At 63.2% G+C, this 190,877-nt stretch carries 178 protein-coding genes, 1 other RNA gene and 2 pseudogenes; 120 read left to right on the plus strand and 61 right to left on the minus strand.

Features of this window, described 5'->3' with window-relative positions:
- Window positions 1–382: 382 nt before the first annotated feature.
- The 4 genes from ABE528_RS06970 to ABE528_RS06985 all read left to right on the plus strand — a co-directional run bounded on the left by ABE528_RS06970 (window position 383) and on the right by ABE528_RS06985 (window position 3,939).
- Window positions 383–637: a hypothetical protein gene (locus ABE528_RS06970; protein WP_152955389.1), complete on the plus strand. Its 255-nt coding sequence runs from the start codon at window positions 383–385 to the stop codon at window positions 635–637.
- Window positions 638–653: 16 nt separating this feature from the next.
- Window positions 654–905, plus strand: a complete 252-nt coding sequence (locus tag ABE528_RS06975) for a DUF3077 domain-containing protein (RefSeq protein WP_152955391.1) — start codon at window positions 654–656, stop codon at window positions 903–905.
- A 559-nt stretch (window positions 906–1,464) separates the two neighbouring features.
- Window positions 1,465–3,414: an FTR1 family protein gene (locus ABE528_RS06980; protein WP_346652532.1), complete on the plus strand. Its 1,950-nt coding sequence runs from the start codon at window positions 1,465–1,467 to the stop codon at window positions 3,412–3,414.
- 72 nt (window positions 3,415–3,486) lie between these two features.
- Window positions 3,487–3,939, plus strand: a complete 453-nt coding sequence (locus ABE528_RS06985; RefSeq protein ID WP_060513176.1) for a YaiI/YqxD family protein — start codon at window positions 3,487–3,489, stop codon at window positions 3,937–3,939.
- On the opposite strand, the gene elbB is transcribed toward ABE528_RS06985, so the two are convergent.
- Window positions 3,940–4,605: an isoprenoid biosynthesis glyoxalase ElbB gene (elbB, locus tag ABE528_RS06990; RefSeq protein WP_152955395.1), complete on the minus strand. Its 666-nt coding sequence runs from the start codon at window positions 4,603–4,605 to the stop codon at window positions 3,940–3,942.
- A gap of 113 nt (window positions 4,606–4,718) precedes the next feature.
- Between elbB and ABE528_RS06995 the strand changes: the two are divergent.
- Window positions 4,719–5,345 (plus strand): annotated as a pseudogene (locus ABE528_RS06995) (sterol desaturase family protein); the annotation flags it as partial.
- Between the two features lie 501 nt (window positions 5,346–5,846).
- Here ABE528_RS06995 and ABE528_RS07000 read toward each other — a convergent pair.
- Window positions 5,847–6,491 (minus strand): DedA family protein, encoded by a 645-nt coding sequence (locus ABE528_RS07000; protein ID WP_178120039.1) that lies wholly within the window; start codon window positions 6,489–6,491, stop codon window positions 5,847–5,849.
- 213 nt (window positions 6,492–6,704) lie between these two features.
- On the opposite strand from ABE528_RS07000, the gene ppk1 reads away from it, so the two are divergent.
- Entirely contained in the window at window positions 6,705–8,936 is a 2,232-nt protein-coding gene (gene ppk1, locus ABE528_RS07005) for a polyphosphate kinase 1 (RefSeq protein ID WP_152955399.1), read from the plus strand.
- Here ppk1 and ppx read toward each other — a convergent pair.
- On the minus strand, window positions 8,923–10,425 hold the full coding sequence (gene ppx / locus ABE528_RS07010; RefSeq protein WP_346652533.1) for an exopolyphosphatase: 1,503 nt from the start codon (window positions 10,423–10,425) through the stop codon (window positions 8,923–8,925). The genes ppk1 and ppx overlap by 14 nt on opposite strands.
- Window positions 10,426–10,667: 242 nt before the next feature.
- Between ppx and trxA the strand changes: the two genes are divergently transcribed.
- From trxA to ABE528_RS07045, 7 genes are all read left to right on the plus strand, one after another.
- Window positions 10,668–10,997, plus strand: coding sequence for a thioredoxin TrxA (gene trxA / locus ABE528_RS07015; protein WP_152955403.1), 330 nt, complete (start codon window positions 10,668–10,670; stop codon window positions 10,995–10,997).
- Window positions 10,998–11,229: 232 nt separating this feature from the next.
- Entirely contained in the window at window positions 11,230–12,489 is a 1,260-nt protein-coding gene (gene rho / locus ABE528_RS07020; RefSeq protein ID WP_003253661.1) for a transcription termination factor Rho, read from the plus strand.
- A 211-nt stretch (window positions 12,490–12,700) separates the two neighbouring features.
- Window positions 12,701–13,021, plus strand: coding sequence for a type II toxin-antitoxin system RelE/ParE family toxin (locus ABE528_RS07025; RefSeq protein WP_152955405.1), 321 nt, complete (start codon window positions 12,701–12,703; stop codon window positions 13,019–13,021).
- Window positions 13,018–13,332: an addiction module antidote protein gene (locus ABE528_RS07030; RefSeq protein ID WP_152955407.1), complete on the plus strand. Its 315-nt coding sequence runs from the start codon at window positions 13,018–13,020 to the stop codon at window positions 13,330–13,332. Before ABE528_RS07025 ends, ABE528_RS07030 begins: the two co-directional genes overlap by 4 nt.
- A 161-nt stretch (window positions 13,333–13,493) precedes the next feature.
- Complete coding sequence (ubiD, locus tag ABE528_RS07035) at window positions 13,494–14,960, plus strand: 4-hydroxy-3-polyprenylbenzoate decarboxylase (protein WP_152955409.1); 1,467 nt, start codon at window positions 13,494–13,496, stop codon at window positions 14,958–14,960.
- Window positions 14,960–15,928, plus strand: coding sequence for a CDP-6-deoxy-delta-3,4-glucoseen reductase (locus ABE528_RS07040; RefSeq protein WP_152955412.1), 969 nt, complete (start codon window positions 14,960–14,962; stop codon window positions 15,926–15,928). The genes ubiD and ABE528_RS07040 overlap by 1 nt, the downstream gene beginning before the upstream one ends.
- A 245-nt stretch (window positions 15,929–16,173) precedes the next feature.
- Window positions 16,174–16,833, plus strand: coding sequence for a gamma-glutamylcyclotransferase (locus tag ABE528_RS07045; protein ID WP_152955414.1), 660 nt, complete (start codon window positions 16,174–16,176; stop codon window positions 16,831–16,833).
- 24 nt (window positions 16,834–16,857) lie between these two features.
- Here ABE528_RS07045 and ABE528_RS07050 read toward each other — a convergent pair whose 3' ends face one another.
- Window positions 16,858–17,835, minus strand: coding sequence for an NADPH:quinone oxidoreductase family protein (locus ABE528_RS07050; RefSeq protein WP_346652534.1), 978 nt, complete (start codon window positions 17,833–17,835; stop codon window positions 16,858–16,860).
- A gap of 169 nt (window positions 17,836–18,004) precedes the next feature.
- On the opposite strand from ABE528_RS07050, the gene ABE528_RS07055 reads away from it, so the two are divergent.
- Both ABE528_RS07055 and ABE528_RS07060 read left to right on the plus strand, forming a co-directional pair.
- Window positions 18,005–18,409 carry a flagellar basal body-associated protein FliL gene (locus tag ABE528_RS07055; RefSeq protein WP_176507537.1) on the plus strand — a complete coding sequence of 135 codons (405 nt, stop codon included), beginning with the start codon at window positions 18,005–18,007 and terminating at the stop codon, window positions 18,407–18,409.
- A gap of 169 nt (window positions 18,410–18,578) precedes the next feature.
- Window positions 18,579–18,980, plus strand: coding sequence for a type II toxin-antitoxin system PemK/MazF family toxin (locus ABE528_RS07060; protein WP_346652605.1), 402 nt, complete (start codon window positions 18,579–18,581; stop codon window positions 18,978–18,980).
- 154 nt (window positions 18,981–19,134) lie between these two features.
- Here ABE528_RS07060 and ABE528_RS07065 read toward each other — a convergent pair whose 3' ends face one another.
- On the minus strand, window positions 19,135–19,587 hold the full coding sequence (locus ABE528_RS07065) for an EVE domain-containing protein (protein ID WP_346652535.1): 453 nt from the start codon (window positions 19,585–19,587) through the stop codon (window positions 19,135–19,137).
- A 177-nt stretch (window positions 19,588–19,764) separates the two neighbouring features.
- On the opposite strand from ABE528_RS07065, the gene ABE528_RS07070 reads away from it, so the two are divergent.
- The gene (locus ABE528_RS07070; RefSeq protein ID WP_178120040.1) at window positions 19,765–19,914 is read left to right on the plus strand and encodes a hypothetical protein; all 150 of its coding nucleotides are present in this window, start codon (window positions 19,765–19,767) and stop codon (window positions 19,912–19,914) included.
- A 17-nt stretch (window positions 19,915–19,931) separates the two neighbouring features.
- Here ABE528_RS07070 and ABE528_RS07075 read toward each other — a convergent pair whose 3' ends face one another.
- From ABE528_RS07075 to ABE528_RS07090, 4 genes are all read right to left on the minus strand, one after another.
- Window positions 19,932–20,540 carry a 5-formyltetrahydrofolate cyclo-ligase gene (locus ABE528_RS07075; RefSeq protein ID WP_085676402.1) on the minus strand — a complete coding sequence of 203 codons (609 nt, stop codon included), beginning with the start codon at window positions 20,538–20,540 and terminating at the stop codon, window positions 19,932–19,934.
- A gap of 56 nt (window positions 20,541–20,596) precedes the next feature.
- Window positions 20,597–20,776, minus strand: a non-coding RNA gene (ssrS, locus tag ABE528_RS07080) — 6S RNA.
- Between the two features lie 17 nt (window positions 20,777–20,793).
- Window positions 20,794–21,114: a cell division protein ZapA gene (locus ABE528_RS07085; RefSeq protein WP_152955422.1), complete on the minus strand. Its 321-nt coding sequence runs from the start codon at window positions 21,112–21,114 to the stop codon at window positions 20,794–20,796.
- The gene (locus ABE528_RS07090) at window positions 21,111–21,293 is read right to left on the minus strand and encodes a TIGR02449 family protein (protein WP_031322377.1); all 183 of its coding nucleotides are present in this window, start codon (window positions 21,291–21,293) and stop codon (window positions 21,111–21,113) included. Before ABE528_RS07090 ends, ABE528_RS07085 begins: the two co-directional genes overlap by 4 nt.
- Window positions 21,294–21,475: 182 nt before the next feature.
- Between ABE528_RS07090 and ABE528_RS07095 the strand changes: the two genes are divergently transcribed.
- The 10 genes from ABE528_RS07095 (at window position 21,476) to gcvP (ending at window position 33,837) form a co-directional block, all read left to right on the plus strand.
- Entirely contained in the window at window positions 21,476–22,030 is a 555-nt protein-coding gene (locus ABE528_RS07095; RefSeq protein ID WP_152955424.1) for a YecA family protein, read from the plus strand.
- Between the two features lie 22 nt (window positions 22,031–22,052).
- On the plus strand, window positions 22,053–23,387 hold the full coding sequence (pepP, locus tag ABE528_RS07100) for a Xaa-Pro aminopeptidase (RefSeq protein ID WP_152955426.1): 1,335 nt from the start codon (window positions 22,053–22,055) through the stop codon (window positions 23,385–23,387).
- Entirely contained in the window at window positions 23,384–24,583 is a 1,200-nt protein-coding gene (gene ubiH / locus ABE528_RS07105) for a 2-octaprenyl-6-methoxyphenyl hydroxylase (RefSeq protein WP_152955428.1), read from the plus strand. The genes pepP and ubiH overlap by 4 nt, the downstream gene beginning before the upstream one ends.
- Window positions 24,580–25,062, plus strand: coding sequence for a DUF4442 domain-containing protein (locus tag ABE528_RS07110; protein WP_346652536.1), 483 nt, complete (start codon window positions 24,580–24,582; stop codon window positions 25,060–25,062). The genes ubiH and ABE528_RS07110 overlap by 4 nt, the downstream gene beginning before the upstream one ends.
- 9 nt (window positions 25,063–25,071) lie before the next feature.
- Window positions 25,072–26,289 carry a 2-octaprenyl-3-methyl-6-methoxy-1,4-benzoquinol hydroxylase gene (locus ABE528_RS07115; RefSeq protein ID WP_346652606.1) on the plus strand — a complete coding sequence of 406 codons (1,218 nt, stop codon included), beginning with the start codon at window positions 25,072–25,074 and terminating at the stop codon, window positions 26,287–26,289.
- A 116-nt stretch (window positions 26,290–26,405) separates the two neighbouring features.
- A complete protein-coding gene (locus tag ABE528_RS07120; RefSeq protein WP_152955434.1) occupies window positions 26,406–27,407 on the plus strand; it encodes an extracellular solute-binding protein in 1,002 nt (333 codons plus the stop codon).
- A 160-nt stretch (window positions 27,408–27,567) separates the two neighbouring features.
- Window positions 27,568–29,190, plus strand: a complete 1,623-nt coding sequence (locus ABE528_RS07125) for an iron ABC transporter permease (RefSeq protein WP_346652537.1) — start codon at window positions 27,568–27,570, stop codon at window positions 29,188–29,190.
- 123 nt (window positions 29,191–29,313) lie between these two features.
- Complete coding sequence (gene gcvT / locus ABE528_RS07130; protein ID WP_346652538.1) at window positions 29,314–30,396, plus strand: glycine cleavage system aminomethyltransferase GcvT; 1,083 nt, start codon at window positions 29,314–29,316, stop codon at window positions 30,394–30,396.
- 48 nt (window positions 30,397–30,444) lie between these two features.
- Window positions 30,445–30,828 (plus strand): glycine cleavage system protein GcvH, encoded by a 384-nt coding sequence (gene gcvH / locus ABE528_RS07135; RefSeq protein WP_346652539.1) that lies wholly within the window; start codon window positions 30,445–30,447, stop codon window positions 30,826–30,828.
- 135 nt (window positions 30,829–30,963) lie between these two features.
- Window positions 30,964–33,837: an aminomethyl-transferring glycine dehydrogenase gene (gcvP, locus tag ABE528_RS07140; RefSeq protein WP_346652540.1), complete on the plus strand. Its 2,874-nt coding sequence runs from the start codon at window positions 30,964–30,966 to the stop codon at window positions 33,835–33,837.
- 30 nt (window positions 33,838–33,867) lie between these two features.
- On the opposite strand, the gene ABE528_RS07145 is transcribed toward gcvP, so the two are convergent.
- The 3 genes from ABE528_RS07145 to ABE528_RS07155 form a co-directional block, all read right to left on the minus strand.
- Entirely contained in the window at window positions 33,868–34,182 is a 315-nt protein-coding gene (locus ABE528_RS07145) for a DUF2388 domain-containing protein (RefSeq protein ID WP_110632695.1), read from the minus strand.
- Window positions 34,183–34,271: 89 nt separating this feature from the next.
- Window positions 34,272–35,948, minus strand: coding sequence for a GspE/PulE family protein (locus tag ABE528_RS07150; protein ID WP_346652541.1), 1,677 nt, complete (start codon window positions 35,946–35,948; stop codon window positions 34,272–34,274).
- A 98-nt stretch (window positions 35,949–36,046) separates the two neighbouring features.
- Entirely contained in the window at window positions 36,047–36,364 is a 318-nt protein-coding gene (locus ABE528_RS07155) for a hypothetical protein (protein WP_346652542.1), read from the minus strand.
- A gap of 127 nt (window positions 36,365–36,491) precedes the next feature.
- Between ABE528_RS07155 and ABE528_RS07160 the strand changes: the two genes are divergently transcribed.
- Complete coding sequence (locus ABE528_RS07160) at window positions 36,492–36,962, plus strand: Lrp/AsnC family transcriptional regulator (RefSeq protein WP_079230134.1); 471 nt, start codon at window positions 36,492–36,494, stop codon at window positions 36,960–36,962.
- A gap of 13 nt (window positions 36,963–36,975) precedes the next feature.
- On the opposite strand, the gene ABE528_RS07165 is transcribed toward ABE528_RS07160, so the two are convergent.
- Window positions 36,976–38,343 carry a CYTH domain-containing protein gene (locus ABE528_RS07165; RefSeq protein ID WP_346652543.1) on the minus strand — a complete coding sequence of 456 codons (1,368 nt, stop codon included), beginning with the start codon at window positions 38,341–38,343 and terminating at the stop codon, window positions 36,976–36,978.
- Between the two features lie 115 nt (window positions 38,344–38,458).
- Between ABE528_RS07165 and argE the strand changes: the two genes are divergently transcribed.
- Both argE and argA read left to right on the plus strand, forming a co-directional pair.
- Window positions 38,459–39,601 carry an acetylornithine deacetylase gene (gene argE / locus ABE528_RS07170; RefSeq protein ID WP_346652544.1) on the plus strand — a complete coding sequence of 381 codons (1,143 nt, stop codon included), beginning with the start codon at window positions 38,459–38,461 and terminating at the stop codon, window positions 39,599–39,601.
- A gap of 125 nt (window positions 39,602–39,726) precedes the next feature.
- On the plus strand, window positions 39,727–41,025 hold the full coding sequence (gene argA, locus ABE528_RS07175; RefSeq protein WP_346652545.1) for an amino-acid N-acetyltransferase: 1,299 nt from the start codon (window positions 39,727–39,729) through the stop codon (window positions 41,023–41,025).
- 61 nt (window positions 41,026–41,086) lie between these two features.
- On the opposite strand, the gene ABE528_RS07180 is transcribed toward argA, so the two are convergent.
- Window positions 41,087–42,463: a glutamine synthetase family protein gene (locus ABE528_RS07180; RefSeq protein WP_152955456.1), complete on the minus strand. Its 1,377-nt coding sequence runs from the start codon at window positions 42,461–42,463 to the stop codon at window positions 41,087–41,089.
- 574 nt (window positions 42,464–43,037) lie between these two features.
- On the opposite strand from ABE528_RS07180, the gene ABE528_RS07185 reads away from it, so the two are divergent.
- From ABE528_RS07185 to ABE528_RS07215, 7 genes are all read left to right on the plus strand, one after another.
- Window positions 43,038–44,396 carry a glutamine synthetase family protein gene (locus ABE528_RS07185; RefSeq protein ID WP_152955458.1) on the plus strand — a complete coding sequence of 453 codons (1,359 nt, stop codon included), beginning with the start codon at window positions 43,038–43,040 and terminating at the stop codon, window positions 44,394–44,396.
- A 46-nt stretch (window positions 44,397–44,442) separates the two neighbouring features.
- Entirely contained in the window at window positions 44,443–45,804 is a 1,362-nt protein-coding gene (locus tag ABE528_RS07190) for an aspartate aminotransferase family protein (RefSeq protein WP_346652546.1), read from the plus strand.
- Window positions 45,805–45,973: 169 nt separating this feature from the next.
- A complete protein-coding gene (locus ABE528_RS07195) occupies window positions 45,974–47,071 on the plus strand; it encodes a polyamine ABC transporter substrate-binding protein (RefSeq protein ID WP_152955462.1) in 1,098 nt (365 codons plus the stop codon).
- A gap of 174 nt (window positions 47,072–47,245) precedes the next feature.
- The gene (locus ABE528_RS07200; RefSeq protein ID WP_346652547.1) at window positions 47,246–48,340 is read left to right on the plus strand and encodes a polyamine ABC transporter substrate-binding protein; all 1,095 of its coding nucleotides are present in this window, start codon (window positions 47,246–47,248) and stop codon (window positions 48,338–48,340) included.
- A 71-nt stretch (window positions 48,341–48,411) separates the two neighbouring features.
- Complete coding sequence (potA, locus tag ABE528_RS07205) at window positions 48,412–49,554, plus strand: polyamine ABC transporter ATP-binding protein (protein WP_346652548.1); 1,143 nt, start codon at window positions 48,412–48,414, stop codon at window positions 49,552–49,554.
- A 35-nt stretch (window positions 49,555–49,589) separates the two neighbouring features.
- Window positions 49,590–50,471 (plus strand): ABC transporter permease subunit, encoded by an 882-nt coding sequence (locus ABE528_RS07210; protein ID WP_346652607.1) that lies wholly within the window; start codon window positions 49,590–49,592, stop codon window positions 50,469–50,471.
- Window positions 50,468–51,361, plus strand: coding sequence for an ABC transporter permease subunit (locus tag ABE528_RS07215; RefSeq protein WP_060510034.1), 894 nt, complete (start codon window positions 50,468–50,470; stop codon window positions 51,359–51,361). The genes ABE528_RS07210 and ABE528_RS07215 overlap by 4 nt, the downstream gene beginning before the upstream one ends.
- Window positions 51,362–51,468: 107 nt before the next feature.
- Here the strand turns inward: ABE528_RS07215 and ABE528_RS07220 are convergent.
- Window positions 51,469–51,561, minus strand: a pseudogene (locus tag ABE528_RS07220) (transposase); the annotation flags it as partial.
- Window positions 51,562–51,752: 191 nt separating this feature from the next.
- Between ABE528_RS07220 and ABE528_RS07225 the strand changes: the two are divergent.
- The 18 genes from ABE528_RS07225 (at window position 51,753) to ABE528_RS07310 (ending at window position 69,419) form a co-directional block, all read left to right on the plus strand.
- Window positions 51,753–52,841 carry an efflux RND transporter periplasmic adaptor subunit gene (locus ABE528_RS07225; RefSeq protein ID WP_346652549.1) on the plus strand — a complete coding sequence of 363 codons (1,089 nt, stop codon included), beginning with the start codon at window positions 51,753–51,755 and terminating at the stop codon, window positions 52,839–52,841.
- On the plus strand, window positions 52,838–53,905 hold the full coding sequence (locus tag ABE528_RS07230) for an efflux RND transporter periplasmic adaptor subunit (RefSeq protein ID WP_346652550.1): 1,068 nt from the start codon (window positions 52,838–52,840) through the stop codon (window positions 53,903–53,905). The genes ABE528_RS07225 and ABE528_RS07230 overlap by 4 nt, the downstream gene beginning before the upstream one ends.
- The gene (locus tag ABE528_RS07235; RefSeq protein WP_152955475.1) at window positions 53,902–56,967 is read left to right on the plus strand and encodes an efflux RND transporter permease subunit; all 3,066 of its coding nucleotides are present in this window, start codon (window positions 53,902–53,904) and stop codon (window positions 56,965–56,967) included. Before ABE528_RS07230 ends, ABE528_RS07235 begins: the two co-directional genes overlap by 4 nt.
- Before the next feature lie 194 nt (window positions 56,968–57,161).
- Window positions 57,162–57,344, plus strand: a complete 183-nt coding sequence (gene oscA / locus ABE528_RS07240) for a sulfur starvation response protein OscA (RefSeq protein ID WP_016712582.1) — start codon at window positions 57,162–57,164, stop codon at window positions 57,342–57,344.
- A gap of 50 nt (window positions 57,345–57,394) precedes the next feature.
- Entirely contained in the window at window positions 57,395–58,402 is a 1,008-nt protein-coding gene (locus ABE528_RS07245; protein ID WP_060510025.1) for a sulfate ABC transporter substrate-binding protein, read from the plus strand.
- 119 nt (window positions 58,403–58,521) lie between these two features.
- Window positions 58,522–59,340 carry a sulfate ABC transporter permease subunit CysT gene (cysT, locus tag ABE528_RS07250; RefSeq protein WP_152955477.1) on the plus strand — a complete coding sequence of 273 codons (819 nt, stop codon included), beginning with the start codon at window positions 58,522–58,524 and terminating at the stop codon, window positions 59,338–59,340.
- Between the two features lie 10 nt (window positions 59,341–59,350).
- Complete coding sequence (cysW, locus tag ABE528_RS07255) at window positions 59,351–60,223, plus strand: sulfate ABC transporter permease subunit CysW (protein WP_152955478.1); 873 nt, start codon at window positions 59,351–59,353, stop codon at window positions 60,221–60,223.
- Window positions 60,224–60,226: 3 nt separating this feature from the next.
- Window positions 60,227–61,216 (plus strand): sulfate ABC transporter ATP-binding protein, encoded by a 990-nt coding sequence (locus ABE528_RS07260; protein ID WP_152955479.1) that lies wholly within the window; start codon window positions 60,227–60,229, stop codon window positions 61,214–61,216.
- A 331-nt stretch (window positions 61,217–61,547) separates the two neighbouring features.
- Window positions 61,548–62,330, plus strand: coding sequence for an energy transducer TonB (locus tag ABE528_RS07265; protein ID WP_346652551.1), 783 nt, complete (start codon window positions 61,548–61,550; stop codon window positions 62,328–62,330).
- A 29-nt stretch (window positions 62,331–62,359) separates the two neighbouring features.
- Window positions 62,360–63,079: a MotA/TolQ/ExbB proton channel family protein gene (locus tag ABE528_RS07270; RefSeq protein WP_346652552.1), complete on the plus strand. Its 720-nt coding sequence runs from the start codon at window positions 62,360–62,362 to the stop codon at window positions 63,077–63,079.
- Between the two features lies 1 nt (window position 63,080).
- On the plus strand, window positions 63,081–63,482 hold the full coding sequence (locus ABE528_RS07275; protein WP_079230116.1) for a biopolymer transporter ExbD: 402 nt from the start codon (window positions 63,081–63,083) through the stop codon (window positions 63,480–63,482).
- 181 nt (window positions 63,483–63,663) lie between these two features.
- The gene (locus ABE528_RS07280) at window positions 63,664–64,245 is read left to right on the plus strand and encodes an alpha/beta hydrolase (protein ID WP_152955481.1); all 582 of its coding nucleotides are present in this window, start codon (window positions 63,664–63,666) and stop codon (window positions 64,243–64,245) included.
- Between the two features lie 65 nt (window positions 64,246–64,310).
- On the plus strand, window positions 64,311–65,141 hold the full coding sequence (locus ABE528_RS07285; RefSeq protein WP_346652553.1) for a sigma 54-interacting transcriptional regulator: 831 nt from the start codon (window positions 64,311–64,313) through the stop codon (window positions 65,139–65,141).
- Between the two features lie 175 nt (window positions 65,142–65,316).
- Window positions 65,317–66,102, plus strand: a complete 786-nt coding sequence (locus tag ABE528_RS07290; protein WP_054885481.1) for a MetQ/NlpA family ABC transporter substrate-binding protein — start codon at window positions 65,317–65,319, stop codon at window positions 66,100–66,102.
- Between the two features lie 372 nt (window positions 66,103–66,474).
- A complete protein-coding gene (locus tag ABE528_RS07295; RefSeq protein ID WP_152955483.1) occupies window positions 66,475–67,140 on the plus strand; it encodes an amino acid ABC transporter permease in 666 nt (221 codons plus the stop codon).
- On the plus strand, window positions 67,121–67,780 hold the full coding sequence (locus tag ABE528_RS07300; protein ID WP_346652554.1) for an amino acid ABC transporter permease: 660 nt from the start codon (window positions 67,121–67,123) through the stop codon (window positions 67,778–67,780). Before ABE528_RS07295 ends, ABE528_RS07300 begins: the two co-directional genes overlap by 20 nt.
- Window positions 67,777–68,550 carry an amino acid ABC transporter ATP-binding protein gene (locus ABE528_RS07305; RefSeq protein ID WP_152955485.1) on the plus strand — a complete coding sequence of 258 codons (774 nt, stop codon included), beginning with the start codon at window positions 67,777–67,779 and terminating at the stop codon, window positions 68,548–68,550. The genes ABE528_RS07300 and ABE528_RS07305 overlap by 4 nt, the downstream gene beginning before the upstream one ends.
- Window positions 68,547–69,419, plus strand: coding sequence for a transporter substrate-binding domain-containing protein (locus tag ABE528_RS07310; protein WP_197894474.1), 873 nt, complete (start codon window positions 68,547–68,549; stop codon window positions 69,417–69,419). The genes ABE528_RS07305 and ABE528_RS07310 overlap by 4 nt, the downstream gene beginning before the upstream one ends.
- Before the next feature lie 72 nt (window positions 69,420–69,491).
- Here ABE528_RS07310 and ABE528_RS07315 read toward each other — a convergent pair whose 3' ends face one another.
- A complete protein-coding gene (locus ABE528_RS07315; RefSeq protein ID WP_346652555.1) occupies window positions 69,492–70,310 on the minus strand; it encodes an alpha/beta hydrolase in 819 nt (272 codons plus the stop codon).
- A gap of 69 nt (window positions 70,311–70,379) precedes the next feature.
- Window positions 70,380–72,737 (minus strand): penicillin acylase family protein, encoded by a 2,358-nt coding sequence (locus ABE528_RS07320; RefSeq protein WP_346652556.1) that lies wholly within the window; start codon window positions 72,735–72,737, stop codon window positions 70,380–70,382.
- A gap of 86 nt (window positions 72,738–72,823) precedes the next feature.
- Here ABE528_RS07320 and ABE528_RS07325 point away from each other — a divergent pair, with 86 nt between their 5' ends.
- Window positions 72,824–73,390: a sugar O-acetyltransferase gene (locus tag ABE528_RS07325; RefSeq protein WP_346652557.1), complete on the plus strand. Its 567-nt coding sequence runs from the start codon at window positions 72,824–72,826 to the stop codon at window positions 73,388–73,390.
- On the opposite strand, the gene ABE528_RS07330 is transcribed toward ABE528_RS07325, so the two are convergent.
- Window positions 73,369–73,935 (minus strand): DUF6436 domain-containing protein, encoded by a 567-nt coding sequence (locus tag ABE528_RS07330; RefSeq protein ID WP_346652558.1) that lies wholly within the window; start codon window positions 73,933–73,935, stop codon window positions 73,369–73,371. The genes ABE528_RS07325 and ABE528_RS07330 overlap by 22 nt on opposite strands.
- 135 nt (window positions 73,936–74,070) lie before the next feature.
- On the opposite strand from ABE528_RS07330, the gene ABE528_RS07335 reads away from it, so the two are divergent.
- Window positions 74,071–74,997 carry an alpha/beta hydrolase gene (locus ABE528_RS07335; protein ID WP_152955491.1) on the plus strand — a complete coding sequence of 309 codons (927 nt, stop codon included), beginning with the start codon at window positions 74,071–74,073 and terminating at the stop codon, window positions 74,995–74,997.
- Here ABE528_RS07335 and ABE528_RS07340 read toward each other — a convergent pair whose 3' ends face one another.
- Window positions 74,998–75,750 carry a DUF2059 domain-containing protein gene (locus ABE528_RS07340; RefSeq protein WP_152955492.1) on the minus strand — a complete coding sequence of 251 codons (753 nt, stop codon included), beginning with the start codon at window positions 75,748–75,750 and terminating at the stop codon, window positions 74,998–75,000. It abuts the gene before it with no gap.
- Between the two features lie 113 nt (window positions 75,751–75,863).
- Between ABE528_RS07340 and ABE528_RS07345 the strand changes: the two genes are divergently transcribed.
- Entirely contained in the window at window positions 75,864–76,496 is a 633-nt protein-coding gene (locus tag ABE528_RS07345; protein ID WP_346652608.1) for a 2OG-Fe(II) oxygenase, read from the plus strand.
- Window positions 76,483–76,992, plus strand: coding sequence for a DUF523 domain-containing protein (locus ABE528_RS07350; RefSeq protein WP_346652559.1), 510 nt, complete (start codon window positions 76,483–76,485; stop codon window positions 76,990–76,992). The genes ABE528_RS07345 and ABE528_RS07350 overlap by 14 nt, the downstream gene beginning before the upstream one ends.
- Here the strand turns inward: ABE528_RS07350 and ABE528_RS07355 are convergent.
- Complete coding sequence (locus ABE528_RS07355) at window positions 76,931–77,452, minus strand: transporter substrate-binding domain-containing protein (RefSeq protein WP_152955494.1); 522 nt, start codon at window positions 77,450–77,452, stop codon at window positions 76,931–76,933. The two genes, ABE528_RS07350 and ABE528_RS07355, sit on opposite strands and share 62 nt — an antisense overlap.
- A 179-nt stretch (window positions 77,453–77,631) precedes the next feature.
- Here ABE528_RS07355 and ABE528_RS07360 point away from each other — a divergent pair, with 179 nt between their 5' ends.
- Window positions 77,632–78,108: a DUF4399 domain-containing protein gene (locus ABE528_RS07360; protein ID WP_346652560.1), complete on the plus strand. Its 477-nt coding sequence runs from the start codon at window positions 77,632–77,634 to the stop codon at window positions 78,106–78,108.
- Window positions 78,109–78,155: 47 nt separating this feature from the next.
- Here the strand turns inward: ABE528_RS07360 and serA are convergent, their stop codons facing one another.
- The gene (gene serA / locus ABE528_RS07365; RefSeq protein WP_054885495.1) at window positions 78,156–79,385 is read right to left on the minus strand and encodes a phosphoglycerate dehydrogenase; all 1,230 of its coding nucleotides are present in this window, start codon (window positions 79,383–79,385) and stop codon (window positions 78,156–78,158) included.
- Between the two features lie 171 nt (window positions 79,386–79,556).
- Between serA and ABE528_RS07370 the strand changes: the two genes are divergently transcribed.
- The 4 genes from ABE528_RS07370 to ABE528_RS07385 all read left to right on the plus strand — a co-directional run bounded on the left by ABE528_RS07370 (window position 79,557) and on the right by ABE528_RS07385 (window position 83,679).
- Window positions 79,557–80,963: an FAD-binding oxidoreductase gene (locus ABE528_RS07370; RefSeq protein ID WP_346652561.1), complete on the plus strand. Its 1,407-nt coding sequence runs from the start codon at window positions 79,557–79,559 to the stop codon at window positions 80,961–80,963.
- Between the two features lie 15 nt (window positions 80,964–80,978).
- Window positions 80,979–81,644, plus strand: a complete 666-nt coding sequence (locus ABE528_RS07375; RefSeq protein ID WP_152955497.1) for a fumarylacetoacetate hydrolase family protein — start codon at window positions 80,979–80,981, stop codon at window positions 81,642–81,644.
- 121 nt (window positions 81,645–81,765) lie between these two features.
- Window positions 81,766–82,689 carry an SdiA-regulated domain-containing protein gene (locus tag ABE528_RS07380; RefSeq protein ID WP_346652562.1) on the plus strand — a complete coding sequence of 308 codons (924 nt, stop codon included), beginning with the start codon at window positions 81,766–81,768 and terminating at the stop codon, window positions 82,687–82,689.
- An 81-nt stretch (window positions 82,690–82,770) separates the two neighbouring features.
- The gene (locus tag ABE528_RS07385; protein ID WP_346652563.1) at window positions 82,771–83,679 is read left to right on the plus strand and encodes an SdiA-regulated domain-containing protein; all 909 of its coding nucleotides are present in this window, start codon (window positions 82,771–82,773) and stop codon (window positions 83,677–83,679) included.
- Between the two features lie 23 nt (window positions 83,680–83,702).
- On the opposite strand, the gene rpiA is transcribed toward ABE528_RS07385, so the two are convergent.
- Window positions 83,703–84,377 carry a ribose-5-phosphate isomerase RpiA gene (gene rpiA, locus ABE528_RS07390; RefSeq protein ID WP_152955499.1) on the minus strand — a complete coding sequence of 225 codons (675 nt, stop codon included), beginning with the start codon at window positions 84,375–84,377 and terminating at the stop codon, window positions 83,703–83,705.
- Between the two features lie 133 nt (window positions 84,378–84,510).
- On the opposite strand from rpiA, the gene ilvA reads away from it, so the two are divergent.
- Together ilvA and ABE528_RS07400 are read left to right on the plus strand one after the other, a co-directional pair.
- A complete protein-coding gene (ilvA, locus tag ABE528_RS07395; RefSeq protein ID WP_152955500.1) occupies window positions 84,511–86,025 on the plus strand; it encodes a threonine ammonia-lyase, biosynthetic in 1,515 nt (504 codons plus the stop codon).
- Window positions 86,026–86,063: 38 nt separating this feature from the next.
- Window positions 86,064–86,489, plus strand: a complete 426-nt coding sequence (locus ABE528_RS07400; RefSeq protein ID WP_152955501.1) for a DUF2269 family protein — start codon at window positions 86,064–86,066, stop codon at window positions 86,487–86,489.
- Window positions 86,490–86,522: 33 nt separating this feature from the next.
- On the opposite strand, the gene ABE528_RS07405 is transcribed toward ABE528_RS07400, so the two are convergent.
- The gene (locus ABE528_RS07405) at window positions 86,523–87,179 is read right to left on the minus strand and encodes an HAD family hydrolase (protein ID WP_346652564.1); all 657 of its coding nucleotides are present in this window, start codon (window positions 87,177–87,179) and stop codon (window positions 86,523–86,525) included.
- Between the two features lie 141 nt (window positions 87,180–87,320).
- Here ABE528_RS07405 and ABE528_RS07410 point away from each other — a divergent pair, with 141 nt between their 5' ends.
- Both ABE528_RS07410 and ptsP read left to right on the plus strand, forming a co-directional pair.
- Complete coding sequence (locus ABE528_RS07410; protein ID WP_003249017.1) at window positions 87,321–87,800, plus strand: RNA pyrophosphohydrolase; 480 nt, start codon at window positions 87,321–87,323, stop codon at window positions 87,798–87,800.
- A gap of 22 nt (window positions 87,801–87,822) precedes the next feature.
- Window positions 87,823–90,102, plus strand: coding sequence for a phosphoenolpyruvate--protein phosphotransferase (gene ptsP / locus ABE528_RS07415; RefSeq protein ID WP_152955503.1), 2,280 nt, complete (start codon window positions 87,823–87,825; stop codon window positions 90,100–90,102).
- Between the two features lie 33 nt (window positions 90,103–90,135).
- Here the strand turns inward: ptsP and ABE528_RS07420 are convergent, their stop codons facing one another.
- Window positions 90,136–90,882 (minus strand): NRDE family protein, encoded by a 747-nt coding sequence (locus ABE528_RS07420; protein WP_346652565.1) that lies wholly within the window; start codon window positions 90,880–90,882, stop codon window positions 90,136–90,138.
- A gap of 129 nt (window positions 90,883–91,011) precedes the next feature.
- Here ABE528_RS07420 and ABE528_RS07425 point away from each other — a divergent pair, with 129 nt between their 5' ends.
- Genes ABE528_RS07425 through ABE528_RS07435 form a run of 3 tightly spaced genes read left to right on the plus strand, consistent with a single transcriptional unit; the run spans window position 91,012 to window position 93,640 of the window.
- A complete protein-coding gene (locus tag ABE528_RS07425; RefSeq protein WP_152955505.1) occupies window positions 91,012–91,794 on the plus strand; it encodes a sulfite exporter TauE/SafE family protein in 783 nt (260 codons plus the stop codon).
- 16 nt (window positions 91,795–91,810) lie between these two features.
- Window positions 91,811–92,617, plus strand: a complete 807-nt coding sequence (gene lgt, locus ABE528_RS07430) for a prolipoprotein diacylglyceryl transferase (protein WP_060479625.1) — start codon at window positions 91,811–91,813, stop codon at window positions 92,615–92,617.
- 51 nt (window positions 92,618–92,668) lie between these two features.
- Window positions 92,669–93,640 (plus strand): thymidylate synthase, encoded by a 972-nt coding sequence (locus ABE528_RS07435; protein ID WP_346652566.1) that lies wholly within the window; start codon window positions 92,669–92,671, stop codon window positions 93,638–93,640.
- Between the two features lie 41 nt (window positions 93,641–93,681).
- Here the strand turns inward: ABE528_RS07435 and cadR are convergent, their stop codons facing one another.
- On the minus strand, window positions 93,682–94,125 hold the full coding sequence (gene cadR / locus ABE528_RS07440) for a cadmium resistance transcriptional regulator CadR (protein ID WP_027920939.1): 444 nt from the start codon (window positions 94,123–94,125) through the stop codon (window positions 93,682–93,684).
- Window positions 94,126–94,208: 83 nt separating this feature from the next.
- Between cadR and ABE528_RS07445 the strand changes: the two genes are divergently transcribed.
- The 5 genes from ABE528_RS07445 (at window position 94,209) to ABE528_RS07465 (ending at window position 101,295) form a co-directional block, all read left to right on the plus strand.
- A complete protein-coding gene (locus ABE528_RS07445; protein WP_346652567.1) occupies window positions 94,209–96,461 on the plus strand; it encodes a heavy metal translocating P-type ATPase in 2,253 nt (750 codons plus the stop codon).
- A gap of 9 nt (window positions 96,462–96,470) precedes the next feature.
- Window positions 96,471–97,340 carry a LysR family transcriptional regulator gene (locus ABE528_RS07450; RefSeq protein WP_152955510.1) on the plus strand — a complete coding sequence of 290 codons (870 nt, stop codon included), beginning with the start codon at window positions 96,471–96,473 and terminating at the stop codon, window positions 97,338–97,340.
- 114 nt (window positions 97,341–97,454) lie between these two features.
- Window positions 97,455–98,513: a putative 2-aminoethylphosphonate ABC transporter ATP-binding protein gene (locus ABE528_RS07455; RefSeq protein WP_346652568.1), complete on the plus strand. Its 1,059-nt coding sequence runs from the start codon at window positions 97,455–97,457 to the stop codon at window positions 98,511–98,513.
- Window position 98,514: 1 nt separating this feature from the next.
- Window positions 98,515–100,239 (plus strand): putative 2-aminoethylphosphonate ABC transporter permease subunit, encoded by a 1,725-nt coding sequence (locus ABE528_RS07460; RefSeq protein ID WP_346652569.1) that lies wholly within the window; start codon window positions 98,515–98,517, stop codon window positions 100,237–100,239.
- A 30-nt stretch (window positions 100,240–100,269) separates the two neighbouring features.
- Window positions 100,270–101,295, plus strand: a complete 1,026-nt coding sequence (locus ABE528_RS07465) for a putative 2-aminoethylphosphonate ABC transporter substrate-binding protein (protein WP_346652570.1) — start codon at window positions 100,270–100,272, stop codon at window positions 101,293–101,295.
- A gap of 56 nt (window positions 101,296–101,351) precedes the next feature.
- Here the strand turns inward: ABE528_RS07465 and ABE528_RS07470 are convergent, their stop codons facing one another.
- Window positions 101,352–102,716, minus strand: coding sequence for a GTPase/DUF3482 domain-containing protein (locus ABE528_RS07470; protein WP_152955514.1), 1,365 nt, complete (start codon window positions 102,714–102,716; stop codon window positions 101,352–101,354).
- On the minus strand, window positions 102,709–104,100 hold the full coding sequence (locus tag ABE528_RS07475) for a DUF2868 domain-containing protein (RefSeq protein WP_346652571.1): 1,392 nt from the start codon (window positions 104,098–104,100) through the stop codon (window positions 102,709–102,711). Before ABE528_RS07475 ends, ABE528_RS07470 begins: the two co-directional genes overlap by 8 nt.
- A 54-nt stretch (window positions 104,101–104,154) precedes the next feature.
- On the opposite strand from ABE528_RS07475, the gene ABE528_RS07480 reads away from it, so the two are divergent.
- Window positions 104,155–104,670, plus strand: a complete 516-nt coding sequence (locus tag ABE528_RS07480) for a dihydrofolate reductase (RefSeq protein ID WP_152955516.1) — start codon at window positions 104,155–104,157, stop codon at window positions 104,668–104,670.
- Window positions 104,671–104,704: 34 nt separating this feature from the next.
- Here ABE528_RS07480 and ABE528_RS07485 read toward each other — a convergent pair whose 3' ends face one another.
- Window positions 104,705–106,096, minus strand: a complete 1,392-nt coding sequence (locus ABE528_RS07485) for an L-cystine transporter (protein WP_346652572.1) — start codon at window positions 106,094–106,096, stop codon at window positions 104,705–104,707.
- A gap of 242 nt (window positions 106,097–106,338) precedes the next feature.
- Here ABE528_RS07485 and ABE528_RS07490 point away from each other — a divergent pair, with 242 nt between their 5' ends.
- Entirely contained in the window at window positions 106,339–107,394 is a 1,056-nt protein-coding gene (locus ABE528_RS07490) for a haloacid dehalogenase-like hydrolase (protein ID WP_152955518.1), read from the plus strand.
- A gap of 92 nt (window positions 107,395–107,486) precedes the next feature.
- Here the strand turns inward: ABE528_RS07490 and ilvD are convergent, their stop codons facing one another.
- On the minus strand, window positions 107,487–109,328 hold the full coding sequence (ilvD, locus tag ABE528_RS07495) for a dihydroxy-acid dehydratase (RefSeq protein ID WP_152955519.1): 1,842 nt from the start codon (window positions 109,326–109,328) through the stop codon (window positions 107,487–107,489).
- Window positions 109,329–109,807: 479 nt separating this feature from the next.
- Here ilvD and ABE528_RS07500 point away from each other — a divergent pair, with 479 nt between their 5' ends.
- On the plus strand, window positions 109,808–110,482 hold the full coding sequence (locus tag ABE528_RS07500) for a magnesium transporter (protein WP_346652573.1): 675 nt from the start codon (window positions 109,808–109,810) through the stop codon (window positions 110,480–110,482).
- 38 nt (window positions 110,483–110,520) lie between these two features.
- Here the strand turns inward: ABE528_RS07500 and ABE528_RS07505 are convergent, their stop codons facing one another.
- A complete protein-coding gene (locus tag ABE528_RS07505) occupies window positions 110,521–111,717 on the minus strand; it encodes a class I SAM-dependent rRNA methyltransferase (RefSeq protein ID WP_110632876.1) in 1,197 nt (398 codons plus the stop codon).
- A 241-nt stretch (window positions 111,718–111,958) separates the two neighbouring features.
- On the opposite strand from ABE528_RS07505, the gene ABE528_RS07510 reads away from it, so the two are divergent.
- Both ABE528_RS07510 and mutM read left to right on the plus strand, forming a co-directional pair.
- Entirely contained in the window at window positions 111,959–112,777 is an 819-nt protein-coding gene (locus ABE528_RS07510; protein ID WP_346652609.1) for an HDOD domain-containing protein, read from the plus strand.
- Between the two features lie 3 nt (window positions 112,778–112,780).
- Window positions 112,781–113,593: a bifunctional DNA-formamidopyrimidine glycosylase/DNA-(apurinic or apyrimidinic site) lyase gene (gene mutM, locus ABE528_RS07515; RefSeq protein ID WP_152955521.1), complete on the plus strand. Its 813-nt coding sequence runs from the start codon at window positions 112,781–112,783 to the stop codon at window positions 113,591–113,593.
- A gap of 10 nt (window positions 113,594–113,603) precedes the next feature.
- Here mutM and ABE528_RS07520 read toward each other — a convergent pair whose 3' ends face one another.
- The 5 genes from ABE528_RS07520 to ABE528_RS07540 form a co-directional block, all read right to left on the minus strand.
- Window positions 113,604–113,855: a YfhL family 4Fe-4S dicluster ferredoxin gene (locus ABE528_RS07520; protein ID WP_008095804.1), complete on the minus strand. Its 252-nt coding sequence runs from the start codon at window positions 113,853–113,855 to the stop codon at window positions 113,604–113,606.
- A 108-nt stretch (window positions 113,856–113,963) separates the two neighbouring features.
- The gene (coaD, locus tag ABE528_RS07525; RefSeq protein ID WP_014861498.1) at window positions 113,964–114,443 is read right to left on the minus strand and encodes a pantetheine-phosphate adenylyltransferase; all 480 of its coding nucleotides are present in this window, start codon (window positions 114,441–114,443) and stop codon (window positions 113,964–113,966) included.
- A gap of 111 nt (window positions 114,444–114,554) precedes the next feature.
- Window positions 114,555–116,153 carry a GMC family oxidoreductase gene (locus ABE528_RS07530; RefSeq protein WP_346652574.1) on the minus strand — a complete coding sequence of 533 codons (1,599 nt, stop codon included), beginning with the start codon at window positions 116,151–116,153 and terminating at the stop codon, window positions 114,555–114,557.
- Between the two features lie 17 nt (window positions 116,154–116,170).
- Complete coding sequence (locus tag ABE528_RS07535) at window positions 116,171–116,656, minus strand: twin-arginine translocation pathway signal protein (RefSeq protein ID WP_346652575.1); 486 nt, start codon at window positions 116,654–116,656, stop codon at window positions 116,171–116,173.
- The gene (locus ABE528_RS07540; protein WP_346652576.1) at window positions 116,656–118,086 is read right to left on the minus strand and encodes a coniferyl aldehyde dehydrogenase; all 1,431 of its coding nucleotides are present in this window, start codon (window positions 118,084–118,086) and stop codon (window positions 116,656–116,658) included. The genes ABE528_RS07535 and ABE528_RS07540 overlap by 1 nt, the downstream gene beginning before the upstream one ends.
- A gap of 151 nt (window positions 118,087–118,237) precedes the next feature.
- Between ABE528_RS07540 and ABE528_RS07545 the strand changes: the two genes are divergently transcribed.
- Together ABE528_RS07545 and ABE528_RS07550 are read left to right on the plus strand one after the other, a co-directional pair.
- Window positions 118,238–118,903 carry a TetR/AcrR family transcriptional regulator gene (locus ABE528_RS07545; protein WP_346652577.1) on the plus strand — a complete coding sequence of 222 codons (666 nt, stop codon included), beginning with the start codon at window positions 118,238–118,240 and terminating at the stop codon, window positions 118,901–118,903.
- A gap of 34 nt (window positions 118,904–118,937) precedes the next feature.
- Complete coding sequence (locus ABE528_RS07550; RefSeq protein WP_152955525.1) at window positions 118,938–119,792, plus strand: sulfurtransferase; 855 nt, start codon at window positions 118,938–118,940, stop codon at window positions 119,790–119,792.
- Here ABE528_RS07550 and ABE528_RS07555 read toward each other — a convergent pair whose 3' ends face one another.
- The 6 genes from ABE528_RS07555 to ABE528_RS07580 all read right to left on the minus strand — a co-directional run bounded on the left by ABE528_RS07555 (window position 119,793) and on the right by ABE528_RS07580 (window position 127,038).
- A complete protein-coding gene (locus tag ABE528_RS07555) occupies window positions 119,793–120,785 on the minus strand; it encodes a hydrolase (RefSeq protein ID WP_152955526.1) in 993 nt (330 codons plus the stop codon).
- A 60-nt stretch (window positions 120,786–120,845) separates the two neighbouring features.
- Window positions 120,846–122,216, minus strand: coding sequence for a pitrilysin family protein (locus ABE528_RS07560; protein ID WP_346652578.1), 1,371 nt, complete (start codon window positions 122,214–122,216; stop codon window positions 120,846–120,848).
- Window positions 122,209–123,510, minus strand: a complete 1,302-nt coding sequence (locus ABE528_RS07565) for a pitrilysin family protein (protein ID WP_346652610.1) — start codon at window positions 123,508–123,510, stop codon at window positions 122,209–122,211. Before ABE528_RS07565 ends, ABE528_RS07560 begins: the two co-directional genes overlap by 8 nt.
- 93 nt (window positions 123,511–123,603) lie before the next feature.
- A complete protein-coding gene (gene rsmD, locus ABE528_RS07570) occupies window positions 123,604–124,206 on the minus strand; it encodes a 16S rRNA (guanine(966)-N(2))-methyltransferase RsmD (protein WP_152955529.1) in 603 nt (200 codons plus the stop codon).
- The gene (locus tag ABE528_RS07575) at window positions 124,206–125,690 is read right to left on the minus strand and encodes a pitrilysin family protein (protein WP_346652579.1); all 1,485 of its coding nucleotides are present in this window, start codon (window positions 125,688–125,690) and stop codon (window positions 124,206–124,208) included. The genes rsmD and ABE528_RS07575 overlap by 1 nt, the downstream gene beginning before the upstream one ends.
- Window positions 125,683–127,038 carry a pitrilysin family protein gene (locus ABE528_RS07580; RefSeq protein ID WP_152955531.1) on the minus strand — a complete coding sequence of 452 codons (1,356 nt, stop codon included), beginning with the start codon at window positions 127,036–127,038 and terminating at the stop codon, window positions 125,683–125,685. The genes ABE528_RS07575 and ABE528_RS07580 overlap by 8 nt, the downstream gene beginning before the upstream one ends.
- Window positions 127,039–127,270: 232 nt before the next feature.
- On the opposite strand from ABE528_RS07580, the gene ftsY reads away from it, so the two are divergent.
- The 4 genes from ftsY to rpoH all read left to right on the plus strand — a co-directional run bounded on the left by ftsY (window position 127,271) and on the right by rpoH (window position 131,462).
- On the plus strand, window positions 127,271–128,797 hold the full coding sequence (ftsY, locus tag ABE528_RS07585; protein ID WP_346652580.1) for a signal recognition particle-docking protein FtsY: 1,527 nt from the start codon (window positions 127,271–127,273) through the stop codon (window positions 128,795–128,797).
- A 2-nt stretch (window positions 128,798–128,799) separates the two neighbouring features.
- Complete coding sequence (gene ftsE, locus ABE528_RS07590) at window positions 128,800–129,471, plus strand: cell division ATP-binding protein FtsE (protein WP_012274659.1); 672 nt, start codon at window positions 128,800–128,802, stop codon at window positions 129,469–129,471.
- Window positions 129,468–130,496, plus strand: coding sequence for a permease-like cell division protein FtsX (gene ftsX, locus ABE528_RS07595; protein ID WP_346652581.1), 1,029 nt, complete (start codon window positions 129,468–129,470; stop codon window positions 130,494–130,496). Before ftsE ends, ftsX begins: the two co-directional genes overlap by 4 nt.
- Before the next feature lie 111 nt (window positions 130,497–130,607).
- On the plus strand, window positions 130,608–131,462 hold the full coding sequence (rpoH, locus tag ABE528_RS07600; protein ID WP_346652582.1) for an RNA polymerase sigma factor RpoH: 855 nt from the start codon (window positions 130,608–130,610) through the stop codon (window positions 131,460–131,462).
- Window positions 131,463–131,524: 62 nt separating this feature from the next.
- Here rpoH and mtgA read toward each other — a convergent pair whose 3' ends face one another.
- The gene (gene mtgA / locus ABE528_RS07605; RefSeq protein ID WP_152955677.1) at window positions 131,525–132,235 is read right to left on the minus strand and encodes a monofunctional biosynthetic peptidoglycan transglycosylase; all 711 of its coding nucleotides are present in this window, start codon (window positions 132,233–132,235) and stop codon (window positions 131,525–131,527) included.
- Between the two features lie 64 nt (window positions 132,236–132,299).
- On the opposite strand from mtgA, the gene ABE528_RS07610 reads away from it, so the two are divergent.
- The 4 genes from ABE528_RS07610 (at window position 132,300) to trmB (ending at window position 134,573) form a co-directional block, all read left to right on the plus strand.
- Window positions 132,300–132,671 carry a DUF423 domain-containing protein gene (locus ABE528_RS07610; protein ID WP_152955534.1) on the plus strand — a complete coding sequence of 124 codons (372 nt, stop codon included), beginning with the start codon at window positions 132,300–132,302 and terminating at the stop codon, window positions 132,669–132,671.
- Window positions 132,672–132,773: 102 nt separating this feature from the next.
- Entirely contained in the window at window positions 132,774–132,974 is a 201-nt protein-coding gene (gene thiS / locus ABE528_RS07615) for a sulfur carrier protein ThiS (protein ID WP_033696634.1), read from the plus strand.
- Window positions 132,975–133,028: 54 nt separating this feature from the next.
- A complete protein-coding gene (locus tag ABE528_RS07620; protein WP_027920973.1) occupies window positions 133,029–133,841 on the plus strand; it encodes a thiazole synthase in 813 nt (270 codons plus the stop codon).
- A 9-nt stretch (window positions 133,842–133,850) separates the two neighbouring features.
- Complete coding sequence (gene trmB, locus ABE528_RS07625) at window positions 133,851–134,573, plus strand: tRNA (guanosine(46)-N7)-methyltransferase TrmB (protein WP_103446094.1); 723 nt, start codon at window positions 133,851–133,853, stop codon at window positions 134,571–134,573.
- Between the two features lie 629 nt (window positions 134,574–135,202).
- Here trmB and ABE528_RS07630 read toward each other — a convergent pair.
- From ABE528_RS07630 to ABE528_RS07670, 9 genes are all read right to left on the minus strand, one after another.
- Window positions 135,203–135,529: a DUF3392 family protein gene (locus ABE528_RS07630; RefSeq protein ID WP_027920975.1), complete on the minus strand. Its 327-nt coding sequence runs from the start codon at window positions 135,527–135,529 to the stop codon at window positions 135,203–135,205.
- A gap of 9 nt (window positions 135,530–135,538) precedes the next feature.
- Window positions 135,539–136,714 (minus strand): radical SAM family heme chaperone HemW, encoded by a 1,176-nt coding sequence (hemW, locus tag ABE528_RS07635; protein WP_346652583.1) that lies wholly within the window; start codon window positions 136,712–136,714, stop codon window positions 135,539–135,541.
- On the minus strand, window positions 136,711–137,307 hold the full coding sequence (gene rdgB / locus ABE528_RS07640; protein WP_152955536.1) for an RdgB/HAM1 family non-canonical purine NTP pyrophosphatase: 597 nt from the start codon (window positions 137,305–137,307) through the stop codon (window positions 136,711–136,713). Before rdgB ends, hemW begins: the two co-directional genes overlap by 4 nt.
- Window positions 137,304–137,738, minus strand: a complete 435-nt coding sequence (locus tag ABE528_RS07645; protein ID WP_152955537.1) for a DUF4426 domain-containing protein — start codon at window positions 137,736–137,738, stop codon at window positions 137,304–137,306. Before ABE528_RS07645 ends, rdgB begins: the two co-directional genes overlap by 4 nt.
- Window positions 137,739–137,760: 22 nt before the next feature.
- Window positions 137,761–138,381, minus strand: coding sequence for a methionine biosynthesis protein MetW (metW, locus tag ABE528_RS07650; protein ID WP_110632944.1), 621 nt, complete (start codon window positions 138,379–138,381; stop codon window positions 137,761–137,763).
- Window positions 138,382–138,388: 7 nt separating this feature from the next.
- Complete coding sequence (locus ABE528_RS07655; RefSeq protein WP_152955538.1) at window positions 138,389–139,528, minus strand: homoserine O-acetyltransferase; 1,140 nt, start codon at window positions 139,526–139,528, stop codon at window positions 138,389–138,391.
- A 99-nt stretch (window positions 139,529–139,627) separates the two neighbouring features.
- Window positions 139,628–140,218 (minus strand): YggT family protein, encoded by a 591-nt coding sequence (locus ABE528_RS07660; protein ID WP_027920981.1) that lies wholly within the window; start codon window positions 140,216–140,218, stop codon window positions 139,628–139,630.
- 10 nt (window positions 140,219–140,228) lie between these two features.
- On the minus strand, window positions 140,229–141,047 hold the full coding sequence (gene proC / locus ABE528_RS07665) for a pyrroline-5-carboxylate reductase (RefSeq protein WP_152955539.1): 819 nt from the start codon (window positions 141,045–141,047) through the stop codon (window positions 140,229–140,231).
- Between the two features lie 38 nt (window positions 141,048–141,085).
- A complete protein-coding gene (locus tag ABE528_RS07670) occupies window positions 141,086–141,772 on the minus strand; it encodes a YggS family pyridoxal phosphate-dependent enzyme (protein WP_346652584.1) in 687 nt (228 codons plus the stop codon).
- Between the two features lie 66 nt (window positions 141,773–141,838).
- Here ABE528_RS07670 and ABE528_RS07675 point away from each other — a divergent pair, with 66 nt between their 5' ends.
- Entirely contained in the window at window positions 141,839–142,837 is a 999-nt protein-coding gene (locus ABE528_RS07675) for a PilT/PilU family type 4a pilus ATPase (RefSeq protein ID WP_346652585.1), read from the plus strand.
- Window positions 142,838–142,887: 50 nt separating this feature from the next.
- On the opposite strand, the gene ABE528_RS07680 is transcribed toward ABE528_RS07675, so the two are convergent.
- Complete coding sequence (locus tag ABE528_RS07680; protein WP_152955542.1) at window positions 142,888–143,517, minus strand: C40 family peptidase; 630 nt, start codon at window positions 143,515–143,517, stop codon at window positions 142,888–142,890.
- Window positions 143,518–143,683: 166 nt separating this feature from the next.
- Here ABE528_RS07680 and ABE528_RS07685 point away from each other — a divergent pair, with 166 nt between their 5' ends.
- Window positions 143,684–144,103 (plus strand): TM2 domain-containing protein, encoded by a 420-nt coding sequence (locus ABE528_RS07685; RefSeq protein WP_152955543.1) that lies wholly within the window; start codon window positions 143,684–143,686, stop codon window positions 144,101–144,103.
- A 56-nt stretch (window positions 144,104–144,159) separates the two neighbouring features.
- Here ABE528_RS07685 and ABE528_RS07690 read toward each other — a convergent pair whose 3' ends face one another.
- From ABE528_RS07690 to ABE528_RS07700, 3 genes are all read right to left on the minus strand, one after another.
- Window positions 144,160–144,861, minus strand: a complete 702-nt coding sequence (locus ABE528_RS07690; RefSeq protein WP_346652586.1) for an SPOR domain-containing protein — start codon at window positions 144,859–144,861, stop codon at window positions 144,160–144,162.
- A 1-nt stretch (window position 144,862) separates the two neighbouring features.
- Window positions 144,863–146,599: an arginine--tRNA ligase gene (gene argS / locus ABE528_RS07695; protein ID WP_152955545.1), complete on the minus strand. Its 1,737-nt coding sequence runs from the start codon at window positions 146,597–146,599 to the stop codon at window positions 144,863–144,865.
- 108 nt (window positions 146,600–146,707) lie between these two features.
- Window positions 146,708–148,927, minus strand: a complete 2,220-nt coding sequence (locus ABE528_RS07700; protein ID WP_346652587.1) for a primosomal protein N' — start codon at window positions 148,925–148,927, stop codon at window positions 146,708–146,710.
- Window positions 148,928–149,094: 167 nt separating this feature from the next.
- On the opposite strand from ABE528_RS07700, the gene rpmE reads away from it, so the two are divergent.
- From rpmE to ABE528_RS07715, 3 genes are all read left to right on the plus strand, one after another.
- A complete protein-coding gene (gene rpmE / locus ABE528_RS07705) occupies window positions 149,095–149,310 on the plus strand; it encodes a 50S ribosomal protein L31 (protein WP_027920990.1) in 216 nt (71 codons plus the stop codon).
- A gap of 2 nt (window positions 149,311–149,312) precedes the next feature.
- The gene (locus ABE528_RS07710) at window positions 149,313–150,134 is read left to right on the plus strand and encodes a thermonuclease family protein (RefSeq protein ID WP_152955547.1); all 822 of its coding nucleotides are present in this window, start codon (window positions 149,313–149,315) and stop codon (window positions 150,132–150,134) included.
- A gap of 179 nt (window positions 150,135–150,313) precedes the next feature.
- Window positions 150,314–151,582: a malic enzyme-like NAD(P)-binding protein gene (locus ABE528_RS07715; RefSeq protein ID WP_152955548.1), complete on the plus strand. Its 1,269-nt coding sequence runs from the start codon at window positions 150,314–150,316 to the stop codon at window positions 151,580–151,582.
- A 122-nt stretch (window positions 151,583–151,704) separates the two neighbouring features.
- On the opposite strand, the gene ABE528_RS07720 is transcribed toward ABE528_RS07715, so the two are convergent.
- On the minus strand, window positions 151,705–154,158 hold the full coding sequence (locus ABE528_RS07720) for a penicillin-binding protein 1A (RefSeq protein ID WP_346652588.1): 2,454 nt from the start codon (window positions 154,156–154,158) through the stop codon (window positions 151,705–151,707).
- A 176-nt stretch (window positions 154,159–154,334) separates the two neighbouring features.
- On the opposite strand from ABE528_RS07720, the gene pilM reads away from it, so the two are divergent.
- The 23 genes from pilM to gspM all read left to right on the plus strand — a co-directional run bounded on the left by pilM (window position 154,335) and on the right by gspM (window position 180,377).
- A complete protein-coding gene (pilM, locus tag ABE528_RS07725) occupies window positions 154,335–155,186 on the plus strand; it encodes a pilus assembly protein PilM (protein WP_346652611.1) in 852 nt (283 codons plus the stop codon).
- Window positions 155,186–155,722 (plus strand): PilN domain-containing protein, encoded by a 537-nt coding sequence (locus tag ABE528_RS07730; RefSeq protein WP_346652589.1) that lies wholly within the window; start codon window positions 155,186–155,188, stop codon window positions 155,720–155,722. The genes pilM and ABE528_RS07730 overlap by 1 nt, the downstream gene beginning before the upstream one ends.
- Complete coding sequence (locus ABE528_RS07735; protein ID WP_346652590.1) at window positions 155,719–156,735, plus strand: pilus assembly protein PilP; 1,017 nt, start codon at window positions 155,719–155,721, stop codon at window positions 156,733–156,735. Before ABE528_RS07730 ends, ABE528_RS07735 begins: the two co-directional genes overlap by 4 nt.
- Window positions 156,659–157,927 (plus strand): type IV pilus secretin PilQ family protein, encoded by a 1,269-nt coding sequence (locus ABE528_RS07740; protein WP_346652591.1) that lies wholly within the window; start codon window positions 156,659–156,661, stop codon window positions 157,925–157,927. The genes ABE528_RS07735 and ABE528_RS07740 overlap by 77 nt, the downstream gene beginning before the upstream one ends.
- Window positions 157,928–157,931: 4 nt before the next feature.
- On the plus strand, window positions 157,932–158,450 hold the full coding sequence (gene aroK / locus ABE528_RS07745) for a shikimate kinase AroK (protein WP_060509908.1): 519 nt from the start codon (window positions 157,932–157,934) through the stop codon (window positions 158,448–158,450).
- A gap of 94 nt (window positions 158,451–158,544) precedes the next feature.
- The gene (gene aroB / locus ABE528_RS07750; protein WP_346652592.1) at window positions 158,545–159,642 is read left to right on the plus strand and encodes a 3-dehydroquinate synthase; all 1,098 of its coding nucleotides are present in this window, start codon (window positions 158,545–158,547) and stop codon (window positions 159,640–159,642) included.
- 15 nt (window positions 159,643–159,657) lie between these two features.
- Window positions 159,658–161,283, plus strand: a complete 1,626-nt coding sequence (locus ABE528_RS07755) for an AAA family ATPase (RefSeq protein WP_346652593.1) — start codon at window positions 159,658–159,660, stop codon at window positions 161,281–161,283.
- 374 nt (window positions 161,284–161,657) lie between these two features.
- Complete coding sequence (gene gltB, locus ABE528_RS07760) at window positions 161,658–166,103, plus strand: glutamate synthase large subunit (protein WP_152955556.1); 4,446 nt, start codon at window positions 161,658–161,660, stop codon at window positions 166,101–166,103.
- A 123-nt stretch (window positions 166,104–166,226) separates the two neighbouring features.
- Window positions 166,227–167,645, plus strand: coding sequence for an FAD-dependent oxidoreductase (locus ABE528_RS07765; RefSeq protein WP_060484277.1), 1,419 nt, complete (start codon window positions 166,227–166,229; stop codon window positions 167,643–167,645).
- Window positions 167,646–167,795: 150 nt separating this feature from the next.
- Window positions 167,796–168,860 carry a uroporphyrinogen decarboxylase gene (gene hemE / locus ABE528_RS07770; protein ID WP_152955557.1) on the plus strand — a complete coding sequence of 355 codons (1,065 nt, stop codon included), beginning with the start codon at window positions 167,796–167,798 and terminating at the stop codon, window positions 168,858–168,860.
- Window positions 168,861–169,071: 211 nt separating this feature from the next.
- Window positions 169,072–170,535, plus strand: a complete 1,464-nt coding sequence (gene gbpA, locus ABE528_RS07775; protein WP_152955558.1) for an N-acetylglucosamine-binding protein GbpA — start codon at window positions 169,072–169,074, stop codon at window positions 170,533–170,535.
- A gap of 57 nt (window positions 170,536–170,592) precedes the next feature.
- Window positions 170,593–171,105 (plus strand): cytochrome b/b6 domain-containing protein, encoded by a 513-nt coding sequence (locus ABE528_RS07780; protein WP_152955559.1) that lies wholly within the window; start codon window positions 170,593–170,595, stop codon window positions 171,103–171,105.
- A gap of 22 nt (window positions 171,106–171,127) precedes the next feature.
- Complete coding sequence (locus ABE528_RS07785; protein ID WP_346652594.1) at window positions 171,128–171,604, plus strand: hypothetical protein; 477 nt, start codon at window positions 171,128–171,130, stop codon at window positions 171,602–171,604.
- A complete protein-coding gene (gene gspD, locus ABE528_RS07790; protein WP_346652595.1) occupies window positions 171,601–173,436 on the plus strand; it encodes a type II secretion system secretin GspD in 1,836 nt (611 codons plus the stop codon). Before ABE528_RS07785 ends, gspD begins: the two co-directional genes overlap by 4 nt.
- Before the next feature lie 2 nt (window positions 173,437–173,438).
- Complete coding sequence (gspE, locus tag ABE528_RS07795; protein WP_346652596.1) at window positions 173,439–174,902, plus strand: type II secretion system ATPase GspE; 1,464 nt, start codon at window positions 173,439–173,441, stop codon at window positions 174,900–174,902.
- A 2-nt stretch (window positions 174,903–174,904) separates the two neighbouring features.
- Window positions 174,905–176,110, plus strand: a complete 1,206-nt coding sequence (gene gspF / locus ABE528_RS07800; protein WP_346652597.1) for a type II secretion system inner membrane protein GspF — start codon at window positions 174,905–174,907, stop codon at window positions 176,108–176,110.
- Window position 176,111: 1 nt separating this feature from the next.
- Window positions 176,112–176,558, plus strand: coding sequence for a type II secretion system major pseudopilin GspG (gene gspG, locus ABE528_RS07805; RefSeq protein WP_152955564.1), 447 nt, complete (start codon window positions 176,112–176,114; stop codon window positions 176,556–176,558).
- On the plus strand, window positions 176,555–177,019 hold the full coding sequence (locus ABE528_RS07810; protein WP_346652598.1) for a GspH/FimT family protein: 465 nt from the start codon (window positions 176,555–176,557) through the stop codon (window positions 177,017–177,019). The genes gspG and ABE528_RS07810 overlap by 4 nt, the downstream gene beginning before the upstream one ends.
- Window positions 176,997–177,386 (plus strand): type II secretion system minor pseudopilin GspI, encoded by a 390-nt coding sequence (gene gspI / locus ABE528_RS07815; protein WP_152955566.1) that lies wholly within the window; start codon window positions 176,997–176,999, stop codon window positions 177,384–177,386. The genes ABE528_RS07810 and gspI overlap by 23 nt, the downstream gene beginning before the upstream one ends.
- On the plus strand, window positions 177,373–177,951 hold the full coding sequence (gene gspJ, locus ABE528_RS07820; protein ID WP_346652599.1) for a type II secretion system minor pseudopilin GspJ: 579 nt from the start codon (window positions 177,373–177,375) through the stop codon (window positions 177,949–177,951). The genes gspI and gspJ overlap by 14 nt, the downstream gene beginning before the upstream one ends.
- A 47-nt stretch (window positions 177,952–177,998) precedes the next feature.
- Window positions 177,999–178,805 (plus strand): type II secretion system protein GspK, encoded by an 807-nt coding sequence (locus ABE528_RS07825; protein ID WP_346652600.1) that lies wholly within the window; start codon window positions 177,999–178,001, stop codon window positions 178,803–178,805.
- A complete protein-coding gene (gene gspL / locus ABE528_RS07830) occupies window positions 178,798–179,910 on the plus strand; it encodes a type II secretion system protein GspL (protein WP_346652601.1) in 1,113 nt (370 codons plus the stop codon). The genes ABE528_RS07825 and gspL overlap by 8 nt, the downstream gene beginning before the upstream one ends.
- Window positions 179,907–180,377, plus strand: coding sequence for a type II secretion system protein GspM (gene gspM / locus ABE528_RS07835; RefSeq protein WP_152955570.1), 471 nt, complete (start codon window positions 179,907–179,909; stop codon window positions 180,375–180,377). The genes gspL and gspM overlap by 4 nt, the downstream gene beginning before the upstream one ends.
- 12 nt (window positions 180,378–180,389) lie before the next feature.
- Here the strand turns inward: gspM and ABE528_RS07840 are convergent, their stop codons facing one another.
- On the minus strand, window positions 180,390–181,577 hold the full coding sequence (locus ABE528_RS07840) for an MFS transporter (protein WP_152955571.1): 1,188 nt from the start codon (window positions 181,575–181,577) through the stop codon (window positions 180,390–180,392).
- Between the two features lie 164 nt (window positions 181,578–181,741).
- On the opposite strand from ABE528_RS07840, the gene ABE528_RS07845 reads away from it, so the two are divergent.
- Both ABE528_RS07845 and ABE528_RS07850 read left to right on the plus strand, forming a co-directional pair.
- A complete protein-coding gene (locus ABE528_RS07845) occupies window positions 181,742–182,641 on the plus strand; it encodes a LysR family transcriptional regulator (RefSeq protein WP_152955572.1) in 900 nt (299 codons plus the stop codon).
- A gap of 96 nt (window positions 182,642–182,737) precedes the next feature.
- Complete coding sequence (locus ABE528_RS07850) at window positions 182,738–183,511, plus strand: ParA family protein (RefSeq protein WP_346652602.1); 774 nt, start codon at window positions 182,738–182,740, stop codon at window positions 183,509–183,511.
- An 81-nt stretch (window positions 183,512–183,592) separates the two neighbouring features.
- On the opposite strand, the gene trxC is transcribed toward ABE528_RS07850, so the two are convergent.
- From trxC to ABE528_RS07870, 4 genes are read right to left on the minus strand one after another with little or no spacing between them, the layout of a single operon-like run.
- A complete protein-coding gene (trxC, locus tag ABE528_RS07855) occupies window positions 183,593–184,027 on the minus strand; it encodes a thioredoxin TrxC (RefSeq protein ID WP_346652603.1) in 435 nt (144 codons plus the stop codon).
- Window positions 184,028–184,043: 16 nt separating this feature from the next.
- Window positions 184,044–185,504 carry a protein adenylyltransferase SelO gene (locus ABE528_RS07860; RefSeq protein WP_346652604.1) on the minus strand — a complete coding sequence of 487 codons (1,461 nt, stop codon included), beginning with the start codon at window positions 185,502–185,504 and terminating at the stop codon, window positions 184,044–184,046.
- Between the two features lie 45 nt (window positions 185,505–185,549).
- On the minus strand, window positions 185,550–188,858 hold the full coding sequence (gene mscK, locus ABE528_RS07865) for a mechanosensitive channel MscK (protein WP_152955576.1): 3,309 nt from the start codon (window positions 188,856–188,858) through the stop codon (window positions 185,550–185,552).
- A gap of 35 nt (window positions 188,859–188,893) precedes the next feature.
- Window positions 188,894–190,636 (minus strand): potassium/proton antiporter, encoded by a 1,743-nt coding sequence (locus ABE528_RS07870; RefSeq protein WP_103446049.1) that lies wholly within the window; start codon window positions 190,634–190,636, stop codon window positions 188,894–188,896.
- Between the last annotated feature and the right edge of the window lie 241 nt (window positions 190,637–190,877).

Consider the following 190,877-nt stretch of genomic DNA (forward strand, 5'->3'; position numbering starts at 1 on the left):
CCAGCAGCTCTTTGGGGATTTTGGGCAGGTCACGCAAGGGTTTCTTTTTGGTTGGCATACATGCACCTCTTACTCATGTTATGCCCGAACACAAAATTTCTGACACCCTCGGGTTCCATGCCGAATTATCCTACGGCACCTGTCGGAAGGTGCTGTCTTGGCTGGGAAGTGCTCCCGGACTAATGTCCCTGGGTCGCCTCGCAAGGCGATCGGGCGTGAGACACCCGTTTGGTACAGGACGCATCGCTTATGGCGGTCGTGCGCGGGCAGGCTTTGGTCTGGCCGGGTCTCCTGTACCCCGGGTCTCACCCCGTGCACGACTGCCACCCAAATCCGTGAGACGAAGAGGAAGGCAGAAATTCTCTAGTACAGGAGTTTCGCCATGAAAAAACTAGTACCCGACCCACCTCCAACCTCTATCCCCCAGCCCGAAATCCCGGGCTTCTCGCTGATCAACCCGCCCAGCACCGAGCAATGCGAAGCGCTGGTCCACGCCCTGACCCTCACGGTGCAGCAAACCTACAGCGTCCTGCTAGACAGCGACCCAGGCCCGCAGCGCGACGCCATGGCCATCAACATTCGCCTGCTGTCGCGAATGGTTTCTGCCTTGGCCGACCACTCGGACCTCCCCATCTAAAGCAAGGAGCGACAGGATGAGCACTTATCCACAAGACGCAGTAACGGCAGGGTTGGAAACCTTCGACCTTTTCAGCCTCAAGCCCAACGTGCCCTTCGACCACGCGTTCTCGCATCTATCGGTACTGCTCGGCTGCATCCGCCACCTGACCACCGAAGCGGAAATGGAGAATGACCGCATGGCTGGCAGCGCGGCACGGATTCTCAGTGAAATGGCCAAGGCCCTGATCGACGATATGGAGCTGGGGCTGAACAAGGTGCGTCAGTAGCTTTCATCCATTTGGGGCTGTTTCAGGAGGCTTCGCGTCAGGGCTGACAGGTGCTTGCCGACAGGTTTGCAGCGGCTGTGAGATCGAGCGCCGCCCGCGCGGCGCATCGCGGGCAAGCCCGCTCCCACATTTGTTTCGGGCCAGTCACTCCTGTACTGCTAACAGGGCCCGCCTTGTTGGTATGGCGATGCATCTCGGTGGTAGCTAACAGGTACAGCCTTGTTGGCATGGCTATGTATCTCGGTTGGTAATGATTCTGTTCCACCTGGCTCCAGTCATGCACCAGGGCGGTCCCTGTTGGCTTCATAGGAGTGATTGGCCCGAAACAAATGTGGGAGCGGGCTTGCCCGCGATGCGCCGCGTGGGCGGCGCTCGATCTCACAGCCGCTGCAAACCTGTCGGCAGGCACCTGTCAGCCTCCCCCAGTCTCCCTCCAAGCACCTCAACAATCCACTGCATCCCCCAGCGCTCATCCCTTTCCTCACTTCATCTGATTTGTCTCAAGATTTTTCATGAAATCCACCCCCAGCCCTTGAGCGAAGCAAAGTGGAAGTGAACAATGTTCTCTTTCGCATTCCCTTCGAGACTGCCCATGAAAACCCGTTCCTGTCTGCTTGCCTGGTTGCCGGCTGTACTGCTCGGCCCGGTGCTGGCGCTGTGCAGCACCCTGGCGCAGGCCGAAGCGCCCGCCGAGGCCGCCGAGGCCGCCAAGGCCCTGCATTTGCTGGACTACATTGGTGCCGACTACCCGCCGACCGTGGAAAACGGCAAGGTCATCGACGACGGCGAATACCGTGAGCAGCAGGAGTTCAGCACGGTGCTGGCCGATCTGATCAAAGACCTGCCAACCAACGCCGAACAAGCCGGGCTTCAGCAGGGCGTGCAGGTGTTGCGCCAGGCCATCGATCAGCGCCAGGATGGGGCCGCTGTGGCCAAGCAGGCCCGCCAGCTGGGTGCACGCCTGGCGGTGGCCTATGAAGTCAGCCAGGCGCCGGTGATCACCCCGGACCCGGCCCGTGGCGCCTCGCTGTATGCGCAGAACTGCTCGATCTGCCACGGCGACACCGGCGCGGGTGATGGCCCGGCGGGTGTGGGCCTGGAGCCAGCACCGGCCAACCTGCGTGACACCGCACGTCTCGACCAGCTGAGCCTGTTCGACCTGTACAACACCCTGGCGCTGGGTATCGACGGTACCGAAATGCCGTCCTTCGCCGACCAGTTGGATGAACGCCAGCGCTGGGACGTGGCAGCTTACATCGCCAGCTTCACGGCCAAGCCTGAAGCCGCCAAGGGCGACAAGACCTGGAACATCGCCGAACTGGCCCGCCAGACCCCGGCCGAAGTCGCCGCCAACGAAGGCGCCGCCGCGGTCCAGGCGTTCCGCGCCCAGCGTGCCCAGCCACCGCAGGTCAAGCGCGGCCCGTCGCAGTTGCTCGATTACACCGCCAGCACCCTGGACAAAAGCCTGGCGGCCTACCGCGCTGGCGACCACGACCAAGCCTACGACCTGTCGGTGGCGGCCTATCTGGAAGGCTTCGAACTGGTCGAAAGCTCGCTGGACAACATCGACACCGTAGCGCGCAAGAGCACCGAAAAGGCCCTGATGGCCTACCGTCAGTCGCTGCAGGACGGCCTGCCGGTCGCCCAGGCCGAACAGCGTCTGAGCGAAGCGAAAACCAAACTCGACCAGGCCGCCAAGCTGTTGGGCAGTGATGGCCTGAGCTGGTCGCTGAGCTTCATTTCCGGCCTGCTGATCCTGCTGCGCGAAGGCTTGGAGGCGATCCTGGTACTGGCCGCAGTGCTGGCCTTCCTGCGCAACACCGGCCAGCAGTCGGCCATGCGCAGCGTCAACATCGGTTGGGGCCTGGCGCTGGTTGCAGGCTTTGCCACCTGGGCCGTGGCGGCCTATGTGATCGACGTTGGCGGTGCCCAGCGTGAGCTTCTGGAAGGCAGCACGGCCTTGTTCGCCAGCGTGATGGTGCTATGGCTGGGGGTGTGGATGCACGACCGCCGCCATGCTGCTGCCTGGCAGGACTACATCAAGAGCAGCCTGGTCAGTGGTGGTGGGCGCTTCGGCTTTGCCGTGCTGGCGTTCTTCTCGGTGTACCGCGAGTTGTTCGAAGTGATCCTGTTCTACGAAACCCTGTGGCTGCAGGCCGGCCCAGCGGGCCACCAGGCGGTGCTGGCCGGTGGTGCCACGGCGCTGGTGCTGCTGGTGGGCCTGGCGTGGGTGATCCTGCGCGGGTCGGCGAAGCTGCCGCTGTCGCTGTTCTTCAGCATCAACGCCGGGTTGCTGTGCGCCCTGTCGGTGGTGTTCGCCGGGCATGGCGTGAAGGCGCTGCAGGAGGCGGGCGTGCTGGGGACGCGGCCGATGGCGTTCATCGAGTTCGACTGGCTGGGGATTCACCCCGATGTGTATTCGCTGAGTGCGCAGGCGGTGGCGCTGCTGGCGATTCTGGTGTTGTATGGGCGTAGTCGCCTGGCCGAGAAACGCCGGGCTGCCGTTTAAGGTTGATGCTGCTGGCCTATTCGCGGGTTTACCCGCGAAGAGGCCAGTGCAGGAAAGAAGAGATTTAACTGAATGCGCATCTGGATCGACGCCGACGCTTGCCCCAAGGCAGCCAAGGACCTGATCGTCAAATTCGCCCTCAAGCGTCAGCTTGAGGTAATCATGGTGGCCGGCCAGGCCGTGGCCAAACCGGCCTTCGCGATCGTACGCCTGATCGTGGTGCCCAGCGGCATGGACGCCGCCGACGATTACCTGGTCGAGCACGCCGTGCCCGGCGAGCTGGTGATCTGTAGCGACGTGCCGCTGGCCGACCGCCTGATCAAGAAGGGCGTGGCGGCCCTGGATCCACGTGGCCGCGAGTTCGACGAACGCAACATGGGCGAGCGCCTGGCAGTGCGCAACCTGTTCACCGAGCTGCGCGAACAGGGCCAGGTTGGAGGCGGGCAGGCGCCCTACGGCGAACGCGAGAAGCAGGCGTTCGCCAATGCCCTGGACCGCATCCTCACCCGCCTGAGCAAAGGCTGATCACTCCCCTTCGTGGGTCAGTTCCAGCACCCGGTCCACCAGCTTGTAGATGCCACTGGCGGCTTCACTGATCGATTTGGCCACCATGTAGGCCGGGGTGGTCACCAGCTTGCGCTGGGTGTCTTCGACGATGTCATGCACATCGCACGCTTCGTGCTTGCCGCCCATCTTCTCCACAGCCGCCGCGGTACCCGCGTCATTGCCAATGGTGCAGACCACGCCCGGGCCATAGATCTTCGCCGCCAACGCCGGCGAGATGCAGATCAGGCCAACCGGCTTGCAGGCCTCGGCAAAAGCTTCGGCCAGGCTCAGTACATCCGGGTTCACTGTGCATTCGCTGCCTTGCACGGCAAAGTTGGACAAGTTCTTCGCCGCGCCAAAGCCACCCGGCACGATCAGCGCATCGAAATCTTCGGCCTTGGCCTCACGGATGTCCTTCACGTCGCCACGGGCGATGCGCGCCGACTCGGTCAGCACATTGCGTGATTCGGGCATTTCCTGACCGGTCAGGTGGTCGATCACGTGCAGCTGCGCGATGTTCGGCGCAAAGCACTGCACCTGGGCGCCGCGCTGGTCGAGGCGCAGCAGGGTGATCACGCTTTCGTGGATTTCGGCGCCGTCGTACACGCCACAGCCGGAAAGAATCACCGCTACTTTCTTGGTCATGCTCATTACTCCATTTTCGAGGCGCTAAATGTCCTCTAGTTTGGCAGATGTGGCCATAGGGATTACCGCGGGCGCATCCTAATCTCTGTGGATAACCCTGCCGAGCGTTGCCCATGGACCTGATTCTGCTGGCCGTGCCGTTTTTCTTCGTGCTGATCGCTGTGGAGCTGGTCGCCGACCGCGTGCGCGGCCAGCGCAACTTCACCCTGGCCGATTCGATCAACAGCCTCAGCACCGGCGCGCTGTCCACCAGCACCGGCCTGCTGACCAAAGGGGTAGGGCTGCTGACCTATGCCCTGGCCTGGCAACACCTGGCGCTGCTGCGCCTGCCGCCAAACGCCGTGTGGGTCTGGTTGCTGGCCTTCGTGCTGTACGACCTTTGCTACTACTGGCTGCACCGCCTGGGCCATGAGCGCAACGTGCTGTGGGCGGCGCATTCGGTGCATCACCAGAGTGAGGAATACAACCTCACCACTGCGCTGCGCCAGACCAGCAGCGGCTTCATCTTTTCGTGGATCTTCTACTTGCCGCTGGCGCTGATCGGCGTGCCGCCCGTGGTGTTCATCACCGTGGCGTCGCTGAACCTGCTGTACCAGTTCTGGGTGCACACCCGGCACATCCCCAAGCTGGGCTGGCTCGAATGGGTGCTGATCACACCGTCCAACCATCGTGTCCACCATGCGCAGAATCCTGCCTACTTGGATCGCAACTACGGCGGCGTGTTCATTCTCTGGGACCGCCTGTTCGGCACGTTCAAGGAGGAGGACCCGGCCGAGCCGGTGGTATTCGGCGTGACCACACCCTTGGCCAGCTGGAATCCGCTGTGGGCCAACCTGCAGTTCTACGCCCAGCTTTACAGCGATGCCCGCCGCACCCGCAGCTGGAAAGACAAGCTGCGCATCTGGTTCATGCCCACCGGCTGGCGCCCGGCCGATGTCGCGGCAACTTATCCACAGGCGAAACAGAACCTTGCGTTGTTCCGCAAATTCGAGATTGCCCTGGGCCGTGCGTGGCAGGTGTACGTGGCGGTGCAGTTCGCCGTCTACATCGCGTTGGGCAGTTATCTGATGGACGTGGCCGAGCGTGTGCCGAGCGCCGCCCTGATGCTGGGCTGGTCACTGATGGCGTTCGGTTTGTTCGTGCTGGGGGCGGCCCTGGAAAACCGGCCGTGGGCCATGCGCCTGGAGCTGGCGCGCCTGTTGACGCTGGTGCCGGCGCTGTATCTGGCCGGCACGCTGGGCTTAGCGGTGATCGTGCCCGTGTTCTGGCTGCTTCTCGGCGGCTACCTGCTGCTCAGTGCCGGCGGGCTGCTCTTCTGCCGCCGCGCGGCGCTCGGCGCGGATGGTGCGAAAGCGCCGGCGCAGCCAGAGCAGGCCACCCAGCAGCAGCAGGCCGCCGAGCACCCATAGCTCGTACTTCTTGATGCTGCCCAGCATGCCTTCGAGGATGGCGCCGAAGTGGTAGGCCGCCAGGCCCAGCGCCAGGGCCCACACGGCGGCGCCGATACCGTTGAGCAGCAGATAGCGGCGCGGCGAATAACCGGACAGGCCGATGGCGATCGGCATCACCGTGCGCAGGCCGTAGACGAAGCGGAAGCTCAACACCCAGATGTCCGGGTGGCGGCGGATGTGCTCCAGCGCGCGGTCACCCATGGCCTGCCAGCGCGGCTTGCGCGCGAGGATCTTGCGCCCGTGACGCCGCCCCATGAAGTACCACAGTTGGTCGCCTGCGTAGCTGCCACAGAAGGCCACCAGGACCACCAGCTTGATGTCCATGTATTCGCGGAACGCAAGGAATCCCGCAAGTACCAGAATGGTCTCGCCTTCGAAGAAGGTGCCTAGAAAAAGGGCAAAGTAGCCGAAATCCTGCAGGAATTGTTGGAGCATTTTCTGAGGTGCTGGCGAAATGAACGCGCAGCCTACCCCTTCGCGCGCATTCGTGAAAGTGTCCAAATGTGTCTCGACGTGAACAATTCCTACACGGACAATACCGGCAGCCTTAAGTCGCGGCTTGCGCGAAGCTGTAACGCAGCCGTCATAATGGGCGCTTATCTTGCCGCTCAATTGATCATAGGGCGTTAACGTCCTCAGGAACGTCAGATGAATAATGAAGTGCTAACCCCTGTCGCGATCAAGGATGCCCAGGCAGTCCCCGAAGAGATGGTACAGACCCCGCCAGACCTGCCCGAGGTCGTGGAGCCGGTGGTCGAAGTCGCCGCCCCGGCCCCAGCGCCGACGCCGGCCATCGCCGTCCCGAGCCTGGACGACAGCAGCCTGTACATTCATCGCGAACTTTCGCAGCTGCAATTCAACATCCGCGTGCTGGAGCAGGCGCTGGACGAATCGTATCCGCTGCTCGAACGCCTCAAATTCCTGCTGATCTTCTCCAGCAACCTCGACGAGTTCTTCGAGATCCGCGTCGCCGGCCTGAAGAAGCAGATCAACTTCGCCCGTGAGCTGGCCGGCGCCGATGGCCTGCAGCCGCACCAGGCACTGGCACGCATCAGCGAGCTGGTGCACTTCGAGGTGGAGCGCCAGTACGCGATCCTCAACGATGTGCTGCTGCCAGAGCTGGAAAAGCACGCCATCCGTTTCATTCGTCGCCGCTACTGGACGCCCAAGCTCAAGACCTGGGTGCGCCGCTTCTTCCGCGACGAGATCGCACCGATCATCACCCCGATCGGCCTCGACCCGACCCACCCGTTCCCGCTGCTGGTGAACAAGAGCCTGAACTTCATCGTCGAGCTCGAAGGTGTCGACGCCTTCGGCCGCGATTCCGGCCTGGCGATCATCCCGGCGCCACGCCTGCTGCCGCGCGTCATTCGGGTGCCGGAGGACGTCGGTGGCCCAGGCGACAATTATGTCTTCCTGTCGTCGATGATCCACGCCCACGCCGATGACCTGTTCCAGGGCATGAAGGTGAAGGGTTGCTACCAGTTCCGCCTGACCCGTAACGCCGACCTGGCGCTGGATTCCGAAGAAGTCGACGACCTTGCCCGCGCCCTGCGCGGTGAGCTGTTCTCGCGCCGCTATGGCGATGCCGTGCGCCTGGAAGTCGCCGACACCTGCCCGAAACACCTGTCGGATTACCTGCTCAAGCAGTTCAGCCTGAGCGAGAGCGAGCTTTACCAGGTCAACGGCCCGGTCAACCTGACCCGCCTGTTCAGCATCACCGGCCTCGACAGCCACCCGGAGCTGCAGTACACGCCGTTCACCCCGGCCATCCCCAAATTGCTGCAGAACGCCGACAACATCTTCAGCGTGATCGGCAAGCAGGACATCCTGCTGATGCACCCGTTCGAGTCCTTCACCCCGGTGATCGACCTGCTGCGCCAGGCCGCCAAGGACCCGCACGTGCTCGCCGTGCGCCAGACCCTGTACCGCTCCGGGGCCAACTCGGAGATCGTCGACGCCCTGGTGGATGCGGCGCGTAACGGCAAGGAGGTGACCGCGGTGATCGAGCTGCGCGCGCGCTTCGACGAAGAGTCCAACCTGCAGATGGCCAGCCGCCTGCAGGCAGCCGGTGCGGTGGTGATCTACGGTGTGGTGGGCTTCAAGACCCACGCCAAGATGATGCTGATCCTGCGCCGTGAGCAGGGCGAGATCGTGCGCTATGCGCACCTGGGTACCGGCAACTACCATGCCGGCAACGCCCGCCTGTACACCGACTACAGCCTGCTGACCTCTGACGACGCCCTCACCGAGGATGTCGGCAAGCTGTTCAGCCAGCTGATCGGCATGGGCAAGACCCTGCGCATGAAGAAGCTGCTGCACGCGCCGTTCACCCTGAAGAAGGGCATGCTCGACATGATCGCCCGGGAGACCCAGTTCGCCCTGGAAGGCAAGCCCGCGCACATCATCGCCAAGTTCAACTCGCTGACCGACGCCAAGGTCATCAAGGCGCTGTACAAGGCCAGCCAGTCGGGCGTGAAGATCGACCTGGTGGTGCGCGGCATGTGCTGCCTGCGCCCAGGCATTCCGGGGGTTTCGCACAACATCCAGGTGCGCTCGATCATCGGCCGTTTCCTCGAGCACACGCGGGTGTTCTACTTCCTCAACGGCGGCGAAGAGCAGATCTACCTGTCCAGCGCCGACTGGATGGAACGCAACCTCGACAAGCGCGTCGAGACTTGCTTCCCGGTAGAGGGCAAGAAGCTGTTGCTGCGGGTGAAAAAGGAGCTGGAAGGCTACTTGACCGACAACACCCATGCCTGGACCTTGCAGCCTGACGGGCGCTACGTGCGCAGCACCCCGACCGGCAACCAGAACCCGCGCAGTGCCCAGGCGACCCTGCTGGAGCGCCTGAGCAACCCGCTCCTCAACGTACGCTGAGGACGAAGCCGACCCGGGCCAGCCACTCCGCCTCGTTGGCGAAGTCGGCCTGGGTCAGCTGGTTCTGTTCCAGCCAGCCTTCCGGGAACACCACTTCAAGGCTGTTTTCGCCAGCCTGCAGCTCCACCTTGGGCATCTGCTGGTTGCCACGGATGTGGTGGAACAGGATGGCGAAGCGCAGCAGCACGCACAGGCGGATCAGCTGCACGGCTTCGTCGCCGAACTCCGAGAACTTGTCCTTGGGGATGTTGCGCCGATGACCGCGCACCAGCAGGGCCATCATCTGCTGCTCATCGCGAGAAAAACCGGCCAGGTCGGAGTGCTCGATCAGGTAGGCACCATGTTTGTGGTAGTGGTAGTGGGCGATGTCCAGGCCGATTTCGTGGATTTTCGCCGCCCAGCCCAGCAGATCGCGCCAGTTTCCGTCTTCAAGCTTCCATGCCTTGGCCACCTGGTCGAAGGCATGCAGCGCCTTGCGCTCGACGCGTGCTGCCTGGCCCTGGTCGACGTGGTAACGCTCCATCAGTGAATTCAGGGTGCGTTCGCGCACGTCCTCGTGGTGATGGCGGCCGAGCAGGTCGAACAGCACGCCTTCGCGCAGGGCGCCGTCGCAGTGGTCCATGCGCTGTAGCTCAAGGGCATCGAAGATCGCTTCGAGAATCGCCAGGCCGGCCGGGAAAATGGTGCGCCGGTCGGGCTTGATGCCTTCGAAGTCGATCTTGTCGACCTCGCCCAGCTTGAACAGCTTGCGTTTGACCCAGGCCAGGCCCTCGGCATTGACCTCGCCGTTGCCCAGGCCTCCGGCCTTGATTGCGGCACCGATGGCGCGGATGGTGCCGGACGAACCGATGGCCTCGTCCCAGGTCAGGCGGTGCAGGGCGTTTTCGATGCTCATCAGCTCCAGGCGTGCGGCAGTGTAGGCCTGGGCGTAGCGCGCCGGGGTGATCTTGCCGTCGCGGAAGTAGCGCTGGGTGAAGCTCACGCAGCCCATCTGCAGGCTTTCGCGCAGCAGCGGCTCGAAGCGCTGGCCGATGATGAACTCGGTACTGCCGCCACCGATGTCGGCGACCAGGCGCTTGCCGGGCGTGTCGGCCAGGGTGTGCGACACGCCGAGGTAGATCAGGCGCGCCTCTTCACGGCCGGAGATGACCTCCACCGGGTGGCCGAGGATAGCCTCTGCACGCAAGATGAACTCGTTGCGATTGCGCGCTTCGCGCAGGGCGTTGGTGCCAACGATGCGCACGGAGCCTGCCGGCATGCCGTTGATCAGTTGGGCAAAACGCTTGAGGCATTCCAGGCCTCGCTCCATGGCTTCTTCGCTGAGCTTGCGCTCTTCGTCGATGCCGGCGGCCAGCTGAACCTTTTCGCCGAGCCGCTCGAGAATGCGGATCTCGGTGTGGTGTGCCTTGGCCACGACCATATGGAAGCTGTTGGAGCCCAGGTCGATGGCGGCGATCAGGGACAGGTTCTTCGCGGAGGTATGCGGCATTCTGTGTGTTCTCGGTCGGTAACCCGGCAATCGTGCCACGATCCTTGGCTGACGCCAACGCGCAGCGCACCGGGCCTTGATGCAAGGCAATGTGCCATTCCATGCTATGACACTTGTGTGACAGTTTCGATTCGCGGCGTCTTGCACAACTATAGTTACACTCAATCGTCCGTGACTTCCTGTAGGGCCTGGGTGCCGCTATCATGGGCCACGTTTTTTTGCTTACGACCCTGGAGATATCCATGAGCAGCGATCTGATCAAACACGTCACCGACGCTACCTTCGAAGCCGAAGTCCTGCAGGCTCAAGGCGCGGTACTGGTCGACTACTGGGCTGAATGGTGCGGTCCATGCAAGATGATCGCTCCGGTTCTGGACGACATCGCCGCTACCTACGAGGGTAAACTGACCGTCGCCAAGCTGAACATCGACGACAACCAGGAAACCCCGGCCAAGCACGGCGTGCGTGGCATCCCGACCCTGATGCTGTTCAAGAACGGCAACGTCGAAGCCACCAAGGTCGGCGCCCTGTCCAAATCGCAGCTGGCCGCGTTCCTCGACGCCCACCTGTGAGATGAAGTAAAAAAACCCCGCAAATGCGGGGTTTTTTCTTTTTCAGAGCACTAGACGCAGAAAAAAGCAAGTGTTACATTCGGCCTCGCACTGCTTCTCCAGTGCCCTCTGCACGCCGTCGCCGAAGCATCCCTAATTCGAATCAGTACGCGATCCTGTCGCCATCAAGCGGCGCGGCCTCATTAAGCCAAAGCTTAATTCTCCCTTCTTACATGATTACGTCATTCCCCTTATGAACCTGACTGAACTCAAGCAAAAGCCGATTACCGATCTTTTGGAAATGGCCGAACAGATGGGCATCGAAAACATGGCCCGTTCGCGCAAACAGGACGTGATTTTCGCCCTGCTGAAAAAGCACGCGAAAAGCGGCGAAGAGATCTCGGGTGACGGCGTGCTGGAGATTCTCCAGGATGGTTTCGGTTTCCTGCGTTCGGCTGATGCGTCCTACCTGGCCGGCCCTGATGACATCTACGTCTCGCCAAGCCAGATCCGCCGTTTCAACCTGCGTACCGGTGACACCATCGTCGGCAAGATCCGCCCACCGAAGGAAGGGGAGCGTTACTTCGCCCTGCTGAAGGTCGACACCATCAACTTCGACCGCCCGGAAAACGCGAAGAACAAGATCCTCTTCGAAAACCTGACGCCGCTGTTCCCGAACAAGCGCCTGAAGATGGAAGCCGGTAACGGCTCCACCGAGGACTTGACGGGTCGTGTCATCGACCTGTGCGCCCCGATCGGCAAAGGCCAGCGTGGCCTGATCGTCGCTCCGCCGAAAGCCGGTAAGACCATCATGCTGCAGAACATCGCGGCGAACATCACCCGTAACAACCCCGAGTGCCACCTGATCGTCCTGCTGATCGACGAGCGCCCGGAAGAAGTGACCGAAATGCAGCGCACCGTGCGCGGCGAAGTGGTCGCCTCGACCTTCGACGAGCCGCCAACCCGCCACGTGCAGGTTGCCGAAATGGTCATCGAGAAGGCCAAGCGCCTGGTCGAGCACAAGAAGGACGTGGTCATCCTGCTGGACTCCATTACCCGTCTGGCGCGTGCCTACAACACCGTGATCCCGAGCTCTGGCAAGGTGCTGACCGGTGGTGTCGACGCCCACGCCCTGGAGAAGCCGAAGCGCTTCTTTGGCGCCGCGCGTAATATCGAGGAAGGCGGTTCGCTGACCATCATCGCCACCGCGCTGGTCGAAACCGGCTCGAAGATGGACGAAGTGATCTACGAAGAGTTCAAGGGTACCGGCAACATGGAGCTGCCCCTGGACCGTCGCATCGCTGAAAAACGCGTGTTCCCGGCCATCAACATCAACCGTTCCGGTACCCGCCGCGAAGAGTTGCTGACCGCCGACGACGAACTGCAGCGCATGTGGATCCTGCGCAAGCTGCTGCACCCGATGGACGAGATCGCCGCCATCGAGTTCCTGGTCGACAAGCTCAAGCAGACCAAGACCAACGACGAGTTCTTCCTGTCGATGAAGCGCAAGTAAGCTTCGTTCGATCATGCCAGAAGCCGGGGAAACCCGGCTTTTTGCTGTTTGTCACAAAAGACCGTTCGCCAGCATCCTGAACGCAGGCCACCATGCTGTCTGGGGGCTGTCATGCCACCCAAGGCACTCTGCCTCCCGCCAAAAGCCAGCTCGCATAGGCGGCTGACCAAAAAAAACGACACGGAATTGTCTCTTTTAAGGTACAGTGTGGATGTACGCAGTTCATCACGTTCTATCCAGTAATGGCGTGGATCTCTACCAGGCATGGCTGGACACCATTCGCGACACAAGGGTGAAAGCGCGAATCACCACAAGGGTCGACCGGGCCGCGCAGGGCCATTTTGGCGTGACCGAGCCAGTGGGTGATGGCGTGTTCGAGATGAAACTGGATTTCGGGCCAGGCTATCGCATCTATTACGCCACCTTTGGGCGAAGGATAATCTTCCTGCTCGGTGGTGGTTCGAAAGACCGGCAGCAGGCCGATATTGACCAGGCCAGATCACTTTGGCGCAGGCACAAGGTAAAGCTATGACCGGCACACGTCCCCATGAAGAAAGTGTTCTCGAGATGCTGCGCAACGACGAGTCCTTTGCCATCGATTATCTCGCCGTTGCGCTTGAGGAAATCGATGAGCCTGGAGGCGCCGCAGGGTTTCTCACGGCGGTTCGGCGTGTGGCTGAAGCGCGCGGCGGCATGGGCAACCTTGCTCAGGTCACCGGGCTTGCTCGTCCCAACCTCTATCGGGCGTTGGCAGCGGACGGTGACCCAAAGTTGTCGACCGTGCTGAAGGTCCTGCAAGCGCTTGGCATCGGGCTGTCGAAGGTGGTTTCGCATAATCGATGAAGTGCAAGTAAGCTTCCTCACCAGATATCGATTGGGGCCGCTTCGCGCGAAACCTCCGCGAAGGGCTGCGAAGCGGCCCCAATGCATTTTTGCCCCCAAACAAAACCCGAACGGCGCTACACTCTGCACCCCGACCGATACGGCCAACACGAGGCTCATGCATGCAGTATCGCGATTTGCGCGACTTCATCCGTGGCCTGGAGCAGCGCGGTGAACTCAAGCGCATCCAGGTTCCGATTTCCCCTGTCCTGGAAATGACCGAGGTCTGCGACCGCACCCTGCGCGCCAAGGGCCCGGCCTTGTTGTTCGAAAAGCCCACTGGCTTCGACATCCCGGTACTGGGCAACCTGTTCGGCACGCCAGAGCGCGTAGCCATGGGCATGGGCGCCGAGTCGGTCGACGAACTGCGCGAGATTGGCAAGCTGCTGGCCTTCCTCAAGGAGCCGGAGCCGCCGAAAGGCCTGAAGGACGCCTGGTCCAAGTTGCCGATCTTCAAGAAGGTCGTGTCGATGGCGCCCAAGGTGGTCAAGGATGCGGTGTGCCAGGAAGTGGTCATCGAGGGCGACGATGTCGACCTCGGCCAGCTGCCGATCCAGCACTGCTGGCCGGGCGACGTGGCGCCGCTGATTACCTGGGGCCTGACCGTGACCCGTGGCCCGAACAAGGACCGCCAGAACCTGGGCATCTATCGCCAGCAGGTGATCGGCCGCAACAAGGTGATCATGCGCTGGCTGAGCCACCGTGGCGGCGCGCTGGATTACCGTGAGTGGTGCGAGAAGAACCCGGGCCAGCCGTTCCCGGTCGCCGTGGCCTTGGGGGCTGACCCGGCCACCATCCTTGGCGCCGTGACGCCTGTGCCAGACACCCTCTCCGAATACGCCTTCGCCGGCCTGCTGCGTGGCAACCGTACCGAGCTGGTCAAGTGCCGTGGCAGCAACCTGCAGGTGCCGGCCACCGCCGAGATCATCCTCGAAGGCGTGATCCACCCGGGTGAAATGGCCCCCGAAGGCCCGTATGGCGATCACACCGGCTACTACAACGAAGTGGACAGCTTCCCGGTGTTCACCGTCGAGCGCATCACCCACCGGCAGAAACCGATCTACCACAGCACCTACACGGGCCGGCCGCCGGATGAACCGGCGATCCTGGGTGTGGCGCTGAACGAAGTGTTCGTGCCGATCCTGCAGAAGCAGTTCCCGGAAATCGTCGACTTCTACCTGCCGCCGGAAGGTTGCTCGTACCGCATGGCGGTAGTAACCATGAAAAAGCAGTACCCAGGCCACGCCAAGCGCGTGATGCTGGGTGTGTGGTCGTTCCTGCGACAGTTCATGTACACCAAGTTCGTTATCGTCACCGACGACGATATCAACGCCCGCGACTGGAACGATGTGATCTGGGCCATCACCACGCGCATGGACCCCAAGCGTGATACGGTGATGATCGACAACACGCCCATCGATTACCTCGACTTCGCGTCGCCGGTATCGGGGCTGGGGTCGAAGATGGGCCTGGACGCCACGCACAAGTGGCCGGGCGAGACTACACGCGAATGGGGCCGGGTCATCGTCAAGGACGATGCCGTCACCCGCCGTATCGATGAGCTGTGGGATCAGTTGGGAATAGATTGATGCAGGTAACGTTGCAGCCGTCCGGGGCGGTGCTGGCGCTTGAACCCGGGGAACGGATCCTGGATGGAGCGCGGCGGCTGGGCTATGACTGCCCGAACAGCTGCCGCAATGGCAATTGCCATGTCTGCGCCGCGTTGTTGGTCGAAGGAAGTGTGCGTCAGGACGGTGTAGTCCGTGACCATGGCGAGTTGTTCACCTGTATTGCCGAACCGCTGGAGGACTGTGTGTTGCTCTGGGATGGTGTGCTTGCCCTGGGCGAGCTGCCGGTGCGCAAACTGGCGTGCAGTGTGAGCGAATGCGTCGAGGTCGGTGGCGACGTCTGGCGCGTGCGCCTGCGTGCGCCGGCGGGCAAGCCGCCGCGTTACCATGCCGGGCAGTACCTGATGATCGAGCGCGAGGGCGGCAAGCCAGCAGCCTTCTCGCTGGCCTCCGCGCCGCATTCCGGGCGAGAGCTCGAGCTGCATGTGCTGGCCCGCGAAGCCAGCGCGTTGCAGCTGCTGGCGCAGTTGCAGCGTGACCGCTTGGTGCGTATCGAAATGCCGTTCGGCGATACCCACCTGGCCGAGCTGCCTGACGGGCCGCTGGTGCTGATTGCTGCTGGCACCGGCATGGGCCAGATGCACAGCCTGGTCGAACATTGTCGTGCCCAGGGCTTCAAGCACCCGGTGCACCTGTACTGGGGCGTGCGCCGCCCGGAAGACTTCTACAGCATCGAGCACTGGGCCGAATGGGAGCGCTTGCCCAACCTGTTCCTGCACAAGGTGGTCAGTGACCTGTGCGGCTGGGAAGGGCGTTGCGGCATGCTGCATGAAGCAGTGTGCGAAGACGTGAAAGACCTCAATACCGTGCATGTGTATGCCAGCGGTTCGCCAAACATGGTCTACGCCACCCTCGACGCCCTGGTCGAGGCCGGCATGGATGCACACCGCATGCGTGCCGATGTGTTTGCCTACGCACCGCGCGGTTAATAACCGAAGTTTGAACTAGTGGGTATAAGGCGGTAATTGTTACCGCCTGCGCCAATAACTTTCACCGCCTTCGAAATAATAACTCCCAGTCGTCGGGACTGTGCGTGAAACTTTCACGCCAGGGCTTGAGCATTGCCCGGTTTCTATTCTATGGTTAATGCAAGCGTCCGTGGCGCGGCGGCGCAGGCCGCATGGCACACGGCTCTCGCTACATCTGTAGTACACGGGGAATAATGGCGGCAGTTATGTCGGCACTTGAAAGTTTGTCCTGGGAAGTTGCTTATCCTCCGACGCTCGACTTCGGTCAGCAACTGACCCGTGAGCAATTGCTCAACTCCATGCATACGACCATGTCGCGCCATGAAGGTGGCCCGGTCTGGCTGTTTGCCTATGGTTCGTTGATCTGGCGCCCGGAATGTAATTCCGTGGAGCGCCAGCGGGCGCGCGTGCATGGTTATCACCGCGGGTTGTACTTATGGTCGCACGAGCACCGGGGTACACCGGAAACGCCCGGCCTGGTCTTTGGCCTGGATCGCGGGGGCTCTTGCAGCGGGTTTGCCTATCGCCTCGATGAAAGCAACCTCGATGATTCGCTGATGGCCCTGTGGCAGCGGGAGATGCCTTATCCGGCCTATCGGCCGCACTGGCTTAGCTGCCGGCTGGGTGATGGCAGCAAGGTGCAGGCCTTGGGGTTCGTGCTGGAGCGGCACCTGCCGTGCTATGCAGGCAACTTGCCGGATACGTTGCTTAGCCAGATTCTGGCCAGTGCCAAGGGGCGTTACGGCACCACGCGCGATTATGTCGAGCAGACCTTGAATGCGCTGCGTAGCCATCAGATGCCCGATCGCAATCTCGAGGCGCGGTTCAGGCGTTGTCATAGCCTGCACGGACCTCTTCGCGGGTGAACCCGCGAAGAGCCCGAACCTGCCTTACTGGGCCAGTACCACCAACTTACCCACAGCCCGCCGCTGCCCCAACGCTTCAATGGCAGCCCCGGCTTCAGCCAGTGGATAAGTCTGCGACACCAATGGCTTCAACTTGCCTTGCGCGTGCCAGGCAAACAGCTGCTGGAAGTTGGCCGCATTGTCCTCGGGTTGTCGCTGGGCAAACGCCCCCCAGAACACCCCAAGTACCGCCGCCCCCTTGAGCAGCACCAGGTTCGCCGCCATCTGCGGTATCGTCCCGCTGGCAAACCCCACCACCAGCAGCCGGCCCTGCCACGCCAGCCCGCGCACGGCTTGGTCGAACAGCTCGCCGCCCACCGGGTCGTAGATTACATCCACGCCCTGGCCGCTGGTCAGGCGTTTGATCTCATCCTTGAGGCTGGCCTGGCTGTAGTCGATCAGTTCGTCAGCCCCTGCGGCCTTGGCAACGGCGAGTTTCTCGGCGCTGCTGGCTGCAGCAATCACTTTTGCGCCCATGGCCTTGCCGATTTCCACCGCTGCCAGGCCAACGCCACCGGATGCACCGAGCACCAGCAGGGTTTCGCCGGGCTGCAGCTGGCCGCGCTGCCTGAGTGCATGCATCGAGGTGCCATAGGTCATGCCGACCGCAGCGGCAGTGGCAAAATCCATGTGCTCGGGGATCGGCATGACGTTGTAGAACGGCACCGCCACCTGCTCGGCAAACGCCCCCCAGCCGGTCAGGGCCATCACCCGGTCGCCCACCTTGAAGGTACCGGCCCGTTCGCCGACCGCAGCGATCACACCCGCGGCTTCGCCACCCGGCGAAAACGGCAGGGGTGGCTGGAACTGGTACTTGCCTTCGATGATCAGCGTGTCGGGGAAGTTGACCCCGGCAGCCTGCACATCGAGCAGGATCTCGTTCTTCTTCGGCACCGGGCTGGCCACCTCTTCCAGCACCAGGTCACGAGCTGGGCCCAGGGTTTTGCACAACACAGCTTTCATCGGGGCTATTCCTTTGCGTGTAGTGGCCGATAAGTGTAGGAGGGGCGCCTGCCCGGTCAACGAGCATGCCCTGCCCTGATGTGCGGGTATAAGTGTTGGCACAAGCCCGGGCTTGGGTTTGTCCGGCATGCTGGGTAAGCTGGCGCCAACTGTTTCTAGGAGCGAATTCGTGAAAGCGTGGATCTTGATGGTACTGGCGCTGATGCTGCCAGCGGCGGCCATGGCCGAGGAAGCCAAGGAAGGGGAGCCGAAGGTTTCCTACATCACCCTGAGCCCGCCCTTCGTCGGCAACTACGCCCTCGATGGCAGCCCCAAGCTGCGCGTGTACAAGGCCGATGTGGCCCTGCGCGTAACCGGCGACGCTGCGGCAGCTGCGGTCAAACACCAGGAGCCGTTGATCCGTAATCAGCTGGTCGCACTGTTTACCCAGCAGACGGTGGATAGCATGAGCAACGTCGAGGCCAAGGAGAAGCTGCGCCAGGAAGCATTGAAGCAGGTGCAGCAGGTGATGGAGTCGGAAGAGGGCAAGCCGATTGTCGAGGATCTGCTGTTCAATAACCTGATTGTGCAGTGATTTGGCTTTTCTGGTGGCGCCTATGGCGTAGGAGAGCTCTATCTTTCCTGTAAGTCTGCCAATTTTCGACTCGTGATGTCTCTACCACGCTAGATTGCGCATGGTTTCAGGCGTTCGAGAGAAGTTGGCAATGCCATTGAGGTATCAGCCAAAGGAAGCGACGGTGCTGATGTGCGATTTCTCAGGTTTTCAGGTGCCTGAGATGGTCAAGGTTCGTCCGGTCGTTGTCCTTCGCAAACATAGCCACAATCAACAGCTGGTCACGATCGTGCCACTGAGTACGACGGAGCCTGAGCGGTTGGCTAGGCATCATGTCGTGCTGCCTAGCTATTTGCCGGGCTCTGCTTTGGCATGTTGGGCCAAGTGCGACATGGTTTACACTGTCTCCATAACCAGATTGGACAGGTGTCGTATCAAGTCGCGCCGAGGTGGTGGCCGAGAGTATGTGGTGTTGACGATGCAGCCAGAGCATTTTGCCGCTGTACGGGAGGCTGTCGGCTTTGCGCTGGGTTTCACACATCCGGCAACAGTGCGGACAGTTGTCAGTGGCATGCAGGATGCACCATACTGAACGCGTTCCCGAGAGGGGCTTGTGAGACTCTGCGGATCCTGGTCTATCCAGCAATTACAGAGCCGGGCAGGTAAAAGGCGATAACAAGCCTACCTGTCTGTGAGTAGGGCGCCGCAAGGCGCCCTTTGTCTTTATTTGCCTGTGTTGAACCGGTTTAGCGCGCCAGCGCAATGATCGCCGCCCACTGCTCTTCAGTTACCGGCATCACCGACAACCGCGTGCCTTTCTGCACCAGCGGCAATTCTGCCAGCGCACTCTGTTGCTTGAGCAAACCCAGCCCCAGCACCTGCCGGAAGGTCTTCACGTGGGCCACATCTACCGCGCTCCACGGGTTCTTCTCGGCATTGGCCTTGGCGTCGAAATAGTGGCTTTCCGGGTCCAGTGCCGTCGGGTCCGGGTAGGCCGCTGCGGTGATTCGAGCGATGCCGGCAATGCCCGGCTGCGGGCAGCTGGAGTGGTAAAAGAAGAACTCGTCACCTACGCCCATGGCCCGCATGAAATTGCGCGCCTGATAGTTGCGTACGCCATCCCAGCGCGCCTCGCCCAGGCGGCCCAGACCCTCGATCGAGAGCTCATCGGGCTCGGACTTCATCAGCCAATAGGCCATGGATACTGCTCCTGAAAAGGTTTGAAATAACCTGTTGCACGAAACCGACAGCCGGTTGGCGTCAACGTTTGCGTGTCGACTCAGGTTGTCGGAAAATGCGCCGATTTTAAAGCTAGACGCTCCGGCGGCACCTAGAAGGTCGCCGAGCCTGAACGTATGCCTAGGGGGCATTCTTCGATGAATCAACGCAAACCGGATCTCCTGTGGATCCTGGTCTTCATCTTTGGTCTTGGTGTGGTCACCACCGGTTATGCTCAGGGTATCTGGGAGCGCAAGCTGGACACCGCCTATCAGACGCCGGTCGACGCCAGCCCGCAGAAGCGCTGACTTCCCCGCTGACGCCGTCAGTTCGGCGCCAGGTACCAGCCACGGTCGCTGACCGTCCCCTGCAGTGGTACATCCCAACTGGCTTGCGCCAGTCGCTCGACCTTCTGGCATTCATGCGCCAGCCCCAACAGCAATGGCTTCTTCCAGGTCTTGCGACGTGCCTGGTAGGCCAGGCTGCGGTCGTAGAAGCCCCCTCCCATGCCCAGTCGACCGCCGACTTCATCGAAACCGACCAGCGGCAACAGGATCAGGTCCAGCGACCAGATCGGGCGCTGGCGCCGACGATCGGTCAACGGCTCGGGAATACGGAAGCGGTTGCGCTTGAGTTTTTCGCCTTGTTCGAAACGCTGGAACACCATGCGCGTGCGCGGCCAGGCATGCAGTACCGGCAGGTAGGTGCGCTTGCCCCGGCGCTGGGCCTCGCGCAGCAGCAGGCGCGGGTCGATTTCACCGTCGTTGGGCAGGTACAGGGCGATATGCCGGGCGCGGCGGAACAAGGGGTGCTGCGCCAGCTGGCGGAACAGCCCGCGTGAGGCCTGGTGTTGCTGGGCGGGTGTAAGGGCGCGGCGGGCATTGCGAAGCAGGCGACGAAGCTGGGGGCGGGTAAGCGGCGCAGTTTCGGTCATGGCACTGGTTATCCCAGGTGTCGGATTGCCCAGCTGAGCGCTGGGCAGGAAGAATCAGGCTCCCCGATAAGACCGCTATCGGTGTAGCCCTTGAACCCGAAAGTTCAAGGTGGAGATTGCAGGGGGCGTTAAGGCTTTCCGTCGGGCGGACATGCACACCGGCCCCAGCGTGCAACCCCCGTGGTTGTGCGTATCGGCTCAGGGACATAACCGACTGGCGCATCCCCCAGGGAGTGGCGCCAGTATACCAATCTCAGCCGTTTTTGGTACCCGCGTCGTCGGACAAAGCCTGATCGACCCGCTCCAGCAGGTCGCGCACCTGCTCACGGTTGGTGCCACTCACCGGCGCGTCGGTACGTTCTTCCTGGCGGTGCAGCATTTCATGAGTGATGTTCAACGCCGCCATGACCGCAATACGGTCGGCACCGATCACCTTGCCGCTGCTACGGATCTCGCGCATCTTGCCGTCCAGGTAGCGCGCGGCGCTGACCAGGTTGTTGCGCTCTTCCGGCGGGCAGATGATCGAATACTCCTTGTCGAGGATCTGCACGGTGACGCTATTGCTTGAACTCATGAGTCTTGCTCCAGGGCCTTCAGGCGTAAAATCATCGACTCGACCTTGCGCTTGGCGATCTCGTTTTTTTCGATGAGGTGGGCGCGCTCCTCGCGCCAGGATTTTTCCTGAGCTACTAGGAGTGCATTTTGCCGTTTTAGTTGCTCGATGCGTTCAATCAGCAACTCGAATCGGCTCATCAGCGCTTGCAGGTCGTTCTCTTGCGTGGGTTGCACTCGATTCGCTCCGTCGTTGAATCACCCTGCGATGATGCCTCTCCCTGCGCAGCGGCGGCCAGTGCCGATGGTCTTGGCGAGCCTGCCGGTGCTAGGATACAAGGTCTTCATTCTAGTCAAATGCGCCGTCTGGCGCCTAGCCGACCATGCCTAATACTCAATCGCCTTACGTTGCCTTCGCCATGCTGCTTTCGAGCAATGGCCACCCTGTAACCCCTGCCGAGCTGCACGGCCTGCTGATCGGCCGCAGCTGCGCCGGTGCCGGCTTCGATGCCGAGGCCTGGCTGGCCGATGCCGCCCAGCTGCTGGAAATCGAACCCGGTGACACCGTGCGCAATGCCCTGATCGGCCTGCAAGAGATGGTCAAGGGCGAGCTGAACAGCGAAGACATGGCCATCGTCCTGCTGCTGCCGAGCGACGATGCCGCACTCGCTGACCGCGCCGAGGCGCTCGGCCAGTGGTGCCAGGGCTTCATCACCGGCTTCGGCCTGAACGCGGGTGGCAAGGACCTGTCTACCGAAGCCAAGGAAGTGCTGCAGGACCTGGTGGCCATTTCCCAGGTCCAGGAAGCCCTTGAAGAATCCGAAGACGGCGAGAGCGACTACATGGAAGTCATGGAGTACCTGCGCGTCGCGCCGCTGCTGCTGTACACGGAGCTGGCCGCGCCTGCCGCACCTGCACCAAAACCTTCGCTGCACTGATCAACCGGGGGTAGTCCTGCCCATGAGCCACATACCCAAGGCCGAGTATGCCCGTCGGCGCAAGGCGCTGATGGCGCAGATGGTCCCCAACAGCATCGCCATCCTGCCCGCCGCCGCAGTTGCCATCCGCAACCGCGACGTCGAGCACGTGTACCGCCAGGACAGCGATTTCCAGTACCTCAGTGGTTTCCCCGAGCCTGAGGCGGTGATCGCACTGATCCCTGGCCGCGAGCATGGCGAATACGTGCTGTTCTGCCGCGAGCGCAACCCGGAGCGCGAGCAGTGGGACGGGCTGCGTGCCGGCCAGGAAGGTGCAGTGCGTGACTTTGGCGCGGACGACGCCTTCCCGATCACCGATATCGACGAGATCCTGCCGGGCCTGATCGAAGGCCGCGAGCGGGTCTACAGCGCCATGGGCAGCAACGCTGAGTTCGATCGCCGCTTGATGGACTGGATCAACGTGATCCGCTCCAAGGCGCGCCTCGGCGCCCAGCCGCCGAACGAGTTCGTTGCGCTGGATCATCTGCTGCACGACATGCGCCTGTATAAATCGGCAGCGGAAGTGAAGGTCATGCGTGCCGCTGCGGAGATCTCTGCGCGCGCCCATGTGCGGGCCATGCAGGCCTGCCGGGCCGGGCTGCACGAGTACAGCCTGGAAGCCGAGCTGGACTACGAGTTCCGCAAGGGCGGGGCGAAGATGCCGGCCTACGGTTCGATCGTCGCCGCCGGGCGCAATGGCTGCATCCTGCACTACCAGCAGAACGATGCCCCGCTCAAGGATGGCGACCTGGTGCTGATCGATGCCGGTTGCGAGATCGACTGCTACGCCAGCGACATCACCCGCACCTTCCCGGTCAGCGGGCGTTTTTCGCCCGAGCAGAAGGCCATCTACGAGCTGGTGCTCAAGGCCCAAGCCGCGGCCTTTGCCGAGATTGCCCCAGGCAAGCACTGGAACCATGCCCACGAGGCGACCGTGCGGGTCATCACCGAAGGCCTGGTGGAGCTCGGCTTGCTCAAGGGGCAGGTGCAGGCGCTGATCGACAGCGAGGCCTACCGGGCCTTCTACATGCACCGCGCCGGGCACTGGCTGGGCATGGATGTGCATGATGTCGGCGAATACAAGGTTGGTGGCGAGTGGCGGGTGCTGGAGCCCGGCATGGCGCTGACTGTCGAGCCAGGCATCTACATAGCCGCCGACAATCAGGAGGTCGCGAAGAAATGGCGCGGCATCGGCATCAGGATCGAGGACGACGTGGTAGTGACCAAGCAAGGTTGTGAAATTCTGACCTCGGGTGTGCCCCGCACGGTTGCCGAGATCGAGGCGCTGATGCAGGCTGCGCGCAAGGACGCGGCATGAGTCGGGTCAACCTGGCGATCATCGGCGGTGGCCTGGTGGGCGCAAGCCTCGCGCTGGCCCTGCAGGCCGGCGCCAAGGCGCGGGGCTGGAAGATCCTGCTGATCGAGCCGTTCGCCCCCGGCGACAGCTTCCAGCCCAGCTACGATGCCCGCTCCTCGGCGCTGTCGTTCGGCACCCGGCAGATCTACCAGCACCTTGGCCTGTGGCAAACCATCAGCCCGCGTGCCGAGCCGATCCGGCAGATCCAGGTTTCCGACCGTGGCCGCTTCGGCGCCACCCGCCTGGACGCCTTGGAAGAAGGCGTGCCGGCTCTGGGGTACGTGGTGGAGAACGCCTGGCTCGGCCAATGCCTGTGGCAAGGGCTGGACAGCGAGGTAGTGAGCTGGCGCTGCCCCGCCGAGGTGAAGGCGATGCAGGCCATCGAAGGTGGTTACCGCCTGCTGCTGGACGACGACACCAGCCTGGAATGCGACCTGGCAGTGCTGGCTGACGGTGGCCGCTCCGGCCTGCGTGAGCAACTGGGTATCCATGTGCGCCGTACGCCCTACGAGCAGAGCGCGCTGATCGCCAACATCACCCCAGGCGAGGCCCACTGCGGCCAAGCCTTCGAGCGTTTTACCGAGCAAGGCCCGATGGCGTTGCTGCCATTGCCGGACAACCGCTGCGCGCTGGTCTGGACGCGGCAAGGGATGGATGCCCGGCGCCTGGCCGAAATCGACGAGCGCAGCTTCCTGCGGGAGCTGCAGGATGCCTTTGGTTATCGCCTCGGCGCCCTGCGCCAGGTCGGTGCCCGGCATCTCTACCCGCTGGCGCTGATCGAAGCCCAGGAGCAGGTACGCCCACATCTGGTGGTGCTGGGCAACGCTGCGCACAGCCTGCACCCGATCGCCGGGCAGGGCTTCAACCTGTCGCTGCGTGACGTGCAGTCGCTGGCCGATGCGCTGCTGGCCGGCCCGCAGCACCCAGGCGATCTCGCCACCCTGCAGGCCTATCACCAGCGCCAGCGCCTCGACCAGGCCCTGACCATCGGGTTCTCCGACCAGGTCACCCGCCTGTTCGGCAGCAACCAGCCGCTGCTGGCTGCCGGGCGCAATATCGGCCTGCTCGGGCTCGACCTGTTGCCACCGGCAAAAAGCTGGTTCGCCCGCCAGGCCATGGGCCTTGGCACCCGCCCCGATCCGCGGGGCCAGGCATGAGCAACCCGCGCAGGCTGGCGCGCCGGGCGCGCATGTTGCGCTGGCTGCTGAATTTCTACCCGCCGTACCTCGGCGCTGGCATCCACATCCAGCACATCAGCCCGGACATGCGCAGCGTCAAGGTACGCATGAAGCTGACCCGCTGGAACCGCAATTACGTCGGCACCCAGTTCGGCGGCAGCCTGTACTCGATGGTCGACCCGTTCTACATGCTGTTGCTGATCGAGCAATTGGGCCGCGAGTACATCGTCTGGGACAAGGCCGCCAGCATCGATTTCATTGCGCCGGGCAAAGGCACGGTGTACGCCGAATTCCACGTCGATGACGCGCTGCTGGGCGAGATCCGCCAGCAGACCGCCACCGGCAAGAAGTACCTGCCGCGTGTGCAGGTCGATATCCGTGACGAAGCCGGCGAGCTTGTGGCACGAGTCGATAAAACCCTATACGTGCGGCTCAAGCCGCAAGCGAGGCAGGCGTAAGGCATGGAAATGCGCGCAGATCTGTTGATTGTCGGTGCCGGTATGGTCGGCAGCGCACTGGCCCTGGCGCTTCGCCACAGCGGCCTGGAGATTCTCCTGCTCGATGGCGGCCCGCTGTCGGTCAAACCGTTCGACGGTGCCGCACCGTTCGAGCCACGGGTCAGTGCCCTGTCGGCGGCCAGCCAGCGCATTCTCGAGCGCCTGGGTGCCTGGGACGGTATCGCCGGGCGGCGCGTGTCGCCGTATTCCGACATGCATGTGTGGGACGGCAGTGGTACCGGTCAGATTCATTTCTCGGCAGCCAGCGTGCATGCCCAGGTGCTCGGCCACATCGTCGAGAACCGGGTAGTGCAGGACGGTCTGCTGGAACGCCTGCACGACAGCGACATCGGCCTGTTGCCCAATGCCCGGCTGGAGCAACTGCGCCGCTCCGGTGACGAATGGCTGCTGACCTTGGCCGATGGCCGCCAGCTGCGTACACCGCTGGTGGTGGCCGCCGACGGCGCCAACTCGGCGGTGCGCCGGCTGGCCGGCTGCGAGACCCGCGAGTGGGATTACCTGCACCACGCGATCGTCACCAGCGTGCGCTGCAGCGCCGCGCACCAGGCCACCGCCTGGCAGCGCTTCACCGACGAGGGGCCGCTGGCGTTCCTGCCGCTGTCGCGTGACAGCAAGCAGGACTGGTGCTCGATCGTCTGGTCGACGACCCCGGAGCAGGCCGAGCAGATCATGGCGTTGGATGACCAGGCCTTCCTCAAGGCCCTGGAGCGCGCCTTCGAGGGGCGCCTGGGCGATGTGCTGGAGGCCGACCCGCGCGTCTGCGTGCCGTTGCGCCAGCGCCACGCCAAGCGCTACGTGGACGAAGGGCTGGTGCTGATCGGTGATGCTGCGCACACCATTCACCCGTTGGCCGGGCAGGGCGTCAACCTGGGCTTCCTCGATGCTGCGGTGCTGGCCGAGGTGCTGGAGAATGCCTGCGAGCGCGGCGAGCGCTTGGCGGATGTGAAGGTGCTCAGCCGTTATGAGCGCCGGCGCATGCCGCACAACCTGGCGTTGATGGCGGCGATGGAAGGCTTCGAGCGGCTGTTCCAGGCCAATCCGTTGCCGTTGCGCTGGTTGAGAAACAGCGGGTTGAAGCTGGTGGAACAGATGCCGGAGGCCAAGGCGATGTTCGTGCGTCAGGCGCTGGGGCTTACGGGTGACCTGCCGGATCTTGCCAAGGCTTGAGATCGCTGGGGCCGCGAAGCGGCCCTCTGCAACATCCGGTAACTGCTCGGATGATGAGTCGGAAAATGGGATTCACTACCATTTGCACCTCTCATACGATCCGAGGAGTGCTTTCCATGTTGCCACGCAAGCCCCTACTGGCCGCCCTGGCCCTGACCCTGTTCGGCGGCACCGCTCAGGCGGCGGACGAAGTGGTGGTGTACTCCTCGCGCATCGACGAGCTGATCAAGCCGGTATTCGACGCCTACACCGCCGAGACCGGGGTCAAGGTGAAGTTCATCACCGACAAGGAAGCCCCGCTGATGCAGCGCATCAAGGCCGAGGGCGAGAACGGTGTGGCCGACCTGCTGCTCACCGTCGATGCCGGCAACCTGTGGCAAGCCGAGCAGATGGGCATCCTGCAGCCGATCAAGTCGGACATCATCGACCAGAACATCCCACCACAGTACCGCGCCTCGTCCCATGACTGGACCGGCCTTAGCCTGCGCGCGCGGACCATCGTCTACTCCACCGAGCGGGTCAAGCCGGCCGAACTGACCACCTACGAAGCCCTTGCCGACAAGCACTGGGAAGGCCGCCTGTGCCTGCGCACAGCGAAGAAGGTGTACAACCAATCGCTGACTGCCACGCTGATCGAGAACCACGGTGAGGCCAAGGCCGAGCAGATCGTCAAAGGCTGGGTCGGCAACCTGGCCACCGATGTGTTCTCCGACGACAACTCGGTGATCCAGGCCATCGAGGCTGGCCAGTGCGATGTCGGCGTGGTCAACACCTACTACTACGGTCGCCTGCACGCCCAGAACCCGAAATTGCCGGTGAAGATCTTCTGGCCCAACCAGGGCGACCGTGGCGTGCACGTCAACCTGTCGGGCATCGGCCTGACCAAGCATGCACCGCACCCGGAAGCCGCCAAGCAGCTGGTCGAGTGGATGACCGGCGAGAAAGCGCAGAAGCTGTTCGCCGACATCAACCAGGAGTTCCCGGCCAACCCGAAGGTCAAACCGTCGGCTGAAGTGGCGGCCTGGGGCAGCTTCAAGGCTGACAGCATTCCCGTGGAAGTGGCCGGCAAGCGCCAGGCCGAGGCCATTCGCCTGATGGATCGCGCTGGCTGGAACTAAGCGCCCGGCTTTAAGCTTCCGGGGCCTGTCAGGGCCCTTTCGCGGGTAAACCCGCTCCACAGGAACACCACCGCCCTTCAGGATGGCGCAAAACCCTGTGGGAGCGGGTTTACCCGCGAACGACCGCGCAGCGGTCGCCACCGCAATCGAGAATTCAACCTTGCCCCACACCCCCCAACGCCGCTGGTACCTCCCGGTCACCTTGACCGCCGCCCTGGTCCTTCTGCCCCTGAGCGTGCTGCTGCTGTCCTGGCAGTCGGTCGACCTGCAGATCTGGTCGCACCTGCTCGACACCCAGATGGCCCGCCTGCTGGGCAATACCGCGACCCTGGTGGTCGGCGTTGGCATCGGCGTCACCCTGCTCGGCGTCAGCCTGGCCTGGCTTACCAGCCTCTGCGAGTTCCCCGGCCGGCGCTGGCTGGACTGGGCACTGATGCTGCCGTTCGCCATCCCGGCCTACGTGCTGGCCTTCGTCTTCGTCGGCCTGCTCGACTTTGCTGGCCCCGTGCAGAGCGCCTTGCGCGAGGTATTCGGGCCGATGCGCCTGCCACGGGTACGCTCCACCGGTGGGGTGATCATCGTCCTGGTGCTGGTGTTCTACCCCTATGTCTACCTGCTGGCGCGCACGGCATTCCTGGCCCAGGGCAAGGGCTTGATGGAGGCCGCGCGGGTATTGGGCCTGTCGCCCCTGCAAGCCTTCTGGCGGGTGGCCCTGCCGATGGCGCGGCCAGCGATTGGTGCGGGCATCGCCCTGGCGTTGATGGAGACCCTGGCCGATTTCGGCGCAGTGGCTGTGTTCAACTTCGATACCTTCACCACGGCCATCTACAAGACCTGGTACGGTTTCTTCAGCCTGTCCAGCGCGGCCCAGCTGGCCAGCCTGCTGCTGTTGGCGGTGATGCTGGTGCTGTACGGCGAGCGCCGCGCGCGTGGCGCGACCCGCAGCGGCAACGAGCGCCCACGCGGGCAGGCGCTCTATCACTTGCGCGGGGTCAAGGCGCTGCTGGCCAGCGGCTGGTGCATGCTGGTGTTCGCCTGCGCATTCGTCATCCCACTGCTGCAGTTGCTGGTGTGGTGCTTGCAGCGCGGCCGGCATGATCTGGACGAGCGGTATGTCGGGCTGGTGCTGCACACGTTGTACCTGGGCGGCATGGCTGCGTTGATCACCGTTTGCGTGGCGCTGCTGCTGGCCTTCGCCCGCCGTCAGGCGCCGACGGGCGGTATTCGCGCCGGCGTCGGCCTGGCCAACCTGGGCTATGCCTTGCCCGGCTCGGTGCTGGCGGTGGCGATCATGCTGGCGTTCAGTTACCTGGACAATCAGCTGGTCATTCCCCTGTCCACTTGGTTGGGGGGGGCGGGCAAGCCGCTGTTGCTGGGCAGTCTGGCGGCCTTGCTGCTGGCTTACCTGGTGCGCTTCATTGCTGTGGCCTATGGCCCGCTGGAGAGCAGCCTGGAACGTATACGCCCCTCGTTGCCGGAGGCTTCGCGCAGCCTCGGCGTCGGTGGCGTGGGGTTGTTTTTCAAGGTGTATCTGCCGCTGCTGGTCCCCGGGGCCTTGAGCGCTGCGTTGCTGGTGTTCGTCGATGTGCTCAAGGAAATGCCCGCCACCTTGCTGATGCGCCCGTTCGGCTGGGACACCCTGGCGGTCAGGGTGTTCGAGATGACCAGCGAAGGCGAATGGGCGCGCGCCTCGCTGCCGGCGCTGACGTTGGTGCTGGTGGGGCTGTTACCGGTCATCGGGCTGATCCGCCGTTCGGCTCGTCGTCCGGGTCACAGTCACTGAGGATGCCAGCTTGCGCCCTTGCGGCTACAATGCGCGGCATTCGCGCGGCGGGTCCTACAAGAAGAGCTGACGATCAAACGTCATCGACCGCTGCCGCTTCGCCACGCCCGGAAGGAGAAACCCATGGGACAGCGCACGCTTTTGTACGACTTGCACCTGGCGCTCGGCGCCAAGACGGTCGATTTCGGCGGCTGGGACATGCCGCTGCATTATGGCTCGCAGGTCGAGGAGCACCATCAGGTGCGCAGCGACTGTGGTGTCTTCGATGTTTCCCACATGACGGTCATCGACATCGCAGGTGACGATGCCACACCTTGGTTGCAGCGTCTGCTGGCCAACGACGTGGCCCGTCTCGACGGCACCGGCAAGGCGCTGTACAGCCCTTTGCTCAATGAAGGCGGCGGGGTCATCGACGACCTGATCGTCTACCGCACCCAGAGTGGCTACCGCCTGGTCACCAACGCGGCCACGCGGGCCAAGGTCAAGGCTTGGCTGGAGCGGCAGAGCGCCGGTTTCAGTGTCTCGTTCGACGTTCGTCCCGACCTCGCCATCCTCGCCATCCAGGGGCCCCACGCCCGCGAGAGAGTCGCTGAGCTGCTGAGCCCCGCACGCGCCGCGCTGATCCGTGAATTGCGCCCGTTCGAAGGTGTTGCCGAAGGTGACTGGTTCATCGCCCGCACCGGCTACACCGGTGAAGACGGCCTGGAAATCATCCTGCCGGGTGATCAGGCCGTCGCCTTCTTCAACGACCTGGTCGGCGCCGGTATTGCGCCGAGCGGCTTGGGCGCCCGCGATACCCTGCGCCTGGAGGCCGGCATGAACCTGTACGGACAGGACATCGATGAAAGCCACACCCCGCTGACCTCCAACCTGGGCTGGTCCATCGCCTGGGAGCCGGCTGAACGCAACTTCGTCGGCCGTGCCGGTCTGTTGGCGGAAATCGAGCGCGGTGTGCAGGAAAAACTGGTTGGCCTGGTGCTCGAAGAGCGCGGTGTTCTGCGTGCCCACCAGGTGGTGCGTGTAGCCGGGATTGGCGAAGGGGAGATCACCAGTGGTAGTTTCTCGCCTACGCTGAGCAAATCCATCGCCCTGGCGCGCGTGCCCATGGCGACCGGTGACCGTGCCGAGGTCGAGATCCGCGGCAAATGGTACCCGGTGCGGGTGGTCAAACCGACCTTCGTGCGCCATGGCAAGATTCTGATCTGAACATTCAACGGCGGGCCGAACCGCTGACCCAAACGAGGAATTCAAGACATGAGCAATATCCCCGCCGATCTGCGTTTCGCCGAAAGCCACGAGTGGGCGCGCCTGGAAGCTGATGGCACTGTCACCGTCGGCATCAGCGACCACGCCCAGCAAGCGCTGGGTGACGTGGTATTCGTCGAGCTGGCTGAAGTCGGCAAGGTGTTCGCTGCTGGCGACGCTGCTGGCGTGGTCGAGTCGGTCAAGGCCGCTTCCGACATCTACGCCCCGGTTGCCGGTGAAGTGATCGCGGTCAACGAAGAGCTGGCTGACAGCCCGGAACTGCTCAACGAACAACCTTACGATTCGTGGATCTTCAAGCTCAAGCCGAGCAATCCGGCTGATCTGGACAAGCTGCTGGATGCCGCTGGCTATAAAGCCGCTATCGGCGAGTAAGACCGCGTTGCCTGCTTCGCGGCTTTAGCCGCGAAGCAGGCCGAGCCTGCTGAAACAAGTTTTCCCGCACCTTCGCCGATCCCTTCCTAGACTTATAAGTCTCCATGAGACCTGGTCTAGGAAGAGAGCGTCGACATGTCCCAGTCGCCATCCCTGCATCAACTGCAAGAGCTCAACCCTTTCCTGCGCCGCCACCTGGGGCCCGATGCCTCGGAGCAGCAGGCGATGCTCAGCACGCTCGGCCTCAACAGCCGCAGCGAGCTGATCGAGCAGACCGTGCCGCCGGGCATCCGCTTCAACCGCGCCCTCGACCTGCCGCCAGCCCTGGATGAACAGGCTGCGTTGGCCAAGCTCGCGGGCTTCGCCGAGCAGAACCAGGTGTGGACCAGCCTCATCGGCATGGGCTACCACGGCACCGTCACGCCTACGGTCATCCTGCGCAACGTGCTGGAAAACCCCGGCTGGTACACCGCTTACACGCCCTATCAGCCGGAAATCGCCCAAGGCCGCCTGGAGGCGCTGCTCAACTTCCAGCAGATGGTCATCGACCTTACCGGGCTGGCGCTGGCTAACGCGTCATTGCTCGACGAGGCGACGGCTGCTGCCGAAGCCATGGCCTTGGCCAAACGAGTGGCGCGCAACAAGAGCAACGCGTTCTTTGCCGATGAGCACTGCCATCCGCAGACGTTATCGGTACTGAAAACCCGCGCCGAAGGGTTTGGTTTCCAGTTGATCGTCGACTCTGTGGATAACCTCGCCAAACACCAGGTCTTCGGTGCCTTGCTGCAATACCCGGATACCCACGGCGAGGTGCGCGATCTGCGTCCGCTGATCGACCTGTTGCACAGCCAGCAGGCCCTCGCCTGCGTGGCCGCCGACCTGCTCAGCCTGGTGGTGCTGACACCGCCCGGCGAGCTCGGTGCCGATGTGGTGCTGGGTTCGACCCAGCGCTTTGGTGTACCGATGGGCTACGGCGGCCCGCACGCGGCCTACTTCGCCTGCCGTGACGACTACAAGCGGGCGATGCCCGGGCGCATCATCGGCGTGTCCCGCGATGCCCGTGGCAACACTGCATTACGCATGGCCCTGCAGACGCGCGAGCAGCATATCCGCCGCGAAAAGGCCAACTCCAACATCTGCACCGCCCAGGTGCTGCTGGCCAACATCGCCGGTTTCTATGCGGTGTATCACGGCCCGGAAGGCCTGCAGCGCATCGCCCAGCGGGTGCACCGGCTGACCTTCGTGCTGGCCGCAGGCCTTGAGGCCAAAGGCATCAAGCGCCTCAACCAGCACTTTTTCGACACCTTGACCCTGGATGTCGGTGGCGCACAGGCAGCGATCATCGAGAGTGCCGAGGCCGCCCGCATCAACCTGCGCATCCTGGGGCGTGGCCACCTGGGCGTCAGCCTGGACGAAACCTGCAACGAAGCCACCGTGCTGCGGCTGCTGGATATTTTCCTGGGCGTCGATCACGGCCTGGACATCGCCACGCTCGACCAGCACGCGCTGCCCGAAGGCATCCCCGCTGCGCTGGTGCGACGCACGCCGTTCCTCAGCCACCCGGTGTTCAATCTGCATCACAGCGAAACCGAGATGCTGCGCTACCTCAAGCAGCTGGAAAACAAGGACCTGGCGCTGAACCAGTCGATGATCCCGCTCGGCTCCTGCACCATGAAGCTCAATGCCACCAGCGAGATGATCCCCATTACCTGGCCTGCGTTCGCCCAGCTTCACCCCTTTGCCCCCGCCGCACAGGCCACGGGCTACAAGGCGATGATCGACGAGCTGGAAAGTTGGTTGTGCGCCATTACCGGCTTCGACGCCATCTGCATGCAACCCAACTCAGGCGCCCAGGGTGAATACGCAGGGCTCATGGCCATCACCCGTTATCACCGCAGCCGTCATGAGCCGCAGCGTACGCTGTGCCTGATCCCGTCGTCGGCCCACGGCACCAACCCGGCCTCGGCGCAGATGGCGGGCATGGAGGTGGTGATCGTCGATTGCGACGATGCCGGCAACGTCGACCTCGAAGACCTCAAGGCCAAGGCCCATGCCGCAGGAGCCAGGCTGTCGTGCCTGATGATTACCTATCCCTCGACCCATGGTGTGTACGAAGAGGGCATCCGCGAGATCTGCGAGGTGGTCCACCAGCACGGTGGCCAGGTGTACATGGATGGCGCCAACCTCAACGCCCAGGTCGGCCTGACGCGGCCGGCGGACATCGGCGCCGATGTTTCGCACATGAACCTGCACAAGACTTTCTGTATCCCCCATGGCGGTGGTGGCCCGGGCATGGGGCCTATCGGCATCCGTGCTCATCTGAAGCCGTTCGTCGCCAGCCATCCGGTAGTGCCGGTTCCGGGCCTGGACCCGAATAACACTGCGGTCAGTGCAGCGCCCTGGGGCAGTGCGAGCATCCTGCCGATCAGCTGGATGTACATCGCCATGATGGGCCCGCAACTGGCCGATGCCAGTGAAGTGGCGATCCTCTCGGCCAACTACCTGGCCAGCCAGCTCGGCGGCGCGTTCCCGGTGCTGTATCGCGGGCGCAACCAGCGCGTGGCGCATGAGTGCATCCTCGACCTGCGGCCGCTCAAGGCGCAGACCGGCATCACTGAGGAGGACGTTGCCAAGCGCCTGATGGACTATGGCTTTCATGCGCCGACCATGTCGTTCCCGGTGCCGGGGACCTTGATGGTGGAGCCCACTGAAAGCGAGTCCAAGGCCGAGCTGGACCGCTTCGTCGAAGCGATGCTGGCGATTCGGGCAGAGATTGCCGAGGTGCAGGAGGGTAACTGGCCGGCGGAGGACAACCCGCTCAAGCATGCGCCACATACCCTGGCCGATGTGCTGGCGCCGTGGACCCGGGCTTACAGCCTGGAGCAGGCGATTGCGCCCAGTGCCCACGTGCGCTTGCACAAGTACTGGCCAGCGGTGAACCGGGTCGACAACGTGTATGGGGACAGGAATCTGTTCTGTGCTTGCGTGCCGGTGGAGGCTTACCGCTGAAATCTGGGGGCGCAGAGCGCCCCCAAAGTCTTATTCGGCGACCGCGTTCTTGGCCAGGATGGCGTTGGCCAGTTCCATGTCCGAGGCTTGCATCCCTGGGTTTTCGGCTCGCACTTGCTGCAGCGCCTGCTCCAGGAATGGCCCGCGAATCGCGCCCTCACTGGCGACGAAGCTGCCGGCGTCATCCTGCGCCGCGAGGACCAGCTTGTGGTCGTGCGAAGTGATGTAGCTCGACGCGGTGGTCGCGCCGGAAGTCATTACGTTACGCCAGAAGGTATCGGCCATGGCAGAGCCAACAGGCAGCGAAAGCAGGGCAGCAGCTGCGATGGCGGTTTTGAGACGCATGATGAAACACCTCGAAGGGTGAGGGTTGAGGATGGTCGGTTTGATCCAGCAAAATGGGTGCAAGTTCCTTGAATACAAGGGTTTTTTGCTCAGGAGCAGACCCGCAACACCTCCTCGGAACGGGTCAGCCCGCGGGCCACTTTCGCCTCCCCGCAGCTGCGCAAATCCTGTAACCCTTCAGCTAGAGCCTGCCGTTGCAGTTCTGCCAGATCGGTGCTGGCGCTTATCCGTGCACGCAGGCGTTCGCTCGGGATCAACAGTTCGAACAGCCCCATACGGCCACGGTAGCCGGTGCCCCGACAGACCTGGCAAGGATCGCTCGATGGGACGCCCTGGCATGCCTGGCACAGCAAGCGTACCAGGCGCTGGGCCATGACCCCGCCCAGGGTCGCCCTGATCAGGTAATCGGCCACGCCCAGCTCCAGCAGGCGGGTAATGGCGCTGCACGTGTCATTGGTGTGCAGGGTCGAAAGCACCAGGTGCCCGGTGAGAGCCGCCTGAACCGCCACCAGTGCGGTCTCGCGGTCGCGTATTTCGCCGATCATGATGATGTCCGGGTCCTGGCGCAGCAGGGCGCGCACGCCATCGGCAAAACCCAGGCCCAGGGCAGGCTGCACCTGCAACTGGTTGAACGCCGGCTCCAGCCGCTCGATCGGGTCTTCGATGGTGCACAGGTTGACCTGCGGCGTGGCCAGCTGCTTGAGGCTGGCGTAAAGCGTGCTGGTCTTGCCAGAACCGGTAGGCCCGGTGACCAGCAGGATGCCCTGACGGCGCTGCAGCAGCATTTGCCACTGGGCCAACTGCTCGCCCTCCAGGCCTAACTGGTCGAAGTCCTCCTGCAACTGGCGCGGGTCGAACAAGCGCAGCACCAGTTTTTCACCAAACGGCGTCGGCAACGTCGAGAGGCGCAGTTCCACTTCACTGCCGCCTGGCAGGCTGCTCTTTACCCGACCATCCTGCGGGCGACGTTTTTCCGCTACATCCATGCGGCCCAGGTGTTTCAGGCGGCTGACCACGGCCAGGGTGACGTTGGCCGGAAAGCTGTAGACCGTGTGCAACAGCCCGTCGATACGGTAGCGCAGGCGGCCTTGTTCGCGGCGTGGCTCCAGATGGATATCGCTGGCGCGTTGCTCGATGGCGTACTGCAGCAGCCAGTCGACGATATGCACGATGTGCGCGTCGTCTGCCGTGGCCTCTGCCTGGCGCTTGCCGAGTTCAAGCAAGTGTTCGAGCTCACCCAGGCTGGCCGCTTGCTGGTGCTGCGCACCTTGTACCGAGTGGGCAAGGCGAAACAGCGACTGGCCCAGTTGGCGGATTTGCAGCGGGCTGGCCAGCACACGGCGGATTGGCTTGCCCAGGCTGCGCGTCAGGTCGGCCTGCCACAGCTGTTGATAAGGCTCGGCGCTGGCCACGGTGATGGCGTTGGCGTCGTTGGCCACGATCAGGATGCCATGGCGTTGCGCGAAGGCGGGGGAGATCAGGCCATTGACCTGGGCCAGGTCGAGTTGCATGGGGTCGATGCGCAGGTAGGGCTGGCCAACCTTTTGCGCCAGCCATTGGCACAGGGTGTCCAGATTCAGCAACTGGCCAGGCTGGCTGCGGTCTTCCAGGCCCAGGGCCGCGATGGTCTCAAGCGGGTGGTGAGCACTGTAACGGGACGCTTGTTCGCGAACCTGGCATGAATCGTTGGCGGTCAGGTGCTGGTCGGCTTGCAAGGCGTCCAGCAGGCTTTTGAGGTCGAGGGGTTGCTCGTTGGGTGTGAACATCGGCGGCGTCCGTGCCTTGGGGAGTCCTGGGTCAAGGCTAGCCGGGCCTGGTGCAGCGAGCCTCGGGAAAGGGTTTCGGGTTTTTTCGCCGTTGGGTTTCAGACCGCAGCCAGCTCCAGACGGGCCAGGTTTTCCAGGCTCACGTCCCCGACACACACCAGGTTGCGTAGTTTTTGCGCAATCACTTGCGCCCGGTGCCAGCTCAGCCCACCGATGCCGACCTCGATGTCGAGCCAGTCGTCCTGCTGGCTGACCAGCACGCTGTGCGGCGTGAGGAACTGCAGGGCAAACAGGTTGAGCACCCGGCACAGGGTATCCGGCTCGGCTTCGGCCTGCAGGCGATAGCGCACGGTGCTGTGGCTGGCGTTGGCGGCCCAGGCATCGCTGCGGGGCAGGGGGCGTTCAAGTGCGTTCATGCTGGGTCTCCGCGAATGTGGGAGAAATTCTTGCACGTCGACGCCGGTATTTTTTCGCTATGATTCCATCGATTTGCAGGTATTGCAGATAAAACAATTCGGGCAAGTGTATTTTGGAGAATTATTCATGCAAGGCGAACTGGATGCCTACGACCGGCGCATTCTTGAGCTGCTGCAAGAGGACGCGTCGCTGTCCAGCGCGCAGATTGCCGAGCGTGTGGGGCTTTCGCAATCGCCCTGCTGGCGCAGGATTCAGCGCTTGAAAGAGGAGGGGGTGATCCGCGGGCAAGTGACCCTGCTGGATCGCAAGAAGGTTGGCTTGAATACGCAGATCTTCGCCGAGGTGAAACTCAACGCCCACGGCCGCTCCAACTTCACCGAATTCACCGAGGCGATTCGCGGGTTCCCGGAAGTGCTGGAGTGCTATGTGTTGATGGGAGCGGTGGATTTTTTGCTACGCATCGTCACCTCGGATATCGAGGCTTATGAGCGCTTCTTCTTCGAAAAGCTGTCGAACGTGCCAGGGATCCAGGAGGTGAACTCAATCGTCGCGTTATCGGAGATCAAGTCCACCACCAGCCTGCCGCTATCGAGGTGAAGCCTTCGCGTTATCAGGCCTTGAGCAGGTGCTTCCAGCCCCGGCTCTGATCAACCGCCCGAGCCTGCTCGATCCGCGCTTCCAGCACTTCATCGCTGATCGGCAGCTCTGCCAGCTCATGCAGCTTCTTCAGGTCGCCATACAAGCGGTCCATCTGCGGCGCTTCGAGCACCTGGCGGGCATGGTGCAGCCAGGCCAGCAGCTGTTCGATGCGCGGTAGCTGTTCGGCCAGGTCTTCCGGGCGCTGGGTGTACAGCGGCAGCTTCAGCGAGCGGCCTTCTTCGCCCAGCAGGTGCGCCAGCCAGCTGGCCAGCTGCGCCTTGCCCTGGCGCTCGCCACGGCCCTTGCGCTCCACGGTCCAGGCACGGGCCAGCAGCCAGCGCGAGGTTTCCAGGGAGAACTGGCCCCAGCGTACATCCTCGAGTTCTTCGATGAACTGTTCGGGCGCGGCACGGCGGATGTCTTCGTCGTCATTGCCGGCCTGCACCAGCGGGCGCCAGTCTTCCAGCAGCGCATCGAGGCTGGCGCGCAGCTCGCGGGTGGTCGCGCGCGGCGCGGCCTGGCCCAGGCTGGCAACCAGTGCGCGCAGTTCGGCCAGGCACTGCACCCAGTCCTGCAGCAGGCGCCAGTGGCCATTGTGGCGGTACTGCTCGGCCAGGCGCTGGCTGCTGCCCAGCAATTGCCAGGCGAGTGCGGCGAAGGCATCGTCCACGGCCATTTCGGCGCTCAGCTCGGTAGCCGGGAGGCCCAGCTCGTAGCTGTCCGGCTCCAGCAGGCGGTAGCCGCGCTCGGCCTTGCTGATGTCGCACGGCATCAGCGGCAGGCTGGCGGCCAGTTCGGCGGCCAGCTCCAGCAGCGCTTCAGGGGCACCTTCGCGCAGCTCCAGCTCCACCTCGCAGATTTCTTCCTTGCGCTTGCCGGCAATCACGAAACCCTGGTCCAGCGCCGCCTCGATCACCACCTTGCTCTTGCCGCGGCCCCAGCTGATTTCAGCGTATTCGCGGGTGAAGTCGGTGGTGAACAGCGGCTTGATGGTTTTCTTGTCCAGCTCGGCCAGTTGTTCGGGCCAGCAGGTGGCGTCGAGCTTTTTCAGGTCGAGCTTGACCTTGTCCAGATTCCATTCGTATTCGTTGCGCTCGGACAGCCCGGCGACGCTCTGACCACGGCACTTCAGGGTCTGGATGATCGCCTCGCCGTCGCGGCGCAGGCGCAGGGCGACACGGGCGGCGGAAAGGTCGCGCTCGGGGGTGTCGAAGTACTGGTTGAGCAGCTCGCGGGTCTGCCAGCCGGACTTGTTGCGCTTTTTCAGCAGGGGGTGCTCGCGCAGGGCGGCCAGGGTCTCGCGGCTGGCGCGGAGCTTGAGTTCGGTTTCTTTGTGCATCACAGGCTCGAAGGAGGGGCGTCGTTGCAGGGCAGTCTACAGGAGTCGGCCGGCAACGGTTTATTCCAGACGGCGGATAGTCCTATGATGGGCAACGCTTCCGAGGAGTATGTGCATGCCGTTGCCGACGCTGAAAGACCAGTTTGCCGCCTTGATCGCCGCGCCCTCGGTCAGTTGCACCCAACCGGCGCTGGACCAGTCCAACCGCCAGGTCATCGACCTGCTGGCCGGCTGGCTGGGCGATCTGGGTTTCAGTTGTGACATCCGGCAGGTCAGCCCCGGCAAGTTCAACCTGCTGGCCAGCCGCGGTAGTGGCCCTGGCGGCCTGGTGCTGGCCGGCCATAGCGACACGGTGCCCTACGACGAGCAGCTGTGGTCCAGCGACCCGCTCAAGCTCACCGAAGCCGATGGCCGTTGGGTCGGCCTGGGGAGCTGCGACATGAAAGGCTTTTTCGCCTTGATCATCGAGGCGGTGATCCCGCTGCTGGAGCACGATTTCAAGCAGCCGTTGCTGATCCTCGCCACCTGCGATGAAGAGAGCTCCATGTCCGGTGCTCGCGCCCTGGCCGCTGCCGGCCAGCCGCTCGGCCGCGCGGCGGTGATCGGCGAGCCTACGGGCCTGCGGCCGATCCGCATGCACAAGGGCATCCTCATGGACCGCATCGACATCCTCGGGCGCAGTGGCCATTCGTCCGACCCGAGCCTGGGCCACAGTGCGATGGAGGCCATGCACGAGGTGATGGGCGAGTTGATGGGCCTGCGCCGGCAGTGGCAGGCAACCTTCAGCAACCCGCAGTTCACCGTACCCACGCCGACCATGAACTTCGGCTGCATCCATGGCGGTGACAACCCCAACCGCATCTGTGGCCAGTGCGCCCTGGAGTTCGACCTGCGCCCGCTGCCAGGCATGGATGTGGAACAGCTGCGCGCCGCCATTCGTGGCAAGCTGCAGCCGGTGGCCGAGCGTCATGAGGTACGCATCGACTACGCACCGCTGTTCCCTGAAGTACCACCTTTCGAGCAGGCTGCCGATGCCGAGCTGGTGCAAGTGGCCGAGCGCCTCACCGGTCATCGGGCTGAAGCGGTGGCGTTCGGTACCGAAGCGCCTTATCTTCAGCAGCTGGGTTGCCAGACCATCGTGCTGGGCCCTGGCGACATCGCCTGCGCTCACCAGCCCGGTGAATACCTTGAAATGTCACGAATCGAGCCTACCGTGCGTCTATTGCGTGACCTGATCCGGCACTATTGCCTGAATTAAACGTCCACCCTGCTGATTCGTTCTTGCCTAGAGGAGACCGCGCGTGACCGCAAGCCTGTTCCGACGATGATCCTGAACGCCGTGTGATTCACCGTTCTCCGTCCACTTTATCCACAGGCCCTGTCATGCCCGAATACGTCAACTGGCTACGTCATGCCTCCCCGTACATCAATGCCCATCGCGACTGCACCTTCGTGGTCATGCTCCCCGGCGACGGCGTTGAACACCCGAATTTCGGCAACATCGTCCACGACCTGGTGCTGCTGCACAGCCTGGGTGTGCGCCTGGTGCTGGTGCACGGTTCGCGCCCGCAGATCGAAAGCCGCCTGGCGGATCGCGGCCTGACCCCGCACTACCATCGGGGCATGCGCATTACCGATGCCGCCACCCTGGACTGCGTGATCGATGCCGTCGGCGCCCTGCGCCTGGCCATCGAGGCGCGCCTGTCGATGGACATCGCCGCCTCGCCGATGCAGGGTTCGCGCCTGCGCGTGGCCTCCGGCAACCTGGTCACTGCGCGGCCGATCGGCGTGCTTGAAGGGGTGGACTACCACCACACCGGCGAAGTGCGCCGGGTAGACCGCAAGGGCATCAGCCGCCTGCTCGACGAGCGCTCCATCGTGCTGCTGTCGCCACTGGGCTACTCGCCCACCGGGGAGATCTTCAACCTGGCCTGCGAGGACGTCGCCACTCGCGCTGCAATCGAGCTGGGCGCCGACAAGCTGCTGCTGTTCGGGGCCGAGCCTGGCCTGCTGGACGAAAACGGCAAGCTGGTGCGTGAACTGCGCCCGCAGCAGATCGCCCCGCACCTGGCGCGCCTGGGCAGCGATTACCAGGGCGAGCTGCTGGATGCTGCCGCCGAGGCCTGCAAAGGCGGCGTGGCGCGTAGCCATATCGTCAGTTATGCCGAAGATGGTGCGCTGCTGACCGAGCTGTTCACCCGCGAAGGTGGCGGTACGCTGGTCTCGCAGGAACAGTTCGAAGTGGTGCGCGAGGCGACCATCGACGATGTCGGTGGCTTGTTGGAGTTGATCAGCCCGCTGGAAGAGCAGGGCATTCTGGTGCGTCGTTCGCGCGAGGTGCTGGAGCGTGAGATCGAGCAGTTCAGCGTGGTCGAGCGTGAGGGCATGATCATCGCCTGTGCGGCGCTGTACCCGATTGCCGATTCGCAGGCGGGTGAACTGGCGTGCCTGGCGGTTAACCCGGAGTACCGTCATGGCGGGCGCGGGGATGAGCTGCTCGAACGCATCGAGGGGCGGGCGAAGCAGATGGGGTTGAATACCTTGTTCGTGCTTACCACGCGCACGGCGCACTGGTTCCGGGAGCGCGGGTTTGTGCCCAGCGGCGTCGAGCGGCTGCCGGCGGCGCGGGCTTCGCTGTACAACTACCAACGCAACTCGAAGATTTTCGAGAAGTCCCTGTAAGCCAGTACGGCCAGCACAACCCCTGAAACGAAAACGCCGCCCTCAGGGGCGGCGTTTTTGCTTACACGGTATGCAGATACCAGTTGTACTCGAGGTCGGAGATCGAGTGCTCGAACTCCTCCAGCTCGCTCTCCTTGCACGCGACGAAGATGTCGATGTACTTCGGATCGATGTACTTGTTGAGGATCTCGCTGTCGTCCAGCTCGCGCAGGGCATCGCGCAGGTTGTTCGGCAGGCTTTGCTCCAGCTGCTCGTACGAGTTGCCTTCAATTGGCGTGCCTGGCTCGACCTTGTTGGTCAGGCCGTGGTGAACGCCTGCCAGTACGGCAGCCATCATCAGGTACGGGTTGGCGTCGGCGCCGGCTACGCGGTGCTCGATACGCACGGCATCTGCAGAGCCGGTCGGCACGCGCAGGGCCACGGTACGGTTGTCCAGGCCCCAGCTCGGTGCGTTCGGCACGTAGAACTGAGCACCGAAGCGGCGGTACGAGTTGACGTTCGGGCAGAGGAACGCCATGGACGCGGGCAGGGTCTCGAGCACACCGCCGATAGCGTGACGTAGCGCGGCGTTCTGCTCGGGATCCTCGCTGGTGAAGATGTTGTTGCCATCTTTGTCCAGCACGGAAATGTGCACATGCAGGCCGTTGCCAGCCTGACCCGGGTAGGGCTTGGCCATGAAAGTGGTGTCCATTTCATGGTCGTAGGCGATGTTCTTGATCAACCGCTTGAGCAACACCGCGTAGTCACAGGCCTTGAGCGGGTCGGCAACGTGGTGCAGGTTGACTTCGAACTGCGCCGGGGCGCTTTCCTTGACGATGGCGTCGGCCGGGATGCCTTGCTCTTTCGCGCCTTCCAGGATGTCCTGCAGGCAGTCGGCATATTCGTCGAGGTCGTCGATCAGGTACACCTGGGTCGACTGTGGGCGCTTGCCCGAAATTGGCGAGCGTGGCGGCTGCGGGCGGCCGTTCACGTTCTCCTGGTCGATCAGGTAGAACTCCAGCTCGAACGCGGCGCAGATGGTCAGGCCCATATCGGTGAACTTGCTCACCACCTGACGCAGCACTTCGCGCGGGTCGGCGAAGAACGGCTCGCCTTCCAGTTCGTGCATGGTCATCAGCAGCTGCGCGGTCGGGCGCTTTTGCCATGGCTCATTACAGAGCGTATCGGGGATTGGATAGCAGATGCGGTCAGCATCGCCGATGTCCAGGCCCAGCCCGGTGCTTTCGACGGTGGAACCGTTGATGTCCAGGGCGAAGAGGGAGGCAGGCAGGTTGATGCCTTTCTCGTAAACCTTGTGGAGGCTGGTGCGCTCAATGCGCTTGCCACGCACCACACCATTCATATCTGCAATCAGAAGGTCAACGTAGAGAACCTCAGGATGTTCCTTAAGGAACGCGTTCGCTTCGTTAAGCTGAACGGCACGCGGGGGTACCGACATGATGCAACACCTTTGTTGTTAAAAATATCAATCAAGGGGGGCTTGCAGGACCAGTCAATCGAAAAGACAAACTGATGTCAAGCCAACCCCATGATGCCTCGAAATGGCACATCGACGGCAGATTTGCTGCATATCGGGGCGTGCCATTATCCGCTATTTCCCTCGCAAAGGGCTATCTCCGACGTGCCGTGTTTTATTTTTTACGGAGGTGTTGTGTAAAAAAATTAACAAGGCTAAGCTCGGACTCAACCCAGAACACAATAATACGAGGGTCACATGGTCCGCTTGTCGCGACCTGAACGCGCTGCCTGCGCAGTGCAGTCGGGTATCCCTGCCGTTCCCGCACGCATCAGTCGAGCTGTGGCTTGCATGGCCGCAATAATTGACGCTTTGCGCCTTCGGACCACACCTCGTAACGCTTTTTCGTTGCTCTTCTCGTATTCCTGCCCTTTGATTTCACTACGGACACGCTTAATTTCAGTGTATCCACAGTGCGCCTGCGCGTGGGTTTTTGCTTTAGCAATCTACTCCATCCAGAATCAGGGCGCGGACCACCTTACCTCCTGAGGTATTTATGAGTAACAACCTCGACCAGCTCACCGATTGGTTGAAAGAGCACAAGATCACCGAAGTCGAATGCATGATCAGCGACCTGACCGGCATCACCCGCGGCAAGATCTCACCGACCAACAAATTCATCGCCGAAAAAGGCATGCGCCTGCCCGAGAGCGTACTGCTGCAGACCGTGACCGGCGACTATGTTGACGATGACATCTATTACGACCTGCTCGACCCGGCCGACATCGACATGATCTGCCGTCCCGATCAGGACGCGGTGTTCCTCGTGCCGTGGGCCATCGAGCCGACTGCCCAGGTGATCCACGACACCTACGACAAGAAGGGCAACCCGGTCGAACTGTCGCCGCGCAACGTGCTGAAGAGAGTCCTCAAGCTCTACGCCGACAAGGGCTGGCAGCCGATCGTCGCGCCGGAGATGGAGTTCTACCTGACCAAGCGCAGTGAAGACCCGGACTTCCCGCTGCAGCCACCGGTCGGCCGCTCTGGCCGCCCGGAAACCGGCCGCCAGTCGTTCTCGATCGAAGCCGCCAACGAATTCGACCCGCTGTTTGAAGACGTGTACGACTGGTGCGAACTGCAGCGCCTGGACCTCGATACGCTGATCCACGAAGATGGCACGGCGCAGATGGAAATCAACTTCCGTCATGGTGACGCCCTGCACCTGGCCGACCAGATCCTGGTGTTCAAACGCACCATGCGCGAGGCCGCACTCAAGCACAACGTGGCCGCCACCTTCATGGCCAAGCCGATGACCGGCGAGCCGGGCAGCGCCATGCACCTGCACCAGAGCGTGGTCGACGTGACCACCGGCAAGAACATCTTCAGCAACGAAGACGGCAGCATGAGCGAACTGTTCCTGCACCATATCGGTGGCCTGCAGAAGTTCATCCCCGAAGCGCTGCCGCTGTTCGCCCCCAACGTCAATTCGTTCCGCCGCTTCCTGCCCGACACCTCGGCGCCGGTGAACGTCGAGTGGGGCGAGGAGAACCGTACCGTCGGCCTGCGCGTACCGGACGCCGGCCCGCAGAACCGCCGCGTCGAGAACCGCCTGCCGGGCGCCGATGCCAACCCTTACCTGGCCATCGCCGCCAGCCTGCTGTGCGGCTATATCGGCATGGTCGAGGGCATCGAGGCCAGCGCACCGGTCCAGGGCCGTGGCTACGAGCGCCGCAACCTGCGCCTGCCGCTGACCATCGAGGACGCCCTCGAACGCATGGAAAACAGCCGTGCGCTGGTGCAGTACCTGGGCAAGAAATTCATTACCGGCTACGTCGCCACCAAGCGCGCCGAGCACGAGAACTTCAAGCGCGTCATCAGCTCCTGGGAACGTGAGTTCCTGCTGTTCGCTGTCTGATCAACCCTGAGGCCGCGGGTGCGGCCGCCGGAAAATGGAGAGGCACATGAGCGTCAACAACCCGCAAACCCGTGAATGGCAAACCCTGAGCGGCGAGCACCACCTTGCACCTTTCTCTGACTACAAGCAGTTGAAGGAGAAGGGGCCGCGCATCATTACCAAGGCGCAGGGTGTGCATTTGTGGGACAGCGAGGGGCACAAGATCCTCGATGGCATGGCCGGCCTGTGGTGCGTGGCGGTCGGCTATGGCCGTGAAGAACTGGTGCAGGCGGCAGAAAAGCAGATGCGTGAGCTGCCGTACTACAACCTGTTCTTCCAGACCGCTCACCCGCCAGCCCTGGAGCTGGCCAAGGCGATCACCGACGTGGCGCCGGAAGGCATGACCCATGTGTTCTTCACCGGCTCCGGCTCCGAAGGCAACGACACCGTGCTGCGCATGGTCCGCCACTACTGGGCGCTGAAAGGCAAGCCACAGAAGCAGACCATCATTGGCCGCATCAACGGCTACCACGGCTCCACCTTCGCGGGTGCGTGCCTGGGCGGCATGAGCGGTATGCACGAGCAGGGCGGCCTGCCGATCCCGGGCATCGTGCACATTCCTCAGCCGTACTGGTTCGGTGAGGGCGGCGACATGAGCCCCGACGATTTCGGCGTGTGGGCTGCCGAGCAGCTTGAGAAAAAGATTCTGGAGGTGGGCGAAGACAACGTCGCCGCCTTCATCGCCGAGCCGATCCAGGGCGCCGGCGGGGTAATCATTCCGCCAGAAACCTACTGGCCGAAGGTCAAGGAGATCCTGGCCAAGTACGACATCCTGTTCGTCGCCGACGAAGTGATCTGCGGTTTCGGCCGCACCGGCGAGTGGTTCGGCTCCGACTACTACGACCTCAAGCCCGATCTGATGACCATCGCCAAGGGCCTTACTTCCGGTTACATCCCCATGGGCGGCGTAATCGTGCGTGACAAGGTGGCCAAGGTGATCAGCGAAGGGGGTGACTTCAACCACGGCTTCACTTATTCCGGCCACCCGGTGGCGGCTGCGGTGGGCCTGGAAAACCTGCGCATCCTGCGCGACGAGAACATCGTCGAGAAGGCGCGTACGGAAGCGGCACCGTATTTGCAGAAGCGTTTGCGTGAGCTGCAAGACCACCCGCTGGTTGGCGAGGTACGCGGCCTGGGCATGCTCGGCGCGATCGAGTTGGTCAAGGACAAGGCGACCCGCAGCCGTTATGAGGGCAAGGGCGTCGGCATGGTCTGCCGAAACTTCTGCTTCGAGAACGGCCTGATCATGCGTGCGGTCGGCGACACGATGATCATCGCTCCGCCGCTGGTGATCAGCCATCAAGAGATCGACGAGTTGGTGGAAAAGGCGCGCAAATGCCTCGATTTGACGTTGGAAGCGATTCGATAAGCGTTTGCTAGGCTAGCGATGTGACATTAAGTCGTTACAAGGCCCTGCTTTCCTTGATACAGAGCCTTGTAACTTGCCAGACTAGCGGTTGTTTCAGTCGCCGCGCGCTCTGCACCGTGGGTTCTGGCTGCTGGACAGTTGCTAACATAAAAATTCTGGAGCACTACGCATGAATAAAATGGGCAAAACGTTGCTGGCCGCCGCCCTGATGGGTGGCATGGCTACCGCTGTTCACGCTGACGATACCGTGTTGAACGTCTACAACTGGTCGGACTACATCGCTCCGGACACCATCGCCAAGTTCGAGAAGCAGACCGGTATCAAGGTCAAGTACGACGTGTTCGACAGCAACGAAACCCTGGAGGCCAAACTGCTGGCCGGCAAGTCGGGCTACGACATCGTCGTGCCGTCGAACAACTTCCTGGCCAAGCAGATCAAGGCCGGCGTCTACGAGGAGCTGGACCGCTCCAAGCTGCCTAACTGGAAGAACCTCGACAAGGACCTGCTCAAGGCCGTTGGCGACGCCAGCGACAAGGACAACAAGCACGCCTTCCCGTACATGTGGGGTTCGATCGGCATCGGCTACAACCCGGAGAAGGTCAAGGCCGCACTGGGCGTCGATCACATCGACTCGTGGGATGTCGTGTTCAAGCCTGAGAACATCGCCAAGCTCAAGAGCTGCGGCGTGAGCTTCCTGGATGCCCCGACCGAAATGCTCCCGGCCGCGCTGCACTATCTGGGCAAGCCGACCAATAGCACCAGCAAGGAAGACCTGAAGGCCGCCGAAGACCTGTTCCTCAAGGTCCGTCCTTCGATCACCTATTTCCACTCTTCCAAGTACATCGGCGACCTGGCCAACGGCAACATCTGCGTAGCCGTCGGTTACTCGGGTGACGTCGAGCAGGCCAAGGCCCGCGCCCACGAAGCTGGCGACAAGGTCAAAGTGGACTACATCATTCCGAAAGAAGGTGCCGGTACCTTCTACGACATGGTCGCCATCCCTAAAGATGCCGAGCACAAGGACGCTGCCTACAAGTTCATGGACTTCCTGATGCAGCCGGAAGTCATGGCTGAAATCACCAACGCCGTGCGCTTCCCGAACGGCAACGAGGCCGCTACGCCGTTGGTCGACAAGGCCATCACCAGCGACCCAAGCATCTATCCGCCAGCTGAAGTGAAGAAAGAGCTGTATGCCATCGCTGCACCGGATGCCAAGGTCCAGCGTGACATCACCCGTAGCTGGACCAAGATCAAATCGGGCAAATAACCCCGATGCGTGACCTCTGGGCCGGGGTTTCCCGGCCCGGAGCCAGTGAATGGCAATTGATGATTGCGGCATCGAAGCTGCGCAGGTAAGTTGCGCGCCGGTTTTGTGTGCGCGGCAACCCTTGTACCCAAAAAGTACGCCGTCACCAAGGCACTGATTGTGAGGACCACCCACTTGTCTATTTCTGTATTACGCAAGGCCTTGATGGCTGGAGCGGGCCTGACGCTGGCATGCAGCGTCCAAGCGGCGCCTACGGTGCACTTTTACAACTGGTCGGACTATGTCGGCCCGAACACCCTCGCGGACTTCGAGAAAGCAACGGGCATCAGGCCCGTGCAGGACGTTTTCGATTCCAACGAAACCCTGGAAGGCAAGCTGCTGGCCGGCAACACCGGCTATGACGTGGTAGTGCCGTCCAACCATTTCCTCGGCAAGCAGATCAAGGCGGGCGCGTTCCAGAAGCTCGACAAGAGCCTGCTACCCAACTATTCCAACCTGGACCCGGCGCTGATGAAGCGCCTGGAAAAGAACGACCCAGGCAACCAGTACGCCGTGCCTTACCTGTGGGGCACCAACGGTATCGGTTACAACGTCGACAAGGTCAAGGCCACGCTGGGCGTGGACAAGATCGACTCCTGGGCCGTGCTGTTCGAACCCGAGAACATGAAGAAGCTCTCCAAGTGCGGTGTGGCCTTCCTCGACTCGGCGGATGAAATGCTCCCGGCGGTGCTCAACTACATGGGGCTCAATCCCAACAGCACCGACCCCAAGGATTACGCCAAGGCCGAACAGAAGCTGCTGGCCGTACGCCCGTACGTGACCTACTTCCATTCGTCCAAGTACATCACCGACCTGGCCAACGGCGACATCTGCGTCGCGGCAGGTTTCTCGGGTGATGTGTTCCAGGCCAAGGCCCGCGCCGTAGAGGCGAAGAAGGGCGTGAACCTGGCCTACGCCATTCCCAAGGAAGGCGGCAACCTCTGGTTCGACGTGCTGGCGATCCCCAAGGACGCCAAGAACGTCAAGGAGGCCCACGCCTTCATCAACTATTTGCTGAAACCTGAGGTTATCGCCCAGGTCAGTGATTACGTCGGTTACGCCAACCCGAACCCCAAGGCTGGCGACCTGATGGACCAGGCCGTGAGGACTGACGCTGCGGTTTACCCACCGCAGGAAGTGCTGGACAAGATGTTCGTGAACTCAGAGTTGCCGCCCAAGGTGCAGCGTCTGATGACCCGCAGCTGGACCAAGGTCAAGTCGGGCAAGTAATTATCCAGACCCGCTGCGGTACCTGAAACTCAGGCCGCGCGGGCACAAAAATCTTGTTGGGAGTTTCACTCATGGCAGTTGCCTCCGGTGCCTATAAAAAAGCCCTCGAGGGTGGCCAGCAACCCAAGCAGGTGCTGGTCAAGATCGACCGGGTTACAAAAAAGTTCGACGAAACGGTCGCCGTGGACGATGTGTCCCTGGAAATCCGCAAAGGCGAGATTTTCGCCCTGCTGGGTGGCTCCGGTTCCGGCAAATCGACCTTGCTGCGTATGCTGGCCGGCTTCGAGCGCCCGACTGAGGGTCGGATTTTCCTTGATGGCGTCGACATCACCGACATGCCGCCGTACGAGCGGCCGATCAACATGATGTTCCAGTCCTATGCGCTGTTCCCGCACATGAGCGTGGCGCAGAACATCGCCTTCGGCCTGCAGCAGGACAAGATGCCCAAGGCCGAGATCGACGCCCGTGTGGCCGAGATGCTCAAGCTGGTACACATGACCCAGTACGCCAAGCGCAAGCCACACCAGCTCTCCGGTGGCCAGCGCCAGCGGGTGGCCCTGGCCCGTTCCCTGGCCAAGCGCCCCAAGCTGCTGCTGCTCGACGAGCCGATGGGCGCGCTGGACAAGAAACTGCGTTCGCAGATGCAGCTGGAACTGGTGGAAATCATCGAGCGCGTGGGCGTGACCTGCGTGATGGTGACCCACGACCAGGAAGAGGCCATGACCATGGCCCAGCGCATCGCCATCATGCACCTGGGCTGGATCGCCCAAATCGGTTCGCCGGTGGATATCTACGAGACCCCGACCAGCCGCCTGGTGTGCGAATTCATCGGTAACGTCAACCTGTTCGACGGTGAAGTGGTCGACGACGCCGAAGGCCACGCGATCATTGCCAGCCCGGAGCTGGAGCGCAAGATTTACGTCGGCCACGGCATCACCACCTCGGTGGAAGACAAGCACATCACCTACGCCCTGCGCCCGGAAAAGATGCTGGTCACCTCCCACCAACCGACCTGCGAGCACAACTGGTCGCGCGGCAAGGTCCACGACATCGCCTACCTGGGCGGCCACTCGGTGTTCTACGTCGAACTGCCAAGCGGCAAGATCGTCCAGTCGTTCGTCGCCAACACCGAGCGCCAGGGCGCCCGCCCGACCTGGGGCGATGAAGTGTACGTGTGGTGGGAAGACGACAGCGGCGTGGTACTGCGGTCATGAAACCTCGCAAGCTCAAGCGAGCCTTCCAGCGCCTTATCCCGGAGGGACGGCACCTGGTGATCGGCGTGCCGTTCATCTGGCTGTTCCTGTTCTTCATGCTGCCGTTCTTCATCGTGTTGAAGATCAGCTTCGCCGAAGCCGACGTGGCGATCCCGCCGTACACCGAGATCTATACCTACGTCGAAGACAAAGTCCAGTTGGTGCTCAACCTGGCCAACTACGGCCTGCTGACCGAGGATGAGCTGTACATCTCGGCCTACCTGGGCTCGTTGAAGATGGCCTTCTTCAGCACCTTGCTGTGCCTGCTGATTGGCTACCCGATGGCCTACGCCATCGCCAACGCCAAAAAGGAGACGCAGACGGTCCTGCTGCTGCTGATCATGATGCCGACCTGGACCGCGATCCTGATCCGCGTCTATGCCTGGATGGGCATCCTCAGCAACAACGGGCTGCTCAACGGCTTCCTGCTGTGGACCGGCTTGATCGATCAGCCATTGCAGATCCTCAACACCAACCTGGCGGTGTATATCGGCGTAGTCTATTCGTACCTGCCGTTCATGATCCTGCCACTGTTCGCTAACCTGGTGAAGCACGACCAGAGCCTGCTTGAAGCCGCTTCGGACCTGGGTTCGAGCACCTTCAACAGCTTCTGGAAGATCACCGTGCCGCTGTCGAAGAACGGCATCATCGCCGGCTGCATGCTGGTGTTCATCCCGGTGGTGGGCGAGTTCGTCATTCCTGAACTGCTCGGCGGCCCGGAAACCCTGATGATCGGTAAAGTGCTGTGGCAGGAATTCTTCAACAACCGTGACTGGCCGGTGGCATCCGCCCTGGCGGTGGTGATGCTGGCGATCCTGATCGTGCCGATCCTGCTGTTCAACCGCAGCCAGGCCAAAGAAATGGAGGGCAGAGCATGAAGCGTTTCAGTTTCTCCAAGCTGATGCTGGTGCTCGGCTTGCTGTTCATCTACCTGCCGATGCTGATCCTGGTGATCTACTCGTTCAACGCCTCCAAGCTGGTAACGGTATGGGGCGGCTGGTCGGTGAAGTGGTATGTCGGCCTGCTCGACAACACCCAGCTGATGGGTTCGGTGATGCGCTCGCTGGAAATCGCCTGCTACACGGCGGTGGCCGCAGTGGCACTGGGTACCCTGGCGGCCTTCGTGCTGACCCGGGTCACCCGCTTCAAGGGGCGCACGCTGTTCGGCGGCCTGGTCACTGCACCGCTGGTCATGCCTGAGGTGATCACCGGTCTGTCGCTGTTGCTGCTGTTCGTGGCCATGGCGCAGATGATCGGCTGGCCGCAGGAGCGCGGCATCGTCACCATCTGGATCGCCCACACCACGTTCTGTGCGGCGTATGTGGCGGTAGTGGTGTCGGCACGCCTGCGTGAGCTGGACCTGTCGATCGAGGAAGCGGCGATGGACCTGGGTGCCAAGCCGTGGAAGGTGTTCTTCCTGATCACCATCCCGATGATCGCACCGTCGCTGGCGGCGGGCGGCATGATGTCGTTCGCCCTGTCGCTGGACGACCTGGTGCTGGCGAGCTTCGTGTCCGGCCCCGGCTCGACCACCCTGCCGATGGAAGTGTTCTCGGCTGTGCGTCTGGGCGTGAAGCCTGAGATCAACGCCGTGGCCAGCCTGATTCTGCTGTCGGTGTCGCTGGTGACCTTCTTTGTCTGGTTCTTCAGCCGCCGCGCCGAAGAGCATCGTCGCAAGGCGATCCAGCAGGCGATCGAAGAGGGTGCGGCGGCAAATGCCTCGCAGCCACAGGTCAAGCGCCCGACTCAAGTGGCCGCTTCGGCCTGATCCGGCCCTTTCGCGGGTGAACCCGTTCCCACAGGTACTGCGCAAGCTTTGAAGGCTGCGCATGACCCTGTGGGAGCGGGTTCACCCGCGAATGCTCCAGCACATATTCACAGCCAGACCGCATCCCAGTGAGGGTAGTCCCTTACACTTTTGACCAGTCCAGCCCGCAATGGGTTGGCAACGATATGCCTGGCGACATGCTGTGCTGCAGTCACCCTGCAATTGTTGGTTTCTAGATATGGCAGTGACTTACATGTGGTTGTACCCGCGAAAGGGCCGGCACAGGAGCTGAAAATGCCGAACTGATCCCGGTCAGTGCCGTTTATCCAACCCTGAACTACGCTGACAGTCGCATCCCAAGAATCATTTGCGCGCAAAGCAAGGAGCCTGCATGACGTTGATGCGTCCGCTGTCGGTCGTTTGCCTGGGGCTGCTGTATATGCTCACCGGCTGTAGCAAGGAAGAAACCCCCGAAACCCTGCCAAGGGTCGGCGTACAACAGGTATCCCCCACCGATTTCGCTGCCAGGGTCACCCTGACCGGCGACGTGCAGGCGCGGGTGCAGACCGACCTGTCGTTCCGCGTGGGCGGCAAGATCATTTCCCGCAGCGTCGACGTCGGCGACCACGTCAAGGCCAACCAGGTCCTGGCGCGGCTCGACCCGAAAGACCTGCAGAACAACGTCGACTCGGCCAAGGCCGAAGTGTTCGCCGCCCAGGCGCGGGTCACCCAGACCAGCGCCGCCTTCGTGCGCCAGCAAAAGCTGCTGCCAAAGGGCTACACCAGCCAGAGTGAATACGACTCCGCCGAAGCCGCGCTGCGCAGTAACCAGAGCGCACTCAAGGCGGCCCAGGCAGAGCTGGCCGATGCCAATGAGCAACTGAGCTACACCGCGCTGGTGTCCGATGCCGATGGCGTGATCACCGAGCGCCAGGCCGAGGTCGGCCAGGTGGTGCAGGCGACCATGCCGATCTTCAGCCTGGCCCGTGACGGCGACCGCGACGCGGTCTTCAACGTCTACGAATCGCTGCTGGTGGCACCGCCCAGCGACGCAGGGGTCATCGTCAGTCTGTTGGACGACCCCAAGGTCCAGGCTCACGGCTTTGTCCGTGAGATCACCCCCACCGTCTCGGCGCAAAGCGGCACCGTGCAGGTCAAAGTGGGCCTGAAGGATGTGCCGCCGGGCATTCAACTGGGCGCGCCAGTCACTGCCAGCACCAATGCGGTGGGGCGGCCTAGCGTCGAGTTGCCGTGGTCGGCATTGACCAAGGCGGTGCATGAGCCGGCAGTCTGGGTGGTGGGCGAGGGCGACAAGGTCGAGCTGCGCAAGGTCGAGGTCAGCCGTTACCTGACCGGCAAGATCGTGGTCGCCAGCGGCCTGAAGGCTGGCGAGACCGTGGTGGTGGTCGGTAGCCAGTTGCTGCATCCCGGCATGCAGGTGCAGAAGGTCGATGCCAAGGCCCAGGGAGGTGAGCTATGAAGCGCCTGCTGCTGATGCTGTCGGCTGGCATGCTGCTGGCCGCCTGCGGTAAAGAGCAGGAAGTGGCCGAGCCGATCCGGCCAGTGCTGTCGGTCAAGGTTGAGCCACAGATGCAGTCGCAGTTGGGCCGCTTCGCCGGCCTGGTCGAGGCGCGCTTCGAAAGCACCTTGGGCTTCCGGGTTGGCGGGCGCATTGCCCGGCGTTGGCTGGATGTGGGGGCCCAGGTCAAACCGGGCGACACCCTGGCCACGCTCGACCCCACCGACCAGCAGAACCAGCTGCGTGCCGCCGAAGGCGACCTGGCCAAGGTGCAGGCGCAGTGGATCAACGCCCAGGCCGATGCCCGCCGCCAGCAGCAGCTGTTCGACCGCGGCGTCGGTGCCCAGGCCCAGCTGGATATCGCTCAGACCAACCTGAAAACCACCAGCGCCGCATTGGAGCAGGCGCGCTCGGCACTCAGCCAGGCCCGCGACCAGCTCGACTACAGCACCCTGCGCACCGACCATGCGGCGGTCATCACCGCTTGGCAGGCTGAAGCCGGGCAGACCGTCACCGCCGGCCAGGCCGTGGTGACCCTGGCGCGGCCGGATGTGAAGGAGGCGGTGATAGACCTGCCGATCGGCCTGGCCGAGCAACTGAACAAGGGCCTGACCTTCACCGTGGCTTCGCAGCTCGACCCGACCATCAACACCACCGCCACCCTGCGCGAGCTGGAGCCGCAGGCCGATGCGACGACCCGGACCCGCCGCGCGCGCCTGACCTTGGCCAGCACCCCGGCGGCCTTCCACCTGGGCACCGCGATCAGTGTGACCCTCAGCTCGGAAGTGACCCCGCGCAGCGAACTGCCGCTGAGCGCCTTGTTCGAGCGTGATGGCAAGACTCAGGTCTGGGTGATCGACACCCAGCAGAAAACCGTAGGTACCCGCGACGTCACCTTGATCGACCGTAGCGCCGACAGCATCGTCCTGACTGCAGGCGTGCAGCCGGGTGAGCGCGTGGTGACGGCGGGCGTGAACAGCCTCAAGCCTGGCCAGAAGGTCACCTTCGACGAGGATGCGCAATGAAAGGAAGCTTCAACCTGTCCGAATGGGCGCTCAAGCATCAATCGTTCGTCTGGTACCTGATGTTCGTTGGCCTGCTGATGGGCATTTTCTCGTACTTCAACCTTGGCCGTGAGGAAGACCCTTCGTTCACCATCAAGACCATGGTGATCCAGACCCGCTGGCCGGGTGCGACCCAGGACGAAACCCTGTACCAGGTCACCGACCGCATCGAGAAGAAGCTGGAGGAGCTCGACTCCCTCGACTACACCAAGAGCTACACCCGCCCGGGCGAGTCGACGGTGTATGTGTACCTGCGCGACACCACCAAGGCCAAGGACATCCCGGAAATCTGGTACCAGGTGCGCAAGAAGATTTCCGACATCCGTGGCGAATTCCCTGCCGGTATCCAGGGGCCTGGGTTCAACGACGAATTCGGCGACGTGTTTGGCTCGATCTACGCCTTCACCGCCGACGGCCTCACCCTGCGTCAGCTGCGTGACTACGTGGAACAGGCGCGCGCCGAAGTCCGCGATGTGCCCAACATCGGCAAGATCGAGCTGGTCGGCACTCAGGACGAAGTGCTGTACCTGAACTTTTCGACCCGCAAACTGGCGGCCCTGGGCATCGATCAGCGCCAGGTCATGCAGGCCCTGCAATCGCAGAACGCGGTGACCCCGGCCGGGGTGATCGAGGCTGGTCCCGAGCGCATTTCGGTACGCACCACCGGGCAATTTGCCTCGGAAAAGGACCTGCAGACGGTCAACCTGAAGATCAACGACCGCTTCTTCCGCCTGGCCGACATCGCCGATATCCAGCGCGGTTATGTCGACCCGCCGTCACCGATGTTCCGTTACAACGGCCAGACCGCCATCGGCCTGGCCATCGGCATGAAGGCCGGCGGCAACATGCAGGTATTTGGCGCGGCGCTGAAAAAGCGCATGGACCGGGTGGTCGAAGACCTGCCGATTGGCGTCGGCGTTCACACCGTGTCGGACCAGGCCGTGGTGGTCAAGCAAGCGGTCGGCGGCTTCACCAGCGCGCTGTTCGAGGCGGTGGTGATCGTACTGGCGGTGAGCTTCGTCAGCCTTGGCATGCGTGCCGGCCTGGTGGTGGCCTGCTCGATTCCGCTGGTGCTGGCGATGGTGTTCGTATTCATGGAATACAGCGGTATCACCATGCAGCGGATTTCGTTGGGTGCGCTGATCATCGCCCTCGGCTTGCTGGTGGATGACGCGATGATCACCGTCGAGGTGATGGTCACACGCCTGGAAATGGGCGAGAGCAAGGAGCAGGCGGCCACGTTCGCCTACACCTCGACGGCGTTCCCCATGCTCACCGGTACCTTGGTGACGGTAGCCGGTTTTGTGCCCATTGGCCTCAACGCCAGCTCTGCGGGTGAATACACCTACACGCTGTTCGCGGTGATCGCGGTGGCGCTGATGGTGTCGTGGGTGGTGGCGGTGTTCTTCGCCCCGGTGCTGGGCGTGCACATACTCAGCAGCTCCAAGCTGAAGGCTCATGAAGCCGAGCCCGGGCGTGTTGGCCGGGCCTTCGAGCATGGCCTGCTGTGGTGCATGCGCAACCGCTGGCTGACCATCATCGGCACCATCGTGCTGTTTGCCCTGGCGATCTTCTGCGAGCGCTTCGTGCAGAACCAGTTCTTCCCGTCATCGGACCGCCCGGAAATCCTCGTCGACCTCAACCTGCCGCAAAACGCCTCGATCGAAGAAACCCGCAAGGTGGTGGACCGCTTCGAGGCCCGCATCAAGGATGACCCGGACCTGGTGAGCTGGAGCACCTACATCGGCCAGGGTGCTATTCGTTTCTACCTGCCCCTCGACCAGCAGTTGCAGAACCCGTATTACGCACAGCTGGTGATCGTCAGCAAGGGCTTCGAAGAGCGCAAGGGCATGATGCAGCGGCTGCAGAAGATCCTCCATGAGGACTTCGTCGGCATCGGCGTCAACGTGCAATCGCTGGAAATGGGCCCGCCAGTAGGCCGGCCGATCCAGTACCGGGTCAGCGGCGCCAATATCGACGAGGTGCGCAAGCATGCCATCGACCTGGCCACCTTGCTCGACCAGAACAAGCACATCGGCGAGATGATCTACGACTGGAACGAGCCCGGTAAGGTGCTGCGGGTGGAAATCGCCCAGGACAAGGCGCGCCAGCTGGGGTTGTCGTCGGAGGACGTGGCCAAGGTGATGAACAGCATCGTCAGTGGCGTGGAGATCACCCAGGTCAACGACAACATCTACCTGGTCGACGTGGTCGCCCGTGCCGAGGACAGTGAGCGGGGCTCACCCGATACCCTGCAGAACCTGCAGATCCTGACGCCTAGCGGTACCTCGATCCCGCTGCTGTCGTTCGCGACCGTGCGCTACGAGCTGGAGCAACCGCTGGTGTGGCGCCGCGACCGCAAGCCGACCATCACCATCAAGGCCTCGGTCAACGGTGATATCCAGCCTACCGACCTGGTGGCCCAGCTCAAGCCGCAGATCGACGAGTTCGCCAGCAAGCTACCAGTGGGCTTTGAAGTGGCCACTGGCGGTACCGTGGAGGAGAGCGCCAAGGCCCAAGGGCCGATCCGCAAGGTCATCCCGTTGATGCTGTTCCTCATGGCGACCTTCCTGATGATTCAGCTGCACAGCGTGCAGAAGCTGTTCCTGGTGGTCAGCGTGGCGCCGCTGGGGCTGATCGGGGTGGTGCTGGCGCTGGTGCCGACGGGCACGCCGATGGGCTTTGTGGCGATCCTCGGCATCCTCGCGCTGGCGGGCATCATCATTCGTAACTCGGTGATTCTGGTGACCCAGATCGACGAGTTCGAGGCCCAGGGCTTCTCGCCGTGGGATGCGGTGGTGGAGGCGACCAACCACCGGCGCCGGCCGATCCTGCTGACGGCGGCGGCAGCGAGCCTGGGCATGATCCCGATTGCCCGCGAGGTGTTCTGGGGGCCGATGGCCTACGCCATGATCGGCGGGATCATCGTCGCGACCCTGCTGACGCTGCTGTTCCTGCCGGCGTTGTATGTGGCCTGGTACAAGATCCGCGAGCCTGAAAACAGCACCAGGACGCAACACTGAACCCTGTGGGAGCGGGCATGCCCGCTCCCACAGAGGCATGCGATCGCCCGCAGGATCGCCGTTTGATTCTGGTTATATAAACATTCTTAAACAGTATTTTTAAGAATAACTCCGCATCACTACTATTGCCTTCAAGCCAGGCAATAAACCCCTTCAAATCCATGCCCGGCACCCTCATTCCAAGGAGAACGAGCATGAGTGCATCGCTGCGTAGCATCGACGGTCAGGACGAAGCCACCATTCTGCGTGAAATCCAGAGCGCCTTGCGCGACCTGCGTTTCGGTGCGGTGGAAATCACCGTGCACAACGCTCAGGTCGTGCAGATCGAGCGCAAGGAGAAGTTCCGCCTGCAACAGCCTGGCAACAAGGCCGGCTGATTCGCGCCACAACATCCAAAACTAGAAAAATGCCAATCGGGAGCTTCACCATGTCCATCCGCCGTTATGCGCTCGCCGCCCTGGCCAGTGCTGTTTTTGCCGGTTCCGCCATCGCCAAGGACTACGAACTGCTGAACGTGTCCTATGACCCGACCCGCGAGCTGTACCAGCAGTACAACGCCGAATTCATCAAGCACTGGCAACAGGCCCACCCGGGCGACAAGGTGAAGATCCAGCAATCCCATGGCGGCTCGGGCAAGCAGGCCCGTGCAGTGATCGACGGCCTGCGCGCCGACGTGGTGACCCTGGCCCTGGCCGGTGACATCGACGAAGTTGCCAAGCTCGGCAAGACCCTGCCCGAGGACTGGCAAAAGCGCCTGCCGGACGCCAGCACGCCGTACACCTCGACCATCGTGTTCCTGGTGCGCAAGGGCAACCCGAAAGGCATCAAGGACTGGGGTGACCTGATCAAGAAGGACGTGTCGGTCATCACGCCCAACCCGAAAACCTCCGGTGGCGCCCGCTGGAACTTCCTCGCCGCCTGGGCCTACGGCCTGAAAACCGGTGGTAGCGAAGACAAGGCCAAGGCCTACGTGCAGGAGCTGTTCAAGCATGTGCCAGTGCTGGACACCGGCGCTCGCGGCTCGACCATCACCTTCGTCAATAACGGCCAGGGCGACGTGCTGCTGGCCTGGGAAAACGAAGCCTTCCTGGCGTTGAAGGAAGACGGTGGTGCTGACAAGTTCGACATTGTCGTGCCGTCGCTGTCGATCCTTGCCGAGCCACCGGTGGCGGTGGTCGACAAGAACGCCGAGAAGAAGGGCAATACCGAGATTGCCAGCGAATACCTCAAGCACCTGTACAGCCCGGCCGGGCAGAAGATTGCCGCCGAGAACTTCTACCGTCCACGTGACGAGAAAGTCGCTGCCGAATTTGGCAAGCAATTCCCGAAACTGGATTTGGTGACCATCGACAAGGACTTCGGTGGCTGGAAGACTGCACAACCGAAATTCTTCAATGATGGCGGTGTGTTCGACCAGATCTATCAGGCACAGTAACGCGGTCACTGTAGGAGCGGCTTTCAGCCGCGAAAGGGCTGCGCAGCAGCCCCAGGATTCAGAAGCCTGCACCGGCCCGGAATTGTTTCCGGGCTTCGTGCGTTCAACCAGGGATATTTATGTCACGTCGCATTTCCCCCGTCATACCCGGCTTCGGGCTGACGCTGGGCTACACCTTGGTGTACCTCAGCCTGATCGTGCTGATACCGCTGGCCGCCATGTTCGTGCATGCCGCGCAGCTCACCTGGGAGCAGTTCTGGAACGTCATCAGTGCGCCGCGGGTAATCGCCGCGCTACAGTTGAGTTTCGGCACCGCCCTGTTCGCCGCCATCATCAATGGTGTGATCGGTACCCTGCTGGCCTGGGTGCTGGTGCGCTATACGTTCCCCGGGCGCAAGATCATCGACGCGATGATCGACCTGCCGTTCGCCCTGCCTACTGCCGTTGCCGGTATTGCCCTGACCGCCCTGTACGCGCCTGCGGGCTGGGTCGGCCAGTTCGCCAGCGACCTCGGTTTCAAGATTGCCTACACGCCGCTGGGCATCACCCTGGCGCTGACCTTCGTCACCCTGCCGTTCGTGGTGCGTACGGTGCAACCGGTGCTGGCCGACATCCCGCGTGAAGTCGAAGAGGCCGCGGCATGCCTGGGCGCGAAGCCGTTGCAGGTGTTCCGCCACATCCTCGCACCAGCGCTGCTGCCCGCCTGGCTGACCGGTTTCGCCCTGGCCTTCGCCCGTGGCGTTGGCGAGTACGGTTCGGTGATTTTCATTGCCGGCAACATGCCGATGAAGACCGAAATTCTGCCGTTGCTGATCATGGTCAAGCTCGACCAGTATGACTACACCGGCGCCACTGCCATCGGCGTGTTGATGCTGGTGGTTTCCTTCATCCTGCTGCTGCTGATCAACCTGCTGCAGCGCCGCATCGAAACCCCTTGAAGGAGGCCGCATGTCCAGTTCAACCCTGAGTGCAAGCGCCGCTGCCAACGCCGCCCGGCGTGGCAGCGCCACCTCGCGGCGCGTTCTGATCGGCCTCGGCTGGCTGGTGTTCGCGCTGTTCCTGCTGCTGCCGCTGGTGATCGTGGTGTCGCAGGCGCTGAAGAACGGCTTCGGCACCTTCTTCGAGGCGATCTTCGAGCCGGATGCCCTGTCGGCGCTCAAGCTCACCTTGTTCGCCGTGGTCATTTCGGTGCCGCTGAACCTGGTGTTCGGTGTCAGCGCCGCCTGGTGCGTGAGCAAGTACAGCTTTCGCGGCAAGAGTATCCTGGTGACGTTGATCGACCTGCCGTTCTCGGTGTCGCCGGTGATCGCCGGCCTGGTCTACGTGCTGATGTTCGGTGCGCAAGGCCTGTTCGGCCCCTGGCTGCAGGACCACGACATCCAGATCGTGTTCGCCTTGCCGGGCATCGTCCTGGCGACCATCTTCGTCACCGTGCCGTTCGTCGCCCGCGAGCTGATCCCGCTGATGCAGGAGCAGGGTACGCAAGAGGAGGAGGCCGCACGCCTGCTCGGCGCCAACGGCTGGCAGATGTTCTGGCACGTGACCCTGCCGAACATCAAATGGGGCCTGATCTACGGCGTGGTGCTGTGCACCGCGCGGGCCATGGGCGAGTTTGGCGCGGTGTCGGTGGTGTCCGGCCATATCCGTGGCGTGACCAACACCTTGCCGCTGCACGTGGAGATCCTCTACAACGAGTACAACCACGTCGCGGCCTTCAGCGTGGCCAGCCTGTTGCTGATCCTGGCGCTCTTCATCCTGCTGCTCAAGCAGTGGAGCGAGAACCGTATTAACCGCCTGCGCCAAAGCGCCGCGGAGGAATGATTCATGTCGATCGAAGTTCGTAACGTCAGCAAGCGCTTCAACAGCTTCCAGGCCCTGAACACTATCAACCTGGACATCAACAGCGGCGAATTGGTGGCCCTGCTTGGCCCGTCCGGCTGCGGCAAGACCACCCTGCTGCGCATCATTGCCGGCCTGGAAACCCCGGACCAGGGCAACATCGTGTTCCATGGCGAGGATGTGTCCGGCCATGACGTGCGTGATCGCAATGTCGGCTTCGTGTTCCAGCACTACGCGCTGTTCCGCCACATGAGCGTGTTCGACAACGTCGCCTTCGGCCTGCGCATGAAGCCCAAGGGCGAGCGCCCGAGCGAAAGCAAGATTGCCGAGAAGGTCCATGAACTGCTGAACATGGTGCAGCTCGACTGGCTGTCCGACCGCTACCCCGAGCAGCTGTCCGGTGGCCAGCGCCAGCGTATCGCCCTGGCCCGCGCACTGGCGGTGGAGCCCAAGGTGCTGCTGCTGGACGAGCCGTTCGGTGCGCTCGACGCCAAGGTGCGCAAGGAGCTGCGCCGCTGGCTGGCGCGGCTGCACGAGGACATCAACCTGACCTCGGTGTTCGTCACCCATGACCAGGAAGAGGCCATGGAAGTGGCAGACCGCATCGTGGTGATGAACAAGGGCGTGATCGAGCAGATCGGCTCGCCGGGCGAGGTATACGAGAAGCCGGCCAACGATTTCGTCTACCACTTCCTCGGCGATTCCAACCGCCTGGCCTTGAGCGAAGGGCACCACGTACTGTTCCGCCCGCACGAGGTATCGTTGTCGCGGCATGAGACCGAGGGCCACCATGCTGCCGAAGTGCGCGACATCCGCCCGTTGGGCGCCACTACCCGAGTGACCTTGAAGGTGGAAGGGCAGAGCGAGCTGATCGAGGCCGAGGTGGTCAAGGACCACGACAGCCTGACCGGGCTGGCGCGCGGGGAGACACTGTTCTTCCGGCCGAAGGTGTGGCAGAAGGTGGCGGATATCTAAGCCGCTGTGAGTGATGAGAACCCGGGCCTGCTCCCGGGTTTTTTATTGCCTCAAGCTTGACGCGGCCCCTGTAGGAGCGGGTTTACCCGCGATCGAGGGCGCAGCCCTCGCGGCAATCTGATGCCTTGCACGAATATTTCATATGCCCGTAAAGCATCGCCTGCTCGCCGCAAACCCAGACCCCGCGAAACCCGCGGCCTAGAGCCAAACCGGTAAAACTAATATTCCAAACAGCTCTAACTTTAATTTTAAACATTACTTTCAGAGATAAGCCCCTGCCCCCGATGATTCAGCCACACACCTGAATCAAGAACCCCCAGGAGTTTGATCAATGGGTAATGTCCAGTCGGCCGTCAGGGCCTACGACCAGCCATGGCGCCCAAGCCCGGGTGACCTGGTCGAGCTTGGACGGACGCTTCGCCTGCCACTGGGCCAGCTGCGCCTGCAACGCACCCCGGTCAGCGGCCTCAAGCGCCGTGACAAGCTGGCACTGGGCCTGCTGGTGCTGGCCCTGCATGGCGCCGCCGCCTACTGGGTCAGCCAGGCGCCCACGCCCGCGCTGCCCGTGGTGCCGCCACAGATTCCGCCGATGACCATCGAGTTTGCCGCGCCCGCGCCGCCGGTGGTGCAACCGCCACCCCCTGCGCCTGCACCGCCGGTAGTCGAGCCGCCGCCACCGGTGATCGACGAACTGGCCGCCAAGCCCAAGCCTAAACCCGTGCCCAAGCCGGTCGCCAAGCAACCGCCCAAGCCACAGCCCAAGCCGGTCGAGGCGCCGCCGCCTGCTCCGGTTGCGGCCCCGGCGCCGCCTGCGCCACCCGCCCCGGCACCGGTCACGCCGCCATCGGCCAACGCCGCGTACCTGAAGAACCCGGCGCCGGAGTACCCGCAAATGGCCCTGCGCCGTGGTTGGGAAGGCACCGTGCTGCTGCGCGTCGAGGTACTGCCCAGCGGTAAGCCGGGGCAGATCCAGATCCAGCAGAGCAGCGGCCGCGATGCCCTCGACGCCGCCGCACTGGCTGCGGTCAAGCGCTGGAGCTTCGTCCCCGCCAAGCAGGGCGACGTGGCCCAGGCCGGCTGGGTCAGCGTGCCGATCGATTTCAAGCTTCGCTAACTTTTCGCAGAACACAGGAAGACATCATCATGAGCCTGCTGGCATCCCCCCTCGAATCCGTTGAAAGCGCAGTCATCTGGCTGCTGGTCGGTTTTTCCGTTGCCACCTGGGGCCTGGCCCTGGTCAAGCTCGCGCAGTTCGTGCGGCTGAAGAATCAGGACAAGCGCTTCCACCAGCAATTCTGGGCTGCATCGAGCCTCGACTCGGCAGCGGAAATCAGCCACGAGCTGCCTGGCCCGGCCGCCCGCGTGGCCCAGTCCGGTTATGCCGCAATTGCGGTCGGTGACACCCACGCCAGTGACCTGAGCCATGCCATCAACCATCAGGACCGCCTCGAGCGCGCCCTGCGTCAGCAGATCGTACGTGAACGCCGGTCGCTGGAAACCGGCCTGGCAGTGGTCGCCAGTATCGGCAGCACCTCGCCCTTCATCGGCCTGTTCGGCACCGTGTGGGGCATCATGGAAGCGCTCAAGGGCATCAGCGCGGCCGGTTCCGCCAGCCTGGAAACCGTGGCCGGGCCGATCGGCGCGGCGCTGGTCGCCACCGGTGTAGGTATCGCTGTCGCCGTGCCAGCGGTGCTGGTCTACAACTACTTCCTGCGTCGCCTCAAGCTGACCGCGGCCGACCTCGATGACTTCGCCCACGACTTCTACAGCCTGGCGCAGAAGAGTGCCTTCCGCGTGCTGGTGCACCCGGCTGTGCACAAGGCCCAGGGCGGTTTCACTCAGCCAGTGAAGGAGGCGTCCTGACATGGCCTTTTCGACCCAGGACAGCGACGAAGTCCTCAGTGAAATCAACGTCACGCCGCTGGTGGACGTCATGCTGGTGCTGCTGGTGGTGTTCATCGTCACCGCGCCGCTGCTGACCAATGCCATCCCGATCAACCTGCCCAAGACCGAGGCCGTGGCCCCGGTGGAGCAGAAGGACCCGCTGGTGGTGAGCATCGACGGTGGCGGCAAGCTGTTCATCAACAAGGACGAGATCCAGCCGGAGCTATTGGAAACCAACCTCAAGGCAGCCAAGGACAAGGACGCCGACGTGCGTGTGCAGTTGCAGGCCGACGACGGCGTGAATTATGGCGAAGTGGCGCGGGCCATGGCCGCGATCGAGCGCGCCGGGATCAGCAAACTGGCGGTCATTACGGCACGCTGACTAGCAACCCTCTTCAGGCAAGGCTTTATGGGCCATATCTCTTGGCAGGGGTTGGCCCTTTTTTTTGCCTGTCATCTGTCTGTGGTTTTTGGTTATTAATAAATAGCTTCTTATTCCTTTACGAATATAACTGCCTCCCTATACTGATCACCAAGCACGCAAACTTACTGGAGGCGTCCCCATGCGCAATGAGTCGATTCGTTACCTGATTGTGCCGGGCTGGCAAGGATCGCCAGACAACCATTGGCAGAGTCACTGGCAGCGCACGCTGCCCAACAGCGCCCGGGTCGAGCAGCAGGACTGGCTCACCCCACAGCGCCGTGACTGGGTGCAGGCGCTGGAGCAGGCGATTGCCGCCGAACGCTCGCCGGTGATTCTCATCGCGCACAGCCTGGGCTGCGTCACCGTTGCCCACTGGGCTGCACAAGCCAGCCCGGCCCTGCTGCGCCGGGTGCGCGGTGCCTTGCTGGTGGCCCCGGCAGATGTCGAGCGGCCCACCTGCGCGCCGGCCCTGCGCAACTTCGCGCCGATCCCGCTGCAGGCGCTGCCGTTCCCCAGCCAGGTGGTCAGCTCCGACAACGATCCGGCAGTGAGCGTGCCGCGTGCCTTGTACCTGGCCCAGGCCTGGGGCGCCGAGGCAGGCCTGCTGAGCAATGCCGGGCACATCAACGTGAAGTCTGGCCACGAGCGCTGGGAACAAGGCTTCGCCTACCTGTATCGCCTGCAAAGCCGGGTCGAGCAGCGCGCATTGCGCCGCGCCTGATCGGCCCCGACCGTTCACCGTTTGCCTGACGCCCGGCCACAGATGGCCTGGGGCGGGAGTTCGTCATGACTTTTCAAAACCCGTTCGGCCAGCCACTGCTGACCTTCCCTGAACTGGACAAGAGCCCCCTGAGCATCCGTGCCAAGGCGCTGGTGTTCATCGACCCGCGCTCGCAGCAGTTGCGCCAGGCCCTGGAGCAATTGGCGCCGCAACCGGTACCGGTGCTGATCCGCGGCGAGACCGGTACCGGCAAGGAACTGCTGGCACGGCAGATCCACCGCGCCAGTGACCGCCCCGGCCTGTTCGTCTCGGTCAACTGCGCGGCCATCAGCCCGACCTATGCCGACGCCGAGTTGTTCGGCTATAGCGCCGGCAGCCAGGGCGGTACGGCCAGCAGCCGCGCCGGCTGGTTCGGCTCGGCCAATGGCGGCACTTTGTACCTGGACGAGATCGCCGACTTGCCGTTGGCGATCCAGGGCAAGCTGCTGGCGGCACTGGAAAACCGTGAGGTCACCCGTGTCGGCGCGCAGCAACCACAGCCAGTGGACGTACGCCTGGTGGCTGCGACCAGCATCGACCTGGCGCGGGTGGTGAAGGCCGGGCGTTTCAACGAGCGCCTGTACCAGTACCTGCGCGAGGGCGCGCTGGAGCTGCCGCCGCTGCGCGAGCGCCCGGGCGATATCCTGCCGCTGGCCGAATATTTCGTGGGCATCTACAGCGTGCGCCTGCAGCGCCCGCTGGCGTTGATCAGCGAGGCCGCGCAGCAGGTGCTGGAAGCGCATGCCTGGCCAGGCAACACCCGCGAACTGGAGAACGTGATCCACTTCGCGCTGTTGGTGAATGACGGGGACGAACTGTTGCCGGAGGACCTCGACCTGCCAAACCCCGCGCGCTAGACGAGCTAATAAGCAAACAGGATGGTGGCAGTTTGTTTTTGGAATAAGCAGCTAATTAAAAGGTATTGTTACGGAATAAAAAATCTCGGTATCGTCCGCCTCACGCCCGCCGGTGAAACGGTTGGGCACCCGACTTCGCCATCCCCGATGGCCCAGAACCAGAACAAGGAACACCATGAAGAAGACCCTGCTGACCACTGCCCTGGCCGCCGCCCTGTCGTTCGCTGGCCTGGCATCCGCCGCCGAGAAACTGGTGGTTGCCGCGACCCCGGTGCCGCACGCCGAGATCCTCGAGCTGATCAAGCCGACCCTGGCCAAGGAAGGTGTGGACCTGCAGATCAAGGTCTTCACCGACTACGTACAGCCGAACGTGCAGGTTGACCAGAAGCGCCTGGACGCCAACTACTTCCAGACCCTGCCGTACCTGCAGAACTTCAACGAAGGCAAGGGCACCCACCTGGAAACCGTGATCGGCGTGCACGTCGAACCGTTCGGTGGCTACTCGAAGAAGGTCAAGAGCCTGAGCGAACTGAAAGAAGGCGCCAGCGTTGCCATCCCGAACGAGGGCAGCAACAGCGGCCGCGCCCTGCTGCTGCTGCAGAAGGCTGGCCTGATCACCCTGAAAGACCCGAAGAACGCCCTGGCGACCCCGAAAGACATCGCCGAGAACCCGAAGAAGCTGAAGTTCCGCGAGCTTGAGTCGGCCATGCTGCCGCGCGTGCTGGACCAGGTCGACCTGGACATGATCAACACCAACTACGCCCTGGAAGCCGGCCTGAACCCGGCCAAGGATGCGCTGGTGATCGAAGGCAGCGACTCGCCATATGTGAACTTCCTGGTAGCCCGCCCGGACAACAAGAACAGCGAGGCCATCCAGAAGCTGGCCAAGGCGCTGACCAGCCCTGAGGTGAAGGAATTCATCGCCAAGAAGTACCAGGGTGCGGTACTGCCTGCGTTCTGATTCGCGCTGGGTGATGTGAAAACGCCGACGCATTTGCGTCGGCGTTTTTGTGTGTGGCTGGCAGCCGATCAGCGCGGGTTGCCCAGCGCCCGGCGCAGTGCCAGCAGCCACAGCAATTGTTCGTTCGAGTCAGGCGAGCAGGGGCTATTCATCGTTATCGTCCTTGTGGGTGATGGCCTTGCAAGTCACGGTCTGAAGCTGTTTGAGAGGCGTCATGCAGAAAAGTTTCGATAGCCCAGCCAGTGATATCAATATGCAATAAAGGTATTTAGAGAAAGCTTTTTATACCTTTAGAGTCTACTGATCGCGCCTGGCGCATCGTTCAGACTTTCCTATGTCGTACTCTGCAAACCGGGTGTCGAGGCTAACTCCATGACCTTCGACACCGCTTTCATTCTCGGCACATTGCCAGCATTCTTCAAGGCTGTCGGCGTGACCTTGCAGGTCGGGCTGATCGCCATCGCCACCTCGCTGCTGGTGGCGCTGCTCAACGCCGCGATCCTGGTACTGCGCACGCCTTACCTGCGGCACCTGGTCAAAGGCTATGTGGAACTCGCACGCAACACCCCGCTGCTGATCCAGCTGTTCTTCATCTACTTCGCCTTGCCCAGCCTGGGTGTGAAGATCTCCGGTTTTGCCGCGGCGATCATCACCATGACCTTCATGGGCGGTGCCTACCTCACCGAGGTGCTGCGTGCCGGTGTCGAGGCCGTGCCGCGTGCGCAGCTGGAGTCGGGCCGTTCCATCGGGCTTTCGGAAGGCCAGTTGCTGCGCCATGTGATCCTGCCCCAGGCCGGCATCCTCAGCCTGCCGGCACTGTTCGCCAACTTCATCTTCCTGCTCAAGGAAACCACCGTGGTCTCGGCCGTGGCGGTGCCGGAAATCCTCTACACCACCAAGAGCTACATCGCCCTGTACTACAAGACCTACGAGATGCTCGCGGTACTGACGCTGCTTTGCGTGCTGTTGTTCCTGCCGCTGTCGCTGCTGCTGCGCTACCTGGAAAGGAGGCTGCAACATGGCCAGTTCGGCAACTGAACTGCTGCTGACGTCATTGCCACTGCTGGCCAAGGGGGCGGCGCAGACGCTGGCCATCTCGGCACTGGGGATTGTCTTGGCAACGCTTGGCGGCGTGCTGTACGGCACCCTGGCGACGCTGGGCAACCGGCTGTTGAACATCGCCTTGCAGGTGTACCTGGAGCTGTTCCGGGCGATTCCGGTGCTGGTCTGGCTGTACCTGGTGTTCTTTGGCTTGCCGATCTTCTTCGCCCTGAGCATTCCCAGCTTCTGGTGCGCAGTACTGGTGCTGGGCCTGTGGGGAGCGAGCGAGGTCGGCGAGGTGGTGCGTGGGGCGTTGCAATCGCTGCCGCGTGGGCAACGTGAGGCGGGGCTGTCGATCGGGCTTTCTACTGGCCAGCTGTACGGCCATGTGCTGCTGCCCCAGGCCCTGAAACGCATGACTCCGCCGACCATCAACATCTACACGCGGATCATCAAGACCAGCTCGCTGGCGGTGCTGATCGGCGTGGTTGAAGTGATCAAGGCCGGCCAGCAGATCATCGAGCGCACCTACGAATCGCTGCTGATCTACGCCGTGCTGTTCCTGTTCTTCTTTATCGTCTGCTACCCGCTGTCCGCCGCCTCGCGCGTGCTGGAGCGCCGCTGGGCTCACTCATGACTGCACTGATCGAATTCCAGGGTTTCAACAAGTATTTCGGCGCACACCAGGTGCTGGATAACGTCGACCTCAAGGTCCGTACCGGCGAAGTGGTGGTGATCCTCGGCCCCAGCGGCTGCGGCAAGAGCACTTTGCTGCGTTGCCTCAATGGCCTGGAACAGGCACACAGCGGGCACCTGCGCCTGGAGGGCAAGGAACTGTTGAGCGTGGATACCGACTGGCGCCAAGTGCGCCAGCGGGTGGGCATGGTGTTCCAGAGCTATCACCTGTTCGGCCACATGAGCGTGATGGACAACCTGCTGCTCGGCCCGCTCAAGGTGCAGAAGCGTGAACGCGCCGAAGCCCAGGCCCAGGCCGAAGCGCTACTGGCGCGGGTCGGCCTGCTGGACAAGCGTGACGCCTACCCACGGCAATTGTCCGGTGGCCAGCAGCAGCGCATCGCCATCGTCCGTTCGCTGTGCATGAACCCGCAGGTGATGCTGTTCGATGAAGTCACCGCAGCGCTTGACCCGGAAATGGTCAAGGAGGTGCTGCAAGTGATTCAGGGCCTGGCCCGCGACGGCATGACCCTGCTCATCGTTACCCACGAAATGGCCTTCGCTCGCGCGGTGGCCGACCGAATCGTGTTCATGGAGGCCGGCAGGATCCTTGAACAGAGCGACCCCGAGAGCTTCTTCAGCCAACCGCGGACCGCACGCGCGCAGCAGTTCCTGGACAAATTCTCCTTTGTCGAAAGCCTGCCGAAGACAACGCAAAAGGAACTGTCATGAAAACTGCCCCGCTTACCAAACTGCTGGCGCCGTTGTTCGGCCTGGCCCTGCTGGCCGGCTGCAACAAAGCCGAGGAACCGCCCAAACCGGCCGCTGCCTCGCCGGCCACCAGCTACCTGGAAACCATCAAGGCCCGCGACAAGCTGATCGTCGGCGTGTTCACCGACAAGCCGCCGTTCGGCTTCGTCGACGCGAGCGGCCGTTACGTCGGCTTCGACACCGACATCGGCCGGCGCCTGGCCAAAGACCTGCTGGGCGACGAGAACAAGGTGGAGTTTGTCGCCGTCGAGCCGGCCAGCCGTATTCCGTTCCTGCAAAGTGACAAGGTCGACCTGATTCTCGCCAACATGACCGTGACCCCGGAGCGCAAGGAGGCGGTGGACTTCACCAACCCCAACCTGCGCGTGGCCGTGCAGGCTATCGTTGCCGATGGCAGCCCGGTGCAGAAGCTCGATGACCTGGCGGACAAGACCATCATCGTCACCACCGGTACCACAGCTGATATCTGGCTGACCAAAAACCATCCGGACTGGAAGCTGCTCAAGTTCGAGAAGAACAGTGAGTCGTTGCAAGCGCTGGCCAATGGCCGTGGCGATGCCTATGCCCAGGACAACCTGATCCTGTTCAGCTGGGCCAAGCAGAACCCGGGCTACCGTGTATTGCCGCAGTTGCTGGGTGAGGAGGCGCCGATTGCGCCAGCGGTGAAGAAGGGCAATACCGAACTGCGCGACTGGGTGAATGCCGAGCTGGCCAAGCTGGGGGAGGAGAAGTTCCTGCTGAAGCTGTATGACCAGTATGTGCGCAAGGAGCTGAGCGATGACACCAAGCCGGAGAGCGTGATCGTCGAAGGCGGCAAGTGGCAGGGTTGATCCGGCCATTGGGGCTGCTTTGCAGCCCATCGCTGGCTGCCGGCGATGGGCCGCAGAGCGGCCCCAGCAATATCAGGCCTTGCGCGGCAGCCAGTTCAACAAGAACTCATTCACCACTCGCGGGTTCTCCAGGCTGGAGATATGCCCCGCAAACGGAATCTGCGCCGCCAGGCAACCAATGATCCGCGCCATTTCGTTGGACTCTTCAGGCGGCCGCGGAATGTCCTGGTCACCACAGATCACAATGGTCTTGTCACCCTTCAGTTCACCCAGCCGCGCCAGCAAGTCGGGCCGCCCGAAGATTATCCGCCCCATCGGGTCGAGGCCGTTGCGAATTACCTCGGCACTGCTCGCCTTCAACGCCGCCCGGAAGCTGTCGCGCACTGTGGGCACGGTCTGCCCGCCGGCATGGAAGAAGATCGGCACGACGATGTCCAGCAGTGGCTCTGGGAACAAGCCCGCCGCACTCGCCGCATCCAGCAAACCGAAGTACTTCAGCCGGGTCGCCTCTGGCTCGGCGCCGAGGTAGGTATCCATCAGCACCAGGCGGTCGATCCGCTCGGGGTGTTCGATGGCCAGCTGCGCGCCCCACATGCCGCCGACCGACAAGCCGACCAGGTGGCACTGGTGGATGTCCAGCGCGTCCAGCAGTTCCAGGTGCTGGCGGGCCAGGGCGCTCATGTCGGTGGTGGTAGCGGGCGGCGCATCGGAGTCGCCGTGGCCCCAGAGCTCGGGGACGATGACGCGGAAGTGTTCAGACAGCGCCTCGATCTGCGGCTGCCACATCTGGGCCGACCACAGGTAGCTGTGGCCGAGCAGCACCGGGAAGCCCTGGCCCTGGTCGACATAGCTCATGCGTGCGCCGTCGATTTCGATGAAGTGTTTTTGCATGGAATAGGTCTCGGCAAGAGATGCTTCAGGGTATTCGAAATGGCGTGCCAGAGCAGTTGCACCTGGATGTCATGGCACCAGCCTGAGGGTGCTTTGTGCTGGGATCACGCCCATCTGCGCCCGCTGGTACTTCCCTTCGACATACCCCTCGGCCTGGTCTGCGTAGTGCTTGTCGAACAATACCCCGCTCTGCCCGACCGGGTTGACGCTCAGCGCCTGCCCGGCATCGGCGAAATCGATCAGCCGCCGGGTCGAAGGCCCGTAGGTCACCGGCCACGGCGCCGGGCCGATCTTCGCCGACAGGTTGTTCGGCACCTCGTGGGTGCCGGGGGCGGCAAACGGGCCGACATTGAACAGCAGGTTCAGCGGTTTTTTCGAGCCCAGCGGATGGTTGTGGGTCAGGGTATGGGCCTTGCCCCATTGCCAGCTGGCCGGGTCCTTGCCGAGGGTGTCACGCAGGTGGGCAAGGCTCTTCTGCCAGGCCATGCGCACGATGGCGCTGCGGTCAGTGCGCTGGTTGGTGCCGCGGGTGTTCCACCAGGGCGAATCGGCATCGGCAGCCAGGCGCGGCAGCGCGGCATCGATGGTGCGGGTACTGAGCAGCACCGGGAACCAGGTGTCGCCCAGTTCGTCATGCAACGCGGCATAGGCCAGGTCGTAGAGGAACTGGTTGAATAACGTCGCGCTGGTGGAATCCAGCGGATAGTCACCGCGCCAGGCGGCAAGCTGCTCGACCAGTTCCTTTTCCTCGTCACCCTGGGCGACCTGGCGCAGAGTCGCCAACAGGGGCGCCAAGGTACGCGGGCCGTAATCGCTGGCCGTATCGAGCTGCAGGCTCTGGCTGTTCTGCGTGTCCCATTTCACTTCCGGGTTGGCCAGCTGGCGATCGAGCTGGCGACCGCGGTCGGGTAGGTTGTAGTAACCGGGTATCGGCACCACGGCCGGTGGCTGGTAGTTGGCCGAGACGATGTAGCCGCTGGCCGGGTTCTCCTGTTGCGGGTTGACGCTGAACGGGTAGAAGCCGGGTTTGTCGGCCTGGCTGCTGGCGCCGTCGAGGATGAACGCCGGGTTCACACCGTCCGGGCGAATCGGCAGTTTCGCCGCCGCCCACCAGCCGATATCGCCACGGGCATTGGCCCAGACGAAGTTCAGCCCCGGCGCCTGCACCTTGGCAGCCGCCTCGCGCATCTTGACCAGGGTGTCGGCGCGGTTGAGCTGGTAGAAGCCTTCGAGGATCGGGTTCTCGGTTTCGAGGAACGCCCACCACATGGCAATCGGCGTGGCCCCTGCCGTAGCGCCGAGGACCTCGTTGACGATGGGCCCGTGGGGTGAGCGGCGCAGGTTGATGGTGACCGGTTGCTCGCCTTTGACTGCAATCTGCTGCTCGGTCTTTTCCAGCGTTTGCCACTGGCCGTTGATCATTACCTGGTCGGCGTTGGCGGGGTTGGCCTTTTCCGCGATCAGGTCGACGTCATCGTTCTGGAACATGGTCAGGCTCCAGCCGAAATCACGGTTGTGACCCAGCATCGCAAACGGGTTCAGCGCCTGGAAGTAGCCGTACAGGTTGAAGCCGGGCGCCGAAAGTTCGGCCTCGTACCAGACGGCGGGCACGGCAAAACTGATGTGCGGATCGCCGGCCAGCAAGGGTTTGCCGCTGCGGGTGCGGCTGCCGGAAACGGCCCAGGCATTGCTGCCTTCGAACTGCGGGATGCCGGCTTCGACCAGCGCCTCGTGGCTGGCGCGGGCCACGGCTTCGAGGCTTTGCCAGTCGACCGCTGCCAGTGGCGTGCCGAGGGCACCCTGTGGCCGCCAGTCGAGGTCGAAGATCTTCAGGTATTGCGGACCGAGTTGATCACGGATGTAGGTCAGGGCCGGTTCAGTGCGAAAAGCGGCGGCGAAGCTGTAGGCCAGATAGCCGGCGATGCTGAGGGTGTCCTCGGCAGTGAACGGCCGTGGCGTGATGCCGATCAGGTCGAACTCCATCGGTTTGGGGTGGCTGGCCTGCCAGGCGTTGACGCCATCGAGGTAGGCCTGCAAGGCCCGCCAGGAGGGTGACTGGTGGTCCTGGCGCTGGGCCATGAGTGCGGCCTGTTCACGGATGCGCAAGCTGCGGAACAGCGTATCGGTGGGCAGCAGCTTGTCGCCCAGCACTTCGGCCAGTTCGCCACGGGCCAGGCGGCGCATGATCTCCATCTGGAACAATCGGTCCTGGGCATGCACGTAGCCCAGGGCGCGGTACAAGTCCGCCTCGCTCTGCGCTTGCAGATGGGGCACGCCACGGGCGTCGTAGCGCACGCTGACCGGCGCCTGCAGCCCGGCCATGGCCACTTCGCCTTCGCGCTGTGGCAGCTTGCCTTGCACGTACCAGTAACCAGTGCCAGCGGCCACGGCAATGACCACGGCCAACAGGGTCAGGCTGCGCTTCATCGAGACTCCTTGTGCATTCGAGCGGAAACTGTGGTCCGATCATCGACGGATTCGCGAACAGAGCATAGCCCCCGGAAGGAGTTTCCATGTCCCTCAGCGAAAAACAGAAAATGCTCACAGGCCAGCTCTACCACGCTGGCTGCCCCGAGCTGCAAGCCGAACAGATCGCCAACAAGCATTGGATGCACCGCTACAACAACAGCGTCGAGCTGCTCAACGACGCGCGCAACGGCCTGCTGGCCGAGCACTTCGGCCATGTCGGCGAAGGCACAGTGATCCGCCCGCCGTTCTATTGCGACTACGGCTACAACATCAGCGTCGGGCGCAACACGTTCATGAACTTCAACTGCGTGATCCTCGATGTAGTGCCGGTGCGTATCGGCGACGACTGCCAGATAGGCCCCAATGTGCAGATCTACACGGCTGACCACCCGCTCGACCCCGAGGTCCGCCGCAGCGGGCTGGAAAGCGGGCGGCCGGTGACCATTGGCAACAATGTGTGGATCGGCGGGGCGGCGATCATCCTGCCGGGGGTGACCATTGGTGACAACGCCGTAATTGGTGCCGGCAGTGTGGTGACCCGTGATGTGCCAGCGGGGGCGACGGCAATGGGCAATCCGGCGCGGGTGCGTCAGCCGGCCCAGGGGCAATAGCAGCCCACGGCCAGCGTATTGGAGGCGGTGACTTTGCGGCCGGCCAGCAACGCCTTGATGATCGGCTCGATGAAGCTGTTGCTGGCGTTGCACACCGCGCCTTCGCTGTAGGGGCCGAAGTAGGCGAGGTTGCCTTGGCGGTCCCAGATGGCCACGGCGGGGGAGGCGGGCAGGTGTTCGCTGCCGGGCAGCTGGGCGATAGGCTGCAGGTTGACGAGGTTGGCAGGGAGCTGGCCGTGGCTGCCAGCCTTCTGCACGACATGGAAGGCCACGCCCTGGCCTGCGAATTGGGTAATCAGGTCGCCCAGGTGCTGTTGGTTGCCAACGTTGCACGGGCAGGCCGGGTCCCAGAAGTGCACCACGCGGATCGGGCCGGGGCCGGCGAGTTCGGCGGGCAGTTGCAGCTGGCTACCGTCGAACAGCGTGGTCTGGTTGTCGAACGGGCGCAGGTAGCTGGACTGGAAGGTGGAGTAGGCCTGCCAGAGCACAATGGCGCAGATTACAAGCACTGACACCATCAGTGCCCGTTTGATACGGTTCGACATGAGTTATCCACAGTGCCGGCGATGAGGCCGGTGCAGGCAGCGCATCTGCCTGATGAAAAGGTGCCCAAGCTTGCCACGATGCGGCCAACAGCTGAATATCCCAGATCAATACTCGCTCCGCCTTGGATGTACCCGATGCCCGCTGCCTTTCACCCCGATCCCCTGCGTGCCAGCCTTGCGCCGTTGGCCAAACGTCAGCCGTTGTCCACGCAGGCGCAGGACTATCAGCGCTTCTATGGCCTGAACCTGCCGGCGCAGAGCTGGCTGGGCGGTTTCCAGGCCGCGGGGTTCGAGCTGGTCGGGCAGGTCTGGCTACCGGAAAAGCCGGTCGCGACGCTGTTGCTGCTGCATGGCTACTACGACCACATGGGCCTCTATCGGCATGTGATCGAGTGGGCGCTAAAGCTCGGTTACGCGGTGATCAGCTGCGACCTGCCAGGCCACGGCCTGTCAAGTGGCGAGCGCGCCAACATCAGTGATTTCGCGGTTTACCAGCAGGTGCTGGGAGCCTTGTTCGAACAGGCGCGTGGCCTTGACCTGCCACGCCCCTGGCATCTCTGCGGGCAGAGCACCGGTGGCGCCATTGCCGTGGATCACCTGCTGAATGAAGGCGAGCGTAGCCCCATCGACGGCGAGGTGATCCTGCTGGCGCCGTTGGTGCGGCCACAGTCCTGGCGCTGGTCGAAACTCAGCTATCGGGTACTGCGCCACTTCGTCGACGGCATCGAGCGGCGCTTCAGCGAGAACACCAACGACCCGACTTTCCTGCCCTTCCTCGAAGCCGACCCGCTGCAACCGCGGCGGCTGCCCACGGCCTGGGTCGGCGCGTTGATCGCCTGGGTCAAGCGTATCGAGGCGGCGCCGCATTGTGCGCGACGGCCGTTGATCGTGCAGGGGGAAGCGGATGGTACGGTGGATTGGCCCCACAACCTCGAAGTGCTCAAGGCCAAGTTCAGCGAGCCGCAGATCCTGATGTTGCCCGAAGCTCGTCATCACCTGGCCAACGAGCTGCCGGACATTCGCCGACGCTACTTCGACTTCATCGAGCAGCGCCTGGGCTGATCACTTGAGGTCGGCGCTGTTCTGGCCCACCGCCAGGCCGGCACGCACAGCAGCCACGGCGGCCTGGTAATAGGCCTTGCCGTCCGGTGACTCGGCGAAGGTGGCGAACTCTTCCAGCTCGTCGTCGGACAGGTCGCGGTAGACGTACAGCAGGGTGTTGTTCAGGTCTTCACCGATCTGCCCCATAAGACGCTGGCGCTGGCCGTCGAGCAGGCCCTGTGCCTGGCTGGCGCCGAACAGGCCGGGAATCATCGAGCTCAGGCTGTCAGCGGCCACCCCGGCGATCGCCAGGCTGACTTCGGCGCCGGCTTCGCGGGCTGGCAGGGCCTGGGCCAGGTGGCCGATGACCAGCATGCGGTTGTCGCTGGCCTGCATCTTCGGCAGGCCCTTGGCATTCTTGGCCAACTGGTCCTTGCTGGTGGCCAGCAGTTCGGCGGCGACAATCTTGCGCCCCAGCGGCGACTGGAAGAAGGCCAGGGCCGGCGCCGGGTTGGGCAACGTACTGCGCAGTTTGGCCAAGGCACGCTTGTCCATCGCCTGGGCCTGGAAGCGCTGGTTGCTGTTGTTGACCAGCGCCTGGTAAACCGCAGGCGGCAGGCTGCTGCGGTAGCGCTGCTGGGCGGCGCTCACGGCATCGGAAAAATGGGCGCGCTGGTCGGGCCAGCCGGCGGCCTTGTACAGTTGATCGAGGCTGTCTGCCCAGACAGGCATGGTGCAGATCATCAGCAGAAGCAGGGAAAACAGACGGTGCATTCAGGACTCCTGTCGGCAGGTGGCTATTGTCCTAGGCCCGGCGCCGTTTTGTCGAGCAATCCGAACGCTTCTCAGCCAAGTGGCGCTGTGCGCCGACAGGGTGAATGGATATGATGCGCGCCATGCACATCTCCCCTGAAAACCCGATGTTTGCGGCCGTCGTCGACGATCTGGCCACCCATGGCTGGTCGCAGCAGGCGCTCTTTCTGCCTGCCGACCTGGTGCGCGCGCTGGCGGCCGAATGCCGGCGGCGTGATGCCGAAGGCGAACTCAACCCGGCCGGGGTCGGGCGCGGGGATGCCCAGGAGGTGCGCGAGAGCATTCGCGGTGACCAGATCCAGTGGATCGATCCCGGTCAGGCCGAAGCCTGCGACCAGTACCTGGCGGGCATGGACCAGTTGCGTCAGGCGATCAACCAGGGCCTGTTCCTCGGCCTGGAAGATTTCGAATGCCACTTCGCCCTGTACCCACCGGGGGCATTCTATCGCCGGCACCTGGACCGCTTCCGCGACGATGACCGGCGCATGGTGTCAGCGGTGCTTTATTTGAACGAAGACTGGCAGCCGGAAGACGGCGGGCAGCTGCGCATGTTCCTGGCGGATGATGTCGAGCACGATGTGCAGCCGGTGGCAGGCTGCCTGGCGATATTCCTTTCCGGTGAGGTGCCGCACGAGGTGCTGCCGGCCAGGCGCGAGCGCCTGTCGTTGACCGGCTGGTTCCGGCGCCGTGGCAATGACCCGTTCTGATCTGCCCAAGGTATTGGTGAGCGCCTGCCTGTTGGGGCAGCCGGTGCGCTATGACGGCCGGGCCAGCGGGCATCCCGACCTGTTGCAGCAGTGGCAGGCCGAAGGGCGTGTGCTGCCATTGTGCCCCGAAGTGGCGGGTGGTTTGCCAACACCTCGGCCACCGGCGGAGATCCCTGGTGGTCAGGGCGCGCAGGTGCTTGATGGTGGTGTGCAGGTGCTGACGGTGGCCGGCGAGGATGTCACTGCCGAGTTTCTGGCCGGGGCGCAGCAGGCGTTGGCGCTGGTGCGGCAGCATGGGATTCGGGTGGCGGTGCTGAAGGCGGGTAGCCCTTCGTGTGGCAACCACCTGACCTATGATGGCACCTTCAGCGGGGTGAAGGTGCCAGGCGCGGGGGTGACCACGGCGTTGCTGCGGCGTGAGGGCGTGCAGGTTTTCAGTGAGCTGGAGCTGGAACAAGCGCGGCAGGCGCTGGCTCGCCTGCCTGCATCGCCTTGAACCACTTCTTCTCCAGTTCCGCCGTGCGGCCGTTTTTCTCAAGGCGCTCAAGCGCGTTGTTCACCGCGCTCTCGAACGCCGGGTTGTCCTTCTGGAACGGGATCACCAGCTTTTTGTCGCCAAACACCTGGCTCACGTCGAACGGGCCATCCGCCTTGGGTGACTCGCTCGACGGAATCAGCGAGATGTCGTATTTGCCACTCTCCACACCCGGCAGCACTTCTGCAGCGGTCGCTTCGACGAACTCTGCGCGCAGGTCCAGTTCCCGGGCCAAGTCCTGGCCAAACTCGATTTCAAAGCCAGTCAGGCGGTCGCTTTCCTTGTCCTTGTATGCATACGGTGCGTGGTCGGCCTGCACGGCAATGCGCAATTCGCCCCGGTCGTTGATGTCGTCTATCAACTCGGCCTGAGCCAATGGCGTGATCAGTACTGCCAGCAGTACGCCTATGGTCGAACGCATGTAATGCCCCTTTTTGTTCAGCAGATGAAGAACTTTCGCCGCGACTTTCTTCCCCGTCGCGGTCGAGCGCAGCCTATGACCTTGAAGCCTTGGCGAGGTTTAACCCTAACTGAAATATTTCTCTTTGTGGGCTATCGTGAACTTCCCAGCGGTCAATAAGTGAATCACAGGAGAAGTGAATGAACAGCCTATTTTCGCGTGCTGCCGTTGCCGGTCTGCTGATGGGCGCTTCGGTGTTCGCCAGCGCCGCCGATGCCCTGAAGAGCCAGGAGCCGCCCGCGGGTGCCAAGGTTTCCATCCTTTCCCCCAAAGATGGCGAGCAGGTCGCCGGGACGTTCACCGTCAAGTTCGGCATCGAGGGCATGGAGCTCAAGCCTGCCGGAGACCAGACCCCGCATACCGGCCACCACCACCTGCTGGTGGATGTGGACAAGGAACCTGTGGCCGACATGCCGCTGCCGGCCAGCCTGATGCCGGCAGCCGGTACCGCGTTGCCGGCCGGCCCGCAAGTGCTGCACTTCGGCAAGGCGCAGACCGAAACGACCATCACCCTGACGCCGGGCAAGCACACCCTGCAACTGGTGCTGGGTGACCAGTATCACGTACCGTTCAAGCCGAGTGTCGAATCGAAGAAGATCACGGTTGAAGTGAAATAAAAAAAGGGAGGCCACCAGGGCCTCCCTTTTTCATACCGCCAGTGGCCTTAGAACAGCACGCGCGAACGGATGGTGCCTTTGACCTGTTGCAGCTTCTCTTGCGCCAGGTCGGAGTACTCAGCGTCAACGTCGATGACCACGTAACCGACTTTCTCGTTGGTCTGCAGGAACTGACCGGAGATGTTGATGCCGTTCTCGGCGAAGACTTTGTTGATCTCGCTGAGCACGCCCGGGATGTTTTCGTGGATGTGCAGCAGGCGGTGCTTGCCTGGGTGCGCTGGCAGGGCAACTTCGGGGAAGTTGACCGAGGACACCGAAGTACCGTTGTCGCTGTACTTGACCAGCTTCTCGGCCACTTCCAGGCCGATGTTGGCCTGGGCTTCGGCGGTGGAGCCACCGATGTGCGGGGTCAGGATCACGTTGTCCAGGCCACGCAGCGGGCTTTCGAATTCTTCGTCGTTGGAGCGCGGCTCCACCGGGAACACGTCGATGGCGGCGCCGATCAGGTGCTTGTCCTTGATCGCGGCGGCCAGGTGGTCCAGTTCGACCACGGTGCCACGGGCGGCGTTGATCAGGATCGAGCCCTTCTTCATTGCACGGATTTCCTTCTCGCCGATCATCCACTGGGTGGACGGCAGCTCAGGTACGTGCAGCGAAACGATGTCGGCCAGGCCCAGCAGTTCGTTGAGGCTGGTGACCTGTACGGCGTTGCCCAGCGGCAGCTTGGTCAGCGGGTCGTAGAAGTACACCTGCATGCCCAGGTTTTCTGCCAGGACCGACAGTTGGGTACCGATCGAGCCGTAGCCGACGATGCCCAGCTTCTTGCCGCGGATCTCGAACGAGTTGGCCGCGCTCTTGATCCAGCCGCCACGGTGGCAGGAAGCGTTCTTCTCAGGGATGCCGCGCAGCAGCAGGATGGCCTCGGCCAGCACCAGCTCGGCCACCGAACGGGTGTTGGAGTACGGTGCGTTGAAGACGGCGATACCACGCTCGCGGGCCGCAGCCAGGTCGACCTGGTTGGTGCCGATGCAGAAGCAGCCGACGGCGACCAGTTTCTTGGCGCAGTCGAAGATTTCTTCGGTCAGTTGGGTGCGCGAGCGGATGCCGATGAAGTGGGCATCGGCGATCTTTTCCTTCAGCTCGGCATCCGGCAGGGAACCCGTGAGGTATTCGATGTTGGTGTATCCGGCAGCCTTGAGGGTATCGACTGCGTTCTGGTGCACACCTTCAAGAAGAAGGAACCGGATCTTGCTCTTGTCGAGAGAAGTCTTGCTCATCTGCGTAAACCTGTATCCCGGAGAAAAAATGGCGAGGACTGATGCCAGGCGCTACGGCAGCCTTAGCATGAACAGCGGGAGGGCTATGCTAGCATACGCGACACAATCTGAGCTTATCCCGACAGGTGAAGAGTGCTCAGGGTGACTATGAATAAGTCGAGAGTTCCAGCGATGACCCACCCCGCTGTAATTGATGAACTGATGACCCTTGTCGACCCTGGCAAGGTCCTGACCGACCCCGCTTCCCTGGAAGCCTACGGCAAGGACTGGACCAAGCATTACCCGCCAGCGCCCACGGCCATCGTGTTCCCCAAGACAGTAGAGCAAGTACAGGCCATCGTCCGCTGGGCTAACCAGCACCAGGTTGCGCTGGTGCCGTCTGGCGGGCGAACCGGGCTTTCCGCTGGCGCCGTGGCGGCCAATGGCGAAGTCGTCGTCGCCTTCGACTACATGAACCAGATTGTTGAATTCAATGCCTTCGACCGCACGGTGGTGTGCCAGCCGGGGGTGATCACCCGCCAGTTGCAGGCCTTCGCCGAAGAACAGGGCCTTTATTACCCGGTGGACTTCGCCTCCAGCGGCTCCAGCCAGATTGGCGGCAACATCGGCACCAATGCCGGCGGCATCAAGGTCATCCGTTACGGCATGACCCGCAACTGGGTGGCCGGGCTGAAAGTGGTCACCGGCAACGGCGAACTGCTGGAACTGAACAAGGGCCTGATCAAGAACGCCACCGGCTACGACTTGCGCCAGCTGTTCATCGGCGCCGAAGGCACTCTGGGCTTCGTGGTCGAAGCGACCATGCGCCTGGACCGCGCCCCGCGCAACCTCACCGCCATGGTGCTGGGCACGCCGGATTTCGACTCGATCATGCCGGTGCTGCATGCCTTTCAGGGCAAGCTCGACCTGACCGCCTTCGAGTTCTTCTCCGACAAGGGCCTGGCCAAGATCATGGGCCGTGGCGATGTACCGGCCCCGTTCGCCACCGACTGCCCGTTCTATGCCTTGCTGGAGTTCGAAGCCAGCACCGAGGAGGTGGCCAACGAAGCGCTGGCCACCTTCGAGCACTGCGTCGAGCAGGGCTGGGTGCTGGATGGGGTGATGAGCCAGAGCGAAACCCAGCTGAAAAACCTGTGGAAGCTGCGCGAATACCTGTCCGAGACCATCTCCCACTGGACGCCCTACAAGAACGACATTTCCGTCACCGTTTCCAAGGTGCCCGCGTTCCTGCGCGATATCGATGCCATCGTCAGCGAGCATTACCCGGACTATGAAGTGGTCTGGTACGGCCACATCGGCGACGGCAACTTGCACCTGAACATCCTCAAGCCCGAGCACATGAGCAAGGACGACTTCTTCGCCTCGTGCACCAAGGTCAACAAGTGGGTGTTCGAGATCGTCGAACGCTACAACGGCTCGATCTCGGCCGAGCACGGCGTGGGCATGACCAAACGCGACTACCTGGGCTACAGCCGTTCGCCGGAGGAAATTGCCTGCATGAAGGCAATAAAGGCCGTCTTCGACCCGAATGGCATCATGAATCCGGGTAAGATCTTCGCTCCTGAACAAAAGCAGTAATCAAAGGAGTCGGCCATGAGTTACCAGCACCAGTATGTAGACGGCACGCGCATTCATTTCCCGCTGGGCAAGGTAGTGTGCATCGGCCGCAACTACGCCGAACACGCCAAGGAACTGGACAACCCCATTCCTTCCGAGCCGCTGCTGTTCATCAAGCCGGGCAGCTGCGTGGTGCCACTGGAAGGCGGGTTCAAGATCCCGACCGACCGTGGCTCGGTGCACTACGAGGCCGAAATCGCCGTGCTGCTGGGCAAGCCGCTGTCGTCCAATGCGTCCGAGGAAGAAGTGCTGGACGCCATCTCCGGTTACGCCCCGGCGCTGGACCTGACCCTGCGCGACGTGCAGGCCAAACTCAAGGAAAAGGGCCTGCCGTGGGAACTGTGCAAGAGCTTTGACGGTGCTTGCGTGCTGCCACCGTTTGTTTCCGCAGCGTCTTTTGAAGATGTGACCGATATTCCGGTGCGCCTGACCATCAATGGTGAAGTGCGCCAGGATGGCAACAGCGCGATGATGCTCAACCCGATCGTGCCGATCATCCAGTACATGGCGGCACATTTCTCGCTGCAGGCGGGGGATGTGATCCTGACCGGTACTCCGGCCGGTGTCGGGCCGTTCACTGTTGGGGACGAGCTGGTGCTGGAGCTGCCGGGCGTTTGCCGCTTCGAGAGCCGGGTGCTCTGACCTGAAACCGCGTCGCTTTCTTCGCGGGTAAACCCGCGAAGAGGGCCGGTCCTGTTTACCGATTTTTCACACCCCATACGGATAATGCGCGGATCTTCGCCCATTCCCCCAGGACTTTTGCATGCCAGCATCCACCAGTGCACCCGCATCCCCCAAGCGCCGCTTCTACCTGCGCTGGCCTTTCGGCCTGGCCGTTGCGGCACTGATCGGTTACGGCGTGGCCGTTGCCATGCACTGGGATGACCGCGGCATGCTGTGGGTCAAGGAAGGCTTCGAAACCAGCGCCGAACGTAGCGAAAGCGTGTGGCTGCCGGACTATCAGGTCGACATCGACGCCAAGGTGCTGCCGGGCATGGAAGATGACGAAGCTTCGGACGTCGCCTACAGCCCGCACACGCGCACGCTGTTCGCGGTGATGGGCAAGAACCCTTTCCTGGTCGAGCTCAGCCTCGACGGCGATGTGCTGCGCAAGATCCCGCTGGTAGGCTGGAGCAACCCGGAAGGCGTCGCCGTGATGGAAGACGGCCATGTGGCGATCACCGATGAGCGTCTGCATGATCTGACCGTGGTCAAGGTGGATGCGCAGACCGCTTCGCTGAACCACGCGGACTTCCAGAGTTACGACCTGGGCGAGTCGGTGAAGCGCAACAAGGGCTTCGAAGGCGTGGCCTGGGACCCGATGCGCCAGCGCCTGGTGATCGGCGAGGAGCGGCCGCCGAAGCTGTACAGCTGGAGCACCGACGGGCGCAGCCCGCTCAAAGGTGACAAACAGGTCTTGGCCAACGACGAGCTCGACCTGCGCAACCTGTCGGCCCTGGGGGTCGACCCGCGCACCGGGCATCTGCTGGTGTTGTCGGCTGATTCCAACATGCTGCTGGAGCTTGACGAGCAAGGCCAGCAGGTCAGCTTCATGACCTTGCTGGGTGGCTTCAACGGACTCGAAAGCACCATTCCACGCGCCGAGGGCGTGGCCATGGATGATCAGGGCAACCTGTACATGGTCAGCGAGCCGAACCTGTTCTATCGATTCAAGAAAAGTCAGTAGTAATATCAGACTGATCGCACATTAAGTTTCACTTCAGTCGACGATGGTTAGATTCGCCTCCTTCCTGTCGAGTCCGTCGTTATGCGCCGCTTTGTTCGTTTGCCTGTGCTTCTTGCTTTTGCCGGGTTGCTGCTTCTGGGCCTGGCTGGGCAGGAGTTTCGCCTGTTCGAGCGGGGCTGGTTCAACCTCAAGACCTGGTGGCAGCCAGCAGAGCGGGGCATTGGCCTGGAGCGTTACCGCGTGGTCGTCGAGGCGCAGCCGGTCGACGGGCTGGACGATGATCTTTCCGCGCTGACCTACGATCCCGATCGCAAAACCCTGTTCACCGTCACCAATGCCCGGTCGGAGCTGATCGAGCTGTCGCTGGACGGGCGTATCCTGCGTCGCGTGGCGCTGACTGGTTTTGGCGACCCGGAGGCCGTGGAGTACGTCGGGCCCAACACCTACGTGATCACCGATGAGCGCCAGCAGCGGTTGATCCGTGTACGGCTCGACGATGACACGTTGTTCATCGACGCTGCGGATGCCGAGCAGTTGAGCCTGGGGATCGGTCTCAATGGCAACAAGGGGTTCGAGGGCCTGGCCTACGACTCGGCAGGCCAGCGCCTGTTCGTGGCCAAGGAGCGCGACCCGATGCTGATCTACGAAGTGCGAGGCTTCCCGCGTCAGAATCCGCAACAGCCCTACGCTGTGCATGTGGTTCAGGACCGCGAGCGCGATGCGCGGTTGTTCGTACGCGACCTTTCGAGTTTGCAGTTCGACGAGCGCAGTGGGCACTTGCTGGCGCTGTCGGATGAGTCGCGGCTGGTGCTGGAGCTGGATGAAGAGGGGAAGCCGCTGAGTACCTTGTCGTTACGCAAGGGCTATCAGGGGTTGAAGGCGACGGTGCCGCAGGCGGAGGGGATTGCGATGGATGATGCCGGGACCCTCTATCTGGTCAGTGAGCCGAACCTCTTCTATGTGTTCGAACCTGCCCCCACGCAGCCGTAGGGGCGGGTTCGCCCGCGAGCGGGTTACTCGGCCTTCAGGGTCTTAACGCCTTCAGCGGTACCCAGCAGCAGCAAGTCCGCCGGGCGCGCCGCGAACAGGCCGTTGGTCACCACGCCGACGATGGCGTTGATCTGTGCTTCCAGCTCCACCGGGTTGGTGATCTGCAGGTTATACACATCGAGGATCACGTTGCCGTTGTCGGTCACCACGCCTTCACGGTACACCGGGTCGCCGCCCAGCTTGACCAGCTGACGCGCCACGTGGCTGCGGGCCATCGGGATGACCTCGACTGGCAGCGGGAAGGCGCCCAGCACGGGTACCAGCTTGCTGCCGTCGGCGATGCAGATGAAGGTCTTGGCCACGGCCGCGACGATCTTCTCGCGGGTCAGGGCTGCGCCGCCGCCCTTGATCAGGTTCAGGTGCGCGTCGCTTTCGTCGGCGCCGTCAACATAGAACTCCAGCTCGCTGACGCTGTTCAGCTCGTAGACCGGGATGCCATGGCCCTTCAGACGCTGGGCAGTGGCCTCGGAGCTGGCGACCGCGCCATCGAAGGCGGTCTTGTGCTGGGCCAGGGCGTCAATGAAGAAGTTGGCGGTCGAACCGGTGCCGACGCCGACAACGCTCTTTTCATCCAGCTTTGGCAGAATGAAGTCGACAGCGGCCTGGGCGACGGCCTGTTTGAGTTGGTCCTGGGTCATGCGGGCTCCGGAAAGGGGCAGGGCGGTAATGAAAGGGGCTAGTATAACGGCTCGGGCGGCTTTGCTGTGGTCGCCCGACGTAGCGCTGGGGTAGACTCGCAGCCCTTGTCCCGCGGCCAGTGATGCTTTCCCGATGCTCGAACAGTACGTCAAGAAGATCCTCACCTCGCGCGTCTACGACGTCGCTGTCGAAACCCCGTTGCAGAGCGCCGGGCAGCTGAGCAAGCGCCTGGGCAACCAGATTCTGCTCAAGCGCGAAGACCTGCAGCCGGTGTTCTCGTTCAAGATCCGTGGGGCGTACAACAAGCTGGCGCAGCTGACCCAGGAAGAACTGGCTCGCGGCGTGGTGACCGCCTCGGCTGGCAACCATGCCCAGGGCGTGGCCCTGGCGGCCCGCGAGCTGGGTATCAAGGCCACCATCGTGATGCCCAAGACCACCCCGGAGATCAAGGTCGAAGGTGTGCGCTCGCGCGGTGGCAAGGTGGTGCTGCATGGCGACTCGTTCCCTGAAGCGCTGGCCTATTCGCTGAAACTGGTCGACGAGAAGGGTTTCGTCTATATCCACCCCTATGACGACCCGCACACCATTGCTGGCCAGGGCACCGTGGCAATGGAAATCCTCCGTCAGCACCCGGGGCAACTGGACGCGATCTTCGTCCCGGTTGGCGGCGGAGGCCTGATTGCCGGTATCGCGGCCTATGTGAAATACCTGCGCCCGGAAATCAAGGTAATCGGCGTCGAGCCAGATGACTCCAACTGCCTGCAGGCCGCAATGGCGGCTGGCGAGCGCGTGGTATTGCCGCAGGTCGGGCTGTTCGCCGACGGCGTGGCGGTGGCGCAGATCGGCCAGCACACCTTCGACATCTGTCGCCACCATGTGGATGAAGTGGTGACGGTCAGCACCGATGAGATCTGTGCGGCAATCAAGGATATCTACGATGATACCCGCTCGATCACCGAACCTGCTGGCGCGTTGGGCGTGGCGGGCATCAAGAAGTATGTCGAGCTCAAGGGCGTGACCGGGCAGACCCTGGTTGCCATCGACTCGGGCGCCAACGTCAACTTCGACCGCCTGCGCCATGTGGCCGAGCGTGCCGAACTGGGCGAAAAGCGCGAAGCCATCATCGCCGTGACCATCCCCGAGCGCCCAGGCAGCTTCAAAGCCTTCTGCGAGGCCATCGGCAAGCGCCAGATCACCGAATTCAACTACCGCAAGCACACCTCCGATGAGGCGCACATCTTCGTCGGCGTGCAGACCCACCCGGAAAACGACCCACGCGCAGCGCTGGTGCAGCACCTGATCGAACAGGGCTTCCCGGTGACCGACCTGACCGACAACGAACTGGCCAAGCTGCACATCCGCCACATGGTCGGTGGTCATTCGGCCGGTGCCAGCGACGAGATCGTCCTGCGCTTCGAGTTCCCCGAGCGGCCGGGGGCGTTGTTCAACTTCCTCACCAAGCTGGGCGGGCGCTGGAATATCTCGATGTTCCACTACCGCAACCACGGCGCGGCTGACGGGCGCGTGGTGGCCGGCTTGCAGGTACCGGAGGACGAGCGCCACCTGGTGCCGGCGGCGCTGGCCAAGATCGGTTACCCGTACTGGGACGAGACAGACAACCCGGCGTACAAGCTGTTCCTGGGTTGAGCGGCTAAGCTTGGCTTATCGTTCAAGGATGTGACGCCATGGAACACCTGACTACCCTCAAAGCCCTGCACATCATCGCCACCGCGCTGTTGCTGCTGGGCGCCCTGGGCCTTACGGCCTGGACCGTGCGGGCTCGCCGCCAGGGCGATGGCGATGCTTATGGCAAGCTGCTGCGTCGGCCGCTGGTCTTTGTCTGGCTGGTGATGGGGGTGTGCCTGGTGAGTATGCCGGTCACCGGCTGGTGGCTGGTGCATCTGGTGGGTTGGCCGCTGGGGCAGACCTGGGTGCTGGCTTCCAGCGTCATCTATACGTTGGGCGGGTTTGCCGCCTGGTGGCTGCTGGTGCGGCTGAACCGGCTGCGCAAGGCTGAAGCGGTGGGCTTGCGGTTTACCCTGGCCCTGGCGGTGTTCAGTGGGGTGTGCTTCCTGTCCATCGCCGGGCTGATGGGCGCCAAGCCCATCTGACAGCCGATGGGCTGCAAAGCAGCCCCGGCACGCTCAACCCCTCAGCGAAACCACCGGCCACCCGCGCTTCTCGGCCTCGGCCCGCAAGTTGGGATCGGGGTCTACCGCCACCGCATGGGTCACGCGCTCCAGCAACGGCAGGTCATTCATCGAGTCGCTGTAGAAATAGCTGTCTTCCAGGTCGAACCCGTTCTCCAGCATCCAGCGCTCCAGCCGCGTCACCTTGCCTTCACGGAAACACGCTATATCGGTACTACGCCCGGTATAGCGGCCTTCGTGCGTCTCGCATTCGGTTGCCAGCAGCACGCGTACACCCAGGCGGCGGGCAATCGGTGCGGTGACGAAGCGGTTGGTGGCCGTGATGATTATCAGCTGGTCGCCGGCTTCGCGGTGTTGCTGCAGCAAGGCCAGGGACTTGGGCAGGATGATCGGCTCGATGCAGTCGCGCATGAAGTCGCGGTGCCATTGGTCGAGTTGGGCCGGCTCGGTGGCGGCCAGGATCTCCATGGAAAAGGCCAGGTAGGCCTGCAGGTCCAGGGTGCCGTTCAGGTAGTCCTGGTAGAAAGCGTCGTTGCGTTTCTTGTACGCGACCGGGTCGAGAATGCCCCGCTCGCACAGGTAGTCACCCCAGGCGTGGTCGCTGTCGCCACCGAGGAGAGTATTGTCCAGGTCGAATAAAGCCAGGCGCATCGCGGTCACTCGTATCAGCCACAGGGTAGGCCCGCAGAATACGGAGTTTTCACCGTACTGCACATAAGCTTGGCGGGCGCGTTGCTGCGCTCGCAGGCTTTGTGGAACAATGCGGTGACATGCGTTTGCGAGGTTGCTGCCGTGATCGACCCGGATGGTTTTCGCCCCAATGTCGGGATCATTCTGACGAATGATGCCGGGCAGGTGCTATGGGCTCGGCGGATCAACCAGGATGCCTGGCAATTCCCCCAGGGTGGTATCAACCCTGATGAGACGCCAGAAGATGCCCTGTACCGCGAGCTGAACGAAGAAGTTGGCCTTGAACGCGATGATGTGGAAATTCTTGCCTGCACCCGCGGCTGGTTGCGTTATCGTTTACCCCAGCGGCTGGTCCGCACCCACAGCCAACCGCTGTGCATCGGCCAGAAGCAAAAGTGGTTTCTGCTGCGCCTGGTGAGCAATGAACAACGGGTGCGGATGGACCTGACCGGCAAGCCGGAATTCGACGGCTGGCGTTGGGTCAGCTATTGGTATCCGCTGGGCCAGGTGGTGACATTCAAGCGTGAAGTCTACCGCCGTGCCCTGAAAGAGCTTGCACCGCGTCTGCTGACGCGCGACTGACGACGGAGTTCGACCCCGAGCCATGCTCAATACGCTGCGCAAGATCGTCCAGGAAGTGAACTCCGCCAAAGATCTCAAGACGGCGTTGGGGATCATTGTCTTGCGCGTCAAGGAGGCCATGGGCAGCCAGGTTTGCTCGGTATACCTGCTCGACCCGGAAACCAACCGCTTCGTGCTGATGGCCACCGAGGGCCTGAACAAGCGTTCCATCGGCAAGGTCAGCATGGCCCCCAACGAGGGCCTGGTCGGCCTGGTCGGTACCCGGGAAGAGCCGCTGAACCTGGAAAACGCCGCTGATCACCCGCGTTATCGCTACTTTGCCGAAACCGGCGAAGAAAAATTCGCCTCATTCCTGGGCGCGCCGATCATCCACCACCGCCGTGTGGTCGGTGTACTGGTCATCCAGCAGAAGGAGCGCCGCCAGTTCGACGAAGGCGAAGAAGCCTTCCTTGTCACCATGAGCGCCCAGCTCGCCGGGGTTATCGCCCACGCCGAAGCCACGGGTTCGATCCGGGGCCTGGGCCGCCAGGGCAAAGGCATCCAGGAAGCGCGCTTCGTCGGCGTGCCGGGTTCGCCGGGTGCCGCTGTCGGGCGTGCCGTGGTCATGCTGCCACCGGCCGACCTGGAAGTGGTGCCGGACAAGACCGTCGATGACATCGACGCCGAGCTGAAACTGTTCCAGAACGCCCTCGAAGGCGTGCGCGAAGACATGCGCAAGCTGTCAGCCAAGCTGGCGACCCAGCTGCGCCCGGAAGAGCGCGCGTTGTTCGATGTGTACCTGATGATGCTCGAGGACGCCGCCCTCGGTGGCGAAGTGATCGAAGTCATCAAGACCGGCCAGTGGGCCCAGGGCGCCTTGCGCCAGGTGGTTGGCGAGCACGTCAACCGCTTCGAGTTGATGGACGACGACTACCTGCGCGAGCGCGCTTCCGATGTGAAGGACCTTGGCCGGCGTCTGCTGGCCTACCTGCAGGAAGCTCGCGCGCAGTCGCTGGTGTATGCCGACAACACCATCCTGGTTAGCGAAGAGCTGACCCCGGCAATGCTCGGCGAAGTGCCGGAAGGCAAGCTGGTGGGCCTGGTCTCGGTACTGGGGTCGGGCAACTCCCATGTCGCCATCCTCGCCCGCGCCATGGGCATCCCGACGGTGATGGGCCTGGTCGACCTGCCGTATTCCAAGGTCGATGGCATCGAGATGATCGTCGACGGCTACAAGGGCGAGGTGTTCACCAACCCCAGCGAGGTGCTGCGCAAGCAGTACAGCGAAGTGGTCGAGGAAGAACGCCAACTGGCCCAGGGCCTCGACGCCTTGCGCGAGCTGCCATGCGTCACCCCCGACGGCCACCGCATGCCGTTGTGGGTCAACACCGGCCTGCTCGCCGATGTGGCCCGTGCCCAGCAGCGTGGCGCCGAAGGTGTGGGCCTGTACCGCACCGAAGTGCCGTTCATGATTCAGCAGCGCTTCCCGAGCGAGAAAGAGCAGCTGGCCATTTACCGTGAGCAGTTGGCGTCGTTCCACCCACTGCCGGTGACCATGCGCACCCTCGACATCGGGGGTGACAAGGCGCTGTCGTACTTCCCGATCAAGGAAGAAAACCCGTTCCTTGGCTGGCGCGGCATCCGCGTCACCCTCGACCACCCGGAAATCTTCCTGGTGCAGACCCGCGCCATGCTCAAGGCCAGCGAAGGCCTGAACAACCTGCGCATCCTGCTGCCGATGATTTCCGGCATTCACGAACTGGAAGAGGCGTTGCACCTGATCCACCGTGCCTGGGGCGAGGTGCGCGACGAAGGCACCGACGTACCGATGCCGCCGGTGGGTGTGATGGTTGAAATCCCTGCGGCGGTGTACCAGACCAAGGAGCTGGCGCGGCAGGTGGACTTCCTCTCGGTCGGTTCCAACGACCTGACGCAGTACCTGTTGGCGGTGGACCGTAACAATCCGCGGGTCGCCGATCTTTACGACTACCTGCACCCGGCGGTGCTGCAGGCGCTCAATACCGTGGTGCGTGACGCCCATGGCGAAGGCAAACCGGTGAGCATCTGCGGCGAGATGGCAGGCGACCCGGCAGCGGCGATCCTGTTGATGGCCATGGGCTTCGACAGCCTGTCGATGAACGCCACCAACCTGCCGAAGGTGAAGTGGATGCTGCGCCAGGTGAACATGAGCAAGGCCAAGGAGCTGCTGGTCGAAGCCTTGAGCCATGACAACCCGCAAGTTATCCACAGCTCGCTGCAACTGGCCCTGAAGAACCTCGGGCTGGCGCGGATGATCGGGCCTGGGGCTAACAAGACCCTTTGAGATTTTTGGGGCTGCGGCGCAGCCCCATGGCCTTCAAAGCAAAAGCTCGACTTCGCCCAAGTGCCCACCGAAGGGACCGAAACTGCGCTCAACCAGCCGCCTTCTCCCCTGATCATCGACAATCAGCACGGTACTCGCCCGAGTGCCATAGTTCTGGCTGGCAATAAACACACTCGACAGCAACTTCTCGGTCGCCACCCCCACGCCGGTCTCCGGTAACTCACCGTCGGCTGCCGGCTCGTTATCCGCCAGCAACGCCAGCAATCGTTGCGGATCTGCCGTCTCAAGCAGCGCTTCCAGCCCAGTGCGCGCCTTCACCAGCTTTGGCCATGGCGTATCGAGCCCGGCATTGGAAAGCCCGTACACCCCGGCCTCCAGCACGCGCGGCGCCGCGTCCCGGGCATGCAGGTAGCCCAATTGACGGCCATCACCCACCAGCAGATTGAACCCTGAGTACTGCTCGCTGCGGCTGGCCACTTGGTCGAGGTAGGCCTCCACCCCCAGTTCACCCTGCAGATAAGCCGCCACCAGTTCACCCCGCGAGCGCGGCCCCAGTACCTGCCTTGGGTCACGAATATTGGTCAGTGCCGCAAAGCGCCCCTGCGGGCCGACGCCAAGCCAGGTGCCGCCCGCTTCAAGGTCGCGCCCGGCATGTACCCCGGGCGCATCGTCCCAGGCTGCCAGGGCCTGGGTCGGGCGGGCGTAGAACTCGTCACGGTTGGCCGCGACGATCAGCGGCAGGGCATGCCCTGGCCGCCAGGCGAATACGATCAGGCACATAGGTTGGGCCTCTGTGTTTTTGCCCACTGTACCTACTGCACGGGTGTCGATCCATCCTGTCACAGAGTTCACTAGAGCCACGAGCCCGGCTTCCGTTACCATGCCGGATTGTTTGTTCGGGGAAGACGAATGGAATTCGTGCTCTATCTGCTGTTGGGCGCCTGTGCCGGTGTACTGGCCGGGCTGTTCGGCGTGGGCGGCGGCATCATCATCGTGCCGGTGCTGGTGTTCAGCTTCACCCTGCAAGGCTTCGACGCGTCGGTGCTGACTCACCTGGCGGTCGGTACCTCGCTGGCGACCATCGTCTTCACCTCGATCAACGCCGTGCTCGAGCACCACCGCAAGGGCGCGGTGCAATGGCCGGTCTTCGCCTGGATGACCCTGGGTATCCTCATCGGTGCCGGTATCGGCGCCAAGACTGCTTCGCTGATCCAGGGCCCGCAGTTGCAGAAGATCATCGGCGTGTTCGCCCTGATCATCGCCGCGCAGATGGCCCTGGACCTCAAGCCCAAGGCCAGCCATGGCATCCCCGGCAAGCCGGCATTGATCGGCGCCGGCGGGGTGATCGGCTGGGCTTCGGCGATCTTCGGCATCGGCGGCGGCTCGCTGACCGTGCCGTTCCTGACCTGGCGCGGCCTGCCGATGCAAAAGGCCGTGGCGACCTCGTCGGCCTGCGGCCTGCCGATCGCCCTGGCCAGTGCCCTGAGCTTCATGTTGCTGGGCTGGCACGAGCAACACTTGCCGCCCCACAGCCTGGGTTTCGTCTACTTGCCGGCGCTGGTCGGCATTGCCGTGACCAGCATGTTTTTCGCGCGCTTCGGCGCGCGCCTGGCGCACAAGCTGTCGCCACGCCTGTTGAAACGCCTGTTCGCAGCCTTGCTGTTCTGCGTCGGCCTCAGCTTTCTGATTTGAATCGAGAGGAAGTTCCATGCTGCCTTACCCGCAGATAGACCCCGTGGCCGTAGCCCTCGGGCCACTGAAAATCCATTGGTACGGCCTGATGTACCTGGTTGGCATCGGTGGCGCCTGGCTGTTGGCTTCGCGCCGTCTCAACCGCTTCGACCCTACCTGGTCGCGGGAAAAGCTCTCCGACCTGGTGTTCTGGCTGTCGATGGGGGTGATCGTCGGCGGGCGCCTGGGCTACGTGCTGTTCTACGACCTGCACGCCTACCTGGCCAACCCGACGCTGATCTTCGAGGTGTGGAAAGGCGGCATGTCGTTCCACGGTGGCTTCATCGGCGTGATGCTGGCCGCGCTGTGGTTCGGCAAGCGCAACAACAAGTCGTTCTTCGAGCTGATGGACTTCGTCGCGCCGCTGGTGCCGATTGGCCTGGGCGCAGGGCGTATCGGCAACTTCATCAACGCCGAACTGTGGGGCAAACCCACCGACGTGCCATGGGCGATGATCTTCCCGCCGTTCAGCGACCCGGCCCAGCTGCCGCGCCACCCGTCGCAGCTGTACCAGTTTGCCCTGGAAGGCGTGGCACTGTTCGTCATCCTCTGGCTGTTCTCACGCAAGCCGCGGCCAACCATGGCGGTTTCCGGCATGTTTGCGCTGTTCTACGGGATCTTCCGCTTCATTGTGGAATTCGTCCGTGTGCCGGACGCGCAGCTCGGTTACATCGCCTGGGGCTGGCTGACCATGGGTCAGATTCTCTGCGTGCCGATGATCCTGGCTGGCCTTGGCCTGATCTGGTGGGCTTATAATCGCAAACCCACGGCGAAACCCGCCTGATTATTCCCACGGCAGGGGTGATCCCCCTGCCGTTTTTGTTACAGGTAAGCCATGAAACAGTATCTGGACCTGGTCCGCGACGTCATCGAGAACGGCACGCTGCAGGGCAACCGCACCGGCATCCGCACCATCAGCCTGCCGGGCGCCATGCTGCGTTTCGACCTGCAGAAGGGCTTCCCGGCCATCACCACGCGCAAGCTGGCGTTCAAGTCGGCGATCGGCGAGATGGTCGGCTTTTTGCGTGGCGTGAAGAACGCCGGTGAGTTCCGCGAGCTGGGCTGCAAGGTCTGGGACCAGAACGCCAACGAAAACGCCCAGTGGCTGGCCAACCCGTTCCGCCAGGGCCATGACGACCTCGGCGAGATCTACGGCGTGCAATGGCGCCAGTGGCCAGGCTACAAGCGCATCCCGTTGAGCAACCCGGCGGCCATCGAAATGGCCGAGCAGGCGGGCTTCCGCCGTATCGCCCAGGACGAAGAGGACGGCGTGGCGTTCGTCATCCTGTACAAGGCCATCGACCAGGTGCGCCAGTGCCTGGATACCATCGCCAACGACCCGGGTAGCCGGCGCATCCTGTTCCATGGTTGGAACTGCGCCCAGCTCGATGAAATGGCCCTGCCACCGTGCCACCTGCTGTACCAGTTCCACCCGAATGTCGAGACCAGGGAGATTTCCCTGACCCTCTACATCCGTTCCAACGACCTCGGGCTGGGCACGCCGTTCAACCTCACCGAAGGCGCGGCGCTGCTGTCGCTGTTCGGCCGCCTGACCGGCTACACCCCACGCTGGTTCACCTACTTCATCGGCGATGCCCATGTGTATGAGAACCACCTGGACATGCTCAACGAGCAGCTCAAGCGCGAGCCGCTGCAAGCGCCGAAGCTGGTGATCAGTGACCGTGTGCCGGAGTTCTCCAAGACTGGCAAGTACGAGCCGGAGTGGCTGGAGAAGATCGAACCGAGCGACTTCAGCCTGGAAGGGTATGAGCACCATGCGCCGATGACGGCGCCGATGGCGGTGTGATTTTCCAGATTGTCGGGGGCTGCAAAGCAGCCCCGGCAATTTCAATGCCCGTGGCTTCGCCCCACATGCGAATGCTCGGTATCCGGCACCGATACCGCCCCGTTCGTCTCCAGTTGCTGCAAGATCGCACATTCAGCCCCCTGTGCATTGCAGCGCCGCCGCAGCTCCACCAGCTGCTCCTGCAACGCCACCAAGCCATCGATCCTTGCCTGCACATGCTCGATATGTTCGTCGATCAGCGCATTGACGCTGCCACATGAGTCGTCGGGGCTGTCGCGCAGGCGTAGCAGGCTGCGGATTTCGTCCAGGGTCATGTCCAGCGTTCGGCAGTTGCGGATGAAGGTCAGCCGCTCGACATGGGCCTGGGTGTACTGCCGGTAGTTGCCCTCGGTGCGCGCTGGCTCCGGCAGCAATTGTTCACGCTCGTAATAGCGGATGGTTTCCACGGCGCAATCGGTGGCTTTGGCCAGTTCTCCGATCTTCATGACGAAATCTCCAGCAAGTGGCTTGACCCTATAGTGGCTACAGGGTGTTCACTTGGCAACAGGCTCAATTTAAGGATGACTCCATGAACCCGCCTGTCAGCCACGAACACAAGCATTCCCACGATCATGCCCATGGCGATGATGACCATGGCCATGCCGCTCACGCTCACAGCTGCTGTGGCGCCAGCGCCGTGCCCGCTTTGCTGCAACTGAGCGAGAAGGCCAGCAGCCACGCGCAGCTCAGCCGCTTTCGCATCGACGCCATGGACTGCCCTACCGAGCAGACCCTGATCCAGGACAAGCTGAGCAAGCTGGCGGGCATCGAGCAGCTGGAATTCAACCTGATCAACCGCGTGCTCGGTGTGCGCCATACCTTGAACGGCACCAGCGAGATCGAGCGTGCCATCGACAGCCTGGGCATGAAGGCCGAGCCGTTGACTGCTGAAAACGACGGCAGCGGCGCCGCAGCTCAGCCGCACAAGCCCCGTTGGTGGCCGCTGGCCCTGTCGGGTATTGCCGCGATCGCCGCCGAAATCGTGCACTTCGCCAACCTCGCGCCGGAATGGCTGGTTGCTGCGCTCGCGCTGGCGGCAATCCTTGGCTGCGGCCTGGGCACCTACAAGAAGGGCTGGATCGCCCTGAAGAACCGCAACCTCAACATCAACGCGCTGATGAGCATCGCCGTGACCGGCGCCGTGCTGATTGGCCAGTGGCCGGAAGCGGCCATGGTCATGGTGCTGTTCACCGTCGCCGAGCTGATCGAGGCGCGCTCGCTGGACCGTGCGCGCAATGCCATCGGCGGGCTGATGCAGCTGGCTCCGGACATGGCCACGGTGCAGCAGGCCGATGGCCAGTGGCGTGAGGTGGAGGTGCGTGAGGTGGCTATCGGTGCCTTGGTGCGGGTGCGCCCGGGCGAACGCATCGGCCTGGACGGCGAAGTGGTCAGCGGGCAATCCAGCGTCGATCAGGCACCGATCACCGGCGAAAGCCTGCCTGTGGAAAAGGCAGCGGGCGACAAACTGTTCGCCGGCACCATCAACCAGGCCGGTGCCTTGGAATACCGCGTGACGGCCGCCGCAGGGCAGTCGACCCTGGCGCGCATCATCAAGGCCGTCGAAGAAGCACAAGGTGCGCGTGCGCCAACCCAGCGTTTCGTCGACCAGTTCTCGCGCATCTACACCCCGGTGGTGTTCGCCGTGGCCTTGGCGGTGGCAGTGATTCCGCCGCTGTTCATGGCCGGTGCCTGGTTCGACTGGGTGTACCGTGCGCTGGTACTGCTGGTGGTGGCTTGCCCTTGCGCCCTGGTCATTTCTACCCCGGTGACCATTGTCAGTGGCTTGGCCGCTGCAGCGCGCAAAGGCATCCTGATCAAGGGCGGGGTGTACCTGGAAGGCGGCCGCAAGCTGGACTTCCTGGCCCTGGACAAGACCGGCACCATCACCCACGGCAAACCGGTGCAAACCGATGCCAAGGTGCTTTCACCCCTGTTCGAGGGCCGTGCCCAGGCGTTGGCGGCGAGCCTGGCCGACCGTTCCGACCACCCGGTGTCGGGCGCCATCGCCCAGTTTGCCAGGGCGCAGAACCTGCCGCTGAGCGAGGTCAGCGAATTCGCTGCCCTGGCCGGCCGTGGCGTGCGCGGTGATATTGACGGCGAAACCTATCACTTGGGCAACCATCGCTTGGTCGAGGAGCTGGGCCTGTGCTCACCTGAACTGGAAGCCCAACTGGATACGCTGGAGCGCCAGGGCAAGACTGTAGTCCTGCTGCTCGACCGTTCCGGGCCGTTGGCCTTGTTCGCCGTGGCCGACACGGTCAAGGACAGCAGCCGCCAGGCCATCGCCGAACTGCATGCGCTGGGTATCAAGACCGTCATGCTGACCGGCGACAATCCACACACCGCTCAGGCCATCGCCGCCGAGGTGGGTATCGACCGGGCCGAGGGCAACCTGCTGCCGGCCGACAAACTGCACAGCATCGAGCAGCTGTACGCCGAAGGGCACCGGGTGGGCATGGTCGGTGATGGCATCAACGACGCGCCGGCCCTGGCTCGTGCCGAAATCGGCTTCGCCATGGCGGCGGCCGGCACCGACACGGCGATCGAGACCGCCGACGTGGCGCTGATGGATGACGACTTGCGCAAAATCCCGGCGTTCGTCAGGCTGTCGCGCCAAAGTGCGGCGATCCTGACGCAGAACATTGTTCTGGCGTTGAGCATCAAGGCGATATTCCTGGCGATCACCTTTGCCGGCATGGCCACCATGTGGATGGCGGTGTTCGCCGACATGGGCGTGAGCCTGCTGGTGGTGTTCAACGGTCTGCGCCTGCTGCGCAAATGAGGTCCTGCAATGCTGAGTGCCGAGCTCAAAGCCTTCTACATGGTGGCCCGCCTGGGCAGCATCACCCTGGCGGCGAAAAAGCTCGGGCTCAGCCAGCCGACGGTGACCACGCAGATCCGCAACCTGGAAAGCCACTATGCGGTGGAACTGTTCTACCGCGGTGGCCGGCGCCTGGTGCTGAGCGAGCAGGGCTTGCGCCTGCTGCCGATGGTCAAGGCGCTGCTGCAGCAGGAGGCCGACATCGAGTTCGAGCTGCGCAACAGTGGCCAGGCCCAGGGCAGCTTGCGCATTGCCGCCACCGCGCCGTACTACATCCTCGACCTGGTGAAGATCTTCCGCGAGCGCCTGCCCCAGGTCGAGGTGACGGTGGAGATCGGCAACTCGCAGCAGGTGCTGGAGATGCTCGAAGACTACCGGGTGGATATGGCTGCTTCGTCGCAGTTGGTAGAGGATGCGCGGCTGGTGCGACGGGTGCTGGGCATCGATCCGCTGGTGGTGGCGGTGCACCGCAATCATCCGTTGGCTCATCGGCAGGCGGTGTCCATCGATGTGCTGGCGGGGCATTGCCTGCTGATGCGCGAGAAGGGCTCGACCACGCGCAAGCTGACCGAGCAGATGATGCTGGAGGCCGGGGTCAAGGCCGGGGCGTTGCTGGAGATCGGCAGCCGCGAGTCGATCCGCGAGGCGGTGCTGCGCAATATCGGCATCAGCGTGATTGCCCGGCACGAGGTGCCGCACAACCCCGAGCTGCGGGTACTGGCGCTGGACAATGCGCCGGTGATGCATGAATACCTGTATTGCCTGAAGGAGCGGCGCCAGGCCCGGTTGCCAGCGGCCTTCCTTGGCGTGGCGCAGGAAGTGGTGGGTTCGCACCTGTAGGTCGGGCTATTACAAAATCTGCCTATACCACTATCACCGGCTTTTGCCCAAAAGCCACAGAACCTTCGCACAGCCTTCCTAGCATGGCCCTCACTTGTTCGATGAGGCCTTGCCATGAACCACGCCACCCCAGGCGCACAGATGAAAGTGCGCGGTATCCACAAGCGTTTCGGTGCCTTCACGGCGCTCAACGACGTGTCTCTGGACATCGCTGCTGGCGAGCTGGTTTGCCTGCTCGGCCCGTCTGGTTGCGGCAAGACCACCCTGCTGCGCTGCATCGCCGGCCTCGAACGCCAGGACCGCGGCGCGCTGTACATCGGTGAGCGCGACATCTCCGAACTGCCTCCCCAGGCCCGGGACTACGGCATCCTGTTCCAGTCCTACGCACTGTTCCCCAACCTCACCGTCGGAGCCAACATCGCCTACGGCCTGACCGGCAGCAGCCGCGACGAAAGCCGCCAGCGTGTGGCCGAAATGCTCGAACTGGTTGGCCTGTCCGGTAGCGAAAAGAAATACCCCGGCCAACTGTCCGGCGGCCAGCAGCAGCGTGTGGCGCTGGCCCGCGCGTTGGCGCCGTCGCCATCGCTGCTGCTGCTCGACGAACCGATGTCGGCGCTGGATGCCCGGGTGCGAGAGCACCTGTGCACCGAGCTGCGTCAACTGCAGCGCCAGCTGGGCATCACCACGCTGATGGTCACCCACAACCAGGACGAAGCCATGCTCATGGCCGACCGCATCGCGGTGATGAACAACGGCCAGGTCGAGCAATATGCGACCCCGCAGGAAATCTACGACCAGCCGGCCACGCCGTTCGTCGCCGAGTTCGTCGGCCAGGGCAACTGGCTGCCGTTCCAGCGCAGTGGCGACAGCCATGCCCAGGTCGGCGCCATGAGCATGCGCCTGGCGGCCAACGCCGGCTCCGCCCGCAGCGGTCGGCTGTTCTGCCGCCCGGAGGCGATCACGGTGAACCCGGTGGTGCATGAGGAAAACCTGTTCCCGGCCAAGGTTCGCGAAATCACCTTCCTCGGCAACCGCTGCCGCATGAGCTTCGAGCTCAAGGCCCTGCCGGGCCATGCGCTGCTCGCTGAACTGGCACCGGAAGCCATGCCGCGCCTGGGCTCGCAGGATATCTGGGTGGCCTTGCCGCCGCAGAGCCTGCAGGTGTTTGCCTGAGATGGCCGCGCCAATGTCCCTGCCGGTGACCCAGGCCAAGGATGTGCGACGCGGTGACGTCGCCCTGGGTGACCGCCTGTTCGTCATCGGTGGCAAGAGCCTGCTGCTGGTCCTGCTGTTGCTGGCCGTGGTGATGCCGCTGCTGGCCATTTTCTGGAAAGGTTTCAGCGGTGAAGCCGGCCAGGGCGGTGGCTTGCTGGCCGCCCGTGAACTGTTCGCCAGCGCAAACTTCCACTGGCTGCTGGGCAACAGCCTGTCGGTGGCCTTCAGCGTTGCGGCAATCGTGGTGCCGCTGGCCTACCTGTTCGCCTACGCCCTGCAACGCACGCTGATTCCGGGCAAGGGCCTGTGGCGCGGCATCTCGCTGCTGCCGCTGTTGGCGCCGTCGATGCTGCCGGCGATTGCCCTGGTCTACCTGTTCGGCAATCAGGGCCTGCTGCGTAGCCTGCTCAACGACAACATCTACGGCTTCTGGGGCATCGTCCTCGGCGAGGCCATCTACACCTTCCCCCATGCGCTGATGATCCTGCTTTCTGCCTTGTCGCTAGCCGATGCGCGTCTGTTCGACGCGGCGTCGAGCATGGGCGCCGGGCCGTGGCGGGCATTCAGCAGCATCACCTGGCCAGCCACGCGTCAGGCGGTGTTCGCTGCGTTCTGCCTGGTGTTCACTTTGACCATCACCGACTTCGGCGTGCCGGTCGTGGTGGGGGGCGACTATCAGGTGCTGGCGCTGGAAGCCTACAAGGCGGTGGTCGGCCAGCAGCAGTTCGGCCGTGGTGCGTTGATCGGCATGGTGCTGCTGCTGCCGGCGCTGCTCAGCTTCGGCGTCGATGCCTGGCTGCGTCGGCGCCAGGGCGAGGCCATGAGCGGCCGCGCCCAGGTGTTCGAGCCCAAGCGGTCGCGCTGGCGTGACGCCTGCTTCCTGGCCATCGTGCTGCTGGTCTGCGCGGCGCTGCTGGTGGTGATCGGCATGGCGGTGTACTCGTCGCTGGTGACGTTCTGGCCGTACAACCTGACCCTGTCATTCAAGCACTACAGGTTCGACGACACGGCCGGTGGTGGCTGGCTGGCCTATCGCAACAGCGTGACCATGGCCCTGTGCAGCGCATTGATCGGCAGCTTGGTGATTTTCACCGGCGCCTACCTGATGGAGAAAACCCAGGGCCAGCGCTTGCTCAACCAGGCCCTGCGCCTGCTCAGCTTCATCCCCATGGCAGTGCCCGGGTTGGTACTGGGCCTGGGCTACGTGTTCTTCTTCAACCTCAATGGCAACCCGCTGCACGTGTTCTATGGCGGTATGGCGCTGCTGGTGCTGTGCACCATCGCCCACTACCTGACCACCGCGCAGATGACCGCCGCCACCGCGCTGCGCCAGCTCGACGGCGAGTTCGAGGCCGCCGCACTGTCGCTCAAGGCGCCGCTGTACAGGCACTTCGTGCGGGTCACGGTGCCGATCTGCCTGCCGGCGCTGCTGGACATCATCCGTTACCTGTTCGTCTCGGCAATGACCACCGTGTCGGCGGCAATCTTCCTCTACAGCCCCGACACCCTCCTCGCCGCCGTCGCCGTGTTGAACATGGACGATGCCGGCAACGTCGGCGGTGCTGCCGCCATGTCGACCCTGATCCTGCTGACCAGCGCCGCGGCTTCCCTGCTGCTGGCCGCTGCTTCCCGCGGCCTGTTGCGCCGCTCCCAGGCCTGGCGCCAGCGCGCCCCAGGCCATTGACCGACTGCCCACTCTGATAGGAAACGCATCATGTTCAAGCCCCTTGCACTTGCCGTTGCCGTATCCGCCGTCTTCAGCCTGCAGGCTACGGCCGCAGCCACCCAGCTGACTGTCTACACCGCCCTGGAAGCCGAGCAGCTCAAAAGCTACAAGCAGGCTTTCGAAAAGGCCAACCCGGACATCGAGATCAAGTGGGTGCGTGACTCCACCGGCATCATCACGGCCAAGCTGCTGGCCGAGAAAGACCGCCCGCAAGCCGACGCGGTCTGGGGCCTGGCCGCCTCCAGCCTGGCCATCCTTGACCAGAACGGCATGCTCGAAGCTTATGCGCCGAAAGACCTGGGCAAGATCTCCGCGAACTACCGCGACGCCGCCAACCCGCCAGCCTGGGTCGGCATGGACGTGTGGGCCGCGACCATCTGCTTCAACACCGTCGAAGCCGAAAAGCAGGGCCTGAGCAAGCCGGTGAGCTGGCAGGACCTGACCAAGCCTGAATACAAGGGCAAGATCGTCATGCCCAACCCGGCTTCGTCCGGCACCGGCTTCCTTGACGTGAGTGCCTGGCTACAGACCTTCGGCGAGCCGCAGGGCTGGGCCTACATGGACGCCTTGCACCAGAATATCGGCCAGTACGTGCACTCCGGTTCCAAGCCGTGCAAGCTGGCGGCGGCGGGTGAATTCCCGATCGGGATTTCGTTCGAGTACCCCGCCGTGCAGCTCAAGCGCCAGGGCGCGCCGCTGGATATCGTGCTGCCGAAGGAAGGCCTGGGCTGGGAGATCGAGGCGACCGCTGTGATCAAGGGCTCGCCGAAGGCTGACGCTGCCAAGCGCCTGGCTGACTTCTCGGCAAGCCCGGCGGCCATGGCGCTGTACAAGGACAACTTTGCCGTACTGGCCGCGCCGGGCATTGCCAAGCCGCAGACCGAGCTGCCGGCCGACTATGAACAGCGCCTGATCAAGAACGACTTTGCCTGGGCCTCGAAAAACCGCGACCAGATCCTCGGTGAATGGCGCAAGCGCTATGACGGCAAGTCGGAGAAAGTGGCACAACAATAAGCCCCAGCAGTGAAGCCTCTTCGTGGGCATGCCCGCGAAGAGGCTTCACTGCACAGTCAGATCTGTGAAACCAACGCCTCCAGCTGCTCCTGCCGCTCAGCTTGATTCAGCTTCGCCCCGGGATTGAGCGTCGACCACTGCGGATGCGCCCGCGCCTTGCTCAAGGCTTCGGGCAGCTTGCCCTCGCGCCAGGCCTTTTCATCCAGCTCGCCCAGCCGAATGCTGTCCTGCGCCGCATGCCCGCGCCCCTCCAGCGCCACCATCAACTGCTGTTGACGCAACGCGAGCAGCCGCAGCACGGTGTCGTCGACTGTCAGCTCGCGCTGCCCCTTCAACTTGCCCATCAACCGCGATCCATAGTTACGTGCGGTCTGCAGTGCGCCACCGGCAATCGCGCCTGCCAACGCTGCGGCGCCTAAAGTCAGCCCGCCCACCAGCAGATCGACCCCGGCACCGGCAGCTGCACCGGCCGCGACGCCGCTACCCAGGCGCACACCCAGCAATTTCAGGGTCTCGGGATTGAACAGGTCATCGCCCCAGCGCCCATCCAGCAGTGGCAGATCACCGGCATTGGCATCCTCACGGCGGAAGGCATACAGCTTGAGCAGTGCCTCCACGCATCGCTGCTCGCGCTGGCGCACATCCTGGCGCAAGGCCTCGATGGCCTTGGCTTCAGCCGCTGGCTCGGCCTCGACGCTGCGTCGGCAGGCCGCGCAATCGAGCAGCAATTCGGCGATCAGCCGTTTGCCGCTGCGCTGGCGTGCCAGGCGCTGGGCTTGCTGGTCGTCGATCAGCCGTTGCAGGGCCGGGCGGGCGTCTTCCAGCAGCAGCGCCAGGCTTTCGTACAGCCGGCGTTCACCATCTTCCGGCGGGGCCACGCTGTCGAACCGCACCAATGCGTGAAGCCCAAGCCGGGCAAGGGCTTCACGCCATTGCGGTTCGCGGTGCTGGGTGCTGGCGACGAAGTTGAGCACTGGCAGCAAAGGCTTGCCGCAGCTGGCCAGCACTTCCAGTTCGTCGCGGTACTTGGCCAGCACCGGCTCGCGGGCGTCGATCACATACAGGCCAGCATTGCTCGCCAGCAACTGGCGCAGCACCTTGGCTTCCTGCTCGAAGCGCTGGCGTGCCTCGCTGCCCTGCAGAAAACGTTCGAGGCGGGCCGGGCCGTCCAGGCGTTCGCCGGGGCGCTCCAGACGTTCGAGGTAGTCGAGCAGGCTGATAGCGTCTTCCAGGCCAGGGGTGTCGTAGAGTTCCAGCAGTGGTTCGCCGTCCACCGACAGCCGCGCACCCTCGACATGGCGGGTGGTGCTGGGGCGGTGCGAAACTTCGCCGAAGCTGACATCGCGGGTGAGCGTGCGTAGCAGCGAGGTCTTGCCGACGTTGGTGTGGCCGACCACGGCCAGTTTCAGCGGCTCAGTCATGGCCATGCTCCAGCCAGGTCAGGGGCGAAGTGTCGGCATGGGGCAGGCCGAGGCGGTCGAGGGCGTCATGCCAGTCGCCCAGGCGTTCGGCATCCAGGGCCTGGCCGGGGTCTGCCTGAAGCAGCCAGATACGTGTGGCCCCGGCATTGCGCGCCAGCTCTGCGAGCAGCGCCAGGCTGCCGCGATCGGGTGAGCGACGTGGGTCGCAGGCGATGGCCAGGCGTGCCGGCGGGAAGCGGCTGAGCTGTTCGAGCAGCTTGTTACGCGATTCGCGGCTATCGAGCACACCCGCGTCGGTCACCGTTTTGGGCAGGGCAGGCGGCCAGGGGCGTTGGTCGTCGAGTTCCAGGCCGACCAGCAAGGCGCCGCTGCTGCCGCCTTCCAGTTGGCCGGCCTGGAACTGTGGCAGGGCATCGGGAGCGGCATCCTGCACACCGATGCGTTCGCTGCGTGGCATCAGTGCATCGCGCAGTTGCGCGAAGCCGGGCAGGCTGAGGTCCAACGCCAGATGGGCACGGCCCTGGCGCCAGCGCCACAGGCACAGCCCGGCCAGCAGCAGGCGCGGCAGCAGGCCGTACACCAGCGCCACGCCGAGCAGCCAGCTGGCCCAGGCCTGGCGGGCGGCATCCAGGGCGGGGAAGGTATCGCCACTGGCACGGATCATGGCCTCGTCCGGCACGGCGAAACCGAGCAGCGAGGGCAGGGCGCCGAGGGCCTGGGTCAGGTGGACGAACGGGTTGGCAGCCAGCAGCGTGGTTTCCCAGACGAAGCCGTATCGGCGGGTAGCCAGCAAGGCCAGCAGCATGCTCAGGGCGGCGACCATCGCCAGCAGCCACAGGCCGTGCACCAGCACCCCGAGCAGCCAGCGGTTCAGGCGCTGGCGTTGCAGCAGCACCAGCAGCGCCGGCGCCAGGTGTGCGGCCTTGGCGTCGCGGGCGAAGCGTTCGCTCATCCACAACCACAGGCGGCCGAGGCTGGCGCCGTGTTCGCCGCTCAAGGCAAAGCCCACGGCCCAGCCCAGCAGCATCAGCAGGTTCAGCCCGAGCAGGCTGCCCAGGGCCCAGAACACATTGACCGGGCGCTGGCCGTCGCCCAAGGCGGCGAAGGCCAGGCCTGCGCCGCTGAATACGGCCAGCAGCATCAGGGTCAGCAGCGCCAGGCGGGCGCCCTGCTTCCAGTGGCGCAGGGCCGTGGTCATGCCATCGCGTTCGGCGAGGAACAGCGCGCGGGTTTCGATGCGCGCTGCCAGGTCACCGCCCACTTGGCGGGCGTGGCGGTTTGCCTCCTGATCGTCCAGGAGGCCTGCGTGTTCCTCGCGCAGGCGTACCGCTTCGGTGAGCCAGCGCTTGTCCAGTGGAGTCGGTGCAGTCACAAGGTCTTCCATTGCGTGGTTCAGGGCAGAAGCATAACCCACACACCCGGTGCTATCCTCGCTGGCATGAATACATCACTCCCCCTCAGCCTGATCGCGGCTCACGCCGAAAACCGCGTGATCGGCATCGACAACACCATGCCCTGGCACCTGCCGGGGGACTTCAAGTACTTCAAGGCCACCACCCTGGGCAAGCCGATCATCATGGGGCGCAAGACCTGGGATTCACTGGGCCGGCCGTTGCCGGGGCGGTTGAATATCGTGGTCAGCCGGCAGGCGGGCCTGCAACTGGCCGGGGCCGAGGTGTTTGCCTCGCTGGAGGCCGCAGTGGCGCGGGCCGAGCAGTGGGCGCGTGAGCAGGGCGTTGGCGAGCTGATGCTGATTGGCGGGGCGCAGCTGTATGGGCAGGCGCTGGAGAAGGGGCTGGTGAGCCGGATGTACCTGACGCGGGTGGAGTTGAAGCCGCAAGGAGATGCCTGGTTCCCGGCGTTCGATGAGGGCCAGTGGAAGTTGGTGTCGAGCGAGGCTCAGGCTGAAGAAGGCAAGCCTGCGTACCACTTCGAGGTCTGGGACAAGGTTTGAGATAGCCGGGGCCGCATAGCGGCCCCAAACATTGTCAGGTATGACTCAGCTCGGCATGTTCATCGCCGGCCAGCACTGCCTTGTCGGTCTCTTTCAGCAACTGGCTGGTCACCACACCCGCGGTCATCGAGCCATTCACGTTCAATGCCGTGCGGCCCATATCGATCAGTGGCTCCACCGAAATCAGCAGCGCCACCAGTTCGACCGGCAAACCCATGGCCGGCAGCACGATCAACGCGGCGAAGGTGGCACCACCGCCGACGCCAGCCACACCCGCCGAACTCAGCGTCACGATCGCCACCAGGGTCGCGATCCACAGCGGGTCGAAGGTATTGATGCCCACCGCCGGCGCCACCATCACGGCCAACATGGCTGGATAGAGGCCCGCGCAGCCGTTCTGGCCAATGGTGGTGCCGAACGATGCACTGAAGCTGGCAATCGACTGCGGCACGCCAAGGCGACGGGTCTGCGCTTCGATGTTCAGCGGGATGCTCGCAGCGCTGGAGCGGCTGGTGAAGGCGAAGGTGAGCACTGGCCAGACCTTGCGGAAGAAGCGCAGCGGGCTCACGCCGGTGGTGGCGAGGATGATGCCGTGGACCACGAACATCAGCGCCAGGCCCAGGTACGACACCACCACGAAGCTGCCCAGCTTGAGGATGTCTTCCAGGTTCGAGCTGGCCACCACCTTGGTCATCAGCGCCAGTACGCCGTAAGGGGTGAGCTTCATCACCACGCGTACCAGGCGCATCACCCAGGCCTGCAGGGTATCGATGGCCGACAGGGCGCGCGCGCCCTTCTCGGCGTCGTCCTTGATCAGTTGCAGCGCGGCCAGGCCGACGAACACGGCGAAGATCACCACGCTGATGATCGAGGTCGGTTTGGCCCGGGCCAGATCGCCGACCGGGTTGCTGGGGATGAACGACAGCAGCAGCTGCGGGATATTCAGGTCGGCAACCTTGCCCACGTAGTCGCTGTGGATAACCTGCATGCGCGCGCTTTCCTGGGCGCCGGCCACCAGGCCTTCGGCACTCAGGCCGAACAGGTTGGTCAGGACAATGCCGATCAGTGCGGCAATGGCGGTGGTCAACAGCAGCGTGCCGATGCTCAGCACGCTGATGCGGCCGAGCGACGAAGCGTTGTGCAGGCGGGCCACGGCGCTGAGGATGGAGGCGAAGATCAACGGCATGACGATCATCTGCAGCAGGCCGACATAGCCGTTGCCGACCAGGTCCAGCCAGCTGATGGTAGCCTTGAGTACCGGGTGGCCGGCGCCGTAAATGCTGTGCAGGGCCAGGCCGAACGCGACGCCCAGCGCCAGGCCCAGGAGGACCTTCTTGGCCAGGCTCCAATCGGTACGGCCGGTTTGTGCCAGGCCTAGCAGCAGGGCCAGGAACGCCAGCAGGTTGAGGGACAACGGCAGGTTCATTGAAGCTCCAGGAAAAAGCAGAAGAAGCATCGCCTCTGGTGAGCGATTGCGAACGGAAATGCTAACAGCATGAAAACAAACGAATTTATACCCAAAAGTAATTTACTTAGTCGTTTATGGAATAACTGGCAGTCGCGGATAGCAATGCGCGCGACGTTTACAGTTCTGTGAAGGTCGTTGTGAGGGGCCGGAATCGGCGAATGATGCACTAGTTTTTCCGGGTCATTTCAGGAGATTCGCACATGAAGTTCGCTCCGAAAGCCCTCGTCCTGGGTTTGTCCCTGCTGTTTAGTGTCGAAAGCTTCGCCACCGAGCTCAAGCACTGGCCCGCCGATGCAGCCAAGCAGCTCGACGCCATGATTGCCGCCAATGCCCACAAAGGTAACTACGCGGTCTTTGACATGGACAACACCAGCTACCGCTACGACCTCGAAGAAGCGCTGCTGCCGTTCATGGAAAACAAGGGCCTGCTGACCCGCGACAAGCTCGACCCGTCGCTCAAGCTGATCCCGTTCAAGGACACTGCCGAGCACAAGGAAAGCCTGTTCAGCTACTACTACCGCCTGTGCGAGATCGACGACATGGTCTGCTACCCGTGGGTGGCGCAGGTGTTTGCCGGCTTCACCCTCAAGGAACTCAAGGCTCAGGTCGATGAGCTGATGGCCTCGGGCAAGCCGATCCCCAGCACCTATTTCGAAGGCGACCAGGTCAAGGCCATCGAGGTACAACCGCCGAAGGTCTTCACTGGCCAGGCCGAGCTGTACAACAAGCTGATGGAGAATGGTATCGAGGTGTACGTGATTTCGGCGGCCTCCGAGGAACTGGTGCGCATGGTCGCTTCCGATCCCAAGTACGGCTACAACGTCAAACCGCAGAACGTGATTGGTGTCAGCCTGTTACTGAAGGATCGCGCGAACGGCCAGCTGACCACGGCGCGCAAGCAGATAAGCGCCGGGCAGTATGAGGCCAAGGCCAACGAAGGGCTGGAGCTGACGCCTTATCTGTGGACCCCCGCCACCTGGATGGCGGGCAAGCAGGCGGCGATCCTGACTTACATCGATGAATGGAAGAAGCCGGTACTGGTGGGAGGCGATACGCCAACCAGCGATGGCTACATGCAGTTCCATGGCGTAGATGTGAACAAGGGCGGCATCCACCTGTGGATAAACCGCAAGGCCAAGTACATGGACCAGTTGAACGGCATGATCGCGAAGAACGCGGCGGCGCAGGCCAAGGAAGGGTTGCCGGTGACGGCAGACAAGAACTGGGTGATCGTGACGCCGGAGCAGATCCAGTAGGCCTCGTATTGCCTGCACTGGTCTCTTCGCGGGTACAGGCATAAAAAAACCGGCGCTCAGGGCGCCGGTTTCTCATTCACGCAGTCAGAGCCTCACAGCCCTTCGAGCATCGCCTTGTTACGCACAGCACCCTTGTCGGCACTGGTCGCCAGCAGGGCGTAGGCCTTCAGCGCGGTGGTTACCTTGCGTGGGCGCACTTCAGCCGGTTTCCAGCCTTTCTTGTCCTGCTCGATGCGACGGTGAGCCAGCTCTTCGTCGCTGACCAGCAGGTTGATCGAACGGTTGGGAATGTCGATCAGCACCTTGTCGCCGTCGCGCACCAGGCCGATGGCGCCGCCAGCAGCGGCCTCCGGCGAGGCGTGGCCGATCGACAGGCCCGAAGTACCGCCCGAGAAACGGCCGTCGGTGAGCAGGGCGCAGGCCTTGCCCAGGCCCTTGGACTTCAGGTACGAGGTCGGGTAGAGCATCTCTTGCATGCCCGGGCCGCCTTTCGGGCCTTCGTAACGGATGATCACGATGTCGCCGGCCTTCACTTCGTCGGCGAGGATGCCGCGCACGGCGCTGTCCTGGCTCTCGAAGATCTTCGCGTTGCCTTCGAACACGTGGATCGATTCGTCGACGCCGGCGGTCTTCACCACACAACCGTCGACCGCGATGTTGCCGTACAGCACGGCCAGGCCGCCTTCTTGCGAGTAGGCGTGCTCGAAGCTGCGGATACAGCCGTTTTCACGGTCGTCGTCGAGGGTTTCCCAACGGGTCGACTGGCTGAACGCGGTCTGGGTCGGGATGCCGGCCGGGCCTGCCTTGAAGAAGGTGTGCACGGCTTCGTCATCGGTCTGGGTGATGTCCCACTTGGCGATGGCTTCTTCCATGCTGCGGCTGTGCACGGTCGGCAGGTCGGTGTGCAGCAGGCCGCCACGGGCGAGCGAACCGAGGATGCTGAAGATGCCGCCAGCGCGGTGCACGTCCTCCATGTGGTACTTCTGGATGTTCGGCGCCACCTTGCACAGCTGCGGCACCTTGCGCGACAGGCGGTCGATGTCGCGCAGGTCGAACTCGACTTCACCTTCCTGGGCAGCAGCGAGCAGGTGCAGGATGGTGTTGGTCGAACCGCCCATGGCGATGTCGAGCATCATGGCGTTCTCGAACGCCTTGAAGTTGGCGATGCTGCGCGGCAGCACCGACTCGTCGTTTTCCTGGTAGTAGCGCTTGCACAGCTCGACGATGGTGCGGCCAGCGGTGAGGAACAGCTGCTCGCGGTCGGCGTGCGTGGCCAGGGTCGAACCGTTGCCCGGCAGGGCGAGACCTAAGGCTTCGGTCAGGCAGTTCATCGAGTTGGCGGTGAACATGCCGGAGCACGAACCGCAGGTCGGGCAGGCACTGCGCTCGTACTCGGCGACTTTCTCGTCGCTGGCGGTGGAGTCAGCGGCGATGACCATGGCGTCGACCAGGTCCAGGCCGTGGCTGGCCAGCTTGGTCTTGCCGGCTTCCATCGGGCCGCCGGAAACGAAGATCACCGGGATGTTCAGGCGCAGGGCGGCCATCAGCATGCCGGGGGTGATCTTGTCGCAGTTGGAGATGCAGACGATGGCGTCGGCGCAGTGGGCGTTGACCATGTACTCGACGGCGTCGGCAATGATCTCGCGGCTTGGCAGCGAGTACAGCATGCCGTCGTGGCCCATGGCGATGCCGTCATCGACGGCGATGGTGTTGAATTCCTTGGCCACGCCACCGGCGCGTTCGATTTCGCGGGCAACCAGCTGGCCCAGGTCCTTCAGGTGCACGTGGCCCGGGACGAACTGGGTGAACGAGTTGGCGATGGCGATGATCGGTTTCTTGAAGTCTTCGTCCTTCATCCCGGTGGCACGCCACAGGGCGCGGGCGCCGGCCATGTTGCGGCCTTGGGTGGAAGTCTTGGAACGATAATCAGGCATGAAACACTCCTGGCGGCTTAATCAGGTCACAAAAAGGGGAGTGAGCTTCTCTTGTCCTTTGTACCGCAGGCCGGTTGCCACAGGCACGGATGGGGCCGAAGACCGCGCGGGATCGCCGCGTGCTTGGGCAGAGCTCATAAACCCGCCGGGGATGACTGGCGATGAATAGGCCGATTCTACACCGCTCGCGCGGAGAGGGAATGAAGATGTGTCTGGACGGTGGTTCGGGAAGGGCTCCCGACTGCTCGTAGGACGCTTCTGAAACGACGTGTGCGGGGCTGACCTTGCCGCCTGTGCTGGCTATCATCCGCCGCGCCGCATGTGCGGCTTCACGAGAAATTACCTCAATGGACCTTCCCAGTTTCAGTTCACCACGAACTTGCAAATTGGCACTGAGTGCGTCAGCGCCAGGGCTTGCGAAGGCTTGAACCTCTGAGGTCTAGGCTCGCAGGTGCCTGCGCTGGCGCCTGGAGACTCGTATGTATTCTGTCTGCGCAAACTGCATCCGCTGCAAAGAACCGCTCTCGCATGGCCAGACCAGCGAAGCGCTGGAAAAGCTTCGCCAGGAGGTGACCGAAGACTTCCACAAAGGTGCATCGATCACCAATCACGTCGGTAACCTGCGCAATGCCACAGTCGTTCTGCTGTATCGCAAGCGAGTGCTATGGCTGGTGCTGCTGGTATTTGGCAACCTGTTTTCCGGTGCCGGTATTGCTGCCTTTGAAGAAACCATCGCCGCGCACATCGTGCTGGTGTTCTTCCTGCCTCTGTTGGTGGACAGCGGGGGGAACGCGGGAGCGCAGTCGGCCACCTTGATGGTACGGGCGCTGGCGACGGGGGAAGTGGTCATGCGCGACTGGATGCGCATGCTAGGTCGCGAATGTGGGGTGGCGTTGGCGCTCGGCGGCACCATGGCCTTGGCGGTGGCATCGCTGGGGGCTCTGCGAGGTGGCGCTGACGTCGCTTTGATAGTGGCCAGCAGCATGCTGGTTATCGTATTGATCGGTAGCCTGATCGGCATGAGCCTGCCGTTCCTGTTTACTCGCGTGAAGCTCGACCCGGCTACCGCCAGTGGTCCGTTGGTGACCTCGATCGCCGATGCGGCGGGGGTGCTGGTGTACTTCGGGATTGCGTCGCAGGTGCTGGAAATCTGATACCGGTCCGGGGCGCGTCGCGCCCCGGACCTTGCGGATCAGCTGTTCGGCAGCAACCGACAGGTGATGCTCTTGATGTAGCGGGTTTCGGCGATGGCTGGATGCACCGGGTGATCCGGGCCCTGACCGCCGCGTTCGAGCAGCTGCAGGTTGCGGTCCAGGTGGCGGGCGCTGGTCAGCAGGATGTTGTGCAGGTCGTCCTCGGGCAGGTGCATCGAGCACGAGGCGCTGACCAGGATGCCGTCCTTGCTCAGCATGCGCATGGCCTGCTCGTTGAGGCGGCGGTAGGCCGCTTCGCCGTTTTTCAGGTCTTTCTTGCGCTTGATGAAGGCGGGTGGGTCGGCAATGATCACGTCGAAGCGCTCTTCGGCGGCCTTCAGCTCACGCAGGGCCTCGAACACGTCACCTTCGATGCAGGTCAGCTTCTCGCTGATGCCGTTCAGCGCGGCGTTGCGCTCGACACCATCCAGGGCAAAGCCCGAAGCATCCACGCAGAACACTTCGCTGGCGCCGAACGCGCCGGCCTGCACGCCCCAGCCACCGATGTAGCTGAACAGGTCGAGCACGCGCTTGCCTTTGACATACGGTGCCAGGCGCGCGCGGTTCATGCGGTGGTCGTAGAACCAGCCGGTCTTCTGGCCTTCGCGTACCGGGGCTTCGAACTTGACGCCGTTCTCTTCCAGCGGGACCCAGTCCGGCACTTCGCCGTAGACGGTTTCGACGTAGCGCTGCAGGCCTTCGGCGTCGCGGGCGGCGGAGTCGTTCTTGAACAGGATGCCGCTAGGCTTGAGCACCTGGATCAGCGCCGCGATCACGTCGTCCTTGTGCGCTTCCATGGTGGCCGAGGCCAGCTGCACCACGAGGATGTCGTAGAAGCGATCGACCACCAGGCCCGGCAGCAAGTCAGAGTCGCCGTATACCAGGCGGTAGCACGGCTGGTCGAACAGGCGCTCGCGCAGCGACAGGGCGACGTTCAGGCGGTGTACCAGCAGCGACTTGTCCAGCGGCAGCTTGATGTCACGCGACAGCAGGCGGGCGCAGATCAGGTTGTTCGGGCTCAGCGCGACGATGCCCAGCGGCTTGCCGTTGGCAGCTTCGAGTACTGCCTGCTGGCCGGCCTGGAAGCCTTGCAGCGGGGTCGCGGAAACGTCGACTTCGTTGCTGTAGACCCACAGGTGGCCGGCGCGCAGGCGGCGGTCGGCATTGGCTTTGAGGCGAAGGCTGGGCAGGGACATGACGTCGCTCCGGGAAAAAAGAGCGGGATTATAGCCTGTTGGCCCCTTGCCTGCTGCAGGCCAATGCCGTGAGGAGCCCGGAACAGACACCAATTGTCTGAATTTTTACCCCGCCGCCCACCTTCGGTGATTGGTGTGGTGCCGGACTACGGGGTTAGAATCCGTCGTCCTTCACGAGTGTGTACGCATGTCCCAAGAACTCAGCGCCGAACAGATCCAGCAAGCCTTGCAAGGCATCACCATTCCGCCGCAACCGCAGATCATGGTCGACCTGCAGTTCGAGCAGTACATGCCTGACCCGGACCTGGAAACCATCGCCAAGCTGATTTCCCAGGACCCAGGGCTTGCCGGTGCCTTGCTCAAGCTGGTCAATTCGCCGCATTTCGGCCTGTCGAACAAGATCGGCTCGATCCAGCGCGCGGTAAACCTGCTGGGCAGCCGCTCGATCATCAACCTGATCAACGCACAGTCGATCAAGGGCGAGATGAGCGACGAGACCATCGTCACCCTCAACCGCTTCTGGGACACCGCCCAGGACGTGGCCATGACCTGCCTGACCCTGGCCAAGCGCACCGGCATCCAGGCTGCCGACGAGGCCTATACCCTTGGGTTGTTCCACGACTGCGGCGTACCACTGATGCTCAAGCGCTTCCCCGAGTACATGCAGGTGCTGGAAGAAGCCTACGCCAAGGCCGGTGAGGAAACCCGCGTAGTCGATACCGAGAACCGCGTCTTCAACACCAACCATTCTGTGGTTGGCTACTTCACGGCCAAATCCTGGCGCCTGCCGGAGCACATCAGCGCGGCCATCGCCAATCACCATAATGCCCTGGCGATCTTCCGCGAAGATTCGTCGAGCAATACCCAAAGCCAGTTGAAGAACCTGCTGGCCGTGCTGAAGATGGCCGAGCACATCTGCGCCTCGTACCGCGTGCTGGGCAACCAGAGCATCGACCATGAGTGGAATGCGGTCGGCCCGCTGGTGCTGGACTATATCGGTTTGTCGGAGTACGACTTCGAGACCCTGAAACAGAACATTCGCGAGTTGGGTGGGCGCTGATCCATGCCGGAATTACCTGAAGTCGAAACCACCCGGCGTGGGATTGCTCCCCACCTGGTGGGCCAACGTGTCAGCCGCGTGGTGGTGCGAGACGGGCGTCTGCGCTGGCCGATCCCTGAAGACCTCGATGTGCGCCTGTCCGGGCAGCGCATCGTCAGCGTCGAGCGGCGGGCCAAGTACCTGTTGATCAACGCCGAGGTGGGCACCTTGATCAGCCACTTGGGCATGTCGGGCAACCTGCGCCTGGTGGAGCTGGGCTTGCCTGCAGCCAAGCATGAACATGTCGATATCGAGCTGGAATCGGGGCTGATGCTGCGTTACACCGACCCGCGACGGTTCGGTGCCATGCTCTGGAGCCTCGACCCGCTCAACCATGAGCTGCTGCTGCGCCTGGGGCCAGAGCCGTTGACCGACCTGTTTGACGGCGAGCGCCTGTTCCAGCTGTCGCGCGGGCGCTCGATGGCGGTCAAGCCCTTCATCATGGACAACGCGGTGGTGGTGGGGGTGGGCAACATCTACGCGACCGAGGCGCTGTTTGCCGCTGGCATCGACCCACGCCGTGAGGCGGGCGGAATTTCCAGGGCTCGTTACCTCAAGCTGGCGATCGAAATCAAACGGGTATTGGCCGCGGCCATCGAGCAGGGCGGCACAACCTTGCGCGATTTCATTGGCGGCGACGGGCAGCCGGGGTACTTCCAGCAGGAATTGTTCGTCTACGGGCGGGGCGGTCAGCCGTGCAAGCTGTGCGGCACGACCTTGCGCGAGGTGAAGCTCGGGCAGCGGGCGAGCGTATTCTGCCCGCGCTGCCAGCGCTAGCCGTCTGCGTTCAGGCCTTGCCGGTGATCCGGCGGTACTTGGCCATCAGCTCGTCTTCGGTTTCCGGGTGCGCTTCATCCAGCGGGATGCAGTCGACCGGGCAGACCTGCTGGCACTGCGGCTCGTCGTAGTGACCTACGCACTGGGTGCACAGGTTAGGGTCGATCACGTAGATCTCTTCGCCTTGGGAGATGGCCTCGTTCGGGCACTCGGGTTCGCAGACGTCGCAGTTGATGCAATCGTCGGTGATGATCAGGGACATGGGGACTCCGGCCGGGGCGCATCGCCCGGGCATGTTCAACGCTTTGGGCACAATTGTGCCGCATTCGCGCCCGCAGTGCACGCGGGCGCGATGATCAGGCGCGCAAGGTTACTTCTTGAAGCGTTCGGTCAGCGCCTCGGCCACCACAGGGTGGACGAACTTGCTGATATCTCCGCCCAACGCGGCTATTTCCCGCACCAGCGTCGAGGAAATGAACGAATAGCGCTCCGAAGGCGTGAGGAACAGGCTCTCGACGTCGGGCGCCAGTTGCCGGTTCATGTTCGCCAGCTGGAACTCGTATTCGAAGTCCGATACCGCGCGCAGGCCGCGCAGGAACACGTTCGCGCCCTGTTCCTTGGCGAAGTGCGCCAACAGTGACGAGAAGCCGATGACTTCGACATTGGGCAGGTGCTTGGTGACCTCACGGGCAAGCTCGACCCGTTGTTCCAGCGGGAACAGGGGGTTTTTCTTCGGGCTGGCCGCCACCGCGATGATCACGTGGTCGAACAGGCGCGAAGCGCGCTCGACCAGGTCGCCATGGCCTTTGGTAATGGGGTCGAAAGTACCCGGGTACAACACTCGGTTCATCGCGTCATCCTGGCTGGAGTGCGTTGGGGAGTCGGATGGTAGCGCAGCGATTGCGCCCGGCCAAGTCATGCGGCCGGCTGATGGCACTATAGACAGGGCGTGTATTCGTTGTCATGCACTCTGTGCCAGGCGGGTGGCCAAGGCCTCGGTCAGCCGGGCACTGATGGCATACACCGACAGCTGCGGGTTGGCGCCGATGCTGGTCGGGAACAGCGAACCGTCATGGATCGACAGGTTTTCCAGCTGATGATGGCGGCCCAGGCTGTCGCAGACCGCCTGGCGCGGGTCGTCGCCCATTGCACAGCCGCCCATGACATGGGCGCTGCCCAGCCGGGTGCGGAACGGCTCCAGGCGCAACGCGTCGATCACCTGCTGAACCTCGCCCAGGCTGGCGGCGGCGCGGGCGTCGCTGTGGACCGGCGTGACCTGCGTGGCGCCGGCAGCGAACTGGATCTGCGCCATGCTGTGATAGGCGCGGCGCAGGCCGTCGCGCAGATAGTCGGTGAGCGGGTAATCCAGCACTGGTGAGCCGTCGCCGCGCAATTCCACCGCGCCTCCCGTGCTTTCGGGGTGAAAGCCGTCGCGCAGCAGGGCCAGCATTACGTGAGTGTGCGGCAAGTCGGCCATGCGCCGGGCATTGTCGCTGCCGTATCCACCGAGCAGGGTGCTGGCCAGGGCCGGGTGCAAGGGCGGCACTTCCAGCTTGTAGCCCACCGGCCCGTCGACGCCGTCTTGCCATTGAAAGTGATCGCTGTAGATCGATTGCGGGGCGCCGTAGTACGGGTCGATGCGCGCGTCAAAACGCGCAGCGCTGAAGTTGACCAGGTGCAGGAAGGTCCGTTTGCCCAGGCGGCCATGCGGGTCGGGGGCCTCGGAGCGCAGCAGCAGGGCCGGGCTGTTGATACCGCCCCCGGCCACGATGTAATGGCGGGCGCGCACGCTGATCTGCCTGCCGGTGGGGTGCACGCCTTGAGCATCCAGCGCCTGGCACTGCAGCCCGGCGATACGCTCGCCATTGTGTTCGAAGCGTTCAGCGCGTGCGAGGTAGAGCAGTTCACCACCATTATCGAGGGTCGCCGGGATGCGCGTGACCAGCATCGATTGCTTGGCATTCACCGGGCAGCCCATGCCGCAATAGCCGAGGTTCCAGCAGCCACGCACGTTTCGCGGGATCACCGCCCAACGATAGCCAAGCTGTTCACAGCCGCGCCGCAGTACGTCGTTGTTGGCGTTCGCTGGCATCGCCCACGGCGTGATGCCCAGATCGTGCTCGCTACGCTCGAACCAGGGCTGCATTTCTTGTTGCCCCAGGCCCGTGACGCCATGGGCGGCGGCCCAGTGCGCCAGCGTCTGTGGCGGCGTGCGAAAGCTCGAGGTCCAGTTGATCAGGGTGGTCCCACCGACAGCGCGGCCCTGCAGAATGGTGATGGCGCCATCCTTGCTCATCCGCCCCAGGCCTTCCTGATAGAGGCTGGCGTAGGCCTCGTCTTCCAGTAGATGGAAGTCGCTGCTGGTCTTCAGTGGGCCCTCCTCGATCAGCAGTACCTTGAAGCCGGCGGCGCTGAGCATCTGCGCACTGGTGGCACCGCCGGCACCGCTGCCGATCACCGCGATATCGGCCTCCAGCGTCAGGTCGTGCTCCAGGCGTGAGCCGTCATGGGTGGTCCAGCCGCGTTCGAGGCCTTGGCGAAACGGGTCGGTTACAGGCATTGAAGATGTTCTTTTTGTCAGATCTTGGGTGGGCCGGGGTAGCCGCATGCGGCCCAGGCTTCCGGGCGTTCGTACCAGGCCATTTGCAGCAGTTGCAGCAGCGAGGCATGGCCCATGCGCAGCAGGTTCAGCGAGCTGTCCTGCCAGCGCTGCAGAAAGGCCGTTACCTGCGCACCGCTGGCCTGCTCCCAAGCCCCCCAGACGCCGGTCAAAGGGCCGCGGGTCAGCGGCAGGTTGAGCACATCGAACAGTTGCCGGGTGAGCTTGAGCATTTCCGGTGACAGCGCTGCCAGCTTGTGGTCGAGGCTGTGCAGCACCAGCTCGCCGTTTGCCGAGGTGCCGGCGAGTACCACCGGGACAAGTGCGAGCAGGGCCGGCAGGTCATCCTCACGCAGCACCTGGTAACCGGTTGCAGGCGTCTTGGCGCTGCAGCCGACCAGGCTGGCAGTACTCAGGAAAAGGCTGGCGCCCAGGCTGAAGCGCAGCAGGTCACGGCGCTGCATCAGCGGATGAACAACTTGTAGACCAGGCGCTGCAAGGCCTTGCCATAGGGCGGGTAGATCAGCCGCGCGGCATTCAGGCGCTGCTTGGCCAGCACTGCCTTGGCCTTGCTGAAGGTCAGGAAGCCTTCATGGCCATGGTAATGGCCCATGCCGGAGGGGCCGATACCGCCGAACGGCAAGTCGTCCTGGGCCACGTGCAGCAAGGTGTCGTTCAGGCACACGCCGCCGGAATGGCTGCGCTGCAGCACGTGCTGCTGCTCGCTGCGGTCGTAGCCGAAGTAGTACAGCGCCAAGGGGCGAGGGCGTTGATTGATGTAGGCCAGGGCCTCGTCGAGGTGGTCGTAAGGCACCAGCGGCAGCAGCGGGCCGAAGATCTCGTCCTGCATCACTTGCATGCTGTCGTTGACCCGGGTCAGCAGGTGCGGCGGCAGGCGTCGGCCCTGGCGGGTCTCGTCGGGGTACAGGTCGAGCACCTGGGCACCCTTGCCGCGGGCGTCGTCCAGCAGGTGCTGCAGGCGCTGCAACTGCCGTGGGTTGATGATGGCACTGTAGTCGGGGTTGTCAGCGATGCGTGGGTACATGCGCTTCACCACGTTGCGGTAGGCATCGGCGAAGTCGTTCAGGCGGTCACGGGGCACCAGCACATAGTCGGGCGCGACGCAGGTCTGGCCGGCGTTGAGGGTCTTGCCGAAGGCGATACGCTCGGCGGCCGTGGTCAGCGGCACGCTGGCCGACACGATGGCCGGGGACTTGCCGCCCAACTCCAGGGTCACCGGGGTCAGGTTTTGCGCGGCTGCCAGCATGACCTGGCGGCCGATGCTGGTGGCGCCGGTGAACAGCAGGTGGTCGAAGGGCAGGCGGGCGAACGCCTGGCCGACTTCGACCTCGCCAAGTACCACGCTGACCAGATCTTCGGGGAAAACCCGCTCAATGAGCGCTTTGAGGGCTGCTCCACTGGCCGGTGTGGCTTCGCTCAGCTTGAGCATGACCCGGTTGCCGGCAGCAAGGGCACAGGTCAACGGGCCGATGGCGAGGAACAGCGGGTAGTTCCACGGCACGATGATGCCAACCACACCCAATGGCTGGTACAGCACCCGTGCGCTGGCCGGCTGGAAAGCCAGGCCCACTGCGCGCCGGGCCGGGCGCATCCAGCGTTGCAGGTGGCGCTCGGCATGGCGAATGCCTTGCACCGACGGTAGCAGCTCGGCCAGCAGCGTTTCGTCGGCACTGCGGCCGCTGAAGTCGGCATCGATGGCTTCGATAAGCGCTTGCTGGTCCGCCAGCAATGCCTCGCGCAGGCTTTTAAGCCACTGCCGCCGCTGTGCCGCAGGCGGCATGGGGTTGCCGGCAAAGGCCTGGCGCTGAGCGGCGAACGTCGCGTCAAGGTCGGTGTCGGAATGCACAGGAGGCAAGGCGATGGGCGAGGTCACGGCGGTCTCTCGTCTGGGCTTGAAGTCCCTAGAGCCTATACTCTAATTCGTACCATGGTGCGACTTTTTTAACCGGGGAGAACGGTGCACCCGTGGTGTGATTCACCGTAAGATGACCCATTATCGAAAGCCCGCAAACTGGGAGCTGAGCATGGCCCCGCGCATGAAGACCCGAGAGCGCATCGTGCAGAACAGCCTGGAGCTGTTCAACCTGCAGGGCGAACGCAGCGTCAGTACCAATCACATTGCCGCGCATATGGAAATTTCGCCCGGCAATCTGTACTACCACTTCCCCAACAAGCAGGCGATCATCGCCCTGCTGTTCAGCCAGTACGAAGAACTGGTGGACAGCTTCCTGCGCCCGCCGCAGGGCCGTATGGCCATGGTCGAGGACAAGCGCTTCTACCTCAAGGCGCTGCTCGCGGCGATGTGGAACTATCGCTTCCTGCACCGTGACCTGGAACACCTGCTGGAAAGCGACCCTGAACTGGCCGCCCGCTATCGGCGCTTTTCCGAGCGCTGCCTGCGCCAGGGCCAGGCGATCTACCGTGGCTTCGTCGACGCCGGGATCCTGGCCATGGAACCTGCGCAGATCGAGTCACTGACCATCAATGCCTGGATCGTGCTGACCTCATGGGTACGTTTTCTCAGCACCACGCGCGAACATTCCGCGCATCTGGGTGAAGAAGCCTTCAAACGTGGCGTCTATCAGGTGCTGGTGCTGGAGCTGGGCTTTGTCACCGGCAATGCCCGTGGCGCGGTGGACGCCCTGTGCCAGGAATTCCACGTTCCGTTCAATCAGGCCCTGGAACAGTAGCCAGGGCCTTCGTGCCATCGATCAGGAGATTGTCATGCCCCTTGCGCAATTGATCACCCCGCAACAGCTGGCCGAGCGTCTGGACTCGCCCAAGCTGGTGATCCTCGATTGTCGATTTGCCCTGGAGGATGTGGATTACGGCCAACGCAGCTATGCCGAGGGACATATCGCCGGGGCGCATTTTGCCGACCTGGAGCGTGACCTGAGCGGGCCGGTGAGCAAGGGCCGTACCGGCCGCCATCCGCTGCCGGACCCGCACCGGCTGGTCGAGCGCTTGCGCGAGTGGGGCCTGGACGATGACAGCGAAGTGGTGCTGTACGACGATGGCCCTGGCGCGTTTGCTGCCCGCGCCTGGTGGTTGCTGGTCTGGTTGGGCAAGCGCAGCAACGTGGCGATCCTCGATGGCGGCCTCAAGGCCTGGCATGCGGCGCATTTGCCGCTGAGCCTGGATGCGCCAGCCAAGCGCGAGGGGACGTTCAGTGGCGAGGCGGACGCCAAGCTGCTGATCGACGCCGAGCACCTGGCCAAGCGCCTGGGCAGCCCTGACCTGACCCTGATCGATGCCCGTGCGCTGCCGCGCTTCCGGGGCGAAGTCGAGCCGATCGACCCCGTGGCAGGGCATATTCCGGGCGCCCAGTGCGCCGCCTTCAACGAGAACCTCGATGCCGATGGGCGTTTCCTGGCGCCGGAGCAGCTCAAGCTGCGCTTTGCAGAAAAGCTGGCAGGGCGCTCGCCAGAGCAACTGGTGGCCTATTGCGGGTCAGGGGTGACGGCATGCCATAACCTGTTTGCCCTGGCGCTGGCGGGGTATCCGCTGGGCAAGTTGTACGCAGGCTCCTGGAGCGAGTGGATCAATGATCCCAAGCATGGCGTGGCGACTGGGGAATAATCACTGACCGTCGACCAGCCACTGTGGAATCCGCCGCTCCAGGTAATAACCCGGGTTCCGCAGGCTGCCGTCGACAAACCCCACATGCCCACCCCGCGCGTGCAGCTCGAACTGTGTCTGCGCTGCCAGTTCACTGGCCGTGGGCAAGCTGTGGCCGAACACGAAAGGGTCATCGGTGGAATGGATGATCAGCGTCGGCGTGCGGTTTTCCCCCAGATAGAATCGGCTCGATGAGCGGCGATAGTAGTCGTGGGCATCGCTGAAGCCGTTCAGCGGCGCGGTGACCTTGCCATCGAAATCCCAGAACGTCTTCAGTCTGCCCAGAGGCCCCAACCGGTCGAGCGCGGCCAGGCCCTCATGGTGCCCGCGGTCACGGAAGTGTCGTTGTTTCAACTGCACATAGGCCATCATCTCGCGCATGAAATGCGCTTGGTACACCTTGGAAAAACCCAGGCCGATGCGGTCGGCGCACTGGTCCAGGCGAAACGGCACCGAGACGGCGACTGCGGCTTGCAATTGGCTGGCAGCGCCAGTTTCGCCCAGGTACTTGAGCAGTACATTGCCGCCCAGTGAGTAGCCAACGGCATACAACGGTGCCGATGGACGTTGCGCGTGCAGGTGAGCGACCACCTCGGCGAGGTCCTCGCTGGCCCCGGAGTGGTAGCTTCGCGGCAACAGGTTGGGTTCGCCCGAACAACCGCGCCAGTTCACCGCCACACTGGCCCAGCCCCGGGCTTGCAGCGATTGTTGCAAGCCCTTGACGTAGGGCGAATGGGACGAGCCGGTCAGGCCATGCAACACTAGCACTAGCGGCGCGTCCGGGCTGTGTGGCCCATGCCAGTCGAGGTCGAGAAAATCGCCATCGGCCAGCCACAGGCGTTCGCGGCTTCGTTCCAGCTCTGGCAGCTTGCGCCACAGTGGCCCCCACAGGGTTTGCAGGTGGGGGTTGGACAGGCCGATGGCCGGGCGGAACGTGGCGGAGAGACTGGGCATGCTGGGCGACTCGTGATGTGCCTGCGTAGACTGCCATGAAACCTCGCCACTGTACCTGCGCTATTGGTCGGGGGCTGGCAGAGGTTGTTGTTCGACGCTTGGGCCGACACTGACCTTTACGATGTAGCTTAGGTCGAGATGACGCTGCATGGCGGCGCGGACATCGGCCGGCGTCAAACGGTTGATGCGCTCGATGTAGGTGTTGAGATGATCGTCAGGTTGATGTTGATGGGTCAGATCCGCGAGCAATGCTGCCAGGCCTTTGTTCTGCGCGACACTGCGCAGCAATTGCCCTTCCCGCTGTTTGCGAGCCACTTGCAGCTCTGCTTGGGTTGGCCCTTGCTCAATGAAATCGCGCAGCAGGTTCACTACCAGTTGCTGGGAGCCTTCCACATGCGCGGGGGCGACCTCCCATTCGACGCTGAACAACCCGCCTGCCCGTAATGGCGATACACGGGTGTGCACGCCGTAAGTGAGGCCGCGGCGTTGGCGCAGTTCGACCATCAAGCGCGATTCGAGCCCTTCTCCCAGTACAGCGCTGGCCAACTCCAGGGCCGGGAACTGCGGATCATTGGCGGGCACGTTCAAGGGAAGTGCCAGCAAGACAGCGCTGCTCGCGCCAGGCTGTTCGACTTTTATGGTCGTGCCGGTGGCGGTTGGGACAGTTGGCAGATCTGTTGCCGACCAACGCTGTGGCAGCGCTTGGCTGATCTGATGGGAGAGTGCTTGGGCTTCTGCGAAAGAAAGGTCGCCGACCACGACCATCTCCAGGTTGCTGGCGGAGTAGGCGCGTTGGTGGAATGTCCGCAAATCGTCTATGGTTACCGCCGCTACACCCTGTTCGGAGCTGCCCAGTGGGTTGCCGTAAGGATGGCCACTGAACAGGTGGCGGAAGGCTTCGCTACGCGCCCTCGATACAGGACGCCACTCGCGTGAGGCGTTGCTCCGCAGCAACTGCTGCTTGATCTTGTCCAGAGCGGGGGCGAGGAATGCGGGGCGTGCCACAAGGTCGGTGAAAAGCGCCAGGGACGGCCCCAGCACGGCCGGGGTGCTCAGGCTGCGCAGGCTCAACGTCGCATGTTCCAGACGTATCTGCTTGTCGAAAAACGCCCCCAGGCGTTCGAGATGACTGGCTTGTTCGGTGGCCGTGTATTGCTGGCTACCCTCATCGAGCATGGACAGCGTCAAGGCTGCCAGGCCAGGGTGCTCAGTGTCCTGGACAGTGCCGGCTTTGAACCGCAGTACTACGTCAACGATAGGTAACCCGCGGGCTTCGACGAATTTAACGCCTGTGCCGGTTTCGGTCTTCCAGGCTTGCACCTGCGTCTGGATGGATTCGAACTGATCCAGGTCGAGCCCTTGGGCGCTGATCAGGCCGCCGTAAATGCTGTTGGTTTCGGTAGGCTTTGAGGTCGCAGTCAAATCACGCATGAGCGCTCTCCTTGTTGTGCATGAAGGTAATGGCAGCGCGGGAATCGATCAGGAACTCCAGGGCGACCTGGCCGACCTGTTCGGCTGTCACGGCTTCGATGTCTTGTCGCTCATTTTCCAGTGCAATGGGGTCCAGGCCGCAGGCGGCCTGTTTGCCGATGGCCCGTGCCTGTATATCGATGTCGTCCCTTTCGAAAACCTGCCTGGCCAGCAGGCGCGCCTTGGCGCGTTGAAGGTCTTCTCTGGAAGGTGCCGAGTGACGAAAGGATTCGATTTCCAGCAGCAGCCTTTCGGCTGCGATCTCCGGCGTTACCTGGGGACTGCAAAATGCGTAGAGCTCGAGCAAACTGTCACCCCGCTGCCAGGGTTCGTAGGCTGAGCTCAGGGCCTGCAGAATCGGGTCATCCAGCACCAGTCGTTGTTGCAGGGTGCTGCTCTGCCCGTCGGCAAGCAGGTCGGGCAGAAGCCGCAATGCATAAGCCTGCTCGTCGGACTGGGCCGTACATTGGCTGGGGATATTGAAACTGAGCATCGTGCCTGTGTACTGGCCCGGTAGCCTCAGCGTCTGATGACGGCGATTTTGCAGCGGGGGCGCGGAGGGTGTTTCTCGCGCAGGCAGGCGGTTGGCGGGGATCGTTGCAAAGTGCCGCATGACCAGGCTTTGCAACTGTGCCAGGGTGATATCGCCCGATACTGCAAGCGTGGCGTTGTTGGGTCGGTACCAGGTCTGGTACCACGTACGGGCCGCAGCAGGCGTGAGGTGCTCGAGATCAGCCTTGTGGCCAATGATGGGCGTGCCATAGCCACCGGTGCCGTAAGCCAGTAACCGGTGATGTTCCAATGCCAGTGCCAACGGGCTGTTGTCGACCTGCTCTCGGCGCTCGGCCATGACTACGTTCAGTTCGCGAGCGAAAGGTGTATCGCTGAGCGTGGCGCTCGCCATGACGTCGGCCATGGCTTCCAGGGCAACCTCCAGGCGGCTGGCTGGCAATGTCAGCGGAAATACCGTGGCGTCGGTCAAGGTGAAGGCATTCGGTTCGCCGCCAAGACGAGTCATGACGGCCGAATATTGGCCACCTGCCAGTTTGCTGCTGCCCTCGAACAGCAAGTGTTCCAGGGCATGGGAAAGGCCGGAATGGCCTGCTGGCTCGTAGCTCGACCCGACGTGGTACCACAGCTGCACACTGACCAGCGGCGCACGATGGTCTTCGCGCAGGTAGATGCGCAGGCCGTTGGCGAGGGTGAATGATTGAACGTTGCTGCCCAGGATGGGCGCCGAAGTGCGATCGGTCATGGTTGAAGTACTCCTGCAAGAATGCAGGAGCAGCTTCAACCATGGCTGCGGCGGGTTTGCGGTAACTAAGTACGGCTAGCCAGCGTTAGGGGTTCAGCCGCGTTGCCAGAGCGCGTAGTGCACCTGGCCAGTCTTTTTCTCGCGGTGCAGGCGCCAGTTGCCGGGCATCGGCAGCGTCGAAGGTGCGGCCTCGCTTTCGGTGTAGATCCACGCCTGTTCACGCAGCCACTGGTTCTGTTCCAGCAGGTTGCAGGTGTTGGCCAGCAGGTCCTGGTGGAACGGCGGGTCGAGGAACACCACGTCGAACTGCTGCTTGGCCGGGTTCTGCAGGTAGCGCAGTGCGTCGGTCTGCAGGATTTGCCCGCGTGGGCAGCGCAGGATCTCGAGGTTGTTCTTCAGGTTGCTGATGGCAGCCGGGTTGCTGTCCAGCGCCACGGCATCCTCGGCGCCACGGGACAGTGCCTCCAGCACCAGGGCGCCACTGCCGGTGAAGGCATCCAGCACCTGGGCGCCTTCGATGTAGGGCGCCAACCAATTGAACACGGTTTCGCGCACGCGGTCAGGCGTTGGGCGCAGGCCTTCGCCTTCCGGTACCGCCAGGCGGCGGCTGCGCCACTCGCCGGCGATGATGCGCAGGTGACCCTGGCCCTTGCTTTGGCCCTGCTGCGGGCGGGCGGGAGGGGTGGATCTAGGCATTAGTGCTCCGGTACGCCGAGCGGCTGCTCGGACGGTTTGTCAGTGGGGGCGGGCAGCGGCTGCTGTGGCACTTTCGGGCCAACGGTGACAATCACCAGTTTATCGGCTGCCAGGTGCTTGTTCATCGCCGCTTTGACCTGATCGACGGTCAGTGCCTGGGACTGCTGCATGAAGTCTTCCAGCCAGGTCAGTGGCAGGTTGTAGAAACCGATCGCGCCGAGTTGGCCGACGATGCTGGCATTACTGGCATTGGACAGCGGGAAGCTGCCGGCCAGTTCGCGTTTGGCGTCGTCCAGTTCCTGCTGGGTCGGGCCGCTCTTGAGGTAATCGGCGAGGATATCCCGCACCAGCTTGAGCGTGCCTTCACTGAGTTCGGCACGGGTCTGCAGGTTGATCATGAACGGGCCACGCACCTGCATCGGGCTGAACACCGAATACACGCCGTAGGTCAGGCCGCGTTTTTCGCGGACTTCGCTCATCAGGCGGGTGCCGAAGGCGCCGCCGCCGAGGATCTGGTTGCCCAGCGAGAGGGCCGGCCAGTCCGGGTCCTGGCGGTCGATACCGAGCTCGGCGAGCATCAGGTGAGTCTGCTTGCTCGGAAAGTCGATATGGGTGACGCCAGCCTTGGGTTCAACCGGCTGGGCTGGAGCGGCCAATGCCGGGCCTTTGGGCAGGGCGGCGGATACCTGGGCGGCGACCGCCTCGGCTTCCTCGCGGCTGAGGTCGCCGACCAGGGCGATCACTGCGTTGCCAGCGGTATAGGCTTTGGCGTGGAAGGCGCGTAGCTGCTCAAGGGTGATGCCCGGCACGCTCTCGGCACTGCCATCGCTTGGCTGAGCGTAAGGGTGGTCGCCGTAGAGCTTGCTGAACAGGGCCTTGCCGGCAATCTTGCCAGGGTTCTGCTTCTCATACTCGAAACCGGCCAGCAGCTGGTTCTTGATGCGTTTCAGTGCATCTTCCGGGAAGGTCGGCTTGCCGGTCACTTCGGCGAACAGCTTGAGGGCTGGCTCGCGCTTGTCCTTGGCGCTCAGGCTGCGCAGCGAAGCCACGGCCATGTCGCGGTAGGAGCCGTTGCCAAAGTCGGCACCCAGGCCCTCGAAGCCTTCGGCGATGGCGGTCACGTCCTTGCCTGCCACACCCTCGTTAAGCATGGCGTTGGTCAGGGTGGCCAACCCTGGGGTGTTGCCATCCTGGCTGCTGCCAGCGGCAAAGGTCACGCGCAGGTCGAACATCGGCAGCTCGCGGGCTTCGACGAACAGCACCCGGGCGCCTTCGGCGGTGGTCCAGTTCTGGATGTTCAGCTGGCGCCGGCTGGGCGCCTTGCCATCAAGCTCGGCCAGCGATTGCAGGGTGTTGGCCGGGCGTGCGGCGCTGCTTTCGGCTTCTGAATGGGCCGGCCGGGCGAGCACTGCAGCCATCGCCACCACCAGCGCGATGATGCCCGTGCCGATCAGGGTGTAGCGTGGTGCGCTGCGATCACTCATGAGCGGACTCCTCGGGCAGTACGTGGGCAACGCTCAGGCGTTCGCGGGTGAAATAGGTGCGTGCAGCGTTTTGCACGTCTTCCGGGGTGACGCGCTTGAGCTCGTCCAGTTCGCTGTCGATCAGCTTCCAGGACAGGCCGACGGTTTCCAGCTGGCCGATGGTGGTGGCCTGGCTGCTGATGGAATCGCGGTCGTAGACCAGGCCGGCGATGACCTGGGCACGCACGCGCTCCAGCTCTTCGGCGCTTGGCGGGGTGGTCTTGAGCTCGTCGAGCAGCTGCCAGACGCCTTTTTCGACGTCGGCCAGGGTTTTTTGCTTCTGCACGTTCGGCGTGGCCGAGATCAGGAACAGGCTGTCGCCACGGGTGAAGGCGTTATAGCTGGACGAGGCGCCGGCCACCAGCTCCTGGCCACGTTCCAGGCGTGCCGGCATGCGCGCGCTGTAGCCGCCATCGAGCAAGGCCGAGATCAGCCGCAGGGCGTGCACGGTGCGTGGGTCCTTGGCGGTGGCCAGGCCCGGTACGTTGAAACCGTAGATCAGGCTCGGCAACTGGGTGCGCACGTGCAACGTCAGCTGGCGCTGGCCCGGTTCGGCCAGTTCCAGGGGCAGTTTGGCGGGGGGCACGGCGCGCTTGGGAATGCTGGCGAAGTATTTCTGCGCGAGGCCTTTGACCTCGTCGGCGGTGACATCGCCAACCACCACCAGGGTTGCATTGTTCGGTGCGTACCAGGATTCGTACCAGTGGCGCAGCTCCTCGACCTTCATGCGTTCGAGGTCGGCCATCCAGCCGATGGTCGGGGTGTGGTAGCCGCTGGCCGGGAAGGCCATGGCACGGAACAGCTCGAAAGCCTTGGAACTTGGCTGGTCATCGGTACGCAGGCGGCGCTCTTCCTTGATTACCTCGATTTCGCGGGCGAACTCGTCGGCAGGCAGGCGCAGGCTGGCCAGGCGGTCGGCTTCCAGTTCAAAGGCCACCGGCAGGCGGTCGCGGGCCAGCACCTGGTAGTAGGCGGTGTAGTCGTCGCTGGTAAAGGCGTTCTCCTCCGCGCCGAGGTCCCGCAGAATGCGCGAGGCCTCGCCGGGGCCGATCTTGGCGCTGCCCTTGAACATCATGTGCTCCAGGGCATGGGACAAGCCGGTCTGGCCCGGGGTCTCGTAGCTGGAGCCGACCTTGTACCAGATCTGCGAGACGACCACGGGGGCTCGGTGGTCTTCGCGCACGACCACTTTCAGGCCGTTGTCGAGGATGAATTCGTGGGTCGGCTGCACGTCGGCGGCCAATGCCGCGAGCGGCAGGCAGAGCGTGCTGAGCAACAGGCCAGCGGCGCGGCGGGCTAGAGCATTCATACGGTGATTAACCTGTTCGGCGGCCCGCTGGTTTAGCGTCGGCGGGCCAGGAGGTGCTAGGATACTGATCCGGTTGCCTGGCGACCATGCCTGTCGCCGTTCTGGCCCGCAGGCCCATTAAGACAAAACATTGCGCATGAACCAGTCGGATTCAAAATAGTCTGTTCTGCGTTTAGAGAATTCCCGATGTGCCAGTTGCTGGCCCATCGCTACCCTGAGATAGCCGTCTTCCATGTTTGGTTCCAACGACGACAAAAAAGCGCCGGCCGAGGCTGGCGAGAAAAAAGGCCTGTTCAGCTGGTTTCGCAAGAAGCCGCAGCAACCTGTCGCCGAACAGCCTCAAACGCCTGAGCCGCCAGCGCCCGAGGTGCAGCCAGCCGAGCCGGTAGCAGCACAGCCCGCCGTTGAGCAGCCGCTTGTCGAGGCGCAGCAACCGGCGCCGGTCGAGCCTGTGCCGGTCGAGCCCCTGCCCCCGGTGGTCGAAGCGCCTGTGCCAGAGCTGGTCGCTTCCCAGCCATTGCAGGCGCCCGAGCCTGAGCCGATTGCGTCTGCACCGCTGATCGCACCGACCCCTGAACCTGTCGCCTCCATGCCGCTGCAAGCGGCGCCGGTCGAGCCTGCCCCGGTGGTCGAGCATGCCGCCCCTGTCAGCAACCTGGTGCTTCCGGTAGCCGAAGAGCCGGTGGCGCTGGTGCCGGACCTGGAGCCGAAGGCGCCACCGGTGATACCGGAACGTCCCGCGCCAGAGCCGGTGGTCGTGGCCTCTGCGCCTGCCCCTATCGAGCCTGAGCCCGCCCCGATGGTTGCTGCTCCGGTTGCCACCGAGCAGTCCAAGCCCGGTTTCTTCGCCCGCCTCAAGCAGGGCCTGTCGAAGACCAGCGCCAGCATCGGCGAAGGCATGGCCAGCCTGTTCCTGGGCAAGAAGGTCATCGATGACGACCTGCTCGACGAGATCGAGACCCGCCTGTTGACCGCCGACGTCGGTGTCGAAGCCACTTCGACCATCGTCCAGAACCTGACTCAGAAGGTTGCCCGCAAGCAGCTGGCTGACGCTGATGCGCTGTACAAGTCGCTGCAGGAAGAGCTGGCCGCACTGCTGCGCCCGGTCGAGCAGCCGCTGAAGGTCCAGGCGCAGAACAAGCCCTACGTGATCCTCGTGGTCGGCGTGAATGGTGCCGGCAAGACCACCACCATCGGCAAGCTGGCCAAGAAGCTGCAGCTGGAAGGCAAGAAGGTCATGCTGGCTGCCGGTGACACCTTCCGTGCCGCTGCCGTGGAGCAGCTGCAGGTCTGGGGCGAGCGCAACCAGATCCCGGTGATCGCCCAGCACACTGGCGCCGACTCCGCCTCGGTGATCTTCGACGCCGTGCAGGCCGCCAAGGCCCGTGGTGTCGATGTGCTGATCGCCGACACCGCCGGCCGCCTGCACACCAAAGACAACCTGATGGAAGAGCTGAAGAAGGTCCGCCGGGTAATCGGCAAGCTCGACGCCGAAGCACCGCACGAGGTGCTGCTGGTGCTCGACGCCGGTACCGGGCAGAACGCCATCAGCCAGGCCAAGTACTTCAACCAGAGCGTCGAACTGACCGGCCTGGCCCTGACCAAGCTGGACGGCACTGCCAAAGGTGGGGTGATCTTCGCCCTGGCCAAGCAGTTCAAGCTGCCGATCCGCTTCATCGGTGTCGGTGAAGGCATCGACGACCTGCGCACCTTCGAAGCCGAGCCGTTCGTCAAGGCTCTGTTCGCCGAGCGAGACTGACCATGATCCGATTCGAACAGGTTGCCAAGCGCTACCCAAATGGCCATGTCGGCTTGCATGAGCTGAGTTTCCGGGCGCGCCGGGGCGAGTTCCTGTTCGTCACCGGGCACTCGGGTGCGGGCAAGAGCACCTTGCTGCGCCTGTTGCTGGCCATGGAGCGCCCGACCAGTGGCAAGCTGATGCTGGCCGGGCAGGACCTGGGCCAGATCAGCAATGCCCAGATCCCGTTCCTGCGTCGGCAGATTGGCGTGGTGTTCCAGAACCACCAGCTGCTGTTCGACCGCACGGTGTTCAACAACATCGCCCTGCCGCTGCAGATTCTCGGCTTGTCCAAGGCCGAGATTGCCAAGCGCGTGGATTCGGCGCTGGAGCGGGTGTCGCTGTCCGACAAGGGCGAGCTATTCCCGGCTGACTTATCCACCGGCCAGCAGCAGCGGGTCGGTATTGCCCGCGCCATTGTTCACCAGCCGGCCTTGCTGCTGGCGGATGAACCCACTGGTAACCTCGACCCGCGCCTGGCCGCGGAGATCATGGGCGTGTTCGAGGACATCAACCGCCTGGGCACCACGGTTCTGATCGCCAGTCACGACCTGGCACTGATTGCGCGCATGCGCCACCGCATGCTGACCTTGCAGCGCGGTCGTCTGATCGGCGATGGGGAGGCCGGGCAATGAGCACTACACGTACACCAAAGGTTTCCGAGCGCGTTGCGCCGAAGGCTGCCGACCCGCAGCCGGCCAAGAAGAAAGGCGGCGATCACGACGACGACGGCCCGGACTTCCGCACCCTGCTGCACGCCTGGCTGGAAAGCCATCGCGCCAGCCTGGCCGACAGCTTGCGACGCCTGGGCAAGCAGCCGATCGGCAGCTTCTTCACCTGCCTGGTGATGGCCGTGGCGCTGAGCATGCCCATGGGCTTGTCGCTGCTGTTGAAGAATATCGAGGTGCTGGGTGGCTCCTGGCAGCGCGCGGCGCAGATTTCGCTGTACCTGAAGCTCGATGCAGGTAGCCAGCAGGGTGAAGCGTTGCGGGACGACATCAAGCGCATGCCGGGTGTAGCCGAAGCCCAGTACGTCAGCCCCGGGCAGGCCCTGGAAGAGTTCCAGCAGCAGTCCGGGCTGGGCGAGGCCCTGCGCGAACTGCCCGACAACCCGTTGCCCGGTGTGGTGGTGGTGACCCCGACCGAAGTCGACAAACCGGCCCTGGAAGCCCTGCGTCAGCGCCTGTCGGAGCTGCCAAGGGTGGAGAACGCGCAGCTGGACCTGGTATGGGTGGAGCGCCTGGCGGCGATCCTCAAGCTGGGCGACCGTTTTGTCTTCGGCCTGGCGGTGATGCTGATTTCTGCGTTGTTGTTAGTAATCGGTAACACAATTCGTCTACATATTGAAAACCGCCGCATCGAGATCGAAGTGATCAAGCTGGTGGGGGGCACAGACAGCTACGTACGCCGGCCTTTCCTGTACATGGGCGCCTTGTACGGCCTGGGTGCGGGCTTGCTGGCCTGGGCCATCCTGGCCTTCGGCCTGAACTGGCTGAACGAGGCCGTGGTAGGGCTGTCCGGGCTGTATGGCAGTGACTTCGCCCTGGGCGGGGTGCCGGCGTCCGATGGTCTGTCGCTCTTGATCGGAGCGGTGTTGTTGGGGTATATCGGTGCATGGATTGCAGTCGCCCGCCACTTGAACGAGCTGGCGCCGCGATAGTGTTTACGTGCCAGCATTGACATTTTCTTCACGATGGAACTTGTACGGTCGTTCCGGGTCAATGTAGGCAGCGCTCACAAGGCGCGAGTTTAGTAAGTCGGAGGTTCTTGAATGACCACATCGTTGCAACCTGCCTATGCCCTAGTGCCCGGTGCAAACCTGGAAGCCTACGTGCACACGGTCAACAGCATCCCGCTGTTGTCTGTCGAGCAGGAGCGTGATCTGGCCGAGCGTCTCTATTACGAGCAGGATCTCGAGGCCGCTCGGCAAATGGTGATGGCCCACCTGCGTTTCGTTGTACATATCGCGCGTAGCTATGCAGGCTACGGGCTGGCCCAGGCCGACCTTATCCAGGAAGGCAACGTCGGCCTGATGAAGGCGGTCAAGCGCTTCAACCCGGAAATGGGTGTGCGCCTGGTGTCCTTCGCCGTGCACTGGATCAAGGCAGAGATTCACGAATTCATCTTGCGCAACTGGCGCATCGTCAAGGTCGCCACCACCAAGGCCCAGCGCAAGCTGTTCTTCAACCTGCGCAGCCAGAAGAAGCGTCTGGCCTGGTTGAGCAACGACGAAGTGCATCGCGTGGCAGAAAGCCTCGGCGTCGAGCCACGTGAAGTACGCGAGATGGAAAGCCGCCTGAGTGGCCAGGACATGGCCTTCGACCCGGCAGCCGAAGCGGATGACGACAGCGCCTTCCAGTCGCCAGCGCATTATCTGGAAGACCACCGCTACGACCCGGCTGTGCAGCTGGAGGATGCCGACTGGAGTGACAACTCCACCAGCAACCTGCACGAAGCACTGCAAGGCCTGGATGACCGTAGTCGCGATATTCTCTACCAGCGCTGGCTGGCGGAAGAAAAGGCCACGTTGCATGAGCTGGCTGACAAGTACAGCGTTTCGGCTGAGCGGATTCGCCAGCTGGAGAAGAATGCGATGAACAAGGTCAAGGCGCTGATCACCGTCTGATCAAGCCAGGCCGCATTGAAAAGCCGCTGACCCGAGAGGGGCAGCGGCTTTTTTGTTGAGGCTTACGGCCTGCGCGAGCTGTCCAGTTGCATCAGGTAGCTGGGCCCGCCCAGCTGGCTCATTTGCCGACGAATCCAGCCCGCCCGGCTTGCCACATAGGCGCTGGGCCGGCTGGCACTCCACTTGATCGGGCTCGGCAGCACTGCGGCCAGTTGTGCGGCCTGCTGGCGGGTCAGTTGGCTGGCATCGACGCCAAAGTGGTAACGCGCCGCGGCCTGGGCGCCGAACACGCCTTTACCCCACTCGGCGCTGTTCAGGTATACCTCGAGAATCCGCTCCTTCGACCAGAACAGTTCGATCAGCGCGGTGAACCAGGCCTCCAGCCCCTTGCGGAACCAGCTACGGCCCGACCACAGGAACAGGTTCTTGGCCACCTGCTGGGACAAGGTGCTGGCACCACGAATGCTGCCACCGCGCTCGTTGTACGCCAGCGCCGCCTGGATGGCCGGAATGTCGAAGCCCCAATGGCTGGCGAACTTCTGGTCTTCACCGGCGATGACCGCCACCTTGAGTTCGTCGGAGATCTTCTCCCACGGTTCCCAGTCGCGCTGCAGGTCGATCGGCTCGCCACTTACCCATGATTGCACCTTGCGCTCAAGCATCAAGGCTGTGCCAGGCGGTGGTACCCAGCGAAACACCAACACCAGCACGATGCTGCCGGCAGCGAACCAGAGCAGGGCGCGGGCGAGGCGGCGGAGAATGGATGACAGCATGGCGATGGCTTGGCCGGACCGGTGGAACGGGCCATTATACAGACCCGATACAAGGAGTCGTCCCATGCTTCGCAGCTTCCTCATGCTCGCTGCTTTCTTCGGCTTTACCGGCGTCGCCCTGGGCGCGTTCGCCGCACATGGGCTGAAGAACCGCCTGACGGCCGACTATCTGGCCATTTTCCATACGGGGGTGACCTATCAGCTGGTACATGCCCTGGCAATCTTCGCTGTCGCCTTGCTGTCGGCGCACTTGCCGGGGCGCCTGGTCGGCTGGGCTGGCGGTCTGTTCGCCCTTGGGATCGTGCTGTTCTCCGGCAGCCTGTACCTGCTGACCCTCAGCGGCCTCGGCAAACTGGGTATCATCACCCCCATCGGCGGCCTGTGCTTCCTCGCCGGTTGGCTGTGCCTGGGCCTGGCTGCCTGGCGCCTGGGCTGACCAAGCGGTCCACAATCGCGACTAATGGCGTGCAGCGCCCTTGGGTTCGTGCGTGGATCGGCGCTAGAATGCGGGCCCCAAAGAACAATGGTGGCCGTGCGCATGCGCATTCAACTGAACGGTGAACCTTACGAATTGCCCGCTGGCGAAAGCGTCGCGGCCCTGCTGACCCGCCTGGAACTGACCGGGCGCCGGGTGGCGGTGGAACTCAACCTGGATATCGTGCCGCGTAGCCAGCACGACAGCACGCAGCTGAACGAGGGCGATCAGGTCGAAGTGGTCCACGCCATCGGTGGCGGCTGAGCCCGGCCCGGCGATTCACCTGCAAGCCCAGCAATCATTTCCCGAGGAACAACGATGAGCAACGTTCGTAGCGACAAGCCCTTCATCCTGGCCGGGCGCACTTTCCAGTCGCGCCTGCTGGTAGGCACCGGCAAGTACCGTGACATGGAAGAAACCCGCCTGGCCACCGAGGCCTCGGGTGCCGAAATCGTCACCGTGGCCGTGCGCCGGACCAACCTTGGCCAGAATGCGGGCGAGCCGAACCTGCTCGACGTGCTGTCGCCCGACAAGTACACCATCCTGCCGAACACCGCAGGCTGCTTTGACGCTGTCGAGGCGGTGCGGACCTGCCGTCTGGCCCGTGAGCTGCTCGATGGCCACAAGTCCCACGAGTCGCGCACCCTGGTGAAGCTGGAAGTGCTGGCGGACCAGAAAACCCTGTTCCCCAACGTGATCGAAACCCTCAAGGCCGCCGAAGTGCTGGTCAAGGACGGGTTCGACGTGATGGTCTACACCAGCGACGATCCGATCATCGCCCGCCAGCTGGCCGAAGCCGGCTGCATCGCGGTGATGCCGCTGGCCGGCCTGATCGGCACTGGCCTGGGCATCTGCAACCCGTACAACCTGCAGATCATCCTCGAGGAGTCGAAGGTGCCGGTGCTGGTCGACGCGGGTGTCGGTACCGCCTCCGATGCCACCATCGCCATGGAAATGGGCTGTGAAGCCGTACTGATGAACTCGGCCATCGCCCACGCCCAGCAGCCTGTGCTGATGGCCGAGGCCATGAAGCACGCCATCCTGGCTGGCCGCATGGCCTACCTGGCCGGCCGCATGCCGAAAAAACTTTATGCCAGCGCCTCTTCGCCGCTGGATGGTCTGATCAAGTAAGAGCCCCTGATGACTGACTCGCAAGATACGCCGATCTCCGCCGACGGCGACCAGCGCCCACACCGCCGCATCAAAAGCTTCGTGATGCGCGCCGGGCGCATGACTGAAGGCCAGCAACGCGGCCTCGACCAGGGCGGTCCGCAGTTCATCCTGCCGCTGGCCGACAGCCCGGTGGACTACGACCAGGTATTCGGCCGTTCGGCGCCGCGTACCCTGGAGATCGGCTTCGGCATGGGCCATTCCCTGCTGGAAATGGCCGCTGCCGCGCCTGAGCAGGACTTCATCGGTGTTGAAGTGCACCGTCCGGGTGTTGGCGCGCTGCTCAACGGCGTGCTGACCCAAGGCCTGAAGAACCTGCGGGTGTATGACTGCGATGCGATTGAAGTGCTCAACCGCTGCGTAGCCGATAACAGCCTCGATCGCCTGATGCTGTTCTTCCCGGACCCATGGCACAAGGCGCGTCACCACAAGCGCCGCATCGTCCAGCTGGAGTTTGCCGAACTGGTGCGGCGCAAGCTCAAGCCCGGTGGCGTGTTCCACATGGCGACCGACTGGGAGCCGTACGCCGAGTACATGCTGGAAGTGATGAGCGCCGCCCCGGGCTATCGCAACCGTGCTGAAGACGGTACCTACGTGCCACGCCCGGAAGAGCGCCCGATCACCAAGTTCGAACGCCGCGGCGAGCGGCTGGGGCATGGGGTGTGGGATCTGAAGTTCGAGAAGGTGGATTGATTGGCTGATTGAGCCTTTCGAGATGCTGAGGCTTGTAGAAATGCAGGCGAAAAAAAACCGCTCTGAGAAGAGCGATTTTTTTATGGGAGCGACAGGACTGAGTATCCTTCGCTCTGAGGCTTCACCGAAAACTCCACACAGTCACAAGATCATAGGCACCTTCAGAGCTAGGGTCAATGTGCGGAAATATCCCGCATTACGTGTGTCGAAGCGGTTAACAGTCTTGGCCGGATAGTCCGAGTACTATTGCGTTGCTCCTGTGTGAGCCAACTCAGTGATGGGCCGGGTAGGAGAAGAATTCTGCTTTTCGGCCCCTTCGACATGGCCTGAGAACCATGCCGGTGAATCTCTTCGAAGGGCCATCAACCTGGCCACTTCACTGAGAACTTCACACAGTTTTCGAAGGCATCGAAGCGCCGGTTAGATGCTGGAAGATTGGCCCGCCAACACGGAGGCCAAGGCATATGAAGCGTTTGCTTGATGCGCTGAGCCGCGTCTGGAAGCTCATCCGGATCTTGACTGTGCTCAAGACCGCAAGAGACTTCATGCGCGACCACTTCGATGATGCCCAATAAGGGCTAGTCAGGTGGTAGGGCTGCCCTGGTTCTCCGGGGCAGCTTTTAGCAGGCTCACCCGCGGCGATCAGCCACCACGCCAATCAACACCAGCACCACCAACAACACTGGTGCCAGCGCGTAGTTGTTGAACTGCCCCAAACCCTTCACCACCCACGGCGTGGCATAGATCAGCGCCGCACCACTGCCGATCATCACCAGGGCAGCCATCACCGGCACCCTTAGCGCGCCCGCCAGGGCACCCAGGCGCTGGTCCACCCAGCCTTTGATGTCGGTGCCGAACAGCACCAGCAGGCAGCCTACCAGGGCCAGGGAAATCTCAGACAGATTGCTGCGGCTCCAGCGCGAAACCGTGGCGAGCAGATCAAGTACCAGATCCATGGGTCATCCTTAGGTCAAGAAATACTGCAGCAGGTCATTGAGGAACAGCTGGCCGCGCGGTGTGGCCGCCAGTCGATCCGGTTCGACCTGCAAAAGGCCCTTTTGTTCGGCTGCGCGGCGGGATTGCGCCAGTTGCGCCAAGGGCAGCCCGGTGCGCTGGGTAAACAACTCGGCTTCCACGCCATCGGTGAGGCGCAGAGCGTTCATCAGGAACTCGAACGGCAGCTCATCCACCGGCAACAGCTTCTCGCCGGCCTTGAACGGCTTGGCCAGGTTCAGGTAGTCCTTGGGCAGACGGGTCTTCCAGGTCCGCAGGATGCGGCCATCGGTGAAGGTCAACTTGCCGTGGGCGCCAGCACCGATGCCGATGAAGTCGCCGAAACGCCAGTAATTGAGGTTGTGCCTGGCAGCGCGGTCAGTCTGGGCATAGGCCGAAACTTCATACTGCTTGAAACCGTTGGCCGCCATCAGCGCCTGGCCGGCTTCCTGGATGTCCCACAGGGTATCGTCTTCAGGCAGCTCCGGTGGCTGGTTCCAGAACACCGTGTTCGGCTCGACTGTCAGCTGGTACCACGACAGGTGGGTCGGCCCGAGGTCGATGGCCTGGCGCAGGTCACCCAGCGCGTCATCCAGCGATTGGTCGGGCAGGCCGTGCATCAGGTCCATGTTGAAGTTGTCGAAGCCGGCTGCACGCGCCATGCCGGCGGCGCGGATCGCTTCGTCGCCATTGTGGATGCGGCCCAGCGCCTCCAGCTTGGCTGGCTGGAAGCTCTGCACACCGATCGAGAGGCGGTTGATACCGGTCTGCCGGTAGGCCTTGAACTTCTCCTGCTCGAAGGTACCCGGGTTGGCCTCGAGGGTGATCTCGATATCCGGAGCGAACGGGATGCGTTGCTCCACGCCACGCAGCAGGCGCCCCAGGGCATTGGCACTGAACAGGCTCGGCGTACCGCCGCCGAAGAAGATCGACGACAGGGTCCGGCCCTGCACGGCGGCCAGTTCCAGGTCGAGGTCGGTCAACAAGGCGTCGACGTAAGCCTCTTCAGGCAGCTCAGGCCCGGCGGCATGGGAGTTGAAGTCACAGTAAGGGCATTTGCGCACACACCACGGGATGTGGATGTACAGCGCCAGCGGCGGCAGGCTGGTGAGCGCCACCGCGCTGGCTTCGGACAGCGTTGCGATCATGCCAGGCCCAGACGTTGACGCAGCAGGGCCATGGCGCGCGCGCGGTGGCTGAGCTGGTTCTTATCCACAGGGGCGAGGTCGGCGCTGGAGCACTTGCGCTCCGGCACCCAGAATAGCGGATCGTAGCCGAAGCCATGCTCGCCGCTTGCCTCGAACAGGATGCTGCCGTGCCACAGGCCTTCGCAAAGGATCGGCAGCGGGTCATCGGCGTGGCGCACCAGGGCCAGCACGCAGACGAACTGGGCACCGCGCTGCTCTGGCGGTACATCTTGCAGGGCCTCCAGCAGCTTGGCGTTGTTCGCCGCGTCACCCTTGCCGTCGGCATAGCGCGCCGAGTAGATGCCCGGCGCGCCTCCGAGGAAGTCCACTGCCAGGCCGGAATCGTCGGCCAGCGCTGGCAGGCCGGAGATGCGCGCCGCGTTGCGGGCCTTGAGGATAGCGTTCTCGACGAACGACAGGCCGGTCTCCTCAGGCTCTACCTGGCTGAACTCACCGATCGAGCGCAGCTGCACGGACTGGCCGAGCATGGCCTGGAGTTCCTTGAGTTTGCCGGCGTTGTGGCTGGCCAATACGAGTTGCTGGAAATTCATCATTCGCCTGGGAACACTTCCTGGTTGAAACTGAGTTGGTGGCTGACCCCGCCGGTTTCGACATTCAGGTCGAAGGTCAGGGTCTCGGCCTGCTCGATCTTGAACTGGGCGATGTAGTACACCGCGCCCTGGTCGGTTATCTGCTTGAACGACAGCGGGCTGGTGCGCCCGGTCAGGTCTTTCACCGTGCCGCTGACCACCGCCATGGCGGGCTTGTCGGCCTTGAGCACGGCGATGTTGAGCACGCCTTGGTTCTTGCTGCGATTCAGCCCGGTGGCAGCGGCGATGTCCGGCTGCAGCATGTTCGAGGTGAAGGCGCTGTAGTGCACCGTCACGTCGCCGAAGACTTCCTTGCGCTCGGGGCGGGCGGCATCGGCCGCCATCACTGGCAGGGCCAGGCACAGGCTGATCAGGAACAGGGCTAGGCGACGCATGGTGCGAATCCTCCGGTGGGCGTCAGACCGCCAGTTGATGCTCCTGCAGGCCCGGGCTGCTGACGCGATAAATGCCGATTTCACCTAGAAGATTAGGCCAAAGCCGCCCACCCCACCCGTTACGGTGCAAGTGGTCGACGGCCAGGCGGTCAAGGACCTTGGCGCGGCGCTCATGGCACAGCTCTTCGAAGTCGGCGAAGGTGCAGAAGTGGATGTTCGGCGTGTTGTACCAGGTGTACGGCATGAAGTCCGAAACCGGCATGCGCCCTTTGGTGGCCAGGTACCAGCGGCAGCGCCAGTGGCCGAAGTTGGGGAAGGTGATGATGCACTGGCGGCCCACCCGCAGCATCTCGTCGAGGATGCGGTCAGGGTACTCCACGGCCTGCAGGGCCTGGGTCATGATCACTACGTCGAAGCTGTTGCTGGCAAAGTTGCCCAGGCCTTTGTCGAGGTCCTGCTCGATGACGTTGACGCCCTTGGCCACGCAGGCGGCGATGTTGTCGGGGTCGATCTCCAGGCCATAGCCGGTGACCTGCTTGCGGTCACGCAGCGAGGCCAGCAGCTCGCCACTGCCGCAGCCCAGGTCGAGTACCCGGCTGCCGGCGGGAATCCAGTCGTGGATGATTTCCAGATCGGCTCTCATGCTGTCCTCAGATGGCGATGCGGTTCATGTAGTTCGCGAAACCCTGCATGTAGCGAGGCGTGGGGATCAGGAAGGCATCGTGGCCGTAAGGCGAGTCGATCTCCAGATAACAGACGTTCTTGCGGGCCGCCATGAGGGCGTCGACGATCTCCCGCGAGCGGGCCGGCGAGAAGCGCCAGTCGGTGGTGAACGACATGATGCAGTAATCCGCCTTGACGTGGGCCAGGGTCGCCGCCAGGTCGCCGCCATTGGCCGCAGCCGGGTCGAAGTAGTCCAGGGCCTTGGTCATCAGCAGGTAGGTGTTGGCGTCGAAACGGCCAGAAAATTCCTCGCCCTGATAGCGCAGGTAGCTTTCTACCTGGAATTCGACGCTGTGGAAGTCATAGTTGAGCTTGTCGCTCTTCAGTTCGCGGCCGAATTTTTCACCCATCGAGTCGTCGGACAGGTAAGTGATGTGGCCGACCATGCGCGCCAGCATCAGGCCGCGCTTGGGGATCACGCCCTGGTCCTGGAACGAGCCGCCGTGGAACTCGGGGTCGGTAAGGATGGCCTGACGGGCCACTTCGTTGAAGGCGATGTTCTGCGCCGACAGCTTGGGTGCCGAGGCGATATCTACACAGTGGCGCACGCGCTCGGGGTAGGTCATGGTCCACTGCAGGGCCTGCATGCCGCCCAGGCTGCCACCCACGATAGCCGCCCACTGCTGGATGCCCAGGCGATCGGCCAGGCGTGCCTGGCTATGCACCCAGTCTTCCACGGTCAATACCGGGAATTCGGCGCCATAGGGCTTGCCGGTGGCCGGGTTGATGCTGCTCGGGCCGGTGCTGCCATTGCAGCCGCCGAGGTTGTTCAGGCTGACCACGAAGAAGCGGTTGGTATCGATCGGCTTGCCAGGGCCGATGCAGCTGTCCCACCAGCCCGGCTTGCGGTCGGTGGCGGCATGGTAGCCAGCGGCATGGTGATGACCGGACAGGGCATGGCAGATCAGCACGGCATTGCTCGCGCTGGCGTTCAGGGTGCCATAGGTCTCGTAGACCAGCTCGTAGCTGTTGAGCGAACGGCCACAGGCCAGGGCCAGTGGTTCATCGAACCTGGCAATTTGCGGTGTAACCAGACCGACGGAATCTTCGGGAAGGACAGTGGACATCGACCCTGCTCACGCTTGACGGAGGCGTAAGTCTAAAGAGCACTCCCCCCAGCGGCAAGCGAAGGCTTGCCACTGGGGTTAAGCAGCGGTGCTTGAGGCTCAGATCATCCGCCACAGTTCCTGTGGCATGCCCGCATAGGCAGCCAGCGGCGGCATGACGAACGACTGGATCACCTGGATCGCCAGGAAGGCGAAGATCGGCGAGATATCCATGCCGCCCAGGTTGGGCACGATGCGGCGGAACGGTGCCAGCACCGGTTCGCTGATCTGCCAGGCAAGCTCCGCAGCCGGGTTGTGGCTGTTCGGTGCGACCCAGGAAACGATCACCATGACGATCATCGCCACCCAGAAGATCTTCAGGAACAGCGAAGTGATGCCGATGATGGCCCACATCAGCAGGTGCAGAACGTCGCCGAAGGTACCGTAGGTGACCATCAGCACGAAGCCCATCAGCAGCGCCTGGATGACGATCGCCAGCAGCAGCGACGAAGTGTCCAGGCCACCGATGCTGGGGATCACCCGACGGATCGGCTTGAGCAGTGGCTGGGTCGCACGCACGGCGAACTGGCTCAGTGGGTTGTAGAAGTTGGCCTTGACCAGTTGCAGTACGAAGCGCAACAGAACGATCACCAGGTACAGGCTGACCAGGGTTTGCACCACGAAGATCGCGGCGCCGGACAGTGCATTCATCAACAGCTCCTTATTTGCCCAGTTGTTCGGCCAGCTCGGCGGAACGCTTCGACGCCGCTTCCAGCGCCTGCTCGACGATGGCTTCGAAGCCATTGCCCTGGAACGACTTGATCGCCGCCTCGGTGGTGCCAGCTGGCGAGGTGACACGGCGGCGCAGCTCAGCGGCGTCGACATCGCTGGCCACGGCCATGCGCGCGGCGCCCAAGGCGGTTTGCAGGGTCAGTTGCGAGGCGGTTTCGCGTGGCAGGCCCAGTTTTTCGCCAGCGGCGGTCATCGCTTCGATCAGCAGGAAGAAGTAGGCCGGGCCACTGCCAGAGACCGCGGTGACGGCGTCCAGTTGTTGCTCGTGCTCCAGCCACAGGGCGGTACCGACTGCCGACAGCAGTTGTTCGGCCTGCTGGCGTTGTTCGGCGGACACCTCAGCGGTGGCGTACAGGCCGCTGACGCCCTGGCGCAGCAGCGCCGGCGTGTTGGGCATGCAGCGTACCACCGGGCGGGCGCCGAGCCAGGTCTGCAGGCTGGCGCAGGTGATGCCGGCGGCGATCGAGACGATCAGTTGACCGGCTGCCAGGTTCGGCTTCAGCGCCTCGCACACGGCCTTCATGACCTGTGGTTTGACTGCCAGCACGACCACGTCGGCACCGGCAATGGCCTGGGCGTTGTCTTCGAACACCTCGATGCCGTGTTCGGCCTGGACGCGGGTGCGGGTCTCGGCGCCGGGGTCGCTGGCACGGATCTGCGCCGCGTCCAGGCCCTGGGCACGCAGGCCGCCGATCAGGCTGGCGGCCATGTTGCCGGCGCCGATAAAGGCAATACGTGTCTTGCTCATGTCAGGTCCTTGAAGGAAAGAGTGAGTAAAGCATGGAATCAGACGGGGCCGTAATTGCGCGCGCCGAACAGGGCGGTACCGATACGTACCCAGGTCGCTCCCTGAGCGATGGCCGCCTCCAGGTCGTGGCTCATGCCCATCGACAGGGTATCCAGGCCAAGGCCCAGGCTTTCCTGAAGCTGGCGCAGGCTGGCGAAGGCGGCCTCCTGGGCGGCACGATCTTCGCTCGGCTCGGGGATTGCCATCAGCCCACGCAGGCGCAGGTTTGGCAGTGCCGCCACGGCCTTGGCCAGTGCTGGCAGGTCGGCCGGGGCGCAACCGGACTTGCTGTCTTCGCCACTGACGTTCACTTGCAGGCAGATGTTCAGCGGTGGCAAGCCCGCAGGGCGCTGTTCGGACAGGCGTTGGGCGATCTTCAGGCGGTCCACGGAGTGTACCCAGTCGAAATGTTCGGCAATGGCTTTGGTCTTGTTCGACTGAATGGGGCCAATGAAGTGCCAGATCAAGGGCAGGTCGCGCAGTTCTTCCTGCTTGGCCAGGGCTTCTTGCAGGTAGTTTTCACCGACATCACGCACGCCGGCCGCGTGGATTTCGCGAATGGCGCTGGCCGGTTTGGTCTTGCTCACCGCCAGCAGCTGGACGCTGGCCGGGTCGCGTCCGGCAGCCTGGGCGGCGCTGTGGATGCGGGCGGCTAGGGCGGAAAGGTTGTCTGCTATGGTGGACATGGATCGATGCCGTCGGCTCTGGAGATCTTCGGCATTCTACCTGCTTGATGGCTATTGGGGAGTCTCATGGACGTGACCGACCTGTTGGCCCGGGCCGTGGAGGCAGGCGCGAGCGACCTGCATCTGGCTGCGGGCGAGATACCGATGCTGCGCGTGGATGGCGAGCTGCGGCGCATGGCGCTGCCGAGCGTGACCTCAGCAGCTTTGAACGCCGCACTGACGCCGCTGCTCGACGAGGGCCAGTGCCGACAATGGTTGCAGGGCGATGAGCTGGATCTGGCGCTGGAGTTGCCATCACTGGGGCGTTTTCGTCTCAATCTGTTTCGACAGCTGAACGGCCTGGCAGCCACGTTTCGCCTGATTCCGAAACGTATTGCCGGTGTCGATGACCTTGATCTTGAAGAAGTGTTTCAAGCCGTTGCGCAGCATGCGGATGGCCTGGTGCTGGTAGGCGGCCCGACCGGTAGCGGCAAGTCGAGCACCCTGGCGGCACTGATCGACCGGCTCAATCGAGAGCAGGCGCAGCATGTCATCACCCTCGAAGACCCTGTCGAAGTTATCCACAGCAGCCAGCGCAGCCTGGTCAACCAGCGTGAGATTGGCCGGCATTGTCGTGACTTCGCTCAAGGGCTGCGCAGTGCCCTGCGTCAGGACCCGGATGTGATCATGATTGGCGAACTGCGCGACCTGGAAACCATCCGCCTGGCGCTGCGCGCAGCGGAGACCGGGCATCTGGTACTGGCCACGGTGCATACGCGGTCGGCCGCCAGCAGCATTGACCGGCTGGTAGAGGTGTTTGCGGCAGAGGAGAAACCGTTGGTGCGGGCGATGCTGGCAGAGTCGCTGAGGTTGGTGGTGGCGCAGGTGCTGCTCAAACGTGTGGGCGGCGGCCGAGTGGCTGCGCGAGAAGTGCTGGTGGCGACACCGGCGGTGCGCAATCTGGTACGTGAGGGGCGCATGGCGCAGTTGGGTTCGGTGATGCAGGCCGGGGCGGCGGAGGGGATGCGGACGATGGAGGGGGCGATGCGGGGGCTGAGGGCGAAAGGATTGATCGGCGATCTCTAGGGCCTGTTCCAACCTCTTCGCGGGCAAGCCCGCGAAAAGGTTGGAACCGATTAGCGCTTGGCCAGGCTCAGCTGTTGCTGCTCTTTCGGCAACACGCGTTTGGCAACCACATAATGCTGCTGCCAGTAAGGCTTGCTCAGGCTGTCGATACTCACCCGCTTGCCGGTGCGCGGCGCATGGATGAAGCGGTCGTTACCCAGGTAGATGGCAACGTGATTGACCCGGCGGCTCTTGATGTTGAAGAAAATCAGGTCGCCTGGCTTGAGGTCGCCCTTGGCCACCTTCACCCCATGGCCCTGGGCCATGGCGTTGGACGTACGCGGCAAGTCGACGTCTGCCACGTCGTTGAAGGCGTACTTGACCAGCCCGCTGCAGTCGAACCCTTTTTTCGGGTTGCTGCCGCCCCAAACATAAGGGGTACCGAGCACATTGACCGCACGGCTGAGCACATCGCTGCTCTGCTTCGGCGACATCGCCGCAACGGCAGGCAGGTTGTGGCCCTTGCCCGAATAGTTCGAGCGTGCATGCAGCGTGGTCTGCTTGACGGGCGCATGTTTCACCGAGGCATTGCTGGTGTAGCCGGTGAAACCATTGGGAAGACGTTGCTCACGATTGGTGGCGTGGGCGGCCAGGGGCAATAATAGGCAGAGGGTCAGCCATGTCTTGAAGAAAGGCGGCATAGATGAAGCTCTTATGAATGTTTATGTGTTTGGCGCGCAACTTTATAACAGCTTTTTGCTCCCTTTCAGGGCCGTTGGTCGATTGTCATGATGCCGTACGTCGGCCTGCTACGGAAAAGTCACATTTTTGTTTAGAAAATTTTCGGATAACCCACGAGGGCTATGCATGAACAGTTATCAACAGGGGACGCCGTACCACGACACCCACAGCAAGGTCATCGGTTACCTGCTGTGGATCTTCGGCTTCACCGGCTCGCACCGCTTCTACTACGGCAAGCCGATCACCGGGACGATCTGGTTCTTCACGCTGGGGCTGCTCGGCATCGGCTGGCTGATCGACCTGTTCCTGATCCCGTCGATGGACCGTGAGGCCGACATGCGTTTTCAGTCCGGGCGCATCGACTACAACATCGCCTGGATCCTGCTGACCTTCCTGGGCATTTTTGGCGTGCATCGCCTGTACCAGGGCAAGTGGATCTCGGCGATCATCTACTTCTTCACCGGCGGCCTGTGCCTGGTGGGTGTGCTGTATGACTTCTGGACCTTGAACAGCCAGGTTTCCGAAGCCAACGCCCGCAGCCGATAAGGCACCTGGCGCCCACAAAAAAGGCCTTGTCGCGCTATGCGGCAAGGCCTTTTTCGTTACTGGCGGGTCTGTCGCTGCTGCAGCAGCAGGTTGCTGAACCCGGCCCCCGCCAGCTGTTTCTGCGCCACGGTCAGCTGTTCGCGGTTGCTGAATGGCCCGACCAGCACGCGGTACCAGGTTTCTTCCTTGACCGTACCCGACTCGACCTTGACCACCTGGCCGAGCAGGATGATCTGCGCGCGGACCTTGTCGGCGTCTGCCTGCTTGCGGAACGAACCGGCCTGCAGGAAGTACTGCGTGGTCGCCGCTGGCTTGATCACCGGTGGTGCTGGTGGTGGCGTCTGCCCCAGCAGTGCAGCCTGGGCGCGAGCGGTGTCGATTTTCGCCGCTTCGGCTGGTGTGACCGGGGTCACCGGCTGCGCAGGCACAGGCGGGGTCTTCTCCGGCACGGCCTCAGGCGGCACGATCACCTCGGACTCCGGCAGCAGGGTGTAGAAGTCGTACTTCGGCTTCACCGGCTGCTGTGGTGTTGCAGGGGTGGTCGACTTGCTGGCCTCGGCCACCTTCTCCGGCTTCTGCTGCTCGGGCTTGGTGCGCTTGATATCACCGCCACCGGGTTCGAGCTTCATCAGGAAGACGATGAAAGCACCGACCGTCAGGCCGACCGCCAGCCATACCCAGCCGGGGATCGGCTGCTTGGCTGGGGCCGTCTGGCGGCTGGCGCCGCGTTTTGGTGCTGGTTTTTTCTTGGCAGCCAACTTACATGCGCTCCAGGGTTTCCAGGCCGAGCAGCTCCAGACCTTGCTTGAGGGTGCGACCGGTCAGGGCAGCCAGGCGCAGGCGGCTCTGCTGCTGTTCCGGCGTTTCGGCGGCGAGGATCGGGCAGTTCTCGTAGAAGCTCGAGAACAGGCCGGCGAGGTCATACAGGTAGCTGCACAGTACGTGCGGGGTACCCTTGTCGGCGACGCTGTTGAGGATCTCGCCAAACTGGGCCAGGCGCGCGGCCAGGTCCTGCTCGTGAGCGGCCTGCAGCACGATGTTGCCGTCGACTTCGTCGAAGCCCTTGCCCAGTTTGCGGAACACGCCGGCGACGCGGGTGTAGGCATACAGCAGGTAAGGCGCAGTGTTGCCTTCGAAGTTGAGCATCAGTTCGAAGTTGAAGCTGTAGTCGCTGGTGCGGTGCTTGGACAGGTCGGCGTATTTCACTGCGCCGATCCCTACCACTTCACCGATGTGGCGCAATTCGTCTTCAGCCAGGCTCGGGTTCTTTTCCTTGACCAGCGCGTAGGCGCGCTCCTTGGCCTCGGTGAGCAGGTCGATCAGCTTCACGGTGCCGCCGTCGCGGGTCTTGAACGGGCGGCCGTCGGCGCCGTTCATGGTGCCGAAGCCCATGTGCTCCATCTGCATCGGGTGGCCGACGAAACCTGCACGGCGGGCTACTTCGAACACCTGGTTGAAGTGCAGGGCCTGGCGCTGGTCGACGAAGTACAGGGCACGGTCGGCCTTGAGTACGTTGCTGCGGTAGCGCACCGCAGCCAGGTCGGTGGTGGCATACAGGTAGCCGCCGTCAGCCTTCTGCACGATCACCGGCAGTGGCTCGCCTTCGCTATTCTTGAATTCTTCGAGGAACACGCACTGTGCGCCCTGGTCCTCGACCAGCAGGCCCTTGGCCTTGAGGTCGGAGACCACGTTGGCCAGGTCGGCGTTGTAGGCACTTTCGCCCATCACGTCGGCCATGGTCAGCTTGACGTTGAGCAGTTCGTAGGTCTTCTGGCAGTGCGACAGCGAGATGTCCTTGAAGCGCGTCCACAGGGCCATGCACTCCGGGTCGCCGGCCTGCAGCTTGACCACCAGGCCACGGGCGCGGGTGGCGAACTCTTCGGATTCGTCAAAACGCTTCTTGGCGGCGCGGTAGAAGTTTTCCAGGTCCGACAGCTCGTCGCTGGTGATCGGGTTTTCTTCCAGGTAGGCCAGCAGCATGCCGAACTGGGTGCCCCAGTCGCCTACGTGGTTCTGGCGGATCACTTCGTCGCCGAGGAACTCCAGCACGCGCGCGACGCTGTCACCGATGATGGTCGAACGCAGGTGGCCGACGTGCATCTCCTTGGCCAGGTTCGGTGCCGACATGTCGATCACCACCTTCTGCGCAGGGCCGGCCTTGCGTGCACCGAGGTGGGCGTCGGCCAGGGCGGCGTCCAGGCGGTTGGCCAGGGCATCGGTGTTCTGGAAGAAGTTCAGGAAGCCTGGGCCGGCGATCTCGACCTTGCTGATGTCGGCGCTGGCCGGCAGTGCATCGATCAGTTTCTCAGCCAGGTCACGCGGCTTCATGCCGGCCGGCTTGGCCAGCATCATGGCGATGTTGCTGGCGAAGTCGCCGTGGGTCTTGTCCCGGGCGTTTTCCACCTGGATCGCCGGCGACAGCCCTTCAGGCAGCACACCGTCGGTGACGAGTTGGGTGAGGGCTTGCTGGAGCAGCTGGCGAATGGTGTCTTTCATGGGGATCTCTTTTCGACCGCAAGCGCGGTGGAGCGCCTGGATGCGCAGGTGGAAAAACTGGGCATTATCCGTTGCCGGGGGCGGGTTGCCAACCTTTGCGGCCGAAGCTTAATAAAGGTCGACCGGGTCGACATCCAGTGACCAGCGTACCTGGCGCCCGCTCGGCAGTTGCTCCAACACTAGCAACCAGGCGCTGATCAGTCGATGCAAGGGGGCTCGGGTGTTGGCCTGAATCAATAATTGCGCCCTGAAGCGACCGGCGCGCCGCTCCATGGGTGCAGGCACCGGCCCCAGCAGTTCGATGCCGGGCAGGCGCTGTTCGGCGACCAGGCGTTCGGCGGCGGCGCAGGCTTCGTCGAGGAAGCCTTCGGCCTGGCCGGGCTTGTGCGCTTCGGCACGCAGCAAGGCCAGGTGGGAGAACGGTGGCAGCCCGGCATTGCGGCGTTCGTCCAGGGCCTGCTCGGCAAAGGCGAAGTAACCTTGTTCGGTCAGTTGCACCAGCAGCGGGTGGTCGGCCAGGTGGGTCTGAATGATTACCTTGCCGGGCTCTTCGGCGCGCCCGGCCCGGCCGGCCACCTGGACGATCAGTTGGGCCATGCGCTCGCTGGCGCGGAAGTCCCCCGAGAACAGCCCGCCATCGGCGTCGAGAATGGCGACCAGCGTCACCCTTGGGAAGTGGTGACCCTTGGCCAGCATCTGGGTGCCGACGAGGATGCTTGGCTGGCCACGCTGGATGGTGCTGAACAAGGTGTGCATGGCGTCCTTGCGCGCCGTGCTGTCGCGGTCCACGCGTAGAATCGGGTAATCGGGGAACAGCACTTTCAGGCGCTCTTCGGCACGTTCGGTGCCGGCGCCTACTGGCCGCAGGTCGACGTGGTTGCACTGCGGGCACTGCTGCGGCAGGCGTTCGTCGTAGCCGCAGTGGTGGCAGCGCAACACGCCAGAGCGCTGGTGCACGGTCATGCGGGCATCGCAGCGTGGGCATTCGGACAACCAGCCGCAGTCATGGCACAGCAAGGTTGGGGCAAAGCCGCGGCGGTTGAGGAACACCAGGACTTGCTGGCCGGCCTCCAGGGTCTGGCGGATAGCCTGCTGCAACGGGCCACTGATACCGCTGTCCAGCGGCAGGCTCTTGACATCCAGGCGCAGCATGCGCGGTGGGCGGGCGCCACCCGCGCGCTGGTTCATGCGCAGCAGGCGATAGCGGCCGGTGAGCGCGTTGTGCAGGGTTTCCAGCGACGGCGTGGCGGAGCCGAGCAGGATGGGGATGTTTTCCTGGTGGGCGCGCACCAGCGCGAGGTCGCGGGCGTGGTAGCGCAGGCCTTCCTGTTGCTTGTAAGAGCCGTCGTGCTCTTCGTCGATGATGATCAGGCCGGGGTTCTTCATCGGCGTGAACAGCGCCGAGCGCGTGCCGATGATGATGTCGGCCTCGCCGTCGCGGGCGGCCAGCCAGGCATCGAGGCGCTCGCGGTCGTTAACGGCCGAATGCAGCAGGGCGATGCGGGCGTTGAAGCGCTGCTCGAAGCGCGCCAGGGTCTGCGGGCCGAGGTTGATCTCGGGGATCAGTACCAGCGCCTGCTTGCCAGCTTCAAGGGTTTCACGGATCAGTTGCAGGTATACCTCGGTCTTGCCGCTGCCGGTGACGCCGGCCAGCAGGAAGGCGCCGAAACCGCCAAAGCCCTCGCGCACGGCATCGAAGGCTTCGCGCTGCTCTTCATTGAGCGGCAGTTCCGGCTGCGCCAGCCAGTGCTCGTGGCGGTGGGCTGGCAGGTGGCGGCGTACTTCCAGCTGAACCAGCTCCTTGGCCAACAGCAGGTCGAGGCTGTCCTTGTTCAGGTTGAGCTTGCTCAGCAGGCTGTGCGCCACGCCGTGCGGGTGCTGGGCCAGGGTCTTGAGGGCGTCGCGCTGGCGCGGGGCGCGGGCGATGCGCGGGTCCTCCAGGCGTGCGCCGGGCGCCACGTGCCAGAAGCGTTCCTGGCGCATTTCGGCAGGTTCACCCTGGCGCAACAGCGTGGGTAGCGCCCAGCTCAGGGTATCGCCGAGGCTGTGCTGGTAGTACTGGGCAGTCCACAGGCACAGCTTGAACAGCGATGCCGGGATCGGCGAAACCGGGTCGAGCAAGGCACTGGCAGGCTTGAGCTTGTCGGCAGGCACTTCGCTCTGCGCGCACACTTCCACCAGCACGCCGATCATTTCACGGCGCCCGAAAGGCACGCGGATGCGCATGCCAGGGGTCAGCACCTGACGCGCCATGCTCGCAGGCGCCTTGTAATCGAACAGGCGGCGCAACGGGGAGGGCAGGGCAAGGCGCAGGATGACGTCGGACACGCGGCAGGTCTCGGAGGGTGTTTCAAAGACTGGCGAGCCTAGCAGACGACGGTCGGTGCAAGCGACAACTTGCGTTGGCGTGGTGCTCTGGTATTATTCGCCGCCTAATTACGTGCGGTATTCAACAATAGGTGTTGGGTGGCGGCACGCAGCTCGAGGAAGTGACCATGAAAGAAGGTATCCACCCGAACTACGAAGTAGTTGCAGTCACCTGCAGCTGCGGTAACAAGTTCGAAACTCGTTCGACCCTGGGCAACACCCTGGCGATCGACGTTTGCAACCTGTGCCACCCGTTCTACACCGGTAAGCAGAAAGTCCTGGACACCGGTGGTCGCGTACAGAAGTTCGCCGATCGCTTCGGTATGTTCGGTACCAAGAAGTAATCATGCGCATGGCGAATCCTTCGGGCTTCGCGTTGTTGCTGAAAAAGGCGCCCCTTGTGGGCGCCTTTTTTGTGGGCGCAATCTGGCAGCTCCCGGCCCTGGCGTTCTGCCCGTTGCCGGTGCAACCACAGCAGGTGGCGGTGCGCCAGGTGGTGGATGGCGACACGCTGCGCCTGACCGACGGTCGCAGTGTGCGCATGATCGGCATCAATGCCCCGGAAATCGGGCGCAAGGGGCGTAGCAGTGAACCCTATGCCGAGGCTGCCAGGCAGCGCCTGCAGGCATTGGTCAAGGCCAGTGACGGGCGCGTCGGGCTGGTGCCGGGTGTCGAGGGCAAGGACAAGTACGGTCGTACCCTGGCGAACATCTATGGGCGTAATGGCGACAATCTCGAGGCGCAGCTGCTCAGCGAAGGGCTTGGCTATCACGTAGCGATCGCCCCCAACGTGCGCCTGACGGGCTGCCAACAAGCGGCGGAGCGGGCGGCGCGCGAGGCGCGGGCAGGTCTGTGGCGCAGTTCGCCAGTGCTCAAGGCGGTAAACGTGAAGCAATCGGGTTTCGCCGTTGTCGCAGGCACTATCCGGGGCATCGAGCGCAATCGTGGCGGTATCTGGCTTGAACTGGATGATACTGTGGTGCTGCAGATTCCCGCTCGTCTGCAACGCACCTTCCCCGCCAGCTTCTTCGCTAACCTCAAAGGACGCCAGGTCGAGGCACGCGGCTGGGTGCGGGATCGTTCCCGTAAGGGTGGGCTCAAGCCTGGGCAGCGACGCTGGGTGTTGCCGCTAACCGATCCCGGGATGCTGGAGCGTACTTCAGGCTGAAAAGATGTAGACAGTTCGCTATCGGATTGTACACACTGTGAGTCGAATGCCCCCGTGCGTGATAGCTTAAAGTCGTAGGCCAAAGGCCTTGACACAAGTGACTGACCAGTCTTGTGGCCCCCCGGCTCTTTGCGTATCCTCGGCGGTCCGTCAGAACAGTAAATAGCGGAATGCCCACCATGTCAGACCTGAAAACCGCCGCTCTCGAATACCACGCTCAACCTCGTCCGGGGAAACTGAGCGTCGAGCTCTCCAAGCCCACCGCCACCGCCCGCGATCTCGCCCTGGCCTACAGCCCAGGTGTTGCAGAACCCGTGCGTGAAATCGGCCGTGATCCTGAGCTGGCCTACAAATACACCGGCAAGGGCAACCTGGTCGCGGTTATTTCTGATGGCACCGCCATCCTCGGTCTGGGTGACCTCGGCCCACTGGCCTCCAAGCCAGTGATGGAAGGCAAGGGCGTTCTGTTCAAGCGTTTCGCCGGTATTGACGTGTTCGACATCGAAGTCGAATCGGAAAGCCCGCAGGCTTTCATCGACACCGTTCGCCGCATCTCGATCACCTTCGGTGGCATCAACCTCGAAGACATCAAGGCCCCAGAGTGCTTCGAAATCGAACGCACCCTGATCGAGCAGTGCGACATTCCGGTATTCCACGATGACCAGCACGGCACCGCGATCGTCACCGCAGCCGGCATGATCAACGCCCTGGAAATCGCTGGCAAGAAGCTGGAAGAAGCCAAGATCGTCTGCCTGGGTGCCGGCGCTGCCGCTATCTCCTGCATGAAGCTGCTGGTCAGCATGGGCGCCAAGGTCGAGAACATCTTCATGATCGACCGCAGCGGCGTGATCCACGCTGGCCGCGACGACCTGAACCAGTACAAGGCCCAGTTCGCCCACGCTACCGACAAGCGCACCCTGGCTGATGCCCTGGACGGTGCTGACGTGTTCGTAGGCCTGTCCGGCCCGAACCTGCTGAGCCCGGAAGGCCTGAAGTCGATGGCTGCCAACCCGATCGTGTTCGCCTGCTCGAACCCGGACCCGGAAATCTCCCCGGAGCTGGCTCACGCCACCCGCAACGACGTGATCATGGCTACCGGTCGTTCCGACTACCCGAACCAGGTCAACAACGTGCTGGGCTTCCCGTTCATCTTCCGTGGTGCCCTGGACGTTCGCGCCAAGCGCATCAACGAAGAAATGAAGATCGCCGCCGCCATCGCTCTGAAAGACCTGGCCAAGCTGCCAGTGCCGAAGGAAGTCTGCGAAGCCTACGGTGTTGAAGGCCTGGAGTTCGGTCGTGAGTACATCATTCCGAAGCCGTTGGACGCTCGCCTGATCACCGTCGTTTCCGACGCCGTGGCCAAGGCCGCCATCGAATCCGGCGTGGCTACCCTGCCGTATCCGAAGCACTACCCGCTGAACAGCGTGGATGAAGTGTTTAACGGCTGATAGTAGCTGCAGCTATAGCAAAAAGCCCCGGCTCGTGAGAGCCGGGGCTTTTTGTTTGCCGAGAGCATATCAGCGCCTGTGAGATCGAGCGCCCGCGCTAAACCCGAGCCAGGCGCTCTGCTTCAGAACAGATCCATCGGCGCTGCTTCGTCCGCTGGCAGCGGGCTGCCCGGCGCTGTGCCATTGCCCAGTTCATCTACCGACGGCGGCGAATCCTCGGCCTTGAACAGCTCGAAGTAGGCATCTGGCGTGCTTGGCGAAGCTGCACGGCCGCTGACCGGGTCGACCCGCAGGCTGAGGATGCCTTCCGGTTCCGCCGGTGCATGGCTCGGCTTGTCCTTCAGAGCCGCACCCATGAAACTCATCCAGATCGGCAGGGCCGCTGTACCGCCGTACTCACGGCGGCCGAGCGTTTCCGGCTGGTCGAAGCCAACCCATACGGTGGTCACGTAATCGGCGTTGTAGCCGGAGAACCAGGCGTCCTTGGATTCGTTGGTGGTCCCCGTCTTGCCGGCCAGATCGGTGCGGCCCAGGGCCAATGCCCGGCGGCCGGTACCGCGCTTGATCACGTCCTGCAGCATGCTGGTCAGGATGTAGGTGGTGCGGCCATCGACGATCTGCTCGGCGACAGCTGGCGTCTGCGGTGGTGGGGCAATCTGGCCCAGGGCGGACGGAGCCTCGCCAGGCATGGCGGCAGTGCTGATCGGCTGTTCCGGTGCCGCAAGGCCGGCATGGTCTTCGGCACCTTGCGGTACACGCGCAGGGTTTGCGGTGAACAGGGTCTCGCCGCTGCGGCTCTCGATGCGCTCGATCAGGTACGGATTGATCTTGTAGCCGCCGTTGGCAAAGGTGCTCCAGCCAGTGGCGATCTCCATCGGCGTCAGGGTAGCAGTGCCCAGCGCCAGCGAAAGGTTGCGCGGCAGGTCCTGTTTGTTGAAGCCGAACTTGGCGATGTAGTCGATGGTACGGTCTACGCCCATGGCCTGCAGCAGGCGGATCGACACCAGGTTGCGAGACTTGTACAACGCTTCGCGCAGGCGGATCGGGCCGAGGAAGGTGTTGGTGTCGTTCTTCGGTCGCCATTCCTTGTCCAGGTACTGGTCGACGAACACGATCGGCGCATCGTTGACCAGGCTGGAGGCGGTGTAGCCGCTGTCCAGTGCCGCACTATAGATGAACGGCTTGAAGCTGGAGCCTGGCTGGCGCTTGGCCTGCATGGCGCGGTTGTAGTTGCTCTGTTCGAACGAGAAACCGCCGACCAGGGCGCGGATTGCACCGTTTTGCGGGTCGAGGGATACCAGCGCACTCTGTGCACCGGGCACCTGGCTGAACTTGAGCTTGCCGTCATTCAGGCGCTGCAGGCGTACCAGGTCACCCACCTGGGCAACGTCGGCAGGCGATTGCGGTGCACGGCCCTGCGAGTTGCTGTTGATGAACGGACGCGCCCACTTCATGGTGTCCCAGGCAACTTCTTCTTCATTGCCGCCGCGAGTCAGCACTTTAATGCCGCTCTTTTCCACGCGCGTGACGATGGCCGGCTCCAGGCTGCCCAGGGTGCGTTGCTTGCTCAGCTCCTGCTGCCAGGCGGCCAGGGTCTTGCCCGGGAAGCGAGCTTCGGGGCCGCGGTAGCCGTGGCGCTCGTCGTACTCGGAGAGGCCGTTGAGGATGGCCTTGTTGGCCATTTCCTGCATGTCGCTCGGCACGGTGGTGGTGACACGGAAACCTTCGGTGTAGGCGTCGCTGCCATAGCGGCCGACCATTTCGGCGCGGGCCATTTCGGCGACGTAGGGCGCGTTCACTTCTGGGGTCGGCACGTGGTAGCTGGCGTTCAGCGGTTCGGCCAGGGCGGCCTGATAGCTCGCCTCGTCGATCTTGCCGAGCTTGTACATGCGGCCAAGAATCCAGTCGCGGCGCTCCTTGGCGCGTACCGGGTTGGCCAGCGGGTTGAAGCGCGACGGCGCCTTGGGCAGGCCGGCGATCATTGCCATCTGCGCCAGGCTCACGTCACGGATCGACTTGCCGTAATACACCTGCGCGGCTGCATCGATACCGTAGGCCCGGTTACCCAGGTAGATCTTGTTGACGTACAGCTCAAGGATCTCGTCCTTGGTCAGCTCACGTTCGATCTGCAGGGCCAGGAGAATTTCGTTGGTCTTGCGCGAGAAGCTGCGCTCGCTGGTGAGGAAGAAGTTCTTCGCCACCTGCATGGTGATGGTGCTGCCGCCGGTCTGGATGTGGCCGGTCTTCACCAGCTGGGTCGCAGCACGCATCAGGCTGCTTGGGTCGACCCCGTAGTGATTGAGGAAATTGTCGTCCTCGGCTGACAGAAGCGCCTGAATGAACTGTGGCGGAATTTCCGCGAAGCGGATCGGCGAACGGCGCATTTCGCCGAACTCGGCAATCAGCTTGCCGTCGCTGCTGTACACCCGCAGGGGGATCTGCAACTGGATGCTTCTGAGCGAATCGACCGATGGCAGGTTGGGGCTAAGATACAGAAACGCACCGCTCACACCGAGTACGAGCGCGCAGATGACTGCGACGAAAGACCACCAGAAGAACTTCAGCAGGCGTATCAAGGCTTTTCGGTGTCCAGATTGAGGGGTGAATTGCGCACGGGGCCGGCGGACGAAAAAACGCTGGGCATTATAAGCACTTTTCGCCTCGCCGGGTGACCGGCCAGGCGGCCCGCTGCACCGTCTGGCCGGTCGGGCCTGGCAATGCGGCGGTTCATGGTTGTAACAAGGAAGTCGCTATGCTTGGACGTTTTGGCAAGGATGCCAGTTCACTGCTGGGGGTGGAAATCACTTCCGACTCCATACGTATTGCACAGCTGCGGCGCCACAGGGGGCGCTACAAGCAGCTGGCCTGGGCGGTCGAGCCGTTTGCTCCTGGTAACGGCTGGCAGGACCCTGATCGAATTGTCGCTGCCCTGCGCAGCGCTTATCGGCAATCTGGTTGCCGCGAGCGCCGGGCCGCCGTGGCACTGCCTGCCTCACAAGTGATCTGCAAGCTGTGCCAGCTGCCAGTCAGTCAGACCCCTGGTCAAATGGAGGCGCAACTGCTGGGAGAAGCAGACCGCCTGTTTCCCTTTCCCCTTGAAGACCTGGTACTGGATTTTCAGGTGCTGGGTGCCTCGTTGCTGCAACCCGGGAGCCTGGATGTCCTGGTCGCGGCCAGCCGTCAGAGTGCATTGCAACCGGTGCAAGCAGCATTCGAAGCAGCAGGGCTGGAGCTGGAAGTCGCGGAAGTGGACAGCATTGCCTTGCGCCGCCTGATGCCCGACCAAACCAATCGCCCGGCAGCGCTGCTGCGCATCGAGCCGGGCAGCTCGACGTTGCATGGCTGGCTTGGCGATACGATGCCTTTACGGCAGGAATTGCTCCCGGGCGCGTTACCTGATCTGCCCGGTGACGTATTCGCTGAAGGGGCAGGGCCGGAAGAAGTGCTTGTCGTCGGCGCTCCGGCTCCCGGGCAAGGCGTGCTTGCTCGACTGACTGAGCGTCTCGGCTTGCCGTGCCGGCCATTGCCGCCTGTGGCGGGTGTGGATTGCAGTGACGGTTGCATGGCCTTGGCTTTTGCACTGGCAATGGGCAGCGTGCGCTGATGTTGCGTCTGAATCTGATGCCGTGGCGAGAGCGGCAGCGCCTGGCAGCGCTCCGGCGTTTGCGCCTGATGCTGCTGGGGGCGGCAGTTGTGGCGTTGTTTGCGGTGCTGCTGATCGACCAGCTGGCCCGTCAGCGAGCCCACCAGCAAGCCGTTGCCAACGATAGCCAGCAAGCTGCAATCGATGTGCTGGAGGTGCAGAGGACTGAGCATGATCGTGTCAGGCAATCCTATGACGAAGTGCGCGCGCAGGCTGCGGCCCTGGCTGACTTGCGTGCTGAGCAGGGGCTGGTGACAGCCGTGTTTGCGGATCTGGAGCGGGCGCTGCCGGAGGGCGTACAACTGCTCAGGCTCGAACTGCAAGGTTCACGCTTGCGCATGGTCGGTGTGGCCGCCTCCGGGGCAGTCGTGGCGCAGCTGATGCGCGAGCTGGAGCGGTCTGGAGTGATGCGTGAACTGGAACTCAAAAGCTTGAAGAGCCAGGCGGATGGCGACGAGTTTCTGTTGTTGGCGCGCATATCGGCGTTCTGGTCATGAATCTGCTGCAGAAAGGCGCATGGCTGGCACTCATCGAGCGCTCGCGGCTCTTTGGCTGCGCGCTGCCGTTTGCCATAGGCCTCATCCTTGTTGGGCTCGGCTGTCTGTTTCGCTTGCCGCACTGGTTGCAGCTTCAAGAGGCAGAGCGCGCCCGGCACGTTCGCCTGCTTGAGACGCATGAAACCAAGGCTGCCGAAGTGTTGGCATCGTCGCAAATGCGCGAGGCCCTCGATGACGCACGGCACCTTTTGCAGGATGCACGCTGGCGCCTTGCTGCCGGGGCCGACATGAGCGATCTGCTTGACCAGCTGGCGGCCTCGGGCCATGCGCATGGCCTGCACTTCGAGCGGCTCGATGTACTTGATGAGGTAAAGCAGCCCGGCTACTGGCAGACGCCCTTGGACGTGCAGGTAGTTGGGCGCTATTCGGGGCTGCGGATGTGGTTGGACGACTGGCTTGGCCAGGCTCGTCTGCTGCGTGCCGAGGCTTTGTGGTTGGCACCTGCCGGTGACAGGCCTGGGTTGTTGCACCTTGGCATGCGCGTGCATGCCTATCAAGCCGACGGGGCGGTGCCTGAGCCTTTGTCCCTGGCCGATTCACCGGCTCGGGGTGAGGTGCTGCCGGTGGTTCACGATCCGTTTTCCGCCTGGGCAGCGCGTGTCGTCCAGGCTGGGCTTGCCAGCGTCCCGCTGGCTCAGCTGCAGATGGTCGGTAGCCTGCAGCGGGGGCAGCAGCGCGAAGCGTTGCTGTCGGCGGCAGGCCGCTTGTATCGCGTGCGCTCCGGTGATCGGCTGGGGCGTGATGGCGGTGTTGTGGTGGAAGTCGGCGAGCGGCAGCTGGAGGTGCGTGAGCGGCTGTTCATAGGGGGCGTGTGGCGTGAGCGCACGGTAACGCTGGCGCTCAGGAAGAGCGTGACAATGGAGGCCAGGGACGGTGATGAAATGGCTGTTGAAGTGGGTGGCGGTGGCGTTGATACCCAGCCAGTGGTGCATGGCGGCGCCCTATCGGGGTGAGCCCATCTCGCTGAACTTTCAGGATGTCGAGGTGCGCTCGGTGCTTCAGGTGCTGGCTGATTACGCCGGGATCAACCTGGTGGCCAGTGACACGGTGCAGGGCAATGTCACCCTGCGGCTGCACCAAGTCCCCTGGGATCAGGCGCTGGAGCTGGTCCTTCGTACTAAAGGGCTGGCGCGGCGCGAGGAGGGGAATGTGCTGCTGGTAGCGCCAGCCACCGAGTTGGCCGAGCAATCCCTTGGCGCCCGTATCGGGCAAGAGCTGGATGCGCAGCTGCAACCCTTGCGGCGTGAGTTGCTGCCGATCCATCACGCCAAGGCTTCCGACCTCGCAGAGCTGTTGCTGGCAACCCTGGCGGATGACGGCATTCTGACCGGTCGTGGCAGCCTGAGCGTCGACGCCCGCACCAACACCTTGGTCGCGCACCAGCCTGCGGACCGCCTTGCCGAGTTGCGCCAGCTGGTCGCTCAGCTGGATGTGCCGGTGCGGCAGGTAGAAATCGAGGCGCGCATCGTGGAGGCCAATGTCGACTACGAGAAAGGCCTGGGCGTGCGCTGGGGGCGGCAGCTGTATGGTGAAGCGCCGCAACTGGGCAAGGACCTGTTTGTCGACCTGGGCGTGGAGCGGGGCGGTGCCGGCATCGGCGTAGGCCTGTTGCGTGGCGGTATGCTGCTGGACCTGGAACTCAGCGCCATGGAGAAGAGCGGCAACGGTGAAATCATCTCCCAGCCCAAGGTGGTCACGGCTGACAAGGAAACCGCCAGGATTCTCAAGGGCACCGAGGTGCCTTATCAGGAGACCAGCAAGAGTGGCGCCACCTCGGTCGCCTTTCGCGAAGCCTCGCTGTCGCTGGAGGTCACGCCGCAGATCACTCCGGACGGCAAGGTCATCATGACGGTCAAGGTGACCAAGGACGAGCCTGACTTCGTTAATGCCCTGAACGACGTGCCACCGATTCGCAAGAACGAAGTCAATGCCAAGGTCCGAGTGGCGGATGGTGAAACCATCGTCATCGGGGGTGTCTACTCGACCACGCAAAACAATGTGGTCGACAAGGTGCCATTTTTGGGCGATCTGCCGTATGTTGGGCGGCTGTTTCGACGCGATGCATTACAAGAGAAAAAATCCGAGCTGCTGGTCTTCCTGACTCCGCGTATCATGAGTGACCAGGCGATTGCTGTGAGTCGTTGATTCTGTGCGAAATTTGATACTTGTAGGGCCCATGGGCGCTGGTAAGAGCACCATCGGGCGCCTGTTGGCCAAAGAGCTGCGCCTGCTGTTCAAAGATTCCGACAAGGAAATCGAACTGCGAACCGGCGCCAACATCCCGTGGATCTTCGATAAAGAAGGCGAACCGGGCTTCCGTGACCGTGAGCAGGCGATGATCGCCGAGCTTTGCGCGCTCGATGGCGTGGTTGTGGCGACCGGTGGTGGCGCAGTCATGCGCGCGGAAAACCGCCAGGCGCTGCACGAGGGCGGCCGGGTCATCTACCTGCACGCCTCGGTGGAGCAGCAGGTCGGGCGCACGGCGCGCGACCGCAACCGCCCGTTGCTGCGCACCGCCAACCCGGAGGCGACGCTGCGCGCCTTGCTGGAGGCGCGCGACCCGCTGTATCGCGAAATCGCCGACCTGGTGGTGGAAACCGACGAACGGCCGCCGCGCATGGTGGTGCTCGATATTCTCGAGCGCCTGCAGCAGTTGCCGCCCCGCTAAGCCGGGACTATTCTCGGCCAGCGCCGAGGCGAGGTTCAACGTTACCGCGTGGGTCGAACAGCCGGCGCCGCGCCCAAGTACATTGTGGGGATACATGCAGACACTTAAGGTCGACCTCGGCGAGCGTAGCTACCCGATCTATATTGGCGAAGGCCTGCTGGACCAGGCCGAACTGCTGGCGCCGCATATCCGCGGGCGGCAGGTTGCCATCGTTTCCAACGAAACCGTCGCGCCTCTGTATCTCGAACGCCTGAGCAAGACCCTCGGCGCCTACTCGGTGCTGCCGGTGATCCTGCCAGACGGCGAAGCCCACAAAAATTGGCAAACCCTGCAACTGATCTTCGATGGCCTGCTGACGGCGCGGCATGACCGCCGTACTACCGTGGTCGCCCTCGGCGGCGGCGTGATCGGTGACATGGCCGGCTTTGCGGCGGCCTGCTACCAGCGTGGCGTCGACTTCATCCAGGTGCCGACCACCCTGCTGTCTCAGGTCGACTCCTCGGTGGGTGGCAAGACCGGTATCAACCACCCCTTGGGCAAGAACATGGTCGGTGCCTTCTATCAGCCCAACGCGGTGCTGATCGATACCACCAGCCTCAAGACCCTGCCCGAACGCGAGCTGTCGGCCGGCCTGGCCGAAGTGATCAAGTACGGCCTGATCTGCGACAAGCCGTTCCTCGCCTGGCTCGAAGACAATATGCAGGCCCTGCGCGCTCTCGAGCCGGCTGCCCTGACCGAAGCGATCAGCCGCTCGTGCGCCGCCAAGGCTGCCGTGGTCGGTGCCGACGAGCGCGAATCCGGTGTGCGAGCCACGCTGAACCTGGGCCACACCTTCGGCCACGCCATCGAGACGCACATGGGCTACGGCGTGTGGCTGCACGGTGAAGCCGTGGCCGCAGGTACGGTGATGGCCCTGGAAATGTCCATGCGCCTGGGCTGGATCGACCAGGCCGAGCGTGATCGGGCAATCCGCCTGTTGCAGGACGCAGGTTTGCCGGTGGTGCCACCACAGGAAATGACCCCGGCGCATTTCATGGAGCATATGGCGGTCGACAAGAAGGTCCTCGATGGCCGCCTGCGGCTGGTGCTGCTGCGCCAGCTGGGCGAAGCCGTGATCACTGACGACTATCCGAAAGAGATTCTTCAGGCCACGCTGTCGGCGGATTACCGCGCGATCGTGGCCCAGCTTTGAGGTTGTGACAGCGTAATGACCAGTTTGCATGCCGATGAGGCGTTCCTCGAACATTACCAGTTGAGCCACGATCCGTTCGCGCCGCGTGTGCCCGGCTTCAAGTTCTTCCCCGCCCAGCGCAAGCCGGTGCTGGGCCAGCTGCATCACCTGGCTCGCTACAGCCAGCTGATGCTGGTGGTCACTGGCCCCGTGGGCAGCGGCAAGACCCTGCTGCGCCAGGCCTTGGTGGCCAGCACCAACAAGCAGTCGGTGCTGAGCGTGGTGGTATCTGCCCGCGGCGCCAGCGATGCCGCCAGTGTCCTCGGCCAGGTGGCGCAGACGCTGGAAGTGGCCCAGCCTGAAGTGCAGGCGATCCTGAACAAGGTGGTGCAGCTGGCACTGACCGGGCAGGAAGTCTATTTGCTGGTTGATGATGCGGAACAACTCGACGAGTCGGCACTCCAAGCGTTGCTGGAACTGGCGGCAGGGCTACCGGAAGGGCGCCCGCACGTGTTCCTGTTCGGCGAGCCCTCGCTGATTGCCGGGTTGGACGAGATCCAGATCGAGGAAGAGCGCTTCCACGTTATTGAACTCGCCCCCTACAGCGAGGAAGAAACCCGCGAGTACCTGGAGCAGCGCCTGGAAGGCGCAGGCCGGGGCATCGAGGTGTTCACCCGTGAACAGCTAGTCGATATTCATGAAAACTCCGACGGATGGCCTGGCAACATCAACCAGGTCGCCCGCGACACTTTGATCGAAGCCATGATCGCCAGCCGTACCACGGTCAAGCGACCATCCATGGGGTTCAAAATGCCTAAGAAACACGTACTCGCGCTGTCCGCTGTCGTCGTGGTCGCCGTAGGTGCTGCGGTTCTGATGCCCAAGAAAGGCGACAAGGCCCCTGCCGAGGCGCCTGTGGCCCAGGCCCAGTTGCCGCTGGGCGAGGGCCAGCCAGGTAGCGCTCAGTCGAACAACGGCAACCCGGCCATCGAGTTCTCCGGCCAGTCGCAGCCGATGCCGCTGCCGCTGGTGGGGCAGTCCCAGCCGGTGATGCGCGAGCCTCTGGCGCAGGCTGCCGGCATGGGTGACGGCGAGGAGGGTGGCCCGGCTGGCAATACCGCCTTGCAGCCAGGCAACCCGCCTACCGTAACCACGATCGCGCCGCCACAGGGCGTGCCTGCAGGCCCGGCGCCGAGCATGGCCCAGGCTACCGCGCCGGTGCAGCCGGTTGCGCCTGCGCCCAAGCCTGTCGCTACCCAGCCGGTCAAGCCGGTTGCGCCTGCCAAGCCGGCGCCGGCACCGACTCAGGTCGCTGTCGCCAAGCCAGCCGCCAAGCCGGTGGAAAAGCCGGCCGCCAGCGTCAGCACCGGCGGCGCCGGAGGCTGGTACGCGGGCCAGAAGCCAGGCAACTATGTGGTGCAGATTCTTGGCACCAGCTCCGAAGCGTCGGCCCAGGCCTTCGTCAAGGAGCAGGGTGGCGACTATCGCTACTTCAAGAAAAACCTGCAGGGCAAACCCCTGTACGTGGTCACCTATGGCAACTTCGCCAACCGCGACGCAGCGGTTGCGGCAATCAAGAACTTGCCAGCGAAGGTCCAGGCTGGTAAACCTTGGCCACGTACCGTCGCCAGCGTCCAACAAGAGCTGGCCTCGGCCCGCTGATACCTGCCGGGCGGCATCACCCCGCCGCCCAGTTGCTGAGCGATTAATGACATTCGACTAGCCTGCTGCGCCTGAGCGCGGCAGGCTTTTCTGTCCCGGACTGCCGGCCACAAGCCTCTGTTGCAGTCATGGCTGAAACGCTTCAGACTCGAGCCAAGCCGCTATCACGGCGCATGGCGCAAAAACATTCAAAATTGCGACATAAATTTTCAATGGTGAGACATGAAAATTTGTGGGTATGACTGTCGCTGTGCAACAATGGTTTTCCATGGCCACCGCAAAAAAGCTGGCGTTTGATCGGCGTGGATGGTAAGTGGTTGTACATAAAAGAGATTTACCTCCGGTTGAGAGGTGAACCTGGTGAGAAAGTGTCTATGAAAACAGGTCTGTACCATCCCGAAGAATTCAAGGACAACTGTGGTTTTGGCCTGATCGCCCATATGACGGGCGAGCCGAGCCACCACCTTCTGCAAACCGCCATGCAGGCACTGACCTGCATGACCCACCGCGGCGGTATCAACGCCGACGGCAAGACCGGTGACGGCTGCGGTCTGCTCATGCAGAAGCCCGATCAATTCCTGCGGGCCGTGGCCCAGGAACACTTCGCCGTCGAGCTGCCCAAGCAGTACGCCGTCGGCATGGTGTTCTTCAACCAGGACCCGGTCAAAGCCGAAGCTGCCCGCGCCAACATGGACCGCGAAATCGTCGCGGCCGGCCTGAAGCTGGTCGGCTGGCGCAAGGTCCCGATCGACACCAGTGTGCTCGGCCGCCTGGCCCTGGAGCGCCTGCCGCAGATCGAGCAGGTGTTCATCGGCGGTGAAGGCCTGAGCGATCAGGAATTCGCCATCAAGCTGTTCAGTGCCCGTCGCCGTTCGTCCGTGGCCAATGCCCACGACACCGACCACTACATCTGCAGCTTCTCGCACAAGACCATCATCTACAAAGGCCTGATGATGCCGCGCGATCTCGCGGCGTTCTATCCAGACCTGGGTGATGAGCGCCTGCAAACCGCGATCTGCGTATTCCACCAGCGCTTCTCCACCAACACCCTGCCGAAATGGCCGCTGGCCCAGCCATTCCGCTTCCTCGCCCACAACGGCGAGATCAACACCATCACCGGCAACCGCAACTGGGCCATGGCCCGTCGCACCAAGTTCGCCAACGACCTGATCCCCGACCTCGAAGAGCTCGGCCCACTGGTCAACCGCGTCGGTTCCGACTCGTCGAGCATGGACAACATGCTGGAGCTGATGGTCACCGGTGGCATCGACCTGTTCCGCGGCGTGCGCATGCTGGTACCGCCAGCCTGGCAGAACGTCGAGACCATGGACGCCGACCTGCGCGCCTTCTACGAATACAACTCCATGCACATGGAGCCGTGGGATGGCCCGGCCGGTATCGTCATGACCGAAGGCCGCCACGCGGTGTGCCTGCTCGACCGTAACGGCCTGCGCCCGGCGCGCTGGGTGACGACCACCAATGGCTACATCACCATCGCCTCGGAAATCGGCGTGTGGGGCTACCAGCCAGAGGAAGTCCTGGCCAAGGGCCGCGTAGGCCCGGGCCAGATCCTTGCCGTGGACACCGAGACCGGCCAGATCCTCGACACTGACGCCATCGACAACCGTCTGAAGTCGCGCCACCCGTACAAGCGCTGGCTGCGTCAGCACGCCACCCGCATCCAGGCGACCCTGACGGATGACCAGGGCGTGGCCAGCTACGACGCTGACCAGCTCAAGCAATACATGAAGATGTTCCAGGTCACCTTCGAAGAGCGTGACCAGGTGCTGCGCCCACTCGGCGAGCAGGGCCAGGAAGCGGTCGGTTCGATGGGTGACGACACGCCGATGGCCGTGCTGTCGCAGCGCGTGCGTTCGCCGTACGACTTCTTCCGCCAGCAGTTCGCCCAGGTGACCAACCCGCCGATCGACCCGCTGCGCGAAGCGATCGTCATGTCCCTGGAAATCTGCCTGGGTGCCGAGCGCAACATCTTCCAGGAGTCCCCGGAGCACGCGTCGCGGGTGATCCTCAGCTCGCCGGTCATCTCGCCCGCCAAGTGGCGTTCGCTGATGAACCTTGAGCGTGAAGGCTTCGACCGTCAGCTGATCGACCTCAACTATGATGAGAGCGTCGGCCTGGAAGCGGCCATCCGCAACATCGCCGACCAGGCTGAAGAAGCCGTGCGCAGCGGCAAGACCCAGCTGGTGCTGAGCGACCGCTACATCGCTCCGGGCAAGCTGCCGGTGCACGCTTCGCTGGCCGTGGGTGCCGTGCACCACCGCCTGACCGAGCAGGGCCTGCGTTGCGACAGCAACATCCTGGTCGAAACCGCCACTGCCCGTGACCCGCACCACTTCGCCGTATTGCTGGGCTTCGGTGCCTCGGCGGTGTACCCGTACCTGGCCTACGAAGTGCTGGCCGACCTGATCCGTACCGGCGAAGTGCTGGGCGATCTGGACGAAGTCTTCAAGTACTACCGCAAAGGCATCTCCAAGGGCCTGCTGAAGATCCTGTCGAAGATGGGTATCTCCACCATCGCCTCTTACCGTGGCGCCCAGCTGTTCGAAGCTGTGGGCCTGGCCGAGGAAGTGGTCGGCCTGAGCTTCAAGGGTGTATCCAGCCGCATCAAGGGTGCGCGCTTCGTCGACCTCGAAGGCGACCAGAAGCTGCTGGCGGCCGAAGCCTGGAGCGCGCGCAAGCCGATCCAGCAAGGTGGCCTGCTGAAGTTCGTCCACGGTGGCGAGTACCACGCCTACAACCCGGATGTGGTCAACACCCTGCAAGCCGCCGTGCAGCAGGGCGACTACGCCAAGTTCAAGGAATACACCACGCTGGTCGACCAGCGTCCGGTGTCGATGATCCGCGACCTGCTGAAAGTGAAAGTGGCCGACGAGGCCCTGCCGCTGGACCAGATCGAGCCGCTGGAGGCCATCCTCAAGCGCTTCGACTCCGCCGGTATCTCGCTGGGTGCACTGTCGCCGGAGGCTCACGAAGCCCTGGCCGAGGCGATGAACCGCCTGGGTGCGCGCTCCAACTCCGGTGAGGGCGGTGAAGATCCGTCGCGCTACGGCACCATCAAGAGCTCGAAGATCAAGCAGGTGGCCACCGGCCGCTTTGGCGTGACCCCGGAATACCTGGTCAACGCCGAAGTGCTGCAGATCAAGGTTGCCCAGGGCGCCAAGCCCGGTGAAGGCGGCCAGCTACCTGGCGGCAAGGTCAACGGCCTGATCGCCAAGCTGCGTTATGCGGTACCGGGCGTGACCCTGATCTCGCCACCGCCGCACCACGACATCTACTCGATCGAAGACCTGGCCCAGCTGATCTATGACCTCAAGCAGGTCAACCCGCAGGCCCTGGTTTCGGTCAAGCTGGTGGCTGAGGCTGGCGTTGGCACCATCGCCGCGGGCGTGGCCAAGGCCTATGCCGACCTGATCACCATCTCCGGTTACGACGGTGGCACCGGTGCGTCGCCGCTGACCTCGATCAAGTACGCTGGCGCCCCGTGGGAACTGGGCCTGGCCGAAACCCACCAGACCCTGCGCGGCAACGACCTGCGCGGCAAGGTACGGGTACAGACCGACGGCGGCCTGAAGACCGGCCTGGACGTGATCAAGGCAGCCATCCTCGGCGCCGAGAGCTTCGGCTTCGGTACCGCGCCGATGATCGCCCTGGGCTGCAAGTACCTGCGCATCTGTCACCTGAACAACTGCGCCACTGGCGTAGCCACGCAGAACGACAAGCTGCGCAAGGACCACTACATCGGCACCGTCGACATGGTGATCAACTTCTTCACCTTCGTCGCCGAAGAAACCCGTGAATGGCTGGCCAAGCTCGGCGTGCGCAGCCTCGGCGAGCTGATCGGGCGTACCGACCTGCTCGACGTGCTGCCAGGTGACACCGAGCGCCAGCAGTACCTGGACCTGACCCCGCTGCTGGGCAGCTCGCACATCCCGGCTGACAAGCCGCAGTTCTGCGAAGTCGACAAGAACCCGCCGTTCGACAAGGGCGAGCTGGCCGAGAAGATGGTCGAGATGGCCCTGCCGGCGATCCGCGACCAGGCCGGTGGCGAGTTCAGTCTCGACATCTGCAACTGCGACCGCTCCATCGGTGCCCGTATCTCTGGCGAAATCGCCAAGCTGTACGGCAACCAGGGCATGGCCGACAAGCCGGTCACCTTCCGCTTCAAGGGTACTGCTGGCCAGAGCTTCGGTGTGTGGAACGCCGGTGGCCTGAACCTGCACCTGGAAGGCGACGCCAACGACTACGTCGGCAAAGGCATGACCGGTGGCAAGGTGACCATCGTGCCACCCGCCGGCAGCCCGTTCGCCACCCAGCACAGCGCCATTGTCGGCAACACCTGCCTGTACGGTGCCACCGGCGGCAAGCTGTTCGCCGCGGGTACTGCGGGCGAGCGCTTCGCTGTACGTAACTCCGGCGCTCACGCTGTTGTCGAGGGCACTGGCGATCACTGCTGTGAATACATGACCGGTGGCTTTGTCTGCGTCCTGGGCAAGACCGGTTACAACTTCGGTTCTGGCATGACTGGCGGCTTCGCCTATGTGCTCGACATGGACAACAGCTTCGTCGACAAACTCAACCACGAGCTGGTGGAAATCCAGCGCATCAGTGGTGAGGCGATGGAAGCCTACCGCAGCCACCTGGCGCGGGTCCTTGGCGAATACGTGGAAGAGACCGGCAGCGAGTGGGGGCGTGAGCTCTTCGAGAACCTGGACGACTATGTGCGGCGCTTCTGGCTGGTCAAGCCGAAGGCGGCCAACCTCAAGCAACTGCTGTCCAGCACCCGTGCCAACCCGCAGTAACAACAGCTGCAAGTGGCAAGCCTCAAGCTGCAAGTAAAAGCAGTACGAGGTTTGCCCGGCTTAAGTGATCGTCTTGCGGCTTGCAGCTTGTAGCTTGCAGCTGCTGTAAAGAGGTTTTGAAAAATGGCTGAACGTCTGAACAACGACTTCCAGTTCATCGAAGTGGGCCGCAAGGACCCCAAGAAAAAGCTGCTGCGCCAGCGCAAGAAGGAGTTCGTGGAAATCTACGAACCGTTCAAGCCGCAGCAGTCCGTGGAGCAGGCGCACCGTTGCCTGGGCTGCGGCAACCCGTATTGCGAGTGGAAGTGCCCGGTACACAACTTCATCCCCAACTGGCTGAAGCTGGTGTCCGAAGGCAATATCCTGGCTGCGGCCGAACTGTCGCACCAGACCAACACCTTGCCGGAAGTGTGCGGCCGTGTGTGCCCGCAGGACCGTCTGTGCGAAGGTGCCTGCACCCTGAATGACGGTTTCGGCGCGGTGACCATCGGTTCGGTGGAGAAGTACATCACCGACACCGCCTTCGCCATGGGCTGGCGCCCGGACATGTCCAAGGTCAAGCCAACCGGCAAGCGCGTCGCCATCATCGGTGCCGGCCCGGCGGGCCTGGGCTGTGCCGACGTGCTGGTGCGTGGTGGCGTGACTCCGGTGGTGTTCGACAAGAACCCGGAAATTGGCGGCCTGCTGACCTTCGGCATTCCCGAGTTCAAGCTGGAAAAGACCGTGCTGAGCAATCGTCGCGAAGTCTTCACCGGCATGGGCATCGAGTTCCGCCTGAACACCGAGGTGGGCAAGGACATCACCATGGAACAGCTGCTCGCCGAATACGACGCGGTGTTCATGGGCATGGGCACCTACACCTACATGAAGGGTGGTTTCCCGGGTGAGGACCTGCCTGGCGTGCACGATGCGCTGGACTTCCTGATCGCCAACGTCAACCGCAACCTCGGTTTCGAGAAGTCGCCGGAAGACTTCGTCGACATGCAAGGCAAGAAGGTCGTGGTGCTGGGCGGTGGTGACACCGCGATGGACTGCAACCGCACTTCGATCCGCCAGGGCGCCAAGTCGGTGACCTGCGCCTATCGCCGTGACGAAGCCAACATGCCGGGTTCGCGCAAAGAGGTGAAGAACGCCAAGGAAGAAGGCGTGAAGTTCCTCTACAACCGCCAGCCCATCGCCATCGTCGGTGAGGACAAGGTCGAAGGCGTGAAGGTGGTCGAGACCCGTCTCGGCGAGCCGGATGCCCGTGGCCGTCGCAGCCCCGAGCCGATCCCGGGCTCCGAAGAGATCCTGCCGGCCGACGCCGTGGTGATCGCCTTCGGCTTCCGCCCAAGCCCGGCACCGTGGTTCGAGCAGCATGGCATCCAGCTGGACAGCCAAGGCCGCGTGGTAGCGCCGGAGAAAGCCAAGTTCAAGCACCAGACCAGCAACCCGAAAGTGTTCGCCGGTGGCGACATGGTGCGCGGTTCGGACCTGGTGGTGACGGCGATCTTCGAAGGCCGTAACGCTGCCGAAGGTATCCTGGACTACCTCGAAGTCTGATCGATTGCTGGGGCCGCTTTGCGGCCCCAGGCATTTTTGTATACAAAATCGTTTGATCTGTGGCACCCAATAGACAAAACGCATGGTCTTGACCGTGCCTTTTGCGCTGGCGTCTGAGAAAATGCCCGCACTATTTTTCCGGATGCCGACATGACTGCCCTGAAGAACGATCGTTTCCTGCGTGCGCTGCTCAAGCAACCCGTTGACGTCACCCCTGTCTGGATGATGCGCCAGGCCGGCCGCTACCTGCCGGAGTACCGCGCCAGCCGCGCCAAGGCCGGTGATTTCATGAGCCTGTGCATGAACCCGCAGTTCGCCTGCGAGGTTACCCTGCAGCCGCTGGAACGCTACCCGTTGGACGCGGCGATCCTGTTCTCGGACATCCTCACCATCCCGGACGCCATGGGCCTGGGCCTATACTTCGAAACCGGCGAAGGCCCGCGTTTCAAGAAGGTCATCAGCACCCCGGCCGACATCGAAGCGCTGCCGATCCCTGACCCGCAGAAAGACCTCGGCTACGTGATGGACGCGGTCAGCACCATCCGCCGCGAGCTCAACGGCCGGGTGCCGCTGATCGGTTTCTCCGGTAGCCCCTGGACCTTGGCCACCTACATGGTCGAAGGCGGCTCGTCGAAGGACTTCCGCAAGACCAAGGCGATGGCTTACGACAACCCGCAAGCCCTGCACCTGCTGCTGGACAAGCTGGCCCAATCGGTCACCAGCTACCTCAACGGCCAGATCCTTGCCGGCGCCCAGGCGGTGCAGATCTTCGATACCTGGGGTGGCAACCTGTCGGCAGCGGCCTACCAGGAGTTCTCCCTGGCCTACATGCGCAAGATCGTCAGCGGCCTGATTCGCGAGCACGACGGGCGCAAGGTGCCGGTGATCCTCTTCACCAAGAATGGCGGGCTGTGGCTGGAAAGCATCGCCGAAGCCGGCGCTGACGCGCTGGGCCTGGACTGGACGTGTGAAATCGGCGACGCTCGCCGCCGCGTCGGTGACAAGGTAGCCCTGCAGGGCAACATGGACCCGACCGTGCTTTACGCCAAGCCAGAAGCCATCCGCAAGGAAGTGGCGCGCATCCTGGCCAGCTATGGCAAGGGCACTGGCCACGTGTTCAACCTCGGCCACGGCATCACCCCGGAAGTCGACCCGGAACACGCAGGCGTATTCATCAACGCGGTGCATGAACTGTCGGCGCAGTACCACCAGTAAGTGCGCTGAAACGAACAGCCCGGCCAAGTGCCGGGCTTTTTGTTGCGTTCAATACGACGCTTACACCGAGGAAATCGACGCCATCAAGCCGAAAAAGAGAAGCCTGAACAGCTTCAGACCTTTTCTTACATATTGGCGCCATGGCCTTCCTTAGACTCGCGCACTTCTGTCGGGCCTCCCCGACGCAAGCTCAAGTAGTCCGGAGTGCGTCATGAGTACAAGAAAGAACCTGCGAAGGTTTGCTGCCAGCGGCCTATGGCTGGCAGTTGCCGGTGCGGGCGTGCATGCCCAGTTGGCCAATGCGCATGGTTATGCCAGTGAACCGCCATCGCGGGCATATGCCTGCCAGCTAGGTCTGAACACCGAGTGTGGCCAGCCGATTTACGAGCCGCAATCTGTAGGTGAGGCCGCAAAAGGGTTTCCTCAACTCGGCCCCGTGGATGGCAAGATCGCAAGCGGTGGCGCGCGCGCTGATTTCGCTTTGGTTGACGAGCAGTCAGCCGCTCGCTGGCACCTGACACCTATTCTCGACCGTGAAATCACCTTTGACTGGTATTACACCACTGGACACCCGACCACCAAGTGGGAGTACTTCATTACCAAGTCAGGCTGGAATCCAAATGCGCCGCTGGCTCGAGAGGCATTCGAAAGCAAACCGTTCTGCACTGTGGACGGTCATGGCAAGTTTGCGACTGGCGGCAACCATGCGGGCAGAGGCCCGGCGCCTGAAAAGCACCACTGTACATTGCCAGCCGATCGCACCGGGCACCATGTCGTTCTGGGGCTGTGGACAATCGCCGACACCGCTGCCGCATTCCACAATGTGATCGACGTCGACATCCAGGCTGAAGGTGGGCCCGCGCCGGAATGGCCTGCAGTTGGCGCAATCAACCCGCATCGAGACCTGGAAGTTGGCGACAAGGTCAAGGTCCGCGCATTTGTGAATGGTACGGAAAGTAAGCAGTTCAGTACGTCTATCGCCATTGAGCATGCCGAGGAAGGCACTGCCTTCAACTGGGCGTACAAATTGGCCAGCCGTATCAATGAAACCCAAGCGCTCGTGCGAGCTGGCAAGCCTAACGCGGATGGCGACTTCGAGCCTGTGCAAGGCGCCAATACGCTCTATGCCAAGAGCGAAAGTGGCATCACCAGTTTCGAACTGGAGATCGACGCCGCGACCCCAGAGCCTGGTTACATGCATTTGCATGACCTGAAGCCTGAGTACCAGCTCAAGGACGGTAAGACCACCCTCGACTTCACCGTCATGAGCAACAAGAACCTGCAGGTCAGCGCGCGGTTGTTCGATGCTGACAACAAGCAGGTCGGCTATGTTCGCGAGCAGGTCAATGGCACTGGCAAGTTGGTGCTGGAAGCCACCGGCGTCGAGGGCCCGCACACGCTCAAGGTCGTTGGTGTCGACAAGGCGCAGCGCGTGTTGCTGCAAGAACAACGTGATGTTGCGCTCAAAGCCGCTGCTGAAGGCTACGATTTCGAATTCCCTCAATCGATTGCCAGCTACAAGGAAGGCACGCTTGTCTTGCAGCCCAAGACCGGTGAGATATTCGAGTGCAAGCCATTCCCGTTCGAGGGTTGGTGCAAGAGCTATTCGGCAAATGCCAACCATTATGAGCCCGGTGTAGGCAGCAACTGGCAAGACGCCTGGATCAAGCGCTAAAAGGAGTGCGGCCTGGCAGCCCGATGGGGCATGCCGGGCCGTGTCACGGTATTTCTTATGCAACAACACACTTATTGCTGGCAGCAGATGCTATTGCACTGGGTTTCTGCCTTGGTGATCGTCTGGGCGCTGGTAAGTGGCTTTTACGTGTCAGGCTTTACGGTCGAACCCGCCACAGCACAGTGGGTCGGTTTCGTGAATGTTGGTCTGACGACACTGTTTATCCCGGTCTTTCTGCTGCGTTGGTTGATGCGCTACCTGAAGCCAAGGCCGTGCGCGCTGAACGAAAACCCCTGGGTTCGGCGCATAGCGCATGTTGTTCACGAAGGCATCTACTGGCTTACCGCGTCCGTGCTGGCTTCAGGCGTGCTGATGATGGACCGTGCAATTGACGTATTTGGCTGGTTTGCAATCGAGCCCTGGCTGACGGATCCGTTCTGGCTAAGCGCCTGGTTCATGCTGCATATCGCAGCAAACGTCGCCTTGGCTTTGGCCGTGGTGGTGCACGTAGGGGCAGTCGCCATCCATGAGTTTGCCGGGCGGCGCGTGGTTAGTCGAATGCTGCCCTGAGCCAATGAAGCATTCTTCTGTCTTGTCCTGGGTAGCAATCCCTCTGCTGGCGTTGGTCATGCTGGCCTGGCGCGAAGCCACGCGCCCAGCCTTGGTTGAACCTGTCGGGCAAGACAGTGTTGCCCGTGTATTACCCGCGCAACAGCCATTGCCGACGGCGACCCTGGCATTGGCCTTTGGCTTCAGCGAGCCAGAGGAGCGGCTAGCAAGCCAGGCCGGGTTGGTGCTCAAGGCTTGTTTCATCCCCAGTCGCGGCCAAACCCGTGCGTTGGTGGGAAGCCGCGAGGGTGACAGCTTCTATGGCGTGGGCGACCGCTTGCCGGGTGGCAGCGTGCTGCGCCGAATCGACGTGGGAGCGATCACCCTTTGGGTCGACGGGCGTGAGGAAATCCTGACCTTGTCCGGCGGCGGCGCCAACGTCTTCGTTCAATCTGGCAGTAACGCCGTGCGCGTTCCTGCCACTGCCGAATCACCCCGCCTGTTGCGGGAGGTGCAATGAGATTTCAACGTTACTTGCGGGCAGCCTCACTCGGGGCTTGCCTGAGCTTGACCTGCCCACTGGCCCTGGCTGATGCGCCAACCTGGCAATTGGCGATGAGCGATGCCGATGTGCGCGATGTGGTGCGCGAAGTCGGAGCCATTCTTGATCAGACAATCGTGCTTGACCCACGTGTGCAAGGGCGCATCACCGTACTGTCCAATGAGGCGCACGACCGTGAAGGCGTACGGAGGTTGTTTTACTCGGTCTTGAATGCGCAAGGCTTTGCCGCAGTGAACGATGGTGACCGCTTGCTGGTGTTGCCGGCAAGTGAAGCCAAAGCCTGGGCCAACCAGCAGGTCGATGCGATTCCTTCTGCATTTACCACACGAGTATTCAGCCTGTCTGGCAGCACTGCCGCCGACCTGGCCGGCCTGCTGAGGCCACTGGTGTCGAGCAACGGCTATATCGGCCCGTCCAGCTCCGCCAATGCCCTGGTCGTCACCGACTCGGCTGCCAACCTCGAGCGTTTGCAGGCTCTGGTGCGCCAACTGGACAGCGGTCAGCGGCATGACTATGAGCTGGTAACGCTGCATACAGCGCAAGCCGCCGATGTATTGCCTGTCGTCGAGGCTTCGGCAGGCAGCCCGGACAGCGGCGTGCGGGTACTGGCCGATACGCGTGGCAATCGCCTGCTTGTGCTGGGGCCGGAAAAGTCCCGCCAACGGTTGGCACGACTGGCCCGCGAGCTGGATGTGCCGACACCTGAAAATTCGCATAACTGGCGCGTGGTGCGCCTTCAACATGGTAATGCCGAGCAGCTGGCCGAGGTGCTCGGTGAAGTGGGCAAGCGGCTGGATGGCAAGCCGGGCACAGAAGCCTTGGGCCAGCCGCTCGCGACCGGGGCGATGGTCAAGGCAGATACCAGCCAGAACGCCTTGGTGCTGCTGGGCGAACCCAAGACGCTGGGGAGCGTGGTGCAGATCATCGAGCAATTGGACCAGCCCCGCGCACAGGTGTTGATACACGCGGCCATCGTCGAAGTCAGTGGCGATATCAATGAGGCCTTGGGATTGCAGTGGGGGGTGGACACCGGCAGCCTCAGGGGCGGGGTGACATTCCCGGACAGCGGTGCGCTGTTGGCCGATGTGCTGGGGGCGGACAAGGCACTGCCCAGTGGCGCGGCGCTGGCGCTAGGCTCTGACCGCTTTGGCCTGCTGGTTTCCGCATTGGCCAGCAACAGCCGTAGCAACCTGCTGTCCACCCCCAGCCTGCTCACGCTCGACAACCAGGAAGCGCAGATCCTGGTGGGGCAGAACGTGCCGTTCAAGACAGGCTCGTACACCACGTCCGGCAATGGCGCGGATAACCCGTTCACCACCGTGGAGCGCAAGGATATCGGCATCAGCCTCAAGGTTCGCCCGCACATCAACGAAGGCCGAAGCCTGCGCCTTGAGGTCGAGCAGGAAAGCTCGGAACTGGCACCCAGCACGCTCGAAGGTGACCTGATTACCAGCAAGCGAACACTCAAGAGCACCATCCTCGCGGCGGACGGCGAAATCATCGTGATCGGTGGCCTGATCAAGGACAGTGTGCGCACAGAGCAGCGTGGCGTGCCGTTGCTCAGCCGTATTCCTCTGCTGGGTGGCTTGTTCCGCTGGACCCGGGATACCCAGGAAAAGACCAATCTCATGGTGTTCCTGCGCCCTACCATTTTGCGCACCCAGGCCGAATGGGTGGAGTCCGGGCGTCGTGCCTACGATGATGTTCGCGCCTCCGACCCGGTGCACGTGCCTCAGGATCCCCGCAGGCTGTTCGAAGCGCGGCCGATGCTGGAAGGCCGGGAGCCATAGCCTTGAACCCTTTGCTTCCATTCGGCTTCGCCCGGCGTCATGGCATTTTGCTGGACCGGCAGGCAGCCGAGCCCACCCTGATGATGCGTGACGATGCCGCCTTGGCATCACTCTCCGAGGCGCTGCGTATCGTTGGGCATCACTGGCCACTGCGCCTGGTGGATGGCGACCAGTTTGCAGAGCACCTGGCTGCTTGTTACGGCGGCGCCCAGGATGCAGCGCAGTCGGTGATCCAGGGGCTGGATGAGCACATCGACCTGTCACGCCTGGCTGAGGCGTTGCCGCAGACCAGCGACTTGCTCGATCAGCAGGATGATGCGCCGATCATCCGTTTGCTCAATGCCTTGCTCAGCGAAGCGGTCAGGTCGCGCGCTTCCGATATCCACCTGGAAACGTTCGAACAGCAGTTGCGCGTTCGCATGCGCGTCGATGGGGTCATGCGCGAAGTGCTGTCGCCGCCCCGAGCGCTCGCGGCCTTGCTGGTGTCGCGGATCAAGGTCATGGCGCGTCTGGACATTGCCGAAAAGCGCGTGCCACAGGATGGCCGCATCAGCCTGCGGCTGGCCGGCCATGAGGTGGATGTGCGTGTGTCCACCTTGCCAGCGGCCCATGGGGAAAGGGTGGTGCTGCGCTTGCTGGACAAGCAGGCTGTGCGTCTGGATGTGCAGCACATGCAGATGCAACCCTCGGTGCAGAACGCATTCCTGGCCTTGCTGGACAAACCCCACGGCATTTTCCTGGTGACAGGCCCGACTGGCTCGGGCAAGACCACCACGCTGTATACGGCACTTTCGGTATTGAACCGTGAGTCGCGCAATATCCTCACCGTCGAAGACCCGGTCGAATACCACTTGCCCGGTATCGGCCAGACCCAGGTCAACAGCAAGGTCGACATGACCTTTGCCCGTGGGCTTCGGGCGATCCTGCGGCAGGATCCGGACGTCGTCATGGTCGGGGAGATTCGTGACCGGGAAACTGCAGATATTGCCGTGCAGGCATCGCTGACAGGCCATCTGGTGTTGTCGACCCTGCATACCAACAGTGCTTTGGGCGCCATCACGCGGCTGGCGGACATGGGGGTGGATACCTGCCTGCTGGCATCCTCCCTTGCCGGTGTCATGGCACAGCGCCTGGTGCGTGTGTTGTGCCCGCACTGCAAGGCCGCATACGAGGTGGACGACGCCACCGCCAGCACCCTTGGCAACCCTGACGGCCTGCCGCAGCAGCTTTACCAGGCTGTAGGTTGTGAGCTGTGCCAGCTGGGCTACAGCGGGCGCTTGGCATTGCATGAGATGGTCGTCATTACCCCGCAGCTGGCGCAGGCCATCCACGGCCGCGCATCGTTGGCACAGATGCAGGATCTACTTCGCCCGGGCACGACCAGCCTGTTTCAGCATGGCGTTCAACGTGTCTGCCAAGGGCAGACCAGTATTGAAGAATTGCTGCGCGTGACGGGCCAGGACTGAACATGGCGATCTTCCGGTATCAGGCCCAACGCCAGGATGGCGCTCGCCAGCGCGGCACGCTAGAGGCAGCTAGTGCGCGTCAGGCCCGGCAGCAGTTGCGCGAGCAGGGTTGGTCGGTCATGACGATCGAGCTTTTAAAGCCTTCGCCACTTGCCGCCCTGGTTGCGGGCAATCGTCTTTCCCTGGCGCGCCGCTGTTTGCTGACCCGGCAGCTGGCAACGCTGTTGCAGGCGGGCATGCCGTTGACCGAAGCGCTACAGGCGGTGGCGGCGCAAAGTGGCCAGCGTCAGGCCAGGCAGGTGTTGCTTGGCGTGGCTGAGCGAGTCGCCGAAGGTAATACCTTTGCCAATGCACTGGCCCATTACCCATTGGCCTTTCCGCTGGTTTACCGCGCCACGGTCGAGGCGGCGGAGCGCTCCGGGCACTTGGCAGGGGTATTGGAGCGTCTGGCGGGGCATGGCGAAGATCAGCAGGCCCTGCGTCAGAAAGTGCAATTGGCGATGCTCTACCCGTTGATACTGACGATCGTCGCGCTGCTGGTGGTGGGTTTTCTGCTCGGTTATGTAGTGCCGGACGTGGTGCAGGCCTTCGCCCGCGACCAGGCACAGTTGCCGCTGGCGACCCAGGTGCTGATTGCACTCAGCGATGCTTTTGGCCGCTTCGGCTTGCTGGCCTTGCTGGTGCTGCTGGCAGGCGTTACCGGTGCTGTCTTGCTGTTGCGCGCGCCTGCGAGGCGAAGGCAATGGCATGCCATGGCACTGCGCCTGCCAGGTTACGCCAGCTTTGTGCTAGCCAGCGAGGCTGCGCGCTTCATCAGTACCTTGGCGATTCTTGGCCGCAGCGGTGTTGTGCTGGTCGATGCCATGAACATCGCTGCCGACGTGGTGGGCAATCTGGTTTTACGCGAGCGCTTGCAAACCGCGGTGCGTGAAGTGGGTGAAGGCGCAACGCTGGCCCACAGCCTGGCACGTAGCCAGAGCATGCCCGCACTGATGCTGCACATGATCGCCAGTGGTGAGCGTGCCGGGGAACTGGACAGCATGCTCGAACGTGCCGCCGAGCTCCAGGCCAGGCAACTGGCTGGTCGTATAACCCTCCTGGTGAGCCTGTGCGAACCCCTGATGCTGTTGCTGATGGGTGGCATCGTGCTGTTCATCGTGCTGGCCATCCTGCTGCCCATTCTCAACCTCAACCAACTGGTCAACTGATATGTCTTCTGGCTTTGCACGTCATGCGCAGCGTGGCTTCACGCTCATCGAAATCATGGTGGTGGTCATCATTCTGGGTGTGCTCGGCGCGTTGGTGCTGCCCAACGTGATGAGCCGCCCGGACCATGCCAAGTTCACGGCGGCGCGTACCGATATCCAGTCAATCTCCACGGCCCTGGAAATATACCGCCTGGACAACGGGCGCTATCCGACCACCGCCCAAGGCCTGGAGGCGCTCATCCGGCGCCCGACCGTTGCACCCTTGCCACGCCAGTGGAATGCCCAGGGTTACCTCAAGAGCCGGGCGCTGGACCCTTGGGGCATGCCTTATCAATACAGCAACCCTGGTACGCGATCGGGGCAGGGGTTCGACCTGTTCTCGTTTGGCGCCGACGGCCAGCCCGGCGGTGAAGAGGCGGATGCCGATATCGGTAACTGGGCCGAATGACCCTGCGCCGCTCGAAAGGCTTCACCCTGCTGGAAATGTTGCTGGTGCTATTGCTGGCAGGCGTTGTCATGGGCATGGCCGGGTTGCAGTTGGGGCGCGACCCGCAACGCCTGGCCAGCCAGGAGGCCGGGTTGTTCCTGCAACTGGTCGAGCATGCCAGGCAGCAGGCGGTGCTGGAGGGGCAGGAGATGGGTGTGCAGATCGATGCCCGCGGCTATCAGCTGATGAGGGCATTCGGCAACAAATGGGCAGCAGCAGGGCCGCGCCGGGACACTGGCCTGGACCTGCGCCTGAGTATCGACGGCTTCCCGGTGATGCTTGCCGGGCCAGGCGATGCTGCGCAATTGGTGTTTGCCCGTAACGACGAGTACACCCCGTTCTCGTTGTCATTCGATGAGGCGGGTGTCGGCCTTGCGCAACTATCAAGCGATGGCCTCAATGCCCCCTGGCTCGAACGCTGAACGTGGGTTCACGTTGCTGGAAGTGCTGGTGGCGCTGTCGGTATTCGCCGTACTGGCCGCAGCAGTGACCACCGCCAGCCAGCAGGTCCTGGCACAGTCGCAGGGTATGCGTGATCGCCTGTTCGCCAGCTGGATCGCCGATAACCACCTCAACGAGCTTCGCTTGCATGCGACTGCGCCTGCGACTGCACAGCGCCGCACCCAGGAGGTCCAGTTCGATCAGCGCACCTGGCTCATCGTCGAGTCGCGGCGTCATCAGGCGGGTTTGGCACTCGTCGAAGTGGGCGTGAGCGTTAGCCTGGCATCGGACCGCCAGCCGCTTCACCACGCGGTAGGCTGGATGGAGGTTGCCGATGCAACGCAGTGAGTCAGCCCGTATCCAGCGCGGCTTTACCCTGCTGGAGCTGTTGCTGGCCATCGCCCTCTTTGCCTTGCTGGCGGCGGGTACCAGCCAATTGTTGGCTGCCTTGGTACGGGCAGATGCCGCACGTCAGGCCCAGGCCGAAGAATTGCGTGCACTGGGGCGGGCAATGAGTGTGATGCAGCGGGATGCATTGCAAGGGTACTGGCCCGCGATCAGCAAGAGGGGGGCTGGTTACGGTGTATTGCTGACGCCGCAGCGGGTGAGCTGGTTGCTTGGCGCAGAACGTGATCGACAATCGTTGCCGCGCAGCGATCTGCGGGTGGTCGAGTATTGGCTGGAGGACGGTGTGTTGTGGCGCCAGCGACGGACACTGGAGCACGGGCAGGTACGCCCACAACGGCTGCTCGAAGGTATCGAGGATCTGCGCTGGCGGCTGTATGGTCCAGAAAGCGGATGGGTATCCAACTGGGTGGCTGCGCAACCGCCCCAGGCACTTGAAATCACCCTGTCGACCCAGCGCTTTCAGGGGATTCGCCGAGTGCTGCCTCTGGCGGGGGCAAGCCTGTGAAAAACTCGGGGCAGCAGGGCGTGGCGCTCATCACGGTTCTGTTGGTAATGGCACTGTCGACCCTGCTGGTTGCCAGCATGCTGCGTAGCCACCAGGGGATGCTGGGCAGCGTCCGGCAGCAGATCGACGCCTCGCGCTTGCTGCAACTCGCCCATGCTGGCGAGCGGCATGCTTTGAAGCAGCTGAAACAGCAGGCTGCGACCTTGCTGCAGGTGACCCATGGCGGTCAGCCCTGGGCGCAAACCCGTTTGCTGGACCTTGAGCAGGGGCAAGTTCGGCTGCGCCTGGAGGACCTTTCCGGGCGCTTCAATATCGCTGCGCTGACCGCACGAAAAACCCTCGACCCTGTGTTGTTCGAACGTTGGCAGCGGTTGTGCCACGCCCTGCAGATCGAGGTGCCGGTGCTGGAACCCTTGGCCGGGCAGCGCATGCTCGACCCCAGCCAGCTGCGCGTCTTGCCGGGCGTCGATGCGCAGGTGATGGCACGTTTGCAGCCCTGGATCGTGGCGCTGCCCCCCCAGGCTGGGCTCAACGTCAATACCGCCCTGGCACGGGTACTTGAAGGCCTTGAAGGCGTGGATGCCTCTGTTGCACGAAGCGTGATGGGCCGGCGGCCCGAAGAGGGCTATGCCAGCGTTCAGCAGTTTCTGGCGCAACCACAGCTGGTGGGGCTTGGCATCGACAGCCATGGGTTGTCGGTGACGAGCCGCTGGTACCGTCTGGAGGTACGAGCAGCGTTGCAAGGCAACCTTGGTTATCTGTACAGCGACCTTGAAATCGACCCGAGCACGCATCAGGTGCGTGTGCTGCGTCGGCTTTTTTCTGCACAACCGGAGCACCTGCAAGTTGAGTGATGTTTATCTGTTTTTGCTGGCCGGGGGCGTGGTCGAAGACGATGGAGCATGGCCGGTGCTCGTACGCACAGCGCAGGGCCACCAGTACCGGTCAGAGTTGGGCAGCTTGCCGCCCGAGTTGGCCGCTGCTGCGGTGGTGCTCGTGTTGCCGATGGAGCTGACGGGGTGCTGCGTGATCGGGCCGATACCGGGCAGGCGCCCCAGTCGGGAGACGTTGGGCTATGCAGCGGAAGAACAGCTGGCAGCGCCCTTGGAGGCGCTGCACCTGGCGTTCGGGCCAGTAGATGAAGAGGGCCGGCGCAAGGTATGGGTGATAGCGCTGGAATGTTTGCGCCAGCTGATGTCGAGGCTTCAGCAACAGGGCATCGACCCCATCGCGGTATACGTTGATGCCGACCTGCTGAGTGCCGAGCGGGCATGCGCCCTGTGGTTCGAGGGGCGATGGTTGCTGGGGGGCAGCAAGGGCTCTTGCCTGGCTCTGAGTGCCCAGGCCGCACAGGCACTGAAGCAGAAATATGCATCCTTGCCCTGGATGGCCGAGGCAGGCTCAGCAGGTGCAGCGGACAGTGATCAGCCGATCGCCAGTGCAGTGGACATCCTGATGCAAGGCAATGCTGGTGCTGTGGACTTGCGCCAAGGTGCACTGCGTCGGCGGCGTATGCTGCCGGCATGGCGAGGCCTGGCAAGCGGTGTGGTGCTGGCTTTACTGATGGTTTGCCTGGTCGATCACGTGCGTGCGCAGTGGCTCATGCAGCAAGCATCACGGCTGCATGCCGAGAATGTTCGGGTTTTGCAGCGCTGGGCGCCTGAGCAGCCTCCGGGTGGCGACCTGGCTACGCGAATCAGGTTACTCGAACACCGCCCAAGGCATGCGACTACGGTCGAGCAGCTGGCACTGCTCTCGGAACAACTGGTCGGCGTTGGCAATGTGGTGATCGAGCGGGCTGAATCGACGTCTGAGCAAGGCTGGCGCGTCGAGGTTGTCGCCCAGGGCTTTGACGATCTCGAAAGGCTTGGCACACGTGTTCCCGGTATGCGGATGGAACAGGGACGACAGGCCGATCAAGGGGTGCGGGCGACCCTGTCCTGGCGGGAGGCTGAATGAAGTATTGGAGAGAAACTGCGTTGGTACGCCAGTGGCAACAGCTATCACCCAACCGGCGCACGCAATTGAAGGTCGCTTTATGGGGCCTGGCCTTGATAGCGATCTGCCAGCTACTCTGGGTGCCGGGCCAGGCCCGCCTGCAACAGGCTGAGCGAGACCTGGCGCGTGAGCATGAGCTGGGTGCCCAACTGCAGCGAGTCGTGCAGGGGCCGCCTCGGTCGCCAACCACCGTCGAGGTACAGACACCTGCAGGTTTAAACGAGCGCGCCAAGGCTGCGGGCCTGCGTATCACCAGCCTGGAGGCCAGGTCCGGGCAGGTGGATATCAGCCTGGAGGGGGCTGCTGCGGCCGTGCTGGCCTGGTTGCACCTACTGGAGCAGGAGGGTGGCAAACCGCTCAACCTGCAGCTGCAAGCCGAAGGCGAGCTGCTTCAGGCGCGCTTCGTGATGATGCTGGCCGAGGCATGATGCCTCGGCCTTTCAGGTTGCTTTGGGTTGCAACTTGCTCAAATGCAGGGCCACCAGCAACGCCACCGTCAGCAATCCGCCAATGAACAAGCCAATCCCGTTCCAGCCCCATTGGTGCCAGAACACCCCACCCGCCGTACCGGCCACGCTGGACCCTGCGTAATAGCTGAACAGGTACAGCGACGAAGCCTGCCCCTTGGCCTTCAGCGCCCGGCGGCCGATCCAGCTGCTGGCCACCGAATGCGCACCGAAGAAGCCGAAGGTGAACACCAGCATGCCGACGATCACCAGCGCCAGCGGGGTGGCCAGGGTCATCAGCAGGCCGCCAGCCATTACGACAATACTGGCCCAGAACACCTTGCGCCGGCCTAGCTTGTCAGCCAGTGCGCCGACTTGCGCCGAGCTGTAGATACCCGACAGGTACACCACCGACAGCAACCCGACCAGCGCCTGGTTCATGTGGTAAGGCTCGGCCAACAAGCGGTAGCCAATGTAGTTGAACAGGGTGACGAAGGCGCCCATCAACAAGAAGGCTTCGAGGAACAGCCAAGGCAGCCCGGCATCCTTGAAGTGCATGACGAAACCGTCCAGCAGGCTACGCGGGTTCATCAACTGTGGTCGGAAGTTGCGCGATTCGGGCAGCACTTTCCAGAACACCAGCGCCGCCACCAGGGCCAGGCCGCCGATGGTCAGCATCGCCGTGTGCCAGCTGACAAAATCGATCAGTACACCGGTGATCAGTCGCCCGCTCATTCCGCCGATGGCATTGCCACCAATGTACAGGCCCATGGCCAGGCCGATGTGCTGCGGGTGGATTTCTTCGCTCAGGTAGGTCATTGCCACCGCCGCCAGGCCGCTCAGCGACAAGCCCACCAGAGCGCGGGTGGCCAGCACCAGTTCCCAGCTCGGCATCACCGCGCTGGCCAGGGTCGACAGGGCGGCGCAAACCAGGGCAAAGACCATCACCGGCTTGCGGCCGATGCGGTCGGAGATCGGGCCGGTGATCAACAGGCCGAACGCCAGCATCGCAGTCGATACCGAGAGCACCAGGCTGCTCTGCGCCGCGTTGATGGAAAACTCCTTCGACAGCAGCGGCATCATCGGCTGCACGCAGTACAGCAGGGCGAACGTGGCGAAGCCGCCGCTGAACAGGGCCAGCACGGTCTGCATGAAGGCGGGGGTGCCTTTTTCGATCCACATGTCGTTCAGGGGGGCAGGTTCTGGGCCGGCAGGAAGGGGGGCTACAGCAGTTTTCACGGGCGGTACCTCTGGCGCAATGAAAAAAGCATATAGCTGGCTAATGATTAGATCCAATATATTGTTCGACCTATTTGAGACGTTTATCGACCTAATTGGAGCCCGTCATGGAACTGCGCCATTTGCGTTACTTCATCGCCGTTGCCGAAGAGCTGCACTTCGGCCGCGCGGCCCAGCAACTGGGTATCTCCCAGCCGCCATTGAGCCAGCAGATCCAGGCGCTGGAGCAGGAGCTGGGCGCCCGTCTGTTCGAGCGGACCAATCGTCGGGTCGAGCTGAGCGAGGCTGGCCGGCTGTTCCTTGAAGAGGCGCGACAGGTGCTGGCGCAGGTGGAGAAGGCGGCCGATGTGGCGCGGCGTGCACAGTTGGGTGAGCTGGGCGAGATGAAGATTGGTTTCACGTCGTCGGCGCCGTTCACCTCGAAGATCCCCAAGGCCATTCATGCCTTTCGCCAGCGTTTCCCCGCAGTACACCTGAACCTCAAGGAAATGAGCAGCCGGGATGTCGCCGAAGGGGTGTTCGACGAATCCATCGAGGTCGGCCTGATGCGGCCGATGCCGTTGCCGGAAGGCCTGGTGGCTACCGAGCTGTTCCGCGAGCCGCTGGTGGCGGTGATCAACGCCTCGCACCCGTTGGCCGAAGGCACGGAACAGGGCGTGCACATGGCTGCCCTGGCCCATGAACCGTTCGTGTTCTTCCCGCGCAGCTATGGCAGCGGGTTGCATGCGCAGCTGTTGAGCCTGGCGCGCCAGGCCGGGTTCAGCCCGCATTTCTCCCAGGAGGCGGGGGAGGCGATGACCATCATCGGCCTGGTGTCGGCGGGGCTTGGGGTCTCGGTGCTGCCGGCGTCGTTCCAGCGTATGCGCATCGAAGGCGTGGTGTACCGCACGCTGCTGGATGAAGGGGCGATGTCGGCAGTGTGGCTGGTGCAGCGCGAGCGCGGGGGTTCGGCGATGGCGCGGGCGTTTGCCGAGTTGCTGAAGGGGCTGATGGCGGGCCAGCAGTGATGTTCCCGCGCTGTGCCAGCGAATGGGCAAATGGCACTGGCCATTGCCGCTGCGCCGCCACATACTCGGGCATTCGTTGATACACGGAGGTCAATCATGCGGCGCGTGGTGTTCAATCAGAAAGGTGGCGTGGGCAAGTCGAGCATCGCTTGCAACCTGGCGGCAGTGAGCGCCAGCGAAGGTTATCGGACCCTGCTGATCGACTTGGATGCCCAGGCCAACTCGACCCAGTACCTGACCGGCCTGACCGGCGACGACATCCCCATGGGCATTGCCGACTTCTTCAAGCAGAGCCTGTCCAGCGGACCGTTCAGCAAGAAGAACAAGGTCGATATCTACGAAACTCCGTTCGATAACCTGCATGTGGTCACTGCCACGGCGGAGCTGGCCGACCTGCAGCCCAAGCTGGAAGCCAAGCACAAGATCAACAAGCTGCGTAAGTTGCTCGATGAGCTGGACGAGGACTACGAGCGGATTTACATCGACACGCCGCCGGCGCTCAATTTCTATGCGGTTTCCGCATTGATCGCCGCTGATCGTGTGCTGATCCCCTTCGACTGCGACAGTTTCTCGCGTCAGGCGCTGTACGGCCTGCTGGCTGAAATCGAAGAGCTCAAGGACGACCACAACGAAGACCTGGTGGTCGAAGGCATCGTGGTCAACCAGTTCCAGTCCCGCGCCAGCCTGCCGCAGCAGATGCTCGACGAGCTGCTGGCCGAAGGGCTGCCGGTGCTACCGGTGTACCTGGGCAGCTCGGTGAAGATGCGCGAATCGCACCACGCCAGCCTGCCACTGATTCACCTGGAACCGCGGCACAAGCTGACACAGCAGTTTGTCGAGCTGCACTCGCTGCTTGAGGAGAATGGCTGAAGATCTTCAGTGCCTGTGAAATCGAGCGCCGCGCGGGCGGCGCTCGATCTCACAGGCACCAAACAGCTCAAGGCATGCACTTTAAACCCCTTGGCTACGCACCCACTCCAGCAACGACTGGAGCGGAAACGCCCCGGCCTGGCGACCGATTTCGCGGCCGTTCCTGAACAGGATCAGGCTGGGAATCGAGCGGATGCCCAGTTGCCCGGCGAGGTTGCGGTTGGCTTCGCTGTCGAGCTTGGCCAGGCGGCAGCGGCCGCTGAGCTGGCGGGCGGCCTGCTCGAAGGTCGGGGCAAAGGACTTGCACGGGCCGCACCAGTCGGCCCAGACATCGATCAGCAGCGGCAGGTCGCCCTTGATCTGGCTGGCATAGTTGGCCTCGCTGAGCTCGAAGGGCGTGCTCAGCAGCACGTCCTGTTTGCAGCGGCCGCATTTCGGGGCGTCACCCAGGCGTGCCGCCGGCAGGCGGTTGAGGCCGTTGCAGTGGGGGCAGGGGATTACCAGTGGGTCGGACATGTCGGTTCCTTGAAGATTATGAAGAACAGCTGATTTCCAAGTGCTTGCCCCACTCAGGTGGGCGCTCGGCATAGGCCTGCATGCCGGCTTGCTCCTCGAACGGCTGGCTCAGCACCTTATGCAGGCGGCGTACTTCACTGTAATCCCCAGCTTCGGCCGCTTCGATGGCCTTCTGCGCCAGGTAATTGCGCAGCACATACAGCGGGTTCACCGCATGCATCCGCTCACGGCGGCCTTCGGCATTAGCGCTCTCGCGCTCGCAACGGGCCAGGTAATCCGCGCCCCAGGCATCGAAGCCGGCGAGGTCGATGAAGTCATCGCGTACCACCTTCAACGCTTCGGCGACAGGCTGGTCACCCAGCTTGCGGAAGAACAGGTTGTAGTCCACGCCGCCGCTCTGCATACGCTGCAGCAGGCGCTCGACCAGCGCCATGTCGTCGTCTTCTGCGCTGGTCAGGCCCAGGCGCCGACGCATCAGGTCGAGGTAGTGCGCCTGGTACAGCGGCAGGAACAGGCCCAGCGCTTCCTTGAGCGGTTCCACTTCGATCACCGTGGTCAGGGCCTGGGCCAGGGCGCTGAGGTTCCAGTGGGCAATCGGCACCTGGTTGGCGTAGCTGTAGCGGCCACGGTCGTCCGAGTGGTTGCAGATGAAGTTGGCGTCGAAGTCGTCGAGGAAGGCGAACGGGCCGAAATCGAAGGTGATGCCGAGGATCGACATGTTGTCGGTGTTCATCACCCCGTGGCAGAAGCCATAGGCCTGCCAGCGGGCGATCAGCTCGGCGTTGCGCTCGACGATGGTGCGGAACATGGCCAGGTAAGGCTGCTCGGCATCGCGGCACTCTGGGTAGTGCTGCTCCAGCACGTGGTCGATCAGCACACGCTGCTGTTCCGGCTGCTTGGTGTAGTAGAAGTATTCAAAATGGCCGAAACGCACATGGCTCTGCGCCAAGCGGGTGAGCATTGCCGCACTCTCGCGGGTTTCGCGCCACACCGGGGTGCTCGAACCGATCACGCACAGCGCCCGGCTGGTGGCGATGCCCAGCGCGTGCAGGGCCTCTGAAGCGAGGAACTCGCGGATCGACGAGCGCAGCACGGCGCGGCCGTCGCCCATGCGCGAATAGGGCGTCTGGCCGGCGCCCTTCAGGTGCAGGTCCCAGTGCTCGCCCTGGTCATTCAGCACTTCGGCCAGCAGCAGCCCGCGGCCATCGCCCAGGCGCGGGTTGTAGGAGCCGAACTGGTGGCCGGAATAGACCATCGCACGCGGGTCGGCCTGTTCCCACAGCTTGTGGCCGCTGAACAGCTCGGCGAACACCGGCAGTTCAGCCTGTGCAGGGTCGAGGTCGAGCAGGGCCATGGCCGACTCGCTCGCCACCACCAGGCGCGGCTCGGCGATCGGCTCGGGCAGGACCTGGGTGGAGAACGCATCGCCCAGGCGGGCGAAGCGGTTGTCGAAGGTGAGTTGGTCGAGGGCTTTCACGGGCTGCTCCTGAGATTCAGCACAGAATAAAGCATTCGAGCCCACTCAGGCCGGTGCAGTGCCATCCGGTTTAGGTTGCTCTGTCGCGATCAACTGCTGCTTGCCACCCTTGGCATCCATCAGGAACACCTCGACCTGGCGTACCGAGATCTTGATGTTGTGGGCCTTGAACTCGCGGTTGATGTAGCGGTTGATCTCGTCCAGCGTCGGGTTGCGGTCACCGAGGTCACGCACGTGCATGCGCAGCTCGTGGTCCAGCGAGCTCTCGCCGAAGTTGAGGAAGTACACGATCGGCTCCGGGTCCTTGAGCACCCGCGGGTTCTCGTGGGCGCCCTTGAGCAGCAGGTCGCGTACCAGGTCGAGGTCCGAGCCGTAGTCGATGCCCAGCTTCAGCGTCACCCGGGTGACCGTGTCGGTCAGCGACCAGTTGATCAGCTGGCCGGTGATGAAGGTCTTGTTGGGGACGATGATGTCCTTGCGGTCGAAATCGGTGATGGTGGTGGCGCGGATGCGGATCTTGCTCACCGTGCCGGACAGGTTGCCGATGGTGATGGTGTCGCCGATCCGCACGGGGCGCTCGAACAGGATCATGATGCCGGAGATGAAGTTGGCGAAGATCTCCTGCATGCCGAAGCCCAGGCCCACCGACAGCGCTGCTACCAGCCACTGCAGCTTGTCCCAGCTCACCCCGAGGGTCGACAGGGTGCTGACGATGCCGATACCGACGATGGTGTACGACAGCAGCGTGGTGGTGGCGTAGGCGCTGCCCTGGGCCAGGTTCAGGCGTGACAGCACCAGCACTTCCAGCAGGCCCGGCAAGTTGCCGGCCAGGGCGAAGGTGATGCCGACGATCACCAGCGCGCCGAGCAGGTCGCCGAGGCTGATCGGCACCATGCTGGCGGCCGCACCGGTGCCGCTGGTGTACTCGTACAGGACGAAGTTGTTGAGGTAGGCGAACACCGAGATCAGGTCCGACCAGACCCAGTACAGGCCGGCGATGAAGCCGCCGAGCAGGGCCAGGCGGATCAGGCGCAGCGACTGCTGGTTGACCTGCTCGATATCCAGGGTCGGCTCTTCGGTGATGACTTCACCATCCAGCCCTTCCTTGGCGGCCTGGCGCTTGCTCAACGCGCGCTGGTAGGCCAGGCGCCGTGCAGCCACCGACAGGCCACGGACGAAGGCGGCTTCGATCACCAGCCAGAACAGCAGCAGGTACAGGGTGTAGATCAGCCGGTCGGTCAGTTTCAGTGCGGTGTAGTAGTAACCGAAGCACACGGCCACGAACAGCGCGATCGGCAGGGCGGTGAAGGCCACCCCCACGGCCCTGCGGAACAGCGACGTATCGCGGTGCGCCGGGCTGCTCAGCAGCAGGCGGCTGAGCAGCCAGGCCATCAATGCATAGCAGGTCAACACCACGCCGATGCCGAGCACGTCGTCGGCCAGGGCCGAAGGCTGATGCTCGGCGACCGCTACCACGCCGACCAGCGCCAGCACCACGGTACCCAGCCGGCGAACCCAGCCGCGCAGGAACTCGACCTGCGGCTTGTGCCAGCGGAAGTGGATTTCCGCCACACCGCCAGGGGCGAGGATGCGGTAGGCGGTGTAGAACACCAGCCAGGCCTGGGCCAGCTGCCACAGCGCCGCGCCGAGGTTGGCGTTCTGCCCGCGGGCGTCGATCTGCAGGGCATAGCTGCACAGCGCCAGGCCCAGGCTCACCGGCATCGCCAGGAGGATGTTGATCAGGATGGCCTGGGGCGTGTGCCACTGGCTGTCACGGCGGAAGTGGCCGATGTCCTGGTGCACCTTGCCCAGCCGTTGGTAGAGGTATTTGCGCCGCCACAGCAGGGCGCCGATCGCCAGCAGCAGGGGCAGGAACAGCAGCGGCCGCTGGCTCAGGCCGTCGGCCAGCTCCTTGATGCCCGAGCCCCAGGGCAGGCTGGCGACCTGTTCGGGGAAGCGTTCCGGCACCAGGCGCAGCCAGTCCCAGTCCAGCGGCTTGTTGCTGGGGATCCAGAACATCTGCTCGTCGAGGGTGTTGCGCAGGCCCTGGGCGGTGCCCAGCAGCTGCTTCTGGTTGAGCTGCAGGGTGATTGATTCGTTGAGCAGCGCCGACAGCTCGCGGTTCAGGCGTTCGAGCAGGTCACTGCGGGTGATCGCCACTTCCAGCAGGGCCTTGCGCAGTTGCGGCGTGACGTCTTCCTGCGGCTGGTTGGCCAGCAGCTTGTCGACGTAAGTCACCGGGTTGCTCATCTGCTCGCGCTGCTGGTTGATCTCGAACTGGTACAGGCGCAGATCGGCGATCTGGTCGGCCAGATCGCGGTCGAGCTTCAGGTGCGGCAGCGCCTGCTTTTGCTTGTAGAGGATCTTCGACAGCAGCAGGCTGCCCTTGAGCACATTGATCTGCTCATCCAGGGCCTGGTCGGCCTGGGTCAGGCTGTCGAGTTGCTGCTTGGTGCGCAGGTTCTGCTGGGTCAGCTCGTTGAGGCGGTCGGTGCTTTTGAGCAGGTAGTCGGAAAGCTTCAGGTTGGCCGCGCTCTCGGTGGCCAGCAGGCTGCTGCCGCCGGCCTTCTGCGCTTCGATCGACTGCTGGGTGACGGTTTGCTGGGACTGGGCCAGGCGCTTTTCGTTGATCAGCGTCTGCAGGTCCTGGATTTCCTGCTCCAGGCGCGCGGCGCGCTCGATCAGCAGGTCGTGGCGGGCGTTGCCGAGGTCTTGCAGGAGGCCGTTGCCGGCCAGCTCCTGGCGGCGCAACAGGGTCAGCGCGTTGAGCGAGGCCTGCTCGGCAATGAGCTGGTTGCGCTGGTCGGCGTTGATCGGCTTGCCGCCGTCCTTGCCGCTTTTGAGGCTGTTGTTGATTTGCTGGGTGCGGGTCTGGTTGTTGCTGATCTCGGCCTGGGCCCGTTCCGGGCGGGTCTGCGAATTGATGATCAGGCTGTTGGCTTCGGACAGCGCCCTCTGCAGCTCGCCCTGCTGGGTGTTGCGTTCGCTGAGCAGCTGCTCGAGCTGCGGCACGGTCAGGTTGGCATAGCGCTGGGCGACCGGCTGCGGCTTGCTTTCCTTGAGCTTGGCCAGTTCTTTCTGGTTGTCAGTGGTTTCCTTGGGGGCGCTGGCCAGCTGCTGCTTGAGCGCGGCCAGCTTCTTCTCGCTGTCTTCCTTGCTGTTGAGCAGGCTCAAGGTCTGCTCGAGCACCTGCTGCAGGGCCTTCTGGTCGGCCTCGGGCAGTTTGCGCTCGGCGATCTTGTCGAGGCTGTTCTGGATGCTGGCGGTGGTCGGGGCTTCTGCCGCGTTGACCGCGAAAGAAAGGGACAGGCACAACCCCAGCAGGGCTGTGCGAAGGTACACGCGCAGGGACATAGGCAGACTACTTGTGGATCAGGCAGAAACGGAGTTTAGAGGAACAATCCTGGTCCGGGTCGCGTTCCTTCGGGGAATCTGACGCCGACTTTCTGGATCTTGTTCCCGTCCATGGTCGCCACGGTCCAGATCGTGCCGTGCCATTCGACCTGGTCGCCTACTACTGGAGCGCCTCCGACCTTCTGTCGGATGAACTGCGCCAGTGGCATTTTCGCGTCCAGGCCGTCCAGTTTGAGGCCATAAAGTGCGGCCACCGCGCCCAGCTCGGCATCGCCTTCGAGCACGAAGTCGCCGAAGAAGCGCAGGTCCAGGCCACGCTGCGGTGCCTGGCTGAACAGTTTGCCCAGTGCTGGAAGGTTATGTTCGTGGCCGATCACGCAAAGCATGTCGCCGACTTCCAGTACGGTACTGCCGGACGGGTGCAGCAGTTGCTCGCCGCGGAACAGCGCGGCGATCCGCGTGCCTTCGGGCATTTTCAGCTCACGCAGGGCGGCGCCGATGCACCATTTTTCCGCACCCAGGCGGTAGACGAACAGCTCCCACTCGCTGGTGACGTGCACTTCCAGCGCCGAGCGGGAAATAGGCGCCGGGTCTGGCGGTACCGTGACTTTCAGCAGCTTGGCCATCCACGGCAGGCTGGTGCCTTGCACCAGCAGCGACACCAGCACGATGAAGAACGCCAGGTTGAAGAACAGCTGGGCGTCTGGCAGGCCGGCCATCAGCGGGAACACCGCCAGAATGATCGGTACCGCGCCGCGCAGGCCGACCCAGGAGATGAAGCCCTTTTCGCGGCCGTGGAAGGCCTTGAACGGCAGCAGTGCGGCAACCACCGACAGCGGCCGCGCCACCAGGATCATCCACAGCGCCAGGCCCAGCGCGGGCAGGGCGATCGGCAGCAGGTCGTGGGGCGTGACCAGCAGCCCCAGCACCAGGAACATGCCGATCTGCGCCAGCCAGGCCATGCCGTCGAGCATGTGCAGGATGCCGTGACGGCTGCGGATCGGCTTGTTGCCCAGTACCAGGCCGCACAGGTACACGGCGAGGAAGCCGCTGCCATGCAAGGCGTTGGTCAGCGAGAACACCACCAGGCCGCCGGCCACCACCAGGATCGGGTACAGGCCACCGGCCAGGTTGATGCGGTTGACCAGTTGCAGCAGCAGCCAGCCGCCGCCCAGGCCCAGCAGGCCGCCGATACCGAACTCGCGCAGCAAGTGGCCCAGCAGGCTCCAGTGCAGGCCGGTCTGGCCGCTGGCGATCATGTCGATCAGGGTAACGGTGAGGAACACGGCCATCGGGTCGTTGCTGCCCGATTCGATTTCCAGGGTGGCGGTCACCCGCTCGTTCAGGCCTTTGCCACCGAGCAGCGAAAACACCGCCGCGGCGTCGGTGGAGCCGACGATGGCGCCGATCAGCAGGCCCTGGATCAGGCTCAGGTTGAACAGCCAGGCGGCTACCATGCCGGTCAGCGCGGTGGTGATCATCACGCCGACGGTGGCCAGCGACAGCGCCGGCCACAGTGCCACGCGGAAGCTCGCCACCCGCGTGCGCAGGCCGCCGTCGAGAAGGATCACGGCCAAGGCCAGGTTGCCCACCAGGTAGGCGGTCGGGTAGTTGTTGAAGATGATGCCGCCACCATCCACGCCGGCGACCATGCCGACAGCGAGGATGATGACCAGAATAGGGATGCCCAGGCGCGACGACAGCGAGCTGACCAGGATACTTGCGCCCACCAGCAATGCGCCGATCAAAAACAGGCTGTTGATGGTGCTTGCATCCAAAGGCAGGTACTCCGGGATATCGCGGGAAGGGGGCTTGGCTCCTTGACTTGGCAAGTCGCGTGCCAACTGATTCTAACCTGATGAATTGGCAGGCTGTAAAGCGTTTCTGCAGATGTGCAAAAGGCACCGCGGAGGGTGCCTTTTGCAGTGTTGTCTGGGTGGGCCTCTTACCGGGCATTGCCCCGAAAATGCCCAGGCCCGCATAACCCATCTTAACCAAACCCAACAACATGCCCCTCAC

The organism is Pseudomonas sp. TWI628 (genome assembly GCF_039673865.1).
Taxonomy (GTDB): Bacteria; Pseudomonadota; Gammaproteobacteria; order Pseudomonadales; family Pseudomonadaceae; genus Aquipseudomonas.

Excerpts from the sequence above, each read along its gene's own strand:
- ABE528_RS06970 (WP_152955389.1), top strand. The coding sequence starts at position 383 with ATGAAAAAACTAGTACCCGACCCACCTCCAACCTCTATCCCCCAGCCC.
- ABE528_RS06975 (WP_152955391.1), top strand. The coding sequence starts at position 654 with ATGAGCACTTATCCACAAGACGCAGTAACGGCAGGGTTGGAAACCTTC.
- ABE528_RS06980 (WP_346652532.1), top strand. The coding sequence starts at position 1,465 with ATGTTCTCTTTCGCATTCCCTTCGAGACTGCCCATGAAAACCCGTTCC.
- ABE528_RS06985 (WP_060513176.1), top strand. The coding sequence starts at position 3,487 with ATGCGCATCTGGATCGACGCCGACGCTTGCCCCAAGGCAGCCAAGGAC.
- elbB (WP_152955395.1), bottom strand. The coding sequence starts at position 4,605 with ATGACCAAGAAAGTAGCGGTGATTCTTTCCGGCTGTGGCGTGTACGAC.
- ABE528_RS07000 (WP_178120039.1), bottom strand. The coding sequence starts at position 6,491 with ATGCTCCAACAATTCCTGCAGGATTTCGGCTACTTTGCCCTTTTTCTA.
- ppk1 (WP_152955399.1), top strand. The coding sequence starts at position 6,705 with ATGAATAATGAAGTGCTAACCCCTGTCGCGATCAAGGATGCCCAGGCA.
- ppx (WP_346652533.1), bottom strand. The coding sequence starts at position 10,425 with ATGCCGCATACCTCCGCGAAGAACCTGTCCCTGATCGCCGCCATCGAC.
- trxA (WP_152955403.1), top strand. The coding sequence starts at position 10,668 with ATGAGCAGCGATCTGATCAAACACGTCACCGACGCTACCTTCGAAGCC.
- rho (WP_003253661.1), top strand. The coding sequence starts at position 11,230 with ATGAACCTGACTGAACTCAAGCAAAAGCCGATTACCGATCTTTTGGAA.
- ABE528_RS07025 (WP_152955405.1), top strand. The coding sequence starts at position 12,701 with ATGTACGCAGTTCATCACGTTCTATCCAGTAATGGCGTGGATCTCTAC.
- ABE528_RS07030 (WP_152955407.1), top strand. The coding sequence starts at position 13,018 with ATGACCGGCACACGTCCCCATGAAGAAAGTGTTCTCGAGATGCTGCGC.
- ubiD (WP_152955409.1), top strand. The coding sequence starts at position 13,494 with ATGCAGTATCGCGATTTGCGCGACTTCATCCGTGGCCTGGAGCAGCGC.
- ABE528_RS07040 (WP_152955412.1), top strand. The coding sequence starts at position 14,960 with ATGCAGGTAACGTTGCAGCCGTCCGGGGCGGTGCTGGCGCTTGAACCC.
- ABE528_RS07045 (WP_152955414.1), top strand. The coding sequence starts at position 16,174 with ATGTCGGCACTTGAAAGTTTGTCCTGGGAAGTTGCTTATCCTCCGACG.
- ABE528_RS07050 (WP_346652534.1), bottom strand. The coding sequence starts at position 17,835 with ATGAAAGCTGTGTTGTGCAAAACCCTGGGCCCAGCTCGTGACCTGGTG.
- ABE528_RS07060 (WP_346652605.1), top strand. The coding sequence starts at position 18,579 with ATGTGCGATTTCTCAGGTTTTCAGGTGCCTGAGATGGTCAAGGTTCGT.
- ABE528_RS07065 (WP_346652535.1), bottom strand. The coding sequence starts at position 19,587 with ATGGCCTATTGGCTGATGAAGTCCGAGCCCGATGAGCTCTCGATCGAG.
- ABE528_RS07070 (WP_178120040.1), top strand. The coding sequence starts at position 19,765 with ATGAATCAACGCAAACCGGATCTCCTGTGGATCCTGGTCTTCATCTTT.
- ABE528_RS07075 (WP_085676402.1), bottom strand. The coding sequence starts at position 20,540 with ATGACCGAAACTGCGCCGCTTACCCGCCCCCAGCTTCGTCGCCTGCTT.
- ABE528_RS07085 (WP_152955422.1), bottom strand. The coding sequence starts at position 21,114 with ATGAGTTCAAGCAATAGCGTCACCGTGCAGATCCTCGACAAGGAGTAT.
- ABE528_RS07090 (WP_031322377.1), bottom strand. The coding sequence starts at position 21,293 with ATGAGCCGATTCGAGTTGCTGATTGAACGCATCGAGCAACTAAAACGG.
- ABE528_RS07095 (WP_152955424.1), top strand. The coding sequence starts at position 21,476 with ATGCCTAATACTCAATCGCCTTACGTTGCCTTCGCCATGCTGCTTTCG.
- pepP (WP_152955426.1), top strand. The coding sequence starts at position 22,053 with ATGAGCCACATACCCAAGGCCGAGTATGCCCGTCGGCGCAAGGCGCTG.
- ubiH (WP_152955428.1), top strand. The coding sequence starts at position 23,384 with ATGAGTCGGGTCAACCTGGCGATCATCGGCGGTGGCCTGGTGGGCGCA.
- ABE528_RS07110 (WP_346652536.1), top strand. The coding sequence starts at position 24,580 with ATGAGCAACCCGCGCAGGCTGGCGCGCCGGGCGCGCATGTTGCGCTGG.
- ABE528_RS07115 (WP_346652606.1), top strand. The coding sequence starts at position 25,072 with ATGCGCGCAGATCTGTTGATTGTCGGTGCCGGTATGGTCGGCAGCGCA.
- ABE528_RS07120 (WP_152955434.1), top strand. The coding sequence starts at position 26,406 with ATGTTGCCACGCAAGCCCCTACTGGCCGCCCTGGCCCTGACCCTGTTC.
- gcvT (WP_346652538.1), top strand. The coding sequence starts at position 29,314 with ATGGGACAGCGCACGCTTTTGTACGACTTGCACCTGGCGCTCGGCGCC.
- gcvH (WP_346652539.1), top strand. The coding sequence starts at position 30,445 with ATGAGCAATATCCCCGCCGATCTGCGTTTCGCCGAAAGCCACGAGTGG.
- gcvP (WP_346652540.1), top strand. The coding sequence starts at position 30,964 with ATGTCCCAGTCGCCATCCCTGCATCAACTGCAAGAGCTCAACCCTTTC.
- ABE528_RS07145 (WP_110632695.1), bottom strand. The coding sequence starts at position 34,182 with ATGCGTCTCAAAACCGCCATCGCAGCTGCTGCCCTGCTTTCGCTGCCT.
- ABE528_RS07150 (WP_346652541.1), bottom strand. The coding sequence starts at position 35,948 with ATGTTCACACCCAACGAGCAACCCCTCGACCTCAAAAGCCTGCTGGAC.
- ABE528_RS07155 (WP_346652542.1), bottom strand. The coding sequence starts at position 36,364 with ATGAACGCACTTGAACGCCCCCTGCCCCGCAGCGATGCCTGGGCCGCC.
- ABE528_RS07160 (WP_079230134.1), top strand. The coding sequence starts at position 36,492 with ATGCAAGGCGAACTGGATGCCTACGACCGGCGCATTCTTGAGCTGCTG.
- ABE528_RS07165 (WP_346652543.1), bottom strand. The coding sequence starts at position 38,343 with ATGCACAAAGAAACCGAACTCAAGCTCCGCGCCAGCCGCGAGACCCTG.
- argE (WP_346652544.1), top strand. The coding sequence starts at position 38,459 with ATGCCGTTGCCGACGCTGAAAGACCAGTTTGCCGCCTTGATCGCCGCG.
- argA (WP_346652545.1), top strand. The coding sequence starts at position 39,727 with ATGCCCGAATACGTCAACTGGCTACGTCATGCCTCCCCGTACATCAAT.
- ABE528_RS07180 (WP_152955456.1), bottom strand. The coding sequence starts at position 42,463 with ATGTCGGTACCCCCGCGTGCCGTTCAGCTTAACGAAGCGAACGCGTTC.
- ABE528_RS07185 (WP_152955458.1), top strand. The coding sequence starts at position 43,038 with ATGAGTAACAACCTCGACCAGCTCACCGATTGGTTGAAAGAGCACAAG.
- ABE528_RS07190 (WP_346652546.1), top strand. The coding sequence starts at position 44,443 with ATGAGCGTCAACAACCCGCAAACCCGTGAATGGCAAACCCTGAGCGGC.
- ABE528_RS07195 (WP_152955462.1), top strand. The coding sequence starts at position 45,974 with ATGAATAAAATGGGCAAAACGTTGCTGGCCGCCGCCCTGATGGGTGGC.
- potA (WP_346652548.1), top strand. The coding sequence starts at position 48,412 with ATGGCAGTTGCCTCCGGTGCCTATAAAAAAGCCCTCGAGGGTGGCCAG.
- ABE528_RS07215 (WP_060510034.1), top strand. The coding sequence starts at position 50,468 with ATGAAGCGTTTCAGTTTCTCCAAGCTGATGCTGGTGCTCGGCTTGCTG.
- ABE528_RS07225 (WP_346652549.1), top strand. The coding sequence starts at position 51,753 with ATGACGTTGATGCGTCCGCTGTCGGTCGTTTGCCTGGGGCTGCTGTAT.
- ABE528_RS07230 (WP_346652550.1), top strand. The coding sequence starts at position 52,838 with ATGAAGCGCCTGCTGCTGATGCTGTCGGCTGGCATGCTGCTGGCCGCC.
- ABE528_RS07235 (WP_152955475.1), top strand. The coding sequence starts at position 53,902 with ATGAAAGGAAGCTTCAACCTGTCCGAATGGGCGCTCAAGCATCAATCG.
- oscA (WP_016712582.1), top strand. The coding sequence starts at position 57,162 with ATGAGTGCATCGCTGCGTAGCATCGACGGTCAGGACGAAGCCACCATT.
- ABE528_RS07245 (WP_060510025.1), top strand. The coding sequence starts at position 57,395 with ATGTCCATCCGCCGTTATGCGCTCGCCGCCCTGGCCAGTGCTGTTTTT.
- cysT (WP_152955477.1), top strand. The coding sequence starts at position 58,522 with ATGTCACGTCGCATTTCCCCCGTCATACCCGGCTTCGGGCTGACGCTG.
- cysW (WP_152955478.1), top strand. The coding sequence starts at position 59,351 with ATGTCCAGTTCAACCCTGAGTGCAAGCGCCGCTGCCAACGCCGCCCGG.
- ABE528_RS07260 (WP_152955479.1), top strand. The coding sequence starts at position 60,227 with ATGTCGATCGAAGTTCGTAACGTCAGCAAGCGCTTCAACAGCTTCCAG.
- ABE528_RS07265 (WP_346652551.1), top strand. The coding sequence starts at position 61,548 with ATGGGTAATGTCCAGTCGGCCGTCAGGGCCTACGACCAGCCATGGCGC.
- ABE528_RS07270 (WP_346652552.1), top strand. The coding sequence starts at position 62,360 with ATGAGCCTGCTGGCATCCCCCCTCGAATCCGTTGAAAGCGCAGTCATC.
- ABE528_RS07275 (WP_079230116.1), top strand. The coding sequence starts at position 63,081 with ATGGCCTTTTCGACCCAGGACAGCGACGAAGTCCTCAGTGAAATCAAC.
- ABE528_RS07280 (WP_152955481.1), top strand. The coding sequence starts at position 63,664 with ATGCGCAATGAGTCGATTCGTTACCTGATTGTGCCGGGCTGGCAAGGA.
- ABE528_RS07285 (WP_346652553.1), top strand. The coding sequence starts at position 64,311 with ATGACTTTTCAAAACCCGTTCGGCCAGCCACTGCTGACCTTCCCTGAA.
- ABE528_RS07290 (WP_054885481.1), top strand. The coding sequence starts at position 65,317 with ATGAAGAAGACCCTGCTGACCACTGCCCTGGCCGCCGCCCTGTCGTTC.
- ABE528_RS07295 (WP_152955483.1), top strand. The coding sequence starts at position 66,475 with ATGACCTTCGACACCGCTTTCATTCTCGGCACATTGCCAGCATTCTTC.
- ABE528_RS07300 (WP_346652554.1), top strand. The coding sequence starts at position 67,121 with ATGGCCAGTTCGGCAACTGAACTGCTGCTGACGTCATTGCCACTGCTG.
- ABE528_RS07305 (WP_152955485.1), top strand. The coding sequence starts at position 67,777 with ATGACTGCACTGATCGAATTCCAGGGTTTCAACAAGTATTTCGGCGCA.
- ABE528_RS07310 (WP_197894474.1), top strand. The coding sequence starts at position 68,547 with ATGAAAACTGCCCCGCTTACCAAACTGCTGGCGCCGTTGTTCGGCCTG.
- ABE528_RS07315 (WP_346652555.1), bottom strand. The coding sequence starts at position 70,310 with ATGCAAAAACACTTCATCGAAATCGACGGCGCACGCATGAGCTATGTC.
- ABE528_RS07320 (WP_346652556.1), bottom strand. The coding sequence starts at position 72,737 with ATGAAGCGCAGCCTGACCCTGTTGGCCGTGGTCATTGCCGTGGCCGCT.
- ABE528_RS07325 (WP_346652557.1), top strand. The coding sequence starts at position 72,824 with ATGTCCCTCAGCGAAAAACAGAAAATGCTCACAGGCCAGCTCTACCAC.
- ABE528_RS07330 (WP_346652558.1), bottom strand. The coding sequence starts at position 73,935 with ATGTCGAACCGTATCAAACGGGCACTGATGGTGTCAGTGCTTGTAATC.
- ABE528_RS07335 (WP_152955491.1), top strand. The coding sequence starts at position 74,071 with ATGCCCGCTGCCTTTCACCCCGATCCCCTGCGTGCCAGCCTTGCGCCG.
- ABE528_RS07340 (WP_152955492.1), bottom strand. The coding sequence starts at position 75,750 with ATGCACCGTCTGTTTTCCCTGCTTCTGCTGATGATCTGCACCATGCCT.
- ABE528_RS07345 (WP_346652608.1), top strand. The coding sequence starts at position 75,864 with ATGCGCGCCATGCACATCTCCCCTGAAAACCCGATGTTTGCGGCCGTC.
- ABE528_RS07350 (WP_346652559.1), top strand. The coding sequence starts at position 76,483 with ATGACCCGTTCTGATCTGCCCAAGGTATTGGTGAGCGCCTGCCTGTTG.
- ABE528_RS07355 (WP_152955494.1), bottom strand. The coding sequence starts at position 77,452 with ATGCGTTCGACCATAGGCGTACTGCTGGCAGTACTGATCACGCCATTG.
- ABE528_RS07360 (WP_346652560.1), top strand. The coding sequence starts at position 77,632 with ATGAACAGCCTATTTTCGCGTGCTGCCGTTGCCGGTCTGCTGATGGGC.
- serA (WP_054885495.1), bottom strand. The coding sequence starts at position 79,385 with ATGAGCAAGACTTCTCTCGACAAGAGCAAGATCCGGTTCCTTCTTCTT.
- ABE528_RS07370 (WP_346652561.1), top strand. The coding sequence starts at position 79,557 with ATGACCCACCCCGCTGTAATTGATGAACTGATGACCCTTGTCGACCCT.
- ABE528_RS07375 (WP_152955497.1), top strand. The coding sequence starts at position 80,979 with ATGAGTTACCAGCACCAGTATGTAGACGGCACGCGCATTCATTTCCCG.
- ABE528_RS07380 (WP_346652562.1), top strand. The coding sequence starts at position 81,766 with ATGCCAGCATCCACCAGTGCACCCGCATCCCCCAAGCGCCGCTTCTAC.
- ABE528_RS07385 (WP_346652563.1), top strand. The coding sequence starts at position 82,771 with ATGCGCCGCTTTGTTCGTTTGCCTGTGCTTCTTGCTTTTGCCGGGTTG.
- rpiA (WP_152955499.1), bottom strand. The coding sequence starts at position 84,377 with ATGACCCAGGACCAACTCAAACAGGCCGTCGCCCAGGCCGCTGTCGAC.
- ilvA (WP_152955500.1), top strand. The coding sequence starts at position 84,511 with ATGCTCGAACAGTACGTCAAGAAGATCCTCACCTCGCGCGTCTACGAC.
- ABE528_RS07400 (WP_152955501.1), top strand. The coding sequence starts at position 86,064 with ATGGAACACCTGACTACCCTCAAAGCCCTGCACATCATCGCCACCGCG.
- ABE528_RS07405 (WP_346652564.1), bottom strand. The coding sequence starts at position 87,179 with ATGCGCCTGGCTTTATTCGACCTGGACAATACTCTCCTCGGTGGCGAC.
- ptsP (WP_152955503.1), top strand. The coding sequence starts at position 87,823 with ATGCTCAATACGCTGCGCAAGATCGTCCAGGAAGTGAACTCCGCCAAA.
- ABE528_RS07420 (WP_346652565.1), bottom strand. The coding sequence starts at position 90,882 with ATGTGCCTGATCGTATTCGCCTGGCGGCCAGGGCATGCCCTGCCGCTG.
- ABE528_RS07425 (WP_152955505.1), top strand. The coding sequence starts at position 91,012 with ATGGAATTCGTGCTCTATCTGCTGTTGGGCGCCTGTGCCGGTGTACTG.
- lgt (WP_060479625.1), top strand. The coding sequence starts at position 91,811 with ATGCTGCCTTACCCGCAGATAGACCCCGTGGCCGTAGCCCTCGGGCCA.
- ABE528_RS07435 (WP_346652566.1), top strand. The coding sequence starts at position 92,669 with ATGAAACAGTATCTGGACCTGGTCCGCGACGTCATCGAGAACGGCACG.
- cadR (WP_027920939.1), bottom strand. The coding sequence starts at position 94,125 with ATGAAGATCGGAGAACTGGCCAAAGCCACCGATTGCGCCGTGGAAACC.
- ABE528_RS07445 (WP_346652567.1), top strand. The coding sequence starts at position 94,209 with ATGAACCCGCCTGTCAGCCACGAACACAAGCATTCCCACGATCATGCC.
- ABE528_RS07450 (WP_152955510.1), top strand. The coding sequence starts at position 96,471 with ATGCTGAGTGCCGAGCTCAAAGCCTTCTACATGGTGGCCCGCCTGGGC.
- ABE528_RS07455 (WP_346652568.1), top strand. The coding sequence starts at position 97,455 with ATGAACCACGCCACCCCAGGCGCACAGATGAAAGTGCGCGGTATCCAC.
- ABE528_RS07460 (WP_346652569.1), top strand. The coding sequence starts at position 98,515 with ATGGCCGCGCCAATGTCCCTGCCGGTGACCCAGGCCAAGGATGTGCGA.
- ABE528_RS07465 (WP_346652570.1), top strand. The coding sequence starts at position 100,270 with ATGTTCAAGCCCCTTGCACTTGCCGTTGCCGTATCCGCCGTCTTCAGC.
- ABE528_RS07470 (WP_152955514.1), bottom strand. The coding sequence starts at position 102,716 with ATGACTGAGCCGCTGAAACTGGCCGTGGTCGGCCACACCAACGTCGGC.
- ABE528_RS07475 (WP_346652571.1), bottom strand. The coding sequence starts at position 104,100 with ATGGAAGACCTTGTGACTGCACCGACTCCACTGGACAAGCGCTGGCTC.
- ABE528_RS07480 (WP_152955516.1), top strand. The coding sequence starts at position 104,155 with ATGAATACATCACTCCCCCTCAGCCTGATCGCGGCTCACGCCGAAAAC.
- ABE528_RS07485 (WP_346652572.1), bottom strand. The coding sequence starts at position 106,096 with ATGAACCTGCCGTTGTCCCTCAACCTGCTGGCGTTCCTGGCCCTGCTG.
- ABE528_RS07490 (WP_152955518.1), top strand. The coding sequence starts at position 106,339 with ATGAAGTTCGCTCCGAAAGCCCTCGTCCTGGGTTTGTCCCTGCTGTTT.
- ilvD (WP_152955519.1), bottom strand. The coding sequence starts at position 109,328 with ATGCCTGATTATCGTTCCAAGACTTCCACCCAAGGCCGCAACATGGCC.
- ABE528_RS07500 (WP_346652573.1), top strand. The coding sequence starts at position 109,808 with ATGTATTCTGTCTGCGCAAACTGCATCCGCTGCAAAGAACCGCTCTCG.
- ABE528_RS07505 (WP_110632876.1), bottom strand. The coding sequence starts at position 111,717 with ATGTCCCTGCCCAGCCTTCGCCTCAAAGCCAATGCCGACCGCCGCCTG.
- mutM (WP_152955521.1), top strand. The coding sequence starts at position 112,781 with ATGCCGGAATTACCTGAAGTCGAAACCACCCGGCGTGGGATTGCTCCC.
- ABE528_RS07520 (WP_008095804.1), bottom strand. The coding sequence starts at position 113,855 with ATGTCCCTGATCATCACCGACGATTGCATCAACTGCGACGTCTGCGAA.
- coaD (WP_014861498.1), bottom strand. The coding sequence starts at position 114,443 with ATGAACCGAGTGTTGTACCCGGGTACTTTCGACCCCATTACCAAAGGC.
- ABE528_RS07530 (WP_346652574.1), bottom strand. The coding sequence starts at position 116,153 with ATGCCTGTAACCGACCCGTTTCGCCAAGGCCTCGAACGCGGCTGGACC.
- ABE528_RS07535 (WP_346652575.1), bottom strand. The coding sequence starts at position 116,656 with ATGCAGCGCCGTGACCTGCTGCGCTTCAGCCTGGGCGCCAGCCTTTTC.
- ABE528_RS07545 (WP_346652577.1), top strand. The coding sequence starts at position 118,238 with ATGGCCCCGCGCATGAAGACCCGAGAGCGCATCGTGCAGAACAGCCTG.
- ABE528_RS07550 (WP_152955525.1), top strand. The coding sequence starts at position 118,938 with ATGCCCCTTGCGCAATTGATCACCCCGCAACAGCTGGCCGAGCGTCTG.
- ABE528_RS07555 (WP_152955526.1), bottom strand. The coding sequence starts at position 120,785 with ATGCCCAGTCTCTCCGCCACGTTCCGCCCGGCCATCGGCCTGTCCAAC.
- ABE528_RS07560 (WP_346652578.1), bottom strand. The coding sequence starts at position 122,216 with ATGCGTGATTTGACTGCGACCTCAAAGCCTACCGAAACCAACAGCATT.
- ABE528_RS07565 (WP_346652610.1), bottom strand. The coding sequence starts at position 123,510 with ATGACCGATCGCACTTCGGCGCCCATCCTGGGCAGCAACGTTCAATCA.
- rsmD (WP_152955529.1), bottom strand. The coding sequence starts at position 124,206 with ATGCCTAGATCCACCCCTCCCGCCCGCCCGCAGCAGGGCCAAAGCAAG.
- ABE528_RS07575 (WP_346652579.1), bottom strand. The coding sequence starts at position 125,690 with ATGAGTGATCGCAGCGCACCACGCTACACCCTGATCGGCACGGGCATC.
- ABE528_RS07580 (WP_152955531.1), bottom strand. The coding sequence starts at position 127,038 with ATGAATGCTCTAGCCCGCCGCGCCGCTGGCCTGTTGCTCAGCACGCTC.
- ftsY (WP_346652580.1), top strand. The coding sequence starts at position 127,271 with ATGTTTGGTTCCAACGACGACAAAAAAGCGCCGGCCGAGGCTGGCGAG.
- ftsE (WP_012274659.1), top strand. The coding sequence starts at position 128,800 with ATGATCCGATTCGAACAGGTTGCCAAGCGCTACCCAAATGGCCATGTC.
- ftsX (WP_346652581.1), top strand. The coding sequence starts at position 129,468 with ATGAGCACTACACGTACACCAAAGGTTTCCGAGCGCGTTGCGCCGAAG.
- rpoH (WP_346652582.1), top strand. The coding sequence starts at position 130,608 with ATGACCACATCGTTGCAACCTGCCTATGCCCTAGTGCCCGGTGCAAAC.
- mtgA (WP_152955677.1), bottom strand. The coding sequence starts at position 132,235 with ATGCTGTCATCCATTCTCCGCCGCCTCGCCCGCGCCCTGCTCTGGTTC.
- ABE528_RS07610 (WP_152955534.1), top strand. The coding sequence starts at position 132,300 with ATGCTTCGCAGCTTCCTCATGCTCGCTGCTTTCTTCGGCTTTACCGGC.
- thiS (WP_033696634.1), top strand. The coding sequence starts at position 132,774 with ATGCGCATTCAACTGAACGGTGAACCTTACGAATTGCCCGCTGGCGAA.
- ABE528_RS07620 (WP_027920973.1), top strand. The coding sequence starts at position 133,029 with ATGAGCAACGTTCGTAGCGACAAGCCCTTCATCCTGGCCGGGCGCACT.
- trmB (WP_103446094.1), top strand. The coding sequence starts at position 133,851 with ATGACTGACTCGCAAGATACGCCGATCTCCGCCGACGGCGACCAGCGC.
- ABE528_RS07630 (WP_027920975.1), bottom strand. The coding sequence starts at position 135,529 with ATGGATCTGGTACTTGATCTGCTCGCCACGGTTTCGCGCTGGAGCCGC.
- hemW (WP_346652583.1), bottom strand. The coding sequence starts at position 136,714 with ATGATCGCAACGCTGTCCGAAGCCAGCGCGGTGGCGCTCACCAGCCTG.
- rdgB (WP_152955536.1), bottom strand. The coding sequence starts at position 137,307 with ATGATGAATTTCCAGCAACTCGTATTGGCCAGCCACAACGCCGGCAAA.
- ABE528_RS07645 (WP_152955537.1), bottom strand. The coding sequence starts at position 137,738 with ATGCGTCGCCTAGCCCTGTTCCTGATCAGCCTGTGCCTGGCCCTGCCA.
- metW (WP_110632944.1), bottom strand. The coding sequence starts at position 138,381 with ATGAGAGCCGATCTGGAAATCATCCACGACTGGATTCCCGCCGGCAGC.
- ABE528_RS07655 (WP_152955538.1), bottom strand. The coding sequence starts at position 139,528 with ATGTCCACTGTCCTTCCCGAAGATTCCGTCGGTCTGGTTACACCGCAA.
- ABE528_RS07660 (WP_027920981.1), bottom strand. The coding sequence starts at position 140,218 with ATGAATGCACTGTCCGGCGCCGCGATCTTCGTGGTGCAAACCCTGGTC.
- proC (WP_152955539.1), bottom strand. The coding sequence starts at position 141,047 with ATGAGCAAGACACGTATTGCCTTTATCGGCGCCGGCAACATGGCCGCC.
- ABE528_RS07670 (WP_346652584.1), bottom strand. The coding sequence starts at position 141,772 with ATGTCCACCATAGCAGACAACCTTTCCGCCCTAGCCGCCCGCATCCAC.
- ABE528_RS07675 (WP_346652585.1), top strand. The coding sequence starts at position 141,839 with ATGGACGTGACCGACCTGTTGGCCCGGGCCGTGGAGGCAGGCGCGAGC.
- ABE528_RS07680 (WP_152955542.1), bottom strand. The coding sequence starts at position 143,517 with ATGCCGCCTTTCTTCAAGACATGGCTGACCCTCTGCCTATTATTGCCC.
- ABE528_RS07685 (WP_152955543.1), top strand. The coding sequence starts at position 143,684 with ATGAACAGTTATCAACAGGGGACGCCGTACCACGACACCCACAGCAAG.
- argS (WP_152955545.1), bottom strand. The coding sequence starts at position 146,599 with ATGAAAGACACCATTCGCCAGCTGCTCCAGCAAGCCCTCACCCAACTC.
- rpmE (WP_027920990.1), top strand. The coding sequence starts at position 149,095 with ATGAAAGAAGGTATCCACCCGAACTACGAAGTAGTTGCAGTCACCTGC.
- ABE528_RS07710 (WP_152955547.1), top strand. The coding sequence starts at position 149,313 with ATGCGCATGGCGAATCCTTCGGGCTTCGCGTTGTTGCTGAAAAAGGCG.
- ABE528_RS07715 (WP_152955548.1), top strand. The coding sequence starts at position 150,314 with ATGTCAGACCTGAAAACCGCCGCTCTCGAATACCACGCTCAACCTCGT.
- pilM (WP_346652611.1), top strand. The coding sequence starts at position 154,335 with ATGCTTGGACGTTTTGGCAAGGATGCCAGTTCACTGCTGGGGGTGGAA.
- ABE528_RS07730 (WP_346652589.1), top strand. The coding sequence starts at position 155,186 with ATGTTGCGTCTGAATCTGATGCCGTGGCGAGAGCGGCAGCGCCTGGCA.
- ABE528_RS07735 (WP_346652590.1), top strand. The coding sequence starts at position 155,719 with ATGAATCTGCTGCAGAAAGGCGCATGGCTGGCACTCATCGAGCGCTCG.
- ABE528_RS07740 (WP_346652591.1), top strand. The coding sequence starts at position 156,659 with ATGAAATGGCTGTTGAAGTGGGTGGCGGTGGCGTTGATACCCAGCCAG.
- aroB (WP_346652592.1), top strand. The coding sequence starts at position 158,545 with ATGCAGACACTTAAGGTCGACCTCGGCGAGCGTAGCTACCCGATCTAT.
- ABE528_RS07755 (WP_346652593.1), top strand. The coding sequence starts at position 159,658 with ATGACCAGTTTGCATGCCGATGAGGCGTTCCTCGAACATTACCAGTTG.
- gltB (WP_152955556.1), top strand. The coding sequence starts at position 161,658 with ATGAAAACAGGTCTGTACCATCCCGAAGAATTCAAGGACAACTGTGGT.
- ABE528_RS07765 (WP_060484277.1), top strand. The coding sequence starts at position 166,227 with ATGGCTGAACGTCTGAACAACGACTTCCAGTTCATCGAAGTGGGCCGC.
- hemE (WP_152955557.1), top strand. The coding sequence starts at position 167,796 with ATGACTGCCCTGAAGAACGATCGTTTCCTGCGTGCGCTGCTCAAGCAA.
- gbpA (WP_152955558.1), top strand. The coding sequence starts at position 169,072 with ATGAGTACAAGAAAGAACCTGCGAAGGTTTGCTGCCAGCGGCCTATGG.
- ABE528_RS07780 (WP_152955559.1), top strand. The coding sequence starts at position 170,593 with ATGCAACAACACACTTATTGCTGGCAGCAGATGCTATTGCACTGGGTT.
- gspD (WP_346652595.1), top strand. The coding sequence starts at position 171,601 with ATGAGATTTCAACGTTACTTGCGGGCAGCCTCACTCGGGGCTTGCCTG.
- gspF (WP_346652597.1), top strand. The coding sequence starts at position 174,905 with ATGGCGATCTTCCGGTATCAGGCCCAACGCCAGGATGGCGCTCGCCAG.
- gspG (WP_152955564.1), top strand. The coding sequence starts at position 176,112 with ATGTCTTCTGGCTTTGCACGTCATGCGCAGCGTGGCTTCACGCTCATC.
- ABE528_RS07810 (WP_346652598.1), top strand. The coding sequence starts at position 176,555 with ATGACCCTGCGCCGCTCGAAAGGCTTCACCCTGCTGGAAATGTTGCTG.
- gspI (WP_152955566.1), top strand. The coding sequence starts at position 176,997 with ATGCCCCCTGGCTCGAACGCTGAACGTGGGTTCACGTTGCTGGAAGTG.
- gspJ (WP_346652599.1), top strand. The coding sequence starts at position 177,373 with ATGCAACGCAGTGAGTCAGCCCGTATCCAGCGCGGCTTTACCCTGCTG.
- ABE528_RS07825 (WP_346652600.1), top strand. The coding sequence starts at position 177,999 with ATGGCACTGTCGACCCTGCTGGTTGCCAGCATGCTGCGTAGCCACCAG.
- gspM (WP_152955570.1), top strand. The coding sequence starts at position 179,907 with ATGAAGTATTGGAGAGAAACTGCGTTGGTACGCCAGTGGCAACAGCTA.
- ABE528_RS07840 (WP_152955571.1), bottom strand. The coding sequence starts at position 181,577 with ATGTGGATCGAAAAAGGCACCCCCGCCTTCATGCAGACCGTGCTGGCC.
- ABE528_RS07845 (WP_152955572.1), top strand. The coding sequence starts at position 181,742 with ATGGAACTGCGCCATTTGCGTTACTTCATCGCCGTTGCCGAAGAGCTG.
- ABE528_RS07850 (WP_346652602.1), top strand. The coding sequence starts at position 182,738 with ATGCGGCGCGTGGTGTTCAATCAGAAAGGTGGCGTGGGCAAGTCGAGC.
- trxC (WP_346652603.1), bottom strand. The coding sequence starts at position 184,027 with ATGTCCGACCCACTGGTAATCCCCTGCCCCCACTGCAACGGCCTCAAC.
- mscK (WP_152955576.1), bottom strand. The coding sequence starts at position 188,858 with ATGTCCCTGCGCGTGTACCTTCGCACAGCCCTGCTGGGGTTGTGCCTG.